Annotated in this window: 201 protein-coding genes, 1 tRNA gene and 1 other RNA gene; 101 read left to right on the forward strand and 102 right to left on the reverse strand. The window is 62.2% G+C overall.

Annotation, left to right across the window (positions count from 1 at the left end; genetic code table 11):
• Positions 1 to 193 precede the first annotated feature (193 nt).
• A complete protein-coding gene (gene tyrS / locus BC443_RS13260; protein WP_071232488.1) occupies positions 194 to 1,393 on the reverse strand; it encodes a tyrosine--tRNA ligase in 1,200 nt (399 codons plus the stop codon).
• Positions 1,394 to 1,541: 148 nt separating this feature from the next.
• On the opposite strand from tyrS, the gene BC443_RS13265 reads away from it, so the two are divergent.
• Positions 1,542 to 2,657: an anhydro-N-acetylmuramic acid kinase gene (locus BC443_RS13265; RefSeq protein ID WP_071232314.1), complete on the forward strand. Its 1,116-nt coding sequence runs from the start codon at positions 1,542 to 1,544 to the stop codon at positions 2,655 to 2,657.
• 29 nt (positions 2,658 to 2,686) lie between these two features.
• On the opposite strand, the gene BC443_RS13270 is transcribed toward BC443_RS13265, so the two are convergent.
• Both BC443_RS13270 and BC443_RS13275 read right to left on the reverse strand, forming a co-directional pair.
• Complete coding sequence (locus BC443_RS13270) at positions 2,687 to 3,820, reverse strand: PilT/PilU family type 4a pilus ATPase (RefSeq protein WP_071232315.1); 1,134 nt, start codon at positions 3,818 to 3,820, stop codon at positions 2,687 to 2,689.
• A 34-nt stretch (positions 3,821 to 3,854) separates the two neighbouring features.
• The gene (locus BC443_RS13275) at positions 3,855 to 4,889 is read right to left on the reverse strand and encodes a type IV pilus twitching motility protein PilT (RefSeq protein ID WP_071232316.1); all 1,035 of its coding nucleotides are present in this window, start codon (positions 4,887 to 4,889) and stop codon (positions 3,855 to 3,857) included.
• Between the two features lie 40 nt (positions 4,890 to 4,929).
• Here BC443_RS13275 and BC443_RS13280 point away from each other — a divergent pair, with 40 nt between their 5' ends.
• The 5 genes from BC443_RS13280 to metW all read left to right on the forward strand — a co-directional run bounded on the left by BC443_RS13280 (position 4,930) and on the right by metW (position 9,058).
• A complete protein-coding gene (locus tag BC443_RS13280; protein ID WP_071232317.1) occupies positions 4,930 to 5,640 on the forward strand; it encodes a YggS family pyridoxal phosphate-dependent enzyme in 711 nt (236 codons plus the stop codon).
• A gap of 55 nt (positions 5,641 to 5,695) precedes the next feature.
• Positions 5,696 to 6,535: a pyrroline-5-carboxylate reductase gene (gene proC, locus BC443_RS13285; RefSeq protein ID WP_071232318.1), complete on the forward strand. Its 840-nt coding sequence runs from the start codon at positions 5,696 to 5,698 to the stop codon at positions 6,533 to 6,535.
• Between the two features lie 13 nt (positions 6,536 to 6,548).
• Positions 6,549 to 7,139 carry a YggT family protein gene (locus BC443_RS13290; protein ID WP_071232319.1) on the forward strand — a complete coding sequence of 197 codons (591 nt, stop codon included), beginning with the start codon at positions 6,549 to 6,551 and terminating at the stop codon, positions 7,137 to 7,139.
• Positions 7,140 to 7,304: 165 nt separating this feature from the next.
• Positions 7,305 to 8,462: a homoserine O-acetyltransferase gene (locus BC443_RS13295; protein ID WP_071232320.1), complete on the forward strand. Its 1,158-nt coding sequence runs from the start codon at positions 7,305 to 7,307 to the stop codon at positions 8,460 to 8,462.
• The gene (gene metW, locus BC443_RS13300) at positions 8,462 to 9,058 is read left to right on the forward strand and encodes a methionine biosynthesis protein MetW (protein WP_071232321.1); all 597 of its coding nucleotides are present in this window, start codon (positions 8,462 to 8,464) and stop codon (positions 9,056 to 9,058) included. The genes BC443_RS13295 and metW overlap by 1 nt, the downstream gene beginning before the upstream one ends.
• Here the strand turns inward: metW and sfsA are convergent.
• Complete coding sequence (gene sfsA, locus BC443_RS13305; RefSeq protein ID WP_071232322.1) at positions 9,055 to 9,819, reverse strand: DNA/RNA nuclease SfsA; 765 nt, start codon at positions 9,817 to 9,819, stop codon at positions 9,055 to 9,057. The two genes, metW and sfsA, sit on opposite strands and share 4 nt — an antisense overlap.
• A gap of 257 nt (positions 9,820 to 10,076) precedes the next feature.
• On the opposite strand from sfsA, the gene dksA reads away from it, so the two are divergent.
• From dksA to BC443_RS13350, 9 genes are all read left to right on the forward strand, one after another.
• Positions 10,077 to 10,514, forward strand: coding sequence for an RNA polymerase-binding protein DksA (dksA, locus tag BC443_RS13310; RefSeq protein ID WP_071232323.1), 438 nt, complete (start codon positions 10,077 to 10,079; stop codon positions 10,512 to 10,514).
• Positions 10,515 to 10,607: 93 nt separating this feature from the next.
• Complete coding sequence (gluQRS, locus tag BC443_RS13315; protein WP_071232489.1) at positions 10,608 to 11,498, forward strand: tRNA glutamyl-Q(34) synthetase GluQRS; 891 nt, start codon at positions 10,608 to 10,610, stop codon at positions 11,496 to 11,498.
• Positions 11,499 to 12,461: 963 nt separating this feature from the next.
• A complete protein-coding gene (gene pcnB, locus BC443_RS13320; protein WP_071232324.1) occupies positions 12,462 to 13,892 on the forward strand; it encodes a polynucleotide adenylyltransferase PcnB in 1,431 nt (476 codons plus the stop codon).
• Positions 13,885 to 14,382, forward strand: a complete 498-nt coding sequence (folK, locus tag BC443_RS13325; RefSeq protein WP_071232325.1) for a 2-amino-4-hydroxy-6-hydroxymethyldihydropteridine diphosphokinase — start codon at positions 13,885 to 13,887, stop codon at positions 14,380 to 14,382. Before pcnB ends, folK begins: the two co-directional genes overlap by 8 nt.
• Positions 14,383 to 14,556: 174 nt before the next feature.
• Entirely contained in the window at positions 14,557 to 15,348 is a 792-nt protein-coding gene (panB, locus tag BC443_RS13330) for a 3-methyl-2-oxobutanoate hydroxymethyltransferase (RefSeq protein WP_071232326.1), read from the forward strand.
• A complete protein-coding gene (panC, locus tag BC443_RS13335; protein ID WP_071232327.1) occupies positions 15,348 to 16,223 on the forward strand; it encodes a pantoate--beta-alanine ligase in 876 nt (291 codons plus the stop codon). Before panB ends, panC begins: the two co-directional genes overlap by 1 nt.
• Positions 16,216 to 16,704, forward strand: coding sequence for a GNAT family N-acetyltransferase (locus BC443_RS13340; protein ID WP_083387400.1), 489 nt, complete (start codon positions 16,216 to 16,218; stop codon positions 16,702 to 16,704). The genes panC and BC443_RS13340 overlap by 8 nt, the downstream gene beginning before the upstream one ends.
• A gap of 317 nt (positions 16,705 to 17,021) precedes the next feature.
• On the forward strand, positions 17,022 to 17,978 hold the full coding sequence (gene coaA / locus BC443_RS13345) for a type I pantothenate kinase (RefSeq protein WP_071232329.1): 957 nt from the start codon (positions 17,022 to 17,024) through the stop codon (positions 17,976 to 17,978).
• 153 nt (positions 17,979 to 18,131) lie between these two features.
• Entirely contained in the window at positions 18,132 to 19,157 is a 1,026-nt protein-coding gene (locus BC443_RS13350; protein WP_071232330.1) for an acyltransferase, read from the forward strand.
• Positions 19,158 to 19,222: 65 nt separating this feature from the next.
• Here BC443_RS13350 and pnp read toward each other — a convergent pair whose 3' ends face one another.
• From pnp to kdgD, 4 genes are all read right to left on the reverse strand, one after another.
• On the reverse strand, positions 19,223 to 21,352 hold the full coding sequence (gene pnp, locus BC443_RS13355; RefSeq protein ID WP_071232331.1) for a polyribonucleotide nucleotidyltransferase: 2,130 nt from the start codon (positions 21,350 to 21,352) through the stop codon (positions 19,223 to 19,225).
• Between the two features lie 218 nt (positions 21,353 to 21,570).
• A complete protein-coding gene (locus tag BC443_RS13360) occupies positions 21,571 to 23,148 on the reverse strand; it encodes an aldehyde dehydrogenase (NADP(+)) (protein ID WP_071232332.1) in 1,578 nt (525 codons plus the stop codon).
• 160 nt (positions 23,149 to 23,308) lie between these two features.
• Entirely contained in the window at positions 23,309 to 24,664 is a 1,356-nt protein-coding gene (locus BC443_RS13365; RefSeq protein WP_071232333.1) for an enolase C-terminal domain-like protein, read from the reverse strand.
• A gap of 114 nt (positions 24,665 to 24,778) precedes the next feature.
• Positions 24,779 to 25,696: a 5-dehydro-4-deoxyglucarate dehydratase gene (gene kdgD, locus BC443_RS13370; RefSeq protein WP_071232334.1), complete on the reverse strand. Its 918-nt coding sequence runs from the start codon at positions 25,694 to 25,696 to the stop codon at positions 24,779 to 24,781.
• 330 nt (positions 25,697 to 26,026) lie between these two features.
• Here kdgD and BC443_RS13375 point away from each other — a divergent pair, with 330 nt between their 5' ends.
• Complete coding sequence (locus tag BC443_RS13375; RefSeq protein WP_071232335.1) at positions 26,027 to 27,511, forward strand: amidase; 1,485 nt, start codon at positions 26,027 to 26,029, stop codon at positions 27,509 to 27,511.
• Positions 27,512 to 27,696: 185 nt separating this feature from the next.
• Here the strand turns inward: BC443_RS13375 and BC443_RS13380 are convergent, their stop codons facing one another.
• Positions 27,697 to 28,998 carry an SLC13 family permease gene (locus tag BC443_RS13380; protein WP_071232336.1) on the reverse strand — a complete coding sequence of 434 codons (1,302 nt, stop codon included), beginning with the start codon at positions 28,996 to 28,998 and terminating at the stop codon, positions 27,697 to 27,699.
• 90 nt (positions 28,999 to 29,088) lie between these two features.
• Entirely contained in the window at positions 29,089 to 29,922 is an 834-nt protein-coding gene (locus BC443_RS13385; protein WP_071232337.1) for an amidohydrolase family protein, read from the reverse strand.
• Positions 29,923 to 30,131: 209 nt separating this feature from the next.
• Between BC443_RS13385 and BC443_RS13390 the strand changes: the two genes are divergently transcribed.
• Positions 30,132 to 30,851 (forward strand): GntR family transcriptional regulator, encoded by a 720-nt coding sequence (locus tag BC443_RS13390; RefSeq protein WP_139284326.1) that lies wholly within the window; start codon positions 30,132 to 30,134, stop codon positions 30,849 to 30,851.
• 34 nt (positions 30,852 to 30,885) lie between these two features.
• Here the strand turns inward: BC443_RS13390 and BC443_RS13395 are convergent, their stop codons facing one another.
• From BC443_RS13395 to BC443_RS13425, 7 genes are all read right to left on the reverse strand, one after another.
• Positions 30,886 to 31,332 (reverse strand): universal stress protein, encoded by a 447-nt coding sequence (locus tag BC443_RS13395; protein ID WP_071232339.1) that lies wholly within the window; start codon positions 31,330 to 31,332, stop codon positions 30,886 to 30,888.
• 217 nt (positions 31,333 to 31,549) lie between these two features.
• A complete protein-coding gene (locus tag BC443_RS13400; protein ID WP_071232340.1) occupies positions 31,550 to 32,554 on the reverse strand; it encodes a dipeptide ABC transporter ATP-binding protein in 1,005 nt (334 codons plus the stop codon).
• Positions 32,551 to 33,591: an ABC transporter ATP-binding protein gene (locus BC443_RS13405; RefSeq protein WP_071232341.1), complete on the reverse strand. Its 1,041-nt coding sequence runs from the start codon at positions 33,589 to 33,591 to the stop codon at positions 32,551 to 32,553. Before BC443_RS13405 ends, BC443_RS13400 begins: the two co-directional genes overlap by 4 nt.
• 16 nt (positions 33,592 to 33,607) lie before the next feature.
• Positions 33,608 to 34,507, reverse strand: coding sequence for an ABC transporter permease subunit (locus tag BC443_RS13410; protein WP_110636022.1), 900 nt, complete (start codon positions 34,505 to 34,507; stop codon positions 33,608 to 33,610).
• A 12-nt stretch (positions 34,508 to 34,519) separates the two neighbouring features.
• Positions 34,520 to 35,524 (reverse strand): ABC transporter permease subunit, encoded by a 1,005-nt coding sequence (locus BC443_RS13415; protein ID WP_071232343.1) that lies wholly within the window; start codon positions 35,522 to 35,524, stop codon positions 34,520 to 34,522.
• A 75-nt stretch (positions 35,525 to 35,599) separates the two neighbouring features.
• Positions 35,600 to 37,186, reverse strand: coding sequence for an ABC transporter substrate-binding protein (locus tag BC443_RS13420; RefSeq protein ID WP_083387401.1), 1,587 nt, complete (start codon positions 37,184 to 37,186; stop codon positions 35,600 to 35,602).
• Positions 37,187 to 37,410: 224 nt separating this feature from the next.
• Complete coding sequence (locus BC443_RS13425) at positions 37,411 to 38,292, reverse strand: glycine betaine ABC transporter substrate-binding protein (protein ID WP_071232345.1); 882 nt, start codon at positions 38,290 to 38,292, stop codon at positions 37,411 to 37,413.
• 98 nt (positions 38,293 to 38,390) lie between these two features.
• Here BC443_RS13425 and BC443_RS13430 point away from each other — a divergent pair, with 98 nt between their 5' ends.
• From BC443_RS13430 to BC443_RS13440, 3 genes are all read left to right on the forward strand, one after another.
• The gene (locus BC443_RS13430; RefSeq protein ID WP_071232346.1) at positions 38,391 to 38,765 is read left to right on the forward strand and encodes a DUF488 family protein; all 375 of its coding nucleotides are present in this window, start codon (positions 38,391 to 38,393) and stop codon (positions 38,763 to 38,765) included.
• A complete protein-coding gene (locus BC443_RS13435) occupies positions 38,762 to 38,956 on the forward strand; it encodes an acetyltransferase (protein ID WP_071232347.1) in 195 nt (64 codons plus the stop codon). The genes BC443_RS13430 and BC443_RS13435 overlap by 4 nt, the downstream gene beginning before the upstream one ends.
• Positions 38,957 to 39,132: 176 nt before the next feature.
• Entirely contained in the window at positions 39,133 to 40,143 is a 1,011-nt protein-coding gene (locus tag BC443_RS13440) for an Ldh family oxidoreductase (RefSeq protein WP_083387402.1), read from the forward strand.
• Between the two features lie 114 nt (positions 40,144 to 40,257).
• Here BC443_RS13440 and BC443_RS13445 read toward each other — a convergent pair whose 3' ends face one another.
• Complete coding sequence (locus BC443_RS13445) at positions 40,258 to 40,599, reverse strand: HigA family addiction module antitoxin (RefSeq protein WP_348769678.1); 342 nt, start codon at positions 40,597 to 40,599, stop codon at positions 40,258 to 40,260.
• 357 nt (positions 40,600 to 40,956) lie between these two features.
• Here BC443_RS13445 and glpD point away from each other — a divergent pair, with 357 nt between their 5' ends.
• From glpD to glpK, 3 genes are all read left to right on the forward strand, one after another.
• On the forward strand, positions 40,957 to 42,477 hold the full coding sequence (gene glpD, locus BC443_RS13450; RefSeq protein ID WP_071232350.1) for a glycerol-3-phosphate dehydrogenase: 1,521 nt from the start codon (positions 40,957 to 40,959) through the stop codon (positions 42,475 to 42,477).
• Between the two features lie 197 nt (positions 42,478 to 42,674).
• Complete coding sequence (locus tag BC443_RS13455; RefSeq protein WP_071232351.1) at positions 42,675 to 43,403, forward strand: MIP/aquaporin family protein; 729 nt, start codon at positions 42,675 to 42,677, stop codon at positions 43,401 to 43,403.
• Positions 43,404 to 43,450: 47 nt separating this feature from the next.
• A complete protein-coding gene (gene glpK, locus BC443_RS13460) occupies positions 43,451 to 44,959 on the forward strand; it encodes a glycerol kinase GlpK (RefSeq protein WP_071232352.1) in 1,509 nt (502 codons plus the stop codon).
• 99 nt (positions 44,960 to 45,058) lie between these two features.
• Here the strand turns inward: glpK and BC443_RS18835 are convergent, their stop codons facing one another.
• Positions 45,059 to 45,235 (reverse strand): hypothetical protein, encoded by a 177-nt coding sequence (locus tag BC443_RS18835; protein WP_157957090.1) that lies wholly within the window; start codon positions 45,233 to 45,235, stop codon positions 45,059 to 45,061.
• On the opposite strand from BC443_RS18835, the gene BC443_RS13465 reads away from it, so the two are divergent.
• A complete protein-coding gene (locus BC443_RS13465; protein WP_071232353.1) occupies positions 45,225 to 47,420 on the forward strand; it encodes an OsmC domain/YcaO domain-containing protein in 2,196 nt (731 codons plus the stop codon). The two genes, BC443_RS18835 and BC443_RS13465, sit on opposite strands and share 11 nt — an antisense overlap.
• A 20-nt stretch (positions 47,421 to 47,440) precedes the next feature.
• Here the strand turns inward: BC443_RS13465 and BC443_RS13470 are convergent, their stop codons facing one another.
• Complete coding sequence (locus BC443_RS13470; protein ID WP_071232354.1) at positions 47,441 to 47,836, reverse strand: GFA family protein; 396 nt, start codon at positions 47,834 to 47,836, stop codon at positions 47,441 to 47,443.
• A 161-nt stretch (positions 47,837 to 47,997) separates the two neighbouring features.
• Between BC443_RS13470 and BC443_RS13475 the strand changes: the two genes are divergently transcribed.
• The gene (locus BC443_RS13475; RefSeq protein WP_071232355.1) at positions 47,998 to 48,687 is read left to right on the forward strand and encodes a PhoD-like phosphatase N-terminal domain-containing protein; all 690 of its coding nucleotides are present in this window, start codon (positions 47,998 to 48,000) and stop codon (positions 48,685 to 48,687) included.
• Between the two features lie 413 nt (positions 48,688 to 49,100).
• On the opposite strand, the gene BC443_RS13485 is transcribed toward BC443_RS13475, so the two are convergent.
• Positions 49,101 to 49,727 carry an NAD(P)H-dependent oxidoreductase gene (locus tag BC443_RS13485; protein ID WP_071232357.1) on the reverse strand — a complete coding sequence of 209 codons (627 nt, stop codon included), beginning with the start codon at positions 49,725 to 49,727 and terminating at the stop codon, positions 49,101 to 49,103.
• 165 nt (positions 49,728 to 49,892) lie between these two features.
• Between BC443_RS13485 and BC443_RS13490 the strand changes: the two genes are divergently transcribed.
• The 3 genes from BC443_RS13490 (at position 49,893) to BC443_RS13500 (ending at position 51,755) form a co-directional block, all read left to right on the forward strand.
• Positions 49,893 to 50,795 carry a LysR substrate-binding domain-containing protein gene (locus tag BC443_RS13490; protein WP_071232358.1) on the forward strand — a complete coding sequence of 301 codons (903 nt, stop codon included), beginning with the start codon at positions 49,893 to 49,895 and terminating at the stop codon, positions 50,793 to 50,795.
• Positions 50,796 to 50,926: 131 nt separating this feature from the next.
• Positions 50,927 to 51,157 carry a DUF2795 domain-containing protein gene (locus tag BC443_RS13495; protein WP_247643287.1) on the forward strand — a complete coding sequence of 77 codons (231 nt, stop codon included), beginning with the start codon at positions 50,927 to 50,929 and terminating at the stop codon, positions 51,155 to 51,157.
• An 85-nt stretch (positions 51,158 to 51,242) separates the two neighbouring features.
• Positions 51,243 to 51,755 carry a ferritin-like domain-containing protein gene (locus BC443_RS13500; RefSeq protein ID WP_071232359.1) on the forward strand — a complete coding sequence of 171 codons (513 nt, stop codon included), beginning with the start codon at positions 51,243 to 51,245 and terminating at the stop codon, positions 51,753 to 51,755.
• A gap of 148 nt (positions 51,756 to 51,903) precedes the next feature.
• Here the strand turns inward: BC443_RS13500 and BC443_RS13505 are convergent, their stop codons facing one another.
• A complete protein-coding gene (locus BC443_RS13505; protein WP_071232360.1) occupies positions 51,904 to 53,076 on the reverse strand; it encodes a zinc-dependent alcohol dehydrogenase in 1,173 nt (390 codons plus the stop codon).
• Between the two features lie 166 nt (positions 53,077 to 53,242).
• Positions 53,243 to 53,962 (reverse strand): hypothetical protein, encoded by a 720-nt coding sequence (locus BC443_RS13510; RefSeq protein WP_071232361.1) that lies wholly within the window; start codon positions 53,960 to 53,962, stop codon positions 53,243 to 53,245.
• A 334-nt stretch (positions 53,963 to 54,296) separates the two neighbouring features.
• Here BC443_RS13510 and BC443_RS13515 point away from each other — a divergent pair, with 334 nt between their 5' ends.
• On the forward strand, positions 54,297 to 54,596 hold the full coding sequence (locus BC443_RS13515; protein WP_071232362.1) for a hypothetical protein: 300 nt from the start codon (positions 54,297 to 54,299) through the stop codon (positions 54,594 to 54,596).
• Between the two features lie 80 nt (positions 54,597 to 54,676).
• Here the strand turns inward: BC443_RS13515 and BC443_RS13520 are convergent, their stop codons facing one another.
• The 6 genes from BC443_RS13520 to BC443_RS13545 all read right to left on the reverse strand — a co-directional run bounded on the left by BC443_RS13520 (position 54,677) and on the right by BC443_RS13545 (position 61,610).
• Positions 54,677 to 55,204 carry a ferritin-like domain-containing protein gene (locus tag BC443_RS13520; protein ID WP_276233038.1) on the reverse strand — a complete coding sequence of 176 codons (528 nt, stop codon included), beginning with the start codon at positions 55,202 to 55,204 and terminating at the stop codon, positions 54,677 to 54,679.
• 450 nt (positions 55,205 to 55,654) lie between these two features.
• On the reverse strand, positions 55,655 to 57,433 hold the full coding sequence (locus tag BC443_RS13525; RefSeq protein WP_071232364.1) for an alkaline phosphatase family protein: 1,779 nt from the start codon (positions 57,431 to 57,433) through the stop codon (positions 55,655 to 55,657).
• Between the two features lie 22 nt (positions 57,434 to 57,455).
• Positions 57,456 to 58,604 (reverse strand): mandelate racemase/muconate lactonizing enzyme family protein, encoded by a 1,149-nt coding sequence (locus tag BC443_RS13530; RefSeq protein WP_071232365.1) that lies wholly within the window; start codon positions 58,602 to 58,604, stop codon positions 57,456 to 57,458.
• A 60-nt stretch (positions 58,605 to 58,664) separates the two neighbouring features.
• Positions 58,665 to 60,191 carry a tripartite tricarboxylate transporter permease gene (locus BC443_RS13535; RefSeq protein ID WP_071232366.1) on the reverse strand — a complete coding sequence of 509 codons (1,527 nt, stop codon included), beginning with the start codon at positions 60,189 to 60,191 and terminating at the stop codon, positions 58,665 to 58,667.
• A gap of 1 nt (position 60,192) precedes the next feature.
• The gene (locus BC443_RS13540; RefSeq protein ID WP_071232367.1) at positions 60,193 to 60,630 is read right to left on the reverse strand and encodes a tripartite tricarboxylate transporter TctB family protein; all 438 of its coding nucleotides are present in this window, start codon (positions 60,628 to 60,630) and stop codon (positions 60,193 to 60,195) included.
• A 50-nt stretch (positions 60,631 to 60,680) separates the two neighbouring features.
• Entirely contained in the window at positions 60,681 to 61,610 is a 930-nt protein-coding gene (locus tag BC443_RS13545) for a tripartite tricarboxylate transporter substrate binding protein (RefSeq protein WP_071232368.1), read from the reverse strand.
• 606 nt (positions 61,611 to 62,216) lie between these two features.
• Here BC443_RS13545 and BC443_RS13550 point away from each other — a divergent pair.
• Both BC443_RS13550 and BC443_RS13555 read left to right on the forward strand, forming a co-directional pair.
• Positions 62,217 to 63,200 (forward strand): LacI family DNA-binding transcriptional regulator, encoded by a 984-nt coding sequence (locus BC443_RS13550; RefSeq protein WP_071232369.1) that lies wholly within the window; start codon positions 62,217 to 62,219, stop codon positions 63,198 to 63,200.
• Positions 63,201 to 63,383: 183 nt separating this feature from the next.
• Positions 63,384 to 65,519 carry a TonB-dependent siderophore receptor gene (locus BC443_RS13555; RefSeq protein ID WP_071232370.1) on the forward strand — a complete coding sequence of 712 codons (2,136 nt, stop codon included), beginning with the start codon at positions 63,384 to 63,386 and terminating at the stop codon, positions 65,517 to 65,519.
• 173 nt (positions 65,520 to 65,692) lie between these two features.
• On the opposite strand, the gene treA is transcribed toward BC443_RS13555, so the two are convergent.
• The 4 genes from treA to BC443_RS13575 form a co-directional block, all read right to left on the reverse strand.
• A complete protein-coding gene (gene treA, locus BC443_RS13560) occupies positions 65,693 to 67,351 on the reverse strand; it encodes an alpha,alpha-trehalase TreA (protein WP_071232371.1) in 1,659 nt (552 codons plus the stop codon).
• A 187-nt stretch (positions 67,352 to 67,538) separates the two neighbouring features.
• Positions 67,539 to 68,801, reverse strand: a complete 1,263-nt coding sequence (locus BC443_RS13565; RefSeq protein ID WP_071232372.1) for an AGE family epimerase/isomerase — start codon at positions 68,799 to 68,801, stop codon at positions 67,539 to 67,541.
• A 98-nt stretch (positions 68,802 to 68,899) separates the two neighbouring features.
• The gene (locus tag BC443_RS13570; RefSeq protein ID WP_071232373.1) at positions 68,900 to 69,763 is read right to left on the reverse strand and encodes an SDR family oxidoreductase; all 864 of its coding nucleotides are present in this window, start codon (positions 69,761 to 69,763) and stop codon (positions 68,900 to 68,902) included.
• Between the two features lie 208 nt (positions 69,764 to 69,971).
• The gene (locus tag BC443_RS13575) at positions 69,972 to 70,667 is read right to left on the reverse strand and encodes a VIT family protein (protein WP_071232374.1); all 696 of its coding nucleotides are present in this window, start codon (positions 70,665 to 70,667) and stop codon (positions 69,972 to 69,974) included.
• 904 nt (positions 70,668 to 71,571) lie between these two features.
• Between BC443_RS13575 and BC443_RS13580 the strand changes: the two genes are divergently transcribed.
• Both BC443_RS13580 and BC443_RS13585 read left to right on the forward strand, forming a co-directional pair.
• On the forward strand, positions 71,572 to 72,936 hold the full coding sequence (locus BC443_RS13580; RefSeq protein ID WP_071232375.1) for a maltoporin: 1,365 nt from the start codon (positions 71,572 to 71,574) through the stop codon (positions 72,934 to 72,936).
• 99 nt (positions 72,937 to 73,035) lie between these two features.
• Positions 73,036 to 73,944 carry a MalM family protein gene (locus BC443_RS13585; protein WP_083387406.1) on the forward strand — a complete coding sequence of 303 codons (909 nt, stop codon included), beginning with the start codon at positions 73,036 to 73,038 and terminating at the stop codon, positions 73,942 to 73,944.
• A gap of 60 nt (positions 73,945 to 74,004) precedes the next feature.
• On the opposite strand, the gene BC443_RS13590 is transcribed toward BC443_RS13585, so the two are convergent.
• The 3 genes from BC443_RS13590 to denD form a co-directional block, all read right to left on the reverse strand.
• Positions 74,005 to 75,177: an L-rhamnonate dehydratase gene (locus tag BC443_RS13590; RefSeq protein WP_071232377.1), complete on the reverse strand. Its 1,173-nt coding sequence runs from the start codon at positions 75,175 to 75,177 to the stop codon at positions 74,005 to 74,007.
• Between the two features lie 68 nt (positions 75,178 to 75,245).
• Positions 75,246 to 76,634 (reverse strand): gluconate:H+ symporter, encoded by a 1,389-nt coding sequence (locus BC443_RS13595; protein ID WP_071232378.1) that lies wholly within the window; start codon positions 76,632 to 76,634, stop codon positions 75,246 to 75,248.
• Positions 76,635 to 76,765: 131 nt separating this feature from the next.
• Complete coding sequence (gene denD, locus BC443_RS13600; RefSeq protein WP_071232379.1) at positions 76,766 to 77,749, reverse strand: D-erythronate dehydrogenase; 984 nt, start codon at positions 77,747 to 77,749, stop codon at positions 76,766 to 76,768.
• A 267-nt stretch (positions 77,750 to 78,016) separates the two neighbouring features.
• Here denD and BC443_RS13605 point away from each other — a divergent pair, with 267 nt between their 5' ends.
• From BC443_RS13605 to otnI, 5 genes are read left to right on the forward strand one after another with little or no spacing between them, the layout of a single operon-like run.
• Positions 78,017 to 78,799, forward strand: coding sequence for a FadR/GntR family transcriptional regulator (locus BC443_RS13605; protein ID WP_247643288.1), 783 nt, complete (start codon positions 78,017 to 78,019; stop codon positions 78,797 to 78,799).
• Positions 78,796 to 79,770 (forward strand): L-threonate dehydrogenase, encoded by a 975-nt coding sequence (ltnD, locus tag BC443_RS13610; protein WP_083387407.1) that lies wholly within the window; start codon positions 78,796 to 78,798, stop codon positions 79,768 to 79,770. Before BC443_RS13605 ends, ltnD begins: the two co-directional genes overlap by 4 nt.
• Positions 79,771 to 79,773: 3 nt before the next feature.
• Positions 79,774 to 81,099, forward strand: coding sequence for a 3-oxo-tetronate kinase (gene otnK / locus BC443_RS13615; RefSeq protein WP_071232381.1), 1,326 nt, complete (start codon positions 79,774 to 79,776; stop codon positions 81,097 to 81,099).
• A complete protein-coding gene (gene otnC, locus BC443_RS13620) occupies positions 81,096 to 81,761 on the forward strand; it encodes a 3-oxo-tetronate 4-phosphate decarboxylase (protein WP_071232382.1) in 666 nt (221 codons plus the stop codon). Before otnK ends, otnC begins: the two co-directional genes overlap by 4 nt.
• A 51-nt stretch (positions 81,762 to 81,812) precedes the next feature.
• On the forward strand, positions 81,813 to 82,625 hold the full coding sequence (otnI, locus tag BC443_RS13625) for a 2-oxo-tetronate isomerase (protein ID WP_071232383.1): 813 nt from the start codon (positions 81,813 to 81,815) through the stop codon (positions 82,623 to 82,625).
• Positions 82,626 to 82,632: 7 nt separating this feature from the next.
• Here the strand turns inward: otnI and BC443_RS13630 are convergent, their stop codons facing one another.
• Positions 82,633 to 83,325: a S1-like domain-containing RNA-binding protein gene (locus BC443_RS13630; RefSeq protein WP_071232384.1), complete on the reverse strand. Its 693-nt coding sequence runs from the start codon at positions 83,323 to 83,325 to the stop codon at positions 82,633 to 82,635.
• 308 nt (positions 83,326 to 83,633) lie between these two features.
• Here BC443_RS13630 and BC443_RS13635 point away from each other — a divergent pair, with 308 nt between their 5' ends.
• The 4 genes from BC443_RS13635 to BC443_RS18945 all read left to right on the forward strand — a co-directional run bounded on the left by BC443_RS13635 (position 83,634) and on the right by BC443_RS18945 (position 88,344).
• Entirely contained in the window at positions 83,634 to 84,005 is a 372-nt protein-coding gene (locus BC443_RS13635; RefSeq protein WP_071232385.1) for a hypothetical protein, read from the forward strand.
• A gap of 237 nt (positions 84,006 to 84,242) precedes the next feature.
• Positions 84,243 to 84,617, forward strand: a complete 375-nt coding sequence (locus BC443_RS13640) for a hypothetical protein (RefSeq protein ID WP_071232386.1) — start codon at positions 84,243 to 84,245, stop codon at positions 84,615 to 84,617.
• A gap of 428 nt (positions 84,618 to 85,045) precedes the next feature.
• Entirely contained in the window at positions 85,046 to 87,505 is a 2,460-nt protein-coding gene (locus tag BC443_RS13645; protein ID WP_071232387.1) for a mechanosensitive ion channel domain-containing protein, read from the forward strand.
• 584 nt (positions 87,506 to 88,089) lie between these two features.
• The gene (locus BC443_RS18945) at positions 88,090 to 88,344 is read left to right on the forward strand and encodes a GNAT family N-acetyltransferase (RefSeq protein WP_210766291.1); all 255 of its coding nucleotides are present in this window, start codon (positions 88,090 to 88,092) and stop codon (positions 88,342 to 88,344) included.
• A 144-nt stretch (positions 88,345 to 88,488) separates the two neighbouring features.
• Here the strand turns inward: BC443_RS18945 and BC443_RS18340 are convergent, their stop codons facing one another.
• From BC443_RS18340 to BC443_RS18350, 13 genes are all read right to left on the reverse strand, one after another.
• Positions 88,489 to 90,243, reverse strand: coding sequence for a caspase family protein (locus BC443_RS18340; RefSeq protein WP_083387409.1), 1,755 nt, complete (start codon positions 90,241 to 90,243; stop codon positions 88,489 to 88,491).
• An 85-nt stretch (positions 90,244 to 90,328) separates the two neighbouring features.
• Positions 90,329 to 90,706 (reverse strand): DUF4160 domain-containing protein, encoded by a 378-nt coding sequence (locus BC443_RS13655; RefSeq protein ID WP_083387410.1) that lies wholly within the window; start codon positions 90,704 to 90,706, stop codon positions 90,329 to 90,331.
• 623 nt (positions 90,707 to 91,329) lie between these two features.
• Entirely contained in the window at positions 91,330 to 92,007 is a 678-nt protein-coding gene (locus tag BC443_RS13660; protein ID WP_071232388.1) for an RES family NAD+ phosphorylase, read from the reverse strand.
• Positions 92,004 to 92,405, reverse strand: coding sequence for an MbcA/ParS/Xre antitoxin family protein (locus BC443_RS13665; RefSeq protein ID WP_071232389.1), 402 nt, complete (start codon positions 92,403 to 92,405; stop codon positions 92,004 to 92,006). The genes BC443_RS13660 and BC443_RS13665 overlap by 4 nt, the downstream gene beginning before the upstream one ends.
• Positions 92,406 to 93,076: 671 nt before the next feature.
• The gene (locus BC443_RS13670) at positions 93,077 to 93,922 is read right to left on the reverse strand and encodes a hypothetical protein (RefSeq protein WP_071232390.1); all 846 of its coding nucleotides are present in this window, start codon (positions 93,920 to 93,922) and stop codon (positions 93,077 to 93,079) included.
• A complete protein-coding gene (locus tag BC443_RS18660) occupies positions 93,919 to 94,353 on the reverse strand; it encodes a hypothetical protein (protein WP_139284328.1) in 435 nt (144 codons plus the stop codon). Before BC443_RS18660 ends, BC443_RS13670 begins: the two co-directional genes overlap by 4 nt.
• Positions 94,350 to 96,131 carry a DUF927 domain-containing protein gene (locus BC443_RS13675; RefSeq protein ID WP_071232391.1) on the reverse strand — a complete coding sequence of 594 codons (1,782 nt, stop codon included), beginning with the start codon at positions 96,129 to 96,131 and terminating at the stop codon, positions 94,350 to 94,352. Before BC443_RS13675 ends, BC443_RS18660 begins: the two co-directional genes overlap by 4 nt.
• Positions 96,124 to 97,137: a toprim domain-containing protein gene (locus BC443_RS13680; protein WP_071232392.1), complete on the reverse strand. Its 1,014-nt coding sequence runs from the start codon at positions 97,135 to 97,137 to the stop codon at positions 96,124 to 96,126. The genes BC443_RS13675 and BC443_RS13680 overlap by 8 nt, the downstream gene beginning before the upstream one ends.
• Entirely contained in the window at positions 97,130 to 97,456 is a 327-nt protein-coding gene (locus tag BC443_RS13685) for a hypothetical protein (RefSeq protein WP_071232393.1), read from the reverse strand. The genes BC443_RS13680 and BC443_RS13685 overlap by 8 nt, the downstream gene beginning before the upstream one ends.
• A complete protein-coding gene (locus tag BC443_RS18840) occupies positions 97,449 to 97,688 on the reverse strand; it encodes a hypothetical protein (RefSeq protein WP_071232394.1) in 240 nt (79 codons plus the stop codon). Before BC443_RS18840 ends, BC443_RS13685 begins: the two co-directional genes overlap by 8 nt.
• A 526-nt stretch (positions 97,689 to 98,214) precedes the next feature.
• A complete protein-coding gene (locus tag BC443_RS13695) occupies positions 98,215 to 98,475 on the reverse strand; it encodes a hypothetical protein (protein WP_071232395.1) in 261 nt (86 codons plus the stop codon).
• Positions 98,472 to 98,771: an AlpA family transcriptional regulator gene (locus BC443_RS13700; RefSeq protein ID WP_071232396.1), complete on the reverse strand. Its 300-nt coding sequence runs from the start codon at positions 98,769 to 98,771 to the stop codon at positions 98,472 to 98,474. The genes BC443_RS13695 and BC443_RS13700 overlap by 4 nt, the downstream gene beginning before the upstream one ends.
• 216 nt (positions 98,772 to 98,987) lie before the next feature.
• Positions 98,988 to 99,227, reverse strand: coding sequence for an ogr/Delta-like zinc finger family protein (locus BC443_RS18350; protein ID WP_083387412.1), 240 nt, complete (start codon positions 99,225 to 99,227; stop codon positions 98,988 to 98,990).
• A 74-nt stretch (positions 99,228 to 99,301) separates the two neighbouring features.
• Between BC443_RS18350 and fos the strand changes: the two genes are divergently transcribed.
• Positions 99,302 to 99,712 carry a fosfomycin resistance glutathione transferase gene (fos, locus tag BC443_RS13705; protein ID WP_071232397.1) on the forward strand — a complete coding sequence of 137 codons (411 nt, stop codon included), beginning with the start codon at positions 99,302 to 99,304 and terminating at the stop codon, positions 99,710 to 99,712.
• Here the strand turns inward: fos and BC443_RS13710 are convergent.
• Entirely contained in the window at positions 99,709 to 100,953 is a 1,245-nt protein-coding gene (locus tag BC443_RS13710) for an integrase arm-type DNA-binding domain-containing protein (RefSeq protein ID WP_083387413.1), read from the reverse strand. The genes fos and BC443_RS13710 overlap by 4 nt on opposite strands.
• A gap of 111 nt (positions 100,954 to 101,064) precedes the next feature.
• Positions 101,065 to 101,141, reverse strand: a tRNA-Arg gene (locus tag BC443_RS13715).
• Between the two features lie 207 nt (positions 101,142 to 101,348).
• On the opposite strand from BC443_RS13715, the gene BC443_RS13720 reads away from it, so the two are divergent.
• Positions 101,349 to 101,654 carry a c-type cytochrome gene (locus BC443_RS13720; RefSeq protein WP_170835886.1) on the forward strand — a complete coding sequence of 102 codons (306 nt, stop codon included), beginning with the start codon at positions 101,349 to 101,351 and terminating at the stop codon, positions 101,652 to 101,654.
• A gap of 4 nt (positions 101,655 to 101,658) precedes the next feature.
• Positions 101,659 to 102,498: a hydroxyethylthiazole kinase gene (thiM, locus tag BC443_RS13725; RefSeq protein ID WP_071232399.1), complete on the forward strand. Its 840-nt coding sequence runs from the start codon at positions 101,659 to 101,661 to the stop codon at positions 102,496 to 102,498.
• Positions 102,499 to 102,508: 10 nt separating this feature from the next.
• Here thiM and cysE read toward each other — a convergent pair whose 3' ends face one another.
• Both cysE and rep read right to left on the reverse strand, forming a co-directional pair.
• Positions 102,509 to 103,351 carry a serine O-acetyltransferase gene (gene cysE / locus BC443_RS19245; protein ID WP_071232400.1) on the reverse strand — a complete coding sequence of 281 codons (843 nt, stop codon included), beginning with the start codon at positions 103,349 to 103,351 and terminating at the stop codon, positions 102,509 to 102,511.
• Between the two features lie 37 nt (positions 103,352 to 103,388).
• Positions 103,389 to 105,437: a DNA helicase Rep gene (gene rep / locus BC443_RS13735; protein ID WP_071232401.1), complete on the reverse strand. Its 2,049-nt coding sequence runs from the start codon at positions 105,435 to 105,437 to the stop codon at positions 103,389 to 103,391.
• 191 nt (positions 105,438 to 105,628) lie between these two features.
• Here rep and BC443_RS13740 point away from each other — a divergent pair, with 191 nt between their 5' ends.
• Positions 105,629 to 106,090, forward strand: a complete 462-nt coding sequence (locus tag BC443_RS13740; protein WP_071232402.1) for a GNAT family N-acetyltransferase — start codon at positions 105,629 to 105,631, stop codon at positions 106,088 to 106,090.
• 11 nt (positions 106,091 to 106,101) lie between these two features.
• On the opposite strand, the gene trmL is transcribed toward BC443_RS13740, so the two are convergent.
• From trmL to pyrE, 3 genes are all read right to left on the reverse strand, one after another.
• Positions 106,102 to 106,572, reverse strand: coding sequence for a tRNA (uridine(34)/cytosine(34)/5-carboxymethylaminomethyluridine(34)-2'-O)-methyltransferase TrmL (gene trmL, locus BC443_RS13745; protein ID WP_071232493.1), 471 nt, complete (start codon positions 106,570 to 106,572; stop codon positions 106,102 to 106,104).
• A 220-nt stretch (positions 106,573 to 106,792) separates the two neighbouring features.
• The gene (locus tag BC443_RS13750) at positions 106,793 to 107,362 is read right to left on the reverse strand and encodes a YfaZ family outer membrane protein (RefSeq protein ID WP_071232403.1); all 570 of its coding nucleotides are present in this window, start codon (positions 107,360 to 107,362) and stop codon (positions 106,793 to 106,795) included.
• A 180-nt stretch (positions 107,363 to 107,542) separates the two neighbouring features.
• Positions 107,543 to 108,247, reverse strand: coding sequence for an orotate phosphoribosyltransferase (gene pyrE, locus BC443_RS13755; protein WP_071232404.1), 705 nt, complete (start codon positions 108,245 to 108,247; stop codon positions 107,543 to 107,545).
• 125 nt (positions 108,248 to 108,372) lie between these two features.
• Here pyrE and BC443_RS13760 point away from each other — a divergent pair, with 125 nt between their 5' ends.
• Entirely contained in the window at positions 108,373 to 109,143 is a 771-nt protein-coding gene (locus tag BC443_RS13760; protein ID WP_071232405.1) for an exodeoxyribonuclease III, read from the forward strand.
• Between the two features lie 107 nt (positions 109,144 to 109,250).
• Here BC443_RS13760 and BC443_RS13765 read toward each other — a convergent pair whose 3' ends face one another.
• From BC443_RS13765 to BC443_RS13775, 3 genes are all read right to left on the reverse strand, one after another.
• Positions 109,251 to 109,976 (reverse strand): 16S rRNA (uracil(1498)-N(3))-methyltransferase, encoded by a 726-nt coding sequence (locus BC443_RS13765; RefSeq protein ID WP_071232406.1) that lies wholly within the window; start codon positions 109,974 to 109,976, stop codon positions 109,251 to 109,253.
• Positions 109,977 to 109,980: 4 nt separating this feature from the next.
• Positions 109,981 to 110,466 carry a protein-export chaperone SecB gene (gene secB / locus BC443_RS13770; protein WP_071232407.1) on the reverse strand — a complete coding sequence of 162 codons (486 nt, stop codon included), beginning with the start codon at positions 110,464 to 110,466 and terminating at the stop codon, positions 109,981 to 109,983.
• 112 nt (positions 110,467 to 110,578) lie between these two features.
• Positions 110,579 to 111,001, reverse strand: a complete 423-nt coding sequence (locus tag BC443_RS13775) for a rhodanese-like domain-containing protein (protein ID WP_071232408.1) — start codon at positions 110,999 to 111,001, stop codon at positions 110,579 to 110,581.
• A gap of 530 nt (positions 111,002 to 111,531) precedes the next feature.
• Here BC443_RS13775 and gpmI point away from each other — a divergent pair.
• The 3 genes from gpmI (at position 111,532) to BC443_RS13790 (ending at position 115,974) form a co-directional block, all read left to right on the forward strand.
• Positions 111,532 to 113,136: a 2,3-bisphosphoglycerate-independent phosphoglycerate mutase gene (gene gpmI, locus BC443_RS13780; protein ID WP_071232409.1), complete on the forward strand. Its 1,605-nt coding sequence runs from the start codon at positions 111,532 to 111,534 to the stop codon at positions 113,134 to 113,136.
• A gap of 45 nt (positions 113,137 to 113,181) precedes the next feature.
• Entirely contained in the window at positions 113,182 to 114,360 is a 1,179-nt protein-coding gene (locus tag BC443_RS13785) for a peptidoglycan DD-metalloendopeptidase family protein (RefSeq protein WP_247643289.1), read from the forward strand.
• Positions 114,361 to 114,612: 252 nt separating this feature from the next.
• Complete coding sequence (locus BC443_RS13790) at positions 114,613 to 115,974, forward strand: S41 family peptidase (RefSeq protein WP_071232410.1); 1,362 nt, start codon at positions 114,613 to 114,615, stop codon at positions 115,972 to 115,974.
• Positions 115,975 to 116,093: 119 nt separating this feature from the next.
• Here the strand turns inward: BC443_RS13790 and BC443_RS13795 are convergent, their stop codons facing one another.
• The 4 genes from BC443_RS13795 to BC443_RS13810 form a co-directional block, all read right to left on the reverse strand.
• The gene (locus BC443_RS13795; protein ID WP_247643290.1) at positions 116,094 to 117,332 is read right to left on the reverse strand and encodes a UbiH/UbiF/VisC/COQ6 family ubiquinone biosynthesis hydroxylase; all 1,239 of its coding nucleotides are present in this window, start codon (positions 117,330 to 117,332) and stop codon (positions 116,094 to 116,096) included.
• Positions 117,333 to 117,398: 66 nt separating this feature from the next.
• Complete coding sequence (gene ubiH, locus BC443_RS13800) at positions 117,399 to 118,640, reverse strand: 2-octaprenyl-6-methoxyphenyl hydroxylase (protein WP_071232412.1); 1,242 nt, start codon at positions 118,638 to 118,640, stop codon at positions 117,399 to 117,401.
• A gap of 117 nt (positions 118,641 to 118,757) precedes the next feature.
• A complete protein-coding gene (pepP, locus tag BC443_RS13805; protein ID WP_071232413.1) occupies positions 118,758 to 120,095 on the reverse strand; it encodes a Xaa-Pro aminopeptidase in 1,338 nt (445 codons plus the stop codon).
• Positions 120,096 to 120,198: 103 nt separating this feature from the next.
• Positions 120,199 to 120,831 carry a UPF0149 family protein gene (locus BC443_RS13810; protein WP_071232495.1) on the reverse strand — a complete coding sequence of 211 codons (633 nt, stop codon included), beginning with the start codon at positions 120,829 to 120,831 and terminating at the stop codon, positions 120,199 to 120,201.
• 270 nt (positions 120,832 to 121,101) lie between these two features.
• Between BC443_RS13810 and BC443_RS13815 the strand changes: the two genes are divergently transcribed.
• The 3 genes from BC443_RS13815 (at position 121,102) to BC443_RS13825 (ending at position 122,640) form a co-directional block, all read left to right on the forward strand.
• The gene (locus tag BC443_RS13815; protein WP_071232414.1) at positions 121,102 to 121,422 is read left to right on the forward strand and encodes a cell division protein ZapA; all 321 of its coding nucleotides are present in this window, start codon (positions 121,102 to 121,104) and stop codon (positions 121,420 to 121,422) included.
• Positions 121,423 to 121,763: 341 nt separating this feature from the next.
• Positions 121,764 to 121,948, forward strand: a non-coding RNA gene (gene ssrS, locus BC443_RS13820) — 6S RNA.
• Positions 121,949 to 121,950: 2 nt separating this feature from the next.
• Positions 121,951 to 122,640, forward strand: coding sequence for a 5-formyltetrahydrofolate cyclo-ligase (locus tag BC443_RS13825; RefSeq protein ID WP_247643291.1), 690 nt, complete (start codon positions 121,951 to 121,953; stop codon positions 122,638 to 122,640).
• Between the two features lie 538 nt (positions 122,641 to 123,178).
• On the opposite strand, the gene ilvA is transcribed toward BC443_RS13825, so the two are convergent.
• A complete protein-coding gene (gene ilvA / locus BC443_RS13830) occupies positions 123,179 to 124,696 on the reverse strand; it encodes a threonine ammonia-lyase, biosynthetic (RefSeq protein ID WP_071232415.1) in 1,518 nt (505 codons plus the stop codon).
• Between the two features lie 187 nt (positions 124,697 to 124,883).
• On the opposite strand from ilvA, the gene rpiA reads away from it, so the two are divergent.
• Together rpiA and BC443_RS13840 are read left to right on the forward strand one after the other, a co-directional pair.
• Complete coding sequence (gene rpiA, locus BC443_RS13835) at positions 124,884 to 125,555, forward strand: ribose-5-phosphate isomerase RpiA (protein ID WP_071232416.1); 672 nt, start codon at positions 124,884 to 124,886, stop codon at positions 125,553 to 125,555.
• Between the two features lie 337 nt (positions 125,556 to 125,892).
• On the forward strand, positions 125,893 to 126,324 hold the full coding sequence (locus BC443_RS13840) for a CBS domain-containing protein (RefSeq protein WP_071232417.1): 432 nt from the start codon (positions 125,893 to 125,895) through the stop codon (positions 126,322 to 126,324).
• Between the two features lie 60 nt (positions 126,325 to 126,384).
• Here the strand turns inward: BC443_RS13840 and BC443_RS13845 are convergent, their stop codons facing one another.
• Positions 126,385 to 127,380, reverse strand: coding sequence for a 2-hydroxyacid dehydrogenase (locus tag BC443_RS13845; RefSeq protein ID WP_071232418.1), 996 nt, complete (start codon positions 127,378 to 127,380; stop codon positions 126,385 to 126,387).
• Positions 127,381 to 127,533: 153 nt separating this feature from the next.
• Between BC443_RS13845 and BC443_RS13850 the strand changes: the two genes are divergently transcribed.
• Positions 127,534 to 128,481: a histone deacetylase gene (locus tag BC443_RS13850; protein WP_071232419.1), complete on the forward strand. Its 948-nt coding sequence runs from the start codon at positions 127,534 to 127,536 to the stop codon at positions 128,479 to 128,481.
• Between the two features lie 104 nt (positions 128,482 to 128,585).
• Here the strand turns inward: BC443_RS13850 and BC443_RS18845 are convergent, their stop codons facing one another.
• The 4 genes from BC443_RS18845 to BC443_RS13865 all read right to left on the reverse strand — a co-directional run bounded on the left by BC443_RS18845 (position 128,586) and on the right by BC443_RS13865 (position 132,661).
• On the reverse strand, positions 128,586 to 128,726 hold the full coding sequence (locus tag BC443_RS18845; protein ID WP_157957075.1) for a glycosyl transferase family 90: 141 nt from the start codon (positions 128,724 to 128,726) through the stop codon (positions 128,586 to 128,588).
• Positions 128,727 to 128,838: 112 nt separating this feature from the next.
• Complete coding sequence (gene waaA / locus BC443_RS13855; protein WP_071232420.1) at positions 128,839 to 130,125, reverse strand: lipid IV(A) 3-deoxy-D-manno-octulosonic acid transferase; 1,287 nt, start codon at positions 130,123 to 130,125, stop codon at positions 128,839 to 128,841.
• A gap of 6 nt (positions 130,126 to 130,131) precedes the next feature.
• On the reverse strand, positions 130,132 to 131,562 hold the full coding sequence (gene hldE / locus BC443_RS13860) for a bifunctional D-glycero-beta-D-manno-heptose-7-phosphate kinase/D-glycero-beta-D-manno-heptose 1-phosphate adenylyltransferase HldE (RefSeq protein ID WP_071232421.1): 1,431 nt from the start codon (positions 131,560 to 131,562) through the stop codon (positions 130,132 to 130,134).
• Positions 131,552 to 132,661 carry a glycosyltransferase family 9 protein gene (locus tag BC443_RS13865; RefSeq protein ID WP_071232422.1) on the reverse strand — a complete coding sequence of 370 codons (1,110 nt, stop codon included), beginning with the start codon at positions 132,659 to 132,661 and terminating at the stop codon, positions 131,552 to 131,554. Before BC443_RS13865 ends, hldE begins: the two co-directional genes overlap by 11 nt.
• Before the next feature lie 140 nt (positions 132,662 to 132,801).
• On the opposite strand from BC443_RS13865, the gene BC443_RS13870 reads away from it, so the two are divergent.
• Positions 132,802 to 134,007, forward strand: a complete 1,206-nt coding sequence (locus tag BC443_RS13870) for a glycosyltransferase family 4 protein (RefSeq protein ID WP_071232423.1) — start codon at positions 132,802 to 132,804, stop codon at positions 134,005 to 134,007.
• Positions 134,008 to 134,012: 5 nt separating this feature from the next.
• On the opposite strand, the gene BC443_RS13875 is transcribed toward BC443_RS13870, so the two are convergent.
• Positions 134,013 to 135,140 (reverse strand): glycosyltransferase family 4 protein, encoded by a 1,128-nt coding sequence (locus tag BC443_RS13875; RefSeq protein WP_247643292.1) that lies wholly within the window; start codon positions 135,138 to 135,140, stop codon positions 134,013 to 134,015.
• A gap of 168 nt (positions 135,141 to 135,308) precedes the next feature.
• Between BC443_RS13875 and BC443_RS13880 the strand changes: the two genes are divergently transcribed.
• The 6 genes from BC443_RS13880 to BC443_RS13905 all read left to right on the forward strand — a co-directional run bounded on the left by BC443_RS13880 (position 135,309) and on the right by BC443_RS13905 (position 142,801).
• Positions 135,309 to 136,046: a 3-deoxy-D-manno-octulosonic acid kinase gene (locus BC443_RS13880; RefSeq protein ID WP_071232425.1), complete on the forward strand. Its 738-nt coding sequence runs from the start codon at positions 135,309 to 135,311 to the stop codon at positions 136,044 to 136,046.
• Positions 136,047 to 136,052: 6 nt separating this feature from the next.
• Positions 136,053 to 137,894: a DUF3413 domain-containing protein gene (locus BC443_RS13885; RefSeq protein ID WP_071232426.1), complete on the forward strand. Its 1,842-nt coding sequence runs from the start codon at positions 136,053 to 136,055 to the stop codon at positions 137,892 to 137,894.
• A 125-nt stretch (positions 137,895 to 138,019) separates the two neighbouring features.
• The gene (locus tag BC443_RS13890) at positions 138,020 to 138,823 is read left to right on the forward strand and encodes a glycosyltransferase family 2 protein (RefSeq protein WP_071232427.1); all 804 of its coding nucleotides are present in this window, start codon (positions 138,020 to 138,022) and stop codon (positions 138,821 to 138,823) included.
• A 4-nt stretch (positions 138,824 to 138,827) separates the two neighbouring features.
• Positions 138,828 to 139,886 (forward strand): glycosyltransferase, encoded by a 1,059-nt coding sequence (locus BC443_RS13895; protein WP_071232428.1) that lies wholly within the window; start codon positions 138,828 to 138,830, stop codon positions 139,884 to 139,886.
• A gap of 132 nt (positions 139,887 to 140,018) precedes the next feature.
• Entirely contained in the window at positions 140,019 to 141,116 is a 1,098-nt protein-coding gene (ddlA, locus tag BC443_RS13900) for a D-alanine--D-alanine ligase (RefSeq protein WP_071232429.1), read from the forward strand.
• Positions 141,117 to 141,238: 122 nt separating this feature from the next.
• A complete protein-coding gene (locus tag BC443_RS13905; RefSeq protein ID WP_071232430.1) occupies positions 141,239 to 142,801 on the forward strand; it encodes a sulfatase-like hydrolase/transferase in 1,563 nt (520 codons plus the stop codon).
• Here BC443_RS13905 and BC443_RS13910 read toward each other — a convergent pair.
• The 6 genes from BC443_RS13910 to rfaD form a co-directional block, all read right to left on the reverse strand.
• On the reverse strand, positions 142,794 to 143,735 hold the full coding sequence (locus tag BC443_RS13910) for a hypothetical protein (protein WP_083387417.1): 942 nt from the start codon (positions 143,733 to 143,735) through the stop codon (positions 142,794 to 142,796). The genes BC443_RS13905 and BC443_RS13910 overlap by 8 nt on opposite strands.
• 142 nt (positions 143,736 to 143,877) lie before the next feature.
• Entirely contained in the window at positions 143,878 to 145,044 is a 1,167-nt protein-coding gene (locus BC443_RS13915; protein WP_348769677.1) for a glycosyltransferase, read from the reverse strand.
• A gap of 34 nt (positions 145,045 to 145,078) precedes the next feature.
• On the reverse strand, positions 145,079 to 146,170 hold the full coding sequence (locus BC443_RS13920) for a PIG-L family deacetylase (protein WP_170835887.1): 1,092 nt from the start codon (positions 146,168 to 146,170) through the stop codon (positions 145,079 to 145,081).
• Between the two features lie 175 nt (positions 146,171 to 146,345).
• The gene (locus BC443_RS13925; RefSeq protein ID WP_071232432.1) at positions 146,346 to 147,656 is read right to left on the reverse strand and encodes an O-antigen ligase family protein; all 1,311 of its coding nucleotides are present in this window, start codon (positions 147,654 to 147,656) and stop codon (positions 146,346 to 146,348) included.
• Between the two features lie 105 nt (positions 147,657 to 147,761).
• Entirely contained in the window at positions 147,762 to 148,793 is a 1,032-nt protein-coding gene (gene waaF, locus BC443_RS13930; RefSeq protein ID WP_071232433.1) for a lipopolysaccharide heptosyltransferase II, read from the reverse strand.
• On the reverse strand, positions 148,786 to 149,769 hold the full coding sequence (gene rfaD / locus BC443_RS13935) for an ADP-glyceromanno-heptose 6-epimerase (RefSeq protein ID WP_071232434.1): 984 nt from the start codon (positions 149,767 to 149,769) through the stop codon (positions 148,786 to 148,788). Before rfaD ends, waaF begins: the two co-directional genes overlap by 8 nt.
• 163 nt (positions 149,770 to 149,932) lie before the next feature.
• On the opposite strand from rfaD, the gene glyQ reads away from it, so the two are divergent.
• The 6 genes from glyQ to BC443_RS13965 all read left to right on the forward strand — a co-directional run bounded on the left by glyQ (position 149,933) and on the right by BC443_RS13965 (position 157,737).
• On the forward strand, positions 149,933 to 150,895 hold the full coding sequence (glyQ, locus tag BC443_RS13940; protein ID WP_071232499.1) for a glycine--tRNA ligase subunit alpha: 963 nt from the start codon (positions 149,933 to 149,935) through the stop codon (positions 150,893 to 150,895).
• A gap of 2 nt (positions 150,896 to 150,897) precedes the next feature.
• Positions 150,898 to 152,964, forward strand: a complete 2,067-nt coding sequence (gene glyS / locus BC443_RS13945) for a glycine--tRNA ligase subunit beta (RefSeq protein WP_071232435.1) — start codon at positions 150,898 to 150,900, stop codon at positions 152,962 to 152,964.
• 323 nt (positions 152,965 to 153,287) lie between these two features.
• Positions 153,288 to 153,818: a CinA family protein gene (locus BC443_RS13950; RefSeq protein ID WP_071232436.1), complete on the forward strand. Its 531-nt coding sequence runs from the start codon at positions 153,288 to 153,290 to the stop codon at positions 153,816 to 153,818.
• Positions 153,819 to 153,851: 33 nt separating this feature from the next.
• Positions 153,852 to 154,709, forward strand: coding sequence for an ammonia-dependent NAD(+) synthetase (gene nadE / locus BC443_RS13955; protein WP_282097209.1), 858 nt, complete (start codon positions 153,852 to 153,854; stop codon positions 154,707 to 154,709).
• A 246-nt stretch (positions 154,710 to 154,955) separates the two neighbouring features.
• A complete protein-coding gene (gene gmhB, locus BC443_RS13960; RefSeq protein WP_071232438.1) occupies positions 154,956 to 155,507 on the forward strand; it encodes a D-glycero-beta-D-manno-heptose 1,7-bisphosphate 7-phosphatase in 552 nt (183 codons plus the stop codon).
• A gap of 154 nt (positions 155,508 to 155,661) precedes the next feature.
• On the forward strand, positions 155,662 to 157,737 hold the full coding sequence (locus BC443_RS13965; RefSeq protein WP_071232439.1) for an AsmA family protein: 2,076 nt from the start codon (positions 155,662 to 155,664) through the stop codon (positions 157,735 to 157,737).
• Between the two features lie 233 nt (positions 157,738 to 157,970).
• On the opposite strand, the gene BC443_RS13970 is transcribed toward BC443_RS13965, so the two are convergent.
• Complete coding sequence (locus BC443_RS13970) at positions 157,971 to 158,372, reverse strand: hypothetical protein (RefSeq protein ID WP_071232440.1); 402 nt, start codon at positions 158,370 to 158,372, stop codon at positions 157,971 to 157,973.
• 194 nt (positions 158,373 to 158,566) lie between these two features.
• Here BC443_RS13970 and BC443_RS13975 point away from each other — a divergent pair, with 194 nt between their 5' ends.
• Positions 158,567 to 160,087: an aldehyde dehydrogenase family protein gene (locus tag BC443_RS13975; RefSeq protein WP_071232441.1), complete on the forward strand. Its 1,521-nt coding sequence runs from the start codon at positions 158,567 to 158,569 to the stop codon at positions 160,085 to 160,087.
• 166 nt (positions 160,088 to 160,253) lie between these two features.
• Here BC443_RS13975 and BC443_RS13980 read toward each other — a convergent pair whose 3' ends face one another.
• Positions 160,254 to 161,228: a threo-3-hydroxy-L-aspartate ammonia-lyase gene (locus tag BC443_RS13980; RefSeq protein ID WP_071232500.1), complete on the reverse strand. Its 975-nt coding sequence runs from the start codon at positions 161,226 to 161,228 to the stop codon at positions 160,254 to 160,256.
• 162 nt (positions 161,229 to 161,390) lie between these two features.
• Between BC443_RS13980 and BC443_RS13985 the strand changes: the two genes are divergently transcribed.
• Positions 161,391 to 161,864 carry a GNAT family N-acetyltransferase gene (locus tag BC443_RS13985; RefSeq protein ID WP_071232442.1) on the forward strand — a complete coding sequence of 158 codons (474 nt, stop codon included), beginning with the start codon at positions 161,391 to 161,393 and terminating at the stop codon, positions 161,862 to 161,864.
• 113 nt (positions 161,865 to 161,977) lie between these two features.
• On the opposite strand, the gene gabT is transcribed toward BC443_RS13985, so the two are convergent.
• The gene (gene gabT / locus BC443_RS13990) at positions 161,978 to 163,252 is read right to left on the reverse strand and encodes a 4-aminobutyrate--2-oxoglutarate transaminase (protein ID WP_071232501.1); all 1,275 of its coding nucleotides are present in this window, start codon (positions 163,250 to 163,252) and stop codon (positions 161,978 to 161,980) included.
• A 130-nt stretch (positions 163,253 to 163,382) separates the two neighbouring features.
• Entirely contained in the window at positions 163,383 to 164,804 is a 1,422-nt protein-coding gene (locus BC443_RS13995) for an APC family permease (protein WP_071232443.1), read from the reverse strand.
• A 184-nt stretch (positions 164,805 to 164,988) separates the two neighbouring features.
• Between BC443_RS13995 and BC443_RS14000 the strand changes: the two genes are divergently transcribed.
• Entirely contained in the window at positions 164,989 to 166,425 is a 1,437-nt protein-coding gene (locus tag BC443_RS14000; RefSeq protein WP_071232444.1) for a PLP-dependent aminotransferase family protein, read from the forward strand.
• Between the two features lie 44 nt (positions 166,426 to 166,469).
• Here the strand turns inward: BC443_RS14000 and BC443_RS14005 are convergent, their stop codons facing one another.
• The 8 genes from BC443_RS14005 to dnaA form a co-directional block, all read right to left on the reverse strand.
• Positions 166,470 to 167,621, reverse strand: a complete 1,152-nt coding sequence (locus tag BC443_RS14005) for an ABC transporter ATP-binding protein (RefSeq protein WP_071232445.1) — start codon at positions 167,619 to 167,621, stop codon at positions 166,470 to 166,472.
• A gap of 7 nt (positions 167,622 to 167,628) precedes the next feature.
• Complete coding sequence (locus tag BC443_RS14010) at positions 167,629 to 168,504, reverse strand: carbohydrate ABC transporter permease (protein WP_071232446.1); 876 nt, start codon at positions 168,502 to 168,504, stop codon at positions 167,629 to 167,631.
• Entirely contained in the window at positions 168,501 to 169,406 is a 906-nt protein-coding gene (locus tag BC443_RS14015; RefSeq protein WP_071232447.1) for a sugar ABC transporter permease, read from the reverse strand. The genes BC443_RS14010 and BC443_RS14015 overlap by 4 nt, the downstream gene beginning before the upstream one ends.
• A gap of 54 nt (positions 169,407 to 169,460) precedes the next feature.
• A complete protein-coding gene (locus BC443_RS14020) occupies positions 169,461 to 170,669 on the reverse strand; it encodes an ABC transporter substrate-binding protein (RefSeq protein ID WP_071232502.1) in 1,209 nt (402 codons plus the stop codon).
• A gap of 456 nt (positions 170,670 to 171,125) precedes the next feature.
• Positions 171,126 to 173,540, reverse strand: a complete 2,415-nt coding sequence (gyrB, locus tag BC443_RS14025; RefSeq protein WP_071232448.1) for a DNA topoisomerase (ATP-hydrolyzing) subunit B — start codon at positions 173,538 to 173,540, stop codon at positions 171,126 to 171,128.
• 19 nt (positions 173,541 to 173,559) lie between these two features.
• Positions 173,560 to 174,645 (reverse strand): DNA replication/repair protein RecF, encoded by a 1,086-nt coding sequence (gene recF, locus BC443_RS14030; protein WP_071232449.1) that lies wholly within the window; start codon positions 174,643 to 174,645, stop codon positions 173,560 to 173,562.
• Between the two features lie 241 nt (positions 174,646 to 174,886).
• Positions 174,887 to 175,990: a DNA polymerase III subunit beta gene (gene dnaN, locus BC443_RS14035; RefSeq protein WP_071232450.1), complete on the reverse strand. Its 1,104-nt coding sequence runs from the start codon at positions 175,988 to 175,990 to the stop codon at positions 174,887 to 174,889.
• Between the two features lie 169 nt (positions 175,991 to 176,159).
• On the reverse strand, positions 176,160 to 177,638 hold the full coding sequence (gene dnaA, locus BC443_RS14040) for a chromosomal replication initiator protein DnaA (RefSeq protein ID WP_071232451.1): 1,479 nt from the start codon (positions 177,636 to 177,638) through the stop codon (positions 176,160 to 176,162).
• Between the two features lie 606 nt (positions 177,639 to 178,244).
• On the opposite strand from dnaA, the gene rpmH reads away from it, so the two are divergent.
• The 7 genes from rpmH to ggpS all read left to right on the forward strand — a co-directional run bounded on the left by rpmH (position 178,245) and on the right by ggpS (position 187,271).
• Positions 178,245 to 178,379 (forward strand): 50S ribosomal protein L34, encoded by a 135-nt coding sequence (rpmH, locus tag BC443_RS14050; RefSeq protein ID WP_019019264.1) that lies wholly within the window; start codon positions 178,245 to 178,247, stop codon positions 178,377 to 178,379.
• Between the two features lie 11 nt (positions 178,380 to 178,390).
• Positions 178,391 to 178,774: a ribonuclease P protein component gene (gene rnpA / locus BC443_RS14055; RefSeq protein ID WP_083387420.1), complete on the forward strand. Its 384-nt coding sequence runs from the start codon at positions 178,391 to 178,393 to the stop codon at positions 178,772 to 178,774.
• Between the two features lie 105 nt (positions 178,775 to 178,879).
• On the forward strand, positions 178,880 to 180,568 hold the full coding sequence (yidC, locus tag BC443_RS14060) for a membrane protein insertase YidC (RefSeq protein WP_071232453.1): 1,689 nt from the start codon (positions 178,880 to 178,882) through the stop codon (positions 180,566 to 180,568).
• Positions 180,569 to 180,701: 133 nt separating this feature from the next.
• Positions 180,702 to 182,072: a tRNA uridine-5-carboxymethylaminomethyl(34) synthesis GTPase MnmE gene (mnmE, locus tag BC443_RS14065; protein WP_071232454.1), complete on the forward strand. Its 1,371-nt coding sequence runs from the start codon at positions 180,702 to 180,704 to the stop codon at positions 182,070 to 182,072.
• 188 nt (positions 182,073 to 182,260) lie between these two features.
• Positions 182,261 to 183,340, forward strand: coding sequence for a biotin/lipoate A/B protein ligase family protein (locus tag BC443_RS14070; protein ID WP_071232455.1), 1,080 nt, complete (start codon positions 182,261 to 182,263; stop codon positions 183,338 to 183,340).
• A gap of 137 nt (positions 183,341 to 183,477) precedes the next feature.
• Positions 183,478 to 184,845: an MFS transporter gene (locus BC443_RS14075; RefSeq protein WP_282097211.1), complete on the forward strand. Its 1,368-nt coding sequence runs from the start codon at positions 183,478 to 183,480 to the stop codon at positions 184,843 to 184,845.
• A 143-nt stretch (positions 184,846 to 184,988) separates the two neighbouring features.
• On the forward strand, positions 184,989 to 187,271 hold the full coding sequence (gene ggpS, locus BC443_RS14080) for a glucosylglycerol-phosphate synthase (protein WP_071232457.1): 2,283 nt from the start codon (positions 184,989 to 184,991) through the stop codon (positions 187,269 to 187,271).
• Between the two features lie 77 nt (positions 187,272 to 187,348).
• On the opposite strand, the gene rlmJ is transcribed toward ggpS, so the two are convergent.
• The 4 genes from rlmJ to rdgB form a co-directional block, all read right to left on the reverse strand.
• Positions 187,349 to 188,203 carry a 23S rRNA (adenine(2030)-N(6))-methyltransferase RlmJ gene (gene rlmJ, locus BC443_RS14085; RefSeq protein ID WP_071232458.1) on the reverse strand — a complete coding sequence of 285 codons (855 nt, stop codon included), beginning with the start codon at positions 188,201 to 188,203 and terminating at the stop codon, positions 187,349 to 187,351.
• Positions 188,204 to 188,290: 87 nt separating this feature from the next.
• Positions 188,291 to 188,968, reverse strand: a complete 678-nt coding sequence (locus BC443_RS19250; protein WP_071232504.1) for an OmpA family protein — start codon at positions 188,966 to 188,968, stop codon at positions 188,291 to 188,293.
• A 78-nt stretch (positions 188,969 to 189,046) separates the two neighbouring features.
• Positions 189,047 to 190,255, reverse strand: coding sequence for a radical SAM family heme chaperone HemW (hemW, locus tag BC443_RS14095; protein ID WP_071232505.1), 1,209 nt, complete (start codon positions 190,253 to 190,255; stop codon positions 189,047 to 189,049).
• Entirely contained in the window at positions 190,255 to 190,887 is a 633-nt protein-coding gene (gene rdgB, locus BC443_RS14100) for an RdgB/HAM1 family non-canonical purine NTP pyrophosphatase (protein ID WP_071232459.1), read from the reverse strand. The genes hemW and rdgB overlap by 1 nt, the downstream gene beginning before the upstream one ends.
• Before the next feature lie 438 nt (positions 190,888 to 191,325).
• Here rdgB and BC443_RS14105 point away from each other — a divergent pair, with 438 nt between their 5' ends.
• Complete coding sequence (locus BC443_RS14105; protein WP_071232460.1) at positions 191,326 to 192,003, forward strand: LuxR C-terminal-related transcriptional regulator; 678 nt, start codon at positions 191,326 to 191,328, stop codon at positions 192,001 to 192,003.
• Between the two features lie 64 nt (positions 192,004 to 192,067).
• On the opposite strand, the gene BC443_RS14110 is transcribed toward BC443_RS14105, so the two are convergent.
• The 5 genes from BC443_RS14110 to BC443_RS14130 are packed head-to-tail and all read right to left on the reverse strand — an operon-like array spanning position 192,068 to position 198,288.
• On the reverse strand, positions 192,068 to 193,630 hold the full coding sequence (locus BC443_RS14110; RefSeq protein ID WP_071232461.1) for a bifunctional aminoglycoside phosphotransferase/ATP-binding protein: 1,563 nt from the start codon (positions 193,628 to 193,630) through the stop codon (positions 192,068 to 192,070).
• A gap of 32 nt (positions 193,631 to 193,662) precedes the next feature.
• Complete coding sequence (gene hemL, locus BC443_RS14115; RefSeq protein ID WP_071232462.1) at positions 193,663 to 194,952, reverse strand: glutamate-1-semialdehyde 2,1-aminomutase; 1,290 nt, start codon at positions 194,950 to 194,952, stop codon at positions 193,663 to 193,665.
• A 21-nt stretch (positions 194,953 to 194,973) separates the two neighbouring features.
• Positions 194,974 to 195,684, reverse strand: coding sequence for a thiamine phosphate synthase (thiE, locus tag BC443_RS14120; protein WP_071232463.1), 711 nt, complete (start codon positions 195,682 to 195,684; stop codon positions 194,974 to 194,976).
• A 2-nt stretch (positions 195,685 to 195,686) separates the two neighbouring features.
• Positions 195,687 to 196,514 carry a hydroxymethylpyrimidine/phosphomethylpyrimidine kinase gene (locus BC443_RS14125; protein WP_071232464.1) on the reverse strand — a complete coding sequence of 276 codons (828 nt, stop codon included), beginning with the start codon at positions 196,512 to 196,514 and terminating at the stop codon, positions 195,687 to 195,689.
• A gap of 22 nt (positions 196,515 to 196,536) precedes the next feature.
• Positions 196,537 to 198,288, reverse strand: a complete 1,752-nt coding sequence (locus BC443_RS14130) for a chloride channel protein (RefSeq protein ID WP_071232506.1) — start codon at positions 198,286 to 198,288, stop codon at positions 196,537 to 196,539.
• 284 nt (positions 198,289 to 198,572) lie between these two features.
• Here BC443_RS14130 and erpA point away from each other — a divergent pair, with 284 nt between their 5' ends.
• The 18 genes from erpA (at position 198,573) to glmU (ending at position 215,637) form a co-directional block, all read left to right on the forward strand.
• Complete coding sequence (gene erpA, locus BC443_RS14135; RefSeq protein WP_071232465.1) at positions 198,573 to 198,926, forward strand: iron-sulfur cluster insertion protein ErpA; 354 nt, start codon at positions 198,573 to 198,575, stop codon at positions 198,924 to 198,926.
• 240 nt (positions 198,927 to 199,166) lie between these two features.
• A complete protein-coding gene (locus BC443_RS14140; protein ID WP_083387421.1) occupies positions 199,167 to 199,940 on the forward strand; it encodes a transporter substrate-binding domain-containing protein in 774 nt (257 codons plus the stop codon).
• A 139-nt stretch (positions 199,941 to 200,079) separates the two neighbouring features.
• Entirely contained in the window at positions 200,080 to 200,748 is a 669-nt protein-coding gene (locus BC443_RS14145; protein ID WP_071232466.1) for an amino acid ABC transporter permease, read from the forward strand.
• Positions 200,745 to 201,536, forward strand: a complete 792-nt coding sequence (locus BC443_RS14150; RefSeq protein ID WP_071232467.1) for an amino acid ABC transporter ATP-binding protein — start codon at positions 200,745 to 200,747, stop codon at positions 201,534 to 201,536. Before BC443_RS14145 ends, BC443_RS14150 begins: the two co-directional genes overlap by 4 nt.
• Before the next feature lie 772 nt (positions 201,537 to 202,308).
• The gene (mnmG, locus tag BC443_RS14155; RefSeq protein ID WP_071232468.1) at positions 202,309 to 204,204 is read left to right on the forward strand and encodes a tRNA uridine-5-carboxymethylaminomethyl(34) synthesis enzyme MnmG; all 1,896 of its coding nucleotides are present in this window, start codon (positions 202,309 to 202,311) and stop codon (positions 204,202 to 204,204) included.
• The gene (gene rsmG, locus BC443_RS14160; RefSeq protein ID WP_071232469.1) at positions 204,201 to 204,848 is read left to right on the forward strand and encodes a 16S rRNA (guanine(527)-N(7))-methyltransferase RsmG; all 648 of its coding nucleotides are present in this window, start codon (positions 204,201 to 204,203) and stop codon (positions 204,846 to 204,848) included. Before mnmG ends, rsmG begins: the two co-directional genes overlap by 4 nt.
• A gap of 108 nt (positions 204,849 to 204,956) precedes the next feature.
• Positions 204,957 to 205,724 (forward strand): ParA family protein, encoded by a 768-nt coding sequence (locus BC443_RS14165; RefSeq protein ID WP_071232470.1) that lies wholly within the window; start codon positions 204,957 to 204,959, stop codon positions 205,722 to 205,724.
• 28 nt (positions 205,725 to 205,752) lie between these two features.
• A complete protein-coding gene (locus BC443_RS14170; RefSeq protein ID WP_071232471.1) occupies positions 205,753 to 206,664 on the forward strand; it encodes a ParB/RepB/Spo0J family partition protein in 912 nt (303 codons plus the stop codon).
• A 279-nt stretch (positions 206,665 to 206,943) separates the two neighbouring features.
• Positions 206,944 to 207,306, forward strand: a complete 363-nt coding sequence (locus tag BC443_RS14175; RefSeq protein WP_244179951.1) for a F0F1 ATP synthase subunit I — start codon at positions 206,944 to 206,946, stop codon at positions 207,304 to 207,306.
• Positions 207,307 to 207,309: 3 nt separating this feature from the next.
• On the forward strand, positions 207,310 to 208,176 hold the full coding sequence (gene atpB / locus BC443_RS14180) for a F0F1 ATP synthase subunit A (RefSeq protein WP_071232473.1): 867 nt from the start codon (positions 207,310 to 207,312) through the stop codon (positions 208,174 to 208,176).
• A 73-nt stretch (positions 208,177 to 208,249) separates the two neighbouring features.
• Positions 208,250 to 208,498, forward strand: coding sequence for a F0F1 ATP synthase subunit C (gene atpE, locus BC443_RS14185; protein WP_011508579.1), 249 nt, complete (start codon positions 208,250 to 208,252; stop codon positions 208,496 to 208,498).
• 70 nt (positions 208,499 to 208,568) lie between these two features.
• Positions 208,569 to 209,039 (forward strand): F0F1 ATP synthase subunit B, encoded by a 471-nt coding sequence (locus tag BC443_RS14190; protein WP_071232474.1) that lies wholly within the window; start codon positions 208,569 to 208,571, stop codon positions 209,037 to 209,039.
• A gap of 11 nt (positions 209,040 to 209,050) precedes the next feature.
• Positions 209,051 to 209,593, forward strand: coding sequence for a F0F1 ATP synthase subunit delta (locus tag BC443_RS14195; RefSeq protein WP_071232475.1), 543 nt, complete (start codon positions 209,051 to 209,053; stop codon positions 209,591 to 209,593).
• A gap of 16 nt (positions 209,594 to 209,609) precedes the next feature.
• Positions 209,610 to 211,154, forward strand: a complete 1,545-nt coding sequence (atpA, locus tag BC443_RS14200) for a F0F1 ATP synthase subunit alpha (RefSeq protein WP_071232476.1) — start codon at positions 209,610 to 209,612, stop codon at positions 211,152 to 211,154.
• Positions 211,155 to 211,235: 81 nt separating this feature from the next.
• Positions 211,236 to 212,126: a F0F1 ATP synthase subunit gamma gene (gene atpG / locus BC443_RS14205; RefSeq protein ID WP_071232477.1), complete on the forward strand. Its 891-nt coding sequence runs from the start codon at positions 211,236 to 211,238 to the stop codon at positions 212,124 to 212,126.
• A 115-nt stretch (positions 212,127 to 212,241) separates the two neighbouring features.
• Complete coding sequence (gene atpD, locus BC443_RS14210) at positions 212,242 to 213,615, forward strand: F0F1 ATP synthase subunit beta (protein WP_071232478.1); 1,374 nt, start codon at positions 212,242 to 212,244, stop codon at positions 213,613 to 213,615.
• Positions 213,616 to 213,642: 27 nt separating this feature from the next.
• Positions 213,643 to 214,068, forward strand: a complete 426-nt coding sequence (locus tag BC443_RS14215) for a F0F1 ATP synthase subunit epsilon (RefSeq protein WP_071232479.1) — start codon at positions 213,643 to 213,645, stop codon at positions 214,066 to 214,068.
• A 180-nt stretch (positions 214,069 to 214,248) separates the two neighbouring features.
• On the forward strand, positions 214,249 to 215,637 hold the full coding sequence (gene glmU / locus BC443_RS14220; protein WP_071232480.1) for a bifunctional UDP-N-acetylglucosamine diphosphorylase/glucosamine-1-phosphate N-acetyltransferase GlmU: 1,389 nt from the start codon (positions 214,249 to 214,251) through the stop codon (positions 215,635 to 215,637).
• A 233-nt stretch (positions 215,638 to 215,870) separates the two neighbouring features.
• Here glmU and BC443_RS14225 read toward each other — a convergent pair whose 3' ends face one another.
• Positions 215,871 to 216,971: a DUF1615 domain-containing protein gene (locus BC443_RS14225; RefSeq protein WP_071232481.1), complete on the reverse strand. Its 1,101-nt coding sequence runs from the start codon at positions 216,969 to 216,971 to the stop codon at positions 215,871 to 215,873.
• Positions 216,968 to 218,116: an acetylornithine deacetylase gene (gene argE / locus BC443_RS14230; RefSeq protein ID WP_083387422.1), complete on the reverse strand. Its 1,149-nt coding sequence runs from the start codon at positions 218,114 to 218,116 to the stop codon at positions 216,968 to 216,970. The genes BC443_RS14225 and argE overlap by 4 nt, the downstream gene beginning before the upstream one ends.
• Before the next feature lie 177 nt (positions 218,117 to 218,293).
• On the opposite strand from argE, the gene BC443_RS14235 reads away from it, so the two are divergent.
• Together BC443_RS14235 and glmS are read left to right on the forward strand one after the other, a co-directional pair.
• Positions 218,294 to 219,070, forward strand: coding sequence for a DeoR family transcriptional regulator (locus BC443_RS14235; protein ID WP_071232483.1), 777 nt, complete (start codon positions 218,294 to 218,296; stop codon positions 219,068 to 219,070).
• A 29-nt stretch (positions 219,071 to 219,099) separates the two neighbouring features.
• A complete protein-coding gene (gene glmS, locus BC443_RS14240) occupies positions 219,100 to 220,959 on the forward strand; it encodes a glutamine--fructose-6-phosphate transaminase (isomerizing) (protein WP_071232484.1) in 1,860 nt (619 codons plus the stop codon).
• A 47-nt stretch (positions 220,960 to 221,006) separates the two neighbouring features.
• Here the strand turns inward: glmS and BC443_RS14245 are convergent, their stop codons facing one another.
• Positions 221,007 to 221,219: a DUF2945 domain-containing protein gene (locus tag BC443_RS14245; RefSeq protein ID WP_071232485.1), complete on the reverse strand. Its 213-nt coding sequence runs from the start codon at positions 221,217 to 221,219 to the stop codon at positions 221,007 to 221,009.
• A gap of 261 nt (positions 221,220 to 221,480) precedes the next feature.
• Here BC443_RS14245 and BC443_RS14250 point away from each other — a divergent pair, with 261 nt between their 5' ends.
• The gene (locus BC443_RS14250; RefSeq protein WP_071232486.1) at positions 221,481 to 222,140 is read left to right on the forward strand and encodes a DUF6629 family protein; all 660 of its coding nucleotides are present in this window, start codon (positions 221,481 to 221,483) and stop codon (positions 222,138 to 222,140) included.
• 64 nt (positions 222,141 to 222,204) lie between these two features.
• On the opposite strand, the gene BC443_RS14255 is transcribed toward BC443_RS14250, so the two are convergent.
• Positions 222,205 to 223,143 (reverse strand): oxidoreductase, encoded by a 939-nt coding sequence (locus tag BC443_RS14255; RefSeq protein ID WP_071232487.1) that lies wholly within the window; start codon positions 223,141 to 223,143, stop codon positions 222,205 to 222,207.
• Positions 223,144 to 223,418 lie beyond the last annotated feature (275 nt).

The following is a 223,418-nucleotide window of genomic DNA, read 5'->3' on the forward strand; positions in this document are numbered from 1 at the left end:
AATCAAACGCTTGGCTTTCTTCTCCGCTGCCTCCGAAACCCTGTCTCGGCGTCAGCGGATGCGTACTTTACGGACCAGCGGCCCGCTTGGCAAGTGTTGTTTGTCACTTTTTGCGCATTCGGTCAAAACCGTGCCCGGCAAAAACGACAACGCCCGCGCGGGGCGGGCGTTTCAGCGGCATCAGCAATTCGCGTCAGCCAAGGGTGACGCGGGCATACCGCTTCTTGCCAGCCTGAATCACGTAACTCTTGCCGGTTTCGAGCATGGTGTCCTTGGCGACGACCTCGCCATCCACCTTGACCCGCCCGTTGCCGAGCATGTCCTTGGCCTGGGCGCTGTTGTTGGTCAGATTGGCGCGATTGAGCACGGCGGCAATCGGCGCCTGCGCCGCGCCTTCGAAATCGACCTCTACTTCCGGCAAGTCCTCGGGCAGCTCACCTTCCGCCAGTCGGTTGCCCACGGCCTTGTGCGCATTGGCGGCCGCTTCTTCCCCGTGATAGCGGGCGATCAGCTCCCGCGCCAATAGCATCTTGATGTCGCGCGGGTTGGCGCCTTGCTCGATATCCTGGCGGATCGCCTCGACCTCCTCGTTGGACTTCAGCGACAGCAGTTCGAAGTAGCGCCACATCAGGCTGTCCGGCATCGACACCAGTTTGTTGAACATCACGCCTGGCGTGTCGTCGACACCGATGTAATTGTTCAGCGACTTGGACATCTTCTGCACGCCATCCAGCCCTTCGAGCAGCGGCATGGTGATGACCACCTGCGGCTCCTGCCCGAAATGCTTCTGGATTTCACGGCCCATCAGCAGGTTGAACTTCTGATCGGTGCCGCCCAGCTCGATGTCTGCCTTCAGCGCGACCGAGTCGTACCCCTGCACCAGCGGATAGAGAAACTCGTGAATCGAGATCGACTGACCGCCGCGATAGCGCTTTTCGAAGTCGTCGCGTTCCAGCATACGCGCCACGGTGGATTGCGCGGCGAGCTCGATCATGTCGGCCGCCGACATCTCGCTGAACCATTCGGCGTTGAAGCGCACTTCGGTCTTGTCGGGATCGAGAATCTTGAAGACCTGCTCGCGATAGGTCTGGGCGTTGGTCTTGACCTCTTCCTCGGTGAGCGGCTTGCGGGTGACGTTCTTGCCGGTGGGATCGCCGATCCGGCCGGTGAAGTCGCCGATCAGGAAGATCACCTCGTGGCCAAGGTCCTGGAACTGGCGCATCTTGGTCAACAGTACGCTATGCCCCAGGTGCAGATCCGGGGCCGTGGGGTCGAAGCCAGCCTTGATACGGAGCTTGCGACCGGATTCGAGCTTTTTCACCAGCTCATCTTCGATCAGAATCTCCTGCGTGCCGCGCTTGATCAGCGCCAGCGCTTCATCGACCTCGGCCATCGTATCCGTCTCCATTACCAACGCTATCGAGCTTGAAAGGCGGCAATCTTAGCATGAGTCTCTGATATTCGTTGAGCCACACCGGACCGTGCCGCGACGTCAGGTCACCGCTTCACGCCACTGCTTCACAACGACGAGGAAGAGCTTCATGTCACTGTTCGTGGGTTTGATGTCCGGCACCAGCCTGGATGGCATCGATGCGGCATTGGTAGAGATCGATGACGAGAGCGACCAACGCCCGCGATTGATCGACGCCTTGTGTCTACCGCTGGCCGCCGAACTCAGGACGGCGCTGCTCGAGTTGACCCAGGCATCGCAGGTGAGCTTCGCCGCCCTGGGAGCAGCGGAGAGTGCGTTCTGCGACCATCAGGCCGAAGCCGTGCGTCAGCTGCTGCAGCGCCACGGCCTGACACCCGATGCCATCACGGCCATCGGCAGCCACGGCCAGACCATCGAGCACGCCCCCTACGCAGATGCCCCCTTTACCTACCAGCTCGACAATCCCAGTCGCCTGGCCGAATTGACCGGTTGCCGGGTCGTTGCCGATTTCCGCCGCCGCGACATGGCGGCCGGCGGCCAGGCGGCGCCGCTCGCGCCAATCTTTCATCAGGCACTGTTTACCGACACCGTCCGTACCCGGCTGATCCTCAACCTGGGTGGCATCGCCAATCTGACGCGGTTGGGTCCTTCGGGCGCATCGCTGCCGGTCATCGGCTTCGACACGGGGCCGGCCAACCTGCTGATCGACGCCTGGCACGCCCGGCATCGAGGCGGCCCGATCGACGAAGACGGCAACTGGGCCGCCAGCGGCAACGTCGACCGCCATCTGCTCGAGCGCCTGCTGGACGAGCCGTATTTCACCGCCACACCGCCCAAGAGCACCGGGCGGGAGCTGTTTCATCTCGGCTGGGTGGAAACACGGCTATCCGGGCACGAAGCGGTGGCCGACGTCCAGGCCACGCTGGCCGAGCTGACCGCCGTCAGCGTCGCGCAGGCCGCGCACCCCTTTATCGAGCCCGATCGCACGGATCTGATCGTCTGCGGCGGCGGCGCGCGCAACCGCCATCTGATGCAGCGTCTGGCGATACATCTTCCCGGCGTCTCGATAGGCCAGTGCGATGCGTTCGGCTGGTCGGCCGACTGGCTGGAAGCCGGCGCTTTCGCGTGGCTGGCCTGGCGACGGATACAACGCCTGCCAGGCAATCTGCCGGAGGTTACCGGTGCCAGCGGCCCACGCGTTCTGGGCGGCATCTACGCGCCCTGAGCCGGTAGCGCGTGGGAAGAGACCGGACGCTACTGATCGTCGACCAGTGAAAATCGTGTGCCATCGTCCCCTCGATCCCCGAGAAGATGGCGCTCGCCATACTTGATCAGCATGCGCAGGTCATTGGCCGAATCGGCATGGGCCAGCGCCAGCCCCTCACTGATATCCCCGCGCCGATAGAGTTCATAGAGCGCCTGGTCGAAGGTCTGCATGCCCAGCTCGCGGGAGCGCCGCATCAGGTCCTTCAACTCCCCCACCTCACCGCGCCGGATCAATTCGCTGATCAAGGGGGACTTGAGCAGAACCTCGGTCGCCAAGCAGCGCCCGGAGCCGTCTTGACGCGGCAGCAGCCGCTGAGCGACCACAGCGCGCAGGTTGAGCGAAAGGTCCATCCCGATCTGCTCCTGCCGGGACGGCGGGAACAGACTGAGAATGCGCTCGATCGTCTGGTCGGCGTTGTTGGCATGGAAAGTGGCCAGACAGAGATGCCCGGTTTCGGCAAAGCTGAGCGCCAGCTCCATGGTATCGCGGCTTCTGATCTCGCCGATCACGATCACGTCGGGAGCCTGGCGCAGGGCGTTCTTCAGCGCGACTTCGTAGGACTCGGTATCGATACCCACTTCCCGCTGATTGATGATGCCACGCTGGTGCGGGTGCATGTATTCGATGGGATCTTCGATACAGATGATATGGCCGCCGACCGTCCGATTGCGGTGCTGGATCATCGACGCCAGCGTCGTCGACTTGCCGCTGCCGGTCCCGCCGACCACCAGCACCAGCCCGCGTCGAATGGAAGCCAGCGTTCCCGTCACTTCCGGCAGCCCCAGCGATTCGAGATCGGGAATATCGAAAGCGATCCGCCGAACGACCATTGCCGGCTGGCTGCGCTGGAAGAAGGCGCTGACGCGAAAACGCCCCTTGCCGCTCAGGCTCAGAGCGAAATTGGCCTCATGCTCCGTCTCGAACGCCTCCCGACGCCCCTGGGGCAGGGCGATGGCGACCAGCTCACGTACCTGATCCGGTTGCAGCGGCACATCGCCCAGCGCCACCAGCTTGCCATCCAGTTTCAGACACGGAGGCGCACCGGTAGAGATCAGCAGGTCCGAAGCCTGCTTGGCCAGCATGATGTCGAGGAGTTGTTCAAACCATTGAGAGGGGGTCATGTCATGTCCTGATACCGGCTTCCGGGGCACGAACTCATTGATCGAGCCCGGCACGCGATTTGGCATGGGCTTCCTGGCGCGTCACCACACCATCCGTCACCAATCGGGACAGCGCCGCATCCAGTGTCTGCATGCCCAGGCCGCCGCCCGTCTGAATCGCCGAATACATCTGTGCGACCTTGCCTTCCCGAATCAGATTGCGGATCGCCGAGGTGGCCACGAGAATCTCGTGGGCCGCGACACGGCCACCGCCCTCGCGCTTGAGCAACGTCTGCGAGATCACCGCTTGCAGAGATTCCGACAGCATCGAACGCACCATGCCCTTCTCGTCGCCGGGGAAGACATCGATGATCCGGTCGATGGTCTTGGCCGCCGAGGTGGTATGCAGGGTGCCGAACACCAGATGCCCGGTCTCGGCCGCCGTCAATGCAAGCCGAATGGTTTCCAGATCTCGCAGCTCGCCCACCAGGATGACGTCCGGATCCTCGCGCAGCGCCGACCGTAGCGCTGGCGCGAAGCCTTTGGTATCGCGATGCACCTCTCGCTGGTTGATCAGGCAGCGCTTGCTCTCGTGCACGAATTCGATCGGGTCCTCGATCGTGAGGATGTGTTCCTGGCGATTGCTGTTGATGTAGTCGATCATCGCCGCCAGCGTCGTCGACTTGCCGCTGCCGGTCGGTCCCGTCACCAGTACCAGGCCGCGCGGCAGCATCGACAACCGGCGGAAGACATCCCCCAGGCCGAGATCGTCGAGCGTCATGACATTGCTGGGAATGGTACGGAAGACCGCGCCGGCGCCGCGCCCTTGCGTGAACGCATTGACACGAAAACGCGATACACCGGTGACTTCGAAAGAAAAGTCGGTTTCCAGCGCGGCTTCGAAGTCGCGGCGCTGTCGATCATTCATGACGTCGTAGATCAGACGACGCACCTGGCCGTCGTCGAGCGCCGGCACGTTGAGACGACGCATGTCACCGTCGACCCGTATCATGGGAGGCAATCCCGCCGAAAGGTGCAGGTCGGAGGCGCCTTGCTTTGCCGAGAACGCCAGCAGTTCGGTAATATCCATGGGTTTTTATTCGATCCCCTGCGTAAGGTCTTCATACAGTATGCCAGAAGCCTCGGTGTCCGAGTCTCTCTCAAGCGCCCGCGAGCGCCTTCGAGCTGCGCTGTCCGCGGCCGATCGCCCGAACGACGCCGCCCGCCTGCTTGCTGTCAGCAAAACCAAACCTGCAGACATGCTGCGTCAGGCCTATATGGCCGGTCAACGCGCCTTCGGCGAGAACTATCTGCAGGAAGCGCTGGAAAAACAGCAGGCGCTGGCCGATCTCGACGACATCGAATGGCATTTCATCGGCGCATTGCAATCCAACAAGACTCGCGACGTGGCCGAGCATTTCAGCTGGGTGCATGGGGTCGACCGCGAGAAGATCGCGCGCCGCCTTTCCGAGCAGCGCCCTGCCGAACTGGGGGCCATCAATGTCTGTCTGCAGCTCAACGTCAGCGGCGAATCGAGCAAGTCGGGCGTCGACCTCGCTGCCCTGCCGGCACTCGCCGAGTCGCTGCTGTCGCTGCCCAACCTGCGCCTGCGCGGGCTGATGGCACTGCCTGCGCCCAGCGACGATCCGCAGCAGCAGCGTCACGCTTTTCGCCAGGTCGCCAGCGCGCTGGCCGAGTTGCAGCAGCGCTTCCCCGACGCGCCCCTGGACACGCTTTCGATGGGCATGAGCAACGATCTGGAAGCCGCCATCCTGGAGGGCGCCACCATCGTTCGCCTGGGTACCGCCATCTTCGGCAGCCGCCCCCCTTTCAGAAGCTGACGGTATCGATGCCCGCCTCTTCTTAGACCGACATGACTACTCTCAAGGATCTGCCATGACCGACTCGCCCCAGCCCAGCCGTATCGCCTTCATCGGCGCCGGCAATATGGCCAGCGCCATCTTCGGCGGCATGCTCGACAGCGGTTATCCCGCCGAGGCCATCGTCGCCACGTCGCGTAGTCAGGAAAAGCGCGACGCCATCAGTCAGCGCTACGGCATCCGCACGATGCAGGACAATCTGGCCGCGATCGAAGAGGCCGATGTCGTGGTGCTGGCGGTCAAGCCGCAGATGATGCGCGACCTCTGCCTGTCGCTACGCGAATCCGTCCAGGCGCGTCGCCCGCTCATCGTCTCGGTGGCGGCCGGGCTCGACGCCGCGACGCTGGATCGCTGGCTGGGCGGCGGCCTGGCCCTGATCCGCTGCATGCCCAACACGCCCTCGCTGGTCGGTGCGGGCGCCAGCGGCCTTTACGCCAACGATCGGGTCAGCGATGCTCAGCGCCGACTCGCCACCGAACTGCTGGAATCGGTAGGCCTGGTCGAATGGGTCGAGCAGGAAGCTCAGATCGAAGCCGTCACCGCCATTTCCGGCAGCGGCCCGGCCTACTTCTTCCTGTTCATGGAATCGCTGGAAGCAGCCGGCGTCGAACTGGGCCTGTCCGCCGAGAGCGCTCGCCGGCTGGCGTTGCAGACCGCCTTCGGCGCCGCCAAGATGGCGCGGGAGAGCGAATTCGATCCCGCCGAACTGCGCCGACGCGTCACATCCCCCAACGGCACCACCGAGCGTGCGATCCAGGCATTCGAGGAAGCGGGCCTGGCGGATATCGTGGGTCGCGCCACTCGAGCCTGCGCCGAACGCGCCCGCGAGCTGTCGCGTGAGCTGGCGGACAAGTAACTAGGAGAAAGTCATGGGCAGTAACCTCGGAAGCGCCGGCCTGATGCTGGTCAACACGCTGGTCAACATCTATCTGTTTGTGCTGATGCTGCGCTTTTTGCTGCAATTTTCGCAGGCGGACTACTACAACCCCATGAGCCAGGGGATCGTCAAGGCAACGCAGCCGGTCGTCGCGCCGGTCCAGAGGATTCTGCGTCCCGTCGGCCGTATCGATATCGCCACGCTGTTCGTCGGTTTTCTGCTCAAGGTCATCGTGATCATCGCCGTCTTCCAGATCGCCGGCTTCGGCATGCCCCCGCTTCAGGGCCTGCTGCTGGCGGGGATCGCCGGCGTGCTCAACGCGATTCTCAAGATCTACTTCTTCGCGCTGATCATCATGATCATCCTGAGCTGGGTGGCACCGCGCGCCAACCATCCGGGCGCGCTGCTGGTCATGCAGATCGTCGAGCCGATCATGGCGCCGGTGCGCCGCGTGATTCCGCCGCTGGGCATGATCGACCTGTCGCCGATCGTGGTGTTCATCGCCATCAATCTGCTCGACAGCGTCGTCGTAGGCTCGCTGGCGCGCGCTGCCGGCCTGCCGGGCGCCCTGGTCGGCTTCTAGCGCTCGCCCGCCGTTACCGCCGTCAGCGATACACTCGGCAATGATCCGGCCAGATACGTCCGGGTCATTGCCGGATCGCAGCTGGCGGCGTGCGGACGCACCGATAGCTATCGATCGTGAGTCCTGACCGTGAGTCCTGGTTGAACCTGGAGACTATTCCGTTTCATGTCCGCTTCCTTCCCCGCCGACTCCGTCGGTCTGGTCACACCGCAGATCGCCGCGTTCGAGTCGCCGCTGGCCCTGGCCTGCGGCAAGACGCTCGAACGCTTCGAGCTGGTCTACGAGACCTACGGCACACTCAATGCCGACCGCAGCAATGCGGTTCTGATCTGTCATGCGCTCTCCGGCCACCATCATGCGGCGGGATACCACACCATCGACGAGCGCAAACCCGGCTGGTGGGACGCCTATATCGGCCCCGGCAAGGTGATCGACACCGATCGCTTCTTCGTCGTCTCGCTCAACAACCTGGGCGGCTGCCACGGCAGCACCGGCCCCGCCAGCATCAACCCGCAGACCGGCCACCAATGGGGGCCCACGTTTCCGGTCATGACAGTGGCAGACTGGGTCCACAGCCAGGCGCGCCTGGCCGACCGGCTCGGCGTCGAGCGCTTCGCTGCGGTCGTCGGCGGCAGTCTGGGCGGCATGCAGGCGCTGCAATGGACGATCGCCTACCCGGAGCGCGTCGCCAACGCCGCGGTCATCGCGGCCACGCCAAGGCTGTCGGCGCAGAACATCGCCTTCAACGAAGTGGCGCGACAGGCGATCCGTTCGGACCCGGATTTCCATGACGGCTGGTATGCGGACCACGATGCGATTCCCAAGCTCGGCCTGAAACTGGCCAGGATGATCGGCCATATCACCTATCTGTCGGAACATTCGATGGGGTCGCGGTTCGGCCGCGACCTGCGCAGCGATCAGCTGAATTTCGGTTACGACGTGGAGTTCCAGGTGGAGTCCTACCTGCGTCATCAGGGCGATACCTTTTCGACCCGCTTCGATGCCAACACTTATCTGCTGATGACCAAGGCGCTGGATTACTTCGACCCTGCCGGGCAGCACGATGGCGACCTGGCGGCAGCGCTGGCGCCGGCGACGTGCCCGTTCCTGGTCGTCAGCTTCACCACCGACTGGCGCTTCGCGCCGGCGCGCTCGCGGGAACTGGTCAACGCCCTGCTACGAGCGGGCAAGGCGGTCAGCTACGTCAATGTGGACTCGCCCCACGGCCATGATGCGTTCCTGCTACCCAACGACCAGTACGAAGCGGTTTTCGGCAGCTACATGCGGCGCATCCACGCCGACATCACCGGGGAGACAGCCTGATGCGTGCGGATCTTCAACTGATCTACGACTGGGTTCCCAGCAACGCTCACGTTCTCGACCTGGGGTGCGGTGACGGCACGCTGCTGGCGGCGCTGGCTCGTCATAAGAACGTCACCGGCTATGGGCTGGAGATCGACCCCGACGGCATCGCCGCCTGCCTGGGCAAGGGCGTCAGCGTGCTCGAACAGAACCTCGATGACGGCCTGGGCAACTTCGTCGACGATGCCTGCGATCTGGTGATCATGACCCAGGCGCTACAGGTACTGCGTCGACCGGACACCATGCTCGACCAGATGCTGCGGGTCGCCCCGGAGTGCATCATCGCCTTCCCCAACTTCGCCTACTGGAAGCATCGTCTGCACCTGACCTTCCGCGGTCGCATGCCGGTTTCGCGCTCCTTGCCGCACGCCTGGTACGACACGCCCAACATCCACCTGTCGACGTTTCAGGACTTCGCCAGTCTGTGCCGCGACAAGGGCGTCACCATCGTCGACGAAGCGGTCGGCAGCGCCGACCACGAGGGCCACTGGACATCGCGGCTCTGGCCCAATCTGTTCGGCGAAACGGCGATCTTCCGTGTCCGCCGCGGACTTTAGCGCGATTCGACCTCGCTCCCGGGCCAGCATCGCTCCAGGTCCACGTTCAACCGGCGGTCCAGCGTCATCGCGCCGGGTCGCCCTTCGGCCCATGTCACCCGGCAGCCATAAGCCAGCACCTCCACCCCGCGGGCGGCCACCGCTCGCAGCGCTTGCGCATAGGCCGGATCGAGATGCGCCGCCGGTGCCACATCGTCGATGCCCGTGTGTGCCGCGCAGAACAGCAGGACGCCACGGTGCCCCTGGTCGACCAGTTCGGCGAGCACCTCGAGATGACGCCGGCCCCGCTCGCTGATCGAGTCGGGGAAATAGCCATGGCCGTCGTTCTCCTTGAGCGTGACCTGCTTGACCTCGACGAAAGTGTCGCGCGCATTCGCATCCCGCAGCCGGAAATCGAGCCTGGCACCCTCGACGCCGACCTCCCGCTTGAGCTCGTCAAAGCCCGCCAGCTCCGGAATGATCTCGTCGTGCAGCGCTTCTTCCACTAGCGCATTGGTCCGCCCCGTATGTACCGACGCCCACTCGACGCCGCCCTTGCCATCGGGCAGCTCGATCAATTCCCAGGTCCAGCCCAGCTTGCGGGCAGGATTGGTGCTCTCGGAAAGCCATACGCGACAGCCCGGCACGTTGACGGCTCGCATGGAGCCCGTATTGGGGCAGTGCGCCACGACCTCCTCGCGCCCCTCCTCGAGTTCGATATCGGCCAGGAATCGCTTGTAGCGTCGCAACAGGACGCCAGGGACGAGAGCGGGATAGCGCATACGGTGTCGATCCAGAAAGCATGGGGCTCGGAAGAGCCGGTTCATCAAGAGGGCGGGGCGCTGCCGGCGCATACCGGAGAGCACGGCTCGACTCCCGAATTTCCGGCCGGGGATGAGAAAAATAAAGCGTCCATTTGGTTGCAAATTGGCCGCTTTTTCGCTAAATAAGCATGGCTTCGGGCAGTAGCAGACGCTGCCCCGGCCGATTCTCGGCCAGATCAAACGCGTCACGACACTTGCGTAACGAGGCAGCCCCCATGCCAGTAGCGGAAAAGAAAACGGAAGCGCCTAGCCAATTCACCCCGTACCAGCCGGCGCCGGGTGAAGAGTATATGAATGAAAAGCAACTTGCGCATTTCCGTGAGATCCTCCTGGGCTGGAAACAGGATCTGATGGAAGAGGTCGACCGTACGGTTCGCCACTTGCAGGAAGAGGCCAACAACTTCGCCGACCCTGCCGATCGCGCCACGCAGGAAGAGGGGTTCAGCCTGGAACTGCGTACCCGTGATCGCGAACGCAAGCTGCTCAAGAAGATCAACGAAACGATCGAGAAGATCGACGAAGACGATTACGGTTTCTGCGAAGCCTGTGGCGTCGAGATCGGCATCCGCCGTCTCGAAGCGCGCCCCACCGCCACCCTATGCGTCGACTGCAAGACTCTGGCCGAGCTCAAGGAGAAGCAGCTCGGCGGCTGAGCAGCCGTTCCGGACGCAGTCCCATACGACGGGCACCCTCATCGGTGCCCGTTTTGTTTTTTCCCTTCTGGATATCGATTGCCGCTGACATCCATGATCTCCCCCCAACGCTACATCGGACGCTTCGCTCCCACGCCCTCGGGGCCACTGCACCTGGGTTCGCTGGTCGCCGCCCTGGGTAGCTGGCTCGACGCCCGGGCTGTCGGCGGCCGCTGGCTGCTGCGAATCGAGGACATCGATCCGCCACGCTGCCCGCCCGGCACCGACGACATCATTCGCCGCCAACTGGAAGCATTCGGCCTGACGTGGGACGGCGAAGTCCGCTACCAGAGCGATCGTGGCGAGGCGTACCAGGCGGTGCTGGATCGGCTGGTCGCCGACGGCATGGCGTATCCGTGTGGCTGTTCGCGCCGGGAGTGGCAGGATTACGGCCACTATCCGGGCTGGTGTCGCCAGGGTCCACGGCATCCCGAACGCCCGCAGGCCTGGCGACTGCGCACCGACAAGGGCATTCAACCGGTGATCTGGCAGGACCGGCTGTTCGGCTACCAGTGCCACGACCCGACGCTTCAGGGCGACGTGGTCATCAAGCGCAAGGATGGCCTCTGGGCCTATCAGCTCGCCGTGGTGGTCGATGATGCGGACCAAGGCATTACCGATATCGTTCGCGGCTACGATCTGCTCGACAACACTCCCTGGCAGCGTCAGCTTCAGGCGGCACTGGCGTATCCGGAACCACGATACCTGCATCTGCCGCTGATTCTGGGAGAGGACGGCCAGAAACTCTCCAAGCAGAATCTTGCGACCGCCATCCCCCATCAGCCCGAGCTTGCCCCTCCGCTGCTTCACCGGGCGCTACAGCTGCTGGACCAGCAGCCGCCATCCGAGCTGCGCGAGGCGCCGGTTTCCCGGCAACTGGCACATGCCTGCCAACACTGGGCGCCCGAGAAACTGTCAGCAAGGCCGACCCGCGACTATCGCTGATCCAGGCGGCTTTTCATGTCTCCATCGCAACCGACGTCCTCGCTCCAGACCGCTGAAAGCCACTTCACCCTTCGATTGAAGACTATTGTCTAAGCGAAAATCGCGCCGTTTTGCGCCACCCTGTCGCCATTGCGCCGTGGAGGGGGATGCACCACAAATAGGCATGTTCGGTCTCGGATGCTCTCTCATGAATCATCGGGCCCGCCATGACCCGGCTCACCCCATGGCATTGGCACAACCGGATAAATACAAGTTATTGATCTCAACAAGAAAAATACGGAGTGGCACGGCGAGTGCAGTAACTAAGACAAGAAAAACAACAGCGGATAACGATCGGCCCCAACAACGACAACCGTCGATCGAGATTCCCGAAGTGCCCATAACAACGACAACATGGCACTCGAACTAGGAAGGCAGATCGCCACTGGCTCAACAACAACAAGATCAGCCAGGTGCGAACGAGAACACGAACAACAACAATCGTTCTCGAGCCGACGCAAAATCAGGACGCGACGCTCTTCATCGACGGGGCAACAACAACAAGCCTCCCCGTGATCCGAAGACTTCTCGGAACAACAACAAGAACCGAGAAAGGGCATTGCCTGTCGTGGTTGGATTATTGTTTTGAATACGAGGTGGTCGCTACACAGCAAGGCTGACAACGACAAGCCAGTGACTGCACTATCGTTCAGCGACTGTGGTGCGTATTCAAGGCGATGCGCCATCACGAACAAGAAGAAGCGGCATGGACGTTGCGAAGTATCTTAAGGGGAGGCCCATCGGGCCTCCCCTTTTACTATCTACTATCGTCCGTTCCGTGGCGACCTACTGCCGCCTGCTCCATGACCACCTTGGCGACGCAAAGCCGGCAGCCTGGGCAAAGACGCGGACCTCGCTGCCTTTGCAAGCCTTCCGGGCTCCGCTACACTGGAGTTTTGCTACCTTGCGAGTCGATTTCGCCGCATGTTCAAAGGATTTTCCCGTTTTCTCCAGCGTCCCGGTGAACGTTTGAAGACGCTCTTCGGCCCGGAATCCGCGTCAGCGACCGAAGACACTACGCCCACCCGACAAGTCCTGCCTCGCGACGAACACAATGTCTCGCGCCAGAACCTCAGCGAGAGCGCGCTCAAGGTGCTTTATCGGCTCAACGGCGCCGGTTACGACGCCTACCTGGTCGGCGGCTGCATTCGCGACTCGCTGCTCGGCAACCGCCCCAAGGATTTCGACGTCGCCACCAATGCCACGCCGGACGAAGTGCGCCAGCTGTTTCGCAACTCGCGCATCATCGGCCGGCGGTTTCGTATCGTACATGTGCGTTTCGGCCGCGAAGTCATCGAAGTCACCACCTTCCGCGGCCGCCACGGCGAAGAGCATACCGGCAACCTTAGCCAGCAGTCGGATGAAGGCCTGCTGCTACGCGACAACGTCTGGGGTAGCGTCGAAGAGGACGCGATTCGTCGCGACTTCACCGTCAATGCGCTCTATTACAGCGTCACCGACTTTGCCATTCACGACTGGACCGGCGGCCTTCAGGATCTGGAAGACCGCGTACTCCGGCTGATCGGTGACCCGGAGACGCGCTACCGCGAAGATCCGGTACGCATGCTGCGAGCCGCGCGCTTTGCCGCCAAGCTCGATTTCCGCATTGCCGAAGAGACCGAAGCGCCGATTCGCGAGCTGGCGCCGCTGCTTTTGCAGATCCCCCCGGCAAGATTGTTCGAGGAAGTGCTCAAGCTGTTCCTCTCCGGCCATGCGGTGCAGAGTTTCCGGGTGCTGCGCGAACACGGCCTGTTCGCCATGCTGTTCCCGGAAAGCGACGAGGTTCTCGAAGAGCATCCCTGGGCGGTCAAGCTCATCGAGCAGGCGCTGGCCAATACCGATGCCCGTATCGCTCAGGAGCGCCCGGTAACACCCGCCTTCCTGTTCGGCGCCCTGCTGTGGCCCTGCGTACAGCAACGCACCCTGCGTGTCGCCCACGAGCAGGACCTGCCGGCAGTCCCGGCCCAACAGGCCGCCGCGCAACAGGTCATCAGCCGCCAGTTGCAGCACACCTCGATACCCAAGCGCTTCAGCATGCCGATGCGCGATATCTGGGATCTTCAGCAGCAGCTGCCCCGCCGCCGGGGCCGTCGAGTCTTCCAGACGCTGGAGCATCCCCGCTTCCGCGCCGCTTACGACTTCCTGCTGCTGCGAGAGGAAGCCGGCGAACTGGCGCCGGGGCTCGGTGAATGGTGGACCGAGTTCCAGCAGGCCGACGAAGAGGGTCAGCGCCAGCTGCTGACGAATACCGATGGCGGCAATCCGGCCGGACCAACGCCCAAGCCGCGCCGACGCCGTCCGCGCAAACGCCGGCGTCCGACCAACAAGCCGACACCACCGACGCTGGATGATTGAGCGCGAGCATCATGCCCTGGCCTACATCGGCCTGGGCAGCAACCTCGAAGCGCCACGGGATCAGCTCGAGCGGGCGCTCTCGGCCCTGGCGTCGCTGCCCTTGAGCGAATGCGTCGCGCACTCCTCCCTTTACGCCAGCGCCCCCATCGGTCCTCAGGATCAGCCGGACTTCATCAACGCCGTTGCCGCCATCCGTACCCGGCTTTCACCGCTGGCGCTGCTCGATCAGCTCCAGGCGCTCGAACAACGTCATCGACGGATACGCGAGCGCCACTGGGGGCCGCGTACGCTGGACCTGGATCTCCTCTGGTACGCGGGCCTACAGCAAAACACGCCACGCCTGACGCTTCCTCACCCCGAAATGTCGCGTCGCCGGTTCGTGCTCGAGCCTCTCGCCGAAATCGCCCCGACGCTATCTCTCGATGGCGAAACGCCGCTGGCGCTTGCCGCACGCCTCACGGACCAGACGCTGAGTCGATTGCACGACTGACCCCATCGTCATGGGCCTCACGTGCCGCCAACGTCGTGTTGCGTCTTGTCGACAACCCATTACACTCTGCTCCGCATTGCCATTGCGGGGGCGTCATGTCGCCGTCCATCCCTACCACTGCGACATGGACGCTTTGTCCGCGAGCGGGACTAGTCTTCCTTGGGAGTAGAGAGCATGAAGCGCGTTACCCTCGATACGCTGCGCGACTGCAAGGCTCGTGGTGAAGCCTTCAGTTGCCTGACCGCCTATGACGCCACCCTGGCACGCTGTGCCGATACCGCCGGGATCGATGTACTGCTGGTCGGCGATTCGCTGGGCATGGTGCTGCAAGGCCATGCCAGTACCCTGCCGGTGACGCTCGAGGACATTCGTTATCACACCGCCTGCGTGGCGCGGGGCAAGCAGCGAAGCCTTTTGATGGTCGACCTGCCGTTCATGAGCAACGCCAGTATCGGCCAGTTGCTGCGTGATGCCGGCGAACTGATGCGCGCCGGCGCCGAGTTGATCAAGATCGAGGGCGAGGCGTGGATGGCCGACGGCATTCGCGAACTCTCCCGTCGCGGCGTGCCGGTCTGCGCCCATCTCGGCCTGACGCCGCAGAGCGTTCATCAGCTCGGCGGCTTCAAGGTGCAAGGCAAGGCAGCCGACGATGCCGAACGTATCGTCGCGGACGCGCGCCAGCTGGTGGAAGCTGGCGCCGCCGTCATCCTGCTCGAATGCGTGCCCCGGGCCGTGGGGCGTGCAGTGCGCGAGGCCGTCGGCGTGCCCGTCATCGGCATCGGTGCCGGGCCGGACGTCGATGGCCAGATCCTGGTCATGCACGACACCCTGGGGCTCAACAGCGGCTACGTGCCTCGCTTCGTCAAGAACTTCCTGGCGGGCCAGGAGAGCATCGAAGCCGCGTTCCGCGCTTATGACGAAGCGGTCAAGTCCCGCCGTTTCCCGGCCGAGGAGCACTGTTTCTGATGCAGACGCTGCACGATATTGCGCCGCTGCGCGAGCAGCTGCAGGAGCACCGCATGGCGGGGCGATCCGTCGCGCTGGTACCGACCATGGGCAATCTGCACGAAGGCCATCTGACGCTGGTGGACCGGGCACGATCGCTGGCCGATGTCGTGGTCGCCACACTGTTCGTCAATCCGCTACAGTTCGGAGCCGGCGAGGATTTCGGCCAGTACCCGCGCACGCTCGACCGTGACCGCGAGCTGCTGATGGCGCGCGGCTGCGACCTGCTGTTCGCCCCCGCCGTCGAGACGCTCTACCCCAACGGGCTGGAGACGCAGACCCAGGTTCACGTGCCCGATGTCTCCGAGGGGCTTTGCGGCGGCACCCGTATCGGTCACTTCGATGGCGTCGCCACGGTGGTTTCCCTGCTGTTTCATCTCGTCCAGCCCGATATCGCCTGTTTCGGCGAGAAGGACTTCCAGCAGTTAGCGGTGATCCGCAAGCTGGTCGCCGATCTGCACTTCCCGATCGAGATCGTCGGCGTCCCCACCGTTCGTGCCGAAGATGGCCTCGCGCTCTCCTCCCGTAACGGCTATCTCTCCTCTAGCGACCGGGCATTGGCACCGGTCTTCTACCGAACGCTGTCACGCTGTGGCGACGCGCTGGCCCGGGGCCAGTCGCCCGCTGCCGCCCTGGCGGAAGCCGGGCAAGCGCTGCAGGAGGCCGGCTTTCGGCTCGACTACCTGGAGCTCAGGGGGCCGTCGCTGGCGCCGTTCGACGCTGCCAGGCATGACGAAGGCCGGCTGCTGGGCGCGGTCCATCTCGGCTCGACACGCCTGATCGACAACCTCGCCGTCACGCTTCCCTCCCCTGAAGCCGGCACGCGCCATGGCTGACATGCACTGGCGGCCGGCCTTGCCGACGGATCTGACGCCTATCGCCGAATGGGTCGAGTCACCGAAGGCTCTCGAACGCTGGGCCGGACCCGGCCTGTCGTGGCCGACGGACGGCCCCACGCTGTGGCGGGAAATCGACGGCGGCGGCCTGCCTTCGTTCTGCCTCGTCGCGGAACGCGAGCCGGTCGCCTTCGGCCAGCTCGTCATCAAGGGCGAGCGCCACTACCATCTGGCCCGCATCATCGTCTCGCCAGCCCATCGGCGCCGCGGGCTGGGCGAATCACTCTGTCGCCGGCTACTGGCGGAAGCACGGCAGCGTCGCGCCGAGCACGTCACGCTCAATGTCTTCACCGACAACCAGCCCGCGATCGATCTCTATCATCGCCTGGGCTTCGTCGAACAGGGCGCGGTCGATACGCGTGGCATTCAGCCCATGCAGCTGAGACAATTTGTCACGGATGTCGACAATACCGACCTTTAGGGTCTGTTGACGTTTCATGCACGGCCGCACCGGAGCCAGTTTTTGCGCGGAGCAAGACATGAGGAGAGTAGTTTGGCCATTTCAAATGAACGACGAATAACGCAGCACCGTGCAAAAACTGGCCCGGCCCTTCGGGTTGCGCGGCAAATGGCGTCATGCGGCGTTACGGGATTGGAAAAGGGAACCACCCTTCTCTGCATCCCGTATCTGGCCTGGCGCCATTTGGCGCAGCAACGCGGTTCGCGCTGAAGCGTCAACAGACCCTAGCCCCTGCAGCGTTCAGGTGACGCCGCCGGCACGACAGTGAAAGAGACCCGATGAACCAATTGAGACCGGACCCCTTCTCTCCGTATCAGTTCTACACGGCCGAGCAGTGGGCCGAATTTCGCGCCGACACGCCACAGACGCTTTCTGCCGAGGAACTGCAGCGGCTGCGTTCGCTCAACGATCCGATCGATCTGGGCGAAGTCCGGCGGATCTACCTGTCGCTGTCGCGCCTGCTCTCTTCCTACGTCGAAGCCAGCCAGCGGCTCTACGCCCAGCGCAAGCGCTTTCTGGACATCGACGACACTCAGAAGACGCCGTTCATCATCGGCATCGCCGGTTCCGTCGCCGTGGGCAAGTCCACCACGTCGCGCATTCTCAAGGAGCTGCTGGCGCGCTGGCCTTCCAGCCCCAAGGTCGACCTGGTCACGACCGACGGCTTTCTCTACCCCAACGCCGTACTGCGCGACAAGGAACTGATGGCGCGCAAGGGCTTTCCCGAGAGTTACGATATCGGCGCCCTGCTGCGCTTTCTCTCCTGGATCAAGGCGGGGGCCCGCAATGTCCAGGCACCGCTCTATTCGCACCTGACCTATGACGTGCGCGAGCACGAATACCAGACGGTCGACCGCCCCGACATCCTGATCGTCGAGGGGATCAATGTGCTGCAGGTTCGCGATCTCCCGGAAGACGGCAAGATGGTGCCGTTCGTGTCGGACTTCTTCGATTTCTCGATCTATATCGATGCCGAGGAGGACCATATTCACGCCTGGTACCTGGAACGCTTCAAGCTGCTGCGACAGACCGCCTTCCAGAACACCGACTCGTTCTTTCACCGCTACGCCCAGATCGAGGAAGCGGAAGCGCTCGAGATCGCCGAAGGGCTATGGCGGGACATCAACCGTCGCAACCTGCGCGAGAACGTTCTCCCCACGCGCCCCCGCGCCGATCTGATCCTGCGCAAGGGTCGCGATCATCTGGTGGAACAGGTCGCGTTGCGCAAGCTGTAAACGCTTCGATCGAGGGCCGGCTGGCTGCCGCCTCATGGCCGGCCCTATCGAATCGAAACGCCGTTTTGTTATTTTGCGTAAATTCAGCGAACTTTTTTCCTTCTTATCCTTCCCATAGTGCGTCTTGGGAGTTCATGGCAAGGATGAGTAGGGATGCTGATTTCGGTACAGGCGCTACGAGCTCTGGCGGCGTGGATCGTCGTGTTTCACCACTTCATGCAGGTGTTTTTCGGCTTCGAGGCCGACAACTGGGTCGAGTACCTGTTCTCCACCCGCGGTCAGGTGGGTGTGGATATCTTCTTCGTCATCAGCGGTTTCGTCATCTACGTCTCGAGTCGCGGCAAACGGCTGACGATGCCGCAGTTTCTGCTGCATCGCGTCGTCCGCATCGTTCCCGCCTACTGGCTCTATACTGCCATTACCGCGCTGGTCATCTACTTCGCCAGCGACGTCATGCCCGAGTATGGCCTGGGCCTGAAGCAGTTGCTGCTGTCGCTGTTCTTCATCCCGACGGAAAACCCCGCCGGCTACGGCTACTACCCCATTCTGCCGGTGGGCTGGACGCTCAATTTCGAGATGCTGTTCTATGTCGTCTTCGCCGCCTCGCTGGTACTCAAGCGCCAATGGCGGCTGTGGGCCGTGGTGCTGGCCATCGTGGTCATCAACACGCTATTCGCGCATCAACCGTTCATCAGCAACTTCTATACCGATCCGATCATCTTCCAGTTCCTGCTCGGGCTGGGGATCGGCGCCGTCTACTCGCGCTACGGCATTCCCGGCGGGCGCTGGTGGCCGATCGCGCTGGCGCTCGCCAGCACCGCGACGATTCTCTGCTACAACGATCCTGCCGGGGCTACGCGGTTCTTCGCCTGGGGCCTGCCGAGCGCACTGCTGGTGATCGCCTTCATCGGGCTGGAATCCCGCATCGGTGACAACCGCATCTTCAAGGTGATGGGAGACTGGTCCTACTCGACGTACCTGCTGCACGTGATCGTGCTGTGGTCGGGCAACTACGTGCTGACCGAACAGTTCGGGCTCAGCCCCTATCTGGCGCTGGCAATCTGTCTGCCCGTCATCGCGATCTGTTCCTGGCTGAGCTACGAGTTCGTGGAGAAGGCATTCTCGCGACAGCTCAAGCGTCATCTGCCCACGTTACGTCCTCGAACCGTTACGGCATGAGCGCAGCATAAAAAAACGCCCGGCCTGCGTGATGCAGGCCGGGCGTTTCGGTTAGCGCCGAAGAATTACTCTTCGATCGCGAGCGACGCTTCGAAGGCAGCCTTCTCTTCCGGCGTGATCTCCTTGATCGACAGCTTCACGCGATTGCGGTTGTCGATATCGAGCACCTTGACGGTCACTTCCTGGCCTTCGCTCAGATACTCCTTCACGTCATTGACGCGCTCCGGCACGATCTGGGAGATGTGCACCAGACCGTCGGTACCCGGCATGAAGTTGACGAAGGCACCGAAGTCGGCCAGACGCACCACCTTGCCGCGGTAGAGCTTGCCGATTTCGGCTTCGGCGGTGATCCCGAGCACAGTGTCGATGGCGCGCTTGGCCGCGGCACGGTCTTCGGCGTAGATGCGCACGGTGCCGTCGTCGTCGATATCGATCGAGGCGCCGGTCTCTTCGCAGATACCACGAATCGTTGCACCGCCCTTGCCGATGACGTCGCGAATCTTGTCCGGCGAGATCTTGATCGTCTGCATCGCCGGCGCGTGGTCGGAAACCTCGCTACGGCTCTGTGCGATCACGGCATTCATCTTGTCGAGGATCTCGATACGAGCCTGGTGCGCCTGCTGCAGCGCCGTCTCCATGATCTCTTCGTTGATGCCTTCGATCTTGATGTCCATCTGCAGCGCGGTCACGCCGTTGGCGGAACCGGCCACCTTGAAGTCCATGTCGCCGAGATGATCTTCGTCGCCCAGGATATCGGTCAGCACGGCGAAGCCATCGTCGTCCTTGACCAGGCCCATGGCGATACCGGCCACCGGCGCCTTGATCGGCACACCGGCATCCATCAGCGCCAGCGAGGAGCCGCACACGGAAGCCATCGAGCTGGAACCGTTGGACTCGGTGATCTCGGAGACGACACGAATGGTGTAGGGGAAGTCCGCTTCGCTCGGCAGCATCGCCTGGATACCGCGGCGGGCCAGACGGCCATGGCCGATCTCGCGACGCTTGGGACCGCCCATGAAGCCGGCTTCGCCCACGCTGTACGGCGGGAAGTTGTAGTGCAGCAGGAAGCGATCCTTGCGCTCGCCTTCCAGCGACTCGATCAACTGGGCATCGCGCAGCGTACCCAGCGTGGCAACGACGATGGCCTGGGTTTCGCCGCGGGTGAACAGCGCCGAACCGTGGGTCCGCGGCAGCACGCCGACGTTGATGTCCAGCGGGCGCACGGTCTTGTGATCGCGACCGTCGATACGCGGCTCGCCGGCGATGACGCGACGACGCACGGTGTGCTTCTCGAGGCTGGCCAGCGCACCGCTGACTTCATCGGCGCTGAACTGCGGCGCGTCGCCACTGGCCAGCTGCTCGATCGCCTTGGCGCGAATCTCGGCCAGCGCATCCTGGCGCGCCATCTTGTCGGTGATGCGATAGGCCTCGCCCACGGCGGACGCGAAGCTGCCGGCGACGGCTTCCTTGAGCGCCACGTTGGTGGCGGCCGGCTGCCAGTCCCACTTCGGCTTGCCGGCTTCACCGACCAGAGACTTGATCGCGTCGATCGCGACCTGCATTTCCTGATGCGCGTAGAGCACCGCGCCCAGCATCTCGTCTTCGGTCAACTCCTGGGCTTCGGACTCGACCATCAGCACGGCCTTGTCGGTACCCGCCACGACCATGTTGAGTTCGGAAGTGTCCAGTTCCTCGACCGTGGGGTTGAGGAAATAGCCACGTGATTCCGTGAAGCCGACACGCGCCGCACCGATGGGACCGCTGAACGGCAGGCCGGAGATCGCCAGCGCCGCGGAGGTGCCGACCATCGCGGCGATGTCGGGGTCCTGGTTACGATCGGCGGAGAGTACGGTGCAGATGACCTGCACTTCGTTCATGAAACCTTTCGGAAACAGCGGGCGGATCGGCCGGTCGATCAGACGCGAGGTCAGCGTCTCTTTCTCGGTCGGACGCCCTTCGCGCTTGAAGAAGCCACCCGGGATCTTGCCCACGGAGTAGGTCTTCTCCTGGTAGTGCACGGAGAGCGGGAAGAAATCCTGGCCGGGCTTGAGATCCTTGCGGCCGACCACGGTACACAACACCACAGTGTCGTCCATGGTGACCAGCACAGCGCCGGTGGCTTGGCGCGCAACGCGCCCGGTTTCTAGGGTGACGGTACTCGAACCGTACTGGAACGTGGTCTGAACCGGATTCACGGGCTTTCCTTGACTTGTCGAATTCATTGGGGTCGTTTGACTCGGCGCTCATTCTAGGCGTTCGTGAAGGATAGAGCTACCAGTGGCCAATCTTGGTCTCCTGTCGGCCGGTGCCGGGAAGCGCCGTCTACAAACGCAAGAACCTCTGCCCTGAGGGCAGAGGTTCTTGTTCTGGGCGACCGGGCCATCGACGACGGCCCGGCCTCGCCGGCGACGACTTACGCTTCGCGCTTGCCGTCAACCAGGCGCCGCAGTTTCAGCGGGTTGTCATGCTTGATCGCTTCCGGCAGCAGCGCGTCCGGCAGATCCTGATAGCAGACCGGGCGCAGGAAGCGGAAGATCGCCGCGGTGCCCACGGACGTGGTGCGCGAATCGGAAGTCGCCGGGAACGGCCCGCCGTGAACCATGGCATCGCACACTTCCACCCCGGTCGGCCAGCCGTTGACCATGATACGGCCCGCCTTGCGCTCGAGGATCGGCAGCAGTGCCCTGGCGGCATCCAGATCGGCATCGTCCATCTGCAGCGTGGCGGTCAACTGGCCTTCCAGATGCTCGGCCACCTGCTTGAGTTCGGCCGCGTCGGCGCATTCCACGACCAGCGACGTCGAACCGAAGACTTCTTCCTGCAGCGCATCGCTGCTCAGGAAGTCCTGGGCGGAAGCCAGGAACAGGCCGGTCTGGCACTGGTTGGGGCCTTCGCCCTTCTGGCCGCGCGCCACTTCCTTCGCCTTGCCACTGCCTGCCAGGGTACTGACGCCATTTTCGTAGGCATCGAAGATACCCGGCGTGAGCATGGTCTGCGCAGCGCTGCCCTTGACCGCCTCGCTGGCAGCGTTGACGAAGGCATCAAGCTCCGGCCCCTTGATCGCGATCACCAGCCCGGGATTGGTGCAGAACTGGCCGGCGCCCATGTTGAGCGAAGCGACGAACGCCTTGCCCATCTCCTCGCCCCGCGCCTTCAGCGCTGCCGGCAGCGGGAAGACCGGATTGATGGAGCTCATTTCGGCGTAGAACGGAATCGGCTCGGGACGCGACTGCGCCGCCTTCCACAGCGCCAGGCCGCCACTGCGCGAACCGGTGAAGCCGGCCGCCTTGATACGCGGATCGGTGACCAGCGCGGTGCCGACTTCGCGACCGGAGCCGTACATCAGCGAGAACACGCCTTCCGGCAGGCCGCACTTCTTGACCGCCGCCTGAATGGCGCGACCCACCAGCTCGCTGGTGCCCGGATGCGCGCCGTGCGCCTTGACGATCACCGGGCAGCCGGCGGCCAGCGCCGATGCGGTATCGCCACCGGCGACGGAGAACGCCAGCGGGAAGTTGCTGGCACCGAACACCACGACCGGGCCCAGCGCGATGTGGCGCTGACGCAGGTCGACCCGCGGCATCGGCTGGCGGTCCGGCAGCGCCGGGTCGATACGGACATCGAGCCACTCGCCGGCGCGCACGGTCTTGGCGAACAGGCGCAACTGACCGCAGGTACGGCCCCGCTCGCCCTGGATACGACCCTGCGGCAGGCCGGACTCGGCCACGGCACGCTCGATCAGGTCATCACCGATCGCTTCGATCTCGTCGGCAACGGTTTCCAGAAACGTGGCGCGCTCCTCCAGCGAGGTTTCGCGATAGCTGTCGAAGGCGCTCCACGCCAGTTCGCAGGCGCGATCGACTTCGGTCTGAGTGCCACCGGGATAGCTCGGATCCAAGCGCTCGTTGGTCGCCGGATTGATCGCCTGGATCGGATCGCGACTACCCTTGACGGCCTGCTGACCGATCAGCATTTCACCTGTCAGATTCATGTTGCCTCCTGCAGTGATGGTGGATACTCATTCATCTTCCGGCATTAGGCCGGATGCAACTTGTCTTTCACCCGCTTTGGCATCGTGTCTCGACATCGTGACCGAGCGGGATCGTTCCCGCCGGGCAATCCTGACTACATGCGTCCACCGCACGGCCATTTCAACGTACCAGCGCCGGACGCTTGGGATCGAACTGCCAGCCATCGATCAGATATTGCATCGCCATGGCGTCGTTGCGCCCGCCGGCAGGCAGGCTGCGATAGAGCGCGTTGGCCTGCTCGATCTGTTCCATGTCGACCTCGATACCCAGCCCGGGAGCGTCGGTCACCGCGACCTTGCCATCGACGATCTGCGGCGACTCGCGGGTCAGCCGGGCATCGCCCTCCTGCCAGATCCAGTGGGTATCCAGTGCGGTGGTGCGGCCGACGGCGGCGGCGCCCACATGAGCGAACATCGCCAGCGAAATGTCGAAGTGGTTGTTGGAGTGCGAGCCCCAGGTCATGCCATGGTCCTGACACAGTTGGGAGACACGCACCGCGCCGGAAAGCGTCCAGAAGTGCGGATCGGCCAGCGGAATGTCGACCGAACGCAGCATCAGTGCATGAGCCATCTCGCGCCAGTTTGTGGCCACCATGTTGGTGGCGACCGGCAATCCGGTGGCATGACGGAATTCGGCCAGGATCTCGCGACCGGAGAAGCCCTGCTCCGCCCCGCACGGATCCTCGGCGTAGGCGATGACGCCGTGCAGGTTCTTGCAAAGGCGGATCGCCTCCTGCAACGACCACGCGCCGTTGGGATCGATCGTCACTCGCGCCTCGGGAAACGCATTGTGCAACGCCGTGACCGCTTCGATTTCCTGCTCGCCCGGCAGCGCGCCGCCCTTGAGCTTGAAATCCCTGAAACCGTAGCGATCGTGGGCCGCCTCGGCCAGCTCGACGATACGCTGCGGCGTCATTGCCGCTTCGTCGCGCAGGCGGTACCAGTCGTGGCTGGCGTCCTCGGTTCCGCGACGCTCAGTACCACGACGATAGCCCAGCGGGGTGGCATGACCATCGCCGATGAAGAACAGATAGCCCAGCACCTCGACGCTATCGCGCTGCTTGCCGTCGCCCAGCAACTCGGCCACCGGCACGTCGAGGAACTTGCCGAACAGATCGAGCAGAGCGGCTTCGAGCGCCGCCACCGCATTGACACGCAGCTCGAAGGTCCAGGAACCCTTGCCGAAATCCTCGAAATCGGCGCCACGACCGGCGGAGTGCAGCGATGCCACCATCGAGCGCAGCTTGCCGATGGGCTGACCGATTACCAGTGGGCGCGCCTGCTCCAGAGAGCGCTGGATCGTCTCGCCACCCGGCGCTTCGCCCACGCCGACATTACCGGCACTGTCTTCGAGGAGGATCAGGTTGCGGGTGAAGTAAGGCGAATGTGCACCACCGATATTGAGCAACATGCTGTCGCGACCGGCGACCGGAATGACCTGCATATCGGTGATGGTAGGCGTGCCATGACTCGGCATTGAACTCCTCCGTCGGCAATACGGGCGCGCGCTGCACAGTCGAGGCCCAGCGCCCAGAGATAACCAGGGCGGCCTCGAGACCGCCCCGTCTTGTCAATCAGCGCATCAATCGGCTCAGAGCGCGTTGGCTTTTTCGATCAACTGCTTGAGCGTGGCCCGCTCTTTCTCGTTGGGCATGGTCAGCGGCGCACGCACGTCGCCACCCGGATAACCGACCAGGTCGGCACCGGCCTTGATCAGACTGACGGCATAGCCTTTCTGGGTATCGCGCATAGTGACGAACGGAATGAAGAACTCGCGAGTCGCCTGACGCACGAACTCGCTGTTGCCCTTGCGCAGCTCCTTGTAGAACTTCACGGCCATGTCCGGCACGAAGTTGAACACCGCGGAAGAATAGGTGCTGACGCCAATGGCCAGATAGGCTTCGGCAATGATCTCGGCCGTCGGCACGCCACCAACGTAGGCGAGGCGATCGCCCAGCGTCTTGATGATGATGTTGAGCGCCTGCATGTCGCCCTTGCCGTCTTTCAGGCCGACCAGGTTCGGGCAGCGATCGGCCAATGCCTGAACGGCATTGACGGTGAGATAGCCGTTGGCACGGTTGTAGTAGATCACGTTGAGATCGGTGGAATCGCAAACGCTGGCGGCGTACTCGACGATGCCGGATTCCGGGCACTCGGTCAGGTACGGCGGCATCAGCAGAATGCCATCGGCGCCCGCTTCCTGGGCGGCCTTGGCGTGCGCCTTGGCGAGTTCGGCACTCTGGCCGGCGCTGGCGATGACCGGCACGTGCCCACCGATGGTTTCCACGGCGACTTTGACGATTTCACGATATTCATCGATGGTGATGTTGAAGAATTCGCCAGTGCCGCCAGCCACGAAAAGGGCGGAAACTTCATACTCCTTCAGCCACAGCAGACGGCGACGGTAGCTTTCGACATCGAACTTGCCGTTGGCATCGAAATCGGTCACCGGGAACGACAGCAAACCGTCGGTGATAGAGGCAACGACCGCTTCTTTGGAAAAATTCACCTGATTCCCCTTATCATGGGTTAACGTATGCAGACATTCGGCCGACTGCCGCCGCGCTAAAATGGCGCAAGCGGAAGCAGGATTCTATCGATATGTTGTCATACATCATACCAGAATGCCGTTAGACCTTCGATGGATTCTGCTGGGTGCATGTCTCGTCTTTGCTGAACCTGGCGTCACCCAGGGCTGCATGGCCGAATCCGAGCGCCCAGACGAACGGTTGCATCAAGATCGGATCGGAGAGAAGACTGCCTGACGTGCCGTAGCGGCATGACAGTCACCTGACTGCGGTATGCTGATCGACACCCTCTTTTGCCGGGATCTTTGCCGATGTCTAACGCTTCCGACCGCACGCCTGTCCGACCGCCGCTGAACGAGATCGTCACCTGGGAGGCGACCAGGCTGTCGCAGCGCATCCATGACCGATCGGTCTCCTGTCGCGAGGTCATGACCGCCTACCTCGATCATATCGACGCCGTGAACCCTATCGTCAACGCCATCATCTCCCGCCGCGAGCGCGCCCCGTTGCTCGCCGAGGCCGAGCTCGCCGATCGCGAACTCGCTGCGGGGCAGTCGCGCGGCTGGATGCACGGCTTCCCGCAGGCGATCAAGGATCTCTCCGACGCCCAAGGCTTCCCGACGACCCAGGGTTCGCCACTGTTCTCCGGCCAGATCGCCCAGCAGGACAGCCTGATGAGCGAGCGCATGCGTGCAGCCGGCGCGATCTTCATCGGCAAGACCAATACGCCGGAATTTGGCCTGGGCTCACAATCCTACAACCCGGTATTCGGCGCCACTCGCAACGCCTTCGATCCTTCGCGTACCGCCGGCGGCTCCAGCGGTGGCGCGGCGGCAGCGCTCGCCATGCGGATGCTGCCGGTCGCCGACGGCAGCGACATGATGGGCTCGTTGCGAAACCCCGCCGCCTTCAATCACGTGATCGGCTTTCGCCCTTCGTTCGGCCGCGTGCCCGGTCTCGTCGCCGACCCGTTCGGTCAACAGCTCGCCACCAACGGCCCGATGGGGCGAACCGTCGAAGACGTGGCCCGCCTGCTCGACACGCAGTCCGGCTTCGATCCACGCGTCCCGCTCTCGCTGGGGGAGCCGCTGATTCCCGACGGCAGCAGCGTCTCCGGCGCTCTCGACCGCGACGTTCACGGGTTGCGGATCGGCTGGCTCGGCGACTGGCGGGGGCATCTAGCGATGGAAGCGGGCGTGCTCTCGCAATGCAGAGCGGCGCTGGACCGCTTCGCCCCGCTGGGCTGCGAGGTGGAAGCGATCGATCTGCCCTTCGACGCCGAGATGCTGTGGGAAAGCTGGACGACGCTGCGCCACTGGGCCGTCGCCGGCAACCTGGGGGCGCTCTACGTCGCCCCCGCCATCCGTGAGCGCTTGAAGCCGGAAGCGCAGTGGGAGGTCGAACGCGGTCTGGCGCTCTCGGCGCAGGATATCCATGTGGCCAACGTCCAGCGTGGCGATGCCTACCGGGCCTGGAGCGCGCTGTTCGAGCGCTTCGACTACCTGGCCATGCCCAGCGCCCAGGTCTTTCCGTTCGACGTGGAGACGCACTGGCCGCGCGAGATCGCCGGGCGCACGATGGATACCTATCACCGCTGGATGGAAGTCGTGATTCCCGCCTCGATGCTCGGCGCTCCGACGATCAGCCTGCCGGCCGGACTCAACGACGCCGGCCTGCCGATGGGCTTTCAACTGATCGGCCGGCCCCGGGACGACTGGGGCGTGCTGCAACTGGCGCGCGCCTTCGAGGCGGCCAGTGGCGATCTGGCGAGATTGCCGCCGACGCTGGGCGAATAGCCGGTCACGGACAAAAAAAGAGGCGACGGGATTCCGTCGCCTCTTTCCTTTCATTCGAACGTCTTCTTTCCTTTCATTCGAACGTCTTCTTTCCTTTCATTCTAACGTCTTCGATGCATCCCACTGCTTCGATGCATCCAAACGGCGTCGATACCCGGGCGGCCCGCTGAGCCACGGCCGGTTTGCTAGAACACGAATGCCAACAGCAGGTTGAACACCAGCGCGGCGATGAAGCCGAGCGGTGCGGCACGGAACAGCAGCTTGGGCAGCAGGCCCGAGCGCGCTTCGCCCGTCGGGCAGGAGCCGAGGATCAGGCTGCCACCGGAGGAGAACGGCGAGATCGAGGTGGCCTGCGCGCCGACGACGATGGCGATGAAGATGATCATCGGATCGATCGAGAGCGTGGTGGCCAGCGACGGCACCAGCGGGAACAGTGCCGGCGTGACCACCCCCAGCGTGCTCGCGAACAGCGACATGAACGCGGCAGCGATGCCGAACGCCACGGGGATCAGGACTGGCGGAATGTTGGTGCCGATCCAGGAACCGAGCAGATCGATGGTGCCGGCCTCGATCGCTACCGAGATCAGCATGCCGACACCGCAGATCATGATGATCGTGCCCCACGGCAGCGAAGCGATCGCCTTGCGCTCGTCGCCCAGCTTCATCAGCAGCGCGATGACCGAGAACACGCTGGCGATCAGGCCGATATCCACCTTGGAATCGATGAGTGCGACGACGCCATTGTCGGGCAGCATCAGGCTGGCGATCGGCGGCAACAGCACGGTAGCCATCATCAGCAGGGTCAGGATCAGGGTGGCGCACTGGTCGCGATCGAGCGGGCCGGGGCGCTCGATGTGCGCCAGCGATACCATCGCCGTGCCCCGCTTGCGGCTGAACAGGATCAGGCCGGCGAGAACGATGATCGGCACGATCATGGTGCTGGCAAAGATGCCGAAGCTGTTGATGAACGCCTGGTCGTCGGAAATGCCGGAATTGGTCATCAGCGTGCGGAAGATGATGCCGCTCTGGCTGGAGACGAAGTTGGCACCCGCCAATGCGCCGTAGTTGACCGCCATGGCGCCGACGATCAGGTTGAGCCGGGTGCGGCTACACAGCAGCAGCGTGATCGGCGCCATGAACGCCAGCACGGTGTAATAGCCGGCCCCCAGGGCGGAGATCACCACCGCCGCCAGGAAGATGGCGAAGGGCAGCAGGTGCGGAAAGTGCCGACAGCGATACATCAGATGCTCGGCCAGCTTCTCCAGCGTGCCGTTGACGATCGCGAAGCTGTAGAACAGGCACACCGAAAAAATGATGAAGAAGATCTTCAGCGGCCACATGGCGACCACTTCCTTGGGGCTCAGACCCAACCCGAAGCAGCCGATCAGATAGGCGAAGGCAATCGCGAACAGACCGATATTGATCCTGGTGCGATATCCCAGAACGATGGAAACGACGATCGCTCCCACCACCAGAAGACTCATCATGACGTTGTTCCCCGTAGCGCTTGTCTTTATGGGTTTTCAATCGATCCCTTTCGAGGATCCCTTACTCGGCGAAACCTGGCCGACTGGCCTTCAGGCAGCCCGGTCGATCCCGAACAGCCTGGCCGGGTTATCGATCAGCACCTTCCGGCGTTCGGCGGCGTCCGGCAGCAGCGTCTCCATCAGCGAAAACTGGGCGTCGTAGTCGGTCTGGGCTTCGAACCGCGTGTGCGGCCAGTCGCTTCCCCACACCAGCCGATCGTCATGGCCATAAGCATCGAGCAGACGATCGATCGAGCGCCGAGCCTGAGCCAGCGTCGAGCGGCTGCGATAGGTCGCCGACAACTTGACCCAGACCGCCTCGCTCGGCAGCAGCGACAGCAGCGCCCGGTGATCCGAATCGGTCGGATCGATCTCGCCGTCGGGCAAGCCGAAATGGTCGATCACCACCGCCACGCCGGATTGCAGAATCTGCGGCAGGATCTCGCCCAGATCTTCCATGCCCCGCTGGATCTCCACCGACCAGCCGCGCCGTGCCACCTTGGCGAACAACGTCCGCCAGGACGCGCTACGATAGTCTTCCAGCGGCTGCCCGATCAGGTTGAGCCGAATGCCGACCACACCCGCCTCGGCCAGTTCGTCCAGCGTCTCCTCGGTCACGTCACGCGCCACCACTGCCGTGCCACGCAGACGCTGCGGAAAACGACGCAGGGCATCGACCAGATGTCGGTTGTCGGTACCCAGAAAGCTCGGCTGCACCAGCACGCCATGAGAAAGGCCGCAATGATCGAGATGCGCCAGATACTGCTCGACGGTCGCGTCATAATCCGGGCTGTAGCGGCGATTGCCGGCCAGCTCCAGCCCCTGGTGAAAGATATGCGCATGCGTATCGACGCCGGTCAGCGCGACGGAAGCGAGTTGCGTCATGAGTGGCCCTTGGTGAATGACATGAACACGTGACGGCGAACGTAACGTTCGACCCCAACAAAAGATCTATTCATATAGTTGAATAGCGACGAGCGCAAGCATACACCGCATCGGACGCATTCTTCCGGGTTACGACTAAAGATGAAAACAAAGGTGATACATTTGTCTGGAACATCGTGGAGGGAACATTCATGAAGGGAACAGGCTCCATGACCGACGAACGCCTGCCGCTCTACCAGCGCCTGCGCGACGACATGCTGGCCAAGATCGCCGCCGGCGAATGGGCACCGGGCGGCGCGATCCCGACCGAAGCCGAGCTGACCAGGCACTACGGTGTCGCTGTCGGCACGCTGAGAAAGGCCGTGGACACGCTGGTCCAGGATGGGCTGATGAAGCGCAGCCAGGGGCGCGGCACCTTTGTCCTGCGCCCCAACTTCGAGAGTTCGCTGTTCCGTTTCTTCCGCCAGGTGGATGCCAGGGGCGAGCGCAGGATTCCCAATGGCCGAATCCTGGCCCGGGAACTCACATCACCGCCGTCCTACGTGGCGGATGCGCTGGCACTGGCTTCGTCGGAGAACGTGATTCGACTGGAGAGAGTCCGTGAACTCGACGGGACGACGGTCTATCACGAAGAAATCTGGCTGCCGGCCGGCCGATTCGAAGCCCTGATGCAGATCGATCCCGACGATTTCGGCAATCTGCTCTACCCGTTCTACGAGACCCAGTGCGGGCAACTGATCGGTTCGGCGCGGGAAACCCTGACCGTCGAGACGGCCGACGCGACACTCGCCGGGGTTCTCGGTATCGGCACCGGCCAGCCGGTCGTCATGATCGAGCGACTGGCGTTCGGCTACGACCGCACGCCGCTGGAATACCGGCGTTCACGCGGCGCCGCGGACACCTTCCGTTATCAGGTCGACATCTCCTGATCGACGGCCTCGCGGCAAACCGCTCATTCGGCATCTAGCCGGGTACGTGCAGCGTCAGCACCGCACAAGGAGCAAGATGCGCTACCTTGTGCGACACGCTGCCGACAGCCAGGCTTTTCAGATTGCTCAGGCCGCGGCTGCCCATGATGATCATGTCGACCCCGAGCTCGGTCGCCTGCCGCACGATCGTCTCGACCGGCCGCCCTTCCACGATGTGATAGGTCACCTCGTCCGAACCGCCGCCTATCGCCTGCCAGGCTTCCTCGAGCAGCCGCTCCCCCGCCAGCCGCCCCTTCTCCGGCGTGTAGTCGGCTGGCGCGGCTCCCACCTTGGCGCCGAGCGCATCCTTGGCAACCGGTACCTCGGGCACGTGCAACAGGTGGATTCTGGCCTGGGTCGCACGCTGGACGAGACACGCATGCGCCAGCGCCTGGCGTGCGCTGACCGAACCATCGATGGGTACCAGTATCTGCTGAGTCATGATCGCCACCTCCTGGTGTGACTGACTTGGCGTGATGACTGCCTGGGTAGGTAATCGACGCGATTCGACTACCCGGCGCGTTGCGATACCGGGTAGCGAACCTGACTACAGCGTAGACAATGCACGCCAGGAGGCGACATCGAGAGTGGCAGGATGAGGGCCGAGCGCCGACTGTCTTGCAGCAATCGGCGCTCGCATTGGGCGGGAGGCTTTCGGTTCAACCCGCCCGGGCGTACTTGGCGACCGCCTGGTCGACATGGATGCAGGCGACCTTGACCCGGTCGTTGACGCTATCCAGCGGCGGATCGGCCTGGGTGCAGGCCTCGGTCGCCAGATGGCAGCGCGGGGCGAACGGGCAGCCCGGCGGCGGCGCCAGCGGCGAAGGCGGCTCGCCCTTGAGATGGACGCGCTCGCGTCGGCGGTTGGGATCCGCCACCGGTGTGGCCGAAAACAGCGCCTGGGTGTAGGGGTGGCGCGGCGTGGTGAAGACCTCCTCCGCCGGCCCGGTTTCCACCGGCTGGCCGAAGTACATCACGATCACGTCGTCGGCGATGCGGCGCACCACCGACAGATCGTGCGAGATGAACACGTAGGCCAGCCCGAACTCGTCCTGCAGATCCGCCAGCAGGTTGAGCACCTGCGCCTGGATCGACAGATCCAGCGCCGAGACCGGCTCGTCCAGCACCAGAATCTTCGGGTTGAGCATCAGGGCGCGCGCAATGGCAATGCGCTGACGCTGCCCGCCGGAGAACATGTGCGGATAGCGATCGGCGTGTTCCGGGCGCAGCCCGACCTTGGCGATCATGTCCAGCGCCGCCTGGCGTCGTTCGGCCGCGCTCATCTCCTTGCGGTTGAGCTTGAGCGGCTCCTCCAGCATGGTCGCCACCGTCTTGCGCGGGTTGAGCGAGCCATACGGGTTCTGGAAGATGATCTGCACCTCCCGGCGCAGCGCGGCCGGCGGGCGCTGCCCCTCCTTCAACGATACCTCGTGCCCGCTGATCGTCAGCTTGCCGCTGGTGGGCGGCTCGATCATCGTCAGCACCCGGGCCAGGGTCGACTTGCCGCAGCCGGACTCGCCGACCACCGCCAGCGTCTGGCCGGGATAGAGTTCGAAAGTGGCTTCGTTGAGCGCTTTCACCGTCGCCGGCTTGGAGAACGGCCCACCCTTGATCTGATAGTGACGGGTCAGATTGACAGCGCTCAATACGGCATCGCGGCTCATGGGCGCACCTCTCTATGCGGGCTGGATTGCGGGTTGTCTCGCGCCACGCCCGCCGCAGCCGGCGACGGCGAGATCCCATCTTCCAGGGGATAGTGACACAACGTACGGGCCGGATCGTCCGGCGCCGCCACCGGCTCGACCTCGCGGCAGTGCTCGGTGGCATAGCGGCAGCGCGGGTTGAACAGGCAACCCGTCGGGCGATCATGCTGACCGGGCACGACGCCGGGAATGGTCGGCAGGCGATCCTGATCGCCGGCGCGCTCCGGCAGCGCCGACAGCAGCGCCTCGGTGTAGGGATGACGCGGATTGGCGAACAGCGACTTCACGTCCTGTTTCTCGACCTGGCGGCCGGCGTACTGAACCACCACGTGCTTCGCCGTCTCCGCGACCACGCCCATGTCGTGGGTGATCAGGATCAGCGCCATGCCGGTGTCTTCCTGCAACCGCAGCAGCAGCTCGAGAATCTGAGCCTGGATGGTGACGTCGAGCGCCGTGGTCGGCTCGTCGGCGATCAGCAGGCGCGGATTGCAGGAGATCGCCATGGCGATCATCACCCGCTGGCTCATGCCGCCGGAGAGCTGATGCGGATACGCCTTGATCCGACGCGCCGGGTCGGGAATCCCCACCTGCGCCAGCAGATCCAGCGCCCGCTCGTGGCGCTCCTTGCGCGATCCGCCCAGGTGCTGCTTGATCATCTCGTCGATCTGGGTGCCGACGGTGAAGCAGGGATTGAGGCTGCTCATCGGCTCCTGAAAGATCATCGACATCTCGCCGCCGACGATGCGCCGGCGCTGGCGCGAGCTCAACTGCTGCAGATCCTGGCCGTCGAAGGCCATCTTGTCGGCGGTGACCTGTGCCGTCCACGGCAGCAGGCCCATGGTGGCGAGCATCGACACGGACTTGCCCGAACCGGACTCGCCCACGATCGACCACACCTCGCCGCGGTCGACGTTGATATTGACGCCCTCCACGGCCGCGAACAGGCCACTGCTCGTCTGGAAGCGAACGCTGAGCCCTTCGATATCTAGTAATGCCATGAAAGAGCCTCCTGCGTCATGAACGCTTCATTTTGGGATCGAGCGCATCGCGCAAGCCGTCACCCATCAGATTGATCATCAATACCGTGAGCAGAATGATCAGCCCCGGGAACGTGACCGCCCAGTAGGCGCTGCCCATGAACTCGCGCGCATTGGCCAGCATCGCGCCCCACTCCGGCGTCGGCGGCTGGACGCCCATGCCGAGAAAACCCAGCGCCGCGATATCGAGAATCGCGGTGGAGAAAGAGAGCGTCGCCTGCACGATCAGCGGCGCCATGCAGTTGGGCAGCAGCGTGTTGAACATCAGCCGCAGGTGCCCGGCGCCGGAAAGTCGGCTGGCGATGACGTACTCGCGATTCTTCTCGCCGATCACCGCGGCCCGCGTCAGGCGCACGAAATAGGGCAGCTGCACCATGGCGATGGCGATCATGGCACTGGTCAGGCCGGGACTGAGAATGGCGACCAGGCCCAGTGCCAGCAGCAGGCTGGGGAATGCCAGCACCACGTCCATCACGCGGGTGATCACGGTCTCGATCCAGCCGCGGAAATACCCGGCCAGCAGGCCGAGGAAGATCCCGGCGCCCATCGAGATGATGACCACCATGGCGCTGATCGAGAGCGAATAGCGCGCCCCGTAGATCAGACGTGAAAGAATGTCGCGACCCACGGCATCCGTACCGAGGAGATAGTCCCAGCTTCCTTCGGCATGCCAGACCGGCGGCACCAGCAGCGCCGAACGGTCCTGCATCGCCGGGTCGTGCGGGGCGACCCAGGGCGCGAACAGCGCGACCAGCAGAATGAGAACGATGAAGATCAGGCCGACCAGCGCACCGCGACTGGCGCTGAAATCGCTCCAGAAGGAGGCCAGCTGGTAGCGGAACGTCCCGGGTGCGGCGGGGGTGGAAATTGCAGCCATTGTCATGCCCCCTTAATGGCGAATGCGTGGATTGATGACGCCATAGGCGATATCAACCAGCAGATTGACGATCATCACGATGAACGCGATCAGCACCAGACCACCCTGCACCGAAGGATAGTCGCGCCGTGAGATCGCATCGATCATCCACTTGCCGATGCCCGGCCAGGAGAAGATCGTCTCGGTCAGAATCGCCCCCGCCAGCAGCAGGCCGACCTGAAGGCCGATCACCGTCACCACCGAGATCAGCGCGTTGCGCAGCGTATGCACCATAATCACGCGGAAGTTCGACAGCCCCTTGGCACGCGCGGTGCGAACGTAGTCCTCGCCCAGCACTTCGAGCATTGAAGAGCGCGTCTGACGCGCGATGACCGCCAGCGGAATCGTGCCCAGCACGATCGCAGGCAGGACCAGGTGATGCAGCGCGGAGAGAAACGCGCCCCAGTCGCCGGCGATCAGGCTATCGATGGTCATGAAGCCGGTGACGGAGTCGATGAAATACAAAAACGAGATGCGTCCGGAAACCGGCGTCCAGCCCAACGTGCTGGAGAACAGCATGATCAGCAGCAGGCCCCACCAGAAGATCGGCATCGAGTAGCCCGTCAGACTGACACCCATGACGGTATGGTCGAGCGTCTTGCCACGCTTGACCGCCGCCAGCACGCCGGCCGGCAAGCCAATGATGACAGCGAACGCCAAGGCGAACAGCGAGAGTTCCAGCGTGGCCGGAAAGCGGCTCATGAACTCATCCATCACCGGCGAGTGGGTCACCAGGGAATTACCGAGATCGCCGTGCAGCAATCCCTTCAGGAAATCGAAATATTGGGCCACCAAGGAGCGGTCGAAGCCCATTTGCGCCTTGAGCTCGGCATAGCGCTCGGCAGAAATGCCGCGCTCGCCCGCCATCAGCAGAATCGGGTCGCCCGGCAACAGGCGAATGAAAGCGAACGCAACGATGGTGACGCCAATGAACGTCGGGACCAGCTGCGCCAGCTTGACCAGAAAGAATTTGAACATTTTGGAGTACTAGCTAGTCGCGCGATAAGAGACGGGGCGGCTTCAGAGCCGCCCCGTGTCCTCGCTAGGAGAGAATCACTTGATGTCGACGCCTTCGAAGCTGTGGCCGCCGAGCGGATCGATCTTGTAGCCGGTCACTTCCTTGCGGATCGGCATGAAGACCGTGGAGTGGGCCAGGGTGTCCCACGGTGCCTGCTCCTTGAAGATCTCCTGCGCCTGCTCGTAGAGCTTGGCACGCTCGCCCTGATCGCTCAGCGTGCGCGCTTTCTGGATCAGCTCGTCGAACGGCTGGTGGCACCACTGCGAACGGTTGGCACCGCCGACACCATCACAGCCGAGCAGCACGCCCATGAAGTTGTCCGGATCGCCGTTGTCGCCGGTCCAGCCCAGAATGACCGCGCCCTCGCGCTTGGTATCCGAAGAACGCTTCAGATACTCGCCCCATTCGTAGGTGACGATCTCCGCATCGACACCGACCTTGGCCAGATCCGACTGCATCAGCTCGGCGGTACGCCGCGCATTCGGCATGTACGGACGCTGAACCGGCATCGCCCAGATGTTCATCTTCAGGTTCTCGACGCCCGCATCGGCCAGCATCTGCTTGGCTTTCTCGGGATCGTACTGATCATCCTGGATGTCGTCGTTGTAGCCCCACATGGTCGGCGGGATCGGGTTCTTGGCGACTTCGCCAGCGCCCTGGAACACCGCGTCGATGATCGCCTGCTTGTTGATCGCCATGTTGAGTGCCTTGCGCACTTCCGGCTTGTCGAATGGCGCCTGCTGGGTGTTGTAGGCCAAGTAGGCCACGTTCAGACCCGCTTCCTGGAGTACGTTGATGTCGTCGTTCTGCTTCATCTCTTCGACATCGGACGGATTCGGGAACGGCATCACATGACACTCGCCCGCCATCAGCTTCTGGTAGCGAACCTGGGCATCGGAAGTGATGGCGAAGACCAGGTTATCGATCGGCTGCTTGCCGCGGAAGTAGTCCGGGTTCGCCTGATAGCGAATGGCCGCATCTTCACGGTAGTTGACGAACTGGAACGGACCGGTACCGATCGGCTGCTGGTTGGCCAGCTCCGGCTTGCCCTCGTCGAGCAACTGCTGCTCGTACTCCTTGGAGTGGATCGAAGCGAAGTCCATTGCCAGATTGGCGACGAATGGCGCGTTGGGCTTGGTGAGCACGAACTTCACGGTATGATCGTCGACCTTCTCGATCGACTTGATCAACTCGCCCATCGACATGGAATTGAAGTACTCGAAGCTGCCGTTGGCGAGCTTGTAATACGGGTTGTTCTCGTCCATCTGACGCTCGAACGTCCAGATGACGTCGTCGGCGTTGAGTTTTCGACTCGGCGTGAAGAAGTCGGTGGTCTGGAACTTGACGTCATCGCGCAGATGGAAGGTCACTTCCAGGCCGTCGTCGGAGATTTCCCAGCTCTTGGCGATGGCCGGTTCGACTTCGGTGGTACCCGGCTTGAACTGGACCAGACGGTTGTAGACCGTCTTGCTCGACGCGTCGAAGGTGGTCCCCGCAGTGTAGAGCGAGGGATCGAAGCCTTCCGGAGAGCCTTCGGAGCAGTAGACCAGCGTCTTGGCCATGACCGGGGTCGCGCCCAGCATCATGGCGGCGATGCCAGCCGCAAGCAGCGTCTTCTTCATTGTCAATCTCCTGCACAGCGCACGCTGTTATTGTGATATCGGCTTGTGGCCGATTGTCATTGTGTTACCGGTCTGTCAGGTATCCGGTAATCGGCACAGACTAGAGCGTGAAGCAGCGTTTAATCAATTGTCCAATAGCGTGACCCGCAGTGGTTGCACTGACTGACCGTTCCGTTTAATAGAAGCGGCCAGCCACGCAGGACAAGACGCGATCGCCGCTATCGCTACGGTTGAATCTGCTCGCCGGCCGCCAGCCATTCGTCGACCTGATCGCGGTTTTCCTCGAGCCAGGTCCGTGCGCCCGCCACCGGATCGTCCTGAGACTCGATCTCCGACATCAGCTCGCCGAGACTTTCATCGCTCATGTGCCAGGCATCGAGCACCGCCGTCAGCCACGGATCGTCTCCCGAAAAGCCCTCGCGGGAGAACCAGTAGATCGTGTCACCGTCGCCATAGACCTTCTCGGGATCCTCGAGATACTTCAGATCGTAGTCCGCGAAGGCCCAGTGCGGATTCCACAGCGTTACCACGATCGGCTCTTCACTCTTGTAGGCACGGTCGAGCGCGGACATCATCGCCGGTTCGGAGCTGTTCACCTGGTTCAGAGGCAGATCGTAGGTTTCGATAGCATCGTCGGTCATCCCGGCGATCGCCGAGCCCGGGTCGATCCCCAGAATCGTCGGGCTGCCCTGGTATTCGAACTCGTCGGCACGCTTCGCCAGTTCCGGAATGGAATCGATGTCGACATAGCTCGGCACCACCAGGCCCAGCCCGGTCCTGTCATACCAGGCGTCGTGTACCTCGAGCGTATCCTTGTATGGCTCGAGAAACGCCTTGTCGGTATAAGGCAGCCACAGCTCCAGCGATAGATCGAAATCACCATTCGCCAATCCCGCAAACAAGGCACTCTTGCCGACATCCGATAGCTCGACGTCATACCCCTGACCATCCAGCACCAGCTTCCAGAGGTTGGCGACGGCAACGTTCTCGGCCCAGTTGTTGGTGCCGATGACCAGCGGCTTTTCCTGGGCAGGAGCCACAGCCGAGGCGGTCGAGCCGACGGCGAAAAGAGCGGCAGCGGCTGGAACCACAAAAGCCTTTTTCATAATTTTTTATCCCTGCTTGTTGTTAGAAACAAAAACACAGCGTTATAAGTATCCGGATATTGGCGAAGATTGCTACCGCCAATCCTCGGGGAGCATTCATGAAGATTCAGCTCAAACGGATTTACGACGCCGCCGCCCAGAACGACGGCTATCGAGTTCTGATCGATGGCATGTGGCCGCGTGGCATCGCCAAACGAGATGCCAGGATCGATGCGTGGTACAAGACGCTCGCACCCAGCAAGGCACTACGCCAGTGGTTCGGCCATGACCGGGAACGCTGGCAAGCGTTTCGAAAGGCGTATCTCGCGGAACTCGCCAAGGCCGACACCACCGCTCTCGACGAGCTATGTGAGATCGCCCGCCAGCAGCAGCTGACGCTGCTGTTCGCTGCGAAAGACGTCGAATGCAATCATGCCGTGGTGCTCAGGGAGTACCTGCAAATGCGCGATGGACGATTGGAGAAGAAGCGATGAACGAGACGGAAGCGCTGCAGCTCGCCACGAAAGTCCAAAAAGCCTGCATCGAGGCCGCACTGTCTGGCTATGAAAATGCCGCCCTGTCCGGCTTGTGCCAGGAAGGCGCCATCGAGGCCGCAATCAGCGCGATCCAGATGCTCGATCTGAACGCGCTGGCGGTGCCGGGATCGCATCAGGATCCGACCTAGCCCGACATGCAACCACACCATTCGGGGCATCACGCTCGACGAACTATCACTTTCGTCTAACAGGCGCTGACGTTTCAGACGTTTATGCTGGCTTCCTGCTTGTATGACAAAGAGCCGACTCACTGTCTGGCGTCTTTGCATGCCAATGTCTGATGCACCCGCCGAAGAGCCCGATCATGGAACAAGACATTACCCTTTCGCTTCGAGACGCCGAAGCGCTGAGCCTGCGCATCCTCGGCAATGCCGGATTCAGCGACGCCCACGCCGGCGCAATCACGCGCAGTGTGATCGCGGCGCAACGTGACGAATGCCATTCCCACGGCCTTTATCGCCTCATCAGTTGCGTGGAAACCGCCAGAAAAGGCGGCGTCGATACCCAGGCCGAGCCGGAGATCATCGATCAGGCACCCAGCATCGTGAGGATCGATGCGCATCGGGGCAACTCGCTGCTCTCTTTCGAACGAGGCAAGTCGCACCTCAAGGAGAAGGCCGAACGTAACGGCATCGCCGCGCTCGCGATCAACAACTGCTTTCACTTCTCCGCGCTCTGGCCCGAGGTCGAAACACTCGCCGAGATGGGGCTGGTCGGCCTGGCGATGAACCCGACCCATGCCTTCGTCGCCCCCACGGGCGGCAATCGCCCGCTGCTGGGAACCAACCCCATCGCATTTTCCTGGCCGCGACCGGGCAAGCATCCTTATACCTTCGATTTTGCCACCAGCGTCGTCGCCCGTGGCGAGATCGAACTGCACAAACGCGCTGGCGACTCGATCCCCGAAGGCTGGGCACTGGACGACCAGGGCAACGCGGCCACCGATCCGGCAGCCGCGCTCGAAGGCGCCATGCTCCCCTTCGGCGGCCACAAGGGCTCCGCGCTCTCGACCATGATCGAACTGCTCGCCGGCCCCTTGATCGGCGACGTGCTCAGCCACGAGACTCAGCCCACCAACGACGACGGCACCGGCAAGCCCTACCACGGCGAAATCATCCTCGCCCTCTCCCCCGCCACCTTCCTGGGCGAACGCGCCGACGCGCATCTCGCCCACGCGGAAGTGCTGTTCGAGCGCATCCTCGACCAGGGCGCCCGGCTGCCCTCGCAGCGTCGTTATGAAGCGCGGGAACGCAGCCGCGTCAATGGCGTGAAGATTCCCTTGGCGCTGTATGAAGAACTGCAGAAGCTGGCGTGAAATATGAGACAGCGACATGAGAGGGATTCAGCTGCAAGTTAGGCGGAGAGAAGCGGATACGGCGGTTCGTGCCGAAGGCGACATTGGCGCCGCCCTTCTGGTTACCTGGCTCGATCAAGCCACCCGAGGGCGAATCCCCTCGTAGTGATCGTGGCGTCTGGCCTCTTCCAGATCATAGGCGTTCTGTAGCCGCAACCAATAGCCCGGGCTGGTACCGAAGTAGATCGACAAGCGCAGATCCGTGTCTGCCGTGATCGCCCGCGCCCCGCGCGTGATTTCGCCAATACGGGTCGCCGGCACACCAATGGCCGTGGCCAGGGCATTTTTGGTCAAACCCAACGGCTCGATGAATTCTTCCAACAGAATCTCGCCGGGATGGATATTGGGGGTCGCTCTTCGGTCATCGTTTACCTCCTTTACCTTCCTAAGTATTACGGTCTCGAACGCAGACCCAATGTTCGATTTCGAAAGCCCTCTCCTCTCCGCATCCGCGCTTCCACCCCGCCCCAGGCAGGCCTATCGCGAGTCGTCATGATGACCGCCACCAGCCCCTCCCTCTGACACTTGTCTCTACGCGATTCAAGCTCATGAAATTCGGATAAAAACTTCTGACCCGAGAAATTTTCATTGATGAAAATTTCGTAAACGAATGGATAAAGTCGCTCTAGACTATTGATTCATCAGGCAGTTACCGCTCTCGCAATCCACAACAGACATACGACTTGTCCAGCATCTAATACTTTTTGATTAATTAAAAATGTTCGATAGCGAGCCACAATGAGTCAATTCGAACATTAGCGAGCAGATCCGAACATGGACAACGAAAGCTACGATCTGATTGTCATCGGCGGCGGTATCAACGGCGCGGGTATCGCGCGTGACGCCGCGGGTCGCGGCCTTTCGGTGCTGCTGGTCGAGGCAGATGATCTTGCCAGCCATACGTCTTCGGCTTCGACCAAGCTGATCCACGGAGGCCTGCGTTACCTCGAGCAGTACGAGTTCAAGCTCGTGGCCAAGGCACTTTCCGAGCGCGAGGTACTGCTCAAGGCAGCGCCGCACATCATCTGGCCGATGCGTTTCGTCCTGCCTCATCAGAAACATCTGCGGCCGGCCTGGATGATCCGAACCGGGCTTTTCCTGTACGACCACCTGGGTGGACGCCAGACGCTGGCGGGCTCGCAAGGGATCAAATTCGCCGATCACCCGGCCGGGACGCCACTGAAGCCCGAGTTCGCCAGGGGCTTCGCCTACTCGGATGCCTGGGTTCAGGATGCTCGGCTGGTGGTGCTCAACTGCATGGACGCGGCCGACCGTGGCGCCCGTATCATGACGCGTACCCGCGCGGAAACGGCGGTGCGCAACGCCGACGGTTGGCAAGTCACTCTAAAGACGATGGACGGCGAGACAATCGCGGTTCACTCGCGCGGGCTGGCCAATGCGGCCGGGCCCTGGGCCGTACGTTTCCTCGACGAGGTCGCTTCGCAGAAGCACCCGTATTCGCTGCGCCTGATCAAGGGCAGCCATATCGTGGTGAACCGGCTGTTCGACCACGACTACGCCTACATCTTCCAGCAGCCCGATGGCCGCATCGTGTTCGCCATCCCCTACGAGCGTGATTTCACGCTGATCGGAACGACCGACGTCGAGCACGAGGGCGCACCGGGCAGAGTGGCGATCGAGGAAGACGAGGTCCGCTATCTCTGCGAATCCGCCAATCGCTATTTCGAGCAGTCGATCGGTCCCGACGACGTCGTCTGGAGCTACTCCGGCGTGCGCCCCCTGCTCGACGATCGCGAGGACAACGCCAGCGAAATCACCCGCGATTACCGCATCCAGCTCGATACCTCCGGCGGCGCCGTCCTGCTCAACGTCTTCGGCGGCAAGCTGACCACCTATCGGCGGCTGGCCGAGGATGCCGTCGATCAACTGGCCCCTGAGCTCGGCAACCAGGGAAAAGCCTGGACCGGCAAGGGCCACCCGCTCCCCGGCGGAGAAGAAGCGAAACCCCAGCATCTGTTCGAGTCGCTACAGGCCAGTCACCCCTTCATTCCCCTGGGCATGGCCAATCGCCTGGTCTTCAACTACGGGACCCGCGTGCGCGACATCGTGGAGGGTGCAAAAAGCCTGGAAGATCTGGGCGAGCATTTTGGCGCCGACCTGTATGCCGCCGAAGTCGATTACCTGCGCGATCACGAGTGGGCACGAACTGCCGAAGATATCCTCTGGCGGCGATCCAAGCTCGGGTTACGGCTCGACGATGATCAATGCCAACGGCTTGCCGACTACCTCGCTCGCTCTTCCGACGGGCCCACCAAGGCCGAGCCGGAAATCTAGGTACGCTCCCGGACCCCATAAGCGAACGCCGCCGTCGCGAATGACGGCATCAATCCGACTGCCGTCGATACGAGAGGCGCAACACGAAGGAGGAAGCACATGGCACGCCAGCCCATCATTTTTATCGGCATTCACCTTGCTGGGCATGCAAGTCCGGCCTTATCCGGATACGACATTCGTGACAGTAAGGGGTATTCATGGGCATTGTAGAAACGATACTGGTTCACGAGATCGCCGGAACGGCGTTCCTGACGCTACTGGGTTGCGGCGTCGTGGCCAACGTCCTGCTGAACAGGACGAACGGCAACGGCAGCGATGGCATCGTGATCTTCTTCGGCTGGGGGCTTGCCGTGTTCTGCGGGGTCTACGTTGCCTACGATACCGGTGCGCATCTCAACCCAGCGGTGACTCTCAGTTTACTTATCGGTCCGGCTCAGGAGTACGCCGATGGTATTCCGATCAATGTCGTCACGACTGTCACGTACTTTGTAGCTGAGTTCGTCGGCGGCTTTCTCGGGGCGGTCGTTTGCTACCTCGCCTATAAAAAACAGTACGATGACACCGAAGATAGCTCCATCAAACTGGCTACGTTTTCCACGGCACCGACCATCCGATCCTACGGCTGGAATCTGGTCAGCGAGATCGTCGGCACCTTTGTACTGATCTTCGTGATCATCATGTTCGGTAACACGCCATCCGGCCTCGGGCCATTGGCGGTCGCACTGCTGGTGGTCTCGATCGGGGCCTCGCTGGGTGGGCCGACAGGCTACGCCATCAACCCAGCGCGTGACCTCGGCCCCCGCATTGCCCATGCCGTACTGCCGATCAAGAACAAGGGCCCTAACGACTGGCGCTATGCCTGGGTTCCCGTGGTCGGCCCTGTCATCGGTAGCACGCTGGCTGCGCTTGTAGCCTACATCTATTAACCCGTCTGACTGATCGATTTCCGCAACGAATACGAGGAGCAACCGCCATGAGCGACGAAAAGAAATACGTACTCGCGATCGACCAGGGTACGACCAGTTCCCGCGCCATGCTGTTCGATCACAATGGGCAGATCGCAGGCGTTGCCCAGCGCGAGTTCGAACAGATCTTTCCGCGACCGGGCTGGGTGGAACACAACCCGCGCGACATCATGACCAGCGTGCTGACAACGCTGACCGAGGTGATCAACAACACCCAGGTCGACGTCTCGGAAATTGCCGGCATCGGCATCACCAATCAGCGTGAGACCACGGTGATCTGGGACAAGCACACCGGCCAGCCGGTCTACAACGCCATCGTCTGGCAATCGCGGCATTCGGCCGAGATCTGTGACCAGCTGCGTGAAGCGGGCCACGCCGACATGATCCGCGACAAGACCGGCCTGGTGATCGACGCCTATTTTTCAGGCACCAAGGTCAAGTGGATCTTCGACAACGTCGACGGCGTCAAGGAGAAGGCCGAAAAAGGCGACCTGCTGTTCGGCACCATGGATTCCTGGCTGATCTGGAACCTGACCGGCGGCGCCGAACACGTCACCGACGTGACCAACGCCTCGCGCACGCTGATGTTCAACATCCGTGAACGCCGGTGGGATCCGGAGCTGCTCGAACTGTTCGGCGTGCCGGAATCGATGCTGCCCGAGGTCAAATCCTCCAGCGAAGTCTATGGCAACGTGCTGCCGAAATACTTCTTCGGCAACGAGCTGCCGATCGCGGGTATTGCTGGCGACCAGCAAGCCGCCCTGTTCGGCCAGGCCTGCTTCAAGCCCGGCATGGCCAAGAACACCTACGGCACCGGCTGCTTCACGCTGATGAATACCGGTACCGAAGCCACGGCTTCGGAGAACGGACTCCTGACGACGATCGCCTGGGAGATCGACGGCAAGGTCGAATACGCCCTGGAAGGTTCGATATTCGTGGCCGGCTCGGTGGTCCAGTGGCTGCGCGACGGGCTGCGCATGCTGGGCAAGTCCTCGGATTCCGAAGCGTATGCCGAGCGCGCCGGCGACAACGATGGCGTCTACCTGGTACCGGCCTTCACCGGCCTCGGCGCGCCCTACTGGAATTCGAACGTGCGCGGCGCGATGTTCGGCCTGTCGCGGGGTACCAGCAAGGAGCAGTTCATCCGCGCCGCCATCGAGTCCATGGCCTATCAGACGGCGGACGTCCTCAAGGCGATGCAGTCCGATTCGGGAATCGATCTGACCGAATTGCGCACCGACGGTGGCGCCATCGCCAACAACTTCCTGGCCCAGTTCCAGGCGGATATTCTCAACGTCGACGTGCTGCGTAGCGAAATCAACGAAACGACGGCGCTGGGCGCCGCCTACCTTGCCGGTCTCGCCCTCGGGTTCTGGGAGTCGCGCGAGCAGATCGCCGAGCAATGGGCGATCGAACGCCGCTTCGAACCCCACATGAGCGACGACAGGCGCAATGAACTGTATGACGGCTGGAAGCGAGCCGTACAGGCCACCATGGCCTTTCAGGTCGCCTCGTAGCAACTGTCGCGCCCAGCGAGACCGCTTGGCGATGCTGTTCAACGCATCGTTAGCAAGAGAGCTGGCCCGATCCCCATTGGATGGGGGTCGGGCCTTTTGTCATCCGGTCGAAATGGTCATCCGGTCGAAACGGGACGCCTTCGAGCCGAAACGCCACTCCGACAAAACACCCCCAAGACGCAGCGCCCCCAAATCCGGATAATGGCCGCCATCCGCCCGGGTCCAGAATTCGAGGCGCAGCCACTTACCAACGCGGTCCTTCTCCATGGAAATCAAGGTCAACTATCTCGACAACCTGCGTCAGGAAGCGCTGTTCGATGACTTCACCGTCATCACCGACCAGCCGATCCGCTACAAGGGCGATGGCTCCGCACCGGGGCCGTTCGACTACTTCCTGGCGTCTTCGGCGCTGTGCGCAGCCTACTTCGTGCGGGTCTACTGCAACGCGCGGGACATTCCGACCGAGAACATCCGGCTTTCGCAGAACAACATCGTCGACCCGGAGAACCGCTACAACCAGATCTTCAAGATCCAGGTCGAGTTGCCGGACGATATCTCCGAGAAGGATCGCATCGGCATCCTGCGCTCCGTCGAGCGCTGCTCGGTCAAGCGGGTGATCCAGAACAACCCGGAATTCCAGATCGAGACGGTCAAGAGCATCGACGAAGACGCCCAGGCGCTGCTGATGGCGGGGACTCATGTCAAAGACGGCGAAGGCGAATCGACCTGGATCGAGGGCAAGGATCTGCCGCTGGAGCAGACCATCGCCAACATGACGAAGATCCTTGCGGACCTCGGCATGAAGATCGAGATCGCTTCGTGGCGCAATATCGTGCCGAACGTGTGGTCGCTGCACATTCGCGACGCCGCCTCACCGATGTGTTTCACCAACGGCAAGGGCGCCACCAAGGAAGCCGCGCTCTGCTCCGCGCTGGGCGAGTTCATCGAGCGCCTCTCCTGCAACTTCTTCTACAACGATCAGTTCTTCGGCCCGGAGATCGCCGATAGCGATTTCGTCCATTATCCCGGTGAGAAGTGGTTCCAGCCGGGGCCGAATGACGAACTGCCGGTAGAAATTCTCGACGACCACTGCCGGGCGATCTTCGATCCGGAAGGCGAGCTGCGCGGCTCGCATCTGTTCGACACCAACTCCGGCCGGACGGATCGCGGCATCGTCTCGCTGCCCTTCGTGCGCCAGTCGGACGGCGAGACGGTCTGGTTCCCGTCGAACCTGATCGAGAACCTGTATCTCAGCAACGGCATGAGCGCGGGCAACACCATCGCCGAAGCGCAGGTGCAGTGCCTTTCGGAGATCTTCGAGCGCGCGGTGAAACGACAGATCATCGAGCAGGAGATCGTGCTGCCGGACGTGCCCGAGGCCGTGCTGGCGAAATATCCCGGCATCGTTGAAGGCATCGAAGCGCTGGAAGCCCAGGGCTTCCCGGTGCTGGTGAAGGATGCCTCCCTCGGCGGTCGGTACCCGGTCGCGTGCGTCACGCTGATGAACCCGCGCACCGGCGGTGTCTTCGCCTCCTTCGGCGCGCACCCCAGCCTGCAGGTGGCGATCGAGCGCAGTCTCACCGAGCTGCTGCAGGGCCGGAGCTTCGAAGGCCTGAACGACCTGCCACCGCCCACCTTCAACTCCCAGGCGGTGTCGGAGCCCAACAACTTCGTCGAGCACTTCATCGACTCTTCCGGCGTCATCTCCTGGCGCTTCTTCAGCGCCCGGGCGGATGTCGAGTTCGTCGAGTGGGACTTCTCGGGCTCCAACGCGGAAGAGGCAGCCGCGCTGTTCGGCATTCTCGAAGCCGAAGGGCTGGAGGCCTACGTGGCGATCCATGAAGACCTGGGCGCGCCGGTCTGCCGCATCCTGGTGCCCGGCTACTCCGAGGTGTATCCGGTCGAGGATCTGGTCTGGGACAACACCAACATGGCGCTCGCCTTCCGCGAAGACATCCTCGACCTGCATGCGCTGGATGAGGCGCAGCTGGCCGACCTGCTCGAGCGCCTGGAGGAGAGCGAGCTCGACGAGCAGATGAAGATCATCACCCTGATCGGCATCGAATTCGACGAGAACACCGTCTGGGGCCAGCTCACGATTCTCGAGCTGAAACTGCTGATCAATCTGGCGCTCGGCCAACTCGAGGAGGCGCTGGACCAGGTCGAGATGTTCCTGCAGTTCAACGACAACACCGTCGAACGCGGCCTGTTCTATCAAGCGCTGCTCGCAGTGCTGCAGATCACACTGGATGACGAGCTGGAGCTCGAGGACTATCTCTATAACCTCAGGCGCATGTTCGGCGAGGACAAGATGACGGCAGTCGTCGGTTCCGTGGAAGGCTCGGTTCGCTTCGCCGGTTTGACGCCAACCAGCGTGCAACTGGAGGGCCTGGATCGCCACCAGCGCCTGCTCGAAAGCTACCGGAAACTGCATGCGGCGCGGGCGGCTCGGCAAGCCTGAAGCTCGACACCACCCGGCCGTCAGCGATCGGCCGGGTGATTCACGCCGTCAGTGGTCTCGACCTCGCCCAGGTCATACGGATTGACGCCTTCCAGACAGCCCACGTTGTAGCCATATTCATTCGGATTCGAACGCCGCTGATGGTGGGTGTAGATCCCGCAGTTACCGCAAAAATAGTGCTTCGCGGTCAGGGTGTTGAACTGATAGCAGCGCAGGACTTCCTCGCCCGCGATAACGTGCAATGCATTCAGCGGAACGCCCGACGTGATGGCGCCCTTGCGTCGGCACAGCGAGCAGTCGCATCGATGTGGATCGACCACGCCATCGGGCAGTTCCAGTTCGAGTACCACCGCGCCACAGTGGCAGCTCAAACGGTGTCGCGGCTGAATGTCGGTATTGCCGATACGATGGGTCATGGCCGGACCTCCTCTTTCATGGCGCGTTCAGCATAGCGCGATCCCGCTCGGCGAGGTGAATGGCCGGCGGGCGCCACCACTCACTTTCACATCTTCGTCATTCGCGTCGCCTAGCCTGTTGTCACTGGCATCACTGACCCCGAGCGGATGGAGACGGCACGATGACGATCGATCGAAAAGGCTTTTCCAGGCGTGACTTCCTGATCACCAGTGGCCATCTCGGCATCGGCCTCGGGTTGGCCGCCACCGGGCTGCTGGGGGCGCCGGCGATCATCATGGCGGAAGGTCGACGTCCGACGGTCGAAGGCGGCGTGATGAGCGGCGATGCGCTGACGGACCGCGCGATGCTGTGGGGGCGCGCCAGCATGCCGTCGCGGATGCTGGTCGAGGTGGCCGACAACCCGGAGTTCCGCGGCGCCCGCCAGTTGCCTTGGGTCGACGTGCTGCCCAGCACCGACCTGATCGGCAAGATCGATGCGACCGGCCTTCAGGGAATGAATACCGTGCATTACCGGGTACGTTTCGCCGCCCTGGGAGACGAACGCGCGGTGAGCGAGCCGATGGTCGGGCAACTGCGCTTGCCGCCATCCACCCCGCGCGACCTGCGTTTCGTGTGGTCGGGCGACGTCGTCGGCCAGGGCTGGGGGATCGACGAATCCCGTGGTGGCATGCGCACCTGGGAAGCGATGCGCCAGGTCCGGCCGGATTTCTTCATCCACTCCGGCGATACCGTCTATGCCGATGGCCCCCTGCAGGAGCGCGTCGCGCTGCCGGACGGGCTGCACGGTGGCGTCCATGTCTTCGGGACGTACGTCGAGAATCGCGTTCATGGCGGAAAGATCGACACTTAGCCCGCCATGATCGGCGATCACCTGACCTTCGATGGACGTGCCGACACCGTAGGGAATCACCGGCACCCGGTGGGCCGCGCAGGCCCGCACGATCGCAGAGACTTCCTCGGTGGAGTGCGGAAAGCAGACGGCGTCCGGCGCGGCCGGATGGTGCCAGGACTCGTCATGCCCGTGCTGATTGCGAATTCCCGCCGCCGTGGTGATCCGATCGCCCAGTATCGGCTCGAGATCGGCGATCAGCGCCCGGAGCGTTTCCGCATCGGGACGAGGGGGAAGTTTGGCAGGTTGCGCAGCGGCGTAAGACATGAAAGACACCTCGGATGGACCAGGAATGATCGACAGTGAGCAAGCTATCGATCATTCCAGCATACCGGATTTCATCTCCGCTGCGGTGGCGTCGGGTCCAGCCGATGTCAGCTCGTGACGGTGTCCCGGCGGGTCTCGGCCACCGGCGCTTCGGCCCGGCCGATCACCCGCTCCAGATGCTCGCGGTATTCCGCCTGGTACCGCTCGACTTCCGGCTGCTTGATCACGTCGTTGGCGATGAAGCTCGGCAGCCCGGCCAGCCCGACGAATTCCTGCGACTTGTGGAAGGCGAAGTAGACACCGTCGACGCCGAGGCCTTCGAAGAAGTTGCCCGGCTCGTCGAACGCTTCGATCGGCGCGTTCCAGGTCAGCGACAGCATGTAGCGACGCCCCTGCAGCAGCCCGCCGCTGCCGTACTGCTTGCTGGGATCGGTGCGCGTGCGCCCGTCGCTGGCATAGAGAGAACCGTGGCCGGCGGTGAACACTTCGTCGATGTAGCGCTTGAGGGTCCAGGGCGCGCCCATCCACCAGCCCGGCATCTGATAGACGATGACATCGGCCCAGAGATAGTTCTGCACTTCGGCGTCGATATCGTAGCCCTGCTCGATCACCGTCTCGCGGAGCTCGTGGCCCAGTTCGATCAGCGTGTGCCAGGCGATACCGTGCAGCGTATTGTTGAGCTCGCCGCTGGAATGGGCAAACGGCTTGCCGCCATTGATCAATAGAATCTTCATCGTTCGAGCGTTCTCCGTCGCGATCTTGAATGCCGCACCCCGATGTTTCTCTGGCGCAGCGCAATGGCACCATTGTGGCGACAAACCGCAATGGATAAACCACGCTGGCGACAAGTCACTTTTGACTTAAAATCAATAACCGTCCGATCTCGCTGGGAGGCGTCCATGAAAAGCACGCTCGAGGAACAGCTGGCGTTCGTTGCCGTGGTCGACCGGGGTTCCATCACGGCCGCCGCCGAGGGGCTGGACATGACGGTCTCCGGCGTCAGCCGCGCGCTCAATCGTCTCGAGCGCAAACTGGGCACGACGCTGTTGCGGCGGACGACGCGGCGGCTGGAGTTGACCGAAGAAGGCGAGACGTTCCTCGGCCACGTGCGGTCGATTCTCGCTGCCGTCGACAGCGCCGAGGAAGCCATCGCCCATCATCAGGACCGGCCCCAGGGGCGGCTTCGCATCAACGCGGCGCCGAGCTTCATGCAGTTCGTGCTCGTGCCGGTGATCGGAGAATTCCGTCAGCGCTACCCCGGTATCGCGCTGGAGCTCGACACCCACGACCGCTTCGTCGATCTGCTCGAACAGCGGGTCGACCTCGCCATCCGTATCGGCGAGCTGGAAGACTCTTCGCTGCACGCGCGCCCGCTCGGCAACAGCCCGCTGCGACTGTTGGCGAGCCCCGAGTACCTGACTCGACGCGGCGTTCCCCGGAGCGTCGACGATCTCGCCCACCACAGCCTGCTCGGCTTCAGCCAGCTGGATCACCTCAATCGCTGGCCGCTGCTCGACGGGCGCGGCGAGCCGCTACATGTCAGGCCGACGCTTTCCGCTTCCAGCGGCACGACGCTGCTCGAACTCGTCATGGCGGGCGAGGGCATCGCCTGCCTGGCCGACTACGTGACGATCGCCCCGCGCCGGCAAGGCCTTCTCGTCGATATCCTGCCCGATCAGACGCAATTCCAGACCCAGCGCATCAATGTCGTCTACTACCGCCAGACCGCCCTCTCCCAGCGCGCCCGGCTGTTCATGGATTTCCTGGCCGAACGGCTGCCGGGACGGTATGTGAGCGCGTGACCGCGAACGACTTCACTGCCCGAAATCTCGCCTGCCCCTACTCCTCGCCACGGCGTTAACCCCCGTCAATCCAGCGCGCGGTTCTCGCTGGTATGCGGTCGGCCGCCGACTAAGCTAGATAAGTGACAAGCATGAACCTACAAGGAGTATCGATGATGACTCGAGGTCTCGGAGGCCGGTCTCCGGCCAATATCTCAAGCTATCTTGGCGGTATCGATTTTCCGGCAGGCAAGAACGATATCGTTGAGCACGCCAAGAAAAATGGTGCGGAATCCGACGTCATGAAAGTCGTCGAAGCCTTGCCCGAAGGCCAGTACGAAAACATGGCCGATGTCATGAAAGGCGTGGGGGAGGCTGAATAAGCCGGACGGCTTCGATTCAGGGATGCGTAACCCAACGATGGCCTTCGTTCGACTACGAGGCCGGTAGTTTTCAAGGAGATGAACGATGAGTAGCGATCCCATGCAACAGCTTCATTCATGGCTCAAGGACGCTCATGCCATGGAAGAGCAGGCCGAGCAGATGCTGACCGCCCAGGCCAAGCGTCTGGAGCATTATCCGAAATTGCAGGCGCGCATTACCCAGCATATCGATGAAACCAAGTCCCAGGCCGCTCGGCTCGAGGAGTGTCTGGAGTCGATGAATACCAGCACCTCGACGATGAAAGACCTGGGCGGGAAGTTTGCCGCGATGGGCCAGGCGATCGGCGGTTCCATGGCGCCCGACGAAGTGGTCAAGGGTAGCGTCGCCAGTTACGCCTTCGAGCACTTCGAGATCGCCAACTACCGTGCGTTGATCGCTGCCGCCGATCAGTTGGGTGAGATTCGTATCAAGGAAGTCTGCGAAAGCATCCTCCAGGAGGAGCTGGCCATGGCGAAGTGGCTGGAAGACAACCTCGACGACGTTACCCGTGCCTTCCTCGCCCGGTCGGAAAGTGACGAACTGAGCGGTAAACGGTAAACGGAAAAGACAGATATTGCTGGCTTGTCGAACCGAGGCTCAACATCATCGTTGAGCCTCTTTCGTTGGTTCCTTTCCCCGAGTTCCTGATTTGCCGGGCTTACTCTATGACCTCTGACCTCGAGCTTTATGACCTCGAGGCCTGGCCTCAAGGCGCAAAGACGACACGCAGGCAGTCGTCGCTCTTGTGCTTGAACATGGCGTAGCCTTGGGGGCCATCTTCCAGCGAAGCGGTATGGGTCATGAGGTAGGAAGGGTCGAGTTCGCCGGCCTGAATGTGTTCGAAGATCCGTTCGACATAACGCTGCCCCGGCTGCTGGCCCGATTTCATCGTCAGCGCCTTGTTGACGACCGCGCCGATCGGGAACTTGTCCATGAAGCCCGCGTAGACGCCAAGCACGGACACGGTCCCTCCCTTGCGACAGGAGTGGATCGCCTGGCGCAGCGCCGCACCGCGTTCCGTTTGCAGCCGCATCATCTGCTTCGTACGGTCGTAGACATTTTCGAGCTTGTGTTCGGAATGCGCTTCCATGCCCACGCAGTCGATGCACCGGTCGGGGCCGCGCCCGCCGGTCAGGCTCAACAGCGCATCATGAATGTCATGCTGGGTGTAGTTCAGCCCGATCGCCCCGCCCTGCTTGCGAGCGAGATGCAGGCGGTCCTCGAAGCGGTCGATGGCGATGACCTGCTCGGCGCCCATCAGATAAGCGCTTCGAATGGCCATCTGCCCGACACCCCCGCAGCCCCAGACGGCGACCGTGTCGCCCGGTTCGATATCGGCGATATCGGCGCCGTAATAGCCCGTGGGCACGGCATCCGAGACGAAAAGCGCCTTCTCGTCGCTGATGCCTTCCGGCACCTTGAACAGATTGACGTCGGCGAACGGCACCCTGACGTAGGTGGCATGGCTGCCGGCGTATCCGCCGAATGCATGGCTGTAGCCGAAGATGCCCGTACAGGCATGTCCGTAGAGTTCCTGGGTGAACGTGGGATTGGGGTTGGAGTTGTCGCAGCAGGAAAATTCCTGACGCTGGCAAGGCTGACAGTCGCCACAGCCCAGGATCGAGATCGCGATGACCCGATCCCCACGGCTGAACTGGGTCACCCCGCTTCCTGCCTCGACCACTTCTCCCAGAAACTCGTGCCCGAGCACGTCGCCGGCGTGCATCGTGGGTACGTAACCATCCAGAAGGTGCAGGTCTGAGCCGCAGACGGACGACAGCTTGACCCGAACGATGACGTCACGGGGGTTGATCAATTCCGGATCGGGCAACGTCTCGACGCTCAGCCGATTGGTGCCTTGCCATGTCAATGCACGCATGAAAACTCTCCTTGTTCCTGTTCGGCCTGTGCCACGTCCCGCGGAACATTCATGATCGACAAGGCCAGCCGACGACAGGCTTCGTCTGAAAGCGGGGCGTGTCTTGGCGATCGCTGATGATCGAATCCCCGGACAGGCCCGATTTTCCAGATCTCATTCCCAAATCTCAGGTAAACGGCCGCGATGCCGTGATCTCGCCGGTTTCCATCTTCTGCTTGAAGCGCCGGAGGTTGCGGTGCAGCCAATGGGAAGTGCCGCCCGATCCCTTGTCGGCCAGATAACCCAGATGGCCTTTGGCGGGTTCGTAGGTCACGTAGCACTGGACTTCCGTCCCGCCTCTGCCTGGCGCGTCCTGAAAACGCACCCAGCCGGAAAACGGCGGCAGAGCTTCCGAGTCGGAGACCCACTCGAGGAACTCCCCCTCCCGATCGTCGACGAGACGCACGAGAAGCTGTTTCGCGGGGTCGCTATCCAGGATCCAGCGTGTCGTCCGATCGTCGACCTGCTCGATATGCATGGCGGGCGTCAGGACTTCGGCCAGCTTGTCGGGCGCGCGCCAGAAACGGTAGAGCTCATCGCGAGGCTTGTTGACGGTCACGCTGTGCGAGACCACCCTGGCCGCCTGCCAATGATGCGCTTCGGCCACGTGCTTCTCGTAAGGAGAGGCCGAGAGCGCGCCCTTGAGCCGACACTCTCCCTTGATGGCCCGATAGACCAGCATTCCTGACAGGATGGCCTGCCCCCAACCCATGAGGCCGCCTTTTCTCAAACCGCCTGCTATCCCCCACAAACCACCGCCCAGCGAAGCCCAGCGTTCCACGCCAGTGACTTCAGCCGCGTTCTGCTTGCGGGTATGCGAAAGCGTATGTCGCGCTTCGGAAGACATCGAATTTCTCCCTTTTCAGCCGGATCGCGGTAGGTCGCGGTCACGGTCGACGATAGTGCCTGTTGGCAATGTTTAACGTTAGCCGATCGCCAATCCCGCGAGCGCACCGATGCCCGGCGGCGTTAAAGCACATCAAATCCGATCGCAGAATTCCGATCGCGAGGCAACGTCAAGGCAGCGTCAACGCTTTGACAGGTATCGATTAGCGCAGATAAACAACCGCGGTTCATCGTACCGAAGGAGTGCTTCTCGACACCCGAAAAAAGGGCTACGTTGAGAAAGCAGTTGTCTGAGGAGAACTCATCCACGAACGGATTCGGTATAGGTTACCAACATGGAAAATGAACGTAGCGCTGTCTATGACGGCGAAAGTCGGTTGGTGGGTAATGTCATCAAGGAAAACGGTACGCAAAACGTATTGATGGAAACCGAGGAAGGCACCACTTACCGTATTCCGATGGAAAAGCTGACTCGCCATGACACGCACTGGGTCTTGAACGATCCGGTGGATCACTTTCCTGCCGTTCCTTCCGAGCAGGAAATGCAGGCCCGTGTGGACGACATGAGCGCGGACAGTTTCCCGGCGAGCGATCCACCCAGCTTTACGCCCGGCAAGCCGGATATCGAAAGATGATTTCTTTCGGATGGAAACCGCTTACTGAAACCTCAAAAAGGCCCTCGCCATGAGGGCCTAATCGATCCGGAACTCGAGATTTATCCCGCTTTCTGATTCACGTTCTGCTTGGCCAGCTTGGAGAGCTTGTCATCGGTGGCCTTCTCTTCCTTGAGCGTCTCGGCAAGGATATCTTTGGCTTCGGTATAACCGAGCTGCTCAGCCATTGCGCACAAGGTGCCATAGGCGGCAATTTCGTAGTGCTCCACCTTTTGAGCCGCACCTATCAAGCCTGCGTCCAGAACGGGGCCTTTCTCCGCATTATCGATGAGCTCTTGAGACTCTTCGATCAGGCTCTCCATGACATAGCACTTGGTGCGCTTGATTCGAATATCAGGAATCGTATCCGCCACTTTCTCGAGCCGTTCCACCTGCCCTCGGGTTTCTTCAAGGTGTTTTTTGAAGGCTTCCACCAGCTGATCGTTATCGGCGGCACGTGCCAGCTTGGGAAGTGCGCGAGTAATTTGCTTTTCTGCACTATTGACGTCAGAAAGCAAGTGAATAAAAAGATCGTTAGCGCTTTTAATGACCATATCGAAACTCCATTGGATTGACCAAACGGTTGCCATGACCGGTTTCACGAAGCGTTTGCGAAACTGGCGACCAAAAGCTCACGCGTTCAGTTTGATGCATTCCATGCTTCTCATTGTGCAATCGGCAATCGCCAAGCACGACCTAAAGGTAGCAGCCCCTGCCAGCCGGGAAATCCTCATATCATGTTTTTATGTAACCGATATGAGTCACTGGCAATGGATGCCACCGGCTAGCCGATGGATCAATGTATAGTCATAAAAGGGCAGAGTTTATCGACAAAAACTCCCATGGATTAATGTCGATAAACCCGGCTAACGAAAAGCAGCGTATACGCGGCCGGGTTGGTCAGGATTAACGATCATTATTGATCTCCATCAATCCTGCCCCCCGCGTAAAAACAGACCGGACGCAACGCGAAGCGTCTTTTCATCGCTCAACGCGAAACGCCTCTTCCTCCATGAACAGCCGTTACGCTCTGCGATGAATCAAGCCGGGTCCAGCAGCGCAGTCAACGGTTTGCCATCCAGCGAATCCGTCGAGAGCCCGAGCAGGCGGGCGAAGGTGGCGCCGGCGCTATTCATGCGCTGGATGCCGCGACGGGTATCGAACGGCAGTTCGACGCCGGCGCGAATCCCGGCGCCGTGGAAAAACGCCACGCCGTGATTGGAAGCGAACGCAGTGCTGGCGGTAGGCACCTGCGGGCCGTGGTTGGCGCCGGGGGTAACGAGTTCGGCCACCGTATCGCCGCGTTCGTTGGTGCCCCAGACGAAACCGGGGGCGTAGGCGAACAGCACGTCACCCATCAGCTCGCCCCAGTAGCCCAGCGGGCTGGCATCCTGCTTCTTGAGTGCCAGCGCGACCACGTTGCGTTCGCCGCTTGTCGTCTCGACGTACCAGGTGGTCAGCGCCTTGAGGATGCGCGTCTGTACCCGCTCGATCTCGGCTGTCGGCACGAGATTGCGATTGACGAAGATCTCCAGTCCGCCGCGCTCGTCCTTGAGAAACGCCTGGCTCGCGGCGACGTCGGGCTTGCCTTCGCCATTGATCGTGCACAGGTCGAATTCGGCCAACCGCCTGTGGATATCACAAAGGTGGCTATTGGGCACGTCGCCGTGATCGGAGGCGAGCACCACCACCGTGTCGTCGTCGCAACCGGCCAGTGCCCGGCCCACGGCGTCATCGAGAATCCGGTAGGAACGCCGGATCACCTCGAGATAGCGCGCGGCATCGTCGGCTGCGTAGAACTTCGATTCGGGATCGCATTGCGCCAGACAGGTGTGATGAGTCTCGTCGTTGAGCCGGAAGACCGTGGCAAAGAGCTGGAAGCCTTCTTCGTTGAGCAGCGTCAGGGCACTGTCGACCAGCCACTCGAGCTGATAGCGCCCTTCCTCGAAGCTGGTCTCGAAGTAGCGCGTATCCGGGTCGGCGGAGACCGCCCATTTGGAAATGAACGGGCCATGGCGCTCGATCAACCGCTGGGCCACGTCGGGTTGCCCGCTGGCGGACGCGGGCGCGGTCACCTGGGATTGCAGCAGATCGATTCTGCCGCTGGCGGCGTCGAAGTCGAGCAGCTTGAAGCGTATCGCCGTGCGCTTACCTTCGAGTTCGAGCGGCAGCCATTCGCTCCACTCGCCGACGCTCAGGCTGGCCTCGCCGTCCGCCAGGGTGAGCCGTAGACGTTCGCCGTTCGGGCTCAGCGTTACCGGCACGGGCTCGCCACGATGCGCGGGAATCAGCGCGACGAAGCCGTCACCCGCACGCTCGACGGCAAAGCGATTGTGCTTCTGGTGATGGGCCAGCGTGCCGGTGGGCGGCCACCCCAGGGCTTCGGTCTGGGGTGTATTGGTCCACTGATCGAGATGGGTGCTGTGCAGGCACGCCGGGGCGAGCTCCATCGGTGCCGGGCCGCTACCGCTCCAGAACGGGGCGAAGCAGAGATCGTCGGAGCCTGTCGGTTTGAGGCTCTCGGGAAAATGCACCAGCGCCGCTCGTTGCCCCGCGGCGCTCATCAGCTCCAGCAGATGTTGCGTGCCGCTGGGCGGCAGTCGCTGGCCGACCCAGCTGGTGCCCGGCGCCTGGCCGGTCAGAAACGTCACGAAGTTGGTGTCGCCCCAGGTCGAGATGTAGGGCAGCAGCCGCGTCGAGCCGCCTTCGTCACGCAGGCGCTGGATGTTGGGCAGCACACCCTCGGCGCAGAAGCGCTCGACCAGCTCGGGGATCAAGCCGTCGACGCCCAACAGCAGGATTTTACGGTTCTGACTCATGTGACTCTCCTGTGGGCACGGCTTAGCGGATGGTGTAGTGATCGATGATCGAGCGGTCGATATCGACTCCCAGGCCGGGCTTGTCGAGTACCTCGACGCAGCCGTTGGCATTGAGCTGGAATTCGCCGCCGATCAACTCCTGACGGAACGGATGGGCGGACTGATCGTATTCGAGCATGGGTTCGTCGGGTGTCAGCGACAGCGGTTGCGGCGGAAGCGTGGCGATGAACTGCACCGCTGCCGCCAGCCCGATGCCGGTTCCCCAGACATGGGGAATCAACGGGACGTGCCAGGCCTGAGCCATGGCGGCGATCTTCTGGCACTCGGTGAGACCGCCGGCGGCGCCGAGATCCGGCTGGATGACATCCAGCACGCCTTCGCTGATCAGGTCGCGATAGCCGATCTTGGTGTACTCGTTCTCGCCGGCAGCGATCCAGGTGCGGGAGATGCCCTTGAGCTCGCGATAGCCGTGACGATTTTCCGGGCTCAGCGGCTCCTCGAACAGATGCACCCGTGTCTCTTCGAGCTCCATCAGGATGCGCCGCGCCGCCGGCACACTGTAGGCGCAGTTGGCGTCCATCATCAGCGCGATGTCGTCACCCACCGCTTCGCGCACCGCGCGCATGTCGCGAATGTCCGCCTCGATACCGAAACCGGTCTTGAGCTTCATCGCCCGGTAGCCATTGGCCTGGTGACGCAGCGCTTCCTCGACCACCTCTTCGGGATACTTTCCGCCTTCGCGACGATAGAAGCCGGTGGCGTAAGGCCGGATTTCGGTACGAAACGCCCCGCCCATCAACCGGTGGATCGGCTGGCCCAGCGCCTTGCCGGCGAGATCCCACAGCGCGATGTCGATCGCGGCAATGCCGAACAGCGCCGCCCCTTTCTGACCGTAGGGCCGGGTGTGGTTGTACATCGTCTCCCACAGCACTTCGCGGTCGAAGATCGAGCGGCCGATCACCAGCGGCTTGAGCGCATGCTCGACCATCGCTTGGGCGACCTGCGGCGGCTGCAACCCGTGATTGATGCATTCGCCCCAGCCCACCAGGCCGTCATCGGTATGAATTTCCACCAGCATTGCCGTGCGCTGATGCACCCAGCCCTGAGAGAAGGAGAAAGGCTGCTCCAGCGGCGCGGCCAGCACGTGGGTCTTGAGGTCAGTAATGATCATGGCAAGAAATCGCTCTGCGGGTAGTATCGGCGAAGGAAGAAAAATCGAAGGTGTCGATGCTCATGCGCGGCTACTCGAAGGCGATACGGGCTCGCGTCGGGCTGCGATCTTCGCCCGCCAATCGAGCACGCCCGCCACCGTCGTCCAGACCAGGAACAGCCCGATCAACGCGAACAGCGTCGTGGCGATGCCGCTATGGGTGAAGAACGAGAAGAAGTCGCCGCGCGAGATCAGAAGCCCCCGGCGTAGCGAGCTTTCCAGTTCCGGCCCCAGCACCATGCCAATGACCAGCGGCGCCAGCGGATAACCGCCGCGTCGCAGCACGTAGGCGAGAATGCCGGTCAGCGCCGCGACCACCAGATCCAGCGGATTGCCGCGCACCGACACCGCGCCGATGAAGCTGAACATCACGATGCCACCCATCACGAAGCCCAGCGGCAGCTTGAACAGGTAGCGGAACAGGCCGATGGAGGGTTTGCTGAGAACCAGCATGGCCACGTTGACGATGATCAGCACCACGAACAGCGCATAGACCGTCTGCGCCTGGTCGACCATCAGACGAACGCCCGGCGTAATGCCGTGGATCACCATCGCGCCCATCATCATCGCCGTGACCACATCGCCGGGAATGCCCAGCGCCAGGGTGGGGATGAAGGCGCTGCCGGTCACGGCGTTGTTGGAAGATTCCGAGGCGATGATGCCGTCGGGCTCGCCCTTGCCCAGATTGGCCCGCCGCGGCGACAGCTTCTGGGCCGCGGCATAGCTTATGAAGGCCGCTGCTGCCGCCCCGGTGCCCGGCAGCGCGCCGACGAAGCTGCCGATGAACGAACCCCGCACCAGTTCGATCAGACGGCGGCCGATCTCGCGCAGGTTCGGGAAGCGCAGCCGCGCCTCGGGAATGGTCGTCGCCTCTTCGTCTCGCGCCGAGAAACGCACGAAAACTTCCGACAGCGCAAAGGCCCCCACCACCACCGGGATCAGATCCAGCCCGGAGCTGAGCGCGTAGGTGCCGAAGGTGAAGCGGTCGGCGCCAGTGATCGGGTCACTGCCCACCGTCGAGAAGAAGAAGCCCATCATCCCGCAGACCAGCCCCTTGAGCAGGCTGCCGCGGGAAATCCCGACGATGCACAGCATCGCCAGACAGACCAGCGCGAATACCTCGATCGAGCCGAAGTTGACGGCGAACTTGGCCAGCTGAGGGGCGCAGAAGATCAGCAGCACGCAAGAGAGCACGCCGCCGAAGAAGGAAGCAAAGGTGGCCCAGCCCAGCGCTTCGTCGACGCGGCCCTGCTGGGTCATCGGATAGCCATCGAAGGTGGTCGCCGCCGACTGCGGCGTGCCGGGGGTATTGATCAGAATCGCGGTGATCGAACCGCCATAGACCGAGCCGCAGTAGACGCCGATCAGCAGCGCCATGCTGGTAATGACATCCATGCCGAAGGTGAACGGCAGAAAGATCGTCAACCCGACCACCGACCCCAGCCCGGGCAGGCCGCCAATGATGATGCCTGCCCAGGTGCCGATCACGATGGCGAGCAGCGCCTGCCAGGTGAAGGCATCGTTGATTGCCGCCAGAATCACATCCATCTCAGATCACTCCATTCGTGAGCAGCGCCGGCAACCGGATCATCAGCACGTGGTGAAACAGGAACCACAAACCGCCACCGATCACGATCGTGCCCAGCAGCAGCGGCAATGGCCGCCGGATACGAAACAGCCATAGCGTCAACGCCACCAACGGCAACGCCGGGATCAGAAAGCCGAGACTCGCCGTGGCAATCGCCGCGATCAATACCGCCGCCATCAACAGCGGCAGAGGCGTCAGCGTCACGCGTTTCACCGGGACGCGGCGGATCAACTCGCCGATCAGGATCGCCAGCGCCACTACGCACCAGATCGTCAGCACGATGCGGGGGACCAGCATGGGGCTTGCCGGCCCCTGCCACGCGGTGATCGAAAGACCGGCGCCAGCCAGCAACAGGGCCAGCGCGGTCAATACTCGAGGATGGATCAAGAATGCGAACATGGGACCGCGGCTCCTGAGAGATCGAGAGAACAAGAGGTCGAAAGAACGGGTTACGGCGTCAGGCCAGCGTCCTTGAGCACCTGCTTGTTGGCCGCGAAGCGCTTTTGCACGAACGCCTTGAACTCATCCGGTCCGAGATAGGCGATATCCGCCTTGGCCTTGTCGGCGAATGACTTGAACTTGTCCGATTCCACCGTCGCCTTGCACGCCTCGGCATACTGCTGAGTGCGCTCCTCGGAAATTCCCTTGGGCGCGACGACGCCCTGCCAGACGGCGAAGTCCATCTCCGCCAGGCCGAGTTCCTTCATCGTCGGCACGTCGGGATAACCCTCTACTCGGCTCTCTGCAAAGACCGCCAACGGGCGCAGGTCGTAGTTTTCGAGGATGGTCTCGGTATCGGCCATGATCTGGATCTCGTTGCCGGCAAGCGCATTCATCGCCGGGCCGGAACCGCTGTAGGGCACGTGCTCCGCCTTGAGATCGCTGTTGACCGTCAATGCCGCCATGGCCAGATGCGGCAACGTGCCGGGGCCGGAAGAGCCATACAGGAAGGGGTACTCCTGCGACTCCTCGACCAGTTGCTTGAACGACTCGATATCGGAAGACTTCGAGACCATCAGGAACATCGGGTTGGAAACGGTGCGGCAGATATAGGTGAAGCTGTCCGGGCCGTAGGGCAGCTTCTTCAGCGAGGGCTGGATCGACAGCGCACCGGCGGGTTCATAGCCGATGATGTTGGGATTGCCTTCGCTATTGGCGACCTCCGCCGTACCGACCGTGGCGCTGGCGCCAGCGACGTTACGTACCACCGAGGTGACGCCCAACTGCTGCGAGAAGATCGGCTCGAAGCTGCGCGCGACGATGTCGGTGGCGCCACCCGCCGCGAACGGCACGATGATGTTCAGGTTGTCGGCGGCCACCGCCGAATGGGTCGCGCCGATCAGCGCGAGGGCGGCCAGCGAATAACGCAATGATGTCATGGTTAGCTCCATTTTTCGTAGCGCTGCGAAAACGGCGGAAAACAGAACGCTTGGCTGTCGTCACCAGACTTGTGGGCGCTCTTTCCGATCTGATTCGAACTCTTGCTCTCGCCTAAGCCTTTGGGCGAATAACGGATGCCCGCCGAGATGGACTAGAATCGTAGCGCTACGATTTTCGTCGGACAATCGCTGCCAATCGTCCATTCGTCGTAGCCTTAGACCAAAGGACAAGTCTCCGCGTCGACGCGGCAGAACATCGCTTCAGCCCGGACCGCAGCCGGCGTGGATGACGAAACCTCAGCGTGGACTGGATACACTAGCTCTGTCTGAAAAGTCGACGAGCGATAGCCAGACAAGGCAAAAATCGGCGAAAAAGCGGAGTTTACGCGGAGTAAATGAGCATTTTGAGTCGATTTTTAACGCCGTATGGGTGAGCGCAGACATTTTTCAGACAAAGCGTAGCGAACGGCATCGACACGAAAGCACAAGACATTCATACGCTTATCAGCGAGACGCCGGGTGCGAGGACCGACACAAACCCGGTGATCGCGAAGGAAGGGGCCAGAAGCCGTGGCAAGAAGCAGACGCAGTTCACAGCGAGTGACCATGGGCGAAGTCGCCCAGTTGGCCAACGTTTCGCCGAGCACGGTATCGCTCTACCTGCGTCGTCCCGATGAGGTCTCCCCCCGGCGCGCCGAGAAGATCCAGTCGGCCATCGACCGCCTGGGCTATCTGCCGAATACCATGGCTGGCGGGCTGGCCTCGTCGCGCTCCAATGTGATCGGCGTGCTGGTGCCGACCATCACCAACTCGTTCTTCTCGGAAACGCTCGAGACGCTGGAGCGCCATCTGCGTAGCGCCGGTTATCAGCTGTTGATCGGCAATACCGAATTCGACGACTCCCGGGAAGAGGAACTGATCCGGTCGATTCTGAGCTGGAACCCCGCCGGCCTGGTGCTGACCGGCTTTCTGCACAACCGCAAGTCGCTGTCGGTGCTCGCCAGCAACGACACACCCATCGTCGAAATGTGGGATTACGGCCAGCCGGGGCTGGATATGGTCGTGGGCTTTTCGCATCACACCTGTGGCCGCCTGGTGGCCGAACACATGTTGCGCCAGGGCCGGCGCCGAATGGCCTTCGTCAGCACCAACTTCCAGCGTGACGTGCGCGCCCGCGACCGCTATCACGGCTTTCGAGACGCGGTCGAAGCTGCCGGCGGCACCGTCGAGCTGCGCGAGCTGAGCGGACGCAGCCATGCCGAGGAGACCGGCCATCTGACCCAGGCACTGATGCAGGCCCACCCCGAGATAGAAGCCATCGGCTGCTCCAACGACATGGTGGCGCTTGGCGTACTGTGCGAATGCCAGCGCCAGGGCTGGGAGATCCCCGGCCGGCTCGCCCTCGCCGGCTTCGGCAACCTGGACTTCACCACCAGCACCGTCCCGCCGCTGACCACCGTCGAGCCACCGCGCCGGGAAATCGGCCAGCACACCGCCCGACTGCTGCTGTCACGCCTCAGGGGGGAACTGCCGGAAAGCGATAAACGGCTGGACCTGGGGGTGAGGCTGGTGGAGCGGGAGAGCGCATGACGATCCGGGGTGTGAGGCAACATGGTGGATCGACGCCTTACGCATAGCCAATCCTGAACGCGAATGAAATTGAGAAGAATTATCATTATTGACTGACAGGTGTGTCCTCCGGATAATCCTCGAGCCCGCCATAAAAAACCGCGGGCATATAAGAAGAGATCATTCACTTTCGGGGACACCACGATGAGCGGTCGCAATCGCACGATCGTGAGCCGCGAGAAACCGTCATGGTGTCATCACACCACCACGGCGATTCTCTGCGGTTCAGCACTATTCACCATTCCCGCGCTCGGAAACGCGCAGCAGACAGGGAGCGACAATGGGGCGTACCGCCTATCTCCCGTTATCGTCAACGCTCAGGCAGCGCCTGACGACGACGCCGATACCGTCGTAGCGCGGGAGCTTTGGGTAGGCGGGAAGGTCGCTACCAGCATTCAGGACACGCCCGCTTCCGTCTCGGTGATTACCCAGAAAGAGATCGAGCAGCGCGACGCCCAGACTACCGAGGAGGTTCTGCAATACACCCCCGGGGTCATCACTGACTATTACGGTACCGATGACCGCAACGACTATTTCCAGATTCGCGGCTTTCAGGCCACGACCTATCGCGACGGGATGACGCTGGGCTCCATGCGTGGCGTGCGTGAAGATCCATACGCCTACGAGCGCATCGAGGTGCTGCGCGGCTCGAACTCGACGCTGTTCGGCCCCGCCGACCCGGGCGGATCGGTCAACTTCGTCAGCAAGCGACCACGATTCGAGCGCTTCGGCAACGGCTTTCTCTCCTACGGATCGTTCGATCACAAGGAAGCCGGCATCGATGTCGGCGATGTCCTGGACTCAGGCCAGACACTGGCCTATCGCTTCACCGGAAAGATTCAGGACAGCGACCGAGAGTACGATCACTCGAAGGATAACAGTGGTCTTTTGATGGGCGGCCTGACGTGGGAACCGACGGATCAAACCACGGCAACGCTGATCGTCGACTATCTCAACCGAGACGACACGCCCAATAGCGGCGGCTATCCGCTCGACCGAGAGTATGACCGCGACGACTTCTTCGGCGAGCCCGGCTTCAACGATCAAGACGTCGATCGCACTAGCATCACCGGCCAGCTGCGCCACGACTTCGAAAACGGCCTGACGCTGAGCACGAACCTGCGTTATAGCGATCTCAAGGATGACTTTCAGTACGTCTATATCAACGATGTCGCTGCGCGCACCAGCACGGTGGTGAACCGAGACTATTTCGGTACCGATACCGAAGCTCACGAGTTCATCGGCAATACCATCCTGCAGTACGATGCCAGCTTCGGCGAGATCGACAGCAGCACCCTCGGTGGTATTGAGTACCGCGACGCCTCGACTGATAGCCAGTCGATCTACGGGAATGCGGAACCCATCGATATCACCAACCCGGTTTATAGTGGCGGTCCCGAAGACCTGACGCCCTACCGGTACGAAAACCAGGATTACCAGACTCGTTCGGTCTTCCTGACGCAGAATCTCTCTTTCTATGATCGCTTCGTGGTCAGCGCTGGCGTACGCAACGACTCGATGGATCTCTCGAGCGAGGGGGAATCCTACGGCGCCGCTTTCGACGACAGCGACGATTTCTCGGAGACCACCGTGCGTGGCGCACTGACCTATATCGTCAACGACGAACTCTCCACTTACGTCAGCTACGTAGAGTCGGTCGCACCGCCCACCATTGGCGTCACGCCGGAGCGCGGCAAGCAGCAGGAGATCGGCCTGAAATACTCGCCCGACGGGATGAACGCCCAGTTTTCTGCGGCGATCTACAACCTGGAAAGAGACGACGTGACCATCGCCGTAGTGCAGGACAATGGCGCCATCGACCAGCAAACCATCGGAACGTCCCGGGCGCGCGGTCTCGATCTCGAGGCCAAAGCCGAGCTGACCGATAATCTGAGCATCGTCGGCGGTTACTCCTATCTGGATACGGAGGTCGAAGAGGGCACGCTGCGTGATGGCACCTCGATCAAGGGCAACGATTTCGCCATCGCTCCGAAACACACCGCCATGCTCTGGGGTTACTACACGCTGCCGGGCGAGAAGATGAGCGTCGGTCTGGGCGCCCGCTATACCGATGGCTACTACTTCGACGCCGCCAATACCTCGAAGAGCGATTCGGCAACGCTGTTCGACGCCGCCTTCGACTATCGGATCGTCCAGAACACCGACTTCACGATCAACGTCAGCAATATCTTCGACGAGCAGCACGTCGTCGGCTCCGGCACGGCCAACTACTACAACCCGGGCCGCGAGATTCGGGCGAAAGTCAGCTACCACTGGTAACGCCAACGATAGCGTTTTAACGTCCTCGAGCGGTCGAGATCGCTCGGGGGGAGTGCTTGTAGCTTTGCCGTATACGTCGTCTTCGGATTTCCAGTTACAGCGACGCTGCCGAGCGTGCTGACACACAAAACGGCCGGACCTTGTGGCCCGGCCTCTTCAATGGCGAGACTTGGCTACTGGCTGGCTTGCGACGGATAGCGGTGCATCAGATCCAGCAGGACGCCGTTGGTCCAGCCGAACCCGTCGACGACATCATATTCACCGCCGCCGCCCACGGCGGGGTCGACCACGTCGTATTTTTCGACCAGCTTGCCGGTCTGTCGGTAGACCGCGCGATTGGTGTCGATCCAGCGTCGGGCAATGGTTTCGGCCAGGTCGTCGTGTCCGTAGCGGTCGAGACCGGAAACCGCCAGCCACTGCAGCGGCGCCCAGCCATTGGGCGCATCCCACTGTTCGCCGGTGTTATGCGTGGTGGTGACCATGCCCCCGGCGCGCAGCAGCTCGCGCCGCACCGTCTCGGCCGTGGCATCGGCCTTGGCCGGATCGGCGACGCTAAACGCCAACGGATAGACCATGGCCGCTGAAATGGCATCGGTCAGATGCCCCTGCCGCCAGTCGTAATCGGTGTAGTAACCCCCGTCAGGTTGCCAGAAGACCCGGTTGATCGCGCTTCGACGCTGTTCGGCCAGCGCCTCGAAGTGTGCCGCCTGGGCATCATCGCCCTCGACCCGCCATGCATGCGCCAGGGTGCGTTCGAGCTGGTACAGCAGCGCATTGAGATCCACCGGCAGGATATCGCGGGTCTCGATGGTGGTCTGGTGCTGGCCATCGGCCATCCAGCGCGAGCTGAAGTCCCAGCCACTTTCGGCAGCGGCTCGTAGATGGCCGTACAGTTCGGGAGCCGGCCGGTCGCTACGCGCGGCCAGCTCGCGTTCGGCGGCGTAGGCTTCCGGCCGGGGCCAGTTCTCGCTTCCGTGATAGCGATTGAGCAAGGTGCCGTCGGCCAGTCGAACCACGTGCTCACGTACCTCGCCGGGGCCGATTTCATCGGCGCCGCGCATCCAATAGTCGTGTTCCCGCATCAATTCGGGCAGATAGCGGCGATAGACGGCTTCTCCGTCATGCTCCGCCAGCAGCGCTACCATCGGAGCGAAGAACGGCGGCTGGCTACGCGTCAGAAAATAGGTCCGCGTACCGTTGGGCACGAACCCGTAGGTGTCGATCAGCCAGGCGAAGTTGTCGACCATGTCGCGCACCAGGTCGAAGCGGTCGCTGCGCGCCAGGCCCAACATGGTGAAGTAGCTGTCCCAATAGAACATCTCATTGAAGCGCCCGCCCGGCACCACGTAGGGCTCGGGCAGCGAGACCAGACTGCTCCAGGGGCCTTCGTCGGTATCCGCTGGGTCCCGTGTCAGATAGGGCCACAGGTTGACGACGTGGGTCTCGATCGAGGTATCGGCCGCCTCGCTAAGGCGCGTTTCGTTCTCCGGACGCGGATCGAAGTTGGCATCGACGAAGGCTTGCAACCGGGCCTTGTCGATTTCCCCTTCCTGCTGCTGCAGCCGTTCGAAGTCGGCCACAATAGCCGCGGGGTCGCGCTTGGGCACCAGATCGACCACCGACTTCCCATCCGGATAGAGCTGCGCCATGGCGACGGCCTTCATCACCGGCCCCCAGGTACGATCCGGGGACTGCCTGGCGGTCTTGGCAGGCGCCTCTTGCACCGGTTCCCGCTCGATGCCCTGCGTGCCGCAGCCGCCCAGCAGCAGCGCTGTCAGCAGTAACGTGGTCCACCCCAGCCTCATCTGCCGATAATTCCCAAGCCATTCCATTGTCGTTCTCCTCACGGCCATGTGTCGGAAGTCAGTGTCGGAAGTCATAGCTAGCCAGACTTCAGCGACGAAGCCCATGCCGCTTTCGAGGTATGGCGTCTGTCCGAATGACAAACGCCCCGATCATGAATCGAGGCGTTTCCAAGAGTGGAGATTCGAATATCCCCAGCGGTTACAACGCTCCGTGTTACAACGCTCCGTCGGCGATGGCTCTGGCCATGGTGGGAGACAGCGGCAATCTGGGCAGCAGCGTTGCCTGATAGGCATGATAGAGATCCGCCTTGCCGCTCCAGATTTCGCTGGATGGGTTGTTGTGGCGGTCGAGTTCCTGCCACCAGCTGCCCCGTTCGCGATCGATCAGAAAACGATCGATGTAATCCCAGAAACGGCGATACCAGGTTTCGTAGGTTGCGTCGCCGGTACGCTTGAGCAGCGCCGCGGCCGTGGCGGCGGCTTCGGCCAGCGTCCAGTGCATGCGCTCGTGAACCACCGGCTGGTTTTTCCAGTCGTGAGTGTAAATGAGCCCTGGCTCGCCATCGACGTTCCACGCCAGCTCGGTCGCGCTATGGAACAGCCCCTGCGCATCCTCCAGCAGCCAGCCCGGCGCCGCTTCGCCATGGCGCAGCAGCCCGCCTTCGAGATGCAACATCAGCCGCGCCCATTCGAAGGCGTGACCAGGCGTGGCGCCGTAGGGTCGGAACTGATCCTTGGGCGTTTCCTGGTTGTAGTCGCGCCATTCGTTCCACTCGCTGTCGAAGTGCTCGACGACACGATAGTCGTTGGGCCTGGCGTGGGCGTGAATGATCCTGTCGACGATGGAGAGCGCCCGCGCCCGCCACTTCGGCCCGTCGAGAACGTCGGCGAGTTGCAGGAAGGCCTCGGTCGAGTGCATGTTGCTGTTGCCGCCGCGATACGCCTCGTCTTCGCGCCAGTCGCGGGAAAACCCCTCGCGCATGCGCCCTTCGTCTTCGGACCAGAACCGGGTTTCGATCACGTCGATGATATCGTCCAGCAGCGGCTTGGCGTCTTCGTTGCCGGCTTGCCAGGCGCTGGCCGCCGCCAGCGCGACGAAGGCGTGAATGTAGGCTTGCTTGGTCTGCGTTTCGCCCGCCTTGGGCCGTTCGCCATACCAGCCGCCGTGCTCATCGTCGTGCAACCCACCTCTCAATGCCGCGACGCCGTGTGCCACCAGCGGTGCCATGCCGGGCTCGCCACGCATGGCGGCCAGCGCGAAACAGTGCGTCACGCGGGCAGTGATCATGGTGTCGGGGTTGGCATCCGCCGGCAGTCGTCCGTCTTCGTCCAGCGCCGCAAAACCGCACTCGGCATGGCGCGAGGCACGATAGAACGCCAGCAGGCGCTGGCCTTCGCACTCCAGCCAGTGATGATGCGCCGGCCGATCCAGCCAGCTGTCCTGACGTGGCGGCAAATTGTGAGTCGTACCTGGCATGTTCGGGGCCTCCTTTTGCCCGAGAATTGCTGTTGGTGCTCGAAGACCCTGGGCGATTCCCGAGCAGGGCTCCATGACTTCGATCTTTGGGTGACCGATCAACCGTTGACGATCATGCCGCCGTTGGGGTGTAGCGTCTGGCCGCTGATGAAGGACGCGTCCAGCGATGCCAGAAAGACATAGCACGGCCCCAGCTCGGACGGCTGCGCGGCCCGCCCCATCGGCGTGTCGGAACCGAAATCTTCCAACATCTGCGGATCGTGGGCACCCAGGGTGGCGGGTTGCAGCGGCGTCCACACCGGGCCGGGCGCCACTGCATTGACCCGAATGCCGCGCGCCACTACCTGATTGGAGAGCGAACGGGTGAAGCTGATGATCGCGCCCTTGGTGGCGGTGTAGTCGACCAGGAAATCGGGCCCGATATACGCATTGACCGAAGCGGTGTTGATGATCGAATCATCTTCTCCCAGGTACGGCAATGCCGCCTTGGTCAAATAGAACATGCCGTGAATGTTGGTGGCGAAGGTCTGTTCCCACTGGTCATCGTCGAGCTCGGTAAGATCGGTGCACACCTGCTGGGTGCCGGCGTTGTTGACCAGAATGTTGAGCCCGCCGAAGGTGTCGACGACCTGCTGAAGCGCCGAGCGACAGAACGCAGCGTCGCGAATGTCACCGGCAATCGACAGGCAGCGCCGCCCTTCCGCCTCGATCAGCCGCTGCGTCTCTCTGGCGTCCTCGTCCTCGCTGAGATACATGATCGCGACGTCGGCACCCTCGCGAGCAAAGTGGATCGCCGCGGAGCGGCCGATGCCGCTGTCGGCGCCGGTCACCAGGGCGATCTTGCCCTCCAGCTTGCCGCTGCCGCGATAGCCCGGCCGGATGAACTCCGCCGGTGGCTGCATCAAGCCTTCCTTGCCGGGTAGTGACTGCTGTTGCGCATGGATTTCGGTCTTCTTGACCATATTGGCCGCTCCTTGGCTTCGGGTTGGATACACTGACTGAATCGAGTCATCCGCGATGCAGAGCGAACGCGAGAGCGCTTGCCCATGAGCGTAGCTTTACTACGCGACGCTATCAGTCTTAGTTGAGCGCTGTTCTCTCGACAAGCCGAGCGCGATCGGAACAGGCAGCAAGCCAGACACGACCGGAACAGGCCGAACGCGAACCCGATCAAGTGCCGACGACGCCGAACACCCAACCGACCCCGGCCGTGGCGGCCATGGCCAGCACACCCCACACGACCACTCGGACGACAGCGACCCGCACGCGTGAACCGCCCACTTTGGCCGACAGGATCCCCAGCAGGCCGAGTGCCAGTAGCGAACCGATGGCGACGACCAGCGCGATCCCCTGACGAGGCGCCAGCAGCGAGGCGACGATCGGCAGCGCGGCACCGGCGAGAAAGGTCAGCGCCGAGGCCACCGCCGCTTGTAGAGGCCGCGCTTCGTTGACATGGCTGAAACCGAGTTCATCACGCGCATGGGCCGCCAGCGCGTCGTGGTGCATCAGCTTCTCGGCGACCTCCTGCGACAGCGTGGAAGAGAGACCCCGCGCCTCGTAGATTTCCGCCAGCTCACGGGTTTCGGACTCGTAGTTGGCAGCCAGCTCACGACGTTCACGTGCCAGGTCGGCGCGCTCGGTGTCCTTCTGCGAGCTGACCGAGACGTACTCGCCCGCGGCCATCGACATCGCCCCGGCCACCGCCCCGGCCGCCCCGGCGGTCAGCACGCCAGCCAGCGTCGCGCCCGCCGTCGCCATGCCGATGACCAGGCTGGCGGTGGAAACGATGCCGTCGTTGGCGCCCAACACCGCCGCTCGCAGCCAGCCCACACGATCCGAGTAGTGACGCTCCTTGGGTATGGACATCCCTGGCTCCTGCCCCGGCTCCCATTTCATCACGCCTCCCCCGCTTGCAGGCCCAGTGCAGCCCGGTGCTCGTCGTCTTTCTCTCCTCTCATCCTAGGCTAAGCCAACGGCACCGGGGACAACATTTCCATCCTCAGTATCTTCGTTCAAACGATACGACCCGACACGCTCTTCATCCCTGAGACGACGCTGACAGATTTCACAGGGCAGGGGTTTCAAGCCATGAAGCATGAATTTTCTCATCTCCAACCGGACCAACGAACTGATCGACGTCGAACTGTCATTGAGAAATTTCAGCCTTTCCAGAAATATTGGGAACGTCCTTATCACAACCCACCGTTAGTAACATTTAATACTTTGGTATGCAGAACGCAGCTCCCACTCGAATCACTTAAATTTAAGTTATTGTTAAGTATAAGAAAAAGTGAATCTTCTCTGGAGTTAGTTTAGACCTTTGTCTTTATAGACCATGGTTACAATGAAAGTTTACGTATTAATGGAAATAATGGCGCTCAACCCGAATTGCCGGCGACAAGGGATGACGACGAGAAGGTCGCCATTTCGGGTAACGAATGAATGGGAAGTACCTAACTGCCGCCACGCTCATGCCAGTAAAACAAGGCGCATGACGACGAGAGAAACACTGACCCAGAAAGTCACATCAAGGGAACGAAAGAACAGATATACCGACAATTTCAAAAAACGAACCGACTCATGTCTTCGCTGCTATCGATCACGATGTGAGTACGCCGAGCACGACGCTTTGACAGAGCCTCGCATGTGTCCCCGGACACGCCGGTTGCGAGTTTTTCAAAGCGCCTTGCGCAGCCGGATGGTTCATACGGCTGCCAATGACAACAGTCCAAAACCGCAATCAACGACAAGACCACGAGGGACACCGATAATGATTGCCTCACACTCCGTGCTACGCCGACCGCTCCTCGCTGCCGTCATCGGTGCATCCTGCACGATGCCGGTCCTGGCGAACGCCGATATCAATCCCGAATTCTTCGGCTATGCCCGTTCCGGTATCGGCTCGACCTCTGGCGGCGGCAGCCAGACCTGCTTCAAGTCGGCGGGCGCACCGGCCAAATATCGCCTGGGCAACGAATGCGAGACCTATGCAGAGATCGGGCTCGGCGCGCAGCTCTACCAGCAGCAGGACACGACCTTCGACTTCGCCAGCCGCGTCGCCTACGTCACCGCGCAGGACAACGACGACGAGTCGCTCAAGGATGACGACAACAACATCTCGCTGCGGGAAATGTACGTCTCCGGCACCAATGTCGTCGGCGGCCTGCCCGGCGCCACGCTCTGGGCCGGTAAGCGCTTCTACAAGCGCCACGATATCCACATGAACGACTTCTACTACTGGGATGTCTCGGGCCCCGGCGTCGGGATCTCGGATATCGATGTCGGCACCGGTAAGCTGAGCTTCGCCTGGACCCGCAGCGAGGGCAATGACGACGGCGACGGCCTGTTTCCGGATTCCGGTCAGCAGATCTCCGACGACACGCTCGATGCTCGCTGGACGGATATTCCCGTCAATCCCGGCGGCTCGTTGCAGCTCGGTATCGACTACGGCCGCTCATCGCTACCCGACTGGCAGCAGGAGTACTACGACGACCAGGGCGTCGATTACGACGAAGGCGACAAGGGCTGGATGGGCACCATCGAGCACACCCAGAGCGACTGGTTCGGCGGCACCAATACCTTCGCGGTGCAGTACGCCACTGATGGCATCATCACCCGCGACAACAATGCGGTGGGGCGTGGTACCGGCACGCTGCGCCAGGAAGGCAGCATGTGGCGCGTCCTCGATCACGGCCAGATCTGGCTGGCACCGGACAAGCTCGACATGCTCTACGCCCTTGTCTACGAAGACAAGGACATGGACGACAACACCGGCCGCAAGTGGTTCTCTGCCGGCGTGCGCCCGGTCTACTACTGGAACGACATCATGAGCACGGCCGTCGAGCTGGGCTATGACCGTATCGAGCCGCAGGGTGGCGTGACCGGCTACGACGACAGCGATCACCACCTGACCAAGCTGACCATCGCGCAGCAGTGGTCTGCGGGGCGGGGCGCCATGATTCGTCCGACCATCCGCCTGTTCGCCACCTACGCCAAGTGGAGCGGCGATGCCTATACCGAAGCACGCGACCCCAGCTCACTCGACATCGGCGCTGGCGGTTCCAACAATGTCGACTTCGACGATACCGACGGCCTGACGTTCGGCGCGCAGATGGAAGTCTGGTGGGGTAGCTGATCCCACGGCCGCGAGAGTCATGCTCGCACTGTTTCGATCCATTGGGCTCCGGGGGCTTGTCGCTCCGGAGCCGTTTTCGTCTCAAGCAGGAGTGTCTGAATGTTGAGTTCGTATCGTCTTGCCGTGCCATTGAGCACCCTCATGATCGCCCTGGCGGGGTGCAGCACACCGCTCATGGCCCCCCACGCTCCGACCATTCCCGCGTCGGAGGGTCAGCACGCGCTGGAAAGCTCGGCGGATTGCTGCACTTCGCTGGCCAGCCTGCCGTATCAGCCGATCACGGCACAGCAAACCCTCACGCTGAACTTCACGCCGCAGACCCCGGTGCATGATTTCGGCGATGGCAAAAGCTTTTTCCACGCCTTCGAGCTGCCCCGGAACAACGGCCCCGTGACCTTGAGCGTGACCAGCCCGGTCCGTGACGGCCAGGTCTTCGCGCCGACGATTATGATCCTCGATTCGGCCTTCCAGCCGATCAGGAAGGTCTCGAGCGATGCGCTAGAGGTTCACAGCCCTACCGGATTCTCCACAGCCCGACTCGGCGGTCAGTTCAGCGTGACGCCGGGCCCGAACGCCCAGTACCTGGTCATCTACTCGAGCGACGCGGATCGTCAGGCCTCGACACCCTACGAATCCGAAGAGAAAGCGTATGCACGGGTCCGAGGGCTCGCCGAACCCGCCGGCCCCGATCCTCGCGCCGTGCATACCGCCACCGGCGAAGTGACGCTCGAGATAGCCTCGCTGACCGGTAGCACCGGCATGACCTCACTGATTGGCGATACGCCAGCCCCGGTCCCCGAGGCTACCGGCCCTCGCCCGCAAGCCACCGCCCCGGCACCAGCCCCGGTGTCCAACACAGCGGACTTCGATTACCGCCGAATGATCGAGGCCGCGCTCAAGGCCGGTGATGTCGAACTCGCGTTGGACCTTGCCGAACGTGCCGAACGCAGCGGGCACCCCGGCACCCGCGCCTGGCTGGCCGATCGGCTGCAAGCCAAGATGCCCTGACAGCGTCAAGCCGCATCGTCGCCGTGGCGTGCCGGACACGCCACGGCATGACAGGCCGCACTACTCGATGATGCGAAAGCCGTCGAGATGACGCTCATTGAGCGAGAGCCCCAGCCCCGGCACGTCGTCGGCGAGATCGAGATGGCCGTCGACCGGTTCCGGATCGCCTTCGAACAGGTAGTAGAAGAGCTCATTGCCGATCTCGACGTCATGCACCGGGAAGAACTCCGACATCGGCGATACGAGCGACGACATCGTCAGATGGTAGTTGTGCATCTGCCCGGCATGCGGGATCACCGGCACCTCGAACGCTTCGGCCATGGCGTTGATCTTGCGCGCCACGGTAATGCCGCCGACGCGGTTGGTGTCGTACTGGATCACCGAGACCGCACGTTTCTCCAGCAACTGGCGGAAGCCATGGACGGTGAACTCGTGCTCCCCACCGGAGATCGGCATCGGCGCGATGCGATTGAGCTCGGCGTAGCCGTCGATATCGTCGGCGATCACCGGCTCCTCCAGCCAGCGCAGCTCGAACGGCGCCAGCTTGGGTAACATCCGTCGGGCGTAATCGAGATTCCAGCCCATGTAGCAGTCGGCCATCAGGTCGATATCCTCGCCGATCACCTCGCGCACCGCCGCCACGCTCTTCACATTCTCGCGCATGCCCTTGGGGCCATCCTTGGGGCCGTAACCGAAGCGCATCTTCATCGCCTGAAAGCCCTGGTCGAGATAGCGCTGTGCCTCGGACTGCATGGTATCGAGATCGTCGTGATAGAGCTTGGAGGCATAGCACGGGATCTTCTCCTTGGTGCGCCCACCAAGCAGCTTGAACACCGGCTTGTCGAGCGCCTTGCCCATCAGATCCCAGATCGCGATATCGACCCCGGAGATCGCCGCCATGCCGATGCCGCGCCGTCCCCAGGCCAGCGTGGCGCGATACATGCGCTGCCACAGGTACTCGTAGTCGAACGGATCCTGCCCCACGACCAGTGGCGCCAGATGCTGGTCGACGATGGTCTTGGCGACCCTGGGTGCCAGCGCCACGTTGCCGATGCCGGTGAAACCGGAATCGGTCTCGATTTCGATCACCGTCCAGCCGTGGAAGCGGAAGCTCTGCATCGCATCGCCGCGATCCCACAGCGCATCCATGGCGTTGGTACAGAAGTGGGCCTTGGGTGGCACCGTCTCGCCTTTCCACTCGAACACGCGGGCGCGGACTCGGGTGATTTTCATGTCTGGACTCCTTGTCGTTGGCGATCTGATCTCGATTCGCCGTGTGACTCTCAATCTGTCGTCGTCTCTCAACCCATGAACGCATTGGCGATCAGCAGCGCGACCAGGCCGGTAGCCCAGCCCAGCGTGGTCGGCACCGACAGCACCAGCAGCTGATGCTTGGCGGTCTTGACCCCCAGCAGCCGGTTGACCACCCAGAAGTAGCTGTCGTTGAAGTAGCTGAAGAAGAGCCCGCCGAGACACGCCGCCTGCGCCGCCAGCACCATGTTGACGTCCGGCATCGTGGCCAGGATCGGCGCGGAGATCGAAGCGCCGGTGATCATCGACACCGTGCCGCTGCCCTGCACGAAGCGCACCAACGTGGCGATGAGGAACGGGATCAGCACCGCCGGCAGCGCCAGCCCGGCAATGCTTTCGCCGATGTAGTCGCCTGCACCGCTGGCCCGCAGCACCGCACCCAGCGCGCCCCCGGCACCGGTGACCAGCAGGATGATACCGGCGCTCTCGACGCCTTTTTCCAGATGCGCCAGCACCTGGTCCTTGGGCATCTTCGGCACCAGGCCGTAGACCGCCACCAGCACACCGATGCCGACCGCGATCACCGGATGGCCGACGAACTGGACGACCTGCACGAAGAGCCCCGGCGAGTCACTGTCGCCCACCATCGCGGTGACCAGCGTATTGAAGAAGATCAGCAGGATCGGCAAGGCGATCGGCATGACGGACATGCGCAATGACGGCAGTTCGCTCTCGGCCAGCTGCCCGCGCATCGGATCCTCGTCATCGTCGCGCTTCAGCGATCCCGGCACGTCGCGTTCGATCATCGCCTCGATGCGCGGCCCCATGAAGCGCGCGTAGAGCACCATCACGATCAGCGCTGGCGCGGTAAAGACCAGGCCCCAGGCGATCATCAGACCGATATCGACACCGAAGATACCCGCCACACCCAGCGGGCCCGGCGTCGGCGGCACCGCGCTGTGGGTCACCGCCAGCCCCGAGGCGAGCGCGATGCCCAGCGTCAGGATCGAGCGTCCGCTATTGCGTGCCAGCGCCCGCACCAGCGGATTGAGGATGACGTAGGCCGAATCGCAGAAGATCGGGATCGAGACGATGTAGCCGGTCAGCGCCATGGCCCAGTCCTCACGCTCCTTGCCCAGCAGCTTGAGGATCGAGTAGGCCATGCGCTGGCCGGCGCCGGAGACTTCGAGTATCCGCCCCATCATCACGCCGAAGCCGATGACCAGACCGATGGTGGAGAGCGTCGTGCCGAAACCGGTGGTAATGGCACCGATCACCGCGTTGGGTGGCATGCCGCCGATCAGGCCGGCGATCGACGCGGCGATGACCAGGGCGAGCAGCGCATGAACGCGGGTTTTCAGCACCAGCGCGATCATCACGAAGATAGCGATACCCAGGCCGATAATCACTTGAGGCCCGGCGACAGTGGCGTCTGTCATGGCGTGTACTCCTTGAGTCGAGACGTTGTGGTGTTATTGGCTTTCAAGGAACGGCGCGCGCAACGCCCCATCGGGGCATCAGGCGCTGGAGCATGCGATCAGCGGTCATGCAGTCAGTGGCAGTCGTGTGGTCAGGTGTCGGGTTCGTCCTCCCGCTGGCTCTCCCGATAGGCATGAATGATGGCGTCGAAATCGGCGTCGGCCCGGAATCCCAGCGCCAGCGGTCGCTTGACCTCCAGCCCGCCCGGCCAGCTGGCGACGATGGCGTCGATGGCGGCATCGGGTTCGAATCGCACCAGCTGGCGGGCCGACGGGCCGGCTACGCGCTCCAGCGCATCGAGCATCTCGTTCACCGTCACCGTGATGCCGGGCAGGTTGAGCGTGCGCCAGTCTCCGAGCGGCTCGCCGGACAGCGTCAGCGCATGCACCAGGTTGGCGACGACCGCCCGTGGCGAGGAGAGCCACAGCGGCAGCTCCCCTGCCACCGGGCAGACCGCCTCGATGCCGGAGAGCGGTTCGCGAATGATCGAGCTGGCGAACGACGAGGCCGCCTGATTGGGTTTGCCCGGCCGCACCACGATGGTCGGCAGGCGGCAGACGCGGCCATCGACGAAGCCGCGCCGGCTGTAGTCGTTGACCAGCAGCTCTCCCATCGCCTTCTGCGCGCCGTAGGAAGAGCGCGGCCGAGGGCCGATCGCTTCCGGTACCGGTTGGGAGCGCCCTTGAGAGAGCCCCGGCCCGAACACCGCCAGCGAGCTGGCGAACAGGAATCGCAGCCGCTTCGAATGTGCCCGACACGCCTCCAGCAGCGTTCGCGTGGCATCCAGATTGACCCGCATGCCCAGATCGAAATCGGCCTCGGCCTGCGAGCTGACCACCGCCGCCAGATGGCAGACGGTACCGGTATCGTCGGCCAGCGCTTGCTGGACCAGCGCCGGATCGGCGATATCGCCAGTGAGCGATTCGACACGGTCGTCGACCACCGGACACGGTGCCAGATCGATCGACGTCACCCGCGTGACGGCCTGGCCTTCGATCACGGTTTCATCCGACAGCAACCGCTGGATCAGTCTCGCGCCGAGAAAACCGGCGCCTCCGGTCACGATCACATGCATGGCATTTCTCTCCTCTGGCCTCGCCTTCGTCCATCGCATGGCACTGGATCGAACAGCACTGGTTCGAATGGCGCTGGATCGAACAGCGCTGGTTCGAATGGCACTGGATTGACGAAAGGCGAATTGCGCTGACGTTTGCGATTTAACATCTTGTCTGACAAATTCAGCCGACGAGCAATATCGCCATTGGTCGGAGAACGCCGTCGCACGCCGTCATGACAGCATCGACGACATCGCGACTACGACGAATGCATGAGGAATACCGCATTGAAAGAAGACACGAGGCAGCCGTCGCGCGGCCCGCAGCTTTCCGAGCAGGTCGCCCAGCGCTTGAGCGACGCGATACAGGCCGGCGAATGGGGTCGCGGAGCACGTCTGCCAACCGAGGCGGAACTGGGCGAGCGCTTCGGCATCAGCCGCTCCGTGGTGCGCGAGGCGATCTCGATGCTGCGCAACGGCGGCCTGGTGACTTCGCGGCGGGGCAGCGGCAGTTTCGTCGCCGAAGCACCGACGGTATCGCTACGGCTGGCGATTCCCGATCCCGGCCTGCAGTCGGTGGTCGAGGTGCTGGAGCTGCGCCGGCCGCTGGAGGTGGAAGCCGCGCGGCTGGCGGCCGAACGGCGCACACCGTCCCAGCTACGGCGGATTCGCAACGCCATGGTGGATATCGATGAAGCGGTCGAGGCGGGGCTGTCCGGCGTCGATCAGGATCTCGCCTTTCACCGCGCCATCGCCGAAGCGGCCAACAATACCCACTTCACCGCCGTGCTCGACTTCTACAACCGCTTTCTGCACCAGGCGATCCGCGTGACGCGGACCAACGAATCGCTGCGCGAGACCTTCATGCAGCAGGTGGTCGCGGAGCATCAGGCCATGCTCGACGCCATTGCCGCAGGCGATGCCGATGCCGCCGCCCGGGCCGCCGCCATTCATCTGGAACACGCCGAAACACGCCTGCGCCAGGCGCCCACCGATCTGCTCGAGCGCGTGGAAGCGCAGCGTGGATCGCCGTCGGCATCGACGGAACAGACGAAAGAGGACTCACGATGAGTACGACACAACGACCCCGCGTCGGGGTCATCGGGCTGGGCTCGATGGGGATGGGCATGGCCACGTCGCTGGTGCGCGCCGGCTTCGAGACCTGGGGCTGCGATCTGCGCGAGGAAGCGCGAGCGAGCTTTGCCGAGGCCGGCGGCCATGCCATGGCAACGGCGGCGGAGATGGCTGCCGAGGTCGAGATCGTGCTGACCGTGGTGGTCAACGCCGAACAGACCCGGGCTGTGCTGTTCGGCGATGACGGCCTGCTGCCGGGATTGAAGCCGGGCAGTATGGTGATCTCCTGCGCGACCTGCGCGCCGGATGCCGTGCAGGCACTGGGAGCCGATCTCGCCGCTCACGACATTCATCTGCTCGATGCGCCGATCTCGGGCGGCTCGGTCAAGGCGGCCGCGGGCCAGCTGACGATCATGGCCTCCGGCCCGGCGGCGCTGTTCGAGCGCGCCGGCGATGTGCTCGACGCGCTCGCCGCCAAGGTCTTCCGGCTGGGCGACGCGCTGGGACAGGGTTCGCAGGTCAAGCTCGTCAACCAGCTGCTGGCTGGAGTGCATATCGCCGCCGCCGCCGAGGCGATGGCCTACGGCATTCGCGGCGGATGCGATCCGCAGACCCTGTATGAAGTGATCACCCAGAGCGCCGGCAACTCGTGGATGTTCGAGAACCGCGTGCCCCACATCCTGGCCGGTGATTACACGCCGCATTCGGCGGTGGACATCTTCGTCAAGGATCTCGGCATCGTCCACGACACCGCCCACCGCGACAAATTCCCGCTGCCGCTCACCGCGCAGGCGCTCAGCCAGTTCACCCTGGCGTCCGCCCAGGGGCTGGGCCGCGAGGACGATTCGGCGGTAATCAAGATCTACCCCGGACTCACGCTCCCCGGCACGGCCGCCAACGATGCCGGTTTCGACAACGGCGCGGGTCCTGATCTCGACGGTGGCCCCAACGACCACGGAGGTGCTTGAACGATGGCAAATTCTCTTTCGACAGCGGGCGAACGGCCCCGCGCCAGACCGATCCTCGGCTGCATCGCCGACGACTTCACCGGTGCCACCGATCTCGCCAGCCAGTTGGTCAGCGCCGGCATGCGCACGCTGCAGACCATCGGGATTCCCGACACACCGCTGGAAGCCGGCGTGGACGCCGTGGTCGTGGCGCTGAAATCGCGCACCATTCCCGCCAGCGAGGCCATCAAGCAGTCGATCCAGGCGCTCGACTGGCTGCGGGAACAGGGCTGCGAGCAGTTCTATTTCAAATATTGCTCCACCTTCGATTCGACACCGGCCGGCAATATCGGCCCAGTCACCGAGGCCTTGATGGACGCCCTGGGCACCGACTTCACCGTCGCCTGCCCGGCGCTGCCGGCCAACCGTCGCAGCGTGTTCAACGGCTACCTGTTCGCCAACGGCGTTCTGCTCAACGAGAGCGGCATGCAGGATCACCCGCTGACGCCGATGACCGATGCCAACCTGGTCCGCGTGCTCGGCGCGCAGACGACGCGGGAGATCGGGCTGATCGACTACGCCACGCTGCGTCAGGGCGACGCCGCGGTGACCGCGCGCATCGAGGCGTTGAAAGCCGACGGTATCGGTATCGCGATCTGCGACGCCATCGATAACGAGGATCTGTTCGTGCTGGCCCGCGCCTGCCGCGATCTTCCATTAGTGACGGCGGGTTCCGGCCTGGCGCTGGGGTTGCCGGCCAATGTCGCCGATCGACTCGATCACCGGCAGGACGCCGCCCGCCTCGAGCCGATCGCCGGTCGCGAGGCGGTATTGAGCGGCAGCTGCTCGCGGGCCACGCTGGCCCAGATCGACCATGCCAAGCAGCACATGCCGAGTTTTCACCTCGATGCTCAGGCGCTGCACGATGACTACGCAAGTGTCGTCGACGCGGCGCTCGCCAGCGCCGAAGCCCATTTCCAGGCGCACGCCGACAACGACGGCGGCCCGGTGCTGATCTACGCCAGCGCCACCCCGGAGGAAGTGCGTCAGGCCCAACAGCGGCTCGGCGTGCAGGAAGCCGGCGAACTGGTCGAGCGGGCGTTGGCCGAAATCGCCAGCGAGCTGGTCGGCCGCCTCGGCGTGCGCCGCCTGCTGGTCGCCGGTGGCGAGACCTCCGGCGCCGTGGTCAGCGCGCTCGGCGTTCAGGGGCTGCGGATCGGCGAGAGCATCGACCCCGGCGTGCCGTGGACGACAACGCTGGGGACCGAAGAATCGCTGGCATTGGCGCTCAAGTCCGGCAACTTCGGCGCCACCGATTTCATGACCAAAGCCTGGAACCTGATGCCATGACCGCGATTCACACTTCGACCTCCTCGACCGAAAGCCGCCTGCGCGAAGAGATCGCCGAGATCGGCCGCTCCTTCCGCAACCTGGGCATGGCGCCGGGCACCTCCGGCAATATCAGCGCCAAGCTCGACGATGGCTGGCTGATGACGCCGACCAACGCCAGCCTCGGCGCGCTGGACCCGGCGGAAATTTCCAAGCTCGACTGGGACGGCAACCTGCTCGCCGGCAAGCCGCCGACCAAGGAGTCGTTCCTGCACCGGGCCTTCTACGAGCAGCGCCCGGATACCGGCGGCATCATCCATCTTCACGCCACCCATTCGGCGGCGGTGTCCTGTCTCAACGGGCTCGACGAACACTCCTGCCTGCCGCCGATCACGCCCTACTTCGTGATGCGGGTCGGCCGCCTGCCGCTGGTGCCCTACTACCGCCCCGGCGATGCGGCGCTGGGCGAGGCGGTGCGCAACTATGCTGCGGACCATGCCGCCGTGCTGCTCGCCAATCACGGCCCGGTGGTGGCGGGCAAGACGCTGGAAGCCGCACGCAACGCCATCGAAGAGCTGGAGGAGACCGCCAAGCTCTATCTGCTGCTGCGCCACCATGACGTGCGCACGCTGAACGAGAAGGAAATCGATGAGCTGCGTGACGCCTTCGGCGCCCAGTGGTAAGCGCGCATTCGTCCGTCCACACCATCAACCGGATCACCGAGGAATCAGACCATGCCGCGTTTCGCCGCCAATCTCAGCATGATGTTCAACGAAGTCCCGTTCATGGAACGCTTTGCCAGAGCCGCCGCGAATGGTTTCACCGGAGTCGAGTTCCTGTTCCCGTATGACTTCGAACCCGAAGCGATCGCCGCCGAGCTGAAGCGCCACGGGCTCGAACAGGTGCTGTTCAACCTGCCGCCCGGCGACTGGGCTGCCGGCGAGCGCGGCCTGGCCGCCCTTCCCGATCGTGAAGCGGAGTTCCGCGACAGCATCGATACCGCGATTCGCTACGCCAAGGCGTTGAACTGCCCGCGCCTGCACGCCATGGCCGGACTGGTAGAAGAGCCGACATCCGAGACTGCCCCGGAAAATGTTTCCCGTGAAACATTTTCCGATAACCATCAGATTTATCTTGAGAATCTTCGCTTCGCCGCGCGAAAGCTCGCCGAACACGATCTGACGTTGCTGATCGAGCCGATCAATACTCGCGACATGCCGGGCTACTTCCTCAATCATCAGGCCGAAGGGCATGCGATCCTCGCCGAGCTGAACGAGCCCAACGTCAAGGTGCAGATGGATTTCTACCATACCCAGATCATGGATGGAGATATCTGGAAGACCTACGAGCGCTACCGCGATGGCGTGGGCCATATCCAGATCGCCGGTGTGCCCGAACGGCACGAACCGGATACCGGTGAGGTCAACTACCCGTGGCTATTCGCCCAGCTCGACCAGGCCGGCTACGACGGCTGGCTGGGCTGCGAATACAAGCCCCGCGGCGAAACGGAAGCCGGGCTCGGCTGGTATCGCACCTATCGGATGTGACCGGCGATCATTCTTCGATCAGCCGGATGCCATCCTCTTCGATGACGATCCGGCGCTGCTTGTAGAGGCGGCCGATAGCCTGCTTGAAGGCATTCTTGCTGACGCCCAGTCGCGCCTTGATGGCGTCGGCCGGGCTCTTGTCGCCCAGCGCCAGGAACCCGTCGTTGTCGGCCAGCGCCGCCAGCACCTTGTCGCCGACCACATCCAGACGCGCCTGTCCCGGCGGCAGTAGCGATAGATCCAGGCGGGCGTCGTCGCGCACGCGACGGACATAACCTTCCACGCGGTCGCCGCGACGCAGCGGCCGCGACATGTCGTCGTGATACAGCAACCCCCAGAAGCGGCTGTTGACCACCGCCTTGGCGCCGAGATCGGTCAGATCGGCGATCACCAGCGATACCCGGTCGCCCGCCTTCAAACCTTCCGACTCGTCCTGCAGGAAGCGATCGAGCTTCATGCTGGCCACCGGGCGCATGCGGTCGTCGACATAGATCATCACCAGCACGCGCTTGCCCTCGTCCGGGCGGAAGCGCTGTTCGCCGAACGGCAGCAGCAGATCCTTGGGGCGGCCCCAGTTCAGGAAGGCGCCAATATCGTTGACCTTCGTCACCCGTAGATAAGCGACATCACCCACGTTGACCTGTGGCTCGGCAGCGCGTGACGATTCGGCGGGAGCGTTATCCCGAGGCGTACGGGTCATAAGGGGTTCTCTGCTGGCAAGCGATGGATGAGATGCTGCCATTATGACGGGCGCGCCGGTATCGAGCAAAACCGTTCGAAGGCTCTGGCCGGAATGGGAAACTCGGAGCCGGCTTGGCTGAATTCACACAACCGGAGGGAAAAGGTTTACACTCCAGAGCCAATCCATGGATTCGACCTTAGTATTAATCCTGTCGATAGTCGAATTCACTACGCGTGATTAGCAGACTAAAGAGTCGGCTCCCATAATGTCGCCACAGGTTGAGGCCGAGAGGCCATCAATCAAAAAGACATTTTGGAGGTAACGCCATGAAAACTCGCATTCTCGCAGCCATCGCAATCGCCATTGCTCTGCCCGCCGCCGCCCAGGCCAACAGTGCCGTCGAACAACGTCACTTTGATCAGCAGAGCGAAGCGCTCAATATCGAACAGACCGCGCAGTACCACGCACTGCCGACTCGCTACAGCGCCGACACCGTCGATGGCGGCCACAGCACCGCTGCCGATCAGGCCCTGAAGAACGTGGCCGAATCCACTCAACTGACTACCAGCGTGCAGCCGTCCAACAACAGCCTGATCGGTGAAGGTCAGAGCGCTGCTGCCGGCCAGGCGCTGCAGAACGCTACCCAGACCGTCAGCAATGACAAGGGCAACGTCGAAGTGAACTTCGCCACCCTGTAAGTCTTGCCTTCGGCAAAGTGCTAGCCGCTAGCGTATCCAAGGGAGCCATAGGCTCCCTTTTTAGTGTTATCTACTGCCTCCCTGCTTTATATCCAGACTTATCCTCCAAGATCATTCTTATCGATAGCTGATTTCACGCCACTTGATTAGTCATCTAACGGAAATCGCCCGATAATGACATCACAGGTTGAGGCCAAGGGCCCCACGCCACAACAGATGATCATTGGAGGCAACACCATGAAAACCCACATTCTCGCAGCCATCGCAATCGCCATTGCTCTGCCCGCCGCCGCTCAGGCCAACAGTGCCGTCGAACAACGTCACTTTGATCAGCAGAGCGAAGCGCTCAATATCGAACAGACCGCGCAGTACCACGCACTGCCGACTCGCTACAGTGTCGATACCGTCATCGGCGGGCATAGCGCCGCAGCGGACCAGGCATTGGAGAACGTCGCCGACGCCACGCAACTCGCCACCAACATCTCGACCAGCCATAACCCGCTGGTGGGTGAAGGCCAGAGCGACGCCGCCGCCCAAGCGCTGCAGCACGCTACCCAGAATGGCAGCAACGACCGCGGCAACGTGGAAATGAGCTTCGCCAGCAACAGCTAAGTTGCCGAGCGAGGAGTAGAACAAGGGCCTTCGGGCCCTTTTTTCGTAGCTGTCATTCTCTTTCTATCGCAACGTTTCAGCCAAGGGAGCGCTCATCGAGCTGCTGCTGAACACATAGGCGAGCGGGATGAAGCGCAAGACGACCGGAACGGAGAAGGCAAGACATAACACGGGGGTTAGTCGAATCTCGACGGGGCTGGCGCACCCGTACCGCGCAACGTAGCGATTCGCCTGTGCAGACATTTGTGCAGTGTTTTCCTAAGCGGATCTTTCCGTACTCTTACCTCTTCGTTAATAAGGCAAGCACTTCGCTTCTTTAGCCCAGCGGAGCAGTTGGACAAGCTGAAGCTTTACACTACCTTGATTTATCAGCTGTAACACCAATGGCTCCCTGCACAGGCCGGCTTCCTCGGTTGCCGATTAATGAAATGCGTAAACGGATTCTTCAAGCACTTCTCGCATGCCTGCTTGCCTTCGCGCTGGCCCCGATTTCCGTGGCACAGGAACCGGCATCGCCGGACTCCTTGGATAGCGCGCTCGTTCCGTTGGAAGCGAACGGGCTGATTACCCAGGCGCTGAGTCAGGTCGGCCGATGGGCCGGCGGCCTTGGCGATCAGTTCGGTCAAATCAAACAGGCGGCCCTCGAGTTACCTGACTGGTTCGGGACGCTCTTCAGCAGCGACGAGGGCCGAACGTTGCTGATGCAGGCGCTCATCGGTCTTGCTGCAGTATTCATCATCGGTCTTGTTCTCGAGTGGTGGCTGCGTCGTGTACTGAGCCGGCCCCGCCGCGCGTTGATCGAGCACGCCGAGGAAGCCGAAACGAATGCCCGGAAGGAACAGAACCGCAACGGCGAAACGCAACGCCAGGCATTCGAAAGGAAGCAGGACGAAGAGCGGAACGCGACGCAACTATCAGAACAACGTGCCTTCATGGAGACCGCAACGGCTGGAGGCACTCGCCCAGCGGAGGGGAGTGTGGCGCTGGTGCAGACCCATCGAAACGGCATCGATCGGATAGAAGCCGTCCCGGTCGATCCAGCAAACGCGGCGAGTGGCGGACCGGCGGCGGCACAGCAAGCCGTTGCCAGCGCTAACGAGGCAACCGGAAATGACGATATCGCGGCGGAGAGCGCCCGGCATGATCGTAACGGCGCAGCGCCGAGACCGAGCGAAAACTGGGGCACATTGCGACATCTGCCTTTTGCCGCCGGTGTACTGATCCTCGACCTGTTGCCGTTGGTGCTGTTTTTCTGCGCGTCGGGCCTTGTCATGCATTGGCTAGAAGGCGGTAACGAACGCATCCATGCCGTGACGAGTGAATTCGTCAACGCCTATGTCATCACCCGCGTCACCATGGCTGTGGTGCGTCTGCTGGTTTCTCCCGCAAGCTGTGGCCTAAGCCTGCTGAAGGTGAATCACGATCTTTCGGTCGTTCTGCACGTCTGGATACGACGCTTCGTCGTGCTTTCCACGTTCGGCATTGCCCTTGCAGGGGCCGTACGAGCCTTGGGTGCCAGCCCGGCGGGAAGCCTGGCGGTCATCAAGATCGCTTCGTTGTTCGTGCACATCTTCCTCGTGATACTGATTTTCAAGCTCCGGCATCCGGTCGGCGAAGCCATTGCAGCACCGGCGGAGGCACACGGGCCGCTTGCTTCAATGCGCAACTGGCTGGCGCAGGTCTGGGCTTTTTTTGCCGCTGTCTTGGTGATGGGCGCCTGGGTCGTCTGGGCGCTTGGCGTCGAGAATGGCTTCCCCAGGCTGATTCATTTCATTAGCGTTTCGGGCGTCATCATTATCGCCGCTCGCGTGGTGGCGATCCTCGCGCTAGGCGCTCTAGAGCGGCTATTTCCCACTGCTGCTTCTGCCGAGACGCAGGACAACGGTACGCATGAGAGCCCCGAAACCGGTATTTTTGGTCGTCTGATCGAACGCTACCATCCATTGATCCGTCGCCTGATTTCGCTGGTCATCACGGCCTGTACGGTCGTTCTACTCTGTCAGGCCTGGGGGCTGAACGCGATAGGCTGGTTTGCGCCCGGGACCATCGGGCGCAGTTTAGTCTCGGCGGCTTTGACTATTCTGGTTGCCGTCATCGTCGCGACCGTTGTCTGGCAGACGGTAAACGCCGCAGCCGAGCGGCGGCTCGCGCTCTGGGATAAGCAGGGTGAACGCATGCGAGTGGCGCGCTTGCGTACGCTGTTGCCGATGCTGCGAACCTGCCTGCTCATTCTCATCGTGTTGATTGTCGGCCTGACAGCGTTGAACGAGCTCGGAATCAACACGACACCGCTGCTGGCCGGTGCCAGCATTATCGGCGTTGCGATAGGCTTTGGTTCGCAGAAGCTGGTGCAAGACTTCATCACCGGTATCTTCTTGCTAATGGAAAACGCGATGCAGGTCGGTGACTGGGTGACGGTAGCTGGCGTATCAGGGGTGGTCGAGTATCTGTCGATTCGCACCGTGCGACTGAGAGCCGGCGACGGTTCGCTGCATATCGTTCCCTTCAGCTCGGTATCGACGGTCAACAACACCAACCGCGGAATCGGTAATGCGGAGGTCAGCATCAGCGTCAGTTACGACACGGATATTGAACGAGCGATTACCGAACTGAAGGATATCGGTGCCGGCCTGCGCAGTGATCCGGCATTCAAGGACCTGATTCTCAATGACCTCGAAGTGTGGGGTGTCAACGCGGTGGATGGCTCGATGGTGACACTGGTCGGCCGGATACAGTGTGTCGATAAAGGGCGCTGGGGAGTTCAACGTGAAACCAATCGACGCATTCTGGAGCGCTTTCGCAAGCTGGGAATCGAAATCGCCGACCCCCGTATACGTCTGCTGGTGCCGCGCGACGCTACAGGGCCTGACGCATCATCAGCACAGTAGCAGGCCGCGCCCGCAGCTTGAGATCGTAGAGTCGCCATAGTGAGCCCTTGAGGATTTGAGCTTCATCGTCCGAATGCATGGTTCGAAGCTGCTAATGACCTGGTTCCGCACGCAATAGTCATGTGCCGAATTGGAAGCCAAGGGAGAGCGGTTCGGAGGAAGGGAAAGCGTCGGAATGCATTGATTTGGCGGCCCAGCAGGATTCTATAATGAAAAGTAAGTATATGTTTTAGTTTAAAATTTTCTATTTTCGATAATCTAGATATACCATCCGATATACCTCCTCAGCTTTAAAAGCTGGCCGTAGGGTTGCGCATCGCACGACCAAGTAGCTACGGCTCCACGCCGCCACGCAAGCTCGCCTGAGGTCACTGTGTGCCCTAAAATGCTCGCCCATGGAGATTTCCAATCACTGCCAAGGGTATCGATCCATGTCACTTCAAGTGAGAGAAACGAGAGAGACATCGGGGAGATCTTCGCCATTCGCACCAGCGTGACGGAGAACCACCTTCCACTCGAGCAGCTCGCCGAAAAGGGCATCACACCGGAGGCCATTGCCGCCATGCTTGCCGAGGGGTTCTTGTGTGTGGGTTGCGGAGATTGATCGGATACCCGTGGGCTTTTCGATGGTTCGCAATGAGACCGAATGCGTATTTGGTCTTTTCGTCCGCACCGACTACGAAGGGCGAGGTGTGGGCCGCTTACTTCTTGGGAAAGCCGAGCGCCATCTATTCGCCACGTTCGACGAGATTTGGCTGAAAACCGTGATCGGCAGTCGAGCCTCTGCGTTTCCGTGCGTGCTGGTTGGCTTCCCGCTGACCAACGGGATCGCGGCTTGATGAAGTTTATCAAAATCCGATTCGCAACGAGTGACCTGTGAGCGGCGGCATTCGACCAAAGTAAAAATTAAGATGATTTTAATATTACGTTCGCGTAATAGGCACGAGCTTGCGAACGCCATGGTTGATGCGTTTGCTGAAGTGCTACCACCAATTAAGCCGTCCAAGAATTTGTCTAAACTCGTTCTCTGCTTTCTCAAATCGCTCATAAGAACCTCCAAACATACCTGCCTTTATCGGTGGCCAGTGGTCTTTCAAACTAGCCGCTTCCGTGGCGAGCCTTACAAAAAGCGAATTTTCTCCTCTGTTTGAGTACTTCCATCCAAACCTGCCAATGGGTCCCCATAAATGATTTTCTTCCTGCAGTCTAAGATCAGCCACCACTAAAGCGTATAATATTTCAAACTCATCAAAACTTGCCTCATAGCCCTTCCCCAAAAAAAATAAATTATCTATCAAGGGTTGAATTTGCTTAAACAAATACTCACTCATAGGTGTATATTGCCGCTCATGCCCAGGAATTTGTTTAAATGCATCTACCCTAGTAAGCTCAAGAATTCCACTGGATAGTTTATGTGCAAAATATGGCTCACGATTATCGTAGCCTGAGGTGCCCAATCTCGTGTAAAAAATTGTCGATAAGGCTTGATAATTTTTACTCTCTACTGCCGCTATACCGGCATGGTACAAAAGTAATAACAAAGGATACCACCTGAGATTTAACCAAATGGTTAGTCCCCCTTGGGTTTCAATCAACCTATCGCTAGCCCTCGATATGATTTTTCTTAGCACCTCAGTTTCTGATTCAGTCGCCCAATATGCCATTACGGAAAATATTGCCACGAGGTCTTTGGTATATTTCTCGTAAGAAGAAATTCGATCCAAAAGCTCCTCTTCACTATAGCTGCCCTTTACCGCAAAATTATCCTCACTTGTTCCTGAAAGGAATAGGCGTACTTCTTCCATAGCAAAATCATGAAGTTTGATATGCGACTTTTGTGAAGATAACAATTCTTTTACGTAGTCGACTTTATCTTCAAGTGTAAAGTTGCTTCTAACAACCTCTGCATAAGGAACTGATATGAGCTCATCAACATCTTTCTTCTCGTCTTCTGAAAAATCGTCAACATTCGGCGCTACGATTATAAAGTCGCCATCCCCGTCAAACTGACCATAATGCGGAGTTTGTTCTGAGTTTAGGTCGTTAGCTACTTTTGTATACACATATGCCATGAGGCCGCTGGCTGTGATTACACCGTGTTCATTTGCAGCCTTTCCGCGAATACCCTCTATGAGGTGACCAGTGAATACAGAGTGATTCGGTATCGGTCCCCCTGAATCTGAAACGACTTCATTTGCTTTTCCTGCTGTTATCACTTGGCGGGAAAATCTTTGGTACATGTCCTTTAGAAAGCGACTGCTCCCAGCTTGGATATCCCTGTTTACAGCTAATCCGCCGTAACATGCATCCATGATAAATAATATATGCTTCGCGCGTATTAGTTCTGCATTTCTCGTGAGCTCGTCCCAGCGTATGAATGTGGAGTAATCATTCATATCAGCATCGTAGGGCACTAGATAACCCACTTCACCTCGAAAACCAGTTTTAGTGTGTCCATGGCCGGCAAAAAAAACGAGCAACCTATCATCGACCTTCACATTCTCTGATGCAAAGGAAAGAAATGATTTAAGGATGTTATATTTGGTTGCATCACTATCAGTAAGACAAATAACATTCTCGGCCTCAAACCCGAGATCTTCAATGAGGATATTCTTTATTTCTTCTGCATCACTTACAGCATATTCAAGCGGAGAAGCATTCTGATATTTGTTTACACCTATAATTAAGGCCCTACTACAGTCATAACTTCGTTTTAATATATATTTTAAATCTCGCACTCATTCTCTCCTAAGTCTCTAACGCCTCAATAATTGCCACAAGATTACTTCGTCCGGCGCCGTGAGCACGAAGTTAATTTAATTATTATTCATCACCGGCTAACTTTATTATTAGTGGTTCATGCGGCATACCAGCTTGCAAGCTGGTCCAAATCATTAGTATCTTCTCACGATTTCGCACTAGCCAATCAGAGACATCACGATCATATTTTTTTGGTAAGCTCCCCTCGATTCGTTCGCCTGATTCTATAGAGTAACTAGCAGCATGTTGCTGTTTTCCATAATCAATATGAATGTGTGGGAGGGGGTGCCGTTTTTCTTGATAAATCTTGATCTTCATGTTTTTCCTCTTTGCTAAGAGAATTTCCATGAAGCCGTTACTTACCGATCGCCTTGGCTCAGTTAATAAATCTTTCTGAGAAAATAGTCTCTGCAACTCGTCAAATTCTTTATCAAGGCTCATGCGGCATCCATACAGGTGCAACACCTGTGTAAGGGGTAGCAAAAAACGCAACTACTTGGCAGCCCGAGCGCACATGGCCGCTTTGGGTCGGAACCCGTCAGCCTTCTCAAACCCTGTCAGGATACCTTTCGTATCAATCTGCCACACTCCTTTTCATTTCTCTATCCACCGTCCTCCGTCTTTCGTCGGGTAGGCTGCAAAATGCAACATTCCGCATCATTTTTTCGCCCCCTAATTCACCCCGCCGCCCCAGTACTGACGCGGCTAGCAGCCCTCTGCAACGCTGCATCAAAACCGACCCATTTAGCGCGCAGGCGGGGCGGGGAGTCGACAGCGCGCCGGCGGTGCTGGCGTAAATCCCGCCGATCCAGGCCCCAGCCACGGCAACGGCTGCCCTTTCTGTCGCCATATAGGAACACTTAGCACGGTTCAGGCTTTTTAAGGAATCCCTTCATCACCCATCGATTGGTCTAATGTCGCGGGTGGTCGGGTCGCTGATTGCGAGTGGCAGGACGCTGCCGGCCGGGAGAGGGATAGGCGTGCCCAAGGGAGACGGGCGCTGACCAGGGAGTTAGGGAGCCGATCATTGGCGGCGCGGCTAGCACCGTGGCCAGTGGTGGGCGCTATAGCACCAGATTGAGCTCGAGGACGTGGCGAATGCGCTCGCCATCCCATTCATAGCCCAAATGCCGCCCCTGCCATGTGGCAGACATGACCGGCGGCCGTAAAACCGCCGCGCACTCGCCACCAGGATCGCGCACGCTGGGATAGACGATGCCGTCTCCCTGGGCTTCCCAGACTTGCCGGCCGAGCGCCTGCCCTGCGCGCCAATCGTCGGGATCGAGCAGCGGCGTGGCGTTGGCGTCTTCTCGCAGGTCATGGAGTTTGCCATTTAGATCGGAGAGGTAGACGCGCTGCTGAAGTTGCATGGGTGGTTCGCTAGAGTCGCGCAGAAAGCGCTCGGCATGGTATCGCGTCTCGGCGATAGCGGTGGCTTCGCTCAGGGCGCAGTAGTAGACCCCGAACGCACCATCGCTGAAACGCGAGCCTTGTCCGTTGAAGTGGCAAAAAGCCGCCATGACGGGCGTCCAGCCAGGGCCATAGCGGCGATCCTCCTCCCGGACCATGTGAATAGCGCCGGCTTCCTCCCGCAATCGAGCAGAGGTCTGCCCTTCCAGCAGATTGAGGAGATCCCAATCGCCAGGGGCTGCTACTCGCTCGAACAGATCGATAGGCGGGAACCGGGAAGGCACGACGCGATAGCTTGGACGCCACTGTACCCTCGAGAGTGAAAACGTCATGCGTGGCTGCCACCGCGTGCGGCGTCGAGATACTGACGCACCACGTAGAGATCGGACACAAGCCCGCTACGCAGTCGTTCGAGAGGCGCTTGCCCAGAGAACAGTGGATTGCTGTTCGGTCGGCGCAGCCAGGTATCCGCCGCATCGCTGCGCGGCAGGAGGATCTGCAACGCCTTGTAGATCCCAAGGATCAGAGACATGCGCTCTAGCTGGTTTACGTCCAAAGCGGCCTTGTCGGGTTGCTTCTGCCAGCGTCGGTAAGTCGAGCCCGGCACGCCCAGCAGTAGCGCGGCCTCCTGCTCCTGCAATTGCCAGTCCCTGGCGATATTGGGATAGGTACGCATGGCCGCAGCGCTCATTTCCTGGCGCTGATCGCGTGACATCTGAGTGATGGCCATATCGTCTCCTTTTGCCATTTGGCGGTTAAATTTGATTATCCGCCATTTGATCGCCTATGTCATTTTTGGCTTCTTCACGCCTTGCTGGCCAGGAGAGGCCGCCATCGACATACAATTGAGCAAATCAGCACCCGCTCAGAAATGACAGCCGTTCTCGTTTAGCTGACACCATTACACACACGTGATTTTTTAGTGGGAACAGTGGGAACACCGGGAACAAGGCTCAACCATGCGGGTTAGAGGATGGGTACACCGTTCCCGGTTTTGGGAACAGTGGGAACAGAATCGCTCTCTCGTAGCAGCAGATGACACCCGTACCCATTGTTGTACCCACTTGTTCCCGTTTACACACTCCATAGTGGGAACAAGGGAAACGCTTAACCATGCGGGTTGTAGCGCGGTGTTCCCACTGTTCCCGGTGTTCCCGGTGTTCCCACTATTTTTGAGGTTCCTGTGAGAAATAGCCTGACTGTTCCTGGTTCCCTCCTCGAACGTGTCAAACGCCACCGATCATAAGATTAGGCAAGCTCCCTCTCCCCTGGCGAGCGAATGGGTTTCGCGGCTGGGTCACCGTGGCGGATCGTTCCCGCCGGCCGGCATCGGGAGTTGTCTTATCCACAACGCAACAGCCCCGCACTCGGCGGGGCTGTGTTGGGCGATGGATCAGGACGTCAGGCGCGATGCTGTTCGCTCCCGGTGGCTTGAGCGGCGTCGATCTGGCGGCGGCGCTTGGCGAACTCTGCCTGCATGGCCGTGCGTGGCCCATCGTAGCCCTGCTCGCACGCCAGTTCGGCCACTGGTTCCAGCGCCTCGAGGCTGTCGGGTTGCGTGGTAGCGTCGAGCCTTTGGGCTTGACGCTGTTTCGCCAGTCCTTCAACCAGCCGGCGCGGGAAACGCCGTTCGATCTCGGCATCCACGCGCCGGCGTTCGTCGGCGGCGAAACTGCTGTACTGGCCATCACCGAAGGACGGATCGAGCAGCACATCGCGCTCGCTCTTGTGCTGCATCAACCGCATGGCGGACAGCAGGCGCTGGCCTTCGGTGGTGCTGGCCATCGCCGCCAGGGCGTGATCGAACTCGGTCTCGACTTCAATATCCCACGCCATCTGGCGAGCCTGTCGGTAAGCGGTACGCGCCGCGATTACCTCAACCTGACGGGCTTCGTGCTCCTCGGTCAGTTCGGTGGCCATTGCTTCCAGTTCATCGGCGGTCTCGCGGTTGTCGCCAACGGCACGCTTGAGCTGCCGGATCTCCTTGGTAACGTCGCCATCGTTCTCGCGTAGCAGCTCGCGCCAGCGCTTGTCACTGGCCTCGGCTTCCTCACGGGCAGCCGCCGCCCCCTTGCGGTAACGCTCGAGACGTTCGGTCAGGGTCTTGAGCGTGTCGCGCTTGGCCAGATAGTTCGTGCGCTTCTCGGCGTGGGCGGTCATGTGGCGGGCGGTGGTCATGGTGGCAGTCTCTCCGGTCGGTTGGGCGTTGGTCTGGGTGTCCTGAGTGATCTCGGTCGGCGTGGTCATGCGTTGCGCGCTCCTTGGGGTGCGGGGAATCGCCCTGGCCGGTGGCCAGCCAGGGTCAGGGGGCTCGGTTTGGGAAAACATTCGCTCGCCAGGGGAAGACGGGGCGGGATCGAGACGTCACCGATACCGGTGTCATTTCCCGATGTCCCAATCCCCCAATATTCCTCTGCCTGATTTTCAAAATCGGCGGCAACGCGGCAACACTGGTAAAACCCAATAAATTCAATGGCTTGATTGTGGCAACCTGTAGCCACTGTTTTTGAAAAGGCAACAGGGCGGAAGCCATAGATAGGGATACAAGGAGATGTGTTGCCGTTGTTGCCACCTCTCTGTTCTATAGGCAACGGCTGTAACCCGCATGGTTGCTGGGCGTTGCCGTTGTTGCCGGTGTTGCCACTGAAACTAGGTTCACGTGAAAAATGCCCTGTCATGCTGTCGCCTCCCGTTCGGTGTCGAGACGGTCGGGATCGACCACGAAGAATCGCGCCGATCCACCCCCTGGCAGGCGATAGTTTTTCTGGCGGCGGCCGCTGTCGGTCTTGGCCAACGCGCCGTAGGTTTCCAGGGTGCGCAGGATGCGTTCTCGGCCGTAACCGCTGGCCGCTTCGGTGAGTGACGCCCGGTTGAGCAGATACAGGCGCTTGCCGTTCTCGACTTCGTAATACCCGGCGCGCTGGCGCACGTTGGCGTTGGGTAGCGTGGCGGCGATGTCGGAGAACCGGCTATCGCCGTGCAGGGCCAGGAAGTCGCCCAACGCGGTGAGAATCTGGCGATCCTCGGCGTTCCCGTCGCCGACGCTGGCCAGCCATTCCAGGAACAGTTGCCGGCAGGCCCTGGCGGCGCTGGTAGCCGGCCAGGGCAAGAGGCCGTACTCGATGGCCAGCTCGCCGGCGAGACCGATCACGGCGAATCGATCCGCCACGCGGCCCGCCTGGGGGCTGGCCGCTTCGAAATGGTCGCGGATCTCGGTGAAACGGCGGTGGAAGTGGTCCGGGTCGGTCTCTTTCACCAGCCGCTCGACGAACGCCGGGCCGATCTGGCCGAAGTGTTGAGACGCCGCCGTGGTCAGCTTGCGGTGGAAGGTGGCGCCGGCCATGCCGTGGACGTCATCGAAGGCGCGATAGGTGCGGGTGCCTGCGTTGACGTCGACCATCCGCAGTTCGGCCCCGGCATGGGCGCTGTTCCCCGAGATGGCGGCGTGTTCGGAAAGCGAGCGCTCCCCGCTGGAGAGGGCCAGCACGCGCCAATAGAGCTTGGGCCGCCCTTCCCTTTCCCTCGTCATCGTTCCCTTGCCCGTGCCGTTGGCGATGGCGTAGGCCATCTCCTGGACGCGCTTGGGATCGGCGCGCTTGATCTCGTCGAGAATCAGCACCGTGTCGTTACGTGAGGAGGCCTCGATCTCGATGCCGCCCTTGGACATGTCCCAGGACGCGGCAAAGATGCCGGGATTGCCCCACACTGACGCGGCGAGGGACTGCGCCAGCGATTTGCCGCTCGAGGAGTCGCCGACCAGATGCACGCCGCCGCCGTTGACGCCGACACGGGAAAGCACTGGCCCGGCCAGGGCGCAGCAGACCGACAGGATCAATACCGGGTTGCCCTGGCAGTAGTGGGCGACGTCGGTTTGCCAGCTTTCCAGGGAGCCCCGTTCGGTGAAGAGATGCGCGCCCTTGCCGCTGTCCTGAAACCGCACGTCGGCGTCACCGATGATGCGATGGGGCAGCACGAACGCGCCGCTGGCGTCGTGCCACCCCGGTCGGGTAGTGGTGGCCAGAATGCGGTTCAGTCCATGGTGACTGGCGATATACGCCGGCACGTGGCGGCGCTGGTTGTACTCGATCTCCAGGCCCTGGCGCATCAGTGCCTTCAAGACTTCCTCGCCCTTGCCGGCCAGCGCTTCCATCGGCATGACGTGTTCGATGACGCGACCCCGGTGACGGAACCGCAGCAGGCGGCCGACGCTGCCGTCATCGCTGTTGACGGTCTCGGCGTCGACATGGAGCGGCGCGCAGATCCAGACGTCGTAGGGCTGGCCACCGTCGTCGTTATTGGCGTGCTTGATTCCGTGATACCACGTGCCGGCGCGGAAGATGCGCCCATCCGCACTGGTAGGCCCTTCATACACGGCGAACGAGGGACGCTCGAGGCGTTCCAGGTTGGGCGCAGTCGGCTCGCCGACGACGGTCAGATGGGGCTGTGACTCACTCATGGTCACCTCCCGCCTGTTCGGCATCGAGCCGGGCGCGGTGCCAGCGGTACAGGTCGTTGAAGTCGGTCAGATCGTCCGGGCAGCCATCCGGCCACTTGGGATAGAGGACCATCGCGCCCACGGCCAGGGCCGCATCGTTGGCCGCCTGTCGTCCTGGGTTGCCCTCGGTCTGGCGGTCATCGTCACCGGCGATGATGAGGTCCAGCGAGCCATTCAGGGCGGCGCGCATGGTCTCGGCGACGGCGCGCAGGTTGCCGGCATTCATGGCGCAGACAACGGGGTCTCGGGTCAGCCGATGCAGGGTCGCCCCGGTGGCCCAGCCTTCGCAGATGAACAGCCGCCCGCCCGGAATGAGCTCGCCGATCAGCGAATACGCGCCCTGGACCTGCCCGCCCTTGAGGAAACGCTTTTTGCCGTTGGGCAGGATCCATTGCAGGTTGACCAGCTCGCCACCAGCCAAGAGCGGCACCAGCAGCCAGCCGCGCCGGCACTGGCGCAGGCCATAGGCCGGAACGCCCCGGCTCATGAGATAGGGATGTGTGGCGCTGGCCGGTTTGGCGGCGTCCCACACCGTGCGAGCGCGGGCCGCCGCTTCCTGGCGAGCGATGGCCTTTTCCGCCGCGTGGGCCTCGAGGCGCTGCCGGTGCGCGTCGGCGTCATGGGGTGCCGGCTGGAATACGCTGGGAGCCGCGCCCCAGCGGAACACGCCCAGCCCCAGGCGTCGATCGATCGCCATGGCGGCGTCGACCTGCCGGCAGCCGAACAGGTAGCTGTAGAGCGACACCAGATCGCCACCGTGGGCGTTACGGTCGGCGAAGTCGTTCCATTTGCCGGTGACGAGCGAGACGCCAAACGAGCCGCTGGCGCGGTCGCCGCGGGCGACGTTGCGGGCGACCCACTCGCTGCCCTGGCGGCTGCCTTGCGGCAGCCACTCACGGGTCAGGGTCTCGGCGTAAGCCAGTGAGGCGCGGGACACGCGCTGGATCTTGGCGACGACCTCAGACATGGCCACCTCCCGCACGTCGTACGACCGGCGCTTGGGCGCTCGCCGCCACCCGCTGGTGTGCGTCGATGCGCCGAGCCGCCACCAGCAGGTCGCTGGCGTCACCCATCAGGTAGCGTGCGACCGTCGCCAAGTTGGAGAGGTCGACCGACGTCAGATCGCGGTCACGCCCGTTCATGGTCGAGAGCGTGAACATCAGATCCTTGATCGCGTCGAGGCGCATCTCCGCGTTGTCCAGCAACGTCTCGCGGTCGCTGCGCGGATCGATCAACAGGCAATCGGTCTCGGTCAGGCAGTTGGCTTGCTCGAGGCGCTTATCCACGACGCACCTCCTCGGCCATCAGGTCGTCGAGATCGGCCAGGAACTGCTGGCGCTCTTCCTGGGTGATCGCGCCCAGCTCGGCAGCCATGCGGGTCATGCCCAGCAGATGGGCGAGCTGTTCGGGGCGGCGATTGACGCGGAAAGCGATCAGCTTGGCGCCGATGACGGCGGTGGCGATTTGATGCGGGGGAATAACGGATCGTGCGGACGCACTTGTGGCGTGTTCGGCCATGGGTGAGGCTCCTCTCTCTTCGAAGGAACCGCCCCGGCTGTCGCCAAACAGCTTGGGGGCGGACTGCACGGGGTTGGCGAACCGGAGAAAGAGGAACCCGGCAGACCCGAAGGTCTCCCCATGCAGCCCGCCATAACGACGCATTACGGGCACAAAAAAAGCGCCTGCAATGGTGTGGGCGCTACTGCGCCTCCTTCCTATCGGGTCGCCAAACCCGGTCGCGGATTTTGCCGCGACGCGAGCATCGTAGCCGGACCCTTTGGGAAGGCGCAAGCCCTCCCCGGCCAAAGGATGACGAATGGCGAGCGCCAGCCCCCGGCAAATCGGCGTCTGCTGGGGCGTGACACCGCGCCGGATTTTGCTAGGATCGTCGTTGCATTGAGTGTCTTTGAGAGCCCCGGCAGCCCCACGCTGACCGGGGTTTTCGCGTTTCGTAGGCACAAAGCCTCCCTGTTCCCCTCGGCGCGAGCGCCGAGCGGCTGGATGTTTCGCTATCGGTGGTTGGTGATGAAGTGCGGCGGGCGGTCTAGCAGTCGGTCTTGAGCGTCGGGCCGCGATATTGGTCGCGCATCAGGACGGTATTGGGGTCGTGAGGCAGCGTGGAATGCTTGCCGCCGCTCCCGTTGCGCTCCATCAGCACCGCCACGCGGGTACCGCTGGCACTATGGCGGACCACTTCGCGGCCGGCGCGGTTGGTGGCCACGTTCAGCGCCTCGTCCAGCGCCGGGATGTCCTGTTCGGTGAAGTTGAGCGACTGCTCGCCCACGGTCAGTGTGAAGCGTTTCATGCGCGGGCCTCCTGGGCGTTGGTGGCGAAGTGGTGGATCTGGCGACCGGCCAGGGTGCGGTTGCGCTCGGCGAGTCGGGCGGCGATCCAGCTATCCACCTCCTCCTCGAGCCAGGCGACGCTCTTGTCGCCGATGGGCACCGGTGCCGGAAAGGTGCCGTTGCTGACGCCGGCATAGATCGCGGATCGGCTCTTGCCGGTCTTGAACTCCACGTCGCGGCGGCGCAGCAGGCGGTTGCCGAGCTCGATGCGCTCGACCTGGCGGTAAGGGGCGGCTGTCGATGAGACGTTGGCCATGATGGTTCCTCGGTAGCTCCATTGCGTATCCCGGCGTTCTCGCTCAGGACAGGAATAGCTTGCCGGGGCCAAGGGAGGACTTCGAGCGATCTGCGTTGTAAAACTCGCCTTCACAAGCTCGCCAGAATTACCCGCCTCACCACGGAATCGCCCACAAAAAAGCCGCAGCCCCTGAGTAGGGCGGCGGCTATCGCTGTAGTCGGATCGGTTAGGCGATCAATGCTGATCGGAGCGCCGCCATGGGACGGTGGCGGCCAGCCTTTCCTGGTAGTCGGGATTCGGGTTACCACTGGGGCTCAGCGTCTCGGTTACTACGAAATCGGCGCGTGCTCTCGCGCCGCAGTCGGGATTGAGGCATTCGAGATAGAGCTTTCGGTAGTCCGGGTGGGGCTGCTTGCTAGTGCGAGTGCGCATCAGTGATCCGCAGTGCTCGCAATGGATGTCCATTCCGCGCATTTATTCTCCCTTGAGATTGTGATGTTCTTGGCCACTTGAGCTTCAGGAACTTCTTTCAGGGCTAGGAGTTAGAAATGCTTAAAGGCTTAAACCACCTCACCCTCGCGGTCTCTGACTTGGGCAGAAGCATTGGATTTTACCGGGACAAGCTGGGGCTGACTCTGAAGGCTCAATGGGATACGGGAGCATACCTATCGCTTGATGGTTTGTGGCTGTGTCTCACACTGGACGAGAACCGCGGCACCGAACCACATCCCGAATACACCCACTACGCCTTCACGGTTACTGGCGATGACTTCGCTCCCGCCGTCGAGCACCTCAGAGCTCATGGCGTCGAAGAATGGCGGCAGAATCGAAGCGAGGGAGATTCGTTCTATTTTCTCGACCCCGATGGCCATAAGCTCGAGCTCCACGTGGGGGACCTGAGCAGCAGGCTGGAAGCCTGTCGGGAAAAGCCCTATTCCGGCATGGTGATCCTGACCTAGCCAGATGACGGCATCGGATAGAGTCTATCCGCCCAGAATTGCATCATAGCCGGGCGCTGTTCGGGGGTCATATGCTCGGCATGGGTGTAGACGCCTTGCAGGCCCGGGAGCTTGTGCGAGAGCTGCATCTCGATCCACTCGCCGGGATAACCTAGCTCCTTGAGGCCCGTTGCGACGACATGCCGGCATCCATGTGGCACGTGCCGGCCCTGGTAGCCCATACGCTTGAGCGCGACGCCGAAGGCAGCGTCCGATAGGGGTTTGGTGGGGTCGTTGCGACCGGGAAACAGGAGGCCGTATTGGCCCGTCATAACGTGCAGCTTGCGCAGCTCGGCGACAGCCTGGCTGGGCAGAGGTACCCGATGTGATCGCCCCATCTTCATCCGCTCCGCGGGGATGCTCCAGATCGCGCGCTCGAGATCGATCTCCTGCCATCGCGCCTGGCGCATCTCGCCCGGCCGTAGGGCAGTCATCAGCAGCAGTTTCAGCCCGATACGCACCAGCGGGTTGTGGTAATTCTCGATGGCCTCGACCAGCGCCGGCAATTCCTCCTGCGAGACGTGTGGAAAGCTCTTTTGCCTATGTGGGGTCAGCGCACCGGTTAGGTCGGTGAGTGGGTTGTGTGAGGCCCGGCCGGTGATCACGGCGAAGCGATAGATATCGCGGCAAAACGAATGCACCTTGCGCCGCTGTTCGAACTTGCCGGCGTGCTCGAGACGCTTCAAGAGCTCCAGCCACTCAAGTGGCTTGATCGCCTCGATGGGTCTGTCTCCAACGGTCGGAAAGATGTAGTTCTCGAGCGACCGGATGCTCTCCTTGGATCGCTTGGAGCTGGCCTTCCACCTTGGTGCCATCGTCGCGTGCCACTCATGCGCGAGCGCTCGAAAGGTATTCTGCTGGGAGAATTGCTGCTCGCGTTTATCCTGCTTGCGCTGCTCGACCGGATCGATGCCCTGGCTCAGCAGCCGGCGGGCGTCCGTGCGTTTCTCTCGGGCTTCGGCGAGCGTCACCTCGGGATAACTCCCCAGGCTCATCATGTTGCGCTTGCCGTTGGGTCGCGTGTAGCGCAAACGCCAGCCTCGGCTCCCTGTGTTCGAAATCACAAGTTGTAATCCCGCCCCATCAATGAGGGTGATCGTTTTAGGGCCTGGCTTGGTTGATTCGATTTTTCTGATAGTTAGCGGCATCGGGGTATAGCGAGGTTTTCCGAACAGGGGTATATACCCTGATCTATACCACATTGCGGCTGGATTCGGTAGGAACGCTTAGGAAGGGTCAGGACTAAAAATTACTGATTTATAAGCGTTTTTCTTTCGATTTTGGACTTTCTCGGAACGTTCAGGAAGTCCAGATGGCGCGCCCAGCAGGATTCGAACCTGCGACCCCTGCCTTCGGAGGGCAGTACTCTATCCAGCTGAGCTATGGGCGCGCGATGACATACGTCGTGCCGCAGCGGCGATGACCGGGGTGGCCGGGGAGCTGCCGCAAACAGCGCGGCCATCCTAACCGCTTGGCCATTGGCTGTCCAGCCATGCTCCACTCGGCTGGCGTGTCGGCTTTCGCCATGCAGGAGTGCGATTATACTGGGAAGGCGACGACACAAGAAACGAACGACACGACCGACGACGAGGACGACATGCGCTTGAGATTTTCTCTGCCGTTAACGGCAATCCTGCTGGCCTCGAGTCTGACAGCACCGGCACAGGCCGCCGACGGTGAAGCCATCTTCGAAGACAATTGTGCCGGTTGCCACGACGGCGGTGGCGCGCCGCAGATCGGCGACAACGACGCCTGGCAATCACGGATCGACGAAGGCATGGATGAGCTGTATGCCAATGCGATCAACGGCGTCGGCGGTATGCCGGCCAAGGGTGGCAACGCGGATCTCACTAATGGCGAGGTCAAGGCAGCCGTCGACTACATCGTCGATGAAAGCGAGTGACGGCATGACCGAGGCACCGCTCCAGACGCGTGAGTGGCAGCAGCGCCTGCTGGCAACACGTGATCGCCTGCGCGAACGGGCGCCGCTCGTGCATTGCCTGACCAATCAGGTCACCGTCAATTTCGTCGCCAACGCGCTGCTGGCGGCGGGAGCCTCTCCGGCGATGACCGATCATCCTGAGGAAGCCGGAGACCTGGCCGCAGCGGCAGACGCCGTGCTGATCAATCTGGGTACACCCAATACGGATAGCCTGACCGCGATGCGACGGGCCAGCCGTGCCGCCAATGCAGCGGGCAAGCCCTGGGTGCTCGATCCGGTCGGGGCAGCGGCACTGCCGTTGCGGCGAGAGGTGAGTCACGAACTGATGGCGCAACACCCGGCCGTGATTCGTGGCAATGCGTCGGAGATCATGGCACTGGCCGAGGCCGATACGCGAGGCCGCGGGGTCGATACGCAGCATGAATCCCGGGATGCACTCTCCGCTGCTGACGATCTGCTGAAGCGAACGGAGGGCATCGCCATTTCCGGCCAGGTCGATCGCTTGCTGGGACGTTTAGCCGACGCCCGCAATCCCGTGACGATCAGCCTTGCCGGCGGGAGCGCGTGGCAGCCGCGGGTGACCGGAACCGGCTGCGCCCTGGGGGCACTGATCGCCGCCTATCTGGCCGTTTCCGATACGCCGCTGGACGCGATGATCTGTGCCCATGCACACGCCGCCGCCGCAGCCGAACAGGCGGAGCGAACGGCGCGTGGTCCGGGCAGTTTTGCCGTGGCGTGGTTGGACGCGCTGGATAGCGTCGACTTGGCGGGCTTTTTCTCGGATCGCCTGAGGCTAGATTGCTAGCATCGCTGCGCTAGCGCCCACAACAGAGCTTGCTGCTGGAGGGAGCGGGCTGCGCCGACCTTTGCGAATCACGCGGCTTGTCGAGGCAGTGCTGCATTTCCCGTGAAGGTGCCGCGCAACCGGCATCGCCGACAACGCGCGCCGGCACGCCCACCGCCGTGGTATGAGGCGGCACCGTCTTCAGCACCACCGATCCGGCGCCGATACGGGCGCCTTCACCGATCTCGATATTGCCGAGCACCTTGGCGCCGGCGCCGATCAACACGCCTCGCCGAATCTTGGGGTGGCGATCCCCCGCTTCTTTCCCCGTTCCGCCGAGCGTGACGCCCTGCAGCAGTGAAACCTCATCCTCGATCACCGTGGTTTCACCGATGACGACCCCGGTCGCGTGATCGATGAAGACGCCATTGCCGATCCGCGCGGCGGGATGAATATCGGTCTGGAACACTTCGGAGCTGCGGCTCTGCAGGTAACGCGCCATCTGCCGACGCCCGGTCTGCCACAGCACATGCGCGAACCGATGCACCGTCAGCGCATGAAACCCCTTGAGATAGAGCAGCACCTCGGTGACCTGGCGAATCGCCGGATCGCGTTCGATCACGGCGGCGAGATCCTGCCCAATGCCATCGCTGATGGCAGGATCGCCGTCCAGCAGTTCGTCGAACAGCTTGATCAGTTGATTGGCAGCCAGATCGGGATGCGCCAGGCGCTGGCCCAGTCGATAGGCCAGACCGGCACCCAGCGTCGAGCGGTTGAGCACCGCGCCCAGCATCAGTGGGGTCAGCAGCGGCTCCTGACGAGAGATCGTCATCGCCTCGTCGCGGGCCTGTTGCCACAGCTCGGTGGTGTTCATCGGCATTCTCGTCGGCGTAAATGGGGATTGAATACGTCTAGCCTAGCAGCGATCGCAGGCCCGCGATCGCACTCTGGCCCCGCTCCTGTTTCTTCTCGGGGTTTTCCTTGTCGGCGCGACCTTCCCATTCGAGGTCGTCCGCCGGCAGCTCGTCCAAGAAGCGACTCGGGGTGCAGTCGAGCAGTTCGCCGTAGGCCTTGCGCTGGCGGGCGAGCGTCAGGGTCAACGTGCGCCGGGCACGGGTGATACCGACGTACGCGAGTCGCCGCTCCTCCTCCACGGTGCCGGATTCGATGGAGTTGCGGTGCGGCAGCAGCTCCTCTTCCAGCCCCATCAGATAGACGTGGGGAAACTCGAGGCCCTTGGAGGCGTGCATGGTCAGCAGTTGGACCCGGTCGGAGTCGTCCTCTTCGGCCTGCTGCTCGAGAATGTCCCGCAGCACCAGCCGCGAAATGGCCGACTGCACATCGTCGGTTTCTTCGCTGGCTTCGCCGTCCTCGTCGTCGCGATGCATCGACTTTTCGAGCTGATCGATCAGCGTCCAGACGTTGGCCATGCGGCGCTCGGCAATGGTCGGCGCGCTGGCGTTCTGGTAGAGCCAGGCTTCGTAATCCATGTCGCGGATCATCTCGCGAATCGCGGCGATGGCGTCGCCCTGGTCCATGCGCTTGCGCACGCCGTCGATGAAGTGAGCGAAGCGCCCCAGCCTCTCGACGGCGCGGGTCGGCAGGACCTGCTCCAGGCCGAGCTCATGACAGGCAGCGAACATCGAGGCGCTACGCTCGGTGGCGTAGTTGGCGAGTTTCTCCAGCGTGCCGGGGCCGATCTCGCGGCGCGGCACGTTGACGATGCGCAGGAAGGCGTTGTCGTCATCAGGATTGATCAACAGCCGCAGATAGGCCATCGAATCCTTGATCTCGTTGCGCGAGAAGAACGAGGTACCGCCGGAAAGCTTGTAGGGAATCTGGTGGTGCTGCAGCTTGAGCTCCAGCAGTCGCGCCTGGAAGTTGCCGCGATAGAGCACGGCGAAGTCGCGCCATTCGGCGCGCTCCTTGATCCGGCGGGTCAGGATCTCGCCGGCGACGCGCTCGGCCTCGGCCTCTTCGTGGCGGTTGACCACCACGCGGATCGGATCGCCCTGACCCATGTCCGACCACAGCGTCTTCTCGTAGACGTGCGGGTTGTTGGCGATCAGGGTGTTGGCCGCACGCAGAATCGTCGCCGTGGAGCGATAGTTCTGCTCCAGCTTGATCACGTTGAGCCGCGGGAAGTCCTCGCCCAGCGTCACCAGATTCTCCGGCCGCGCCCCGCGCCAGGCGTAGATCGACTGGTCGTCGTCGCCCACCACGGTGAAGGTGGCGCGCTCGTCCATCAGCATCTTGACCAGCTGATACTGGCTGACGTTGGTGTCCTGATACTCGTCGACCAGCATGTACTGGATGCGCTTGCGCCAGCGTGCCAGCGCCTCCGGGTCGGTCTGCAGCAGCACCACCGGCAGCATGATCAGGTCGTCGAAGTCGACCGCGTTGTAGGCCTTGAGATGACGGTTGTAGGCTTCGTAGATTCGTGCGGCGTACTGTTCGTCTTCGTCGGCGGCGTGGGAGATCGCCGGCCCCGGCAGTACCAGGTCGTTCTTCCACTGGGAGATTCGGTTCTGCACCGCGTTGATCTGCTCGGCGTCGGTGTCCGCTTCCTTCTGCATCAGGTCGCGCAGCAGCGCCTTGGCGTCCTCCGGATCGAACAGCGAGAACCCGGGGCGAAAGCCGAGCGTCTTGAGCTCGCGGCGGATGATGTTGAGGCCGAGGTTGTGGAAGGTCGATACGGTCAGGCCGTGCCCTTCGCGGCCCTTGAGCATCTGCCCGACGCGTTCCTTCATCTCGCGCGCCGCCTTGTTGGTGAAGGTGACGGCAGCGATCTTGCGCGCGCTCATCCCGCACTCCTGGACCAGATAGGCGATCTTGGTGGTGATCACGCTGGTCTTGCCGGAACCGGCACCCGCCAGCACCAGACAAGGGCCGTCGATGAAGCGCACCGCTTCCTGCTGGCGCGGATTGAGCTTGGCGAGACGTTGGCGAATATCGGACATGAGGGCAGAATCGCAGAGAAAACAAAACGGAGAAGGAAGTGCTTCACCCGTTGACGAGCAAGATGAAACGCGAGGCGCGCAACGCACAGAAACCGGAGCATAGTAGGCTATGTGAGGATTTCGAGCATTGCGCAACAAAGCGTTTCGCGTGCGCAGTCACGAGTGAAGTATTTCCGGGAATGATACACCTCATGCAAATCATACGAGATGATTTACGCGGCCCCGAAATCGCCGCGTTGCTGGAATTCCACCTCAAGGACTTCGAGCCCCACTCGCCACCCGAAAGCCGCCATGCGCTGGACCTCGATGGGCTACGCCATCCGAACGTTCACTTCTACACCGCATGGGAGGATAACGAGTTGCTGGGCTGCGGCGCCTTCAAGCGCCTCGATGAAAAGCACGCCGAGATCAAGTCGATGCGTACCGATCCGAGCCATCTACGCAAAGGCGTGGCGCGGGCGATACTCGCACACCTGATCGAGGAAGCGCGTGCCGCTGATCTGCAGCGGCTGAGTCTGGAAACGGGGCCGATGGCGCACTTCGCCCCGGCCAGAAAGCTTTATGAGGCGTTCGGATTCACCTACTGCGAACCGTTCGGCAGCTACGTTGAAGATCCCTATAGCGTGTACATGACGCGGGGGCTGCATAACTGAAGCCTCGACGCCTAGAGATCCACCGCCCCGGCAAAATCCAGCTGCCGCCAGGCTTCATAGACGATGATCGCGCAGGCGTTGGAAAGGTTGAGGCTGCGGCTGTCGGGCAGCATGGGCAGGCGCAGACGCTGCGCGGGCGGCAGCGCCTCGAGCATCGACTGCGGCAGGCCACGGGTTTCCGGGCCGAAGACCAGCGCATCGCCTTCACGGTAGTGAACGTGGCTGTAGCCATGACGCCCCCGCGTGGAGACGGCAAAGACACGCTCTGGCCCTACCACTTCGAGAAACGCGGCCCAGTTGGCGTGGACCTGAACCCGCGCCCATTCGTGATAGTCGAGCCCGGCGCGTCGCAGGCGCTTGTCGTCGAGTTCGAAGGCCATCGGTTCGATGATGTGGAGACGAAAGCCTGTGTTGGCGCACAACCGGATGATGTTGCCGGTGTTGGGCGGAATCTCGGGTTCATAGAGCACGATATCAAGCATGGCGGCCGACTCGGAGGCGGGTAACTCTCGCATCATACGCAATCGGCGTCTTTCTCTATAGGGCCCCGAAGCCGGCTCTCGCTCCAGAGCCCCGAAGCCGGCCCTCGCTACAGAACCCGAAGCCTGCTCTCAGGAAGGGACGCCGATTGTTTTCAGCGCCCCGAAACCGACGCCAGGCGTAGCTCGTAGCTCGTAGCTCGTAGCTCGTAGCTCGAATACCTTAAAACCCGACGCTGACGCCCAACACCGGCCCGCTATCCAGCGTATGGCCGTTGTCGTTGTCGAAGTCGGTACGCATGTAGCGATAGCCGCCATAGACGTAGGTATGCGAGATGATGTTGACCCGCGCCTGGGCGCCGTACTCGTAGCTCTTGTCGATGTCGCCGTGGGCCAGCCCTTCCGGCGTGTAGAAGCCATAGCCGCCGATCGAGGTCAGCGGGATGGGCGTATCGACGAATGCGGAGCCGCCGAGCCCCAGACCGCCACCGTTGCCATAGTGGGTATCCTGATACTGGTAACGCCCACCCACGGAAAGGTCGATGCCCGGCAGCCACGGTGTGAACATCAGCGAACCCGAGTAGGCCTTGGCATTGTGACCGCTGTCATCGGTGTTCAGATAGCCGACACCGGCCCGCAAGGTGGGGAAGATGGTCTGGCTGGCTTCGACACCGAAGGATTCATCGCCGCCGTTGGCGGAAACACTCAGCGCCATCGCCTGCTGACTGGCGAACATGAAGGTCGCTGTGGCAAGGGCAAAGCCCCAGGGTTTGATCCTGCTGCGGTTGATCATGATGCGTCTCCCGAAATTGGCGCCAAATCGCATTGGACTAACGGCGTAAGCGTGGCATAATTTTCGAGTTTATCAAACGCTGTTTTTTAAACATTTTGTAACACGCCACGACGACGAGGCTGCGGCTAATCGTAGCAGGCGAGAGCCTCGGAACGCCCTGCCTCGTCACGGTCTGCAGGATCAGCAGTCGCTGATGATGCCGTAGCGATCACGGTAGGCGCGGATCGCCTCGGCATGCTGGGCAATGGAAGCGCCATCTTCGCCGCTGCGGGGTTCGCGCGTTTCCAGATAGGCGAGCAGTTGGTCGAGGTTGACGATGCTCACAACCGGCATATGATACGTCGCTTCGACTTCCTGGATCGCGCTGTGCGGCTTCAGACCGTCGGCATCCTGGCCACGTTCCTGACGATCGAGCGCGATCACGACACCCGCGGCCTGGGCTCCGGCATCGTTGATGATCTGCATGACCTCGCGGATCGCCGTGCCGGCCGTGATGACGTCATCGATGATGAGGACCTTGCCGCGCAGTTCGGCACCCACGATATTGCCGCCCTCACCGTGAGTCTTGGCTTCCTTGCGGTTGAAGGCAAAGGGCATGTCGCGCTGGTGATGGTCGGCCAGAGCAACGGCTGCACTCGCCGCCAGCGGTATACCCTTGTAAGCTGGACCAAATAGTACATCGGCCTCGATACCGCTGTCGGCAATGGCGCTGGCATAGAAACGTCCGAGACGGGCCAGCGCACGGCCGGAACGGAATAAACCGGCATTGAAGAAATAGGGACTGACACGACCGGACTTGAGCGTGAATTCACCGAAGCGCAATACTCCTTCGGCGATCGCGAATTCGATGAACTCTTGCTGATACGGCTGAATCTCGACGCTCACCCCGGGGTCTCCCTATTGCCTCATGTTTCTTGAAGACTGCTCTCGTCCTGGCCTGACGCAGCGGTCATTTACCTAAACCTTTCAAGCTCGGGTATCATACACGCGCGACAAAGAAGGAACACTGTATGAAAATCGCCAGCATCAATGTGAACGGGATCCGAGAGGCCGTCGAGCGGGGCTTTCTCGACTGGCTGGCCGAACAGGATGCTGACGTCGTCTGCGTGCAGAACCTGAAGGCCAAGAGCTTCGAGCTCGATGACAGTATTCTCTATCCGGAAGGTTACGAAGGTTATTTCCTGGACGCCGAGCAGGATGGCTTCTCCGGGGTCGGGCTCTACTGCCGCAAGATCCCCAAGGCCATCATGTATGGTCTGGGCTTCGAGCAGTGCGACAACGAAGGGCGCTTCCTGCAGGCGGACTACGACCGCTTCAGCGTCGCGACCTTCCTGATGCCGAGCGGCGACGACGATTCGGCCGCCAAGCAGACGTTCATGACCCAGTATCTCGAGTACCTGAACAAGATGGCTCGCAAGCGTCGCGAGTACATCATCTGCGGCACCTGGCACATCGCGCACAAGACGCTCGATCTGGCCAACTGGACCGACAACCAGACGACGCCCGGCTTCAAGCCCGAAGAGCGCGCCTGGATGGATCAGGTATTCGGCCCGACCGGCTTCATCGATACCTTCCGCGAAGTCAACCGGGACGCCAACCAGTACACCTGGTGGCCCAGGCTCGATCAGGAAGTACCGCGTTCCCGCCAGGAAGGCTGGCGCCTCGACTATCAGGTCGTCGGCCCCAACTTCCGGCGCAACGTGAAAAACGCCTGGATCGATACCGACGCAACCTTCAGCGAGTTCGCCCCGCTGATCGTCGAGTACGATCTCGAGCTGTAATCGCCGCTCGACGCCGCACGCCAGCAGCCGTCAGCGATTCGCAACGAAAACACCCCGCCAGCCGGACATCGGATGGCGGGGTGTTTTTCGAGGCGGGCTGGATTCGGCTACAGATCCCCGAAGTGATGCTGCAACAGCGTCAGCGCCACCACCGGCGCGGTTTCGGTACGCAGAATACGCGGGCCGAGGGTGAGCGGCTGGAAACCGCCGCGCCGGGCGGCCTCGACTTCGGCCTCGCTGAGCCCGCCTTCCGGGCCGATCAGCAGCGCAGCCGAATCGGCTGAATCCGCCTGTCGCCAGCTGTCGTCGGTGGCGGGATGCAGCACCAGCCTGAGGCTTTCGCCCCGTCCGGCCAGCCATTGTGCCAGCGTCTGCGGCGGATGGATCGTCGGCACGCTGGCGCGCCCGCACTGCTCGCAGGCGCTGACTGCCACGCCCTGCCAATGGGCCAGCTTCTTGGCCTCGCGCTCGCCCTTGAGGCGCACGTCGCCATGTTCGACATAGAGCGGGGTGATTGCGGCCACGCCGAGTTCGACGGACTTCTGGATCGCGTAGTCCATGCGATCGCCCTTGGAGATCGCCTGGCCCAGATGCACGCGCAACGGCGATTCCCCGCTACCTGCGCTCAACTGCTCGATGCGCGCGACGACTCGCTTGCGACCCACTTCGACCAGCGTCGCCTGTGCCTCGTGGCCGGCACCATCGAACAGCGTCAGCGGCGCGCCTTCACGCAGCCTCAGCACCAGCGCCACGTGGCGAGCCGGCCCTTCCGGCAGAACGACATCGCCGCCAGCGACAAGGCTGACGGCGACATGAATACGCGGCTTGGCCATGGGCTTACTGCGTGGTTTCGCTGGCCTGGGCGGTGCGCTGCTTCTTCTGGGCGTACATCGCCTCGAAGTTGACCGGCGCCAGCATCAGCGGAGGGAAGCTGCCGCGGCCGACCAGGCTGTCGATGCATTCCCGGGCATAGGGAAACAGCACATTGGGGCAGAAGGCGCCCAGCGTGTGATCGAGCTGGTCGCCGGCGAGACCGGAAATGCGGAACAGGCCGGCCTGCTCGACCTCGACCAGAAACGCCGTCGCGCCGTCTTCGTTGTTGGAGACCTGCGCGGTCACCTTGACCACGACTTCGTACAGATCTTCACCCACCGATTGGCTGGTGGTGTCGAGATCCAGGCCGACCTTGGGCTTGAACGGCTGCTGGAACACGCCGGGCGCATTGGGCGATTCGAACGAGATGTCCTTCACGTAGATGCGCTGCAGGGAGAATTGCAACTGCGGCTTGTCCTGAGAACCCTGCTGATTGTTGTCTTCCGCCATGATGCGTTTCCTTTACGTTCCTGAATGACTAGCCAGACTGGTTGGCCGAAATGTCGTTGGGATGACTGGCCGGAGGCCCACGCGGCCAGGCCGACTCATTGCCGGGCCGGGATCAGCGCCGTACCACCGGCAGGCCGTCGGCCTGCCATTGGGCCATGCCGCCCTTGAGCTTGTAGACGCGCGAAAAGCCGGCCTGAGTGAGCTCGGTGACCGCGGCACCCGCCGCCTGGCCCTGCTTGCAGACCACGATGACCGGCGTGTCCTTGTACTTCTCGATCTGCGTCAGCCGTTCCTTGAGGCGCGCCTGGGGGACGTTCTTGGCGCCGGCGATGTGCCCGGCCTTGAACTCGCTGCTCTCGCGAATATCGATCACCACGCCATCTTCGCGGTTGATCAGCGAGGTGGCCTCGTTGGTGGAGACACCGGAGGCACCGCCACGCTTGGCCTCGAACGCCAGCCAGGCGAGGAGGACGACCAGGAAGGCGCTGACCAGCAGCGGATGGTTTTCGACGAATTCGAACAACTGATCGATCATGGGTCTGCCGACACTCTAATTCTGGGGCCAATGGGATCGCAAAACGCCGGCATGGCGTGCGACTCCGCCCTTGGCGCGTCTGCGTCAAACCGCGTCTTGCAATCCGGCATGGCGCCTTGGTTGCTCGGAACGCGAACGGCTGAAAATCCTGGCCCGTTAGGAGCCTGTCGGGCTTAGCACTGATCTGCTGCGAATTCCGGGCTTTTGGCCAACTTCATTCGATCGGATGCGTTAAATAGCGGGCTATTCGCCTTATCCGATCGATGAACTTGACTCAAAACCCGTTTTTCTCGCGACGATCGGCCAAGCCCGGCAGACTCCTGGCGGGCGCCGGCCATTATACACGAGGGCGTCGGTGAAACGAGGCAAGGACGGCGGGCGTGCCATTCCCGCCGGATGGCTGACCCGACCCGCCGGGTGCGCTATCCTCTGAAGCCTTGATTCCAGAATGACAGCATCGCGTCTCTCTGGTTCCAAACGCTAGGTTCCGACACGACTCACGCCGTTCATCCGATTTTTCGAGGCTTGTCATGGCAGATACTTCCAGCATTCCGCGTCCCGTTGCGCTGTTGATTCTCGACGGCTATGGCCAGAACGACAACAGCGCCAACAACGCCGTTGCCGCCGCCGATACACCGGTCATGGATCGCCTCAAGCGCGATTATCCCAATACCCTGATTCATACCGACGGCCCTTACGTGGGCCTGCCCGACGGCCAGATGGGCAACTCCGAAGTCGGCCACATGAACATCGGCGCCGGGCGGATCGTCTATCAGGATTTCACCCGCATCACCAAGGCGATCAAAGACGACGAGCTGAAGACGATCGAAGCGCTGACCGCGCCGATCGACGACGCCGTCGCCAACGGCAAGGCCGTCCATCTGATGGGGCTGCTCTCCCCCGGTGGCGTACACAGCCACGAAGACCACCTGCTGGCAGTCGCCGAGCTGGCCGCCGCGCGCGGGGCCAAGCGAATCTACCTGCATGCCTTCACCGACGGTCGTGACACCGCACCCAAGAGCGCCGGTGCCTCGATCGAGCGCGCCAACGCCAGGCTGGCCGAACTAGTCGGCGCCGAGAACGGTTTCGTCGCGTCGCTGGTGGGCCGCTACTTCGCCATGGACCGGGACAACCGCTGGGATCGTGTCGAGAAGGCTTACCGCGTGGTGCGCTTCGGCGAAGGCGAGCATGTCGCCGAAAGCGCCGAAGCCGGGCTGGCCGCGGCCTATGAGCGCGGCGAGACCGATGAGTTCGTCAGCGCCACCGCCGTGCGCCCCAACGGCGACAAGATCGTCATGGCCGATGGCGACGCCGCGCTGTTTCTCAACTTCCGCGCCGACCGCGCGCGCGAGCTGACCCGTGCATTCGTCAATCCGGACTTCGACGGTTTCGATCGCGGTGAGCAGGTCAAGCTGGCCGGTAAAGGCCTGGTGACGCTGACCCATTACGCCGACGACATCGACGCGCCGGTCGCCTTCCCGCCCCGGGATCTGGTCAACACGCTGGGGGAAGTGGCCGCGAGCCACGGCCTGACCCAGCTGCGTATCGCCGAGACGGAGAAGTACGCCCACGTCACCTTCTTCTTCTCCGGCGGTCGCGAGGCCAAGTTCGAGGGCGAAGACCGGGCGCTGATCCAGTCGCCGAAGGACGTCAAGACCTACGACGAAAAGCCGGAGATGAGCGCCTTCGAACTGACCGACACGCTGGTCAAGGCGATCGAGGATGGCAAGTACGACCTGATCATCTGCAACTACGCCAACGGCGACATGGTCGGCCATACCGGCGATCTCGATGCCGCCACCAAGGCGATCGAGGCTGTCGATGTCTGCCTGGGCCGCGTCGTCGAGGCGATCCAGAAGGCCGGTGGCGAGTGCCTGGTCACCGCAGACCATGGCAATGCGGAGATGATGGTCGACCCTGAAACCGGCAATCCGCATACGGCGCACACCACGTTCATGGTGCCGCTGGTCTATGTTTGCAAAAATCAGGTTTGTCAAAACCAGGCCGGCCGCCACAAGTCCTTCAGGCTCAAGCCGGACGGGCGGCTCTGCGACCTGGCGCCGACACTGCTGCACATGCTGCATCAGCCCATCCCCGAAGAGATGACCGGTAACGTACTGATCGATGATGCGTGACGTCGGCGTACCGCACTTCATCCACCATGACAGGGTTCGCCAGACGTGAGTCGTCAGCGGGATGGGTCTGCTTTTCGGCGCGGGCCGGTCAACGGCGGCATCGTCTGTTTGCTGGTCGGCAGCCTGCTGCTGGCCGGCCCCGTTTTCGGCCAGGCCAACCCTCGGGAGGCCCGCGCCAGGCTGGATAGTCTGGCAACCGACATTCAGGCGCTGCAGGGCAAGCTGGAAGAGACCCAGGCTGCCCGCGGCGACGCCCAGGACGAGCTGGAACAGGTCGAAACGGCGATCGGCCAGACCCACAAGCGCCTGGATGCCCTTCGGACCGAACGCCGTCAGCTAGATGGCGAAGTCGACAAGCTTCAGCAGCAGCGTCAGTCGCTCGCCGCCGATCGCGAACAGCAGCGCGAGGCGCTGGCACGCCAGTTCGATGCGCTCTATCGCCTCGGCACCACACCCCAGTTGAAACTCCTGCTCAACCAGGACGATCCGGCCGAGGTCGATCGGCTGCAGCACTATCTCAATGCGCTGTCGTCGGCCCGCCAGCAGCGACTCGAAGAGCTCCGTTCGCTGAACCGGCAACTGGACGACAACCTGGCGGCACTCGATCAGCGCCGCTCGCGGCTGAGCGAGGTGCAGTCCGATCTCGAGCGCCAGCGCCAGCAACTGGCATCGAGCCTGAAGGAGCGCCAGGCGCTGGTCGCCAAGCTCGACGGGCACTATGACAGCGAGCAGGCACGGCTCGAGGATCTCAACCAGGATCGCGCGCACGTCGAGCGCCTGCTGGATCGCATGCAGAAGGAGCTGGCCAACCTGAAGAAGCCGCCGCCTTCCACCGCTATCCGCAAGACCCAGGGAGATCTGCCGTGGCCGGTGCAGGGGTCGATGCTTTCGAGCTACGGCAGCGGCGATGGCGTGAACCGCAACGGCATCTTGATCGGCGCGCCGGCAGGAACCGCCATCAAGGCCGTGCATGCCGGCCGGGTGGTCTTTGCCAACTGGATGCGCGGCTTCGGCAACCTGCTGATTCTCGATCACGGCGATGGCATCCTGACGCTCTACGCGCACCTGCAGCAGATCGATGTCGACCCCGGCCAGCAGGTCGCCAATGGGCAGACCGTGGGCGCCGTCGGCAATACCGGTGGCCAATCGCGTCCGGCGCTCTATTTCGAGGTGCGCCAGAACGGCAACCCGATCAACCCCGGCAACTGGATCGGCAAAGGCTGATCGAGCGCTGGATCATCGACCCGGCGAAACGCTATGCTGGGTTATCAAACGCCGTTCCGTTCTCGGACCGGCTCGGTGTCGTCAGACGCTTTTCCATACGCCGCAACCATCGGGTTCGGCGTGTCGAGATCGGCGCCGGCAACGCATCTATCCAGCACGAGTCGCGGAGACTGCATGAATTCAAGCCGCCCGAACCCACGGCCTTTCGGTACAGGTCTGCTCGCCAAAAGGACCTGCCCGACAGCACATCGCATGCCGAAGACGGTTTCCGCCCCCACGCTTCTCGGCTCGCTGCTGTTCACCCTGGTGCTGGCCACGGGCCTGGCTCCCGCCGCCCAGGCGCAGGATGTCGAGGCCGACAACGCGTCCAGCCAGGCCGAGCAGGATGCCGCCAACGGCTTGCCGGTCGAGGACGTCCAGACCTTCGCCGAGGTCTTCGAGCGGATCAAGCGCACCTACGTGGAGCAGGTCGACGACAAGACGCTGCTGCGCAACGCCATGCGCGGAATGCTCAGCCAGCTCGACCCGCACTCCGAATATCTCGATGCCGACGCCTTCCAGAACCTGCGCGAGTCTACCGAGGGCGAGTTCAGCGGGGTCGGTATCGAGGTCGGCCTGCGTGACGACCAGCTCACCGTCATCGCCCCGATCGACGATACCCCCGCCGCCCGGGCCGGCGTTCAACCGGGCGATCGCATCGTGGCCATCGACGGCACTCCGACCAACAATCTGAGCCTGCAGGAAGCCGTGGACCTGATGCGCGGCGAGGCCGGCACCGATATCGAACTGTTGCTGCTGCGCGACGGCGAGCAGGAACCCCGCGACGTGACGCTGACGCGCGAATCGATCCAGTCCGAGAGCGTCTCCAGCCGACTGCTGGAGCCCGGCTACGGCTATCTGCGCATCAGCCAGTTCCAGAGCCGGACCGGCGAACAGACCCGCGAGGCGCTGGCGTCGCTGATGAAGTCGGGGCCACTCGAAGGCCTGGTGCTCGACCTGCGCAACAACCCCGGCGGTGTGCTTTCCAGCGCCGTCGACGTCGCCGACCAATTCCTCTCCAGCGGCCTGGTGGTCTACACCAAGGGCCGGCTGGCCGACGATGACATGCGATTCACCGCTCACGCCAAGACGACCGCTCCCGACGTGCCGCTGGTCGTGCTGATCAATGGCGGCAGCGCTTCCGCGGCGGAGATCGTCGCCGGTGCATTGCAGGATCAGGGCCGCGCCGTGCTGATGGGAACGCGCAGCTTCGGCAAGGGGTCGGTACAGCAGGTCATGCCGCTCGGCAATGGGGACGGTCTCAAGCTCACCACCGCGCGCTACTACACGCCCAGCGGCCGTTCGATCCAGGCCGAGGGCATCGCTCCCGATGTCCGCGTGGTGCGCGGGCGGCTGGAGGTCGAAGAGAACAGCGGATTCCAGCTGCGGGAATCCAGCCTTCGCGGCCACCTGCTCAACGGCGATGCCGATCGGGTGTTGGACGATCCCGACACCCCGGTCGCCGCCGACGATTATCAGTTGAGCGAAGCGTTGAACCTGCTCAAGGCGCTCAATGTGGTGCAGCGGCCTCGATCGGGGCAAAGTGCCAAGAGCGGCGAAAGCGCCACCCCCTGAGCGGCGCCTCGGAATCAGACTGGAAAGACGCGAAACGGCTGCCTATCGGGCAGCCGTTTTGGTTCGACGGGTCACAACTTAGAGGAGTCATAACTTCGGCGGGTCACGACAGGGTTCGATTACCGACACCGCTTGGGCAGGTCGCCATATTCGCCCAACGCCTGACGGATCAGCAGCCGTTTGACCGGCATCAGCCGATCGACACCGGAAAGGCCCCAGTTGCGGGCGAGCCGCAGCGCCGGCTGGCGGCTACCGAACAGTCGCTGGAAGCCTTGCATGGCGGCGAGCATGGCCGCGTTGTCGTTGCGCCGGCGACGCTCGTAACGGGCCAGGATGCGCCTGTCCCCCGGCGGGGCGCCGCGATGCCGGGCGCGGATCCACTCCTCGGCGAGAACAGCGGCGTCCATCAGCCCGAGATTGACGCCCTGGCCCGCCAGCGGATGCAGGCTGTGGGCCGCATCGCCGACCAGCGCCAGACCATCGTCGACGTAGCGCTGGGCGTGACGCTGGGTAATCGGGAAATGGGGTGCCGCGTCGATGACCTCGACATCGCCCAATCGCCCTCCCAACCCCTGCGCCAGCTCGATCCCTAGACGGTCTCGCCCTTCGTCGGTCTCGCCCAGCGCCGTCAGTCGCCGGGCCTCGCCGGGCGTGGTCGACCACACGATCGAGCAATGGTCGTCCCGCCCCTCGACGATCAGCGGCAGGAAGGCCAGCGGGCCGGTGGCGAGAAACGCCTGGCGAGCCACACCGCCATGGCCGACGCCGGTGCGCACCGTGGTGACCATGGCGGCCTGACCGGTATCGCGCTCACGAACCGGGATTCCCGCCATGCCGCGCAGCGGGGAGTTCGCGCCATCGGCTCCGACGATCAGCGGCGCCCGGCGCTGTTCGCCATTGTCCAGCGTGATCACGGCCTGCCCGGCATCGCGAACGTAGCCGGTCAACCGCACGTCCGACAGCCACTCCACGCTGGGCAACGCCTGCAGGCGCTGCGCCAGCGCCGCCAGCAATAGCTCGTTCTCGACGATATGCCCGAGCGCGTCGACACCCACGTCGTCGGCATCGAACCCGATCTCGCCGCTGCCCTCGGCATCCCAGACCTGCATGCCACGATAGGCCGCCACCCGGCGCGCGGCGAGCCAGGGCCAGACATCCAGCGACGTCAGCAGCCGCTGCGATGCGGCGGTCAGGGCGCTGACGCGTAATGCCGGCTTACCCCGCCCCAGGGTTTCGTCGACCTCGGGCGCGGGCGCGGCATCGACGATCGTCACCCGCCAGCCGGCTTCTCCCAGCAGCAGCGCCAGTGTCGAGCCGACGATGCCTCCACCGATGATGAGTACATCGCTGTCATCCATTACGCGTTTTCTCCTGTGCACTCGCATTGTCTAACCTGGCTCGCCTGTCTGATGTGGCTCGCATGCTTAACGCTCGATCCCCATCGCACGCCTCGCCAGCGTCCGACGCAGCGGCCCCAGCGCATTGAGCCCGATCAGGCCCGCAGCACGCGCATGGCCCAGCGGCGCATGATCGATACCGAAGAGTCGGATCAGACCATCGCTGAAGCGCACGATCTGCCGGGTATCGGCCGCCCGCGCGGCCTCGAACTCTTCCAGCGTCTTTGGATCGCCGGCGGAACGACTTTCCGCCCGTGCCGACTCGATGGCGGCTGCCAGGTCCATGACGCCGCGCAGCGCCAGATTGAACCCCTGGCCGGCAACCGGGTGCAGAGCATGAGCCGCGTTGCCCAGTATGGCGAGATGCGGGCGGGTCGTCTCCCGTGCCGTGACCAGGGACAGCGGATAGCTGTGCCGCTGTCCTACACGGCGGAAGCGCCCCGCGCGGTCGCCGAACGTCTGCTGCAAACGCTCGAGAAACACGCGATCGGAGAGCGCCAGCGTCTTCTCCACCTCGCCTTGCCGATGGGTCCAGACCAGTTCCATCCGGCGGCCGGCGAGCGGCAGCAGCGCCATCGGCCCTTCCCGCGTGAAGCGCTCGAACGCCCAGCCATCGTGTGCCTGGCTGACTTCGATATTGGCGATCAGCGCGGTCTGTTCGTACGGATGATGCTCGCTCTCGATGCCCAGGCGCTCCTTGAAACCGCCACGACCGCCATCGGCCAGCACGGTCAGGCCGGCATGAATGATCTCGCCGGTATCGAGCGCGAGACGATAGCCGCCACGCTCGGCCTCGAGCGATTCGACACGTGCCGGACAGTGCCAGTCGATCGGCAGTGACTCGAGACGCGCATGCAGCGTTCGCCCCATCCAGGCGTTGGGAATGACATAGCCCAGTGCCTCGACGCCGAGCTCGTCGGCATGGAGCCGGGTCGCGCCCAGGTGACCGCGCTCGCTGACATGGATATGCCGAATCGGCGCTGCTTCCGTCGCCATCGCCGACCAGACCCCCAACCGCTCGAAGTGGCGCCGCGAACCGTAGGCGATCGCGCTGGCGCGGGCATCGAAACTGGGCTGGTAGGCATTGGCTTCGCCGGCGCTGGGCAGCGGCTGGGGTTCGATGATCGCGACACGCAACGGCGCCCGTTCACCCGCACGCGCTCGTTCCGCCTCGATCAAGCCGCCCAGCGCACAGGCAAGACTGGCACCCACGAGCCCGCCGCCGATGATCGCCACGTCGACCGTGGTTGCTTGCTGCGTTTGAGACATCTGTGCCAGCCTCTCCATTACGATTGGGAATTCAAAAGCCTCTAATCACGTGGCCTACAGGCCGGTTACACCTGTTACGTAATTTTCGAGACACTCTCGAGCCTGATCAAAAAATGATCAACCCTGGCCTTGCATCAGCGCTTCGATATCATCCGCCGCCTTGGGTACCTGCGAGGTCAGCACCTCGCCGCCGGCCTCGGTGACGATCACGTCGTCCTCGATTCGAATGCCGATGCCGCGATACGCCGCCGGAATGTCTTCGGCATCAAGGATATACAGCCCAGGCTCGATCGTCAGCACCATGCCCGGCTCCAGCGGTCGAGGCTCGCCATCGACCCGATAGCTGCCGACGTCATGAACGTCGAGCCCCAACCAGTGCGAGGTCGAGTGGAGATAGAAGCGCTTGTAACGCTGGGATTCGATGCAGGCTTCCAGCTCGTCCTCCAGCAGCCCGAGTTCGATCAGGCCCGCGGTGAGATCGCGCACCACGCCCTGATGAATGGCTTCCAGCGTGGCACCAGGCTTCACCGCGGCCACGGCACGCTCCTCGGCCGCCAGCACGATGTCGTAGAGCGCCCGCTGGGCCTCGCTGAAACGACCGTTGACCGGGAACGTGCGGGTGATGTCGCCAGCGTAGAGATCGAACTCGCCGCCGGCGTCGATCAGCACCAGATCGCCATCCTCGAGCGGCGCGGCGTTCTCGATATAGTGCAGCACGCAGGCGTTGGCACCGCCGCCGACGATGGTGCCGTAGGCGGGTGCCCGGGCGCCGTGCCAGGCGAATTCGTGCTCGATCTCGGCCTGCAGTTGATACTCGAAGCGGCCGGGGCGACTGGCACGCATGGCGCGACGGTGCGCCAGCGCGCTGATGTGTGCCGCATGTCGCATCAGCGCCAGTTCGGCCTCGCTCTTGGTCAGGCGGAGTTCGTGGATCAGAGCGCTGACATCGGCGAATCGAGTGGGAGCAATCGCTCCGCGCCGCGCTCGTGCGCTCAATTGGCTGCGCACGCTCTCGGCGATGCCCATGGCAGCGCTGTCCGCCAGCGGCAGGTAGAGGGTCTGCCGGCCGTCCAGCAGCTCGGTCAGGTTATGGCGCTGGGTATTGTCGAATGCCTCGTCCATGCCGTAGTCGCTCACGGCACCTTCGGGGCCGATGCGAATGCCGGTCCAGGCCTCCTTTTCAGGATCCTTCTCCTGGCAGTAGAGAATGGCTTCGCCGGCTTCACGGCCGGGCAACAGCAGCAGCAGCGCGTCGGGCTCGGGAAAGCCGCAGAGATAGTGGAAATCGCTGTTCTGGCGAAACGGGTATTCGCTGTCGTGGTTGCGCGTCTTGAGCGCGGCGCCCGGCAGCAGCACGGCGCTGCTTTCCGGCAGCTCCGCCATCAGGCGTTCGCGGCGAGCGGCAAACTCTTCCGTCGAGATCGGCGCGGGGCGCGGTAACGGCTCGGGTAACATGCGTTCTCCTTGATCATTGCGCCTCGAATCCGCAGGCGGCGCCTGGAGTGTGGGCGTTGTTCGACGTCGTGCCTCGGGCAGCGGATGCCGAGGCGCGAGCGATTCAATGCAGCGACGGCGGCGTTTCACCGTCATTGGCGGCGGCCTTGCCAGCTTCGGTCTCGGCCTGCTCGCCTTCCGGCTGTTCCACCTGGGGCTGGCCGGGGTGCTGCTCGGTATAGAGCAGCATCGCCGCCATGCGGGCGTGCTCGGTCAGCGCGAAGAGATCGTTCTCGTTCTCGGGATCGTCGGCGATATCGACATCGATCGCCGACAGCTGGCCGAGATCCTCCAGCGCTTCCTTCAGGGGCGACGACCAGCCCTCGTAGGTCTCGCCATCCACTTCGTTGACGACTTCGAGAAAGCCTTGCGTCCACTCCTTGAGGCCCTGGGCCCGCTCGGAGAGCGCAAACAGCTCGTCCGGCAACAGCGGTTCGAAGTTGAGCTCGGCGGCGGACAGGGCATCCAGCGTCTGGCGGCGCCAGCCCAGCAGCACGTCGGCATCGTCGCGGCTTTCCGGCTGCTCGACGTTGAGCGCCAGACAGACTTCCTCCAGCCAGCGCTCCGCGCTCACGTCGTGCAGGCCCAGCTCGGCGCACAGACGCCCGTCGAGAAACGCCGGTGACTGCAGGCTGCCATGCACGAGAAAGACATTGGCGACGGTGGAAAAATCGAGCTGGTCGTTGATGATCGACATGTCGGCATCCATGATTGGTGATCGCGAGCGTTTGCAGGCAAGCAGCGCGGCAGCCGAGGCTGCGCGTCGCGTTGACCGCCCATAATCGGCTCTCTATAGTGACGGATCAATCGCGGTGGCAAAGCGGCTGAGGCTTCGAACCCGTTCCCGGCCTGGCCGATCACCGACCGCAGGCAGCGTGCCGAATCCTGGCGATGGCCGCTCGGCCCGCGACGCGAATGCCTGCCATCTTACCGCATCGATCTTCACCGCCCACCCCGGAGCGACATCATGAGCGACACGCCTCGCCCGACGACCGAAGTCACCCTGCTGGGCAAATCCTACGTGATCGCTTGCCCGCCGGAAGAACAGGAGCAGCTGAAACGCTCGGCTCGCTATCTGGATCGCGCCATGCACGGCATCCATGCCCGCGGCAAGGTGCTGGGCGCCGAGAAGATCGCGATCATGGCGGCGCTCAATATCACCCATGAGCTGCTGACGGCGCTGGACTCTCATCGTGCCGGCGAACAGAGCCTGAGCGACCTGAGCGAGAGGCTCGAACGCGCGCTGGCCAAGGTGGGCGAACCCGATCAGAAGACCCCTTCCCCCTGAAGCTTTCCCCTAGGGTCTGTTGACGTTTCATGCACGGCCGCGCCGGAGCCAGTTTTTGTGCGGGGCAAGGCGTGAGGAGCGTAGTTTGGTCATTCCAAATGAACGACGAATAACGCAGCACCGTGCAAAAACTGGCCCGGCCCTTCGGGTTGCGCGGCAAATGGCGCCATGCGGCGTTGCGGGATTGGAAAAGGGAACCACCCTTCTCTACATCCCGCGCCTGGCCTGGCGCCATTTGGCGCAGCAACGCGGTTCGCGCTGAAACGTCAACAGACCCTAAAACTTTCCCGAGTACCTCAATCCGTCATTGGGCAAAAAGGGTCGCTCTGCTACGATAGTGGGGTTTCCTGGAGTGTGCGCCAGTCATTACAAGTCCCTCGAGCCTATGCGCAGTACCCAGGGGGCCAAATGCTAGGCAGGCCCGTGTGCATGTCCGCGCGACGGAAAGCCTGAAGGCTTGCCTGCGGCCACCCACCTTGAACCAATAGGTTCAGGGCCAGAATGACAGCGGCACTCTGGGGAACTCTCTTGTCGTTCAAGATGACCACCGCAACGATCACCACCGAATCTGCCAGGACCGCCACGACATCGCCGATCGGCGAGTCGAACGCCAGTGGCAGCCTCGATAGACGCGAGCTGCGTCGCGAACTGCGTCGACGCCGACGCGCCCTGACCCCGCATCAACGACGCCTGGCTTCCCGCGAACTCTGTCGCCGCCTCAGAGGCCTGCCCGAGCTGCAGCGCGCCCGACGCGTGGCGCTGTATCTGCCCAACGATGGCGAGATCGATCCGCAACCGCTGATCGACTGGCTGGTTGCCCGCCGCGCACATGTCTATCTCCCGGTACTGCGCCCGCTATCCGACAACCGGCTGTGGTTCGTGCGCTATCACGCCGGCACGCGGATGACGCGAAATCGCTTCGGCATCGCCGAGCCGGATACCCGCTTCGGCGCCCATCGCGCCAATCGGCTGCCGGCCTGGGCCCTGGATACGGTTCTGCTGCCGTTGGTGGGATTCGACGACGACGGCCAGCGGATCGGCATGGGGGGCGGTTTCTACGACCGCACTTTTGCCTTCGTCCGTCACCGTCGCCCCAGGCCGCGCCTGATCGGGCTCGCCCACGACTGCCAGCGCGTCGGCTCGCTACCCGTGGCCAGTTGGGATGTGCCGCTGGATGCGATCGTCAGCGACCGGCGGATCGTCAAGCCAGGACGCTGAGGATCGGCGACGCTCGAGAGGTCAGGCCAACCCCGCAAACGACGACGGCCGGCAGCGTTTCCGCTACCGGCCGTCTTCAGCCACACCCCATGGCCTCGCGCTCTTCGTCACACGATGACAGCCTGGCGGCCATGCACCAGACGATCTCGAGTGATTACGGGTCTCAAGCGCCCAGCAATGTCTGCGCGTAGCCCGTTGCCACCACGCCCACACCGAAGATCAATACCAATGCCATTACCAAGTCGGGCTTGCGTTTCATGTCGACTCCGCTGCGTTGGGTTCGGCCGCTGCCCCCCGCAGCGACGCGCACGACTATAGGGTCAGGCCAAAATCTTGACAAGAGCGTTTCCGGCCCAGATGACACCTTTTTCGTTACCCAACAGTATCGGCATTTACACAAAAAGGCTGAATTGGATTTCAGGCACTTTCAGCGTCCATTTCAACCTTTTGCAACGACTCGAGACTCTGCGCGAAGCCATTGCCCGATTCCGTGATGAGCACTGACGGTCGATGGCTTATCGCTGTGGTCTCCACGGGTCTACGCCATGAACATCCGGTAAGCCGTATTATCGGTCTCTTTCCAGTAGCGATAGCCGATCCGGTCGAAATGCTCCTCGGCATGGGCGCGGTCACCATTGGGCATCTGCAACCCGACCAGCACCCGGCCGTAGGCGGCGCCGTGGTTGCGATAGTGGAACAGCGAGATGTTCCAGTCCGCCGGCAAGTGAGTAAGGAAGTTCATCAGCGCACCGGGGCGCTCGGGGAACTCGAAGCGATAGGCCTCTTCCTCGAAGCGTTCCCTGGGCCGACCGCCGCCCAGATGGCGAATGTGGAGCTTGGCCAGCTCGTTGTCGGTGAGATCCTCGACCGGATAGTCCGCCTCGCGCAGCCGGCGAATGACCTCCTCGCGATCCTCCCCGCCCGGCTTGACCTGCACACCGACGAAGATGTGCGCACCTTCGGGATCGGCGTAGCGATAGTTGAACTCGGTGACCATCCGCCGGCCGATCACGCGGCAGAACTGCTTGAAGCTGCCTGGCCGTTCGGGAATCTGCACCGCCAGAATCGCCTCGCGCTGTTCGCCCAGCTCGGTACGCTCGGCGACGTGCTGCAGACGGTCGAAATTGATGTTGGCGCCGGAATTGATGCACATCAGCGCCTGATCCCGCGCCTGGGTCTGCTGCACGTATTTCTTCAACCCCGCCAGCGAAAGCGCGCCGGAGGTCTCCGACACGGCCCGCGTATCATCGAAGATGTCCTTGACCGCGGCACACATCTCATCGGTGTTGACGGTGATCACGCCATCGACGTGATGGCGCAGGATCTCGAACGGCGCCTCGCCGATCTGGGCCACCGCGACCCCTTCGGCAAACACGCCGACCTGATCCAGCGTCACCCGCTCCCCGGCTTCCAATGCCGCCTTGAGGCAGGCGGAGTCTTCGGCCTCGACGCCGAACACCTTGACCTCCGGGCGCAGATACTTGATATAGGCCGCGACACCGGCCAGCAGGCCACCGCCGCCCACCGGCACGAAGATCGCGTCGAGCGGGCCGGAGTGCTGGCGCAGAATCTCCATGGCCACGGTGCCCTGGCCGGCGATCACATCGAAATCGTCGTAGGGCGGAATGTAGGTATAGCCATGCTCGGCGATCAGCTCTCGGGCGTGGCTCAACGCTTCGCCGAAGGCATCGCCCCGGAGTACCACCTTGGCCCCCCAGCCGCGCACCGCGGACACCTTGATATCCGGCGTGACACGGGGCATCACGATGACGGCCTTGACCCCCATCTGCTTCGCCGCCATCGCCAGGCCCTGGGCGTGGTTACCGGCGGAGGCGGCGATCACTCCCTTGGCCTTCTGCTCATCGCTCAGTTGCGCCATCTTGTTGTAGGCGCCGCGAATCTTGAACGAAAAGACCGGCTGCAGGTCTTCGCGCTTGATCAGAATACGGTTGGAAAAGCGGCGAGAAAGGGCAGGTAGCGGGGAAATCGGGGTCTCCCGGGCCGCCTCGTAGACGCGGGCCTGGAGGATCTTCTTGACGATATCTTCGAGTTGCATTCGGGTATGTCCTGGCGAACAGCTGGGGTGCAGCGCTCCCGCCTCGAAAACGACGGGTTATAGTGGATCCGTATTGTTAGCAGACGCCAGCCCCGAGCGTCCAGCGCCATCGGCAGCGATAAGCGCTTGCCCTATACTATCGGCCGAGCGAATGCCTCGAACTTCCTTTCAGCCTGCCGGAACCGACATGACTCAGGACGATCTCAAGCGCGCCGTCGCTGCCGCTGCCCTCGAAGACATCGACAACCTTCTGACGCCCGACGCAGTGATCGGCGTGGGCACGGGCTCCACGGCCAATCACTTCATCGATCTGCTGGCGACGCGTCGGCACGATTTTCGCGGCGCAGTAGCCAGCTCGGAAGCGACCGCCACGCGGCTGAAGTCCCACGGCATCGACGTGCTGGAGCTCAATCATGTCGGTACGGTGCCGGTCTATGTCGATGGCGCCGACGAGATCGACGCCAGGCTGCGCATGATCAAGGGCGGCGGCGCGGCGCTGACGCGCGAGAAGATCGTCGCCGCCTGCGCCGAACGCTTCATCTGCATCGCCGATGCCAGCAAGCGGGTCGAAGTGCTGGGCGGATTCCCGCTGCCGATCGAAGTCATTCCCATGGCGCGCTCCTACGTTGCCCGCGAGATGGTCAAGCTGGGCATCACCCCGGTCTATCGCGACGGCGTGCTGACCGACAACGGCAACCGCATTCTCGACGGCTACGACAAGCTGTTCGACGAGCCGGAAGCGATGGAAACGGCGCTGGACGCCATCGTCGGCGTGGTCACCAACGGCCTGTTCGCCCGCCGCCCGGCCGACGTGCTGCTGCTCGGTGGCGCAAACGGTGTCGAGCGCTTCACCCGCTGAGACCACCGGGCCCCTGGCCGAGCGCGTTGTTAGGTCTAAACGACACAGGATCAACGCGGCACAGAATCACAGCGGCACAGAATCAAAGCCGCACGGGATCAAATTATGGCCCTCCCGGCCGATATACTGGCGACGGCCAGTATCCTCGTGCTCCGGCAGCCCTGTTTTGACCGACCTTGTGTTGACCGCCCGGTCTCGACCAGGCCCGGCTCGGGACTCGATCCGGGGCGTGGCGTTCGAATACTGGCTCCGTCGTCCTGGCCATCGTCGATATCGATGGCGTGACTGCCTGAGGGGCCTGGTCCTTCAGGCCCGACTTCGATCAGAGGACCCCCATATGACGACCGCCAAACTCGGCTCGGTAGCCGACATCATGAGCCACAATGTCGTGACATTGCGTATGGAACAAACGCTTTTCGACGGCAATGAGTTGATGCGGGAGCACAAGATACGTCATGTGCCGGTGCTGGATGAACAGGGCCATCTGGCAGGCTTGCTCGACCAGAAGGTCGTATTGCGGGAAGCCTTGCGGATTGCCAATGACCATGGCACGCACCGCCTGGACCATTACCTCAAGCAGGTGCCGCTTGCGGATGTCATCCATCAGGATTTTCTGACACTGCCCATCGATACGCCTCTCATCGAGGCAGGACAGCGACTGCTTTCCCATAGACAGGGCGCCCTGCCTGTCGTCGACGACGGCCGCCTGGTCGGTATCCTGTCCTCGGTGGACTTCGTCCGCCTGGCCGTGAACCTGCTCGAAGCGTGATAGCCTTTCGCGCGTGAGCGTCGGGCAGCCGCGAGTCCGGATAGCTGCCCTATGGTTGCCCTAGAGCCGATTGGGGCAGTCGATACCTTCGGCGAAGGCGACCAGGTTGGCGCAGGTCACCTGCGCGATCTCGCGCAGCGCCTCGACGGTAAAGAAACCCTGGTGGCCGGTGATCAGCACGTTGGGAAAACTCGTCAGGCGGGCGAAGATATCGTCGTCGATGATCTCCGCCGAATGATCGCGGAAGAACAGCTCGCTCTCCTGCTCGTAGACATCGATCGCCAGCGCGCCCAGCTGACGCGACTTGAGCGCAGCAATCACCGCCAGCGTGTCGATCAGCGCCCCGCGCGAGGTATTGACCAGCATCGCGCCGGGCTTCATCACCGCCAGCGCATCGGCGTCGATCAAGTGATGCGTCTGCTCGGTCAGCGGGCAGTGCAGCGAGACGATATCGGAGCGGGCCAGCAGGGCCTCCAGCGGCACCATCTCCCCGTAGGCAGGAAAGGCATCGCTCGGATAGGGATCGTAGCCCAGCACCTCGCAGCCGAGCCCCTTGAGAATGCGCGCCATGCACAGGCCGATGCGACCGGTGCCGACCACGCCCGCCGTCTTGCCGTGGAGCGTTACACCCAGCAGGCCATCGAGGGCGAAATTGCCCTCGCGCACGCGATTGAATGCCCGGTGGGTCTTGCGGTTCAGCGTCATGATCATCGCCAGCGCGTGCTCGGCCACCGCTTCCGGCGAGTAGGCCGGCACGCGCGCCACGAACAGGCCAAGCCGATGAGCGGCATCGAGATCGACATTGTTGAAGCCGGCGCAGCGCAGCACGATGGCCCGGATGCCCAGCGCGGCCAGTGCTTCGATCACCTCGGCATCGAGGCAGTCGTTGACGAACACGCAGACGGCATCGCTGCCTTCCGCCAGCGCCACGGTGCCGGCCTCGAGGCTGGCCGTCTGATAGAGCCACTCGAAGCCGGCATCGGCAAACCGGGACTCTCGGATCTCGTCGAAGAAGCGACGATCGTAGGGCTGGGCACTGTAGACCGTAATTCGCATCACATCACACTCGCAGCGGCAGGAATCTTTCCCTAGGGTCGGTTGGCGTTTCACGTGCAGCAACGCGGTTTGCGCTGGAACGTCAACAGACTCTAGCGTAGCGAATTCCCGCATCGCCACCAGAGACCAGTCGCCGCACCCACAGGAGATATCGTGACCCTGCCGATCATCCACCACCCCGGTTACAGCTGCGAATGGCCCGAGCGTCACCCGTTCCCGATGGCGAAGTTCCGCGCCCTGCGAGAGCGCCTGTCGACGCTGGGGTTCGATGCTCTCGACGAGGTTCGCTGGATGACGCCGCGCCCGGCGAGTAGCAAGGCGCTACTGCGCACTCATACCGCAGATTACCTGCAGCGATTCTACCTGGGCGAAATCGCGACCACCCGACGCACGCCCAGCGGCTTTCCCTGGTCGCCGGCGCTGGTCGAACGCACCTTGCTGGAAGTGGGCGGCACGCTGGCCACCGTGCAGACGGCGCTGGAAACCGGCCTGGCGCTCAACAGCGCTGGCGGCACCCATCACGCCTATGCCGATCGTGCCAGCGGCTACTGTCTGCTCAACGACCTGGCGGTCGCGGCACATGACCTGCTGGCCGAACATCGTCTCGAGCGGATTCTGATCGTCGACTGCGATGTCCATCAGGGCGACGGCACCGCCTGGATCTTCCGCCATGAACCGAGAGTCTTCACGTTCTCGATCCATGGCGAGGCCAACTTCCCCTTCGAGAAAGTCCAGAGCGATCGCGACGTCGCGCTATCCAGGGGGACCGGCGACGACGCCTACCTGCGCTGCCTCGCCCGGGAACTCGATCCGATCCTGAGCGATTTCCGGCCGCAGTTCGTGCTGTTCGACGCCGGCGCCGACGTGCACGCCGGTGATCGGCTGGGGCATTTCTCGCTGAGTACCGAGGGGCTTTTCCGCCGGGACCGGTTCGTCCTCGCGCGGTGTCGCGACCTGGGCATTCCCGTTGCCGCCGTCATCGGCGGGGGTTACGACCGCGATCTCAAGGCACTGGCGGATCGTCACGCCCAGTTGTTTCTCGCTGCATTGACGCTGAACCCCGAGTCCAGCCGTAGCGGCGAGGGCTCAGCGGCGAACTGACCGGAAAGCACGAAGTACTTGTGCATCACCAGCAGCGAAATCGGCCGTTCGCGACGCGGATCGAGAAACTGTGCCACGTGCGCGTTGGCATTGCGCACGATCGCCTACGCTTCGTCGGGATGAGCGATGTAGTAATCCATCTTGGCTTCCAGATCGCTGCAGTCATCGGCCAGCGGCACGTAGTGGACGTAGGGCTCGAGCGTGCCTTCCCTGAACCGGGCGAAGATACATACGGGAACATCCATCAGCCAAAAGGTCCGAGCCCTGGGAAGATTGTCGCAGTCATATCTGACACGCTTCTGACGGGCCGAGCTTTTTTCTGACAGACCAAGCCTTCGGTGATTCCCCTGGATAACGTTACGAAACGTTCAGAAGTGCAGCGATCTTTGCTCGCGTTCGTGCCAGCGCACCGCGATTGGCGGCCACGACCGCTCGCCCCGCTTCGCCCAGCTCGTGTCGACGCGCGTCGTCGCTCAGCAGGGCCACGAGGATCTCTCCCAGCGTCTGGCCGTTTTCGACCTGAACTCGCGCATCGCTCTGCGCCAGGGTATCGGCGATCTCGCGCAGGTTGTCCAGATGGGGGCCGCTGACCACGGCAACGCCCAGCGCCGCCGGCTCGAGCAGGTTATGCCCGCCGATCGGCGAGAGCGATCCGCCCACGAAGGCCACATCCGCGCAGCCGTAGAGCTCCATCAGATCGCCCATGGTGTCGCCCAGCAGCAGGGTCGTCGAAGCGGTCAGCGCAGGGCCGGCGCTCAGACGCTGCACCCGCTCGCCCGCCTTAAGACAGTGAGCATTCACTTCGTCGAAACGCTGCGGATGGCGTGGCACCAGGATCAACAGCGCGTCCGGGAAGCGGCGCCTGAGCGCGGCGTGGGCGATCAACACCTGATCCTCCTCGCCCGGATGGGTGGAGCCCGCGATCCAGACCGGCCGCGGCCCCCAGCTTGCCCGCAATTGCCGGCTGGCCTGCCGAGTCGCTTCGTCCACGTCGAGGTCGAACTTCAACGCCCCGGTGACGGCCACTCGTGCCGATGGCGCACCCAGCTCGACGAAACGAGCCGCATCCAGCGCCGACTTGGCACCGATCCAGGCGATCGTCTCGAGCATGCCTCGGCTCAGCGCGCCGAAGCGCTGGTAGAGGCGAAAGGCGCACGCACTCAAGCGACCGTTGGCGACCACCACCGGCACGTTCCGCCGTTGACAGGCCGCCAGCAGATTGGGCCAGAGCTCGGTCTCGGCGATGATCGCGAGGCGTGGATTCAACCGCGCGATGAAGCGCCGCGCGCTACCGGGAAAGTCCAGCGGGAGAAAATGGTGAGTAACTCGATCGCCGAACGTCTGGCGGACACGTTCGGCGCCCGTGGCGGTCATGGTCGTGATGACGAGGTCGTGATCCGGATGATCCTCCAGCAACGCCCGAATCAGAGGCGTTGCCGTGACGACTTCCCCCACCGAGGCCGCGTGCAGCCAGAGACGCGGGCGGCTCCCGCTGACCTGAATGAAACCCAGGCGTTCTCGGCGCCTGTGAGTGGGCGCCCACTCACGCCATACCCGCCACCATATCAGGGGTGAGAGCAGCGTGATCGTCAGCGAGTAGAGCCAGCGCGCGAGTCGCGACGATCGTCCGGAACGGGAACGCACCGCGGCTCAGCGCTCGCGGTCGAGAATGGTGTCGATCATGGTGGTGGTCGACACACCATCCTCGAAGCCCAGCACCAGCACTTCACCGCCGTTGGCGATGACCGCTTCGCCGCCGGCGATATCCTCGGGGCGATAGTCGCCGCCCTTGACCAACCGGTCCGGCAGGATCGCCTCGATCAACCGCGCCGGCGTGTCCTCGCTGAAGGGAACCACCCAGTCCACCGCCGCCAGCCCCGCCAGCACCTGGGCCCGGCGCGCCAGGGTATTGATGGGCCGCTTGGGCCCCTTGAGCCGCGCCACCGAGGCGTCGTCGTTGACCGCGACGATCAGGCGATCGCCCAGGCGCTTGGCCTGCTCCAGATACGCCACGTGGCCGGCGTGCAGGATGTCGAAGCAGCCGTTGGTCATCACCACGCGCTCGCCTCTTGCCTGAGCCGCACGCACCGCGCCGATGAGCGGCTTTTCCTCGATGACGCCGTACTCGGCGAGGCTGTCGCCGTGAAGCGCGGTGTAGAGCTCCGCCACCGAGAGCACCGCGGTGCCGGGCTTCGCCACGACCAGCCCGGCAGCAAGATTGGCCAGCATCACCGCCTCGCCGAAGCCGTGGCCGGCCGCCAGCGCCAGCCCCAGCACACCGATCACCGTATCGCCGGCACCGGTCACGTCGAAGACTTCGCGGGCATGGGTCGGCAGATGCAGCGGCGCGAGACCTTCGCGGATCAGGGTCATGCCGCGTTCGCTGCGCGTGACCAGCAGCGCTTCAAGCTCCAGTGTCGCCCGCAGCTGCTCGCCCTTCTCGGCCAGTTCGGCGTCATCGGCGCACGGCCCGACGATCGCCTCGAATTCGGTCAGGTTGGGGGTGATCACGCTGGCACCGCGATAGCGGCTGAAATCGCTGCCCTTGGGGTCGACCAGCACCCGCTTGCCGGCGGCCCGGGCGGCGGCGATCAATACCTCGACCCGGTTGAGGCTGCCTTTGCCGTAGTCGGACAGGATCACCACATCGGCATCACCCAACGCCGATTGGACCTTCTCGATCAGCGGCGTGGTATCGACATTCCACAGCGGCGACTCGAAGTCGAGACGAATGAGCTGCTGGTTGCGACTCATGACACGTAGCTTGGTGATCGTTGGCACGTCGGCGCTGCGGTGAAAGTAAGCACTCACATTGGCGGCTTCCAGCGCGCGCTCGAGATGGCCGGCATTGTCATCGTCTCCGACCACTCCGGCCAGGCTGGCCTGTCCTCCCAGGGAAGCGATGTTCAGTGCCACGTTGGCCGCCCCGCCCGGGCGATCGTCGGCGTCTTCCACCTTGACCACCGGGACCGGCGCCTCGGGAGAAATACGTGACGTGCCGCCGTGCCAATATCGATCGAGCATGACATCACCCACCACTAGCAGGCGGGCATGCTCCAGTTGCGACAGATCAATCTTCATGCGGGGGCTCCGTTACGTCTTCGGCCTGGGCAGTATCGCTCGTTGCGGCTATCAGCCGATCCAGATGCTCGACCACGTCGTCCAGCGTGATCAACGCCATGGCATCGGCGTGACGCACGCGTGTGCCCCAGCTGACGGCCTCGATGGGCTTTTTCAGATAGCGGCGAACGGCATCAGGGTACCGATTGACCACATGGTCCCGCCACAGATACGGCGCCGCACGATCCGGGTTGGTGGTGGCGTACAGTCCCAGCGTCGGTGTGCCAAGCGCATTGGCCATGTGAACCGGGCCGGAATCCGGCGCGATCACCACGCGGGCGCGATCGAGCAGGGCCAGCAAGCCTTTGAGCGAGGTGCGGCCGATGGCGTCGATGATCTCGATATCGGGACACAAGCGCCGGATCTGCTCGCCCATGTCGCGCTCCTGCGGGCTGCCGCCGCCACTCATCACGGTTCTCAGGCCATGGCGCTGCCAGGCGTGCTCGATGACCGCCGCATAGCCCTCCGCCGACCAGTTGCGGAAATTGCGCAGGCGCGGATTGGCACAAGGGCTGATGACCAGATAGGGCTGATCGCCGGTCAACTGGCGGGCCTCGTCATAGGCGGCCTTCGGCACCGGCAGCGACCAGTCGAGGCGTGTATCCTCGACGCCCAGTAGCCGTGCGAAATCCATGAAGGACTCCAGCACATGCGCCCGTGGATTCGGCGCCAGTTGGCGATGCGTGAACCAGTGCTGCCAGTCCTTGGCCCGCGCCTTGTCGTAGCCCACGCGGACATCGCACTTGAGGCCCAGCGACAGCACGCTGGCCCGCAACGCCTGCTGCATATGCAGCAGCACGTCGAAACGCACGTCCGCGAGCTGGCGCCATATCTCGCGCATGCCCTTGAACCCGGTGGATTTGTCGTACACGACGAGATCGACGCCATCGAGCCCATCCAGCAGACTGTACTCGGCCTTGCCGACGATCCAGGTGATGCGAGCCTCGGGCCACTGGCGCTGCAAGGCACGCACCGTGGGGACCAGATTGCAGACATCGCCCAGCGCGGACAGGCGCAGGATGCCGATGTGTCGAGGCTGCTCTGGCAGAGAATGCTTCATGGGGTTGACCGAATTCCCGGCGAATCAAGCGGGTATTCTAACGGAAGCGACCCCGGGTGTGACCCGCAGAATGGTGAACTAGAGTTATCATGGCGCCAGCTACCTTACCTTCGAGACATGACCTTCGAGACACGCCGCCCATGATGCAAGACGCCCCCTCGCTTTCTAATTCCCACCGTATCGCCCATCTGGTCAGCCTCAGGAATCTGGGCGGCGTCGAGCGCTATTTTTCCCGATTCTTCGACTGTTACGCGAAAGAACAGGATAGCCACGTACTGCTGCAGACCGATGGCGTGCATCCCTACCTCGATCCCTATTACTCGGGCCTAGAGAACAGGTTGCACAGCATCAAAGGAACAAGCCGCTTCAAGCGTCCCGATATCCTGGGGCTGCGGGAGCGCTACCAGAAACGGCTGCTGATGGATCTGGCCCCGAGCGCGCTACTGGTGTGGAACAAGATCTCGCGTCACCCCCTGGCGTTGCCTAGGGAGATCCCCATCTACCACTTCGAACGCGGCAGTGCATGGCTGGCCGACGACGATCCCAGCCTGCGCGCCTACATCCGCAATCTATCAGGCGTGCTCGGAATCTCGAAGGCCGCCCACCGCATCCTGCAGATCAAGTGGGGGCTCGATCCCGCCCTGCCCGCGATGACACTCAATAACGCCATCGACCTGCCGCAGCAGGCCTCGACGCACCCCGAAGGTCGATTCCGCCTGGGTTTCGCCGGCCGCTTGAAAGGATTGAAGGCGCCCATGATCGCCCTGGAGACTCTGCGAGCGCTCAAGCCGCGATATCCGGCTGCCGAACTCTGGATCGCGGGACAAGGGCCGCTTGAGCCAACGCTCAAGTTGTGGACCGAACGCTGGAAGCTGATCGATAGCGTGACGTTCTGCGGGCCCGTCGCCGACATGTCTCGCTTCTACTCTCAGCTCGACGCCTTCATGTGCCCTTCCTGGCGCGAGCCCTTTGGTAACGTCGTGCAGGAAGCCGTGGCCCACGGTCTGCCCACCGTCGTCGGCAATGCCGATGGCCTGCCGGAATCCATTCTCGATGCGCGCAATGGGGCAATTCTCGAGCCCACCCGGCCACGCCGCGTTCTGGCCCAGTATGGAGAGGCCTGCATCGCCGGCCCGCGAGAGGTCTACTCGCCCAGCCGCGACGATCTCGTCGAAGCCAAAGTGCTCGACCCTGAAGCCATTGCCGATATCCTGCTGAGATGGGCTGAAAACCCGCCATTGCGGCGTGATATCGCGCTACGTGCCCGCGAACAGGTCGCTAGAGATTACACGTTGGCGAATTATGTCGCCGAGCTGACGGCTTTCTTTGACCGTCAACTGGGCTGAATCGCTCACAACGTGTTAAATGAGGCGCGCAGCTTTTCGGTTTGCCGGCGATAGGAGTAATCGCTCACCAGTGCCGAGAGTGTCATTCCCAGCGCTTCGAGGTCCGCTGTTGTCACCAGACGCTCGAGACGATCGACCCAAGCTTTGGTGTCCCGACTTTCCAGGATCAGGTCGGCGTGGTCGGCCTCGAGCAGCTCGGCGGCACCAGTGGTGGAAGAAAGCAATACCGGCGTGCCACAGGCCATGGCCTCGAGCGAGACGCGTCCGAACTCTTCGATATGGGCCGGCAGAACGAATATGTCGAGCGCACCGTAGAGCGTCTCGACGTCATTGACCGTAGTGCGCCAGATGAAGCGTTCGGCGATGCCGGCTTGTTCAGCCTGGCGTTGATAGGGTGAAAAGTCGTCCTTGCCCACGACCAGAAAGCGGCACCGGCCGGGCAAGCGCTGATCCAGTCCGGCCGCCATCTCGACGAATCCCGCCACGTTGCGTTTGGTGAAGTTGCCGGAGGTGATCAGGCCGATCAGCCGGGTGTCGTCATCGATACCCAGTTCGCGTCGCCGCACCGGGCGTCCTGCCGTGGCCCGCTCGAGATTGAATATCTCGGGGTCGTAGCCGGGGTAGCTGATTTCGATTCGCGACTCGTCGATGCCATAGCGATCACGGAAATCATTAGCCATCATGCGCGAATTGACCGCCAAACGGCGGAACTTGCCGCCTTTCAGCACGTGATCGTGAATCGCGGCAACTTCATGGCCCGGTGGCAGATCGCGCCCGTGAATGCGCTGGCTGGCGAGATGGACGCAGTTGTGCATGTAGACGACATCGGGCGTCTCGACATCGCCATGGCTGACCAGCATGGCTGGTCGATGACGCCGACACCAAGCCTGCACCCGGCGATTGAACCAGAAGCGCCGAAAAGGCCCTTTGAACGGCCAGCGCTTCAGCCGAACCAGCTCGGCGCCGGCCGCTTCCGCCAGCTCGCGCCGGCCGCGCTCGGCCAGAATCGCCACGCGATAGCCCAGCGCTTTCAGTGCGATGGACTGTTCAAAAGCGTTGCGACTGGCGCCGGTACTCTTTTCCACCTGACGAATGGCGATCACGGCTAACGGCGCTTGCGAATCTTCAGTCACGACGGCTTCCTTGCGATGTTCGATGGGTCCCGGGCGGTGAAACGCCGACATGCGGTGACGGGGTTGCCCGGTTACAATGCGCCCCGGCGGCTCGTTGCCGTCTATTCTGTCTCTTTTCGCCGGCCCGCTACGATTCAAACGCACCAGGCCCAACGTCAAGGATCGGTCATGTCGTTATCGACCTATCATCATCGAGACGCGCATATCTTATACGATCCTGCGCGTCTCGCTCAGCCTGACCTGCCGATTCTACCTGCGTTCGGTGAAGCGTGGCTCGACCCGGATGCCTGGGCCGAACGCGGCCTGGTGGTCGGCTCGGCGCCGGGACGCGGCGCCAGCCAGTTTCTCGCGGTGGACGACCATCAGTGGGTGCTGCGGCCTTATCGCCGTGGCGGCATGGCGGCCAAGGTCAGCCAGGCCAACTATCTCTGGACGGGACTCGAGCGCACCCGCGGCTTCCGTGAAATGCGCCTGACACGCGCCCTGTTCGAACAGGGGCTGCCGGTACCGGCGCCGGTGGCAGCCATCGTGGTACGCCGCGGTATCACCTATCGCGCCGCGCTGATCACCGAGCGCCTGACAAAGAGCCAGGCATTGGCAGAGCGCCTGGCAAGTGCCTCGCCGCGGTTGCTCGCCGATGTCGGCGCCACCATTCGGCGGTTTCACGATGCCGGTCTCGACCACGTCGATCTCAATGCGCGCAATTTGCTCGTTTCAGCCGACGATAAGGTTTGGCTGATAGATTTCGACCGCTGTCGATTGCGCTCGGAAGGCGCCTGGCGCCAGCGCAATCTGTTACGGCTCAAGCGCTCTCTCCTGCGTTTCTCACCCGCCAACGCGGAACCATTTTTCACCGCCCTCGTCGATGGTTATCGGAGCGTTCCGGCGGATCACGATAAGGTTTGACCCTGCATGCAAGACACGCTGAGGCGCCGTTGGCGCAGCACCCTGCTTTTTGCCCTGTTTCAACTACCGCTCGTCTGGCTGATCGCCCTGCGTTACGTGCCCTATCTCGCGATTCCCCATGACCCCATGGGAATCGCCTATCTGATCCTGACCTGGATCGGCCACTTCGGCATGCTGGTGCTGCTTGGCTGGCTGCCGCTTGCCGTGCTGGCCGTCGTGACAAAGGCGCGCTGGCTATGGCTGCCGGCCACGCTGCTTGGTGCGCTGGGTCTGAGCGCGCTGCTGCTGGATACGGTGGTCTATGCCCAGTATCGCTTTCATGTGAACGCCTTCATGGTGTCGCTGTTCCTGAACGACAAGAACGGCGAGATCTTCAGTTTCGCCACCTCCACCTGGCTGGTGGTCGTAGGTTGCGTGGCTGTCGCCTTGGCACTCGAAGGCTGGCTTGCCCATCGTCTGATCGTGGGCAGGCGCGGCCAGCGGCTGCCGGCAGGGCTCGCCTGCGGCACGATCCTGGTGACGCTGATCGCCAGCCATGCACTGCATATCGTCGCCGACGCCCGCTATCAGCGCAGCGTGACCCAGCAGGTCGGCATCTATCCGCTGCTGTTCCCGGCCACCGCCAAAGGCTTCATGGAGAAGCACGGCTGGCTGGATCCCCGCGCGGCTCGCGCCGAACGTGCCGACATCGACACCAAGCAGGCACAGAATCTCGACTGGCCCAAGAACCCGCTCAGTTGCCAGGCCGAGGATCCGCCCAACGTCCTGGTGGTGCTGATCGACTCCTGGCGCGCCGATGAGTATGGCCCCGAGAACACGCCGAATCTCTATGCCGCACTGAACGACAGCGGTCGGCGCTACCTCGACCACTACAGTGGCGGCAATGCCACCCGTAACGGCACCATGAGCCTGTTCTACGGCCTCACCGGCAACTACTACGCCTATCTGGACGACACCCAGACGCCGCCGCTGCTGATCACCCAGTTGCAAAAGCAGGGTTATGCGCTGGGCATCTTCTCGTCGGCCAGCCTCGATGGTGTCGGCTTCGATCGCACGATCTTCTCTTCGGTCGATCCGTTGCGACTTAGTACGCCGGGGGAGTCGCCGGCGGGCCGGGACCAGAAGATGACCGAGGACTGGCTGGACTGGCTCGATCAGCAGGAACAGAAGGACGACGCTCCCTGGTTCGGCATGCTGTTCTACGACGCGCCCCATGGCTACGACGTGCCAGAGGGCGCCGACCAGCCGTATCAACCTTCGACCAACGGCATGGATTACCTCGACCTCGGTCCCGATACCGATCCAACGCCCTACTTCAATCGTCATCGCAACTCGGTCCACTACGACGACGAACTGCTCGGCCGGGTGATCGCCGATCTCAAGGCCAAGGGCGAGTGGGACGACACGATGCTGGTCGTCACTGCCGACCACGGTCAGTCGTTCAACGATTTCGGCAGAAACTACTGGGGCCACAACAGCAACTTCGCCTCGCCGCAGGTCCTCGTGCCGATGATCGTCAACGGCCCCGGCGTCGAGCCCGGCCGCGTCGAGGGCATGACCAGTCATCTCGACGTCGCGCCGATGCTGATGCGACATGCCCTGGGCTGCACCAACCCGCTCTCCGACTACGCCATGGGCAAGGATCTTCTCGCCCCCGGGATCGATCACCCCTGGGTTCAGTCCAGCAGCTACATCGATTACGGCATCATCGAGCCGGATCGCATTACCGTGGTCGACGGCACCGGGCAGTGGGATATCGTCGATCGACAGCTCAAGCCGATCGAGGACGCCGAATTCTCCCCGGCGGTGTTCGAAGCCATGCAGTGGTTCCGTCAGTTCTATCGATAGCCCTGTCAGCGCTACAATGCCCGAGGCGCTATTCGGAGCCCGATCACCGGGCGTCGCGACGAAGCGGGTCGCGACGCCCGCTGTCGTTTTCGATAGGCCTATCCATCGACGATACAGGACCGCTCATGGCCGCCATCACCGGCGTAGTGATTACGCTCAACGAAGCCGACAACATCGAGGCCTGCCTGGCCTCGCTGAAGCGGGTGTGCGATGAACTGATCGTCGTCGACTCCGGCTCCCGCGACGACACCGTGGCCCGGGCCGAGGCGTTCGGCGCCAGCGTGATTCACCAGCCCTATCTGGGCGATGGCCCGCAGAAGAACGTTGGCCCGCGTGCCGCCAGCCACCGCTGGGTGCTGTCGCTGGATGCGGACGAGCGGCTCACCGACGACGCCGTGGCGGCCATCCAGGCGCTCGATCTGGATGTCCAGGCGAACGGAGCCGGCAGCCACGACGCCTACGCGCTGCGTCGCCGCAATTTCATCGGCAGCCGCTGGATCCGCCATTGCGGCTGGTATCCGGACTACTGCATTCGGCTCTTCGATCGCGATCGCACCGAATTTTCCGACAGCCGTCAGCACGCTTCCGTCCAGGCGACGCATCCGCGACGCCTGGACGCCGATCTGGAACACTATTCGTTCGCCAATCTGGGCGAACTGTTCGGCAAGGCCAGCGGCCGCTTCTCCAATCGTGCCGCCAAGATCATGTATCTCAAGGGCAAGCGGGCCAACGCCTTCTCACCGTTTTTGCATGGCGCCAATGCCTTCGTGCGCAAATACGTTTTCCAGCGCGGTTTCCTCGGCGGGCTCGATGGCGTCTCCGTCGCGCTGTCGGCGGCGGTCAACGCCTACCTGAAATACGCCAAGCTGCTCGAATTCCAACGCGACGCGAAGGTTCGCGACGCCGAAGACTTCGACCGGATCTGGTGAGCCGATGCCACGCGAACCGCTGCATATCCGTCACGTCAATCTCGCCCGGGGCTTCCGTGGCGGCGAGCGCCAGACGTTGCTGCTGATCGAGGCACTGGCTCGAATCGACGATGAACAGGGTAGCGTGGAACAGAGCCTGGTCTGCCGGCGCGACTCGCCGATGCGCGCGGCGCTGGCCGACACGGATATCGAATTGATCGACGCCGATCATGCGCTGGCCGGCCACGCCTACCGCCCGCGCGCGAGCCTGACCCACGCTCACGAGGCCAAGGCGGTGCACTGGGCGTGGGTCGAACGTCACCTGCGCGGAACGCCGTATATTCTGACCCGGCGTGTCCCGCAGCCGGTCAAGGACAAGCGCTTCAACCGCTGGACCTATCGCGGCGCGGCGACCGCCGTGGCGATCTCCTCGGTGATCGAAACCCATCTTCGCCAGCGGGACTGGTGCCCCGTTGTCCGTATTCCCAGCGTGCTTTCCGGCCAGCCGAGCGACCCCACCGAGGTCGCGAAGCTGCGCCAACGCTTCGCCGGACGCAGGGTGATCGGCCATATCGGCGCGCTGGTGGATCGCCACAAGGGGCAGCGGGTACTGCTCGAGGCAGCGCGACAGTTGCGCGAGACGCATCCGGACGTCTGCTTCCTGTTGCTCGGCGATGGCGCCGATGGCGAAGCGCTGAAGGCCGGGAGTGCGGATCTGGATAACGTGATCTGGGAAGGCTTCCGGCCGAACGTCGGCGATTATCTCGAGATCATGACGCTGTTCGCGTTTCCTTCACGCAACGAAGGGCTCGGTTCGACGCTGCTCGATGCCATGGACCACCGCGTGCCGATCGTGGCCAGCGATGTCGACGGCATTCCGGACCTGATCGAGGACGACGTCAGCGGGCTGCTGGTGCCTCCCGGTGATGCGGAGGCGCTGGCAACGGCGCTGATGGCTCTGCTGGAAGATCCCGAGCGCAGCCGACGCCTGGCCACGGCTGCCGGACAGCGTCTCGCCGACTTCACCCCCGAGGCCATGGCCGCAGCCTATCTCGCCCTCTATCGCCGCCTCGCTGCCCGCTGATTCACCGGTTGAGCGAGGCAGCCGGTATTCGGCCTGCCCGGGCAATACTTACACAGCGGGAACGTGGCATCATGACGCCCGACAGGCCGCAGCCGAGCGGCGTCGAGATCGTTAGCGAAGTGGAGCAGAACTATGAGCAAGATTCGGGTTGGCGTCATCTGCGGCGGCAAATCGGCGGAGCATGAAGTGTCGTTGCAATCGGCCAGGAACATCGTCGATGCGCTGGATCGCGAGCGTTTCGAGGTCACGGTCATCGGCATCGACAAGCAAGGCCAGTGGCATATCAACGATGCGGCCGACTTCCTGCTCGATGCCGACGACCCTCGACGCATTGCGCTCAACCCGTCCGCCGGCGATATCGCCCTGGTGCCCGGCCGCGAGTGCCGGCAGCTGATCGCCACCGAGGCGTCTCAAGGGGCATTGAACCAGCTGGACGTGGTCTTCCCCATCGTTCACGGCACGCTGGGCGAGGATGGTTCGCTGCAGGGGCTGCTGCGCATGGCCAATCTGCCCTTCGTCGGTTCCGGCGTGCTCGGCTCGGCTGCCGGGATGGACAAGGACGTCACCAAGCGCCTGCTGCGCGATGCCGGCATCCCGGTGGCACCTTTCGTCACCCTGACCCGCCGCACGGCCGCCAGCGCCGATTTCGACGCCCTGCGCGACGAGCTGGGCACGCCGCTGTTCGTCAAGCCGGCCAACCAGGGGTCGTCGGTCGGCGTCAGCCGGGTGGAGAACGCAGCCGAGTTCCAGCAGGCGCTGGCCCTGGCCCTGGCATTCGATCACAAGGTGCTGGTCGAATCCGCCGTGGTCGGACGCGAAATCGAGTGCGCGGTGCTGGGCAACGACGCCCCCGAAGCGAGCGTCTGCGGCGAGATCGTGGTCGAGGGCGGTTTCTATTCCTACGACACCAAGTATATCGACGACGATGCAGCCAGGATCGCCGTCCCCGCCGATATCGATCCTGATGCCAGCGAGGCGATCCGCGAGCTCGCGGTGCGCACGTTCCAGGTGCTGGAATGCGCCGGCCTGGCTCGGGTCGATGTCTTCCTCACGCCGGAAGGCAAGGTCGTCGTCAACGAGATCAACACCTTGCCGGGCTTCACCCGCATCAGCATGTACCCCAAGCTGTGGCAGGCGAGCGGCATGACTTATCCGGCGCTGGTGACACGCCTGATCGAGCTCGCCATGGAACGCCATGCCGACGACCTGGCATTGCGACGTTCACGATAGCGCCGGGAACTCGTCGCTAACCTGCTTGTCTTGGATTCGTCATGATAGAGTCATAACGACTCCTCATGCGGTGCCCGGACCCGGCACCGGTAGAACACGACGTTCACGGATCGAAGCGCGTCATGACCATCTCTCGTAACACTCGACGCTGGTGTGCACTCACTTATATCGGCCTCTGCATCGGTTACGCCATCATGGTGGTCTGGGTACTGCCATGGTGGACGCCCGTCGCCATCACGCTGGGCTGGCTCGCTATCGGCTATCACTTCCGCTGGGGGCATGTCTCTCAGCGCGCCACGCAGCGCAAGGCGTGGCCATGGTCGCTGCTGCCATTGGTGCTGTGGTGGGTCTATATCTATCTCGACGACAGCTTCGGTCAACTCGACCTGGGCGCGGTGATCTTTCACCTGCAGGCCGGCATCGAGGAGAACGGCAGTACCGACCGCCAGATTGCCGGCGTGATCTACACGATGGCGGCCATCGTGATGCTGATGGCGGTGACCTGGCTGGTGCGGGCCGACCATCGCTGGCGCTTGTGGGAACGGGTCTTGAGCCTGTTTCTGCTCGCCTTCAATCCGCTGCTGTTCGGGTTGTCGCTCCGTGGCGCTTCGGCGATCGACGACGACGAGTCCTGGCTCAACGACCGTTACCAGCCACCGGAAATCGTCGCCGCGCCGCGCCAGCCGCCAAACCTGATCTATATCTACATGGAGAGCACCGAGCGCACCTACAGCGATACCCAACGCTTCGGTAACGCTTACGAGGATCTGGCGCAGCTGGGCAAGGAAGGCGTGGTCTTTCGCGGCGTCAAGCAGCTCGACAACACGGGCTGGACGATGGCCGGCATGGTCGCCAGCCAGTGCGGAGTGCCGCTGATGCCGGCGGGCCTGATGCACGATAACCAGTTCGAGCCGCTGTCGGACGTGCTCCCCGGCGTCGCCTGTCTCGGCGACCTGCTCCACGCGCGGGGTTACGACCTGACCTACATGGGCGGCGCCAGCACGAAATTTGCCGGCAAGGCGAAGTTCTATCAGGGCCACGGCTTCGATACGGCTCTGGGTCGCGACGAACTGGAAGACAAGGCCCCCGCCGGTTACCTCAACGACTGGGGGCTCTATGACGACACGCTGCTCGGCCTGGCCGAGAAGCGTATCCGGCACCTGCACGACAGCGACAAGCCCTACGCCTTCTTCGGTCTGACGCTGGCCGGACACCCACCGTTCGGCAATCCGTCGCAATCCTGTATCGACAATCAGGGCCCCTTCGACGGGACCGATATTCTCTACTCGATCAAATGTACCGGCTGGCTGGTCAGGAATTTCATCGAGCGGCTTCGATCCGAAGGGCTGCTGGACAATACGCTGGTCGTGGTGGCCAGCGATCACCTCTCGATGAAGAACTCCGCCTGGGAGGATCTGATTGCCGAGGAGCGAGAAAACACCCTGATGATGCTGGGCAACGGCCTGCGCCCCCGCGTCATCGAGCGGCCAGCCAGCATGGTGGACGTGCTGCCGACGCTACTGGAAGCGATGAACTACACCATCCCTGACCATCGGGCCGGGCTCGGGGTATCGCTGTTCTCGTCGATCCCGACGCTGGTGGAACGTTATTCGCTGGAAGAAATGAATCAGCGCATGCGCAGCGAGAATCTTCTGCAGGAGCGGCTCTGGAACGGCGTCAACTGAGCTCGTCCGCACATGGGTCCGGGTGGCGCGGCGCTGGCCACTCGATGGGCCCCAGGTCCTCGCCGGGGTCCCGCTCGCCTGGTTGAGTTTCGGGAGTAGTGTGCTGCAACGCCTCGGCGACTCGAGCCAGCGCCGTCTCCCCCCGCTCCCCTTCGACCACGCGCTCCCACCAGTGCCGGTGGACGGCACGGATGACCACAGGAATGGTCGCCAGCCCCAGGCGTTGGGCCATCGCCAGACGATGCAAGCCGCGGTTGATCTTGAGCAACCGGCCCTCGCGCGTGACGGCAACGCCCAGATCGTCTTTCCCCAGCTCGGCGTTGAAGCCTAGGGTCGCCATATCGTCGAGAAAACCGAGATAGGTTCGCAGGTAGGCCAATATCTTTTCTTCCGTATCGAGCAGAATGCCCTGTTGATAGGAAGACCAGGGATGCCCCGACTCGAGCCGCGAACGGTACTGGCGGAAGCGCTCGGTCTGGCTGAGATCGTCTCTGTGCTCGTCGAGGTCGCTGATGAAGCGATAGCGAGAGCCGCGACGCAGGTCGCCGCGACTCTGATCCCAGTCGCCGTCCCAGATGAAAGCTGAAGACGACGGGCGCTTGCCACCGACGCCCTTGGCATTGAAGTCGCGGATCAGCGCACGGGGATCGATGTGGACGATCAACGCCTGCCCCAATCTCGCTTCGATCGATCGCCGTGGCAGGCCGCGGCGCTCAGCCCACCGACAGCCTGCCTTCCCGGTGGCCCAGCGCCGAAACAGAGACTCTTCCACTGTCGCGCCAACGCTGCGCTGAAAAGCCTCTCTCAAACTCGCCTGCAAGCGCGCACGCCGGATCCCCCATTTCATGCGGGGATCGAGCAGATCGCGAAACGCCACATCCTCGACGGGCAGGCGCGGAGGAGAAGGCGAGTGGGTTTGTGAAGCGCGCGCCATGAGAGCCTACATATTCGAGTACAGGAAAGGCGGGATTATCAAACGCTGTTCTTCTTCTGTATAGCATACCACTCTCATAAGCATGCTATGCAATTAGCTGTAATGATCCCGTATCCGGCTCTTCGTGTCGACATGGCTCCGTCTAGGTCGTTGGCAAGTCGAGGAATTGCTGCATGATGCGGGTATCACGGAAACGCTCAATCAGCTCGGGATCCGCCTCGATCGATGGCGGATTCTTCATCCCTTCACGAATCTTCACGGCCAGTCCTTCTATAGAATTTTCCGCGATCAATCGGGCCTGATCATGGATCAACACGTTGCGCACGCCACCCGGGCAATCCACGGCGACACATGGCGTGCCGCAGATCATGCTTTCTGCCAGCACGATACCGAACGCTTCACTGCGCGAGCTCAACACGAAAAGCCGAGCGTGTTTCATCCAGGGGTAAGGATTGGGTCGACTGCCGACGAAATGGATGCGCTCGCGAGCGCCAAGCTCGTCGGCCAGCTGCTCGAGACTCTGCCGCCTGGGACCGTCGCCGACGATGACCAGATCTTCCTCGATATCGGCCTTCAGATAGGCACGGATCAGCCACTCCTGACGCTTGACATCGGAAAGTCGAGAGACGTGAACGATGAAGGGCCTGGCCGGCAGCTCCACCGATTCATCGGCCTGGCGGCGAATGGCATCGATGTCGCAGGGGTTCATGATGGTGGCCCAGCGTTTGGGTCGAATATCGTAGTGTCCTAGCTGACGCTCGAGCTGCTCGCGTACGGCAGGCGAGACGCACACTACCTGTTTGCCCGCATAAAGTCGTTTCAGAAGGAAGCCACTGCGCCAACCGGAGCGATGACCCGGCCATGACTCCGTAACCTGCCAGAGACGCGCGTCATGCCAAGACCAGACGGTCTCGAAGGCGCCCTGGCCTCGGACAATGATACGGTCAAAGTCTCCATGCTTACTTTCGAGCCGTTCAACAAAGTGCTTGAACAACCTGCCGCCGTACCAGCCACGCCAGACAAATCCCGATCCCGGTAATAGCGGTGCAAGAAACAGACGAGTGACAAGATCGTAGATGAATCCGATACCGGTTTTGCGAAAGGTCTTGTCGATATCCACGTGATGCACTAAGACGCCCTCGTCAGGCGCCAGGGCATCACCGCCCTTGAGCACCGTCAAGTGTACTTCGTGGCCCAGCCGCTGAAGGGCATTGGCCATGTCGATCGTGGCTCGTTCAATACCGCCAATCTTCAGTTTGCGAATAATCAGTAATATGCGTTGCTTTGACAAGACTCTTTCTCGGTTCAATTTTCCGGTTCAAGGACTTCATTCTGCACAGCAGTCACTTCCGTGCGAGGAGCCCCTGTATGAAGTCTCTGGATGATACCTGCTGAAAGTACTCACCGCTGCGGACAGCCCAGTGAAAATAGCGGTCCCGCCCCAGTGCAAAATCCTCGGCCCGCTCGAAACGCGCGAGCTTGCGTCGCCGTCGACTCACCGGTTTGCGTAGGGAAAGATCAGTCATCGCATCCAGGAGCAGCGCCTTGTGACGCTGCTCTTCCAGCGAGAGAGGTATGACGCAAGGCTGCGGCGACGCGAATACCTTGCGCCTCAGGCATCGCGGCGGTGTCCAGGCGGGCTGAAATGCCGGCCCGGGCGGCTGACGGATGTCTCGGTAATGATTGGCATACAACAGCAACCGTTGCGGCCGTACTACGCTCGCCTCCAGAGCCATCGCAACGGCCAGCGCAGCCGCCTGGTGGTCGCGATGGCTATCGAATTCCGGATCGGTCACAACCAGAGTCGTTGGCTGCCAGCGGTCGATCAGCACCGTCAGTGCAGCAATCAACGAGGCCCGTTGCCATGTCGGGGCCGTATCTCCCGGTAGTGTCAGTGTATTGAAGCGACGTGCTTGAGAAATGGGATAGGCAGGCGACAGGTCGCTACCGTGGTACACGAGATCCCATGCTCGACCATCCGGTACACCCAGCAGCACGTTGCGCTCGGCCGGAATACCGGATAACCGAGGTGTAGCGTGACTATTCCAGCTGCGCACCTCACCCTTTCTGATGATCGCTGTATCAAGCTCTGCATCCAGAGCGGAAATGTATTGCCGATCGAGTGAGTTCAAACGTTCACCGGCAGAGAGCGTCACCAGGTGCGTATGGTCCGCCAGCTGTGTATAGAGCCCGCCCGCTGCAATTTCGGCATCATCGGGATGGGGCGCCACGATTAGAAGATTGCCATCGTCCAGCAATGGCCGGGGGGCCAGAATGGCCTTGACGGCATGTGATGCCAACGACCCATGCTTCACAACCAGTTGCAAGGGTTGATACAGCAGGTCCGTGGAGAGCGGTACCGATATGGCAACCTCACCTTGGAGCGGTGTCACGGCATAACTTGTGTGCCATTCGCCTATTTGAAGCCAAACCATGGGAGACGCCAATCTCCAGCGTTGGACCTTTAACGGTAGATGTAGCGTCAGCGTCCAGTTCTCATAGCCCTCGAGATGTAATCGACAGTCGTCCGGCATCATCTCGGCTAGAGACCTCGCTCGATCCATCCTCGGTTCAAACTCGATCATCGGTCTCTACCCTGAAATCGTTGAGTCATGATCGTCGCTTAATGGCGGTATTGACCTGGATCGTTCGTGGCTCGGCAGCCTGCATATTGAGAAAACGATAATAATGGGTCACCAAACCTCCGACCACGAGGTTGAAGACGAAAACACCGGTCCAGAAGGACATGTAAGACTCGAACTGGTTAACGATTATCCAGTACACGAAAAAGACCCAGGCAAAGGCGTGGATATCCGAAGGCAGGAAGCCAGCTTTCCAGGCCAGATGACATGCCCTGGTAACCCAGATCACCAGACTCGAAATCACAAGGAAGCCCAGTAGCCCATAAGCAACCAGAATCTCAATCGGATAGTTATGCAGGTGCCCGAACTGATCCTTGACCCATTGAGGGAAATAGGATGTGTGATCCATCACTAGCGAGCGGCCATTCCCTCCCCAACCCGTTAGAGGACGCTCGGCGATCCAGTCAGTGGCCGCCAGCCAGCTATGCACTCGAATACCAATACTCGAATAGGGAAGATTGCTAACGTCACCGTGCAAGAGTGACAGAATGACACTGTGCTCTTTAAACATTCGGTCCGTCAGCGCATCACCAAATAGCAAGAACGCTAGTACTGCCAGTACTGCTGTTACTGCCACAGTCACTAGAGACGCTCGCAGCGTAGGGCGCTTTCTCTCGTACCTGCGTGCCCCCAAAAAAAGGATCAATGCCAGCAGGGGCAAAGAAATGCTTAGTGCCAGCCAAACGGCACGTGTCTGACTGAAGATCACTCCCAAGCAGAGCATGCAGAAAATTAATCCCCACAGGGCTAGCCGGTACGCAACGATACGCGCCCGAACGACGATCATGCGCCGGCAGAAAACCAACCAGCCTAGAAGCACAACACCAAAGAGCATGCCTGCATGTTGCTTGTTGCGGATACCAAAGCCGACACGTTCGCCATGGAATCCGTCGTACCAGTCTTGAAGACCACCATGCACCAGCGTTGTTGCGAGGAATGCGAGACTTGCCAGAAGCCAGATTCTCAGCGTATTGGTTGTGGAGCCGGATAGTATCCATGCCACGGGCAGAAACAAAAATATCTTGGCCAGGCGGTCGATTTCCGGATGATCGTTGACCCAGGCGGGATGCGATCCGGTCATGAAGTACCAGGACAGAATCTGGATGGCGACAGCAGCTAGCAGAATGCCCCAGACTGCGCTCTTCCTCTCCTGCTGCCCGTATGTCAACAGCAGCACAAGTCCCAGCAGCGCTGTTAGATTGCCTGCCAGATCCCCGATGGGAGAATAAAGGATCTTGAAGGCGGCATAGCAGGCGAGACAAAGCGCACTGACTAGCATGATCCATCGCGGCGACCGGCATGAGGGGTCGATAGCCCAAGGAAAGCTATGGTTGTTCACGAAAGAATACTCAAATGATCATTAGTAAGAAGGTGCGCCATCGAATCATGCGTCGATCGCGCTCGCCACGGTAGCCGGCGCCATCTGCCTCAAACAGTTGCGATGCCCCAGCGGGCAAGTACGTTCGAAACACGGTGAGCAGGAAAGACCTAGATAATGAATTTCGGCATTGTCGGTCAACGGCGGCGTGTAGATCGGCGACGACGAGCCATATAGCGCCTGGATCCGCGTGCCGACGGCTGCAGCCACGTGCATCAGCCCGGAGTCGTTGGTCACCACTTGCTCGCAGGCGGCAAGCAGGTCGACGGCATCCGCCAGTCGGGTCTTGCCGCACAGATTATGAGCGTGCTCGAGACGCTCGGTAATGACCGCACCGGCCTCGGCGTCCTTTGGCCCGCCCATGACCCAGACCGAATATCCCCTGCCGATCAGGGATTCGGCGAGTTCGCGGAAATGTTCGAGCGGCCACTGTTTGGCCGGCCCATATTCGGCCCCCGGCATCATGCCGATGGCGGGACGCTCTCCCAGACCGAGCGACTCCCGCAGCTCGTCCTGATGCCGAGAGTCGACGCTGAGCCTTGGATGGGGAAGGGCGAAGTTGCCGCGTACGGCTTCCTTGGCATCGAGCCCCAGTGCGACGAAGCGCTTGACGGTCTGATTCAGGACCGCCTTGTCGAGTTTGCGGCGGTCGTTGAGCAACAGGTAGCGCTGTTCGCCGGTGAACCCCGTCCGGCGCGGGATGCCGGCCAGAAACGGCACCAGCGCCGACTTCAGCGAACGCGGCAGCACGATGGCGTGATCGAAACGCCCCTTCAGCGAGCGTGCGACCTCGCGCCGGGTCTTCCAGCCGAACTCGCCATGTTTCACGTCCAGCGCGATGGCTTCATCGACCTCCGGCATGCGCTCGAGGATCGGTAGCGACCAGCCCGGCGCCAGCACACCAATCGTCGCGTCCGGGTGGCGTTGCTTGAGCGTGATGAACAGACTCTGCGCCATGACCATGTCGCCGACCCAGGAGGGACCGACGACGAGGATGCGCGGCCCGGCTTTGGCATTGATCGCCGTGGAATCAGCCATTCAGCCATTCCAGATAGGCGGAAACGCCCTCGCGCACTGTCTTGAACTCGGCGGTATAGCCGGCGTCGCGCAAACGTCCGATATCGGCACGGGTATAGCTCTGGTAGCGACCCTTGAGTTCGTCGGGGAAATCGATGTACTCGATCTCGCTCTTGACCCCGTGGTTGCGCGAATAGAAATCGATGGCGGTTTCGGCAATCGCCTTGAACGGCTCGGCGCGTCCGGTGCCCAGATTGAAAATGCCGGACACATCGGGGTTATCCAGGAACCACAGGTTGACGTCGACCACATCGCCCACATAGACGAAGTCGCGGCTCTGCATACCGGCGTCATAGCCATCCCAGGCGCCAAACAGCTTGGGATTTTCCCCGCGCTGCACCTGCGTATGGTGATGGTAGGCGACGCTGGCCATCTTGCCCTTGTGCTGCTCGCGCGGGCCATAGACGTTGAAGTAGCGAAAGCCCACGACCTGCGAGTCGAAATCGCCCCAGCGCGCGCGGACGTACTGGTCGAACAGCAGCTTGGAGTAGCCGTAGACATTGAGCGGTTTCTCGTGAGCCGGGTCCTCGACGAACACTTCGCTTCCCCCGTAGGTGGCGGCGGAAGACGCGTAGAGAAACGGAATGCGCTTGGCCTGGCAATACTCGAGCAGCACCTTGGAGTACTCGAAATTGTTTTCCAGCATGAAGCGGCCGTCCCACTCGGTGGTATCCGAACAGGCTCCTTCGTGGAAGATCGCCTCGATCGGCGGCAGACCACCGGTCTCGCCTCGCGTCTCACCACACAGTTCGGCCTTCACTCTCGCCAGGAAATCGTCTTTGTCGAGATAATCGCCCAGCGTGCAGTCCGCCAGATTGACGAACTTGGTGCCGTCGCTGAGATCGTCGACTACCAAGACGTCCTGGTGGCCGCGCGCGTTGAGTGCCTTGACCAGATTGGCCCCGATGAAGCCGGCCCCGCCGGTGACTACGATCATGTCGCTTTCCTCTTGTCTCGACTCGGTCGTCGAATGCAGCCGCCGCCGCTGCGGAAACCGTCGCGAACCCGTTCGACGCCGATTGGCGGCGGTGCCTATAACCGATTGAGCGCTAATTGTATACTTGGCGGCTCACGAATTCATGGGCAACGGTGCGCAGTCAATGACAGACTCGACGGCAGATGCGAAAACCTTTCAGGGGCTGATACTGGCCCTTCAGCAATACTGGGCGGAAAAGGGCTGTGTCGTGCTGCAGCCTCTCGACATGGAAGTGGGTGCCGGCACCTTTCATCCGGCCACCTTCCTGCGCTCGATCGGCCCGGAGAGCTGGAACGCAGCCTATGTCCAGCCGTCGCGCCGACCCACCGATGGCCGCTACGGGGAAAACCCCAACCGCCTGCAGCACTACTACCAGTTCCAGGTGGTGATGAAGCCCTCGCCGAAGGATCTGCAGGATCTCTACCTCGGTTCGCTGGAACGTCTGGGTATCGACCCGCGAGTCCATGATATCCGCTTCGTCGAGGACAACTGGGAATCGCCCACGCTCGGCGCTTGGGGACTCGGCTGGGAAGTCTGGCTCAACGGCATGGAAGTCACCCAGTTTACCTACTTCCAGCAGGCCGGCGGGATCGAGTGTTTCCCGGTGACCGGCGAGCTGACCTACGGTCTCGAACGTATCGCCATGTATCTGCAGGACGTCGACAGCGTCTACGACCTGGTATGGACGATCGCTCCCGACGGGACCCGCGTCACTTACGGCGACGTCTACCTGCAGAACGAGCGCGAGCAGTCGGCCTACAACTTCGAACATGCCGATGTTCCCTATCTGTTCGAGGCGTTCGACCATTGCGAGACCGAGTGCAACAAGCTGCTCGAGGCCAACCTGCCGCTGCCGGCCTATGAGCAGGTACTCAAGGCCTCGCACACCTTCAACCTGCTGGATGCGCGCCACGCCATCTCGGTTACCGAGCGTCAGCGCTACATCTTGAGAGTGCGTACGCTGGCCCGCGAGGTTGCCCACGCCTACTACGCGTCACGGGAGGCTGCAGGCTTCCCGATGGCGCCGGAAGCCCTGCGCCGCGAGCTGCTGCAGGAATCGTCAGAAACCACTCAGGGAGACGCATGAGCATGGCAGTCAACACCCTACTGATCGAACTGGGCGTCGAAGAGCTGCCGCCGGGCGCACTCGCCAAACTCGCCTTTGCTCTGCGCGACGGCATCGTCAAGGGCCTCGACGATGCCGAAGTTCCCCATGGCGAGGCTTATGCGCTTGCCTCCCCGCGCCGCCTCGCCGTGCGCATCGGAGCCCTCGCCGGCAAGCAGCCGGATCGTGAGGTCGAGAAGCGTGGCCCGGCGCTGGCGGCAGCCTTCAAGGATGGTCAGCCCACCAAGGCCGCCGAAGGCTTCGCCCGCTCCTGCGGCGTGACGGTCGATGAGCTGATCCACCTGGAGACCGACAAGGGAACCTGGCTCGGCTATCGTGAACAGCAGCAGGGAGATACCGTCGAGGCGCTGCTACCGGCGATCGTCAATTCCGCCATTCATGCCCTGCCGGTTCCCAAGAACATGCGCTGGGGTGCCTCGCGCATCGAATTTTCACGCCCCGTGCACTGGCTGGTTCTGCTCTATGGCGATCAGGTCGTCCCGGCCAGCGTGCTGGGTCTGGAGTCCGGCCGCACGACCCGGGGCCATCGCTTTCACGCCCCCACGCCGATCGAGCTCGCCCATGCGGACGACTACGAAACCGCGCTCGAAAATGCCTACGTGCTGGTGGACCTCGAGCGCCGTCGCGAACGTATCCGCGAGCAGGTACTGGCCGAGGCGGAAGTGCATGACGCCCAGGCGGTCATCGACGAAGACCTGCTGGAAGAAGTCAACGGACTGGTCGAGTGGCCGGTAGCGTTGACCGGCAGCTTCGATGAACGCTTCCTCGAAGTGCCGGCGGAGTGCCTGATCTCCTCGATGAAGGCCAACCAGAAATACTTTCACCTGCTCGATGCCGGCGGCAAGCTCAAGCCGCAGTTCATCACGCTGGCCAACATCGACAGCGAAGATCCGCAGCAGGTCATCTACGGCAACGAAAAGGTCATTCGCCCGCGTCTGGCCGACGCCGCCTTCTTCTTCGAGACCGATCGCAAGCAGACGCTGGAGAGCCGCCGCGAGTCGCTGGCCAATGTCGTCTTCCAGCGCGAACTCGGTTCGCTCGCCGACAAGGCCGCCCGTACCGAAGTCGTCGCCCGCTTCATTGCCGGCAAGATCGACGGAGATTCCCAGGCAGCCGCGCGCGCAGCCCAACTGGCAAAGTGCGACCTGGTCACCGAGATGGTGCTCGAGTTCCCCGAACTGCAGGGGATCATGGGCACTTACTACGCGCGCCACGACGGTGAACCGGAAGCCGTGGCCGAAGCCATCCATGAGCAGTATCTGCCCCGCTTCGCCGGCGACGAGATCCCTAGGACATCCACCGGACTGTCGATCGCGCTGGCGGATCGTCTGGACACGCTGACCGGCATCTTCGGCATTGGCCAGCGTCCCACGGGCGCCAAGGATCCGTTCGCCCTGCGCCGGGCCACCATCGGCGTGCTCAATATCCTGATCAAGGGCGAGCTGGATCTCGATCTGCGCGAGCTGCTGGAACTGGCGGCCTCCCAGCACCGGGACCTGCCCAAGGCGGAAGGCCTGGTCGACGATGTCCTGACTTACATGCTCGATCGTTTCCGCGCCTGGGCGCAGGACGAGGGATTACCGGTCGACGTCTATCTGGCGGTACGTACCCGCCCGGTAACGCGTCCGCTGGATTTCGCCCGCCGCCTGCGTGCCGTGCACCGTTTCGGTCAGCGCGAGGAAGCCGCTGCCTTGGCTGCGGCCAACAAGCGCGTGTCGAACATCCTGTCCAAGCAGCAGCATGACGGCAGTACCGAGGTGAACGGCGACCTTCTCGCCGAGGAAGCGGAAATCGCCTTGGCCAACGCCGTCAGCGACTGCCGCGACCAGGTCGAACCGCTGTTCCGAGAAGCCGAATACGCGCAGGCCCTCGATATCCTGGCCACGCTACGCGCACCGGTGGATCATTTCTTCGATGACGTGATGGTCGCCGTCGAGGATGACGCCGTCCGCGCCAATCGACTGGCATTGTTGGCAGGCCTGCAGGCGCTCTTTCTGGAGGTCGCAGACATCGCCGAGCTGCAATCGTAGCGCCAATCTTTCGTTTCACGTGAAACATTCGCCCGGCCAAGCGCCGGGCGTTCTTATTCTCTCCCCTTTTCCGCTTTCCTGTTCTTCCCATTCCTCACCGCATCGGCCCTGCAACTCAGACTCGCTGCTCGATAATCGATGTTCCACGTGAAACATCACAAAGCTTCGATCGCCTCATGTCTATCAGAGGCTATGTCGTCGTTTCCGCTGGGTAATAGTTCTCGATGCCCGCGAAGACACTGATCTCCGTTAATAACAGCGGCACGCCATTGGCGTATTGTCAGAATTCCACGAAGCTCAGACTCAAATTTCAGGAGGACGCCATGGCCGATCAGAATGATGCCATGATCAGCTCGCTGATCGATTACATGCAGAAGGAAGGGCTCGTGCTGACCACTGCCGAGTCCTGTACTGCCGGCCTGATCCTGTCGGAATTCGCCAGTGTTCCGGGGTCCGGCAGTCTGGTGGACTGCGGCCTTGTGGTCTATTCGCCGCAGGCCAAACAGCGTTATCTCAAGATCGATGACGAGATCTTCGAAAAGCACTCGATGACCAGCGAAACACTCTCTCGCGAGATGGCGATTGGCGCACTCGACTACACGCAGGCGAACGTGGCGATCGCCAATACCGGTATCGCAGGGCCAGAGCCGGCGGAGGACGGCACGCCCGTGGGTACGGTTTGCTTTGCCTGGGCCTTCCGCACGGGTGAAGGCGACAGCGTCTACTGCGAAACACGCCGCTTCGACGGTGGTCGCAACGACGTTAGACTCGCCGCCGCACGCTATTCACTGGAGCGACTGACGCACTACCATGCTGAAAGCCAAGGTGCCGAAACGGCTATCGGTAGCCAGTGACATTGGCACCATGACGCCCTGACTGCCAAGCTATTGCATGGCGCAACTCATCATCACTCCCAGGAGCAGACAATGACTGCAACGACCCAACAACAGATCATCGAATCGCTGGGCATCGAGCCGACATTCGATGCACGCCGAGAAGTCGAACGCCGTATCGATTTCATGGTGCGCTACCTGGAGAAAACCGGTACTCGAGCATTGGTGCTGGGTATCAGCGGTGGCGTCGATTCGACCACCGCTGGCCGGCTATGTCAGCTTGCCGCCGAGCGCCTTCGCGACCGTGGCGGGGAGGCAACCTTCTATGCGATGCGCCTGCCTTATGGCGATCAGCATGACGAGGACGACGCCCAGGCCGCGATCGACTACATTCGCGCCGATCAACAGCTCGATGTCGATATCAAGCCCTGTGCCGATGGCTTGCTTGCGAGCCTTGAAACGGGGAAGCTCGCTTTTCAGAATGAGTACCAACGCGACTTCGTGCATGGCAATATCAAGGCGCGAGCGCGGATGATGGCGCAATACGCCGTAGCAGGAACGCACAACGGCCTGGTCGTAGGAACAGATCATGGCGCCGAAGCCGTCATGGGCTTCTTCACCAAACATGGGGACGGCGCTTGTGACATCACCCCACTGGCAGGACTCACCAAGCGCCGGGTCAGAGCGCTTCTAAGCGAGCTTGATGGTCCTGAAGCATTGGTCAACAAAATCCCTACTGCCGATCTCGAGTCGCTCTCACCGGGACGCACCGACGAAGAGGCGTTAGGCGTAAGCTACGATACGATCGATGACTTTCTCGAGGGCAAGGAAGTCGACCGCGACGCAGCAGATCTGATTATCCGCACCTTCGACCGAACCGCACACAAGCGGGCGCTCCCCGTCGCGCCATAGGTGCGTTCGGCTATTTCCCGGCAGCTCCATTCCAAGGAAGGCCGCCGGGATAGCGATATTGACTTTGGCTGCCAATCGACCTCTCGTTCTAGCTCTCTTTTGCGCTCCCTTCTAAGCCAGCCTTTGCGAGCCTGGGTCTCCGCTGCATGCACAGAATGTTTGTTTCACGTGAAACACGAGAGGCTTTTGCGTCTCGCAGCATGACATCCGATAATCGGCTTCTCTTTTCTCAGAGCACGATTGCACATGGTCAAGCTCGTCATACTCGATCGCGATGGCGTCATCAATCGAGACTCTGATGCCTACATCAAATCGCTGTCGGAATGGCACCCCTATCCCAGCGCCATTGAAGCGATCGCGCGGCTGCACCAGAACGGCTGGACAGTCGCCATTGCCACGAACCAGTCCGGCATTGGAAGAGGCTACTACGACATCCGGACGCTCGAGCAAATTCACGATCGATTACGCTCACTGGTCGAACAAGCCGGCGGGAAGATCGCAGCGATCGAGTACTGCCCCCACCTCCCATCCGACGACTGCGCTTGCCGCAAGCCGCGTACCGGCCTGCTGGAACGGATAAAGGGTCGATTGCATTTGCAGACGCTGGAGGGTTGCTGGATGGTCGGCGATAGCCTGCGTGACATTCAGGCAGGCATTACCAGCGGTTGCCAGACGGCACTGGTGCTTACCGGCAAAGGGCAACGCTCTCGGCACGAGCTGGACGACACGCTTGCCGACACCTGGATCTGTAACGATCTGGCAGATTTCACCAGCCGTCTGCTGAATCAGAGCTCGTAAGCCAACAACGCCGCTTCTCCACAACGGCGCCTCTCCAGCCTGGCGAATGTTTCATGTGAAACATCGGTTTTTCCCGAGTTCCCGCAACTGATCCCAACGTCATGCTCAGCCTCGACTATCCTTGGAGAGACACTTCAAGGATGGAAACAGGGCCATGACATTGGGGAAGAAGATTGCGCTAGCCGTAGTAGCGATCGTCTTGTTGTCACTCATAGCGCTAATCGTCGTCTTTGTGACATTCGACTGGAACCGGCTCAAGCCCACGATCAACGAGCGCGTCTCGGCAGCCATTCACAGGCCCTTCGCCATCGAAGGCGACCTCGATCTGTCCTGGGCGTCCCCGGAAGATGAATCCGGTTGGCGCAGCTGGATTCCATGGCCTCATATCCACGCCGAGGATATCCATGTCGGTAGTCCGGAAGCCGTCACCGACGAAGATCTGCTCAGCCTCGCCTCGTTGGATATCGAATTCTCCCTGCTCCCGCTCATGGACAAGACGGTCTCCATTCCCCATATCCAATTCTCGGGTGCCGAGGCTTCTCTGGTCCGTCTTGAAAACGGCAAGAACAACTGGACGTTTGCGCTCGGAAACGGTGAGCAGGATACGGCAGCCGAACCCTCGAACAGCGACAGCGGCTGGACAGTCGATGTCGGAGATATCGCTTTCGATCCGGTGAACGTTCACTACGATGACGCCGTACTGACGGCAACCGCCGATGCCACGGTCCGACTCCTCGGCGAGCCCATCGCCTTCAATGACGTTGCGGAGAAAGGCAGTGCCGCTCGGCAAGCCGTCGGGGATCGAGATGTCGCCGATTACGTATTTGGCTGGAAGGCCGAAGGTGAATATCAGAATCAGGCTTTCGACGGAGAAGGCCGGCTCGGCGGACTGGATGCCTTGCGCCTTCGCGATGCACCCTACCCCCTTCAAGCTACAGTAGAAGCGGGAGCAACCCGGGTGTCCGTCAATGGCACCTTGATCGACCCGTTAGCGCCCAAGAAAATCGATATGGATCTGCAATTTGCCGGCCAGAACCTGGGCGATCTTTACGGGATCATTGGCGTGACTCTGCCCGACACACCGCCCTACTCTACCCAAGGCCATCTGACAGCCAATCTCGATACCCAAGAAGCGCTCTCCTTTCGTTATCGCAATTTCGACGGACAGATTGGAGACAGCGACATTCATGGCGACCTTACCTACCAGATGGGCGAACCACGGCCATCGCTGGAGGGCGAGGTCGTTTCGCAGCAATTGCGCTTTGCCGATCTCGCCCCGCTGATCGGTGCCGACTCGAATGCCGAAAAGGCAGACCGAGGAGAAGCCAGCCAGCAGCCGGAAGACAAGCTGCTTCCGGTCGAAGAGTTCGATACGGCGCAATGGAAGACGATGGATGCGAACGTGAAATTCACCGCGCAGCGCATCGAGCATGGCGACTCGCTGCCTCTGGAGGATCTCTATACACATATCACGTTGGAAAACGGGGAGATTCTGCTGGACCCGCTTCGGTTCGGCGTCGCGGGAGGCAATCTCAATACCACGGTACGACTCGATGGTAGCCAGGAGCCGATGCAGAGCCGCGTGGACATGCATATCCGCCATCTCTTGCTGAGCCGTCTGTTTCCCGACGTTGAGCTGATGCAGAACAGCCGCGGAGAACTCAACGGGGGCGCCACGCTGAGTGGCACCGGCAATTCCGTTGCCAGCATTCTGGGCACCAGCAATGGTGACCTGCAGATGCTGGTCAATGATGGCCTTATCAGTCAGAACCTGATGGAACTGGCAGGCCTCAATGTCGGCAACTACCTGGTCGGCAAACTGTTCGGAGATGAACAGGTCAATATCAACTGTGCGGCAACCAATCTGGAAGTCACCGATGGACTGGCCAAAACCCGCTTCTTTCTGATCGATACGGAAAATGCGCTGATCAAGATCGACGGCACCGTCAACTTCGCCACCGAAGCGCTGGATTTCACCATCGAACCGGAAAGCAAGGGAGCACGTGTCTTCACGCTACGCTCGCCACTTTATGTGAAAGGTACGCTCAAGAACCCGTCTCCGGGCGTCGACACCGGATCACTGCTGGCTCGAGGCGCTGTGGGCGCGTTCCTGGGAACCGTGGCGACTCCCGCCGCGGCACTGCTGGCGCTGGTCTCGCCAAGCGCGGACGAAACGACACCCTGTAATGATTTTCTGAGTCAGATTAAAACCGGCACCTCTTCTCAGTAAGCAGTAAATGAACGCTTTCTCGATAAGTGTTTGTTTCACGTGGAACACGTCTACGACCTTGTTTCACGTGAAACCAGACATCCATTTCCTCAAAGCGCGGCGCGCCAATATCTGACCTGGCGATCAAGCCTGATCAACGAATAGCTTCCGAGCTGGAAGCGAGGGATCATTGAGATTGAATAGAGCCCGGCGCGATAGAGTGATACTAGCGCCGGGTTTCGAAAGAAAGAGGCTTACCGGGAGGAGTCGTTCTTATACTTCTCGCCCAGCGATTCCAGTGCACTGATGATCTTCTCGATCTCGGTGTCGAAGCGCTGTTGCTGCTGTGCATAGAAATGCCGCGTATAGGATGCACCCTTGTGCTTATCCACCAGATTGGAAAACTGGGATTCCAATTGCTCTGTGTGGTAACGCAAACGCTCCGTGAGAAACGAGGCATGGCCCTGGTGACAAGCCACATCCATCAAGGCTCTCACCTGAACCGTCAGCAGATACAGCTGAAGCACGTTGCGATCCTGAACTTCCTTCTGCGTGGAGACGCTATCATCGAGCAGGTTGATGGAACTCATCTGGCAGCAGCCGCTGTCGTCGGCCAGCGGGCGATTCTGAGTCGATTGATCTCGAGTCTGCAACATGGTCAGACCCTCCTTAGGTCGTTGAACCACACGGTTCATAGTAACACCGCGACACTGCCTGACCGTTCATCATTGGTCGAAGGGCTGCCGCGTTACCGGGGTCGCCTAAAGCGTAATGGCGAGAGCGCATCAAGGGGCGCAAATTGGTAGAGAAATCCAGCAATCGGTCACCGATTCAACAGGAGCACCTCACCATGCGTTACGCCAACCCGAATACCTCGGACGCCATCACCCAGTTCGAGAAGCGCTATGACAACTATATCGGCGGTGAATGGATACCACCGGCCGAGGGACGATATTTCGAGAACATCACGCCAGTCACCGGCGAAGTCTTCTGTGAGGTCGCTCGTTCCAGCCAGAAGGATATCGACCTGGCGCTGGATGCCGCTCACAAGGCTGCCCCCGGCTGGGGCAAGACCTCCGTTCAGGAACGTTCAACGCTGCTACTCAAGATCGCGGATCGTCTGGAGCAGAATCTGGAAATGCTGGCCGTCGCGGAAACCTGGGACAACGGCAAGGCCGTACGCGAGACACTGGCGGCCGATATCCCGCTGGCCATCGACCACTTCCGCTACTTCGCCGGTTGCATTCGTGCCCAGGAAGGGACCACTGCCGAGATCGACGAGAACACCGCCTCCTATCACTTCCACGAACCGCTCGGCGTCGTCGGCCAGATCATCCCCTGGAACTTTCCGATCCTGATGGCTACCTGGAAGCTCGCGCCGGCACTGGCCGCGGGTAACTGCGTCGTGCTCAAGCCGGCCGAGCAGACCCCGGTCTCGATCTTCAAGGTCATCGAGGTGATTCATGATCTGCTGCCCAAAGGTGTGATCAACATCGTCAACGGTTACGGCGAAGAGGCCGGGCAGGCACTCGCCTCCAGCAAGCGCATCGCCAAGATTGCCTTTACCGGTTCCACGCCCATCGGCTCGCACATCATGAAATGCGCTGCCGAGAACATCATTCCCTCGACCGTGGAGCTGGGCGGCAAGTCGCCGAACATCTATTTCGAGGATGTCATGTCCGCAGAGCCTGCGTTCATCGACAAGTGTGCCGAAGGCCTGGTGATGGGCTTCCTCAATCAGGGCGAAGTCTGTACCTGCCCTTCTCGCGCCCTGGTCCAGGAAAGCATCTACGACGAGTTCATGTCGCGTGTCATCGAACGGATCAAGAAGATCAAGCGCGGCCATCCGCTGGATACTGAAACCCAGGTCGGTGCCCAGGCTTCGCAAGAGCAGTTCGACAAGATCATGTCCTATATGGACGTGGCACGAGGCGAAGGCGCCGAGTTCCTGGCCGGCGGCGAACGGGAGTCACTCGGCGACGAGCTATCCCGCGGCTACTACATTCAGCCGACCCTGCTGAAGGGCAACAACAAGATGCGGGTGTTCCAGGAGGAGATATTCGGGCCGGTGGTGTCGGTCACGACGTTCAAGGATGAAGCGGAAGCACTGGCCATTGCCAACGATACGGAATTCGGCCTCGGCGCCGGCGTCTGGACCCGCGACATCAACCGCGCCTACCGCATGGGTCGTGGCATTCAGGCTGGCCGCGTATGGACCAATTGCTATCACCAGTATCCGGCCCATGCCGCCTTCGGGGGTTACAAGAAATCCGGCGTCGGTCGCGAAACCCACAAGATGGTGCTGGAGCACTATCAGCAGACCAAGAACCTGCTGATCAGCTACGACATCAATCCCATGGGTTTCTTCTAACCATCTGACCAGGCGTTCCGACGGCATCGGAGCGCCTGAGGTCGACGGCTGCCCCGTCGATCATCGCGGCGGGCCTGTCCTGAGGAGATCGACATCAGGCATGCCCGCCGCTTCTCTGTCAGCAACATGGTCAGCCACGTGTCGTCAGCGATGTGGTTCATGTGGGCTACCCCTTCGCGCCCTGAATCAGCTCGGCGAACCGGTTCAGGTCGACGTTCCCTCCGGACAGGATGATTCCTACCCGCTGCCCCTCGACGGCCACCCGGCCACTCAGGGCCGCTGCCGCCGCCAGGCAACCGGTCGGCTCGATGAACTGCTTCACCCGCCCGGCCATGAAGCTCATGGCATGAACGAGCTCGGCATCGCTCACGGTAACGATGTCGTCGACGCACTCTCGAAGTACCGGGAACGTCAGGCTGCCCAAGGCCTGGGTCTGGGCGCCGTCGGCGATGGTGCGCGGCGTGGCGATGGAAACGATCTCGCCGCTGGCCAGGCTTCTCTGCGCATCGTTGCCGGCTTCCGGCTCGACCCCGATCACACGGCAATGGGGATATCGCGCCCTGGCGACCGTGGCACAACCGGAGAGCAGCCCGCCGCCCCCCAGAGGCACCAGCAGCGTATCGAGCTCACCAACTTCATCGAACAGCTCCTTGGCGGCAGTGCCCTGCCCGGCCATCACGTGGGGATGGTTGAACGGCGGGATCAGTGTCAGGCCCTCGGCCTCGGCGAGCTCGCGACCCAGCGCTTCACGATCCTGGGTGTAGCGATCGTAGAGCACCACCTCAGCACCATACCCCCGCGTGGCAGCGATCTTGATCGCCGGGGCATCTTCCGGCATGACGATGACGGCGCGAATGCCATGCAGCCTGGCCGAAAGCGCAATCGCCTGCGCATGGTTGCCCGAGGAGAACGCGATGACGCCGGCAGCCTTCTGTGCGGCGTCGAACTGGTTGATGGCGTTGTAACCGCCCCGAAACTTGAACGCGCCGATACGCTGGAGATGTTCCGCCTTGAAGTGAAGCGACGCGCCGACAAGATCGTCTGCCGTCGTCGAGCGCAGCACCGGTGTTCGATGCGCGATTCCCTCCAGCCGCCGGTGCGCCGCCACCACGTCGTCGTAATCGATTGCCAGATTGCTCATGTCGTCATCGCTCTCCCAAGAATCATCGCCACTGACATTTTTCGAGGCGCTGCGTAAGATGCCGTTTCGAATGCCTGGATACGTATCGTCCATATTCAGATGTCCGTATCCAGATAAAGCGCTTCGATCATGATGGCTGAACGGCGGCGAGGGAAGAGACAGATGGCATCATACGACTGGACATGGCAGACCGGCCCCGAGCTCGATCCCGGCGAACTCTATGCGCTACTGTCGTTGCGGGTAGCCGTATTCGTGGTGGAACAGCAGTGTCCTTACCAGGAGCTGGATGGCCACGATCTGCACGCCTCGACGCATCATCTGAGGGTGCTGACGCAGCATCATCTCGCGGCGACGTTACGTCTCAAGGTGCCGGAGGAGAGAGATAAGCCCGTTTCCATCGGTCGCGTGGTCATCGATCCCGACCACCGCGGCAACGGTCTTGGCCATGATCTGCTGCAAGCCGCACTGATGCGAATCGAATCGCTCTGGCCGGGACGCCACGTCCGGCTGTCCGCCCAGGCACATCTACAAGCCTACTACGGTCGTCACGGTTTCGAGCCGGTCGGCGATATCTATGTGGAGGACGGCATCCCGCATATCGACATGCAGCGGGATGCCGGCCAGCAGGAAAAGTAAGCGGTCACTAACGTCCGCGTGCAGGCAGGCCGCCATGAAAAAACCGACACTGGTCGCCAGTGTCGGTTTCTTGTGATGACCACCACCGCCCGTCAACGGACGGCGGCTGTCGATCAGGCGCCGAATTCGCTCAGCATGGCCTCGATCAGATCGAGCCCTTCCCCGAGCACCTCGTCACTGATGGTGACCGGCATCAGGAAGCGGATCGTGTTGGCATACAGACCGCAGGAGAGCAGGATCAGGCCACGCTCGCGCGCCTCGCGACACAGCTTGCCGGCCAGCTCGGCGTTCGGCGTACCGTTTTCGCCACTGACCAGATCGAATGCCGCCATGGCGCCCAGGTTGCGCGCGTTGGCGACGCTTGAGTACTCCTGCTGCCACTTGTCGAAACGTGCCCTGAGCTTCTCGCCCAGCGCCTGGCTCTTCTCCAGAATGCGCTCTTCCTCGAACACTTCCAGCACCGCCAGCACCGCAGCGCAGGAAACCGGGCTGCCGGTATAGGTGCCGCCCAGCGAGTTGCCGCCGGACGCATCCATCACCTTGTCCGTCCCCACGACCGCGGAGATCGGCATGCCGTCCGCCATGCTCTTGGCCATGGTCATGATGTCCGGCTCGACGCCGCTGTGCTCGATGGCAAACAGCTTGCCGGTCCGCCCGAAGCCGGACTGCACCTCGTCGACGATCATCAGGATGCCGTGCTCGTCGCAGATTTCGCGGATCGCTTTCAGGAAGCTCGCGGGAGCCGCATGGAAGCCACCCTCGCCCAGCACCGGCTCGATCACGATCGCCGCGGTGTCGTTGACGTTGGCGTCGGTCTTCAGCGTCATCGTCAGATGGCGTAGCGCCTCTTCCTCACTGACGCCGATGGACGGCACCGGATAGGGCGCACGATAGACCTGGCCGGGCATCGGACCGAAGTCGTTACGATACGGCGCCACCTTGCCGTTCATCGCCATGGTCATGAACGTCCGGCCATGGTAGCCGCCAGTGAAGCAGATCACGCTGGAACGGCCGGTAGCGGCGCGTGCCACCTTGACCGCGTTCTCCAGTGCCTCGGCGCCGGAGTTGGCCAGCATCACCTTGGCGTGGCCGCGTACCGGCGTCAATTCGCTGAGCTTCTGCGCCACCCGCACGTACCCCTCGTACGGCATGACGGTCTGGCAGGTATGCATCACCTTGTCGAGCTGCGCCTTGACCGCTTCGACCACCTTCGGATGACGATGGCCGATGTTGAGCACGCCGATACCACCGGCAAAATCGATGAAACGCTTGCCATCCTCGTCCCACAGCTCGGCGTTCTCCGCACGAGCGGCGAACTGCCCAGCCGGGCTGGCCGCACCGTTGGCGATGTAGCGTCTTTTGAGTTCGTTGAGTTCTGCGTTGGTCATGGATGCACTGCCTTTGGATACATGGGTCATGGAACACTCCTCCTGACGCGGCACGGCGTGCCGCTAACGTGGATTGCGCGTCGTCGTCGGGTTCGGCAGGCGGCGCGTCATGAAACTCGGGATGTCGTGATCACGACTTGTCGTAGGTAGCCCGAATGAGGCGATCGCCCATCTCTCGACCGTAGTGTCGTCGAGCCCATCCGTACAGCGCCAATCCGGCCACCATCCAGACTCCGAAGATGCCCCACTCCGCCGGCACCAGCGCCGACGGGCTGCCAGGCAGATACAGACATGTCATGCCCAGCGACAGCAATACCGCCAGCACGCCGACCAGCTTGCCGGCGCCGACATGGTAAGGACGCGGCATGTCAGGTTCGCGATAGCGCAGGATCACAAACGACAGCGCCACGAACAAATAGGCAAGCACGATGCCCAGCCCGCCGGCATCGACCAGCCATACCAGCGCCGGGCGGCCGAAGAAGGGGGCAGCGGTGGAGAGCACGCCGATCAGGATGATCGCGTTGGTCGGTGTCTTGTAGCGGGGATGCAGCTTGCCGAGGAAGGCGGGAAGCATGCCGGAATGGGCGAGCGCATAGATCGCCCGCGAGCCACCGATATAGAACGCGTTCCAGCTGGTGATGATCCCGGCGATGCCGGCCAGTACCATGAGATTGCCGGCCCAGGCCCCATCGAAGACCGCCTGCATGGCGTCCGGTACGCTGAGCGAGCTGCCCTGCAGCGCCTCGTTGTCGAGCATCAGGCTGGTACCGAGAATGATCAGGGTATACCAGCACACCGCCATGATGACCGAAAGCACCAGCACCTTGCCGATATCCCGGAACGGCAGGTTGATCTCTTCCGCCGCCTGGGGAATGACGTCGAAGCCGACGAACAGAAACGGCACCAGCACCAGTACCGCCACGATGCCGCCGAAGGCGCCATGCTCACCGCTGGCGAACAGCGGCTGCATGTTGCCACCATCACCGGTGAACAGCGACCCGGTCACGAACATCACCCCCGCCACCAGAATCAGCCCGGTAACGACTTTCTGCAGCAGCGCGGCGGTGGAGATCCCCAGATAGTTGACCACCATCATCACGATCGAGCCGATCACACCAACCGCGACCCAGGTTGCCTTGACCTCCCAGCCGGCGATGGTCCATAGATCACCGACGGCGTAACCGGGAAACAGATGCTCGAACACCGTGGGTAGCGCCACCGCCTCGAACGACGCCACGCTGACGTAGCCCAGCACGATGCTCCAGGTACAGACGAACGAGGCGAAATGGCCGAGCGCACGATAACTGTAGACGTGTTCGCCACCGACTTGCGGCATGGCAGACGCCAGTTCGGCATAGGTCAGTCCCACCAGCAGCACGGCAATACCGCCGATCACGAAGGCGAGCATGGCGCCCACGCTGCCGCCGTCGAGAATGGCGCTACCGGTAAGGACGATCCAGCCCCAGCCGATCATGGCGCCAAAGGCCAGCGCCAGAACGTCCGCACGAGCCAGGACCCGCACGAACTCCGGAGGTTGAGAAGCGTTCGACATGACAGAATTCTCTTCAGGTTGTTATTGATAAGCCGATCGTTTCTGGAGCAACCCAGTGCTCGGCCCTGACGCCACGCTACCATCCCGGCGCCTCGCCGGGACTAGACCACTTTTTCACGACTGTAGACCACCTATCGCTCCCCACGCATAATCCGAACCTATCCGCGTCCGCGAGGGGAAGATCATGGACGACCGCCGCCGGGCGCTGGATCGCATCGCGCAGGTTTATCAGGCCCAGCCGCGTCATCTGACCAAGCATTGCCGCCTAGAACAGACCTTGCTGAGGCTGATCGACAGCGAATGGCAGGATGGTCAGCGATTGCCTGGCCATCGGGCGCTATGCGCCGAACTCGGCGTGGCTCGCAACACGCTTGCCGGTGTCATCGAGAACCTGACCCGCCAAGGTCAGCTGGTCACCGACCACGGCCGCGGCACCTGGGTAAGTCAACGCTTGCATTCGCGGGAGCGAGAGATGGCCGATATCGGTCCGATCTCTCGCCGTGCCAACGACATTCTCGGCGATGTCGGTGCCAGCCCGCTGCAAAGCGGCGCCTTCGTGCCCGGCGTCCCCGATATTGCGCATTTCCCGATCGCCCGCTGGCGCCAGCTCTACTCGCGTATCACCGTGCCCCACAATACGCTGCTGCTCTCCTACGCCTCGGGTGGCTATGGTCCCCTGAAGCGGGCCATCGCCGGCTACCTGTCGCGATGGCGAGGTATCGACTGCGCGCTGGATCAGATCGTGATCACCGAAGGCGCCCACCATGGCCTGCAGCTCTGCGCGCTGACACTGGCCGATAACGGGGATCGCGTGGTCATGGATTCGCCATTCTACTGGGGCGCTCGCAACGTCTTTCAGGCCGGCGGCCTCGCCATCGAACACGCCATCTGGGAACCGGAACAAGGCTATATGGGAACCCTGCCACGGCCTTACCCCAGGTTGCTCTACTTCACCGGGTCTCACCATTATCCGTTGGGCGTGAGGTCAGTAAACGCTCACAAACATGATCTCATCCGACGCCTCGGACCGGACTGGATACTGGAAGACGACTATGAATTCGGTGACGGCCATCACCGGGAGCTGGCGTTCGACCCCGACGCCGGCAACCAGATCCTGATCGGATCGTTTTCCAAGCTGATGTTTCCGGGTCTGCGGCTGGGCTACCTAGTGGTACCGAGAGGCCTGAGCGACGCGATCAACCGGGTACGTACCGGCGTCTTTCGCGAAGGTCGGCTGCTGGATCAGGCAGTGCTCGCCACGTTCATCGATGATGGCGATCTGGATGGCTGGTGCCGCCGCATGGCGAGCGAATATCTTCGGCGTCAACAGCGGCTACATGATCTGCTCGTCGGCACGCCCGGAGTCATTGGCGTTTCACCACCGGCCGGCAACATCAGCTTGAGCCTGGCGCTCTCGCCGACGCTGGACGACGAGCGCTTGTCGAAAGCGCTGCTGACTCGACAGCATCTGATCACCCGTCCGCTGAGCCGGGTCTGTGCTACCGGCGATCACCGACGCGGCCTGATACTGGGCGTCGGCATGGTCGAAGGCGAATCACTGGAACGCCAGGGCCGGCGCCTGGCCGAGGGCATTCGCGAATTCGTCGGGCAACAGCGCTGACTGAACTCGCGATGCCTCTCCTTCCCTCCGCCTTCTTTTCCCTGTCAGGCCGTCTCCTCTAGCGCCGAATCGATCATTTGTTCATCGCGGATTCGTCTTTCGGACTCGGGATCGAACACCACCATTCGTGAGACGTCGAAAGCGAATCGAGTCCGTTCTCCCGGCCGCAACGGTGTGCCGGGACGCATGCGCGCGTTGACGCTGGCGTCGCCGAGCGTGGTGACCACGTACAGGTCCGCCCCGGTCGGCTCGATCAGATCGACCGGCAGCTCCGCTTCGTGAATGTTGCCATCGCGATGATTGGCGCTGGCCGGATCGGTGATCGCCTCCGGCCGCAATCCCAGGATGACATCGCGCCCGCACCAGTCACGCAGCGCTTCACGATCGCGCACGATGGGCAGCGCCAGTGTCGTATCGCCCGTTGCCACCTGTGCCACCAGCACACTATCGTGCTCGACGATTCGCGCCTTAACCAGATTCATCGAGGGTGAACCCATGAAGCCGGCAACGAACAGGTTGTTGGGATCGTCGTAGACTTCGTGGGGCGTCCCCAGTTGCTGCAACTCACCGGCGCGCATGACCGCGATGCGAGTCGCCAGCGTCATCGCCTCGACCTGATCGTGCGTCACGTACACGATGGTGGTCTTCAGTCGCTGATGCAGTTGCTTGATCTCGCTACGCATGTCGACCCGCAACTTGGCGTCCAGGTTCGAGAGCGGCTCGTCGAACAGGAAAAGTTGCGGGTCGCGCACCAGCGCCCGTCCCATTGCCACACGCTGACGTTGCCCGCCGGAAAGCTGACCCGGCTTGCGATCGAGCAGGTTTTCGATCTGCAACAGCTTGGCGACTCGATCGACCGCCTCGCGCCGCTCCTTGCGAGGCACCTTGCGCATTTCCAGCCCGAAGCCGATGTTGCCCGCCACCGTCATGCTCGGATAGAGGGCGTAGGACTGGAAGACCATCGCGATATCGCGCCGGGAAGGATGTACGTCATTGATACACCGGCCATCGAGCAATAGCTCGCCCTCGCTGATCGAATCCAGCCCGGCGATCATGTTCAAAAGCGTCGACTTGCCACAGCCGGACGGCCCCACCAGTACCAGAAAGTCGCCCTGCTCGATCGCGATGTCGACCCCTTTCAGGACGTGAGTCTCGCCGAAGCGCTTGTGTACGTTGTTGATATGCAGAAAGCTCATGTGATCCTCAGCCCTTGACCGATCCCGACATCAGCCCGCGCAGGAAATACTTGCCCGCGAGGATGTAGACGATGAGTGTCGGCACGGCCGCCACCATCGCCGCTGCCATGTTGACGTTGTAGGCCTTCACCCCGGTGGAGCTATTGACCAGATTGTTGAGCGCCACCGTGATCGGTGCGCTATCGCCGGAAGCGAACGAGACGCCGAACAGAAAGTCGTTCCAGACGTTGGTGAATTGCCAGATGATCGTGACCACGATGATCGGCACCGACGCTGGCAGCAGTATCCGGAAGAAGATGGTGAAGAAGCCGGCGCCATCGAGCTGCGCCGCCCGCACCAGTTCGTCCGGGAAGCTGGCGTAGAAGTTGCGGAAGAACAGCGTGGTGAATCCGATACCGTAGACGATATGAACCAGCACCAGGCCACCCGTGCTGTTGGCCAGGTGCAGAATCCCCAGTACGCGGGCCATTGGCAACAGGATGATCTGGAACGGAATGAAGCAGCTGAACAGTATCAGGCCGAACACGATCTTGTGGCCGCGAAACTTCCATTTGGTCAGCACATACCCGTTGAAGGCGCCGAGCAGGCCGGAGATCAGTACTGCGGGTATCACGATCTTGATGCTGTTGAAGAAGTAACCGTGGACGCCGTTGCATTCGAGCCCGATACAGGCACTTCCCCACGCTTCCCGCCAGGGTGCCAACGTCCATTCGCCGGGCAGCGCCAGCATGTTGCCCTGATGGATTTCCTCGAGCGTCTTGAACGACGTGGTCAGCATCACGTAGAGCGGCATCAGATAGATGACCGCGAAGACCAGCAGAATGGCGTACAGTACGACACGCGTGGCAGCGCCTCGGCGTGCGGCAGGAGATGCGGCACTCATGATCGGGGCTCCCGAAGCTCGGAGTAGAGATAGGGGATGATCAGCGCTGCGATCACCGCCAGCATGAACACCGCGCTGGCCGCGGCGATGCCCATTTCGTTGCGCGAAAAGGCGTAGGAGTACATGAAGGTCGCCGGCACCGCGGTGGCATTGCCCGGCCCGCCGCCGGTCATCGCCACGATCAGATCGAAGCTCTTGATCGCCAGGTGCGCCAGCACCACGACGGCGCTCAGGAAGACCGGCCGCAACTGCGGGATGATGATGCGCGCGTAGATTTTCCAGGCCGGAGCACCATCGATCTGGGCCGCCTTGATCATCTCGCCATCGATACCGCGCAACCCCGCCAGAAACATCGCCATGACGAAACCGGTCGCCTGCCAGACTGCAGCGATCACGACCGTATAGATCGCCATGTTGGAATCGATCAGCCAGTTGAAGCTGAAACTCTGCCAGCCCAGGTCGTGCATGGTCTTCTCCAATCCCAGGCCGGGATTGAGAAACCACTGCCAGGCGGTACCGGTAACGATGAAGGAGAGCGCCATCGGGTAGAGATAGATGGTGCGCAGCACGCCCTCGGCCCGGATGCGCTGGTCGAGCAGGATCGCCAGTATCAGACCCAGCACGATGCAGCTGACGATATAGAGAAGCCCGAAGACCCAGATATTGTGAAGGGCGATGCCCCAGGTCCAGGAGGTCCACAACCGCGACCACTGATGCAACCCGACCCAGGTATAGTCCGGCATCATGCCGGAGTCGCTGAACGAGATATAGCTCGTCCAGGCGATGAAGCCGTAGACGAAGAACAGGACCAGGACGCAGGATGGCGACAACACCAGCTTCGGCAGCCAGCGTTGAAGGCGCTCCCGCGCTCCACCGTCCCGATCCGGGGAAGCATTGGACATCGGATCACTCTCGATTCGTGAATGAGGAGCCCCGCCGAAAGGCGGGGCTGATCATCAGGACGTGGCGCTCTGTATCGCCGCGGCCAGTTGCTCGGCGGCGACATCGCTGGGCATGTCGCTGTTGACGAAGGAAGAAATGATATCGAAGACGGCATTCTTGACCGACGCCGGTGCGGCGTAGCCATGCGCCATGCTGCCCATCAGCGTATGGTTCTTCGCAGCGGCCTTGACCTGCTCGTAACCGCTCTGGGCACAGGCATCCAGCTTGTCGGCGGAAAGATCCATGCGCGCCGGCACCGAGCCCTTGATCTGGCTGAAGGCGATCTGGAACTCGGGTGAGCCGATGATCTTGGCCATGGTCTGCTGCATCTTCTGCTGTTCGGCGTCATCGGTATCGAACATGATCATCAGATCGCTGTTGAAGGTCACGGCATCCTGCGTGCCTGGCGTCCGGAAGCACATGAAGTCCTTGCCCGGCTCGAGGTTGGCATTGAGGAACTCGCCCTTCGCCCAATCACCCATGATCTGATAGAGCGCCTTGCCGTTGATGACCATCGCCGTAGCCAGATTCCAGTCACGGCCGGGAGAGTTGTCGTCCTTGTACTTCAGCAACTCGCGCAGATGATCGAAGGCCTGGGTCATGGTGGAGGAATCGAGCGCCTGCGGGTCGAGATCGATCAATGCCTTGCGATAGAAATCGGCACCGCCAGTCGCGAGGACCACGTTCTCGAACACCGTAGAGTCCTGCCATGGCTGGCCGCCGTAGGCCAGACCGATATAACCCGCGTCCTTGGCCTTCTTCATCGAAGCGATGAAATCGTCCCAGGTCTTGGGCTGCTCGATGCCCAATTCGTCCATCAGCGACTTGTTGGCCCAGACCCAGTTGGTCGAATGGATCTCGAACGGCGCCCCGATCCAATGGCCATCGTACTTGGCGAACTCCTGCAGCGGCTGCGGAAAGACTTCGTTCCAGTTTCCTGCCTTGGCAACCTCGTCGAGCGAACTCAGCGCATCGCGCTGGGCCCAGTCCTGCGCGTCGTAGCCGAGTACCTGCGCTGCCGTCGGCGGGTTGCCCGAGGTGATACGCGAGCGCAGCACAGCCATGGCGTTGGTACCGGCACCGCCAGCTACCGGCATGTTCTTCCAGCCGATGCCCTGATCCGACAGGCCATCCTTCAACGCACCCAGCGCCTTGGCTTCACTACCCGAGGTCCACCAGTTGAGAACCTCGACCTGATTATCCGTTGAAGTATCAGCCGCCATCGTATTCGTGGACAGCGCCAAAGCGAATGGAAGTAGCGCAAATCCCAGACGATTGACGAGGGCCCTATTGTGATTGCTGTGCATCCCTTAATTCCTCTTTTTGTGGGGCAACATCTAGTTCTTTTACGAAACGACCCACCTCATTTGGCGCACCAAGTGGGATAATTAAGACTATTACCTAACTGCGTTTACCTAACAATACAACCATGGACGCACACTCGATCGCTGTGATCCCGGTTCGATAACGCCGCCACGCATGCAATGCGGTTTATGGGTGACTATTGCCTGGTTCTACGTCCTAAGTCGTATCGACTAATGCGCTATATCACGAGGCCCGAACTCCTCGATCTTTCTCTCGCACCCACCTCTCTCGCCTTGCAACAGCGCACAAAAAAGCGGCCCATCCCGAAGGATGAGCCGCTCTTTGTTGGTCAGGCTCGATTGGCCAAAGGAACATTACACGTCCAGATTGGCCACCAGCGCGAAACGCTCGATGAAGTCGCGTCGCGGCTCGACTTCGTCTCCCATCAGCGTGTTGAACATCTGATCGGCGGCGACAGCATCCTCGATGGAGACACGCAGCATGCGTCGAGAGCCCGGGTCCATGGTGGTTTCCCACAGCTGGTCCGGGTTCATCTCGCCCAGCCCCTTGTAGCGCTGAATACTGAGGCCGCGCTGCGCTTCCAGCATCAGCCACTCGAGCGCATCGTAGAAATTCGCAATGGGCTTCTGACGTTCGCCACGGGCGATATAGGCGCCCTCTTCGATCAGGCCATCGAGCGTCTCGCCCAGATTGGCCAGCGCGCGATAATCCGCGCTGCGGAAGAAGTCGATCCCCCAGACATAATCCGTGGTCACGCCATGGGCGGTGAGCGCCACGCTCGGCATCCACAGGCCGCGTTCGGTATCTTCCTGGAGCTGGAAGGTATAGCGCGGGCCGCCTTCATGGGCGATCAGCGAATCCATCTCGACCTGCAGCGCATCGATCCAGGTCTGCATGGTGCCCCGATCGTCGAGATTGCTCTCGTCGAGCTTGGGAGCATGCACCATCTTGCGCAGCACGGCGTTGGGATAGACCCGCGACAGACGGTCGATACGCTTCATCACGTCGCGATACTGATTGACCAACGCTTCCAGATGCTCGCCGGCGATACCCGGCGCATCGGCATTGACGTAGAGGCGGCCGCCATCCAGTGCCGTGGTGGTGAGATAGTCGGTCATCGCCTGCTCGTCTTTCAGGTACATCTCCTGCTTGCCGCGCTTGATCTTGTAGAGCGGCGGCTGGGCGATGAACACGTGGCCGCGCTCGATCAGTTCCGGCATCTGACGGAAGAAGAACGTCAACAGCAGCGTGCGGATGTGGGAACCGTCGACGTCGGCATCGGTCATGATGATGATCGAATGGTAACGCAGCTTGTCCGGGTTGAACTCCTCGCGACCGATCCCGCAGCCCAGCGCGGTGATCAGCGTGCCGACCTCGGCGGAAGAGAGCATCTTGTCGAAGCGCGCCTTCTCGACGTTGAGGATCTTGCCCTTGAGCGGCAGGATCGCCTGGGTACGACGATCACGGCCCTGCTTGGCGCTGCCGCCGGCCGAATCACCCTCGACCAGGTAGAGCTCGGAGAGGCTCGGATCCTTCTCCTGGCAGTCGGCCAGCTTGCCCGGCAGCCCGGCGATGTCGAGCGCACCCTTGCGTCGTGTCATGTCACGGGCCTTGCGCGCGGCTTCACGGGCGCGCGCAGCGTCGATCATCTTGTTGACGATCGCCTTGGCTTCGTTGGGATGCTCGATCAGGTAGTCCGAGAACTGCCGGCTCAACTCCTGATCCACCGCCGTCTTCACCTCGGAAGAGACCAGCTTGTCCTTGGTCTGCGAGGAGAACTTGGGATCCGGCACCTTGACCGAAATGATGGCCGTGAGACCTTCGCGGGCGTCGTCACCGGCCGTCGCGACCTTGGCCTTCTTCTGGATATCTTCCGCTTCGATATAGCTGTTGAGCGTTCGCGTCAGCGCCGCGCGGAAACCCGCCATGTGGGTACCTCCGTCGCGCTGCGGAATGTTGTTGGTGTAGCAGAAGACATTCTCGGCGAAAGTGTCGTTCCACTGCATCGCCACTTCAACGACGATGCCATCCTCGCGCTGCGCCTCGAAGTGAAACACCGGATTGAGTGCGGTGCGGTTGACATTGAGGTGATCGACGAACGCCTTGAGACCGCCCTCGTAATGAAACAGCTCTTCCCGCCCGTCGCGCTCGTCGACCAGACGAATGGCCACGCCGGAGTTCAGAAACGAAAGCTCCCGCAGGCGCTTGGCGAGAATGTCGTAGTGAAACTCGATGTTGGCGAAGGTGTCGCTCGACGGCTTGAAGCTGATCTGCGTACCGGATTTCTCGGTCTCGCCGACCACGCTCAACGGCGCCTGTGGCACACCGTGATGGTAGATCTGCTCGTGCACCTGGTTGTTGCGCCAGATGGTCAGCTTGAGCTGCTCGGAAAGCGCGTTGACCACCGAGACACCGACGCCATGCAAACCACCGGAGACCTTGTAGGAATTGTCGTCGAACTTACCGCCGGCGTGCAGCACAGTCATGATGACTTCCGCCGCGGAGACGCCTTCGGCGTGGATGTCGGTGGGAATGCCGCGACCGTCATCGGAAACGGTGACCGACTCGTCCGGATGGATGACGATCCGGATTTCGCTGCAATGACCGGCCAGCGCTTCGTCGATGGAGTTGTCGACGATCTCGAACACCATGTGGTGCAGCCCGGTACCGTCATCGGTATCGCCGATGTACATGCCGGGACGCTTGCGCACCGCGTCCAATCCCTTGAGGACCTTGATGCTCGATGAATCGTAGGCCTGTTCGCTCATTGCTCACTCCATGGTGAAATCATTCCGAATGCAGCCGTCCGTCGGCAAGTGTCGATGCCATCACATCCGTGCTTGGCTGCCAGACGCCGGCCAGCGCCTCCTGATCGACGCTGGTGATGAAGACCTGACAATTGAGCTGCTCGAGCCACTGACAGAAGATCCGCCGGTGATTGCCGTCGAGCTCTGCCGGCAGGTCATCGATCAAATAAAGGCAGGTGCGCCCCGTCAACTGTTCGAGCAGGTGCCCCTGGGCCAGTTTCAGTGCGCTGACCACCAGCTTCTGCTGACCCCGCGACAACACTTCCACCGCAGGGTGGCGGCCGACGCGGATGCGCAGATCGGCACGCTGTGGTCCCTGCTGGGTGAAGCCCATCTGGCGATCGGTATCGCGCCCGGCCTCGAAAACCTCCAGCAGCGCCCGTTGACGATCCCATCCTCGCGAATAACGCAGGGTCAGATCTGGCAGCGGCAACAATGCCGCCAAGGTCTTTTCGAACACCGGCACGAAACGCGTCATGTAGCGTTCCCGCAAACCATCCAGCTGTTCGCTCCAGTGTGCGAGTTCACGCTCCCAGATGCGTATCGACTGAAGGTCGATTCTATCATGTCTGAGCAGCGCATTCCGATGTTTCAAGGCCCTTCGGACCCGCTTCCAGCCGTCCAGAAAGTCACGTTCGGCATGGAAAACGCCCCAGTCGAGAAACTCGCGGCGGGCGGCCGGCGAACCCTCGAGGAGACGGAAGGCATCGGGATTGATCAACTGCAGCGGCAGCGCTTCGGCCAGTTGGGTGATCCGCGCGGCACGCTCCCCTCTGATCCGGATATCGAGCTCGGCGCTATCGCGGCGGCGGCGTACCCCGACCGGCAGTGACGGATCGCCGGCCACCCGCCCGAACAGCGTCATCTCGTCGCTGTCATGATCGATCAGCGACTTGAGCTTCTGGGTACGAAAGGAGCGCGCCATGCCGAGGACGTGAATACCCTCCAGCAGCGACGTCTTGCCGCTGCCGTTGGCACCGCTGATCAGGTTGATATGCGGCCCGGGCGCCATCTCGAAGGCGCGCAGGTTGCGCAAGCCGTGAAAACTCAACCGATCAAGCGGCATGGATACTCGGATTGCAGGGCGAAAGGGAGTTGGATCGAAGCCGACATGGAGGGTATCCGTCTTCCGACGTCAAAGAAACTGGCGAGCGATGGCCAAGCTCGCCATCACTCGCGGGTAATCGGCGAGCGTGATGAAACACGCGGCGCACGACGCTCAAAAAGCGAGACATAACAACGGGGTTAGGCGAGCTTTGAGAGCGGCGTGCAACAAAGTGGTTCGCACGCGCAGGCATTACCCTTAATCAGAGGCGCATCGGCATGACAACGTAACGGGCATCCCCACCACCCGGCTCTTCCATCAAGGCCGAGCTGTTGGCGTCGGAGAGCGTCATCTGCATGCGATCGGCATCCAGCACGTTGAGCACGTCGATCAGATAGCCGACGTTGAAGCCGATCTCCAGCGCGTCGCCGCTGTATTCGATGCTGACGTTCTCTTCGGCCTCTTCCTGCTCGGGGTTGTTGGCCATCACCTTGAGGTTGTTCTCCTCGAGATGGAGGCGCACACCGCGATATTTCTCGTTGGAAAGAATCGCGGTACGGGCGAGGTTCTGGCGCAGCTCGCTGCGTTCGGCGATGAAGACCTTGTCGCCGCCCTTGGGAATGACCCGGTCGTAGTCTGGGAACTTGCCGTCGACCAGCTTGGAAGTGAACGTGAACTCGCCAGTGTTGGCGCGAATGTGGTTGGAGCCCAGCATCAGCTCGACCGGCTCGTCGCTGCCGTCGAGCAGGCGGGTCAGTTCCAGCACGCCCTTGCGCGGCACGATCAGCTTGCGCGAGGTTTCCATCTCGATATCGGCGCTGCGTTCGCAGACTGCCAGACGGTGCCCGTCGGTGGCCACCGTGCGCACCAGGTGGTTCGCCAGCTCCAGCAGCATGCCGTTGAGGTAATAGCGCACGTCCTGCTGCGCCATCGCGAACGAGGTCGCGTCGATCAAGTATTTCAGCGTCCCGCGCGGCAGCGACAGCGTGGTGTCGTTCTGGCCATCCTCGATGTTGGGGAACTCGGCCACCGGCAGCGTGGAGAGCGTGAAGCGCGAGCGTCCGGCACGCAGCACCACGCGCCCGTCTTCCAGCGAAAAGCTGATGGCGGACTGATCCGGCAGCGACTTGCAGATATCCATCAACTTGCGCGCCGGCACCGTCACCGAGCCGGGCTCGTCGACCAACTCCGGCGTCGCACGGCCGATCAGTTCCACCTCGAGATCGGTACCGGTCAGCGCCAGCTGATCGTTCTGCACTTCGATCAGTACGTTGGAGAGCACCGGCAACGTCTGGCGGCGCTCGACCACCCCGGCCACCAGCGTCAGCGGGCGCAGCAGGGCTTCGCGAGAGATGGAAAATTTCATTGGGGCTCCGTTGTTGGTTCAATAAGCCTGAAGTCGAATCCAGTAACCGGTGGATCGATCCTGATCATGAGAATAGACGGCGAGAGCCGTCGGGCCGCGCCGCCCCATTCTTGCCTCGGCGGGCGCTACCCGCAATCCCTGTGGTGGCGGAAGTTGGCGGGATGCCGACTCAACTCGTCAACAGCCGCAGCAGATTCTTGTAATCCTCGCGGATGTCCGCGCTCTCTTCCTTCAGGGCCACGACCTTGCGGCAGGCGTGCAATACGGTGGTGTGATCGCGTCCACCAAAGGCGTCGCCGATTTCCGGCAGGCTATGATTGGTCAGCTCCTTGGCCAGCGCCATGGCGACCTGACGCGGACGCGCCACCGAGCGTGACCGGCGCTTGGAGAGCAGATCGGCGAGCTTGATCTTGTAGTATTCCGCCACTGTGCGCTGGATGTTCTCGATGCCGACCTGCTTGTCCTGCAGCGCCAGCAGATCCTTGAGCGACTCGCGGATGAAATCCTGGGTGATCGGTTTGCCCATGAAGTGGGAGTCGGCGATCACCTTCTTGAGCGCCCCTTCCAGCTCGCGCACGTTGGACCGGATCTTCTGAGCGATGAAGAAAGCCGCATCATGGGGCAGATCGACCTCGGCCTGATCCGCCTTCTTCATCAGGATCGCCACGCGCGTCTCGAGCTCCGGCGGCTCGATCGCCACCGTCAGACCCCAGCCGAAGCGAGATTTCAGCCGCTCCTCGACCCCGCTGATCTCCTTGGGATAGCGATCCGAGGTCAGGATCATCTGCTGGCCGCCTTCCAGCAGGGCATTGAACGTATGGAAGAACTCTTCCTGGGAACGCTCCTTGCCGGCGAAGAACTGGATATCGTCGATCAGCAGGGCATCAACGCTCCGGTAGAAGCGCTTGAAATCATTGATGGCATTGAGCTGCAGCGCCTTGACCATGTCGGCGACGAAGCGCTCGGAGTGCAGATAGACGATCTTGGCGTTGTCGCGCAGCCCTGCCAGATGATTGCCCACCGCATGCATCAGGTGGGTCTTGCCCAGACCCACGCCACCGTAGAGAAACAACGGATTATAGGCACCGCCAGGGTTTTCGGACACCTGGCGCGAGGCGGCGCGGGCCAACTGGTTCGACTTGCCTTCGACGAAGGTTTCGAACGTGAAATTGGGATTGAGCCCGCTGCCATGCTTGAGGCTGCCCTCGACCTGGACCTGACGCTGCCCTCCGCGCCGACCGTTCTCTTCCCGTTCCCGCGAGCGGTCGACCTGTCTTTCCTCGGCCGCCTCGTCAGACCGCGTCGCCGTCTGCACACTGGGAGAGGATGGCCGTTGCGGCGGCCGACTGGGCGCGGAAACGGGGGCACCCAGATCTCGCGGAGAGACCGCGGCTGCCCGGCGACTTCCCACCGTCAGGCGCACCTTGGGCGGTTTGTTGCTGGACGCGACCTCACGCAACAGTTCGTTGATTCGCTTCAGGTACTTGTCGCTGACCCAGTCACGGACAAAACGGTTGGGCGCCAATAGACAGAGTTCGTCCACTTCGCCGTCCTCTGCCTGCAGGGGACGAATCCAGGTATTGAATTGCTGAGAGCTCAACTCATCCTGCAGCGAGTTCAGACATTGTTGCCAGAGAGCGACCGACACACGACCTCACCGAACGTTGAGAAAACGAGAATGGAAAAAACGGGCGCACATTGTAGCGTCGACCTGCCAGGTTATCCACACGAGGGTAAATTCGAGGCAATTGTGGATAAGTTGCCGTCCTTCAGGCCGAAATCTGTGGATTTTCTGGTGATAGCTGCGAATAACCTGTTGCAGGCGCTTGCCTTCATCTTCGAAGGCATCCATCCCGCCCACCGCTAATGCGCAACTTCCCCACAACCTGAATCAACACATAGGCCTTTGTTATAAAGGGGAAAAAACAGCTTATCCACAAACATTATCCCCGTTGTTAACCACATGAGCGACAAGCCCACTTCGGAAACGGTCATCCACGGTACGCCTCCAAGGCCGATCATCGCGGGGTCGCCCAGTTCGGATCCGTTGCGGCACGAGTATCCGACCCGACACGTCAGGGCCCGCGCTTGACCCGTAACAGGGTGTGGATAATTCACGGAAAAATTGCACCGGCACCGCGGATTCACTAGAATTCCCGCTCTTGAGTCGAGTGAGCCCGCTTCCTGCAAACGTGTCGGGCACCCCGCTTCAACCCGTTTTCTTTAGAAATCAACTAATTGGGAATTAGCAGCTATGAAACGCACCTTCCAGCCCAGCGTTCTGAAGCGTAAGCGCGTCCACGGTTTTCGCGCCCGTATGGCCACCAAGAACGGCCGTCAGGTCATTGCTCGTCGCCGCGCCAAAGGCCGCAAGCGTCTCAGCGCCTGATCGGACGCCGAGTGTCCGATCAGCGTTTTCCCCGGCAGTTGCGTCTGCTGAATGCCGGGGACTACAAGCACGTTTTCGACCACGCTCCTTACAAGGTCCATGGTAAAGGATTGCTGGCGTTGGCTCGTCCCAACGCGTTGGGCCATCCGCGGATCGGGTTGATCTTCAGCAAGAAGAACGTGCGTCGTGCCGTCGACCGCAACCGTCTCAAACGCCTCGTGCGCGAATCCATCCGCCATCAGCAGCATCGTTTACCGGCCGTGGATATCGTGATACTCGCTCGGCGAGGGGTACACGAGTTGGACAACGCCAGCGTCTCTCGCCAGCTCAATGGCATGTGGAAGCGCCTGGAAAAGTCCGCTCGTCAGACGCGACAAGACGCTTCGTCATCCTGATCGGACTCCCCCGCGCCGAAAGCCGGGGCGTACCGGCGAATTTTGCCGGTCGACTGCCGATGCCCGGCGCCCACTGACCCATTCCCTTACCGGGCAGACCTCTATATGGATTTGAAACGACTCCTTTTCGTGATTCCGCTGGCCGTGCTGGCCTATCTGCTGATCATGCAGTGGAATCAAGACTATGGTCAGAACGTCGTGAACAACCCGGCGCCGGAGATGGCAGCGTCATCGGGTAACAGCGACAATGGTGAAGGCAGCGCCCTGTCCGCACCGACGGACAGCAACGGCAATGCCAAGCCGATCCAGGATGACATGCCCGCCGGCGCCGATCCGGCCCGAGGCAGCAACCTGATTCAGGTCCAGAGCGACGTGCTGGATCTGCGCATCAATCCCAACGGCGGCGATATCGTCTATGCCGCGCTGTTCGGCCATGATCAGGCGCTCGATTCCAATACGCCTTTCGTTCTGCTCAGCGACAACAACGTGCGCAGCTACGTGGCCAAGTCCGGGCTGCAGATCGAGGGGCATTCGGGTCGCATCCCGTTCACCGCCGATCAGAACAGCTACCAGCTCAGTGAAGGTCAGGACTCGATCAACGTCGATCTGCACGGTAGCGTCAACGGTGTCGACATCATCAAGCGCTTCGTCATCAATCGCGACGATTACGCCATCAAGGTCGAATATCTGATCGACAACGAAAGCCAGCAACCGGTCACCGCACGCTTCATCGGCCAGTTGGCGCGTGATCAGAGCGAAGACCCCACCAACGGCTCCGGCGTCGGTATGCATTCCTTCCTGGGTGCGGCGTTCTCCTCTCCGGACGAGAATTACAGCAAGGTCGACTTCGAAGACATTCGCAGTGGCAACTTCCAGAACCGTGACGTGAAAGGCGGCTGGGTCGCGATGATCCAGCACTACTTCACCTCTGCCTGGGTTCCGGACGCCGACCAGCAGAACCTCTACTACGGCAGCGTCGACAATCGCGATCGCACGGTCGCCGCCTTCGCCGGCCCCAACCAGACCATCGAGCCCGGCCAGCAGGCGACACTCGCCGCGACGCTGTTCGTAGGCCCGAAGGTGCAGGATCGCCTCGAAGCCGTGGCGCCTCATCTGGAGCTGACCGTCGACTTCGGCTGGCTGTGGTTCCTGGCCAATCCGCTGTTCTGGCTGCTCGAGAAGATCCATGGCCTGATCGGCAACTGGGGCTGGTCCATCGTCCTGCTGACCGTCTGCGTCAAGATCGTGCTGTTCCCGCTCGCCGCCAAGGCCTACAAGTCGATGGCGCGGATGCGCAAGATGGGCCCGGAGATGCAGCGGCTCAAGGAGCAGTACGGCGACGATCGCCAGAAGATGTCGCAGGAAATGATGAAGTTCTACCAGAAGGAGAAGATCAATCCTCTGGGCGGCTGCCTGCCGATGGTCATTCAGATGCCGGTGTTCATCGCGCTCTACTGGATGCTGATGGAGTCGGTCGAGCTGCGCCATGCGCCGTTCATGCTGTGGATCAACGATCTCTCGGCCAAGGATCCGTACTTCATCCTGCCGATCATCATGGGCGGCACCATGCTGCTTCAGCAATTCCTCAACCCGACCCCGCCGGACCCGATGCAGGCGAAGATCATGAAGATGCTGCCGATCGTCTTCACCTTCTTCTTCCTGTGGTTCCCGGCTGGCCTGGTGATCTACTGGATCGTGAACAACAGCATCTCGATCCTTCAGCAGTGGTTCATCACCAACAAGGTGCTGAAGGAAGACGCCGGCGGCGGCAAGGCCGTGAAAGCCAAAGGCTGACGCTGACGTTCGTCGCACTTCCAGACCCCCGCCCCGGCGGGGGTCTGGCGTTTTGATACCTGCCCCCGGACAATACTCGGCCAGGCTTGCCGAACGGCAATGGCCACCCTCGATCCCCCGACCGGAGACTGCCATGAACATGCCGCTCTACCGACAGGACACCATTGCCGCCCTGGCCACGCCGCCCGGACGCGGCGGCGTCGGTATCGTCCGCGTCTCGGGACCGTCGGCCAAAGCCTTGGCGGAGACCATTCTCGGGCATCAGCCGACGCCTCGCTACGCGCACTACGGTCCGTTTCATGGCGACGCCAGCGTCATCGACGAAGGCATCGCGCTCTACTTTCCCGGCCCCAACTCCTTCACCGGCGAGGACGTGCTGGAACTTCAGGGTCACGGCGGCCCGGTGCTGATGGACATGCTGCTGGAACGCTGCGTGCAACTGGGCGCGCGGCTGGCGCGGCCTGGCGAATTTTCCGAGCGCGCCTTCCTCAACGACAAGCTCGATCTGGCCCAGGCCGAGGCGATCGCCGATCTGATCGATGCCAGCTCCCGCGCCGCGGCGGAAAATGCCCTGCGCTCGTTGCAGGGCGAATTCTCGCAGCGCGTTTCACAACTGGTCAGCGAGCTGATCGAACTCCGTCTTTACGTCGAGGCGGCGATCGACTTCCCCGAGGAAGAGATCGATTTCCTCGCCGACGGTGTGGTTGCCGCCAAGCTGGCGACATTGAGGCAGACGCTGGAGACCGTCCGCGCCGCCGCCAATCAGGGCTCGCTGATGCGCGAGGGCATGAGCGTGGTCATCGCCGGTCGTCCCAATGCCGGCAAGTCCAGCCTGCTCAACCGCCTGACCGAACGCGACAGCGCCATCGTCACCGAGATCGAAGGCACTACCCGCGACGTGCTGCGCGAGCATATCCATCTCGACGGCATGCCGCTGCATGTGATCGATACCGCCGGGCTGCGCGACACGCCGGATGCAGTGGAAAAGATCGGCGTTCAGCGCGCCTGGGCGGAAATCGAGAAAGCGGATCGGGTGCTGCTGCTGGTCGACGGTCGCGAGACGGCGTCGCTCGATCCCGTTGAGATCTGGCCAGAATTCGTCGAACGCTTGCCCGATCCCGGCCGGCTGACGCTGGTGCGCAACAAGATCGACCAGAGCGGCGAAGGCAGCGACTTTGATTTGTCCACAACGCCTCCGGTCATCCGGATATCGGCGGAAACCGGTGCGGGTGTGGATAACCTGAAAACGCATCTCAAGGCGGTGATGGGCTTCGATGCCACCACCGAAGGCCGCTTCTCCGCCCGCCGCCGTCATCTCGATGCGCTGGAGCGCGCCGCCCGGGCGCTGACCAACGGTACCGCGCAGCTCGAAGGCGCCGCCGCCGGCGAACTGCTGGCCGAGGACCTGCGCGACGCCCAGCAGTCCCTCAACGAGATCACCGGCGAATTCACCGCCGACGACCTACTCGGCGAAATCTTCGGCAGCTTCTGCATCGGGAAATAAAGCCGCAGGTTGGTCGACTCCAGCCCGGAGCAGGCGGGAGCCGGCCGATCCGCCTGCCCGGGCATCGCCCCATCACCCGGGCCCAACGTGAGTCCACCACCTTTCTGACAACGAGCGCCGGTCACGTCAGGCGCCAGATACCTTGTGACTATACTGTCGATATCGAACAGCCTGGCCCAGGAGACAGAATGGCGCAGTCGGATCATGATCGCGAAGCGATCCTTCACGGTGAATACAAGGTACCGGGCGGTAAATTGCTGGTGGCGGACGTCACCGTCCGCGATGGGCGGCTGGCCTCGGTGCAGTTGTCCGGCGACTTCTTCCTCGAGCCCGATGAGGCGCTGGAGGCGATCGATGGTGCCCTCGAGGGCGCGGCAATTGATGCCGATGCCAATACCCTGATCGCCAGAATTCAATCCGCGCTTCCGCCACAGACCGAAATGGTCGGGCTGTCCGTGCCGGCCATCGCTACCGTGATCCGTCGTGCCCTCTCGCGAACCTCGGATTGGCGGGATCACCGGTTCGGCCTGATTCACCGCGAGCCGGAATCACCGCTCCTTCACATGGCCCTGGACGAAGTGCTGACGCGCGAAGTGGCGGCGGGACGCCGCGGCCCGACACTGCGCGTGTGGGAGTGGGATCGCGCCGCGATCATCATCGGCGTGTTCCAGTCGCTGGCCAACGAAGTCGATCTCGATGCCGCGCGCGACGCCGGTATCGAGGTCGTTCGCCGTATCAGCGGCGGCGGCGCCATGTTCGTCGAGCCCGGCAATACGATCACCTGGTCGCTGATCGTGCCGGAAACGCTGGTCCAGGGGCTCACCTTCGTCGAAAGCTACGCCTTTCTCGACGATTGGGTCATTCAGGCGCTGGGCGACATGGGTATCAATGCCTGGTACGTGCCGATCAACGACATCACCTCGCCGGGCGGCAAGATCGCCGGCGCCGCCCAGAAGCGAATCAACGGCGCGGTGCTGCACCACGTCACCATGGCCTACGATATCGACGCCGACAAGCTCACCCGGGTGCTGCGGATTGGCCGCGAAAAGCTTTCCGACAAAGGCACCACCAGCGCCGGCAAGCGGGTCGATCCGCTCAAGCGCCAGACCGGTCTCGAGCGAGAGGAGATCATTCAGCGCATGATCGACTCGTTCGCCGCCCGTTTCACACTGATGTCGGAATCGCTCACGCAAGACGAGCTGGATGCGGCACACACCTTGGCGAAGGACAAGTTCGGCAGCGAGGCGTGGACACGTCGCGTGCCTTGATTCGTCGCGGTCAGCACGGCGTCAGGCTGCTAAGCTGAATCGGGTCAGCTAGAGCGCACCATCCAGGTGCACGCCATCCAATAATATGGGTCATGGTTATAATCTTAATTCGATAATATCGTATTATAATAAATGCGATTTCCCCGAACACCCCCGTCCCTGGCACGCTTACTGCATGGAATGACTCGGGCAACCGCAAGGAGAAAGCCATGTGGTCGTTGTTACGACCCATCCGCGCGTTGCTGGGGAGCGTAGCGTTACTGCTGCTCGGCAACGGTCTGATCAATACCCTGTTGACACTGCGTGGCGCCGACGAAGGCTTTTCGACCAGCCTGATCGGCATCATCATGTCTGGTTACTTCATCGGCTTCATTGGCGGTACCTGGATCAGCGGCCGGCTGATCAAACGCATGGGCCACATCCGTACCTTCGCATTCTGTGCCGGGCTCTGTGCCTCGGCTGCGCTGCTTCACCTGATATTCATCAATCCCTGGGTGTGGCTGGGTCTCCGAGTGATCTATGGCCTTTCCTTCATCACCTTGATGACGGTGATCGAAAGCTGGCTCAACAGCCAGGCTGCCAGCCATCAGCGTGGCCGAGTGTTTGCCATCTACATGGTGGTCAACCTGGGCGCGCTGGCCATCGCCCAGCAGATCCTGCGCCTGGATAGTCCCGATGGCTTCCTGCTGTTCGCGCTCGCGTCGATCCTGATCAGTTGGGCGCTGTTGCCGATTACGATCACCAAGCGCAGCCAGCCCGTCATCCCCGCCCGACCCAAGAGCAGTCTCAAGGCACTGCTGGGGTTCGCCCCGCTGGCCGTTGCTGCCTCGGCGATGTCAGGGCTTGCCATGGGCGCGTTCTGGACGCTGACGCCGGTCTACGCCCGCAGTGTCGGGTTCGATGTCGCCGGTGTCGGCGTGGTGATGAGCTGCGCCATCGTCGGTGGCGCCCTGCTGCAGATCCCCATCGGCCGGTTCTCCGATACTCACGATCGTCCCCGCGTCATGACCTATGTCGTGATGCTCGCCGCGATCGCTGCCGCTGCCATGCCGTTCGCGCCCAATCAAATAACGCTGCTCGGGCTATATTTCATCTGGGGCGGCTTGTCGTTCTCGATCTATCCGATTGCCGTCGCCCAGTTGATCGATCAGTTGCATCCCGACGAAATCGTGGCCGGCTCAGCTGATATGCTGGTCGTTCAGGGTGCCGGTAGCGCCGTCGCTCCGATCCTGGCCGGGGTGATCATGCACAACGTCGGCGACCAGGGGTTACCGCTCTACATCGCCACGATCATGGTTCTTCTCGCAGGCTACGCCATTTATCGTCGCCGCCGTGTTTCGGTTCTGGTCAGCGGCGATACGGCCCACTTCGAACCGATGACACCGACCAGTAGCCAGGCCCTGGAAATGATGTACGACGACATTCAGAAGGATCTGTTCGCCGACCCCAGCTTCTACGAAGAGCACGAACGCCAGCGAATCGTCGAGATGGCCGGCAAGGCCTGATCCTGAATCCAGGGGTCTGTTGCCGTTTCATGCACGGTCGCGCCGGAACGGCGACAGACCCTATGCCAAGTCATTCGACGAACGCACGAACCGCTCGCGCAGGGAAAATCGCCCCGGCACCGAAGGCCGGGCAGGAGGAAAACATGCTACTTGCAACCGATCTCGACGGCACCTTTCTCGGCGGTGACGCCGAAGCCCGCCTGAGTCTCTATCAGACCATCGCCGCGCACCCGGACATCAAGCTGGCCTATATCAGTGGCCGCAGCCTGGAGGCGATTCTGCCGCTGTTGTCCGACCCCACGCTACCGCAACCGGACTATATCGTCGCCGACGTGGGCGCCAGCCTCTACTTCGGTGACAGCCTGCAGCCGATCCAGCCACTGCAGAACGAAATCGAAACCCGCTGGCCGGGCGAATCACGTGTCGCCAGCGCCATGCAACGCTTCCCGGACGTGGTGCGCCAGGACGAGCCACAGCTGCGTCGCTGCTCCTATTACTGCCCACCCGAGCGCGCCAGGGACGAAGCGCTGGCCGGGCTGGCAGCGGAACTGGGCTGCGAGATGCTCTACTCGGCCGGGCGCTATCTGGATTTCCTGCCCAAAGGCGTCAACAAGGGCAGCAGTCTGCAGAAACTGGTCGAATGGCTGGAAATCGACGGCGAGGATGTACTGGTCGCCGGCGATACCATGAACGATCTCGCCATGCTCACCGCCGGCTTCAAGTCGGTCTGCGTCGGCGGGTCGGAACCGCCCCTGCTCGAGCAGACACAGAATCAGACCCGCGTCATGCACGCCGAAAAAGCGGGCTGTGCCGGCATCATCGAAGCGTTCGCCCACTTCGGTTTCCTCGGGGCTCACGGCATGGCGGCGGAGAATCGTCGCGACGAGACGCAGACCGGCAAAGCCGAACTAGTGATGGTCTATCACCGGCTGCCTTACGAAGAGTACCGGGTCGATGGCAAGATCCAGCGCCGTCGCCCGACTTCCCCCAACGGCATCATCCCGACGCTGCTGAGCTTCTTCGCCAATCAGCGGGGCTCGTGGATCGCCTGGTCGATCCACGAGGAGGACGATGCCGAGGATTTCGTGACCCACACCAGTGTCGACGCCAAACAGTACCCACTGCTGACCGCCGCCCGCGTGCCGCTGACCAAGGTCCAGGTCGATACCTTCTACAAGCGCTTCTCCAAGGAGGCGTTCTGGCCGACGTTGCACACGTTCTGGGAACGCGCGCATTTCCGCGAGGATGACTGGGAAGTCTATTGCGAGGTCAACCGCGCCTTCGCCGAACGCACTGCAGAAGAGGCCGCCGAGGGCGCGCTGATCTGGATTCACGACTACAACCTGTGGATGGTGCCGGCCTATCTGCGCGAGATGCGTCCCGACCTGCGCATCGCCTTCTTCCATCACACCTACTTTCCTTCGGCGGATGTCTTCAACGTGCTGCCGTGGCGCCGCGAGATCATCGGCAGCCTGCTGCAGTGCGACTATGTCGCCTTCCATATCCCGCGCCAGGTCGAGAACTTCGTCGATGTCGCCCGCGGTGTCGTGCCGCTGAGCACGCTGTCCCGACAGAGCTGCGCGCCGCGGTTTCTGACCTACGGCTGCGCCGTCGGCCTCGAGACCATGACCACGGCCGTAGATACCGGCTCCCGCGTCGTCCGCCTGGGCGCGCATCCGGTCGGGCTGGATATCGATCGGATCAAGAATGCATTGAATCAGGAAGGCGCCAGCTCGCGCATGGCCGAGCTGCGAGAAGAGTTCAGCAAGGTCAAGCTGATCCTGTCGGTGGAACGACTCGATTACACCAAGGGCATCCTCGAGAAACTCCAGGCCTACGAGCTTCTGCTCGACGAGAACCCCGAACTACGCGGCAAGGTGACGCTGGTCAGCATCTGCGTGCCTGCCGCCCGGGAAATGACCATCTACAACGAGCTGCAGACCCAGATCGAGCAGACCATCGGTCATATCAACGGCCGCTTCGCCGACGTCGGCTGGACCCCGGTGCAGTTCTATTTCCGCGGCTTCCCCTTCGATGAGGTGGTCGCCTGGTACGCCATGGCCGACGTGATGTGGATCACCCCGTTGCGTGACGGCCTCAACCTGGTGGCCAAGGAGTTCGCGGCGACCCAGGGGCTGACCCAGGGCTGTGGCGTGCTGGTGCTGTCGGAATTCGCCGGCGCAGCCGCCGAGCTGAAAGGCGCCATTCTGACCAACCCGCACGATCTCCACGATCTGGCCCGGACCTGTTATCTGGGCCTCAACCTGCCTCGCGCGGAGGCGGAGGCGCGGCTACGTCAGTTGAACGATATCGTCAGCTACAACGATATCCGCCGCTGGGGCAACGAATTCATCGCTGCCATCAAGGGCGAAGAGCCGGCGGGCACCGAAAGTCCGGTCAACCCCACGACTACCGGCCTGGCCTGACGCACCGCGAGCCGCGAAAAAACGGTGATTGCCACTTGCTGCCAATGCAAGTGGCGCCCGTAGCCCGTAGCCCGTAGCTAGGAAGTCTCGGCCGTCCACCACTCGCCATGATGTCTGGCGCCATCGGCAAGCATCGGGGCCAGCGTGGAAAAGGCGCCATCGAGCTCCCGATCCAGCTGCCACGGCGGATTGAGCATCAGCAGGCCGCTGCCATACATGCCGCGGTCGGCGATCGGTTCCCGGATCTGCAGTTCGCTACGCCACAGCTTGGGAATGCCAGCCTCTCGCAGCGTTGCCAGCATCGTCTGGTGGCGCCCCGCCGGCAATAGCGGATACCACACCAGCACCACCGCATGACGTACCTTGCGTACCACCTGACGCAACGTCTCGGCGACCTCGTCATACTCCGCCTTGCGTTCGTAGCTCGGGTCGATCAGTACGCACAGCCGCGGCGTGGAGACCGGCAATCCTTTCACCAGCCCCTTGAGGCCATCCGCCTGCCGCCGCTGCACGGCGCTGTCGGTCGCCAAGGCCTGATCGGCCAGGTGCTGGTGTTCACCCGGATGCAGTTCGAACAGCGTCAGCCGATCCTGCGGACGTAGCGCCGAACCCAGCCACCAGGGCGAGCCGGGGTATCGGCTCAGCTCGGCACCTGGCTGCAACGTCGCCAGCGCCGCCAGCCATTCACCCACCGGCGAACCGGCAGGAATACCGCGACGACGCTGCCATAGCCGTTCGACGCCCTGGCGATATTCGCCCAGTTTCTGCGTCTCCGGCGCGGCCAGCGGATAGAGCCCCCGGCCGGCATGGGTATCGACGAAGCTGATGGCGGAAGACTTTTTCATCATGGCCTGGACGAGTTGCCGCAAGCCAAGGTGCTTATGGACGTCGGCGAAATTGCCGGCATGATAGGCGTGCTGGTAGGCAAGCATGGGGATCCATCCATCAAAAAGGGCGTGGCTGTTGGCCACGCCCGGATTCGAGACCGATCATCGGCCGTCTCGGGACGGCCTTGGGTCTCAGGACTGCTGTGTCGGCGTCAGCGTGATCTCGACGCGACGATTCTGGGCACGGCCCGCCTCGGTGTCGTTGCTGGCGACCGGGTTCGACTCGCCGTAGCCGACAGCGTTGATGCGCCCGCCATCGACGCCACCCTGTTCGAGATAGGTCGCCACCGACTGCGCACGCCGTTCGGACAGCGTCTGGTTGTAGCTGTCGGAGCCGGTGCTGTCGGTATAGCCTGCCACGTTGATGCGCGTTTCCGGATAGGAGCGCAGCACCGCATTGACGTCGTTGAGCGCCTGGCGTGCTGCCGTCTTCAGATCGCTGGCGTCGACGTCGAAAGTCACGCTGCTCGGCATGTTGAGGATCAGATCGTTGCCGTTACGCTCGACGCCGATGTCCGTACCGTCGAGGCGATTGCGCAGCTCTTTCTCCTGGGAATCCATGTAGGCGCCGACTCCGCCGCCGATCGCCGCACCGGCCGCCGCACCGATCAAGGCGCGATCCCGGGTGCTGCTGCCGCCGTCGCCGGTCAATGCGCCCGCGACCGCCCCGGCGACCGCCCCAATGCCGGCACCGCTCCAGGTCTTGGTGTTGCCGCTGCTCTGCTGCTGGCCATCGGTACCGGTGGAAGCACAGCCGGTCACACCAACCGCCACGGCGAGCGGAATGGACAACCAGAACGTTTTTTTCATCATCTTCATGCTTGAGGAACTCCTTGCTGGCAAATCATCACGTCTTACCTGTCGCCAGAAAACGTGACGACGAATCCATCACTGCTCGGCCCTCGTTCGAGGATCGACGCCGTTGGTCGAATGCGCTTCATCGAACAGCGCGAGCAGGTCGTTCAAGAATAACAGGCCTTGCGGGGTCGCTTGCAGACGCGACGGCGTCTCCATCAACAGTCCTTTCTGTCGCGCCGGCTCCAGGCGAGGCGTCAGTTCAGACAATGCCCGACCGGTATGGTTTACCCAATCCTCGGCGCTCACGCCTTCGGTCAGGCGCAAGGCGTTCATCAGAAACTCGAGCGGCAGTGCCTGGTCGTCCACTTCCTGACCACCGGCCACGAAGCCGCGCGGGTCGTCGAGACGGCGCAGGTAGGCGTCGGGCTGGCGCGTTTTCCAGCGACGTTCGATACACCACTTCCCTGCCGAGTCGACCCGGGAAAGTTTGCCGTGCGCACCGGCGCCGATACCGAGATAGTCACCGAAACGCCAGTAATTGAGATTGTGGCGCGCCTGCCGCCCGGGCCGGGCGTAGGCGGAAATCTCGTAGCGGGAGAAACCGGCTGCCTCGATCCGTTCGTGACCGGCGTCCTGGATATCCCACAGCCGCTCTTCATCGGGCAGCGCCGGCGGATGGGAGAAGAATTCGGTATTGGGCTCCAGCGTCAGCTGATACCACGACAGGTGGGTGGGCTCGAGCGCCAGCGCCGTCTCGATATCCTGCAGCGCCGTCTCCAGCGTCTGCCCCGGCAGGCCGTGCATCAGGTCCAGATTGACGTTGTCGAACCCGGCATTCCGAGCGCTGCGCATTGCCCGCACCGCCTCGTCACCATTGTGAATGCGACCCAATGCTTCGAGCTGTGCGGCGGCGAAACTCTGCACGCCGATGGATAACCGATTGATTCCCGCCCGGCGGTAGCCCTCGAAGCGGCCCTGCTCCACCGTGCCGGGGTTGGCTTCCAGGGTGATTTCGATATCCGAAGCGAAGGCCAGCCGCGCGCGCAGGCCATCGAAAAGGCGCTGGTAGGCCGCCGGAGAGAGCAGGCTTGGCGTCCCGCCGCCAATGAAGATACTGACGATCTCGCGGCCTTGAACCGCCGGCAGGTCGTGATCGAGATCCGCCAGCAGCGCTTCGACGTAACGGGACTCCGGCAGCGCCGCGCCGTGACCCACGCCATGCGAATTGAAATCGCAGTACGGACACTTGCGCACGCACCAGGGCACGTGGATGTAGAGCGCCAGCGGCGGCAAAGCCATCATTCCGAAACCTGTCCCGATTCCTTGAGCTGCGTGATCAGCGACTGCAGCGCACGTCCCCGGTGACTCAAGCGGTTCTTCTCCTCGGCGCTGAGTTCGGCGACGCTCATGCCACATTCGGGTATCCAGAAAAGCGGATCGTAGCCGAAGCCGCCATTACCCCGCGGATACGCCAGGATGTCGCCTTTCCAGTCGCACTGGACGATCAGCGGCACGGGATCGTCGGCATGCCGCAGATAGACCAGCACACACCAGTAACGCGCCGTGCGTTCCCCTTCGGGGACATCCTTGAGTGCCGCTAGCAGCTTGGCATTGTTGGCCGCATCCTTGGATTCGCCGTTGTTCGCTTCCCCGGCATAGCGGGCCGAGTAGATGCCCGGTGCCCCTGCCAGTGCGTCGACTGCCAGCCCGGAATCGTCGGCCAACGCCGGCAACCCGCTGGCACGGGCGGCGGCTCGCGCCTTGAGGATGGCATTCTCGACGAATGTCAGTCCGGTCTCTTCCACATCGGTCACGCCGAAATCCGACTGCGGTTGGACACGCAGACCGAGCGGGCCTAGTAGCTGCTGGAATTCAGCCAGTTTTCCACGGTTGCCACTGGCTACGACCAGGTTATCAATCTGCACGCTCATGGGCTCCTGTCAGAGTCTCCTGCCAAAACGGTCATTTTACGGGGCACGACGATCAGAGCATAGCAACCCCGCGACATTGACCATGAAGTTCCCACTACCGCCAGTGATGAGAAAACTCGAAAAATTGCCTGCTGGTCATTCCCGTTCTGTAGAAAGAAAAGCGTGCTTTTTCTGGGAATGGAAACGATGTTTTTTAAATCAGGCTTGTAAAGTTGCCTATAAACCCATGATTTTCAGAGTAATTGTCAAGCACTTACAAACCCCTTAATTGTTCTTGGTGTGTCACGCTTTGAAAACTTAGATGCCCTACATTTACAACGCATGGGTTTTATTAACACTATTGGGCTCCAACAATCGCGGAAAGCAGTCGATTACCTAGCCAGGAACCACAACGAAAAGTGTACAAGACTAATTAAAATCCTTCGAAGGGATCAGACCATGAACACCGAAAACACCGATATCGTACTTGTTACGGATTGTAACTCTCAGTCTGTACTATTTCTGGACTATATCTACCAGAAAACCGGGTGCCGCGTCTCTGCACTCAGCCCCCAGGAGCGCTTTCCGGTGGCCGAAGGGCGCCACGTCCTCGTCCTGCTGGATGGAGATCACGTTCAGGAAAAGGACTTACTGGCCTGGAATACCAGAGCCGAAGAAAATAACGCGATCATTCTGTCAGCCTTCAATGTTCGCGATAACAAGCAGGTCATGGAACTGTTGATCGGTATCCACCTGCGTGGCGTGTTCTACCGGCAGGACAATCTCGAGCTTATTTGTAAAGGTATTGTCAAACTATTGGAAGGCGAGCTATGGATTTCTCGGCCGCTCTCCGCGATGTTGATAGACTTTTACCGTCGCCAGCAGGTCAATACCTATCGACCGGTATGTGGCCTGACGCGACGTGAGCTGGAGATCGTTACCCTGCTAGTGTCGGGTGCCAGCAATACGGAAATCGCAGAAAAGCTGTTCGTGAGCGAGCACACGGTCAAGTCGCATCTCTACAACTTGTTCCGCAAGATCAATGTTCACAACCGCATCCAGGCCACCAACTGGGCGCGACAGAATCTGGGTACGATTCCGGTCATGGCTTCACGCTACGCCAACGGACGCCGCTGAAAGCAAGTAGCAATACCCCGATTTCAATCCACAGGGAGACCGGTAAGGTCTCCCTGTGGATTTTTCAGTTCAGCCGCATGCGTTCCTGGATCAGCGAAGCCAGTGTCAGATTGGCGTCCGGTGCCGTCGTGTCGAGATGCACGAGATGGGTCGTCTCGTCGCTGGCAAACGGCTCGAAGCGTTCCAGTTGCTGTTCAAGAATCGCAAGGCTGCTTTCCGAAGGTTCTCCGCTACGTCTGGCACGCTTGACGATGCGGGCCCGCAGTGTCGCCCGGTCCGCTTCGAAACTGACGATCAAGACGGGAAGCCCGCGCTTTTCGGCCTCGAACCGAAGCCGCTTGCGCTGTTCCTGCAACAGGCAGGTGGCATCGATACACGCCGGCAAACCGGCTTCGAGTACCGTGCCCGTCAATTCGGCGAGACGCCGATAGGTCTGGTCGGTGGCCTGCTCGCTGTAGACTGCATCAGCGTCGTCGGGCGCCGCCGTGAAGTCGAATAGACGCTTGCGCTCGACATCGGACCGGATCCGTACCCCGCCCAGACGCCTCACGATCTCCTCGGTGAACCGGCTCTTGCCGCTGCCGGAGACACCGACCGCCAGGATCAGGTAAGGGAAGCGGAACTCGCTGTATTCCTGAGCCATGGACAGATAACGACGGAAGACCTCGATGGGCTCGCCCCCGGGCAGGTCATCGATCATGCCGGCGTCGTGATCCCTGACCAGTTCGATCCGTGCCCGCAACAGCGCCCGGTAGCGCTTGTAGAAGTTGAGCAGGCGGACCGCCTGATAATCCCCGGACAGCTCGAGATACCGATTGAGCGCATAGTGCGCGAACTCGTGCTCGCCGCGGGCTTCCAGATCCATGATCAGAAAGGCGAGTTCGCAGGCGACGTCGCACCAGCGCAGGCGATCGTTGAACTCGATGCCATTGAACAGGATCGCCTTGCCCTCGAAGCGCACCGCGTTGCCCAGGTGAATGTCACCGTGGCTCTCGCGAATGAAGCCGCCTTTCCAGCGTGACTCGAGTATGGGTTCGAGCCGCGAAAAACTCTCCAGCGTTAGTGTCCTGACCCTGGCCAGTTGCTCCCGGTCCTGCGGCGATTCCAGGAGCGGCTCGATCGTCTCGAACTCGTTGACCAGCATGTCGCGAATGCTCGAAGGCGAGCCCAGCGGGTTATCGCCGGACACGCTGGGCGCCGACTCATGCAGCGCCACGAGCTGGTCGATCAGATCGTCGATCAGCTCCGCCGAGAGTTCACCGCTGGCCTGCAGCGAACTCAGCAGATGGCGACTGCTGAACTGGCGCATCTTGACCGCGTACTCGATCGGCGCGCTGTCGTCGTTGACCCGCGGCGACGTCTCGGACCCCGAGATCGCGACACAGCCGATATAGAGCGCAGGCGCCACGCGACGGTTCAGCGCGACTTCCTGCTCACAGAGGCGACGTCGCTTCTCCAAGGTCGAGAAATCGAGAAAACTGCCGTAGTCCAGCGATTTCTTGATCTTGTAGGCGTAGTCGCCCGTCGATACCACCCAGGAGATGGGGGTTTCGAACACTTCGACGGCGCCGATCGGATGATCGAAACAATCACTCTCCTTGAGCGCCTGTATCAGCGTTCGGCTCATGCGTCGTCTCCCTTGTCAGTCGCGTTCGTGTCTCATGGCTGACGCATGGCGGCGAACGCCCGCTCGCTGGCCAATAAGGTCGTCTGAATATCGTCGTGGGTATGCGCGCTCGACATGAATCCGGCTTCGAACGCGGAAGGAGCCAGATAGACGCCGGATTCCAGCATGTGCGAAAAGAAATCGCGAAATGCCTGGGCGTCGCAAGCCATGGTCTGGCCGAAGTTGTCGACCCGCTGCTGCGCCGTGAAGAATAGCCCGAACATGCCCCCGGCGCGCTGCGTGACCAGATCGATACCGGCATCGCGGGCACGCGCCTCGAGACCTTCGCACAAGGTTTCCACGCGGGTGGAAAGCGCCTCGTGGAAGCCGGGCTGACGTACCTTGCCGAGCAGGGTGATACCGGCCGCCATCGCCAGCGGGTTGCCCGACAGCGTGCCGGCCTGATACACCGGCCCCAGCGGGGAAATCTGCTCCATGATGTCGCGCTTGCCGCCGAAGGCACCCACCGGCATGCCGCCGCCGACGATCTTGCCCAGACAGGTCAGATCCGGCGTGATGCCGTAATGGGCCTGAGCGCCGCCCAGCGCCACGCGGAAGCCGGTCATGACCTCGTCGAAGATCAGCACGCTGCCGTGGTTGTCGCATACCTCGCGCAGGGCCTCCAGGAAGCCGGGCTGGGGCGGGATGCAGTTCATGTTGCCGGCCACCGGCTCGACGATGATCCCGGCGATCTGCTCGCCCATGGCTTCGAAGCACTCGTGCACGGCTTCGATGTCGTTGTAGGCCAGCGTGATCGTATGCTCGGCCAACGAGGCCGGCACCCCAGGGGAGCTGGGCTCGCCGTGGGTCAGTGCACCGGAACCCGCCTTCACCAGCAGCGAATCCGAATGGCCGTGATAGTTGCCCTCGAACTTGACGATCTTGTCGCGCCCGGTGTAGCCCCGTGCCAGGCGGATTGCCGACATCGTCGCTTCGGTGCCGGAGTTGACCATTCGCACCATGTCGATGGAGGGAATGATCTCGCAGATCAGATCGGCCATGGTGGTCTCGATCGCCGTCGGCGTCCCGAAGGAAAGGCCGTTGTCCAGGCGTTCGCGAACCGCATTCAGCACCTCCGGATCGGCATGGCCCGTGATCATCGGCCCCCAGGAGCCCACGTAATCGATGTAACGCTTGCCCTCGACGTCGAACAGATAGGCGCCCTGGGCGCGCTCGACGAAGACCGGCGGCTGCGACATGCCCTTGAAGGCACGTACAGGGGAATTGACGCCGCCGGGGATATGCCGGCAGGCGCGTTCGAACAGTTCGGCGGATGTCGTCATGGTGTTCTCTCTAGCAAAGTTCTACCGACATCGATCGATGTCAGGCTTTCCATCGATGACGGAATTCGGTAAGGACGCGTCGGCGATAGTGGCATTGAGTTCACGCACCGCGCGGGCGATATCCGGCGCACCGAAAATAGCATGGACCACCGCCAGCATCTCGGCGCCCGCCGCACGAGCCCGACTTGCGGTACCCGCATCGATACCGCCGATCGCCACTCGCGGCAACCCCAGTGGCGCGACTTCGTCGAGTATCGACAGCGGCGCTGGCACCGCTTCCGGCTTGGTCCGGGAGGCGAAGAAGCGTCCGAATGCCAGGTAGCTGGCGCCGGCATCGGCCGCCTTGCTCGCCAGCGTCGGCGAATCGTGGCAGGTCGCACCGATGATGGCGCGGCCGCCCAGCCGCTGTCTGGCAGCCGCCAGCGAGACATCCTCCTGACCGACGTGCAGGCCGATGACGTCTCCCCAGCGCTGCTGCAGTCGCAATGCCAACTCGAGATCGTCGTTGACGATCAGCGGCACCGCATGGCGTTCGCAGAGTGCCGCCAGCGCGTCGCCCTGCCGCTGGCGCCGATTCGTGTCGGCAGACTTGTCGCGATACTGCAGCAGCACGATACCGGCTTCCAGCGCCGCTTCGCAGCCAGCTAGCAGGGTTCGATCATCCGGCAGCAGATGGCTGTCGGTGATCGCGTAGAGCCCGTTCAGGGCCGATGGATTCGAGCGTGTCGGCATCATCATTCCAGCGTGGCATCGAAGTCGGGTGCGCGCCAGACCCGGTCCGGCAGATACTGGCCCTGGCCCAGCGCCAGACCGTTGTCCAGGGTATCCCAGGTGAACCGCTGAGCCTGGGCACAGGCCGCGGCCAGACCCTCGCCGGCGGCCAGTCGGGTCGCCAGTGCCGAGGCCAGCGTGCATCCCGACCCGTGATAGTCGGCCGGCAGACGGGGCCACTGCCACTGACGATTGAGCTCCGGGGTGTGCAGGGTATGCACCACGTTGCCCGCCGTAGCTTCCCCGTCCAGCGGATCGGTGCCGGTGACCAGGACTGCGGCGCAGCCCAGCGACATCACCTCCACCACCCGCGCCACTTCGTCGGCATCGGCGCTGGCGGAGAGCAGCGTCAGCTCGCGCCGGTTGGGCGTCAAGATATCCACAAGGGGTAGCAGCCGGTGACGCATCGGCTCGAGCAAAGCGGGTGTGGATAACTCGGAACCGCCGCCGCTGCGAATGACGGGATCGACGATCAGCGGCGTGCCGGGGCGCATCCGGGCGATATCGATCACCGCCTCCAGCACCTCGAGATTGGGAATCAGCCCCACCTTGATGGCCGCGATGCGGAAATCGTCGAACAGAGCGCGCGCTGCACGGCGGACGAAATCGCCGCTGCAGGGCTCGACGCTGATCACGTCGCGGGTCGACTGGACGGTCATCGCCGTGGGCACGGTCACCGGCCAGCCGCCGCAACCTCTCACCGCCTCGGCATCCGCAACCAGTCCTGCGCCGCCGCTGGGGTCGTGGCCCGCCAGGATCATCACCACGGGTTTGTCGTCGTAGCGAATCATGATGCCCTCCTCGGGACGTTCGTCAGCGCTTACGTCGATAATAGTTCTCGATCGCCTCGCGAGTAATGATACCGGAAATCTTGCGAATCATCGGCGCCGTGGTGTGCTCCACAGAGAGCGCGTCGAGACCGGATTCGTTGAGCGTGTCGTAGGCTTCGGACAGCGTCGCTTCCAGATGCACCGGCGCCAGCTCGAGCCGTTGGCCGGGCACTTCCTCGAGATCGATCTGCTCATGCTCCGCGAGCCACGCCTCGTCGTGCAGCACCCGCGCCAGATGCGCGGCCTTCATCGCCAGCGGCGGCTTGTCCCTGTCTTCCTGCATGATCACCAGCCAGGTCGGCTTGGAATCGAGCAGCGCCTTGGCTCGGTCGTGGTCGATGACCCGGGGCGTGCGCACCAGATTACGCTCCATCACGGCCGGCACGGCGACCCGTGACAGCGCCTGCATCAACGGCTGCTGCAACGGATGAAGCCCTTGCTGGTTGAGGCTGGATAAAAAGAATCCCTGGCAGCGGCAGAGCTGGCGAGCGGTGAGTACCGCCACTACCACCGCCAGCATGCCGGGCAGCATGATCGCCGAGTTGCGGGTCAGCTCCAGCAGCGCCAGCAGGGCGGCCAGCGGTGCCTGCAGGGCAGCTCCCATCATCGCCGCCATGCCGAGCACGGCATAGAGATCCGGCGTCGTGACCACGCTCGGCAGCAGTGCACCACCAACCATTCCCATTACTGCGCCCACGGCGGCCCCCGAAACCAGCATCGGGCCGATCACGCTCACCGGGACGCCACCGGCTACGCAGATTCCGGTCAGTGCCAGCTTGACCACTGCCAATACCAGCAGCACATCCAGGGCCATTGGCCCGTTGAGCATCTGTTCCAGGCTGTCGTAGCCGATCCCCTGCACCTGTGGATACCACCACGCCACGGCCCCGGTCAGCGAACCGACGATGGCCAGACGCAGGGCAAACGGGATTCGGGCAATCGACGCATGCCCCTGCGCCAGACGCACGAAGCCGCCAGCCAGCACGCCCACGACCAGCGCCGTCAACACGATCCAGGGCAGATCCAGCAGCGAATTGAGCTGCAATGGCGGCACACTGAACGCCGGTTCGGCCCCATAGACCGTCCAGGAGACCAGCGCGCCCATGGTGGCAGCGAGGATCACCGGCATGAAACCGGCAATGGTGTACTCCATCATCACCACTTCCATGGCGAAGATGACACCAGCGATCGGCGTGTTGAACGAGGCGGAAATCCCCGCCGCCGTACCACACGCCACCAGTACGCGAAGACTGTTGTGGGGCAGACGCAGACGCGAGCCGATCCAGCTCGAGGCCGCGGAACCGAGATGGATCGCCGGGCCTTCGCGGCCGGCCGACAGCCCGCCGATGACCGAGATGACGCCGACCCACCACTGATTGATCCAGTTGCGCAGCGGCATCTTGCCCTGATGGTAGGCGAGACGCTCGATGACGTGTCCGATCCCCATCTTCAGCGCGCGATTGGGCTGCGGCCACAGCCATATTCCGATCAGAGCGACGGCAATCAGCGGCAGGCCCGCACGAAATGCCGGCGGCAAGGTTTCGAAGGCTTCCGGATTGTCGCCGGGAATGAAGAACAGCGCGCCGAATTCCAGCAGCAGACGGAACACGACCATGACGGTGCCGGTCAGGATACCGGCGAGAATGCCCAGCAGGCAGAGTTGCGGCATGGCATCGACGCTCGCCAGTTGGCGTCGAAAACGTTCGAGATTGAGGCGTGGGACGAACCGCGGCACGCGTGACAAACCCCTCTCCTTGCCCGATCCGGATCGCTCGTCTTTCGTGCGCGATACCTGTCGAGGCCGACAGCCACGCCGTGCGAGCGGTTAACGGTAATGACATCATACACCGATTCCACCTCGGACAGTGGAGGACGCCGGCGGCGCTCGAACGCGATGGCGCCCATTAGTTGACCCTTTTACTCGGTATTAACGATAATGGGCACCAGATCGGGCGGATTCCGCCCTCTCATTTTCGATAAGCCGGTCTCGTCATGACCGGCACGCACGGGAGCGTGACGATGAGCACAGTGGAGTCTTTCGCTCCAACCCCGATGTTCTTCACCGATGCCGCTGCCAAGCGGGTCAAGGCACTGATCGCCGAAGAGAACAACCCGGCCCTGAAACTGCGGGTCTATGTGACCGGCGGTGGCTGCTCGGGGTTTCAATACGGCTTCGATCTCGGAGACCAGACCGCCGAGGACGATACCGTGATCGACAACGATGGCGTCGGCCTGGTGGTGGACGCTCTCTCCTACCAATACCTGGTCGGCTCGACGGTGGATTTCGAGGAAGGTCTGGCCGGCGCTCGCTTTATCATCAAGAATCCCAATGCCCAGTCTACCTGCGGGTGCGGCGCCTCGTTCTCGGTCTGAAAGACCAGGCAGGGTTTCAAGCCGAGAAATTCGAGCGCCGCTCGAACCGGAGCATGACCAAGGCGAAACCGAGAAAACGACTCGGACGCAGGTCCGAGTCTACGAGCCTCGTGCCACGATTCTCACGCATTCGGCGAACGCGGCATTGTCGAACGACACCTAGGTCGACTTGACGTTTAGTAACAACTTTCCTCAAGGTAGTGGTCGATTGTCCAAATCGAACAATGACTAGAGGAATCTATGAAAAACAATATGACCCCGAGCCAATGGCTCGCCATTCCCACCCTCGCCCTCGCCCTGGGTGCCTCCAGTCTAGCCTCGGCACAGGACACCACGCTCAAGGCCGTCACCGACCCCAGCTTCGTGCCGTTCGAAATGATGGATCAGGACAGCGGCAAGATGGTTGGCTTCGATATGGATATCCTGCACGAGATCGCCGACCGCGCCGGTTTCAAGGTCGATCTCAATACCATGGACTTCAACGGCATCATCCCCGCCGTGCAGACCGGCAACGTCGATCTGGCGATCGCTGGCATCACCATCACCGACGAGCGCCAGCAGATCGTCGATTTCAGCGACCCGTACTACGATTCCGGGCTGCGAATCCTGGTATCCGACGGTAGCGACATCGACTCGCTGGACGACCTGGAAGGCAAGCGCATTGCCACCAAGATCGGCTCCACCAGCTACGACTATCTGCAGAAAAACCTTGGCGACGATGCCGAGATCACGCCCTATCCGGGCAGCTCAGACATGTACATGGCCCTGATGGGCGGCAGCGCCGATGCCGTCTTCTACGATGCGCCCAACGTCGGCTATTTCGCCAAGACCAAGGGCCAAGGCAAGGTCAAGACCGCCGGCCCGCTCTATGAAGGTCAGCAGTACGGCATCGCCTTCGTCAAGGGAAGCCAGTGGGTCGAACCTGCCAATGAAGCACTGAAGGCCATGCACGAAGACGGTACCTACGACAAGATTCACGAAAAGTGGTTCGGCGCAGCACCGGACGCCAAATGATCGATCGAACCTGACCCGGGGCCGGCGCCACAAGCGTTGGCCCCGTTTTTTGTGGTTACCGTGACTGCAAAAGCAGTTCTGAAAGGCCTCATCGCATGGCGGTGAGGTCTTTCATCTCGTTGCCAAACGGAGATACCCCGTGGAGTTCAACTTCCAGTTCGACTGGCAGGCGGCAATCGCTTCTCTGCCGTTTCTACTCAAGGGTCTACCCTACACCCTGCTCATTTCCTTCGCCGGTCTGGCTATCGGCTTTCTTATCGGGATCCTCTTCGGGTTGATGCGAATCGGCCCCACGCGCTGGCTCCGCTGGCCCGCCGTGGTCTATGTCGAGGTGTTCCGCGGCACGCCAGTACTGGTCCAGGTGCTGTTCATCTTCTACGGCCTGCCCACGCTGCTCGGCGGTCCCATCAATGCGCTGACGGCGGGTATCGCCGCCATCGCGCTCAACGCCGGTGCCTACATCTCGGAAATCGTGCGCGGCGGCGTTCAATCGATCGAACGGGGGCAGCGTGAAGCCGGACTGTCGCTGGGGCTGTCGCCGCCCCAGACCTTTCGCTACGTGATCTGGCCTCAGGCACTGCGCCGCATGATCCCGGCGCTGGGCAATCAGGGCATCGTCAGCATCAAGGACACTTCGCTGTTCTCGGTCATCGGTGTCGGCGAGCTGGTGCGCCAGGGTCAGGTCTATATCGCCAATACCTTCACCGCGCTGGAGGTCTATTTCATGATCGCCCTGCTCTACCTGGCGATCACCCTGAGTCTGTCGTTGGCTCTGAGTCTGCTCGAACGCAAGGGGTTGGTGGGATGAACGATAGCGTAACCAGTCAAGACACCGACCAGGCGGCGGAGGCGTCGCCGATCGCACGGCTCGACAAGGTCGACAAGCACTTCGGTAGACTGCACGTGATGCAGGAGATCGATCTCAGCGTGGCCCACGGCGAAGTCGTGGTGATCATCGGCGCCAGCGGCTCGGGAAAATCGACCCTGATCCGCTGCGTCAACGGGCTCGAACCCTTCCAGTCCGGACGTATCGAAGTCGATGGCAAGACCCTGATGCCCAACGGCGCCAGCGGCAAGTCGCTGCAGGCGGTGCGCACCGAAGTCGGCATGGTGTTCCAGCAGTTCAACCTGTTCCCGCATCTGTCGATCCGCGACAACGTCACGCTGGCGCCGCGCAAGGTCCGCGGCGTGACGCGCGAACAGGCCAACGCCATCGCCGACAAGCTGCTCGAACGGGTCGGCATTGCCGATCAGGCCGACAAGTATCCGACCCAGCTCTCCGGCGGCCAGCAGCAACGTGTGGCGCTCGCCCGAGCGCTGGCCATGGAGCCGCGGCTGATGCTGTTCGACGAGCCTACCTCTGCCCTGGATCCGGAGATGATCGGTGAGGTGCTCGACGCCATGCGCGAACTGGCCAACGACGGCATGACCATGATGATCGTCACCCACGAGATGGGCTTCGCCCGCGAGGTCGCCGATCGCGTGGTCTTCGTCCACGATGGCCAGATCGTCGAGCAGGGCCCGCCGGAGCAGCTATTCGATCATCCCCGTCACGAACGTACGCAAGCGTTTCTTTCACGAGTGCTCAAGCACTGATTCGAACGCGGGCTGAAACGTTCGAAAACCGCGGGCACCGGTGGCATACCCGGTGCCTGCCTTTCTCGACGACCTTTCCCGACAACCATCCCGTTTCCCCTCCAGTACCCTCGGCTCTGCCGCCGAACCACGCTTCTCCATTCCCGTCATTGCCTGTCTGCTTCGTCGAACCCTGGTGCTTCCTGTCTTCGCCCAAGCGAAAACGACCGAGCCATCCGTTCAACTTGAGATCGGAAAATCAGGTCGAGCAGAGCTGATTTCGTCGTTCACGGTTATCCCAACCGATTTATTCCGCCTGTGGATAGTTTTTTTGCCTATCCGGCTGTAACCCTGATTCGTCCGGCGCTGGCGGAGAATTCGCGGTTTGTTGACCACCGCGGTAACAGTTGGCGTATGCGGCGGTGGACAACCGGTGCTCGAACGGCGGTGTGCACAAAGCGATCTTCTGTCCACAGGAACCAACGCCGTTGTCAGCAGCCTCCCCAAGGCTTTTCAAACAATCGGATAACAATGCAAGTCGTTAGAAGACATAGGGTAATTCGACTTATCCACCGAAAATGTCCACACCATCAGTTACTACCACAACAGAACTTCTTTATATATTTCTCTTTATTTAGTAATGACTCTGCTGGCTGGTGGGCTGAAACCAATCGGGTGTGGAAAACCCCTGACGGTTACCCACAGGAGGTTTATACTGGGCGGCTTTTCGAGATTCATTCACTGTCGGGTGCCTGTTCGAGCTACTCGTTTCCAGCACCTCGTGAGGTAAACCGTGGAGTATCCCGACCGTTTTCAGGTCATCGTGATCGGCGGTGGCCATGCCGGTACCGAAGCCGCTCTGGCAGCGGCACGTGCCGGCGCGCGCACTCTGCTGCTGACGCACAACATCGAGACGCTGGGCCAGATGTCCTGCAATCCCGCCATCGGCGGGATCGGCAAGAGCCATCTGGTCAAGGAGATCGATGCCCTGGGTGGTGCCATGGCACAGGCAACCGACCTGGCCGGCATCCAGTTTCGTGTGCTCAATTCCCGCAAGGGGCCGGCGGTTCGCGCCACCCGCGCCCAGGCCGATCGCGTGCGCTACAAGGCCGCCATTCGCGGCATCCTGGAAAACCAGCGAAATCTCACGCTGTTCCAGCAGGGTGTCGACGATCTGATTGTGGAAAACGACACCGTCGTCGGCGTCCAGACCCAGACCGGCATCCGCTTCATGGCGGATACCGTGGTGCTGTGTACCGGTACCTTCCTGGGCGGCGTGATCCACATCGGGCTGGATCATCATGCGGGCGGTCGCGCCGGCGATCCGCCGGCCAACGCATTGGCCGAACGTCTGCGTGCGCTGCCGTTCCGGGTCGATCGGCTGAAGACGGGGACGCCGCCGCGGATCGACGCCAAGAGCGTCGATTTCTCCAGGCTCGAGCCACAGCCCGGTGACACGCCGTTGCCGGTGATGTCGTACCTGGGCAACCGTGAACAGCATCCGCGCCAGGTCGATTGCCATATCTCGCATACCAACGAGCGAACCCACGAGATCATCTTCGCCAATCTCGACCGTTCGCCGATGTACTCCGGCGTGATCGAAGGCGTGGGGCCGCGCTACTGCCCATCGATCGAGGACAAGGTCCACCGCTTCGCCGACAAGACCAGCCATCAGGTGTTCATCGAGCCCGAAGGCCTGGATACCCACGAGCTCTATCCGAACGGGATATCCACTTCCCTGCCGTTCGACGTTCAGCTACAGGTCGTGCGCTCGATTACCGGACTGGAAAACGCGCATATCACGCGGCCCGGCTACGCCATCGAATACGATTTCTTCGATCCACGTGATCTGAAGCACTCGCTGGAAACCAAATTTATCCACAACCTGTTCTTCGCCGGTCAGATCAACGGCACGACGGGTTACGAGGAAGCCGGCGCCCAGGGGCTGCTGGCGGGCATCAACGCCGCTCGCCGTGCCCAGGGGGAACCCGCCTGGTGGCCGCGGCGCGACGAGGCCTATCTCGGCGTGCTGGTTGACGACCTGATCACCATGGGCACGCAGGAGCCCTATCGGATGTTCACGTCGCGGGCCGAATACCGGCTGCTGCTGCGCGAAGACAACGCCGACCTGCGCCTGACCCCCACCGGTCGCGAGCTGGGCCTGGTCGACGATCACCGCTGGTCGGCGTTTGCCACCAAGCGTGACCAGATCGAGCAGGAGAGCGCCCGGCTGCGTTCGACCTGGGTCCAGCCGAAAACGCCGGCGGCCGAGCGCGTGGCAGAGAAACTCGGACAGCCGTTGGCGCGCGAGTACAGCCTGATGGATCTGCTCAAGCGGCCCGAGCTCACCTACGCCGACGTGGCCTCGCTCAAGGGCGAGGCCGTCAGCGAAGAGCCCGTCGCCGAACAGGTGCAGATCGAGGCCAAGTACGAGGGTTATATCGCGCGCCAGCAGGACGAGATCGATCGTCTGCGACGTCACGAGGCGACACCGCTGCCGGAATCGCTGGACTACGCCAGGGTCGAGGGTCTCTCCAACGAGATTCGCCAGAAACTCGAGCAGGCGCGGCCGCAGACGCTGGGCCAGGCCGGTCGCATTTCCGGCGTGACTCCGGCCGCCGTCTCGATTCTGCTGATCCATCTCAAGAAGCGTCGCTTGATCGACGACAGCCAGGCATTGAGCGCATGACACCGGTTTGCGAACGCCGACTGGACGAGGGGCTGGCGGCACTGAACGTCGAGATCGACCGCCGACAGCGCGAGCGGCTGCTGACGCTGCTCGCGCTGTTGCACAAGTGGAATCGCGCCTATAACCTCACCGCAGTACGCTCGCCCGAGGCGATGGTCAGCCGCCATCTGCTGGACAGCGCCAGCGTGGCCTTTACCGTGAACGGCCCCACCTTGCTGGACGTGGGCTCCGGGCCCGGGTTTCCGGGGCTGGTGCTGGCCATTCTGGATCCCGGACTCCAGGTCACGCTGCTGGACAGCAACGGCAAGAAAGTGCGTTTCCAGCGGCAGGCGGTGATGGAACTCGGGCTCGATAACGTGCGCTGCGAGCAGGTTCGGGTCGAAGCCTTCGACGCCACTTTCGACCAGATCATCTCGCGCGCTTTCGCCTCGCTGGGCGATTTCATCGGGCTTACCGAACCCTTGCTGGCCGAAGGCGGCGAGTGGCTGGCGATGAAGGGGGGCCTCGAGCCCCGTGAACTCGAATCCGTGCCGGCCCATGTCGTGGTGCACGAACGTCTCGCCCTGTCGGTACCCGGTGTCGATGACGCTGAACGGCAGCTGCTTCGTCTCGGCCGGGTAGACGGCGCAGGCCATCGACGATAGACGCGTCCCGAGCGGGGGATGAGAACAGCGGCCTCGACGCCAATGCCGATTTAGCGTTAGCGGATCGCTCGCGATCCACAGGATCAGTTTCGACGAAGGGAGTCGCCAGTGACCAGAATCATCGCATTGACCAATCAGAAGGGCGGTGTCGGCAAGACCACGACCGCGGTCAATCTGGCGGCTTGCCTCGCGGCACTCGATCGTCGCGTATTGCTGATCGATCTCGATCCCCAGGGCCACGCCACCATGGGCAGCGGGGTCGACAAGCACGATCTCGACGGCAGCGTGCTCGATGTGCTGCTCGGCGACAAGAGTGCCGCCGAGGTGATCGTCGACTGCGCCGTTGCCGGTTATGCGCTACTGCCGGGCAATGGCGACCTGACCGCTGCCGAGGTCGATCTGCTCGACCGCGATGGCCGCGAACGGGTGCTGCAAACCGCCGTCGGGAGCGTCGCCGAAGATTACGACGTGGTGATGATCGACTGCCCGCCGTCGCTCAACATGCTGACGGTCAACGCCCTGACCGCCGCCCATGGCGTACTGATTCCGGTGCAGTGCGAATTCTACGCGCTCGAAGGACTCTCGGCGCTGCTCGATACCGTCGAACAGATCCAGGAGAGCGTGAACCCCACGCTCGAGATCTTCGGCATCGTGCGAACCATGTACGATCCTCGCAACAGCCTGACGCGAGACGTCAGCAAGCAGCTCGGCCAGTATTTCGGCGATTCCCTGCTCAAGACCACCATCCCGCGCAACGTTCGCGTGGCGGAAGCGCCCAGTCACGGCGTGCCGGTCACCAAATACGCGCGGCTCTCGCGTGGCAGCCAGGCGCACCGTGTTCTGGCCAAGGAACTGATTCGCCGGCTGGCGCTGTAATGACGATGACTGCTGCGAGGAACACCCCATGACGACGCGCAAACGCCCCCTGGGTCGCGGTCTCGACGCGCTGATCGGGTCCAGTGCCCGTCGCCGCGACAGTTTGTCGCAGGCCGATTCGGGTACGCCGTCACCCGCACAGGCGCCGCCGGAATCCCAGTCTGTCGAAGAAAGACTCGAGCGGTTGCCGCTGCGCCAGTTGACCCGAGGCAAGTATCAGCCACGACGCGACATCCAGCCCGAAGCCCTGGAAGAGCTGGCGGATTCGATCCGTGCACAAGGCGTCATGCAGCCGATCGTGGTGCGACAAATTGGCGCAGAGCGCTACGAGATCATCGCCGGCGAACGTCGCTGGCGGGCTTCTCAACTGGCCGAGCTCGATACCATTCCGGCAGTCATTCGCGAAGTCAGCGACGAGGTCGCGCTGGCGCTGGCGCTGATCGAGAACATTCAGCGCGAGAACCTCAACCCGGTCGAGGAGTCGATGGCGCTCAAGCGTCTGCTCGACGAGTTCGAACTGACCCAGCAGCAGGTCGCCGATGCGGTAGGGCGCTCCCGTGCCCAGGTCGCCAACCTGCTGCGTCTGCTGGCGCTGGAACCGCAGGTGTTGACGCTGCTCGAACGTGGCGATCTGGACATGGGACACGCCCGCGCCCTGCTCAGCCTGCCGGCCGCCAAGCAGCGGCACGCCGCGCACGAAGTCGTGGCGCGGGAGCTTACCGTGCGCCAGACCGAAGCCTTGGTGAAACAGATCGCCAGCGGCCAGAAAAAGGCCGAGGACAAGCGGCCACCGGCGGATGTCGGGCGGCTCGAGAATCGCCTGGCCGACCTGCTGGGGGCGCCGGTCAAGATTCATCACAACAGTTCCGGGAAGGGGCGAGTCACCATTCGTTACACCAGCCTCGACGAACTGGATGGCATACTCGGCCACATCCGCTGAAGAGTGATGAATCGTCAACGCTTTCAGAGATTGAAAAACGTTTAGCGCGTTAACGGAAATTGCGCACTTTTCGTGAACATTTAATCGGAAAGACGCCTCAGATCGGTGCAGGTTCGGTTGAAGCGGCATTGCCGCTTCTCTATAATCCGCCGAGATTTGCCAGGCTGATGCCGACGCAGACATCGAACATAGAAACAAGACCATTCCAGGATTCAAGGCGAGACCGACGCCATGCAACCAGCGGCACCGGCCAAGCTTCCAAGACCGCGAATCGCGGCATTGATCCTGTTACAGTGCGGTGTGGTGATGGGGCTGGGTCTCGTCGCCTGGGGTATTTGGGATCGCGGAACAGCGCTTTCCGCTTTGACCGGCGGCTTCGTTGCTGCCATCCCCAACGCCTTTTTTGCCTGGCGTGCCTTTCGCTATCAGGGCGCAGCGCAGGCAAGATACATCGTCAAGAGTTTCTACCACGCCGAGGCCGGCAAGTTCGGTTTGACGGCGGTATTGTTCACGCTGGTATTCGTGACAGTGCCCCCCTCAAACCCTGCTTTCTTCTTTGGCGCTTATGTGGTGACGCTGCTGGCGCACTGGTTGGGGCCCTGGCTCCTGCGCCGACCGTCACACATTCAATCTCGAGGCTGAACCATGGCTGGCAACAACATGACGAGTACGGAGTACATCCAGCACCATTTGCAGAACATGACGTTTGGTCTGCATCCGGAAAACGGCTGGTCCATGGCTCATTCCGCCGCCGATGCCAAGGCGATGGGATTCTGGGCCATTCACGTCGATACCATGCTGTGGTCGATCGGGCTCGGGGTACTGTTCCTGTATCTGTTCCGCCTGGTTGCCAAGCGCGCTTCCACCGGCGTGCCGACCGGGCTGCAGAACTTCGTCGAGATGATGGTCGAATTCGTCGATGGCTCCGTACGCGAGACGTTCCACGGCAAGAGCCGGCTGATCGCGCCGCTGTCGCTGACCATCTTCTGCTGGATCTTCCTGATGAACATCATGGACCTGGTGCCGGTGGACTTCCTGCCGATGCTGGCCCAGAAAGTGGGTGCCTGGTTCGGTGCCGACCCGGCGCACGTCTATTTCAAGGTTGTGCCCACCACCGACGTCAATGCCACGCTCGGCATGTCGCTGTCGGTCTTCGCGCTGATCATTTTCTATTCCATTCGTTCCAAGGGCCTGTCCGGTTTCATCGCGGAATTGACACTGCACCCGTTCAACACGCCCAACAAACTTGCCCAGATCTTGTTGATTCCGGTCAACTTTTTGCTTGAAATCGTTACCTTGTTGGCCAAACCGGTTTCACTGGCGCTACGACTGTTCGGTAACCTCTACGCCGGTGAACTGATCTTCATCCTGATAGCCATGGTCGGACTGTGGCAGCTCCCGCTGCACTTCCCGTGGGCGGTCTTCCACATCCTGATCATCACGCTGCAGGCCTTCATCTTCATGATGCTCACCATCGTCTACCTGAGTATGGCGACGGAAGAGCAGCATTGAGTAGCGTTCCCGTTAACCCCTGACCCTTAGTAAAACTCGACTGAGCAAGACTCGACTGAAACTGGAGAGAACCATGGAAGCACAAGTTCTGGGCATGACCGCAATTGCCGTTTCTCTGTTGATCGGCCTGGGTGCCCTCGGCACCGCCATCGGCTTCGGTATCCTCGGTGGCAAATTCCTGGAAGGCGCCGCGCGTCAGCCGGAAATGATCCCGCAGCTGCAGGTCAAGATGTTCATCGTCGCGGGCCTGCTTGACGCCGTGACCATGATCGGTGTCGGTATCGCCCTGTTCTTCACCTTCGCCAATCCGTTTGTCGGTTAACGGCACCGTTCGTGGCCCACGAGGCCTCCGGTGACCCTAACCCCAAACCCGTGACGCGAGAGGTGCTGGCGTGAATCTGAACCTTACACTGATTGGTCAGGCCATTGCCTTTGCAGTCTTCGTCTGGTTCTGCATGAAGTATGTATGGCCCCCGGTCATGCAGGCCCTGCAGGAGCGACAGAAGAAGATTGCCGATGGACTGGATGCAGCCAGCCGTGCGACCCGTGATCTCGAACTGGCTCAGGAAAAGGCCGAAGAGACTCTGCGGGAAAGCAAGGAACAGGCGCAGCAGATCCTGGAACAGGCCAACAAGCGGGCCAATCAGATCGTCGAAGAAGCCCGCGACAATGCGCGGGTCGAAGGCGAGCGCATCATTGCAGGCGCTCGCAGCGAAATCGATCAGGAGATCAATCGCGCGAAGGAAGAGCTGCGTGCCCAGGTATCGCTGCTGGCCGTCGCCGGTGCAGAGCGCATCCTGGAGTCCTCCATCGACGAAGCCAAGCATCGTGAGCTCGTCGACAAGCTCGCTGCCGAGCTCTAAGGAGGCGCACCATGGCTGAATCGTCTACCGTCGCTCGACCCTACGCCAAGGCGGCGTTCGAGTTCGCGCGCGATAACAAGGCGCTCCAAGCGTGGTCCCAGAGTCTGTCACTGGTCGCCCAGGCGGCCGGTGACTCCGATGTCCGTGAACGCATTCTCGGCAACCCGCGGCTGACCTTCGAGGACAAGACGCGTCTGCTGCTGGAAGTCTGCGGTGACGAACCTTTCGACGAAGGGGTAGGCAACTTCCTGCGCCTCGTCGGTGAAAAGGGGCGTCTGGCTGCGTTGCCCGACATCCACGCCGAGTTCGAGGCGCTGCGCGCCCAGCAGGAAAAGCGGGTCGATGTCACCATCGTCTCCGCCTTCGCGCTGGATGACGCGCAGCAGTCCGTTCTCGCCGAGGCTCTGAAGAAGCGCCTGAATCGTGAAATCTCCATTACCACTCAGGTGGACCGCGAGCTGCTAGGCGGCGTGATCCTGCGTACCGGCGATACCGTCATCGACGGTTCGGTACGCGGTCGATTGCAACGTCTGCGCGAAGCGCTCACCGCCTGAGTTCGAGGGACATGGCATGCAGCAACTGAATCCTTCCGAGATCAGCGACATCATCAAACAGCGTATCGAAAAGCTGGATGTCGCGTCCGAAGCCCGCAATCAGGGCACCGTCGTCAGCGTCGCTGACGGCATCGTTCGCATCCACGGCCTGGCCGATGCGATGCTGGGCGAAATGATCGAATTCCCCGGTGGCGTCTTCGGCATGGCGCTCAACCTCGAGCGCGACAGTGTCGGCGCCGTGGTCCTGGGCGACTACCTGGAGCTCGAAGAGGGCATGACCGCGCAGTGTACCGGTCGTATCCTCGAAGTGCCGGTAGGCCCGGAGCTGATCGGCCGCGTGGTCGATGCGCTGGGCAACCCGATCGATGGCAAGGGCGACATCGACGCCAAGATGACCGACGCGATCGAGAAGGTCGCGCCGGGCGTCATCACGCGTCAGTCCGTCGACGAGCCGATCCAGACCGGTCTCAAGTCGATCGACGCCATGGTGCCGATCGGCCGCGGTCAGCGCGAGCTGATCATCGGCGACCGTCAGATCGGTAAATCGGCGGTCGCGCTCGACGCGATCATCAACCAGAAGGGCAAGGGCGTCACCTGTATCTACGTCGCCATTGGCCAGAAGCAGTCGACCATCGCCAACGTGGTGCGCAAGCTCGAAGAGCACGGCGCCATGGGCCACACCATCGTGGTGGCCGCCGGTGCTGCCGACCCGGCCTCGATGCAGTATCTGGCACCGTATGCCGGCTGCACCATGGGCGAGTACTTCCGCGACCGCGGCGAAGACGCGATGATCGTCTACGACGACCTTTCCAAGCAGGCCGTCGCCTATCGCCAGATCTCGCTGCTGCTGCGTCGCCCGCCGGGCCGTGAAGCCTATCCGGGTGACGTCTTCTATCTCCACTCGCGTCTGCTCGAACGCGCCGCGCGCGTCAACGTCGACTACGTCGAGAAGTTCACCAACGGTGAAGTGAAAGGCAAGACCGGTTCGTTGACCGCACTGCCGATCATCGAGACCCAGGGTGGCGACGTCTCCGCGTTCGTTCCGACCAACGTGATCTCGATCACCGACGGTCAGATCTTCCTCGAGACCGGCCTGTTCAACTCCGGTATCCGCCCGGCGATCAACGCCGGTCTGTCGGTATCGCGTGTCGGTGGTTCGGCCCAGACCAAGATCATCAAGAAGCTCGGCGGCGGTGTTCGTCTGGCTCTCGCGCAGTATCGCGAGCTGGCGGCGTTCTCGCAGTTCGCTTCCGATCTCGACGAGGCGACCCGCAAGCAGCTCGAGCATGGCCAGCGTGTCACCGAACTGATGAAGCAGAAGCAGTACTCGCCGTTGTCCGTGGCCGAGATGGGCGTCACGCTTTACGCCGCCAACGAAGGTTTTCTGGACGACGTCGCGGTCGACAAGGTGCTGGACTTCGAACGTGCGCTGCACGACTACATGAAGTCCGAGCACGCCGATCTGCTCGACAAGATCAACCAGAGCGGCGGCTACGACGACGAGATCCAGAAAGGTCTCAAGTCGGGTCTCGAGTCGTTCAAGTCCACTCAGACCTGGTAAGTGGCGCGACCCGCTCCCTCGCGATGCGATGCGAGCGGGTCGCCACGCCCGACTGAATGGCATGAATCAGGGTGATCCGAGATGGCAGCTGGAAAAGAGATCAAGTCCCAGATTGGGAGCATCAAGAACACGCAGAAAATCACCAGCGCCATGGAAATGGTCGCTGCGTCGAAAATGCGTCGGGCTCAGGAGCGCATGGCGGCCAGCCAGCCCTATGCCAAACTGATCCGCCGGGTGGTCGGGCACGTCGCCAAGGCCAATCCGGAATACCGTCACGACTACATGATCGAACGCGACGTCAAGCGCGTCGGTTATATTGTCGTTTCCAGCGACCGCGGGCTCGCCGGCGGCTTGAACGTCAATCTGTTCAAGGCGGTGGTCAAGCATGCGCGCGACTGGGACCAGAAAGGCGTCGGTGCCGATTTCGCGGCCATCGGCAGCAAGGCCGGTGGTTTCTTCCGCAAGCGCGGCGGCAATCTGCTGGCAGCCAAGAAGGGCCTCGGCGATGCACCGGAAGCCCAGGATCTGGTCGGTAGCGTCAAGGTGATGCTCGATGCCTTCGATGAAGGCAGTCTGGATCGGCTTTACGTGGTGTACAACGAATTCGTCAACACCATGAGCCAGAAACCCGTCGTGCGTCAGCTGCTGCCACTCGAGGCAGTCGCGGACGAGAGCGAAGGGGAAGAACAACCCAGTCCCGGTGATACGCAGAAAAGCTGGGACTACCTGTATGAGCCGGATGCCAAGACCCTGCTCGATCATCTGCTGGTTCGCTACGTCGAATCTCAGGTGTATCAGGCCGTGGTAGAGAACGCGGCCTGTGAGCAGGCCGCGCGCATGATCGCGATGAAGAACGCGACCGACAACGCCGGCGATCTGATTGACGATCTTCAACTGGTGTACAACAAGGCGCGTCAGGCGGCCATTACCCAGGAAATTTCGGAAATCGTCGGCGGTGCCGCGGCGGTATGACGGTTCGTCGCCTGCGGGGCGGCGATCTCGAGTACGGCTTGGCCAAGCGTCGTGTGAATGAGTTCACTTCGCACGACGCCTACAGGTTTCATTTGCAGGTTTACGAGGAACCACTATGAGCGGACGTATCGTACAAATCATCGGCGCGGTGGTTGACGTAGAGTTTCCGCGGGACGACGTTCCCAAGGTCTACGACGCGCTGACGGTCTCGGGTAAAGAGGCCATTCTCGAAGTGCAACAGCAGCTCGGCGACGGCGTGGTTCGCGCCATCGTCATGGGCTCCAGTGAAGGTCTCCAGCGGGGCATCGAGGTGGTCAACACCGGTGCGCCGATTTCGGTGCCGGTCGGCAAGCAGACGCTGGGCCGCATCATGAACGTGCTGGGCGAGCCGATCGACGAAGCCGGCGAGATCGATGCCGAGCGCATGCCGATCCACCGTCAGGCACCCGGCTATGCGGATCAGGCCGCATCCAGCGACCTGCTGGAAACCGGCATCAAGGTCATCGACCTGGTGTGCCCGTTCGCCAAGGGCGGCAAGGTCGGCCTGTTCGGCGGCGCCGGTGTCGGCAAGACCGTCAACATGATGGAACTGATCCGTAACATCGCCACCGAGCACAGCGGTTATTCCGTGTTCGCCGGTGTCGGCGAGCGTACTCGTGAAGGTAACGACTTCTATCACGAGATGCAGGAATCCAACGTTCTCGACAAGGTCGCCCTGGTCTACGGCCAGATGAACGAGCCGCCGGGCAACCGTCTGCGCGTCGCCCTGACCGGCCTGACCATCGCCGAGAACTTCCGTGACGAAGGTCGTGACGTCCTGCTGTTCGTCGACAACATCTACCGCTACACCCTGGCCGGTACCGAAGTGTCGGCACTGCTGGGTCGTATGCCGTCGGCGGTGGGTTACCAGCCGACCCTGGCGGAAGAGATGGGCGCCCTGCAGGAGCGCATCACCTCGACCAAGACCGGCTCGATCACTTCCGTCCAGGCCGTCTACGTGCCGGCGGACGACTTGACCGACCCGTCTCCGGCGACCACCTTCGCCCACCTGGATTCGACCGTGACCCTGTCGCGTTCCATCGCCGAGCTGGGTATCTATCCGGCCGTCGATCCGCTCGACTCCACCTCGCGCCAGCTCGATCCGCTGGTCGTCGGCGAAGAACACTACAACACCGCTCGCGGTGTGCAGAACGTGCTTCAGCGCTACAAGGAGCTCAAGGACATCATCGCCATCCTGGGGATGGACGAGCTGTCCGACGAAGACAAGCTGGCCGTGGCCCGGGCGCGTAAGATCCAGCGCTTCCTGTCGCAGCCGTTCTTCGTCGCCGAGGTCTTCACCGGTGCGCCCGGCAAGTACGTGTCGCTGCAGGAAACCATTCGTGGCTTCCAGGGCATCCTCAACGGCGACTACGACGACATGCCGGAACAGGCGTTCTACATGGTCGGCACCATCGACGAAGCCGTCGAGAAAGCCAAGAGCATGAAGTAAGCCTGCAGACTCCCGGGAGATATCGCTATGGCCACATTTCAGTGTGACATCGTCAGTGCCGAGAAGGAGATCTTCTCGGGCAACGTCGAGCAGCTCATCGCTGCCGGCGTGGCCGGCGATCTGGGTATCCTGCGCGGTCACGCGCCGCTGCTGACCGAGCTCAAGCCCGGTCCGGTGCGCGTGATTCAGGAAAGCGGTGAAGAAGAGCTCTATTACGTCACCGGCGGCTTCCTCGAAGTGCAGCCGGACGTGGTCTCGGTGCTGGCGGATACCGCCACCCGAGCCAGCGATCTCGATGAAGCGGAAGCCGAGCAGGCGCGTCAGCATGCGCTGGCCTCGCTCAACGAAAAGCAGACCGAGCTCGACTACGCGCGCGCCGCCGCCGAACTGGCCGAAGCCACCGCTCAGCTGCGCACGCTGCAACAGCTGCGTCGCAAGGGCGGCCGCGGCTGACGGCACGCGCCGTGCACCGACGCAAGTACCCGTGCAGTACACGCTAGTGCGGTACCTGAAGGCGACTCCCCGGAGTCGCCTTTTTCGTGGCCGCCCGGTTATCTCCGGTTCCTCTGTCAGGCCGCTTCTTAAACGCTAGAATGACGCCCAGTTTCCATTGATCAGCGAAGGACTAATGCAATGACCCTCGACGTCGTGATTCTGGCCGCCGGCCAAGGTACCCGCATGCGCTCGAAGACACCGAAGGTGCTGCACGAGCTGGCGGGCCGCCCCCTGGTACAGCACGTCGTCGATACCGCCGCGGGGCTGGAGCGCGCCAGGCTGCATGTGGTGGTCGGCCACGGCGGCGAGGCGGTGCGCGACGCGCTGTCGAACGCTGGTTCGATGCCTGCCGATCGCGAACTCGCCTTCTGCGAGCAGACCGAGCAGAAGGGCACCGGGCATGCGGTTGCCCAGGCGCTGGATGGCCTCGGCGACGGCAAGGTGCTGGTGCTCTACGGTGACGTGCCGCTGATCCAGGCCAGGACCCTCGAAAGCCTGCTCGAGGGCGTCGACGAGCAGCACATGGCGCTGTTGACGGTGACGCTCGACGATCCTGCCGGCTATGGCCGGATCGTGCGCAACGACAAGGATGCGGTCGTCGCCATCGTCGAACACAAGGACGCCGATGCCAAGCAGCGCGCCATCCGTGAATGCAACACCGGCATCATGGCGATGACCAGCGCACAGCTGCGTCGCTGGCTGCCGCAGCTCTCCGCCGAGAACGCCCAGGGCGAGTACTACCTGACCGACGTGATCGCCATGGCCGCCGCGGATGGCGTCGAAATCAAGGCGACCCGGCCGAGCGCGCCGGTCGAAGTCGAGGGCGTCAATGATCGCCGCCAGTTGGCGGCACTGGAGCGCGCCTATCAGCGTCGCCAGGCGGATCGTCTAATGGCGGCAGGAGTCACTCTCGCGGACCCCCAGCGTTTCGATCTGCGGGGAGAGGTCACTCTCGGCCGGGACATCCGGATCGACGTCAACGTGATCCTGGAAGGGCAGGTGACGCTGGAAGACGACGTGGTCATCGGCCCCAACTGCGTGATCAAGGACAGCATCCTGCGGCGCGGCGCAGTGGTGAAGGCCAACAGCCATCTGGAAGGCGCCGAAATGGGCGAAGGCAGCGACTGCGGCCCGTTCGCCCGCCTGCGTCCCGGCACCCGCCTGGGCGCCAAGGCGCATGTGGGCAACTTCGTCGAGACCAAGAACGCCACCCTCGGCGAGGGCGTCAAGGCGGGCCATTTGAGCTATCTGGGCGACGCCGAGATCGGCCGCGACACCAACATCGGTGCCGGGACGATCACCTGCAACTACGACGGCGCCAACAAGCATCGCACCGAGATCGGCGAAGCGGTCTTCGTCGGCTCCAACAGCTCGCTGGTCGCTCCGGTCACCATCGGCAATGGCGCCACGATTGCCGCGGGCTCGACGATCACTCGCGAAGTGAAAGACGACGAGCTGGCCATCGGGCGGAGTCGGCAGGTGGTCAAGCAGGGCTGGCAGCGGCCGGTGAAGATACCGAAGAGCTGATCGACTACCTTACCAACTTCTCATGCATCGGCATTGCCACCCCATAGCGCCTATCGAGTGCACGCTGCGCCGCACTCGCCAAGCTGGGTCTTGCGACATGAATGTCGCAAGAGGCGCGTTGGGACAGGGCAGAAAATTGCTCCCTGCATTTTCTGCATTTCCGCCATCCATGGCGGTCAGATGTCCTTACGCGCCGATCCAGAATCTGTCCTGATCTGCTTTCGCAATTCGCCTCAACGCGCCATGCATTGCTGCCAGCGGTCGTCGACCCGATTGGCGAACCATGCCGTGGTCAGGTTGCGGGTGATCTTGGGACTTTCGAGCTTGATCCCCGGCAGGCGCGAGTAGGGGATCGGCTGGTTTTCCTGTCGGGCCGCCAGCGAATAGACCTTTTCATAGAGCTCGGTCTGCTCGAATTCGAGGGAATTCTCCTGCTCGAGCGCGTCGCGGATCTCGCCGTCGTCCATCTCCAGCTGGCGTTTCAGCGCGCGAACCGCCAGTTCGGTCTGCCCGGCCTGGCGGGAGCCGGGGATGATCAGGTCGCCGTCGAGTGCCAGCGGAATGCCGGAAAGCTGGCTCACCGCGGCCTGGAACGCGGCGTTGCGGCTGGCGTACCAGCCGGCGTTGAAGTCGGCGAAACGATAGATCGGCTCGTCGTAATTCGCGGGATAGCCGAGCAGGTGGGCAATGCCGAAATAGAGCCCGCCGCGCCGCGTGAACACTTCGTGGCGAATCGAGTCGTCAACCGGGTAGGGATAGTTCTCGGCATGCTCTTCGGCGAAATCGACGCTGACCTGCATCGGGCCGCCGGTATGCACCGGGTTGAGGCTACCGAAGAGCTGGCGGCCCAGCGGCGCCATGCCGATGAAATCCTCGAAGATCTCGCTCATCTCCCGCTCGGTGGTGATGTGAGCGAGCCGCTCGCTGTAGGTTTCGCCGGTGGGCGACTCGAGATTCAGGCCCGCCTCGACCAGAAAGCCCGGAATATGCAGCGCGCTGGCGCGACGTTCGATCTCCTCCCGGGCAATGGCCGAAAGATTGGGCACGCTGGGATCCGCCGTGTAGGTCGACTCCTGCTCGATCACCGCCAGCACCGAGCACAGATTGTCCCGGGTTGCGGGCAGATTCTGGGCCGAGAACGCGGCGGTAATGTCCGTCGCCCAGCCGTCGCGATCCTCGGCGGAGGCGGGAATGAGCGAAACCAGTTCGTTCTTCACGCTCGCCGGACGCTGCTCGAAGCCGGGCTGGGGCGCCTGCGTGCTACAGCCGGCCAGCAGGGCCAGCGCGAATGCCGGCGCCCAGTGAAGCCTGGAAAGGCGTGTGAATCCCTTCATGCGCTCAAATGCTCCTTCAGTCTCTGCATCATCGCATCGCAGCGCTCGAGCTGGTCGATGGCGATGAACTCGTCCGGCTTGTGGCCCTGATCCATGCAGCCGGGGCCGCAGACCACGGTGGGAATGCCGGCTTCGTGGAACAGTCCGCCCTCGGTGCCGTAGGCGACCGTACCGAAGTCATCGCGACCCGAGAGCGTAGCGATCAGGCGCGCCACCTCGCTCGAGGCCTCGGTGGTCAGCCCCGGGTAGGCCTGCAGCGGCTCGAACACGATATCGGTGTTCGGCTCGACCGCGCGCATGCGAGGGATCAGTTCGTTGTCGGCGTAGTCGCGCATCTCGCGTTCGACATCATTGGCATCGAAGCCCGGCAGCGAGCGGACTTCCCAGTCGAAACGGCACTCCGACGGCACGATGTTGAGCGCGCGTCCACCCTCGATCATGCCGGTCTGAATGGTGGAAAAAGGCGGGTAGAAGCGGTCGTCGTGACGCGATGGGTCGGCCAGGCGCTCGCCAATCTGGTTGAGCCGAGTAATCATCCTGGCGGCGTACTCGATGGCGTTGACGCCTTCCGGCGCATAGGCGGAGTGGCAGGGCGCGCCATGCACGCGGCAGCGCACGCCGAGCTTGCCCTTGTGGCCCAGCACCGGCTTGAGTTCGGTCGGCTCGCCGATGATGCAGGCCAGCGGCTTGTGAGGTCTGCCTTCCAGCATCGAAATGATCGAACGCACGCCGAGACAGCCCACTTCCTCGTCATAGGAGAACGCCAGATGGATCGGCATCTTCAGCTCCGCAGCGGTGAAGCTCGGCACCGCCGCCAGCACGCAGGCGAGGTAGCCCTTCATGTCGGTGGTACCCCGACCGTAAAGCTTGCCGTCGCGCTCGGTGATCTCGAACGCCGGCACCGTCCACGGCTGGCCGTCCACCGGCACCACGTCGGTATGGCCGGAGAGCACCACGCCGCCGCGATCGGTGGGGCCGATCGTCGCCCATAGATTGGCCTTGCTGCCGTCGTCGTTGTGGATCAGCTCGCTATCGACGTCGTGTTGGGCGAGATAATCACGCACGAATTCGATCAGCGCGAGATTGGATTCGCGACTGACGGTATCGAAGCCGATGAGTTTTCCGAGGAGTTCCTGACTGGTCATGCCTGGAGACCTTTTATGGTTGTTCCCGATGGTGACCATGATGCCGAGCCTGCCCAATGGTGGCTACCTCGCCACCCCGAGTATCGCAAGACTTGACGAGTTTGCCTCAATAAGCTTTGATTCGAATCTGTTAAATTTCGAATCGAAATATAAAGGCCGAATCTCGAAACCCGAATCATGCCCAAACGCGATACTGCCCAGCGCCGCCATGCCATTCTTGCCTACGTCAACGAACACGGGGAAACCCCGGTCGAGACGTTGGCGAGCCGCTTCGCGATCTCCGAAGTCACCGTTCGCAAGGATCTCAACACGCTGGAGCGCAGCGGCCTGCTGCTGCGCCGCTACGGCGGCGCCGCGCCGTTGCCCCAGGAGATGCTGAGCGAGCCGCTGCAGACCCTGTCACCGTACAAGCAGGCCATTGCCCAGGCGGCACGAGCACGCATTCGCGAGCACAACCGGATCATCGTCGACAGCGGCACCACCACCGCCGCGCTGATCGGCGAGCTGGGCGGCCTGCGCGGATTGGTAGTGATGACCAACTCGCTCGCCGTGGCCGGCGCGCTGCGCGAGCTGGAGTCGGAACCGGCGCTGCTGATGACCGGCGGGACCTGGGATCCGCATTCGGAATCCTTCCAGGGCCAGGTTGCCGAGCAGGTACTGCGAGCCTACGACTTCGATCAACTCTTCGTCGGCGCCGACGGCATCGATCTCGAACGCGGCACCACCACCTACAACGAACTGTTCGGCCTGACCCGCGTCATGGCCGAGGTCGCCCGCGAGGTGGTGGTGATGGTAGAGGCCGACAAGATCGGCCGCCGTATCCCCAATCTGGAACTGCCCTGGGCGCGCATCGACACGCTGGTCACCGACTGGCGAATCGACGATGACGCGGCGGTGGCCATCGAACGCCAGGACGTGACGCTGGTGGTCGCCGAATCGCCCGCCGAGCGGTAAGACAAAACGGACTCAGAAAGGAATCGACTATGTGTGGAATCGTCGCCGCGCTGGCTGCGCGCAACGTGCAGGGCATCCTGCTGGAAGGGCTCAAGCGACTCGAATATCGCGGCTACGATAGCGCCGGCATGGCGGTGTTGAACGCCGGCGGCGAACTGGCCCGCCAGCGTGCCAAGGGCAAGGTCGCCGCGCTCGAGGAGAAGCTCGAGCAGGTGGCACTGACGGGCAGGGTCGGCATCGCGCACACCCGCTGGGCGACCCACGGCAAACCGTCCGAAGTGAACGCTCACCCACATTTGGCGCGCGAGCGGCTGGCGATCGTCCACAACGGCATCATCGAGAACTTCGAGCCGCTCAAGCGCGAACTGGAAGCCGAAGGCGTGGTGTTCGAATCGGAGACCGATACCGAAGTCGTCGCCCACCTGATCGACCGCGCCTTTCGACATCAGGACAGCGCCAATCAGGACGGTGGCGAAACCGGCGGTCTGCTGGCGGCGGTTCAGGCGACACTCGACAGAATCGACGGCGCCTACGCGCTGGCGGTGATGCACGCCGATGCGCCGCGGGAGATCGTCGGCGCTCGCAAGGGCAGCCCGCTGGTGGTCGGCGTGGGCATCGACGAAAACTTCCTCGCCTCCGATGCGCTGGCGCTTTTGCAGGTTACCGACCGCTTCATCTATCTGCAGGAAGGCGACGTGGTGCGCCTGAGCGACGCCCATGGCATCGAGATATTCGCCGCCGACGGCCAGCCGGCCGAACGCCCGGTGCACACTTACGAGCACGGCGACAGCGCCGCCAGCCGCGGCGAGTATCGTCACTTCATGCTCAAGGAGATCCACGAGCAGCCCGCCGTGATCGCCGCCACGCTGGAGGGCCGGCTGAGCGGTTCCCACGTGCTCGAAAGCAGCTTCGGTGTCGGCGCCAGGGCGCTGTTCGACCAGGTCAAGCAGGTGCATATCGTCGCCTGCGGCACCAGCTACCACGCTGGCATGGTGGCACGCTACTGGCTGGAGAAGTTGGCGGGCCTGCCGACCACGGTCGAGGTGGCGTCCGAGTATCGCTATCGCGAAGTGGTGGTGCCGGAAAACACCCTGTTCGTCACCCTTTCCCAGTCCGGCGAGACCGCCGATACCCTGGCGGCGCTGCGCTATGCGAAAACGCTCGGCTATCTCGGCACGCTGGCGGTCTGCAACGTGCCCGGCAGCTCTCTGACCCGGGAATCCGATCTGTCGCTGATGACCCAGGCCGGCCCCGAGATCGGCGTCGCCTCCACCAAGGCCTTCACCACCCAGCTCATCGCCCTGATGCTACTGACGCTCTCGCTGCGCAGGCAGCGCGGCGATGAACGGGAAACGGCGCTGGTTCAGGCACTGCGCGGCCTGCCGGCGATCCTCGACAGCGCGCTCGCCATGGACGGGCCGATTGCCGACCTGTCGGAAGCCTTCGCCGAGAAGCATCACGCGCTGTTCCTGGGTCGTGGCACCCAGTTCCCGATCGCGCTGGAAGGCGCGCTCAAGCTCAAGGAAATCTCCTACATCCACGCCGAAGCGTATCCGGCCGGCGAGCTCAAGCACGGCCCGCTGGCGCTTGTCGATGCCGATATGCCGGTGGTCGCTGTCGCCCCCAACGACGAACTGCTGGAGAAGCTCAAATCCAACCTGCAGGAAGTCCGCGCCCGCGGCGGCGAGCTGTTCGTGTTCGCCGACGAAGGTGTCGCGCTGACCGCCGCCGACAACCTGCGCGTGCTCCACGTACCGCCTGTGGATGAATTGCTCGCCCCCATCGTCTACACCCTCCCGCTGCAGCTACTCTCCTACCATGTCGCCGTGCTCAAGGGCACCGACGTCGATCAGCCGCGCAATCTGGCCAAAAGCGTCACGGTGGAATAGCGCGTCACGGGGAATAGCGCGTCATGGTGGCATAAGGGGAGTTGGCATCAGTCGATTGAGGTCAGAGTGCTCTCCTTGTGTGCGGCAACATGGGCCGTCTTGTCGCTTTTGATCTCATATTGTGGCTCATCCGGTGATGCGCGCCGAGTGTGGCCCTTGTAGTCGAAATCCTGAGTATGGATCTTGATGATGGTCCCATGGACCCGACCTGCTTCGGAGTTCCAACTGACGTGATCACCGATCTTGAATTTGTGACTCATGGCTCGCCCTGGAGTTTGGATTCGTCGAAACCGTCTCTTTACCGAAGAGACGGACCTTTCTTTAATTCAGATAAATTGCCCTTTTGGATTCATGGAACAGAATTGAGTGAGCCGAAAACGATGGGCAGATCGAACACTTTGGCATTCATGACAGGATAGCAGCGGACGACAATAGCTCCATGCTCATTGACCCGTGTTAAGCATTCTCCTCAGGGCGCTGATAGAGATGGACTGGAGTCTGAGAAAAGGAATGGGCCAATTATGTGTTTTTCTGCGACCGCCAGTTTTGCGAGTAGTGGCGTCATAGCGGTTATAGGCATTGCCACTCTAGCCCGTACGCGGCACGCTAAGGAATGGCTATTTGCCGCGGTGCCCTTGATGTTTGCCATACATCAATTCAATGAAGGTATGGTCTGGCTCGGATTGAAGGAGCAGTTGACGTTCGGTAGTCTCGCCGGCTGGGGTTTTGCCTATATGCTCTTTGCGCAGGCGTTGCTCCCTTTGCTCATGCCATTGGGCATCTGGCTGATCGAGCCGAATCAGCGCCGTGGACGCCGAATTCTTCCCTTTCTTTTCCTCGGTGCAGGGCTGGCAATTTATATCTTTTGGGCGCTGCTGAATTACGATACCCATATCTCCTTGCGCGGTCATAGCGTTGTCTACAATAACCCGGAAACCAGGAGCATTCTTGTTGCAACTTTATATATAGTGGCGACTTGTGGCGCACTGTTTTTTTCGGGTTATCGCTCTATTGTTGTTTTTGGTGCGCTCAATGTTCTCGGTTTGATAGTGGTGCTTTTGGTCAAGCAGTATGCTTTTACTTCGGTATGGTGCGCTTATGCAGCGATTACCAGCCTGCTCATCTATGGACATTTTTATCGCCGACGCATGGCAGAAGTCGACGAGAATGCAATGCGTTAAAAGCAGGGGTAATAATGCGATTGCTATTTTATCGCCATCCAGGAATCCATCGAAGATAGCCCGGTCACCTGGCTGGAAAAGGTTCAGGACGAGCAGTCCACACCGCTCCGGTCAGTTCACACGAGACTGTCCACAGCCGGTCTTCCACCGCCCGGTCCCTGGCCGCGGCACTGCGATGGGCGCGCTTGGGTTCGCCGCGGGTTTCGCTGAAGCCGTCGGGGCCGAAGTAGTCGCCGCCATCGACATCGCCGGCGAGAGCCGCGTGGAGGGTCGGTTTGGCGCCTTCGGCGGCGGATTGGCTGATCAAGGGCATTACCAGCTTGAAGGCCTGGCCGGCCAGTGCGCGGCTCTTCACGCCGGCATCGAACAGCGCGGTGCGTGAAAGCCCCGGATGCGCGGCGAGGCTCGACAGCCCCCAGCCGTGGCGGTCGCTCTGCTTCTGCAGCGCCTGGGCAAACAGCAGCATGGCGAGCTTGGACTGCCGATAGGCGCGCCACGGGTCGTAGTCGCGCTCGCCGTTGAGGTCATCGAAATCGATCCTGCCGCTGCGATGAGCGAGGCTGGAAAGCTGGACGACGCGCGGCGCTCGCCCACGGTGGAAAGAAGCCACCAGCAGCGGCTGCAGCAGGCTCGTCAGCAGGAAGTGGCCGAGATAGTTGACACCGAACTGGCGCTCGAAGCCGTCTTCGGTGCGCTCCAGCTTCGGTGGCGCCATGATGCCGGCGTTGTTGATCAGCCGTTCCAGCGTGGCCTCGCTTTTCCGCAGGCGAGCCGCGAACTGGCGTATGGACTCGAGGCTATCAAGATCGAGCAGCTCGAAGCGAACGTCGACACCGGGCCGGTGCTGGCGAACCGCGTGGCATGCGAGCTTGCCCTTGTCAGGGTTGCGGCCGGCGATGACGACCCGATACCCCGCGCTTGCCAGACCCTTGGCGGTTTCCAGGCCGAGGCCAGCGGTGGCGCCAGTGACAATGGCCAGTGGCGGCGATGCAGCGTCACTCATGGAACCCTCTCATCAACGTTCCCTCACCGAGTCTTTCATCAAGCTGTTCATCCAGGCTTTTCGCCGTTTTCTCTTACGGCGCTTCTTCCCGTCTTATCTTCTTCCGTCTTCCTCGGCTGATCAGGATAGCCGCCATGGCGGGCCGCGATGAAAGGCGAGCGGTGGATCGAAAGCGATTCATCGAGGATAGAGGTTAAATGTAGGGTCCCGGATGATCAGATCGCCTATAGAAGTTATCCTCTGCTAGCCGCCAGGGAGCTTCTTCAGCAATTCAT

Origin of the sequence: Salinicola sp. MIT1003 (assembly GCF_001858555.1) — a bacterium.
GTDB lineage: Bacteria > Pseudomonadota > Gammaproteobacteria > Pseudomonadales > Halomonadaceae > Salinicola > Salinicola salarius.

What these genes read in the sequence shown, in the direction of transcription:
- BC443_RS14140 (WP_083387421.1), top strand. Translation starts at nt 199,167, where the DNA reads ATGAAAAACAATATGACCCCGAGCCAATGGCTCGCCATTCCCACCCTC.
- BC443_RS14150 (WP_071232467.1), top strand. Translation starts at nt 200,745, where the DNA reads ATGAACGATAGCGTAACCAGTCAAGACACCGACCAGGCGGCGGAGGCG.
- denD (WP_071232379.1), bottom strand. Translation starts at nt 77,749, where the DNA reads ATGCATGTGATCGTGACCGGAGGCGCCGGTTTTCTCGGCGCGAGACTG.
- BC443_RS13270 (WP_071232315.1), bottom strand. Translation starts at nt 3,820, where the DNA reads ATGACCCCCTCTCAATGGTTTGAACAACTCCTCGACATCATGCTGGCC.
- sfsA (WP_071232322.1), bottom strand. Translation starts at nt 9,819, where the DNA reads ATGCGCTATCCCGCTCTCGTCCCTGGCGTCCTGTTGCGACGCTACAAG.
- BC443_RS13510 (WP_071232361.1), bottom strand. Translation starts at nt 53,962, where the DNA reads ATGTCTTCCGAAGCGCGACATACGCTTTCGCATACCCGCAAGCAGAAC.
- BC443_RS13555 (WP_071232370.1), top strand. Translation starts at nt 63,384, where the DNA reads ATGAGCGGTCGCAATCGCACGATCGTGAGCCGCGAGAAACCGTCATGG.
- BC443_RS14250 (WP_071232486.1), top strand. Translation starts at nt 221,481, where the DNA reads ATGTGTTTTTCTGCGACCGCCAGTTTTGCGAGTAGTGGCGTCATAGCG.
- rlmJ (WP_071232458.1), bottom strand. Translation starts at nt 188,203, where the DNA reads ATGCTTGCCTACCAGCACGCCTATCATGCCGGCAATTTCGCCGACGTC.
- BC443_RS13680 (WP_071232392.1), bottom strand. Translation starts at nt 97,137, where the DNA reads ATGTCTGAGGTCGTCGCCAAGATCCAGCGCGTGTCCCGCGCCTCACTG.
- BC443_RS13420 (WP_083387401.1), bottom strand. Translation starts at nt 37,186, where the DNA reads ATGAAGAAGACGCTGCTTGCGGCTGGCATCGCCGCCATGATGCTGGGC.
- yidC (WP_071232453.1), top strand. Translation starts at nt 178,880, where the DNA reads ATGGATTTGAAACGACTCCTTTTCGTGATTCCGCTGGCCGTGCTGGCC.
- ddlA (WP_071232429.1), top strand. Translation starts at nt 140,019, where the DNA reads ATGAGCAAGATTCGGGTTGGCGTCATCTGCGGCGGCAAATCGGCGGAG.
- folK (WP_071232325.1), top strand. Translation starts at nt 13,885, where the DNA reads ATGATTGAGCGCGAGCATCATGCCCTGGCCTACATCGGCCTGGGCAGC.
- rpmH (WP_019019264.1), top strand. Translation starts at nt 178,245, where the DNA reads ATGAAACGCACCTTCCAGCCCAGCGTTCTGAAGCGTAAGCGCGTCCAC.
- erpA (WP_071232465.1), top strand. Translation starts at nt 198,573, where the DNA reads ATGAGCACAGTGGAGTCTTTCGCTCCAACCCCGATGTTCTTCACCGAT.
- ltnD (WP_083387407.1), top strand. Translation starts at nt 78,796, where the DNA reads ATGAGTACGACACAACGACCCCGCGTCGGGGTCATCGGGCTGGGCTCG.
- BC443_RS13435 (WP_071232347.1), top strand. Translation starts at nt 38,762, where the DNA reads ATGAACGAGACGGAAGCGCTGCAGCTCGCCACGAAAGTCCAAAAAGCC.
- BC443_RS13405 (WP_071232341.1), bottom strand. Translation starts at nt 33,591, where the DNA reads ATGGCATTACTAGATATCGAAGGGCTCAGCGTTCGCTTCCAGACGAGC.
- BC443_RS13520 (WP_276233038.1), bottom strand. Translation starts at nt 55,204, where the DNA reads ATGGCAACCGTTTGGTCAATCCAATGGAGTTTCGATATGGTCATTAAA.
- BC443_RS13640 (WP_071232386.1), top strand. Translation starts at nt 84,243, where the DNA reads ATGAAAACCCACATTCTCGCAGCCATCGCAATCGCCATTGCTCTGCCC.
- BC443_RS13415 (WP_071232343.1), bottom strand. Translation starts at nt 35,524, where the DNA reads ATGTTCAAATTCTTTCTGGTCAAGCTGGCGCAGCTGGTCCCGACGTTC.
- BC443_RS13720 (WP_170835886.1), top strand. Translation starts at nt 101,349, where the DNA reads ATGCGCTTGAGATTTTCTCTGCCGTTAACGGCAATCCTGCTGGCCTCG.
- BC443_RS13505 (WP_071232360.1), bottom strand. Translation starts at nt 53,076, where the DNA reads ATGCGTGCATTGACATGGCAAGGCACCAATCGGCTGAGCGTCGAGACG.
- rsmG (WP_071232469.1), top strand. Translation starts at nt 204,201, where the DNA reads ATGACACCGGTTTGCGAACGCCGACTGGACGAGGGGCTGGCGGCACTG.
- BC443_RS14015 (WP_071232447.1), bottom strand. Translation starts at nt 169,406, where the DNA reads ATGTCCAATGCTTCCCCGGATCGGGACGGTGGAGCGCGGGAGCGCCTT.
- cysE (WP_071232400.1), bottom strand. Translation starts at nt 103,351, where the DNA reads ATGAACACCACCGAGCTGTGGCAACAGGCCCGCGACGAGGCGATGACG.
- thiE (WP_071232463.1), bottom strand. Translation starts at nt 195,684, where the DNA reads ATGCCGACACGCTCGAATCCATCGGCCCTGAACGGGCTCTACGCGATC.
- gpmI (WP_071232409.1), top strand. Translation starts at nt 111,532, where the DNA reads ATGGCAGATACTTCCAGCATTCCGCGTCCCGTTGCGCTGTTGATTCTC.
- otnI (WP_071232383.1), top strand. Translation starts at nt 81,813, where the DNA reads ATGCCGCGTTTCGCCGCCAATCTCAGCATGATGTTCAACGAAGTCCCG.
- BC443_RS13760 (WP_071232405.1), top strand. Translation starts at nt 108,373, where the DNA reads ATGAAAATCGCCAGCATCAATGTGAACGGGATCCGAGAGGCCGTCGAG.
- BC443_RS14000 (WP_071232444.1), top strand. Translation starts at nt 164,989, where the DNA reads ATGGACGACCGCCGCCGGGCGCTGGATCGCATCGCGCAGGTTTATCAG.
- rpiA (WP_071232416.1), top strand. Translation starts at nt 124,884, where the DNA reads ATGACTCAGGACGATCTCAAGCGCGCCGTCGCTGCCGCTGCCCTCGAA.
- BC443_RS13775 (WP_071232408.1), bottom strand. Translation starts at nt 111,001, where the DNA reads ATGATCGATCAGTTGTTCGAATTCGTCGAAAACCATCCGCTGCTGGTC.
- BC443_RS13920 (WP_170835887.1), bottom strand. Translation starts at nt 146,170, where the DNA reads ATGGTTTGGCTTCAAATAGGCGAATGGCACACAAGTTATGCCGTGACA.
- BC443_RS13885 (WP_071232426.1), top strand. Translation starts at nt 136,053, where the DNA reads ATGCAAGACACGCTGAGGCGCCGTTGGCGCAGCACCCTGCTTTTTGCC.
- coaA (WP_071232329.1), top strand. Translation starts at nt 17,022, where the DNA reads ATGAACCAATTGAGACCGGACCCCTTCTCTCCGTATCAGTTCTACACG.
- BC443_RS13360 (WP_071232332.1), bottom strand. Translation starts at nt 23,148, where the DNA reads ATGAATCTGACAGGTGAAATGCTGATCGGTCAGCAGGCCGTCAAGGGT.
- glyQ (WP_071232499.1), top strand. Translation starts at nt 149,933, where the DNA reads ATGACAGACTCGACGGCAGATGCGAAAACCTTTCAGGGGCTGATACTG.
- BC443_RS18840 (WP_071232394.1), bottom strand. Translation starts at nt 97,688, where the DNA reads ATGGCCGAACACGCCACAAGTGCGTCCGCACGATCCGTTATTCCCCCG.
- BC443_RS13545 (WP_071232368.1), bottom strand. Translation starts at nt 61,610, where the DNA reads ATGACATCATTGCGTTATTCGCTGGCCGCCCTCGCGCTGATCGGCGCG.
- argE (WP_083387422.1), bottom strand. Translation starts at nt 218,116, where the DNA reads ATGACCAGTCAGGAACTCCTCGGAAAACTCATCGGCTTCGATACCGTC.
- treA (WP_071232371.1), bottom strand. Translation starts at nt 67,351, where the DNA reads ATGGAATGGCTTGGGAATTATCGGCAGATGAGGCTGGGGTGGACCACG.
- BC443_RS13670 (WP_071232390.1), bottom strand. Translation starts at nt 93,922, where the DNA reads ATGACCACGCCGACCGAGATCACTCAGGACACCCAGACCAACGCCCAA.
- BC443_RS13840 (WP_071232417.1), top strand. Translation starts at nt 125,893, where the DNA reads ATGACGACCGCCAAACTCGGCTCGGTAGCCGACATCATGAGCCACAAT.
- glmU (WP_071232480.1), top strand. Translation starts at nt 214,249, where the DNA reads ATGACCCTCGACGTCGTGATTCTGGCCGCCGGCCAAGGTACCCGCATG.
- BC443_RS14255 (WP_071232487.1), bottom strand. Translation starts at nt 223,143, where the DNA reads ATGAGTGACGCTGCATCGCCGCCACTGGCCATTGTCACTGGCGCCACC.
- BC443_RS13630 (WP_071232384.1), bottom strand. Translation starts at nt 83,325, where the DNA reads ATGACCCGTACGCCTCGGGATAACGCTCCCGCCGAATCGTCACGCGCT.
- BC443_RS13590 (WP_071232377.1), bottom strand. Translation starts at nt 75,177, where the DNA reads ATGAAAATCACCCGAGTCCGCGCCCGCGTGTTCGAGTGGAAAGGCGAG.
- BC443_RS13865 (WP_071232422.1), bottom strand. Translation starts at nt 132,661, where the DNA reads ATGAAGCATTCTCTGCCAGAGCAGCCTCGACACATCGGCATCCTGCGC.
- BC443_RS13340 (WP_083387400.1), top strand. Translation starts at nt 16,216, where the DNA reads ATGGCTGACATGCACTGGCGGCCGGCCTTGCCGACGGATCTGACGCCT.
- BC443_RS13595 (WP_071232378.1), bottom strand. Translation starts at nt 76,634, where the DNA reads ATGACAGACGCCACTGTCGCCGGGCCTCAAGTGATTATCGGCCTGGGT.
- BC443_RS13635 (WP_071232385.1), top strand. Translation starts at nt 83,634, where the DNA reads ATGAAAACTCGCATTCTCGCAGCCATCGCAATCGCCATTGCTCTGCCC.
- hemL (WP_071232462.1), bottom strand. Translation starts at nt 194,952, where the DNA reads ATGACGACATCCGCCGAACTGTTCGAACGCGCCTGCCGGCATATCCCC.
- BC443_RS13410 (WP_110636022.1), bottom strand. Translation starts at nt 34,507, where the DNA reads ATGGCTGCAATTTCCACCCCCGCCGCACCCGGGACGTTCCGCTACCAG.
- ggpS (WP_071232457.1), top strand. Translation starts at nt 184,989, where the DNA reads ATGCTACTTGCAACCGATCTCGACGGCACCTTTCTCGGCGGTGACGCC.
- recF (WP_071232449.1), bottom strand. Translation starts at nt 174,645, where the DNA reads ATGCCGCTTGATCGGTTGAGTTTTCACGGCTTGCGCAACCTGCGCGCC.
- BC443_RS14170 (WP_071232471.1), top strand. Translation starts at nt 205,753, where the DNA reads ATGACGACGCGCAAACGCCCCCTGGGTCGCGGTCTCGACGCGCTGATC.
- BC443_RS13675 (WP_071232391.1), bottom strand. Translation starts at nt 96,131, where the DNA reads ATGAGTGAGTCACAGCCCCATCTGACCGTCGTCGGCGAGCCGACTGCG.
- BC443_RS13365 (WP_071232333.1), bottom strand. Translation starts at nt 24,664, where the DNA reads ATGCCGAGTCATGGCACGCCTACCATCACCGATATGCAGGTCATTCCG.
- BC443_RS14225 (WP_071232481.1), bottom strand. Translation starts at nt 216,971, where the DNA reads ATGAAGGGATTCACACGCCTTTCCAGGCTTCACTGGGCGCCGGCATTC.
- dnaN (WP_071232450.1), bottom strand. Translation starts at nt 175,990, where the DNA reads ATGAAATTTTCCATCTCTCGCGAAGCCCTGCTGCGCCCGCTGACGCTG.
- BC443_RS13795 (WP_247643290.1), bottom strand. Translation starts at nt 117,332, where the DNA reads ATGGATGACAGCGATGTACTCATCATCGGTGGAGGCATCGTCGGCTCG.
- BC443_RS13575 (WP_071232374.1), bottom strand. Translation starts at nt 70,667, where the DNA reads ATGTCCATACCCAAGGAGCGTCACTACTCGGATCGTGTGGGCTGGCTG.
- BC443_RS13570 (WP_071232373.1), bottom strand. Translation starts at nt 69,763, where the DNA reads ATGGTCAAGAAGACCGAAATCCATGCGCAACAGCAGTCACTACCCGGC.
- BC443_RS19250 (WP_071232504.1), bottom strand. Translation starts at nt 188,968, where the DNA reads ATGAAAAAAACGTTCTGGTTGTCCATTCCGCTCGCCGTGGCGGTTGGT.
- BC443_RS13490 (WP_071232358.1), top strand. Translation starts at nt 49,893, where the DNA reads ATGAAAAGCACGCTCGAGGAACAGCTGGCGTTCGTTGCCGTGGTCGAC.
- BC443_RS13470 (WP_071232354.1), bottom strand. Translation starts at nt 47,836, where the DNA reads ATGACCCATCGTATCGGCAATACCGACATTCAGCCGCGACACCGTTTG.
- atpE (WP_011508579.1), top strand. Translation starts at nt 208,250, where the DNA reads ATGGAAGCACAAGTTCTGGGCATGACCGCAATTGCCGTTTCTCTGTTG.
- BC443_RS14005 (WP_071232445.1), bottom strand. Translation starts at nt 167,621, where the DNA reads ATGAGCTTTCTGCATATCAACAACGTACACAAGCGCTTCGGCGAGACT.
- BC443_RS14235 (WP_071232483.1), top strand. Translation starts at nt 218,294, where the DNA reads ATGCCCAAACGCGATACTGCCCAGCGCCGCCATGCCATTCTTGCCTAC.
- BC443_RS13455 (WP_071232351.1), top strand. Translation starts at nt 42,675, where the DNA reads ATGGGCATTGTAGAAACGATACTGGTTCACGAGATCGCCGGAACGGCG.
- pepP (WP_071232413.1), bottom strand. Translation starts at nt 120,095, where the DNA reads ATGTTACCCGAGCCGTTACCGCGCCCCGCGCCGATCTCGACGGAAGAG.
- BC443_RS13565 (WP_071232372.1), bottom strand. Translation starts at nt 68,801, where the DNA reads ATGCCAGGTACGACTCACAATTTGCCGCCACGTCAGGACAGCTGGCTG.
- dksA (WP_071232323.1), top strand. Translation starts at nt 10,077, where the DNA reads ATGCCAGTAGCGGAAAAGAAAACGGAAGCGCCTAGCCAATTCACCCCG.
- BC443_RS18350 (WP_083387412.1), bottom strand. Translation starts at nt 99,227, where the DNA reads ATGCGCGGAATGGACATCCATTGCGAGCACTGCGGATCACTGATGCGC.
- BC443_RS13550 (WP_071232369.1), top strand. Translation starts at nt 62,217, where the DNA reads ATGGGCGAAGTCGCCCAGTTGGCCAACGTTTCGCCGAGCACGGTATCG.
- BC443_RS13970 (WP_071232440.1), bottom strand. Translation starts at nt 158,372, where the DNA reads ATGTTGCAGACTCGAGATCAATCGACTCAGAATCGCCCGCTGGCCGAC.
- BC443_RS13275 (WP_071232316.1), bottom strand. Translation starts at nt 4,889, where the DNA reads ATGGATATTACCGAACTGCTGGCGTTCTCGGCAAAGCAAGGCGCCTCC.
- BC443_RS13980 (WP_071232500.1), bottom strand. Translation starts at nt 161,228, where the DNA reads ATGAGCAATCTGGCAATCGATTACGACGACGTGGTGGCGGCGCACCGG.
- BC443_RS13790 (WP_071232410.1), top strand. Translation starts at nt 114,613, where the DNA reads ATGCCGAAGACGGTTTCCGCCCCCACGCTTCTCGGCTCGCTGCTGTTC.
- glpK (WP_071232352.1), top strand. Translation starts at nt 43,451, where the DNA reads ATGAGCGACGAAAAGAAATACGTACTCGCGATCGACCAGGGTACGACC.
- BC443_RS13870 (WP_071232423.1), top strand. Translation starts at nt 132,802, where the DNA reads ATGATGCAAGACGCCCCCTCGCTTTCTAATTCCCACCGTATCGCCCAT.
- BC443_RS13375 (WP_071232335.1), top strand. Translation starts at nt 26,027, where the DNA reads ATGTCTAACGCTTCCGACCGCACGCCTGTCCGACCGCCGCTGAACGAG.
- BC443_RS14105 (WP_071232460.1), top strand. Translation starts at nt 191,326, where the DNA reads ATGAACACCGAAAACACCGATATCGTACTTGTTACGGATTGTAACTCT.
- otnC (WP_071232382.1), top strand. Translation starts at nt 81,096, where the DNA reads ATGACCGCGATTCACACTTCGACCTCCTCGACCGAAAGCCGCCTGCGC.
- BC443_RS13430 (WP_071232346.1), top strand. Translation starts at nt 38,391, where the DNA reads ATGAAGATTCAGCTCAAACGGATTTACGACGCCGCCGCCCAGAACGAC.
- atpD (WP_071232478.1), top strand. Translation starts at nt 212,242, where the DNA reads ATGAGCGGACGTATCGTACAAATCATCGGCGCGGTGGTTGACGTAGAG.
- BC443_RS13400 (WP_071232340.1), bottom strand. Translation starts at nt 32,554, where the DNA reads ATGAGCCGCGATGCCGTATTGAGCGCTGTCAATCTGACCCGTCACTAT.
- BC443_RS18845 (WP_157957075.1), bottom strand. Translation starts at nt 128,726, where the DNA reads ATGGATGTTCCCGTATGTATCTTCGCCCGGTTCAGGGAAGGCACGCTC.
- BC443_RS13890 (WP_071232427.1), top strand. Translation starts at nt 138,020, where the DNA reads ATGGCCGCCATCACCGGCGTAGTGATTACGCTCAACGAAGCCGACAAC.
- BC443_RS13395 (WP_071232339.1), bottom strand. Translation starts at nt 31,332, where the DNA reads ATGACTCAGCAGATACTGGTACCCATCGATGGTTCGGTCAGCGCACGC.
- BC443_RS13660 (WP_071232388.1), bottom strand. Translation starts at nt 92,007, where the DNA reads ATGACGTTTTCACTCTCGAGGGTACAGTGGCGTCCAAGCTATCGCGTC.
- BC443_RS13525 (WP_071232364.1), bottom strand. Translation starts at nt 57,433, where the DNA reads ATGAGTCAGAACCGTAAAATCCTGCTGTTGGGCGTCGACGGCTTGATC.
- BC443_RS13535 (WP_071232366.1), bottom strand. Translation starts at nt 60,191, where the DNA reads ATGGATGTGATTCTGGCGGCAATCAACGATGCCTTCACCTGGCAGGCG.
- glmS (WP_071232484.1), top strand. Translation starts at nt 219,100, where the DNA reads ATGTGTGGAATCGTCGCCGCGCTGGCTGCGCGCAACGTGCAGGGCATC.
- proC (WP_071232318.1), top strand. Translation starts at nt 5,696, where the DNA reads ATGACCGACTCGCCCCAGCCCAGCCGTATCGCCTTCATCGGCGCCGGC.
- BC443_RS14020 (WP_071232502.1), bottom strand. Translation starts at nt 170,669, where the DNA reads ATGGCGGCTGATACTTCAACGGATAATCAGGTCGAGGTTCTCAACTGG.
- glpD (WP_071232350.1), top strand. Translation starts at nt 40,957, where the DNA reads ATGGACAACGAAAGCTACGATCTGATTGTCATCGGCGGCGGTATCAAC.
- BC443_RS13750 (WP_071232403.1), bottom strand. Translation starts at nt 107,362, where the DNA reads ATGATCAACCGCAGCAGGATCAAACCCTGGGGCTTTGCCCTTGCCACA.
- gabT (WP_071232501.1), bottom strand. Translation starts at nt 163,252, where the DNA reads ATGACCAACGCAGAACTCAACGAACTCAAAAGACGCTACATCGCCAAC.
- BC443_RS13585 (WP_083387406.1), top strand. Translation starts at nt 73,036, where the DNA reads ATGTTGAGTTCGTATCGTCTTGCCGTGCCATTGAGCACCCTCATGATC.
- gmhB (WP_071232438.1), top strand. Translation starts at nt 154,956, where the DNA reads ATGGTCAAGCTCGTCATACTCGATCGCGATGGCGTCATCAATCGAGAC.
- BC443_RS13655 (WP_083387410.1), bottom strand. Translation starts at nt 90,706, where the DNA reads ATGAGCCTTGATAAAGAATTTGACGAGTTGCAGAGACTATTTTCTCAG.
- panB (WP_071232326.1), top strand. Translation starts at nt 14,557, where the DNA reads ATGAAGCGCGTTACCCTCGATACGCTGCGCGACTGCAAGGCTCGTGGT.
- trmL (WP_071232493.1), bottom strand. Translation starts at nt 106,572, where the DNA reads ATGCTTGATATCGTGCTCTATGAACCCGAGATTCCGCCCAACACCGGC.
- BC443_RS13995 (WP_071232443.1), bottom strand. Translation starts at nt 164,804, where the DNA reads ATGTCGAACGCTTCTCAACCTCCGGAGTTCGTGCGGGTCCTGGCTCGT.
- waaF (WP_071232433.1), bottom strand. Translation starts at nt 148,793, where the DNA reads ATGGCTGATTCCACGGCGATCAATGCCAAAGCCGGGCCGCGCATCCTC.
- BC443_RS14215 (WP_071232479.1), top strand. Translation starts at nt 213,643, where the DNA reads ATGGCCACATTTCAGTGTGACATCGTCAGTGCCGAGAAGGAGATCTTC.
- ubiH (WP_071232412.1), bottom strand. Translation starts at nt 118,640, where the DNA reads ATGTCTCAAACGCAGCAAGCAACCACGGTCGACGTGGCGATCATCGGC.
- BC443_RS14195 (WP_071232475.1), top strand. Translation starts at nt 209,051, where the DNA reads ATGGCTGAATCGTCTACCGTCGCTCGACCCTACGCCAAGGCGGCGTTC.
- BC443_RS13350 (WP_071232330.1), top strand. Translation starts at nt 18,132, where the DNA reads ATGCTGATTTCGGTACAGGCGCTACGAGCTCTGGCGGCGTGGATCGTC.
- atpG (WP_071232477.1), top strand. Translation starts at nt 211,236, where the DNA reads ATGGCAGCTGGAAAAGAGATCAAGTCCCAGATTGGGAGCATCAAGAAC.
- BC443_RS14070 (WP_071232455.1), top strand. Translation starts at nt 182,261, where the DNA reads ATGGCGCAGTCGGATCATGATCGCGAAGCGATCCTTCACGGTGAATAC.
- mnmE (WP_071232454.1), top strand. Translation starts at nt 180,702, where the DNA reads ATGAACATGCCGCTCTACCGACAGGACACCATTGCCGCCCTGGCCACG.
- BC443_RS13695 (WP_071232395.1), bottom strand. Translation starts at nt 98,475, where the DNA reads ATGAAACGCTTCACACTGACCGTGGGCGAGCAGTCGCTCAACTTCACC.
- BC443_RS13905 (WP_071232430.1), top strand. Translation starts at nt 141,239, where the DNA reads ATGACCATCTCTCGTAACACTCGACGCTGGTGTGCACTCACTTATATC.
- BC443_RS13815 (WP_071232414.1), top strand. Translation starts at nt 121,102, where the DNA reads ATGAGCGACACGCCTCGCCCGACGACCGAAGTCACCCTGCTGGGCAAA.
- BC443_RS18660 (WP_139284328.1), bottom strand. Translation starts at nt 94,353, where the DNA reads ATGACAGGGCATTTTTCACGTGAACCTAGTTTCAGTGGCAACACCGGC.
- secB (WP_071232407.1), bottom strand. Translation starts at nt 110,466, where the DNA reads ATGGCGGAAGACAACAATCAGCAGGGTTCTCAGGACAAGCCGCAGTTG.
- BC443_RS13295 (WP_071232320.1), top strand. Translation starts at nt 7,305, where the DNA reads ATGTCCGCTTCCTTCCCCGCCGACTCCGTCGGTCTGGTCACACCGCAG.
- thiM (WP_071232399.1), top strand. Translation starts at nt 101,659, where the DNA reads ATGACCGAGGCACCGCTCCAGACGCGTGAGTGGCAGCAGCGCCTGCTG.
- BC443_RS13580 (WP_071232375.1), top strand. Translation starts at nt 71,572, where the DNA reads ATGATTGCCTCACACTCCGTGCTACGCCGACCGCTCCTCGCTGCCGTC.
- BC443_RS13765 (WP_071232406.1), bottom strand. Translation starts at nt 109,976, where the DNA reads ATGGCCAAGCCGCGTATTCATGTCGCCGTCAGCCTTGTCGCTGGCGGC.
- BC443_RS14245 (WP_071232485.1), bottom strand. Translation starts at nt 221,219, where the DNA reads ATGAGTCACAAATTCAAGATCGGTGATCACGTCAGTTGGAACTCCGAA.
- gyrB (WP_071232448.1), bottom strand. Translation starts at nt 173,540, where the DNA reads ATGAGCGAACAGGCCTACGATTCATCGAGCATCAAGGTCCTCAAGGGA.
- glyS (WP_071232435.1), top strand. Translation starts at nt 150,898, where the DNA reads ATGGCAGTCAACACCCTACTGATCGAACTGGGCGTCGAAGAGCTGCCG.
- BC443_RS13540 (WP_071232367.1), bottom strand. Translation starts at nt 60,630, where the DNA reads ATGTTCGCATTCTTGATCCATCCTCGAGTATTGACCGCGCTGGCCCTG.
- BC443_RS13925 (WP_071232432.1), bottom strand. Translation starts at nt 147,656, where the DNA reads ATGCTAGTCAGTGCGCTTTGTCTCGCCTGCTATGCCGCCTTCAAGATC.
- BC443_RS13380 (WP_071232336.1), bottom strand. Translation starts at nt 28,998, where the DNA reads ATGATGAGTCTTCTGGTGGTGGGAGCGATCGTCGTTTCCATCGTTCTG.
- rfaD (WP_071232434.1), bottom strand. Translation starts at nt 149,769, where the DNA reads ATGATCGTAGTCACCGGCGGGGCCGGCTTCATCGGGGCCAATCTGGTC.
- hemW (WP_071232505.1), bottom strand. Translation starts at nt 190,255, where the DNA reads ATGGCTTTGCCGCCGCTGGCGCTCTACATCCACGTGCCCTGGTGCGTG.
- BC443_RS13390 (WP_139284326.1), top strand. Translation starts at nt 30,132, where the DNA reads ATGACCGACGAACGCCTGCCGCTCTACCAGCGCCTGCGCGACGACATG.
- fos (WP_071232397.1), top strand. Translation starts at nt 99,302, where the DNA reads ATGCTTAAAGGCTTAAACCACCTCACCCTCGCGGTCTCTGACTTGGGC.
- BC443_RS13530 (WP_071232365.1), bottom strand. Translation starts at nt 58,604, where the DNA reads ATGATCATTACTGACCTCAAGACCCACGTGCTGGCCGCGCCGCTGGAG.
- BC443_RS13465 (WP_071232353.1), top strand. Translation starts at nt 45,225, where the DNA reads ATGGAAATCAAGGTCAACTATCTCGACAACCTGCGTCAGGAAGCGCTG.
- BC443_RS13280 (WP_071232317.1), top strand. Translation starts at nt 4,930, where the DNA reads ATGCCAGAAGCCTCGGTGTCCGAGTCTCTCTCAAGCGCCCGCGAGCGC.
- BC443_RS13975 (WP_071232441.1), top strand. Translation starts at nt 158,567, where the DNA reads ATGCGTTACGCCAACCCGAATACCTCGGACGCCATCACCCAGTTCGAG.
- rep (WP_071232401.1), bottom strand. Translation starts at nt 105,437, where the DNA reads ATGTCCGATATTCGCCAACGTCTCGCCAAGCTCAATCCGCGCCAGCAG.
- BC443_RS13440 (WP_083387402.1), top strand. Translation starts at nt 39,133, where the DNA reads ATGGAACAAGACATTACCCTTTCGCTTCGAGACGCCGAAGCGCTGAGC.
- rdgB (WP_071232459.1), bottom strand. Translation starts at nt 190,887, where the DNA reads ATGAGCGTGCAGATTGATAACCTGGTCGTAGCCAGTGGCAACCGTGGA.
- BC443_RS13475 (WP_071232355.1), top strand. Translation starts at nt 47,998, where the DNA reads ATGACGATCGATCGAAAAGGCTTTTCCAGGCGTGACTTCCTGATCACC.
- BC443_RS13385 (WP_071232337.1), bottom strand. Translation starts at nt 29,922, where the DNA reads ATGACGCAACTCGCTTCCGTCGCGCTGACCGGCGTCGATACGCATGCG.
- BC443_RS13810 (WP_071232495.1), bottom strand. Translation starts at nt 120,831, where the DNA reads ATGTCGATCATCAACGACCAGCTCGATTTTTCCACCGTCGCCAATGTC.
- BC443_RS13985 (WP_071232442.1), top strand. Translation starts at nt 161,391, where the DNA reads ATGGCATCATACGACTGGACATGGCAGACCGGCCCCGAGCTCGATCCC.
- metW (WP_071232321.1), top strand. Translation starts at nt 8,462, where the DNA reads ATGCGTGCGGATCTTCAACTGATCTACGACTGGGTTCCCAGCAACGCT.
- BC443_RS13740 (WP_071232402.1), top strand. Translation starts at nt 105,629, where the DNA reads ATGCAAATCATACGAGATGATTTACGCGGCCCCGAAATCGCCGCGTTG.
- BC443_RS14110 (WP_071232461.1), bottom strand. Translation starts at nt 193,630, where the DNA reads ATGAGCCGAACGCTGATACAGGCGCTCAAGGAGAGTGATTGTTTCGAT.
- BC443_RS13710 (WP_083387413.1), bottom strand. Translation starts at nt 100,953, where the DNA reads ATGTGGTATAGATCAGGGTATATACCCCTGTTCGGAAAACCTCGCTAT.
- atpB (WP_071232473.1), top strand. Translation starts at nt 207,310, where the DNA reads ATGGCTGGCAACAACATGACGAGTACGGAGTACATCCAGCACCATTTG.
- BC443_RS13845 (WP_071232418.1), bottom strand. Translation starts at nt 127,380, where the DNA reads ATGCGAATTACGGTCTACAGTGCCCAGCCCTACGATCGTCGCTTCTTC.
- BC443_RS13880 (WP_071232425.1), top strand. Translation starts at nt 135,309, where the DNA reads ATGTCGTTATCGACCTATCATCATCGAGACGCGCATATCTTATACGAT.
- BC443_RS13910 (WP_083387417.1), bottom strand. Translation starts at nt 143,735, where the DNA reads ATGGCGCGCGCTTCACAAACCCACTCGCCTTCTCCTCCGCGCCTGCCC.
- otnK (WP_071232381.1), top strand. Translation starts at nt 79,774, where the DNA reads ATGGCAAATTCTCTTTCGACAGCGGGCGAACGGCCCCGCGCCAGACCG.
- gluQRS (WP_071232489.1), top strand. Translation starts at nt 10,608, where the DNA reads ATGATCTCCCCCCAACGCTACATCGGACGCTTCGCTCCCACGCCCTCG.
- BC443_RS13895 (WP_071232428.1), top strand. Translation starts at nt 138,828, where the DNA reads ATGCCACGCGAACCGCTGCATATCCGTCACGTCAATCTCGCCCGGGGC.
- ilvA (WP_071232415.1), bottom strand. Translation starts at nt 124,696, where the DNA reads ATGCAACTCGAAGATATCGTCAAGAAGATCCTCCAGGCCCGCGTCTAC.
- BC443_RS13965 (WP_071232439.1), top strand. Translation starts at nt 155,662, where the DNA reads ATGACATTGGGGAAGAAGATTGCGCTAGCCGTAGTAGCGATCGTCTTG.
- BC443_RS13700 (WP_071232396.1), bottom strand. Translation starts at nt 98,771, where the DNA reads ATGGCCAACGTCTCATCGACAGCCGCCCCTTACCGCCAGGTCGAGCGC.
- BC443_RS13485 (WP_071232357.1), bottom strand. Translation starts at nt 49,727, where the DNA reads ATGAAGATTCTATTGATCAATGGCGGCAAGCCGTTTGCCCATTCCAGC.
- BC443_RS13500 (WP_071232359.1), top strand. Translation starts at nt 51,243, where the DNA reads ATGAGTAGCGATCCCATGCAACAGCTTCATTCATGGCTCAAGGACGCT.
- BC443_RS14125 (WP_071232464.1), bottom strand. Translation starts at nt 196,514, where the DNA reads ATGATTCGCTACGACGACAAACCCGTGGTGATGATCCTGGCGGGCCAC.
- atpA (WP_071232476.1), top strand. Translation starts at nt 209,610, where the DNA reads ATGCAGCAACTGAATCCTTCCGAGATCAGCGACATCATCAAACAGCGT.
- pcnB (WP_071232324.1), top strand. Translation starts at nt 12,462, where the DNA reads ATGTTCAAAGGATTTTCCCGTTTTCTCCAGCGTCCCGGTGAACGTTTG.
- BC443_RS13950 (WP_071232436.1), top strand. Translation starts at nt 153,288, where the DNA reads ATGGCCGATCAGAATGATGCCATGATCAGCTCGCTGATCGATTACATG.
- BC443_RS13645 (WP_071232387.1), top strand. Translation starts at nt 85,046, where the DNA reads ATGCGTAAACGGATTCTTCAAGCACTTCTCGCATGCCTGCTTGCCTTC.
- BC443_RS13515 (WP_071232362.1), top strand. Translation starts at nt 54,297, where the DNA reads ATGGAAAATGAACGTAGCGCTGTCTATGACGGCGAAAGTCGGTTGGTG.
- BC443_RS13425 (WP_071232345.1), bottom strand. Translation starts at nt 38,292, where the DNA reads ATGAAAAAGGCTTTTGTGGTTCCAGCCGCTGCCGCTCTTTTCGCCGTC.
- panC (WP_071232327.1), top strand. Translation starts at nt 15,348, where the DNA reads ATGCAGACGCTGCACGATATTGCGCCGCTGCGCGAGCAGCTGCAGGAG.
- BC443_RS13665 (WP_071232389.1), bottom strand. Translation starts at nt 92,405, where the DNA reads ATGGCCATCACTCAGATGTCACGCGATCAGCGCCAGGAAATGAGCGCT.
- BC443_RS14010 (WP_071232446.1), bottom strand. Translation starts at nt 168,504, where the DNA reads ATGAGTGCCGCATCTCCTGCCGCACGCCGAGGCGCTGCCACGCGTGTC.
- tyrS (WP_071232488.1), bottom strand. Translation starts at nt 1,393, where the DNA reads ATGGCCGAGGTCGATGAAGCGCTGGCGCTGATCAAGCGCGGCACGCAG.
- BC443_RS13290 (WP_071232319.1), top strand. Translation starts at nt 6,549, where the DNA reads ATGGGCAGTAACCTCGGAAGCGCCGGCCTGATGCTGGTCAACACGCTG.
- hldE (WP_071232421.1), bottom strand. Translation starts at nt 131,562, where the DNA reads ATGAAGATTGATCTGTCGCAACTGGAGCATGCCCGCCTGCTAGTGGTG.
- BC443_RS13495 (WP_247643287.1), top strand. Translation starts at nt 50,927, where the DNA reads ATGAACCTACAAGGAGTATCGATGATGACTCGAGGTCTCGGAGGCCGG.
- BC443_RS13265 (WP_071232314.1), top strand. Translation starts at nt 1,542, where the DNA reads ATGTCACTGTTCGTGGGTTTGATGTCCGGCACCAGCCTGGATGGCATC.